The 230,686-nt window shown below is 56.0% G+C and carries 211 protein-coding genes, 3 tRNA genes, 2 pseudogenes and 1 riboswitch (1 of these 217 cut by a window edge); of the genes and pseudogenes, 92 read left to right on the top strand and 124 right to left on the bottom strand.

Annotated elements, in window-relative coordinates:
• On the bottom strand, positions 1-85 hold the 5' end (the start) of the coding sequence (locus tag HFD94_RS11430) for a family 20 glycosylhydrolase (RefSeq protein ID WP_122889215.1). The gene continues 2,300 nt to the left of window position 1, outside the view; the window shows 85 of its 2,385 coding nt (coding positions 1-85); its start codon is at positions 83-85; the stop codon falls past the left edge of the window.
• A gap of 249 nt (positions 86-334) precedes the next feature.
• Here HFD94_RS11430 and nrdD point away from each other — a divergent pair, with 249 nt between their 5' ends.
• Entirely contained in the window at positions 335-2,473 is a 2,139-nt protein-coding gene (nrdD, locus tag HFD94_RS11425) for an anaerobic ribonucleoside-triphosphate reductase (protein WP_060681588.1), read from the top strand.
• Positions 2,470-2,937, top strand: coding sequence for an anaerobic ribonucleoside-triphosphate reductase-activating protein (gene nrdG, locus HFD94_RS11420; RefSeq protein ID WP_022625291.1), 468 nt, complete (start codon positions 2,470-2,472; stop codon positions 2,935-2,937). The genes nrdD and nrdG overlap by 4 nt, the downstream gene beginning before the upstream one ends.
• On the opposite strand, the pseudogene HFD94_RS11415 reads toward nrdG, so the two are convergent.
• Positions 2,929-3,564, bottom strand: a pseudogene (locus HFD94_RS11415) (NAD(P)H-binding protein). The gene nrdG and the pseudogene HFD94_RS11415 sit on opposite strands and share 9 nt — an antisense overlap.
• Before the next feature lie 144 nt (positions 3,565-3,708).
• Between HFD94_RS11415 and HFD94_RS11410 the strand changes: the two are divergent.
• Positions 3,709-4,230, top strand: coding sequence for a type 1 glutamine amidotransferase domain-containing protein (locus HFD94_RS11410; protein ID WP_010251739.1), 522 nt, complete (start codon positions 3,709-3,711; stop codon positions 4,228-4,230).
• 34 nt (positions 4,231-4,264) lie between these two features.
• Here HFD94_RS11410 and HFD94_RS11405 read toward each other — a convergent pair whose 3' ends face one another.
• The gene (locus tag HFD94_RS11405; protein ID WP_052271170.1) at positions 4,265-4,693 is read right to left on the bottom strand and encodes a YhbP family protein; all 429 of its coding nucleotides are present in this window, start codon (positions 4,691-4,693) and stop codon (positions 4,265-4,267) included.
• 75 nt (positions 4,694-4,768) lie between these two features.
• Between HFD94_RS11405 and HFD94_RS11400 the strand changes: the two genes are divergently transcribed.
• On the top strand, positions 4,769-5,062 hold the full coding sequence (locus HFD94_RS11400) for a GIY-YIG nuclease family protein (protein ID WP_167433170.1): 294 nt from the start codon (positions 4,769-4,771) through the stop codon (positions 5,060-5,062).
• Here the strand turns inward: HFD94_RS11400 and HFD94_RS11395 are convergent.
• Together HFD94_RS11395 and HFD94_RS11390 are read right to left on the bottom strand one after the other, a co-directional pair.
• The gene (locus HFD94_RS11395; RefSeq protein WP_033759650.1) at positions 5,046-5,552 is read right to left on the bottom strand and encodes a GNAT family N-acetyltransferase; all 507 of its coding nucleotides are present in this window, start codon (positions 5,550-5,552) and stop codon (positions 5,046-5,048) included. The two genes, HFD94_RS11400 and HFD94_RS11395, sit on opposite strands and share 17 nt — an antisense overlap.
• Entirely contained in the window at positions 5,546-6,070 is a 525-nt protein-coding gene (locus HFD94_RS11390) for an SCP2 domain-containing protein (protein ID WP_010251750.1), read from the bottom strand. The genes HFD94_RS11395 and HFD94_RS11390 overlap by 7 nt, the downstream gene beginning before the upstream one ends.
• A 204-nt stretch (positions 6,071-6,274) precedes the next feature.
• On the opposite strand from HFD94_RS11390, the gene HFD94_RS11385 reads away from it, so the two are divergent.
• From HFD94_RS11385 to HFD94_RS11375, 3 genes are all read left to right on the top strand, one after another.
• Positions 6,275-7,270, top strand: a complete 996-nt coding sequence (locus HFD94_RS11385) for a peptidase U32 family protein (protein ID WP_010251751.1) — start codon at positions 6,275-6,277, stop codon at positions 7,268-7,270.
• A gap of 9 nt (positions 7,271-7,279) precedes the next feature.
• Positions 7,280-8,158, top strand: a complete 879-nt coding sequence (locus HFD94_RS11380) for a U32 family peptidase (protein WP_033759648.1) — start codon at positions 7,280-7,282, stop codon at positions 8,156-8,158.
• Positions 8,159-8,278: 120 nt separating this feature from the next.
• Complete coding sequence (locus HFD94_RS11375) at positions 8,279-9,289, top strand: luciferase-like monooxygenase (protein ID WP_010251755.1); 1,011 nt, start codon at positions 8,279-8,281, stop codon at positions 9,287-9,289.
• Here the strand turns inward: HFD94_RS11375 and HFD94_RS11370 are convergent, their stop codons facing one another.
• On the bottom strand, positions 9,290-10,210 hold the full coding sequence (locus HFD94_RS11370) for an AraC family transcriptional regulator (RefSeq protein ID WP_033770876.1): 921 nt from the start codon (positions 10,208-10,210) through the stop codon (positions 9,290-9,292).
• 174 nt (positions 10,211-10,384) lie between these two features.
• On the opposite strand from HFD94_RS11370, the gene HFD94_RS11365 reads away from it, so the two are divergent.
• Positions 10,385-11,131 (top strand): SDR family NAD(P)-dependent oxidoreductase, encoded by a 747-nt coding sequence (locus HFD94_RS11365; protein WP_122889214.1) that lies wholly within the window; start codon positions 10,385-10,387, stop codon positions 11,129-11,131.
• Between the two features lie 55 nt (positions 11,132-11,186).
• On the opposite strand, the gene HFD94_RS11360 is transcribed toward HFD94_RS11365, so the two are convergent.
• From HFD94_RS11360 to rlmE, 17 genes are all read right to left on the bottom strand, one after another.
• Positions 11,187-13,127, bottom strand: coding sequence for a DEAD/DEAH family ATP-dependent RNA helicase (locus tag HFD94_RS11360; RefSeq protein WP_033769504.1), 1,941 nt, complete (start codon positions 13,125-13,127; stop codon positions 11,187-11,189).
• Between the two features lie 16 nt (positions 13,128-13,143).
• A complete protein-coding gene (yrbN, locus tag HFD94_RS23170; protein ID WP_098053093.1) occupies positions 13,144-13,200 on the bottom strand; it encodes a protein YrbN in 57 nt (18 codons plus the stop codon).
• A 105-nt stretch (positions 13,201-13,305) separates the two neighbouring features.
• A complete protein-coding gene (gene nlpI, locus HFD94_RS11350) occupies positions 13,306-14,190 on the bottom strand; it encodes a lipoprotein NlpI (protein ID WP_010251765.1) in 885 nt (294 codons plus the stop codon).
• Between the two features lie 129 nt (positions 14,191-14,319).
• Entirely contained in the window at positions 14,320-16,458 is a 2,139-nt protein-coding gene (gene pnp, locus HFD94_RS11345) for a polyribonucleotide nucleotidyltransferase (RefSeq protein WP_010251767.1), read from the bottom strand.
• A 310-nt stretch (positions 16,459-16,768) separates the two neighbouring features.
• Complete coding sequence (gene rpsO, locus HFD94_RS11340; protein WP_003851063.1) at positions 16,769-17,038, bottom strand: 30S ribosomal protein S15; 270 nt, start codon at positions 17,036-17,038, stop codon at positions 16,769-16,771.
• Between the two features lie 131 nt (positions 17,039-17,169).
• Positions 17,170-18,114 (bottom strand): tRNA pseudouridine(55) synthase TruB, encoded by a 945-nt coding sequence (gene truB / locus HFD94_RS11335; RefSeq protein WP_122889213.1) that lies wholly within the window; start codon positions 18,112-18,114, stop codon positions 17,170-17,172.
• On the bottom strand, positions 18,114-18,521 hold the full coding sequence (rbfA, locus tag HFD94_RS11330) for a 30S ribosome-binding factor RbfA (protein ID WP_010251785.1): 408 nt from the start codon (positions 18,519-18,521) through the stop codon (positions 18,114-18,116). The genes truB and rbfA overlap by 1 nt, the downstream gene beginning before the upstream one ends.
• Before the next feature lie 65 nt (positions 18,522-18,586).
• The gene (gene infB / locus HFD94_RS11325; RefSeq protein ID WP_010251789.1) at positions 18,587-21,280 is read right to left on the bottom strand and encodes a translation initiation factor IF-2; all 2,694 of its coding nucleotides are present in this window, start codon (positions 21,278-21,280) and stop codon (positions 18,587-18,589) included.
• 17 nt (positions 21,281-21,297) lie between these two features.
• Positions 21,298-22,785 (bottom strand): transcription termination factor NusA, encoded by a 1,488-nt coding sequence (gene nusA, locus HFD94_RS11320; RefSeq protein WP_010251792.1) that lies wholly within the window; start codon positions 22,783-22,785, stop codon positions 21,298-21,300.
• 24 nt (positions 22,786-22,809) lie between these two features.
• The gene (gene rimP, locus HFD94_RS11315; protein WP_010251795.1) at positions 22,810-23,262 is read right to left on the bottom strand and encodes a ribosome maturation factor RimP; all 453 of its coding nucleotides are present in this window, start codon (positions 23,260-23,262) and stop codon (positions 22,810-22,812) included.
• A gap of 212 nt (positions 23,263-23,474) precedes the next feature.
• Positions 23,475-23,551: transfer RNA gene (locus tag HFD94_RS11310), tRNA-Met, on the bottom strand.
• Between the two features lie 59 nt (positions 23,552-23,610).
• A tRNA-Leu gene (locus HFD94_RS11305) sits at positions 23,611-23,697 on the bottom strand.
• Positions 23,698-23,734: 37 nt separating this feature from the next.
• Positions 23,735-24,073 carry a preprotein translocase subunit SecG gene (gene secG, locus HFD94_RS11300; RefSeq protein ID WP_010251798.1) on the bottom strand — a complete coding sequence of 113 codons (339 nt, stop codon included), beginning with the start codon at positions 24,071-24,073 and terminating at the stop codon, positions 23,735-23,737.
• Positions 24,074-24,289: 216 nt separating this feature from the next.
• Positions 24,290-25,624: a phosphoglucosamine mutase gene (gene glmM / locus HFD94_RS11295; RefSeq protein WP_010251799.1), complete on the bottom strand. Its 1,335-nt coding sequence runs from the start codon at positions 25,622-25,624 to the stop codon at positions 24,290-24,292.
• Positions 25,621-26,460 (bottom strand): dihydropteroate synthase, encoded by an 840-nt coding sequence (gene folP, locus HFD94_RS11290; RefSeq protein ID WP_122889211.1) that lies wholly within the window; start codon positions 26,458-26,460, stop codon positions 25,621-25,623. The genes glmM and folP overlap by 4 nt, the downstream gene beginning before the upstream one ends.
• A gap of 79 nt (positions 26,461-26,539) precedes the next feature.
• On the bottom strand, positions 26,540-28,465 hold the full coding sequence (gene ftsH / locus HFD94_RS11285) for an ATP-dependent zinc metalloprotease FtsH (RefSeq protein ID WP_010251805.1): 1,926 nt from the start codon (positions 28,463-28,465) through the stop codon (positions 26,540-26,542).
• Positions 28,466-28,578: 113 nt separating this feature from the next.
• Positions 28,579-29,208, bottom strand: a complete 630-nt coding sequence (rlmE, locus tag HFD94_RS11280) for a 23S rRNA (uridine(2552)-2'-O)-methyltransferase RlmE (RefSeq protein WP_010251807.1) — start codon at positions 29,206-29,208, stop codon at positions 28,579-28,581.
• Positions 29,209-29,335: 127 nt separating this feature from the next.
• Here rlmE and yhbY point away from each other — a divergent pair, with 127 nt between their 5' ends.
• Positions 29,336-29,629, top strand: a complete 294-nt coding sequence (gene yhbY / locus HFD94_RS11275; RefSeq protein ID WP_010251809.1) for a ribosome assembly RNA-binding protein YhbY — start codon at positions 29,336-29,338, stop codon at positions 29,627-29,629.
• Between the two features lie 106 nt (positions 29,630-29,735).
• On the opposite strand, the gene greA is transcribed toward yhbY, so the two are convergent.
• Positions 29,736-30,212: a transcription elongation factor GreA gene (greA, locus tag HFD94_RS11270; protein WP_010251811.1), complete on the bottom strand. Its 477-nt coding sequence runs from the start codon at positions 30,210-30,212 to the stop codon at positions 29,736-29,738.
• Positions 30,213-30,461: 249 nt separating this feature from the next.
• On the opposite strand from greA, the gene dacB reads away from it, so the two are divergent.
• Entirely contained in the window at positions 30,462-31,895 is a 1,434-nt protein-coding gene (gene dacB, locus HFD94_RS11265) for a serine-type D-Ala-D-Ala carboxypeptidase (RefSeq protein WP_010251813.1), read from the top strand.
• Positions 31,896-31,958: 63 nt separating this feature from the next.
• Here the strand turns inward: dacB and HFD94_RS11260 are convergent, their stop codons facing one another.
• Positions 31,959-34,226, bottom strand: a complete 2,268-nt coding sequence (locus HFD94_RS11260; RefSeq protein ID WP_167433137.1) for a TonB-dependent siderophore receptor — start codon at positions 34,224-34,226, stop codon at positions 31,959-31,961.
• A gap of 250 nt (positions 34,227-34,476) precedes the next feature.
• Here HFD94_RS11260 and fes point away from each other — a divergent pair, with 250 nt between their 5' ends.
• The 3 genes from fes (at position 34,477) to HFD94_RS11245 (ending at position 39,922) form a co-directional block, all read left to right on the top strand.
• Complete coding sequence (gene fes / locus HFD94_RS11255; RefSeq protein ID WP_167433136.1) at positions 34,477-35,682, top strand: enterochelin esterase; 1,206 nt, start codon at positions 34,477-34,479, stop codon at positions 35,680-35,682.
• Between the two features lie 99 nt (positions 35,683-35,781).
• Positions 35,782-36,000, top strand: coding sequence for an MbtH family protein (locus HFD94_RS11250; RefSeq protein ID WP_029519500.1), 219 nt, complete (start codon positions 35,782-35,784; stop codon positions 35,998-36,000).
• Positions 35,993-39,922, top strand: coding sequence for an enterobactin synthase subunit F (locus HFD94_RS11245; protein ID WP_167433135.1), 3,930 nt, complete (start codon positions 35,993-35,995; stop codon positions 39,920-39,922). Before HFD94_RS11250 ends, HFD94_RS11245 begins: the two co-directional genes overlap by 8 nt.
• A 43-nt stretch (positions 39,923-39,965) precedes the next feature.
• Here the strand turns inward: HFD94_RS11245 and HFD94_RS11240 are convergent, their stop codons facing one another.
• Genes HFD94_RS11240 through fepD form a run of 3 tightly spaced genes read right to left on the bottom strand, consistent with a single transcriptional unit; the run spans position 39,966 to position 42,720 of the window.
• Positions 39,966-40,757 carry an ATP-binding cassette domain-containing protein gene (locus HFD94_RS11240; protein ID WP_167433134.1) on the bottom strand — a complete coding sequence of 264 codons (792 nt, stop codon included), beginning with the start codon at positions 40,755-40,757 and terminating at the stop codon, positions 39,966-39,968.
• Entirely contained in the window at positions 40,754-41,734 is a 981-nt protein-coding gene (gene fepG, locus HFD94_RS11235; RefSeq protein ID WP_167433133.1) for an iron-enterobactin ABC transporter permease, read from the bottom strand. Before fepG ends, HFD94_RS11240 begins: the two co-directional genes overlap by 4 nt.
• Positions 41,731-42,720, bottom strand: a complete 990-nt coding sequence (gene fepD, locus HFD94_RS11230) for a Fe(3+)-siderophore ABC transporter permease (RefSeq protein WP_072171285.1) — start codon at positions 42,718-42,720, stop codon at positions 41,731-41,733. Before fepD ends, fepG begins: the two co-directional genes overlap by 4 nt.
• Before the next feature lie 145 nt (positions 42,721-42,865).
• Here fepD and entS point away from each other — a divergent pair, with 145 nt between their 5' ends.
• The gene (entS, locus tag HFD94_RS11225) at positions 42,866-44,110 is read left to right on the top strand and encodes an enterobactin transporter EntS (protein WP_167433132.1); all 1,245 of its coding nucleotides are present in this window, start codon (positions 42,866-42,868) and stop codon (positions 44,108-44,110) included.
• Here entS and fepB read toward each other — a convergent pair.
• A complete protein-coding gene (gene fepB / locus HFD94_RS11220; protein ID WP_022625271.1) occupies positions 44,105-45,073 on the bottom strand; it encodes a Fe2+-enterobactin ABC transporter substrate-binding protein in 969 nt (322 codons plus the stop codon). The genes entS and fepB overlap by 6 nt on opposite strands.
• A gap of 177 nt (positions 45,074-45,250) precedes the next feature.
• Between fepB and HFD94_RS11215 the strand changes: the two genes are divergently transcribed.
• The 5 genes from HFD94_RS11215 to HFD94_RS11195 are packed head-to-tail and all read left to right on the top strand — an operon-like array spanning position 45,251 to position 50,106.
• Complete coding sequence (locus HFD94_RS11215) at positions 45,251-46,429, top strand: isochorismate synthase (protein WP_033769492.1); 1,179 nt, start codon at positions 45,251-45,253, stop codon at positions 46,427-46,429.
• 10 nt (positions 46,430-46,439) lie between these two features.
• Positions 46,440-48,056 (top strand): (2,3-dihydroxybenzoyl)adenylate synthase, encoded by a 1,617-nt coding sequence (locus HFD94_RS11210; RefSeq protein WP_167433131.1) that lies wholly within the window; start codon positions 46,440-46,442, stop codon positions 48,054-48,056.
• Positions 48,057-48,074: 18 nt separating this feature from the next.
• On the top strand, positions 48,075-48,929 hold the full coding sequence (locus tag HFD94_RS11205) for an isochorismatase family protein (protein ID WP_061703563.1): 855 nt from the start codon (positions 48,075-48,077) through the stop codon (positions 48,927-48,929).
• Positions 48,926-49,684, top strand: coding sequence for a 2,3-dihydro-2,3-dihydroxybenzoate dehydrogenase (dhbA, locus tag HFD94_RS11200; protein ID WP_022625267.1), 759 nt, complete (start codon positions 48,926-48,928; stop codon positions 49,682-49,684). Before HFD94_RS11205 ends, dhbA begins: the two co-directional genes overlap by 4 nt.
• Before the next feature lie 2 nt (positions 49,685-49,686).
• Positions 49,687-50,106: a hotdog fold thioesterase gene (locus tag HFD94_RS11195; RefSeq protein ID WP_031292818.1), complete on the top strand. Its 420-nt coding sequence runs from the start codon at positions 49,687-49,689 to the stop codon at positions 50,104-50,106.
• Positions 50,107-50,178: 72 nt separating this feature from the next.
• Here the strand turns inward: HFD94_RS11195 and cgtA are convergent, their stop codons facing one another.
• From cgtA to rplU, 3 genes are all read right to left on the bottom strand, one after another.
• Positions 50,179-51,351 carry an Obg family GTPase CgtA gene (cgtA, locus tag HFD94_RS11190; RefSeq protein ID WP_003851092.1) on the bottom strand — a complete coding sequence of 391 codons (1,173 nt, stop codon included), beginning with the start codon at positions 51,349-51,351 and terminating at the stop codon, positions 50,179-50,181.
• Positions 51,352-51,593: 242 nt separating this feature from the next.
• Complete coding sequence (gene rpmA, locus HFD94_RS11185; protein ID WP_003851093.1) at positions 51,594-51,851, bottom strand: 50S ribosomal protein L27; 258 nt, start codon at positions 51,849-51,851, stop codon at positions 51,594-51,596.
• Positions 51,852-51,866: 15 nt separating this feature from the next.
• On the bottom strand, positions 51,867-52,178 hold the full coding sequence (gene rplU / locus HFD94_RS11180; protein ID WP_008925416.1) for a 50S ribosomal protein L21: 312 nt from the start codon (positions 52,176-52,178) through the stop codon (positions 51,867-51,869).
• A gap of 257 nt (positions 52,179-52,435) precedes the next feature.
• Here rplU and ispB point away from each other — a divergent pair, with 257 nt between their 5' ends.
• Together ispB and HFD94_RS11170 are read left to right on the top strand one after the other, a co-directional pair.
• Entirely contained in the window at positions 52,436-53,407 is a 972-nt protein-coding gene (gene ispB, locus HFD94_RS11175) for an octaprenyl diphosphate synthase (protein WP_031592018.1), read from the top strand.
• A 238-nt stretch (positions 53,408-53,645) separates the two neighbouring features.
• Positions 53,646-53,930 carry a helix-turn-helix transcriptional regulator gene (locus HFD94_RS11170; protein ID WP_022625265.1) on the top strand — a complete coding sequence of 95 codons (285 nt, stop codon included), beginning with the start codon at positions 53,646-53,648 and terminating at the stop codon, positions 53,928-53,930.
• A 73-nt stretch (positions 53,931-54,003) separates the two neighbouring features.
• Here HFD94_RS11170 and murA read toward each other — a convergent pair whose 3' ends face one another.
• The 8 genes from murA to HFD94_RS11130 all read right to left on the bottom strand — a co-directional run bounded on the left by murA (position 54,004) and on the right by HFD94_RS11130 (position 59,038).
• Entirely contained in the window at positions 54,004-55,263 is a 1,260-nt protein-coding gene (murA, locus tag HFD94_RS11165) for a UDP-N-acetylglucosamine 1-carboxyvinyltransferase (protein ID WP_010251868.1), read from the bottom strand.
• Positions 55,264-55,329: 66 nt separating this feature from the next.
• Positions 55,330-55,587, bottom strand: a complete 258-nt coding sequence (ibaG, locus tag HFD94_RS11160; protein WP_010251880.1) for a BolA family iron metabolism protein IbaG — start codon at positions 55,585-55,587, stop codon at positions 55,330-55,332.
• A gap of 113 nt (positions 55,588-55,700) precedes the next feature.
• A complete protein-coding gene (gene mlaB / locus HFD94_RS11155) occupies positions 55,701-56,006 on the bottom strand; it encodes a lipid asymmetry maintenance protein MlaB (protein ID WP_010251883.1) in 306 nt (101 codons plus the stop codon).
• On the bottom strand, positions 56,006-56,641 hold the full coding sequence (gene mlaC, locus HFD94_RS11150; protein ID WP_010251887.1) for a phospholipid-binding protein MlaC: 636 nt from the start codon (positions 56,639-56,641) through the stop codon (positions 56,006-56,008). Before mlaC ends, mlaB begins: the two co-directional genes overlap by 1 nt.
• Before the next feature lie 15 nt (positions 56,642-56,656).
• Positions 56,657-57,202: an outer membrane lipid asymmetry maintenance protein MlaD gene (gene mlaD / locus HFD94_RS11145; RefSeq protein WP_010251890.1), complete on the bottom strand. Its 546-nt coding sequence runs from the start codon at positions 57,200-57,202 to the stop codon at positions 56,657-56,659.
• 4 nt (positions 57,203-57,206) lie between these two features.
• Positions 57,207-57,989, bottom strand: a complete 783-nt coding sequence (mlaE, locus tag HFD94_RS11140) for a lipid asymmetry maintenance ABC transporter permease subunit MlaE (RefSeq protein ID WP_010251894.1) — start codon at positions 57,987-57,989, stop codon at positions 57,207-57,209.
• A gap of 4 nt (positions 57,990-57,993) precedes the next feature.
• Positions 57,994-58,809 (bottom strand): phospholipid ABC transporter ATP-binding protein MlaF, encoded by an 816-nt coding sequence (gene mlaF, locus HFD94_RS11135; RefSeq protein ID WP_010251897.1) that lies wholly within the window; start codon positions 58,807-58,809, stop codon positions 57,994-57,996.
• Entirely contained in the window at positions 58,781-59,038 is a 258-nt protein-coding gene (locus HFD94_RS11130) for a hypothetical protein (RefSeq protein ID WP_124889623.1), read from the bottom strand. Before HFD94_RS11130 ends, mlaF begins: the two co-directional genes overlap by 29 nt.
• On the opposite strand from HFD94_RS11130, the gene HFD94_RS11125 reads away from it, so the two are divergent.
• The 11 genes from HFD94_RS11125 to npr all read left to right on the top strand — a co-directional run bounded on the left by HFD94_RS11125 (position 59,037) and on the right by npr (position 67,017).
• Complete coding sequence (locus tag HFD94_RS11125) at positions 59,037-60,017, top strand: calcium/sodium antiporter (RefSeq protein ID WP_010251901.1); 981 nt, start codon at positions 59,037-59,039, stop codon at positions 60,015-60,017. The two genes, HFD94_RS11130 and HFD94_RS11125, sit on opposite strands and share 2 nt — an antisense overlap.
• A gap of 16 nt (positions 60,018-60,033) precedes the next feature.
• Positions 60,034-61,017, top strand: a complete 984-nt coding sequence (gene kdsD / locus HFD94_RS11120; protein ID WP_010251903.1) for an arabinose-5-phosphate isomerase KdsD — start codon at positions 60,034-60,036, stop codon at positions 61,015-61,017.
• Between the two features lie 13 nt (positions 61,018-61,030).
• A complete protein-coding gene (gene kdsC, locus HFD94_RS11115; protein ID WP_010251905.1) occupies positions 61,031-61,597 on the top strand; it encodes a 3-deoxy-manno-octulosonate-8-phosphatase KdsC in 567 nt (188 codons plus the stop codon).
• On the top strand, positions 61,594-62,166 hold the full coding sequence (lptC, locus tag HFD94_RS11110; RefSeq protein ID WP_010251907.1) for an LPS export ABC transporter periplasmic protein LptC: 573 nt from the start codon (positions 61,594-61,596) through the stop codon (positions 62,164-62,166). Before kdsC ends, lptC begins: the two co-directional genes overlap by 4 nt.
• Positions 62,141-62,692: a lipopolysaccharide ABC transporter substrate-binding protein LptA gene (gene lptA, locus HFD94_RS11105; RefSeq protein ID WP_010672013.1), complete on the top strand. Its 552-nt coding sequence runs from the start codon at positions 62,141-62,143 to the stop codon at positions 62,690-62,692. The genes lptC and lptA overlap by 26 nt, the downstream gene beginning before the upstream one ends.
• 5 nt (positions 62,693-62,697) lie before the next feature.
• Positions 62,698-63,423 (top strand): LPS export ABC transporter ATP-binding protein, encoded by a 726-nt coding sequence (gene lptB / locus HFD94_RS11100; protein ID WP_003851107.1) that lies wholly within the window; start codon positions 62,698-62,700, stop codon positions 63,421-63,423.
• A 48-nt stretch (positions 63,424-63,471) separates the two neighbouring features.
• Positions 63,472-64,905: an RNA polymerase factor sigma-54 gene (rpoN, locus tag HFD94_RS11095; protein ID WP_010251911.1), complete on the top strand. Its 1,434-nt coding sequence runs from the start codon at positions 63,472-63,474 to the stop codon at positions 64,903-64,905.
• Positions 64,906-64,926: 21 nt separating this feature from the next.
• Entirely contained in the window at positions 64,927-65,214 is a 288-nt protein-coding gene (gene hpf, locus HFD94_RS11090) for a ribosome hibernation promoting factor (RefSeq protein WP_010251913.1), read from the top strand.
• A gap of 152 nt (positions 65,215-65,366) precedes the next feature.
• Positions 65,367-65,846 (top strand): PTS IIA-like nitrogen regulatory protein PtsN, encoded by a 480-nt coding sequence (gene ptsN / locus HFD94_RS11085; RefSeq protein WP_010251916.1) that lies wholly within the window; start codon positions 65,367-65,369, stop codon positions 65,844-65,846.
• Between the two features lie 47 nt (positions 65,847-65,893).
• Complete coding sequence (gene rapZ / locus HFD94_RS11080; RefSeq protein ID WP_010251920.1) at positions 65,894-66,748, top strand: RNase adapter RapZ; 855 nt, start codon at positions 65,894-65,896, stop codon at positions 66,746-66,748.
• Positions 66,745-67,017, top strand: coding sequence for a PTS phosphocarrier protein NPr (gene npr / locus HFD94_RS11075; RefSeq protein ID WP_010251923.1), 273 nt, complete (start codon positions 66,745-66,747; stop codon positions 67,015-67,017). Before rapZ ends, npr begins: the two co-directional genes overlap by 4 nt.
• A gap of 3 nt (positions 67,018-67,020) precedes the next feature.
• Here npr and mtgA read toward each other — a convergent pair whose 3' ends face one another.
• Positions 67,021-67,740, bottom strand: a complete 720-nt coding sequence (gene mtgA, locus HFD94_RS11070; protein WP_010251926.1) for a monofunctional biosynthetic peptidoglycan transglycosylase — start codon at positions 67,738-67,740, stop codon at positions 67,021-67,023.
• Positions 67,741-68,628: 888 nt separating this feature from the next.
• A complete protein-coding gene (gene arcB, locus HFD94_RS11065) occupies positions 68,629-70,962 on the bottom strand; it encodes an aerobic respiration two-component sensor histidine kinase ArcB (RefSeq protein WP_010251930.1) in 2,334 nt (777 codons plus the stop codon).
• Positions 70,963-71,851: 889 nt separating this feature from the next.
• Here arcB and HFD94_RS11060 point away from each other — a divergent pair.
• Both HFD94_RS11060 and HFD94_RS11055 read left to right on the top strand, forming a co-directional pair.
• Positions 71,852-77,383 (top strand): glutamate synthase-related protein, encoded by a 5,532-nt coding sequence (locus HFD94_RS11060; RefSeq protein ID WP_122889204.1) that lies wholly within the window; start codon positions 71,852-71,854, stop codon positions 77,381-77,383.
• A gap of 185 nt (positions 77,384-77,568) precedes the next feature.
• Positions 77,569-79,326, top strand: coding sequence for a sulfite reductase subunit alpha (locus HFD94_RS11055; RefSeq protein WP_010251935.1), 1,758 nt, complete (start codon positions 77,569-77,571; stop codon positions 79,324-79,326).
• 111 nt (positions 79,327-79,437) lie between these two features.
• Here the strand turns inward: HFD94_RS11055 and sspB are convergent, their stop codons facing one another.
• The 5 genes from sspB to zapE all read right to left on the bottom strand — a co-directional run bounded on the left by sspB (position 79,438) and on the right by zapE (position 83,091).
• Positions 79,438-79,923, bottom strand: coding sequence for a ClpXP protease specificity-enhancing factor (gene sspB / locus HFD94_RS11050; RefSeq protein ID WP_010251939.1), 486 nt, complete (start codon positions 79,921-79,923; stop codon positions 79,438-79,440).
• Between the two features lie 3 nt (positions 79,924-79,926).
• Positions 79,927-80,568 (bottom strand): stringent starvation protein SspA, encoded by a 642-nt coding sequence (sspA, locus tag HFD94_RS11045; RefSeq protein ID WP_009092481.1) that lies wholly within the window; start codon positions 80,566-80,568, stop codon positions 79,927-79,929.
• Between the two features lie 331 nt (positions 80,569-80,899).
• The gene (rpsI, locus tag HFD94_RS11040) at positions 80,900-81,292 is read right to left on the bottom strand and encodes a 30S ribosomal protein S9 (RefSeq protein WP_008925401.1); all 393 of its coding nucleotides are present in this window, start codon (positions 81,290-81,292) and stop codon (positions 80,900-80,902) included.
• Between the two features lie 15 nt (positions 81,293-81,307).
• Entirely contained in the window at positions 81,308-81,736 is a 429-nt protein-coding gene (rplM, locus tag HFD94_RS11035) for a 50S ribosomal protein L13 (RefSeq protein WP_008925400.1), read from the bottom strand.
• A gap of 227 nt (positions 81,737-81,963) precedes the next feature.
• The gene (gene zapE / locus HFD94_RS11030; protein ID WP_010251948.1) at positions 81,964-83,091 is read right to left on the bottom strand and encodes a cell division protein ZapE; all 1,128 of its coding nucleotides are present in this window, start codon (positions 83,089-83,091) and stop codon (positions 81,964-81,966) included.
• Positions 83,092-83,269: 178 nt separating this feature from the next.
• Between zapE and zapG the strand changes: the two genes are divergently transcribed.
• The 3 genes from zapG to degS all read left to right on the top strand — a co-directional run bounded on the left by zapG (position 83,270) and on the right by degS (position 86,306).
• Positions 83,270-83,671 carry a Z-ring associated protein ZapG gene (zapG, locus tag HFD94_RS11025; protein WP_003848291.1) on the top strand — a complete coding sequence of 134 codons (402 nt, stop codon included), beginning with the start codon at positions 83,270-83,272 and terminating at the stop codon, positions 83,669-83,671.
• A gap of 110 nt (positions 83,672-83,781) precedes the next feature.
• On the top strand, positions 83,782-85,155 hold the full coding sequence (gene degQ / locus HFD94_RS11020) for a serine endoprotease DegQ (RefSeq protein WP_010251960.1): 1,374 nt from the start codon (positions 83,782-83,784) through the stop codon (positions 85,153-85,155).
• 89 nt (positions 85,156-85,244) lie between these two features.
• Positions 85,245-86,306 (top strand): outer membrane-stress sensor serine endopeptidase DegS, encoded by a 1,062-nt coding sequence (gene degS, locus HFD94_RS11015; protein WP_010251964.1) that lies wholly within the window; start codon positions 85,245-85,247, stop codon positions 86,304-86,306.
• 151 nt (positions 86,307-86,457) lie between these two features.
• Here the strand turns inward: degS and epmA are convergent, their stop codons facing one another.
• Complete coding sequence (epmA, locus tag HFD94_RS11010) at positions 86,458-87,435, bottom strand: elongation factor P--(R)-beta-lysine ligase (protein WP_122889203.1); 978 nt, start codon at positions 87,433-87,435, stop codon at positions 86,458-86,460.
• Positions 87,436-87,570: 135 nt separating this feature from the next.
• On the opposite strand from epmA, the gene HFD94_RS11005 reads away from it, so the two are divergent.
• Positions 87,571-88,095, top strand: a complete 525-nt coding sequence (locus HFD94_RS11005) for a lipocalin family protein (RefSeq protein WP_010672015.1) — start codon at positions 87,571-87,573, stop codon at positions 88,093-88,095.
• A 55-nt stretch (positions 88,096-88,150) separates the two neighbouring features.
• Here HFD94_RS11005 and HFD94_RS11000 read toward each other — a convergent pair whose 3' ends face one another.
• The 3 genes from HFD94_RS11000 to efp form a co-directional block, all read right to left on the bottom strand.
• Positions 88,151-88,285: an entericidin A/B family lipoprotein gene (locus HFD94_RS11000; RefSeq protein WP_003848302.1), complete on the bottom strand. Its 135-nt coding sequence runs from the start codon at positions 88,283-88,285 to the stop codon at positions 88,151-88,153.
• A gap of 102 nt (positions 88,286-88,387) precedes the next feature.
• Positions 88,388-88,519 carry an entericidin A/B family lipoprotein gene (locus HFD94_RS10995; RefSeq protein WP_003848306.1) on the bottom strand — a complete coding sequence of 44 codons (132 nt, stop codon included), beginning with the start codon at positions 88,517-88,519 and terminating at the stop codon, positions 88,388-88,390.
• Between the two features lie 51 nt (positions 88,520-88,570).
• Entirely contained in the window at positions 88,571-89,137 is a 567-nt protein-coding gene (gene efp / locus HFD94_RS10990; protein ID WP_010251979.1) for an elongation factor P, read from the bottom strand.
• Between the two features lie 43 nt (positions 89,138-89,180).
• Between efp and epmB the strand changes: the two genes are divergently transcribed.
• Positions 89,181-90,209: an EF-P beta-lysylation protein EpmB gene (gene epmB, locus HFD94_RS10985; protein ID WP_033770862.1), complete on the top strand. Its 1,029-nt coding sequence runs from the start codon at positions 89,181-89,183 to the stop codon at positions 90,207-90,209.
• Positions 90,210-90,262: 53 nt separating this feature from the next.
• On the opposite strand, the gene HFD94_RS10980 is transcribed toward epmB, so the two are convergent.
• The 5 genes from HFD94_RS10980 to HFD94_RS10960 form a co-directional block, all read right to left on the bottom strand.
• Positions 90,263-90,610, bottom strand: coding sequence for a DUF4156 domain-containing protein (locus tag HFD94_RS10980; RefSeq protein ID WP_010251983.1), 348 nt, complete (start codon positions 90,608-90,610; stop codon positions 90,263-90,265).
• 303 nt (positions 90,611-90,913) lie between these two features.
• Positions 90,914-91,069, bottom strand: a complete 156-nt coding sequence (locus HFD94_RS10975) for a DUF1508 domain-containing protein (RefSeq protein WP_010251985.1) — start codon at positions 91,067-91,069, stop codon at positions 90,914-90,916.
• Positions 91,070-91,286: 217 nt separating this feature from the next.
• The gene (gene groL / locus HFD94_RS10970) at positions 91,287-92,936 is read right to left on the bottom strand and encodes a chaperonin GroEL (protein ID WP_010251987.1); all 1,650 of its coding nucleotides are present in this window, start codon (positions 92,934-92,936) and stop codon (positions 91,287-91,289) included.
• Between the two features lie 49 nt (positions 92,937-92,985).
• Entirely contained in the window at positions 92,986-93,279 is a 294-nt protein-coding gene (locus tag HFD94_RS10965) for a co-chaperone GroES (protein WP_010251990.1), read from the bottom strand.
• Positions 93,280-93,739: 460 nt separating this feature from the next.
• Positions 93,740-94,201, bottom strand: coding sequence for an FxsA family protein (locus tag HFD94_RS10960; RefSeq protein WP_181955364.1), 462 nt, complete (start codon positions 94,199-94,201; stop codon positions 93,740-93,742).
• Positions 94,202-94,529: 328 nt separating this feature from the next.
• On the opposite strand from HFD94_RS10960, the gene aspA reads away from it, so the two are divergent.
• The 6 genes from aspA (at position 94,530) to HFD94_RS10930 (ending at position 100,257) form a co-directional block, all read left to right on the top strand.
• Positions 94,530-95,966: an aspartate ammonia-lyase gene (gene aspA / locus HFD94_RS10955; protein ID WP_122889202.1), complete on the top strand. Its 1,437-nt coding sequence runs from the start codon at positions 94,530-94,532 to the stop codon at positions 95,964-95,966.
• Between the two features lie 111 nt (positions 95,967-96,077).
• On the top strand, positions 96,078-97,379 hold the full coding sequence (locus tag HFD94_RS10950) for an anaerobic C4-dicarboxylate transporter (RefSeq protein WP_033759606.1): 1,302 nt from the start codon (positions 96,078-96,080) through the stop codon (positions 97,377-97,379).
• A gap of 65 nt (positions 97,380-97,444) precedes the next feature.
• Positions 97,445-97,759: a divalent cation tolerance protein CutA gene (gene cutA / locus HFD94_RS10945; RefSeq protein ID WP_010672018.1), complete on the top strand. Its 315-nt coding sequence runs from the start codon at positions 97,445-97,447 to the stop codon at positions 97,757-97,759.
• On the top strand, positions 97,735-99,435 hold the full coding sequence (locus HFD94_RS10940) for a protein-disulfide reductase DsbD (RefSeq protein WP_122889201.1): 1,701 nt from the start codon (positions 97,735-97,737) through the stop codon (positions 99,433-99,435). The genes cutA and HFD94_RS10940 overlap by 25 nt, the downstream gene beginning before the upstream one ends.
• A 63-nt stretch (positions 99,436-99,498) precedes the next feature.
• Positions 99,499-100,074, top strand: coding sequence for a transcriptional regulator (locus HFD94_RS10935; protein ID WP_033770860.1), 576 nt, complete (start codon positions 99,499-99,501; stop codon positions 100,072-100,074).
• A 107-nt stretch (positions 100,075-100,181) separates the two neighbouring features.
• Positions 100,182-100,257 (top strand) — tRNA-Phe (locus tag HFD94_RS10930).
• A gap of 260 nt (positions 100,258-100,517) precedes the next feature.
• Here HFD94_RS10930 and HFD94_RS10925 read toward each other — a convergent pair.
• The 3 genes from HFD94_RS10925 to HFD94_RS10915 form a co-directional block, all read right to left on the bottom strand.
• Positions 100,518-101,687: a Gfo/Idh/MocA family protein gene (locus HFD94_RS10925; protein WP_045140879.1), complete on the bottom strand. Its 1,170-nt coding sequence runs from the start codon at positions 101,685-101,687 to the stop codon at positions 100,518-100,520.
• A gap of 10 nt (positions 101,688-101,697) precedes the next feature.
• Complete coding sequence (locus HFD94_RS10920) at positions 101,698-102,615, bottom strand: TIM barrel protein (RefSeq protein ID WP_061703558.1); 918 nt, start codon at positions 102,613-102,615, stop codon at positions 101,698-101,700.
• Between the two features lie 150 nt (positions 102,616-102,765).
• Positions 102,766-103,791: a LacI family DNA-binding transcriptional regulator gene (locus HFD94_RS10915; protein ID WP_010252022.1), complete on the bottom strand. Its 1,026-nt coding sequence runs from the start codon at positions 103,789-103,791 to the stop codon at positions 102,766-102,768.
• Positions 103,792-104,121: 330 nt separating this feature from the next.
• Here HFD94_RS10915 and HFD94_RS10910 point away from each other — a divergent pair, with 330 nt between their 5' ends.
• The 4 genes from HFD94_RS10910 (at position 104,122) to HFD94_RS10895 (ending at position 107,448) form a co-directional block, all read left to right on the top strand.
• Positions 104,122-105,165, top strand: coding sequence for a Gfo/Idh/MocA family protein (locus HFD94_RS10910; protein ID WP_122889200.1), 1,044 nt, complete (start codon positions 104,122-104,124; stop codon positions 105,163-105,165).
• 18 nt (positions 105,166-105,183) lie between these two features.
• Complete coding sequence (locus HFD94_RS10905) at positions 105,184-106,062, top strand: sugar phosphate isomerase/epimerase family protein (RefSeq protein WP_010252025.1); 879 nt, start codon at positions 105,184-105,186, stop codon at positions 106,060-106,062.
• Between the two features lie 218 nt (positions 106,063-106,280).
• The gene (gene yghU, locus HFD94_RS10900; RefSeq protein WP_010252027.1) at positions 106,281-107,144 is read left to right on the top strand and encodes a glutathione-dependent disulfide-bond oxidoreductase; all 864 of its coding nucleotides are present in this window, start codon (positions 106,281-106,283) and stop codon (positions 107,142-107,144) included.
• Positions 107,145-107,154: 10 nt separating this feature from the next.
• Positions 107,155-107,448: a DUF1330 domain-containing protein gene (locus tag HFD94_RS10895; RefSeq protein WP_010252030.1), complete on the top strand. Its 294-nt coding sequence runs from the start codon at positions 107,155-107,157 to the stop codon at positions 107,446-107,448.
• Positions 107,449-107,478: 30 nt separating this feature from the next.
• On the opposite strand, the gene HFD94_RS10890 is transcribed toward HFD94_RS10895, so the two are convergent.
• Together HFD94_RS10890 and HFD94_RS10885 are read right to left on the bottom strand one after the other, a co-directional pair.
• Entirely contained in the window at positions 107,479-108,573 is a 1,095-nt protein-coding gene (locus tag HFD94_RS10890; RefSeq protein ID WP_122889199.1) for a YncE family protein, read from the bottom strand.
• A 201-nt stretch (positions 108,574-108,774) separates the two neighbouring features.
• Positions 108,775-109,713, bottom strand: a complete 939-nt coding sequence (locus HFD94_RS10885) for a LysR family transcriptional regulator (RefSeq protein ID WP_033769472.1) — start codon at positions 109,711-109,713, stop codon at positions 108,775-108,777.
• 64 nt (positions 109,714-109,777) lie between these two features.
• On the opposite strand from HFD94_RS10885, the gene HFD94_RS10880 reads away from it, so the two are divergent.
• Complete coding sequence (locus HFD94_RS10880; RefSeq protein ID WP_033787519.1) at positions 109,778-110,848, top strand: tartrate dehydrogenase; 1,071 nt, start codon at positions 109,778-109,780, stop codon at positions 110,846-110,848.
• Position 110,849: 1 nt separating this feature from the next.
• Here HFD94_RS10880 and HFD94_RS10875 read toward each other — a convergent pair whose 3' ends face one another.
• From HFD94_RS10875 to HFD94_RS10860, 4 genes are all read right to left on the bottom strand, one after another.
• Entirely contained in the window at positions 110,850-112,181 is a 1,332-nt protein-coding gene (locus HFD94_RS10875) for a glycoside hydrolase family 28 protein (protein WP_122889298.1), read from the bottom strand.
• A gap of 103 nt (positions 112,182-112,284) precedes the next feature.
• Positions 112,285-113,100, bottom strand: a complete 816-nt coding sequence (locus HFD94_RS10870; RefSeq protein ID WP_167433130.1) for a carbohydrate ABC transporter permease — start codon at positions 113,098-113,100, stop codon at positions 112,285-112,287.
• A complete protein-coding gene (locus tag HFD94_RS10865; protein ID WP_010252041.1) occupies positions 113,100-113,972 on the bottom strand; it encodes a carbohydrate ABC transporter permease in 873 nt (290 codons plus the stop codon). The genes HFD94_RS10870 and HFD94_RS10865 overlap by 1 nt, the downstream gene beginning before the upstream one ends.
• A 57-nt stretch (positions 113,973-114,029) precedes the next feature.
• On the bottom strand, positions 114,030-115,361 hold the full coding sequence (locus tag HFD94_RS10860) for an extracellular solute-binding protein (protein WP_010252044.1): 1,332 nt from the start codon (positions 115,359-115,361) through the stop codon (positions 114,030-114,032).
• 550 nt (positions 115,362-115,911) lie between these two features.
• Between HFD94_RS10860 and HFD94_RS10855 the strand changes: the two genes are divergently transcribed.
• Both HFD94_RS10855 and HFD94_RS10850 read left to right on the top strand, forming a co-directional pair.
• On the top strand, positions 115,912-116,511 hold the full coding sequence (locus HFD94_RS10855; protein ID WP_061901841.1) for a GNAT family N-acetyltransferase: 600 nt from the start codon (positions 115,912-115,914) through the stop codon (positions 116,509-116,511).
• Positions 116,512-116,523: 12 nt separating this feature from the next.
• Complete coding sequence (locus HFD94_RS10850; protein ID WP_033787522.1) at positions 116,524-117,615, top strand: ABC transporter ATP-binding protein; 1,092 nt, start codon at positions 116,524-116,526, stop codon at positions 117,613-117,615.
• A gap of 57 nt (positions 117,616-117,672) precedes the next feature.
• On the opposite strand, the gene HFD94_RS10845 is transcribed toward HFD94_RS10850, so the two are convergent.
• Together HFD94_RS10845 and HFD94_RS10840 are read right to left on the bottom strand one after the other, a co-directional pair.
• Positions 117,673-118,791 (bottom strand): ROK family transcriptional regulator, encoded by a 1,119-nt coding sequence (locus tag HFD94_RS10845; protein ID WP_061901842.1) that lies wholly within the window; start codon positions 118,789-118,791, stop codon positions 117,673-117,675.
• Positions 118,792-118,831: 40 nt separating this feature from the next.
• A complete protein-coding gene (locus HFD94_RS10840) occupies positions 118,832-119,716 on the bottom strand; it encodes a BadF/BadG/BcrA/BcrD ATPase family protein (protein ID WP_122889198.1) in 885 nt (294 codons plus the stop codon).
• Positions 119,717-119,986: 270 nt separating this feature from the next.
• Between HFD94_RS10840 and HFD94_RS10835 the strand changes: the two genes are divergently transcribed.
• The gene (locus HFD94_RS10835) at positions 119,987-121,144 is read left to right on the top strand and encodes a Gfo/Idh/MocA family protein (RefSeq protein WP_010252054.1); all 1,158 of its coding nucleotides are present in this window, start codon (positions 119,987-119,989) and stop codon (positions 121,142-121,144) included.
• A 205-nt stretch (positions 121,145-121,349) separates the two neighbouring features.
• Positions 121,350-121,559, top strand: coding sequence for a hypothetical protein (locus tag HFD94_RS10830; protein WP_033780442.1), 210 nt, complete (start codon positions 121,350-121,352; stop codon positions 121,557-121,559).
• A gap of 323 nt (positions 121,560-121,882) precedes the next feature.
• Here HFD94_RS10830 and HFD94_RS10825 read toward each other — a convergent pair whose 3' ends face one another.
• Positions 121,883-123,124 carry an MFS transporter gene (locus HFD94_RS10825; protein WP_010252060.1) on the bottom strand — a complete coding sequence of 414 codons (1,242 nt, stop codon included), beginning with the start codon at positions 123,122-123,124 and terminating at the stop codon, positions 121,883-121,885.
• A 400-nt stretch (positions 123,125-123,524) separates the two neighbouring features.
• On the opposite strand from HFD94_RS10825, the gene HFD94_RS10820 reads away from it, so the two are divergent.
• Positions 123,525-124,124: a hypothetical protein gene (locus HFD94_RS10820; RefSeq protein ID WP_235038338.1), complete on the top strand. Its 600-nt coding sequence runs from the start codon at positions 123,525-123,527 to the stop codon at positions 124,122-124,124.
• A gap of 275 nt (positions 124,125-124,399) precedes the next feature.
• On the top strand, positions 124,400-126,790 hold the full coding sequence (locus tag HFD94_RS10815; protein WP_010252065.1) for a glucose/quinate/shikimate family membrane-bound PQQ-dependent dehydrogenase: 2,391 nt from the start codon (positions 124,400-124,402) through the stop codon (positions 126,788-126,790).
• 55 nt (positions 126,791-126,845) lie between these two features.
• Here the strand turns inward: HFD94_RS10815 and HFD94_RS10810 are convergent, their stop codons facing one another.
• The 4 genes from HFD94_RS10810 to HFD94_RS10795 form a co-directional block, all read right to left on the bottom strand.
• Positions 126,846-128,051, bottom strand: a complete 1,206-nt coding sequence (locus HFD94_RS10810; protein ID WP_122889196.1) for an MFS transporter — start codon at positions 128,049-128,051, stop codon at positions 126,846-126,848.
• A 110-nt stretch (positions 128,052-128,161) separates the two neighbouring features.
• Complete coding sequence (locus tag HFD94_RS10805; RefSeq protein ID WP_122889195.1) at positions 128,162-129,058, bottom strand: LysR family transcriptional regulator; 897 nt, start codon at positions 129,056-129,058, stop codon at positions 128,162-128,164.
• 170 nt (positions 129,059-129,228) lie between these two features.
• On the bottom strand, positions 129,229-129,597 hold the full coding sequence (locus tag HFD94_RS10800; protein ID WP_009092546.1) for a helix-turn-helix domain-containing protein: 369 nt from the start codon (positions 129,595-129,597) through the stop codon (positions 129,229-129,231).
• Between the two features lie 241 nt (positions 129,598-129,838).
• Positions 129,839-130,105 carry a hypothetical protein gene (locus HFD94_RS10795; protein ID WP_010252074.1) on the bottom strand — a complete coding sequence of 89 codons (267 nt, stop codon included), beginning with the start codon at positions 130,103-130,105 and terminating at the stop codon, positions 129,839-129,841.
• Positions 130,106-130,652: 547 nt separating this feature from the next.
• On the opposite strand from HFD94_RS10795, the gene HFD94_RS10790 reads away from it, so the two are divergent.
• The 3 genes from HFD94_RS10790 to HFD94_RS10780 all read left to right on the top strand — a co-directional run bounded on the left by HFD94_RS10790 (position 130,653) and on the right by HFD94_RS10780 (position 133,810).
• Positions 130,653-131,312, top strand: coding sequence for a response regulator (locus HFD94_RS10790; RefSeq protein ID WP_010252086.1), 660 nt, complete (start codon positions 130,653-130,655; stop codon positions 131,310-131,312).
• Positions 131,309-132,664 (top strand): HAMP domain-containing sensor histidine kinase, encoded by a 1,356-nt coding sequence (locus HFD94_RS10785; RefSeq protein ID WP_010252088.1) that lies wholly within the window; start codon positions 131,309-131,311, stop codon positions 132,662-132,664. Before HFD94_RS10790 ends, HFD94_RS10785 begins: the two co-directional genes overlap by 4 nt.
• Before the next feature lie 279 nt (positions 132,665-132,943).
• Complete coding sequence (locus tag HFD94_RS10780; protein ID WP_010252090.1) at positions 132,944-133,810, top strand: nucleoside-specific channel-forming protein Tsx; 867 nt, start codon at positions 132,944-132,946, stop codon at positions 133,808-133,810.
• Between the two features lie 96 nt (positions 133,811-133,906).
• Here HFD94_RS10780 and yjdN read toward each other — a convergent pair whose 3' ends face one another.
• Entirely contained in the window at positions 133,907-134,344 is a 438-nt protein-coding gene (gene yjdN, locus HFD94_RS10775; RefSeq protein WP_010252091.1) for a VOC family metalloprotein YjdN, read from the bottom strand.
• Between the two features lie 75 nt (positions 134,345-134,419).
• The gene (locus HFD94_RS10770) at positions 134,420-135,316 is read right to left on the bottom strand and encodes a LysR family transcriptional regulator (RefSeq protein WP_010252093.1); all 897 of its coding nucleotides are present in this window, start codon (positions 135,314-135,316) and stop codon (positions 134,420-134,422) included.
• Positions 135,317-135,430: 114 nt separating this feature from the next.
• Between HFD94_RS10770 and HFD94_RS10765 the strand changes: the two genes are divergently transcribed.
• The 3 genes from HFD94_RS10765 to abgT all read left to right on the top strand — a co-directional run bounded on the left by HFD94_RS10765 (position 135,431) and on the right by abgT (position 139,862).
• Positions 135,431-136,744, top strand: a complete 1,314-nt coding sequence (locus HFD94_RS10765; RefSeq protein WP_060681546.1) for a M20 family metallo-hydrolase — start codon at positions 135,431-135,433, stop codon at positions 136,742-136,744.
• A complete protein-coding gene (locus HFD94_RS10760; protein ID WP_045140860.1) occupies positions 136,741-138,183 on the top strand; it encodes a M20 family metallopeptidase in 1,443 nt (480 codons plus the stop codon). Before HFD94_RS10765 ends, HFD94_RS10760 begins: the two co-directional genes overlap by 4 nt.
• Before the next feature lie 161 nt (positions 138,184-138,344).
• Complete coding sequence (gene abgT, locus HFD94_RS10755) at positions 138,345-139,862, top strand: p-aminobenzoyl-glutamate transporter (protein ID WP_010252101.1); 1,518 nt, start codon at positions 138,345-138,347, stop codon at positions 139,860-139,862.
• 76 nt (positions 139,863-139,938) lie between these two features.
• Here the strand turns inward: abgT and nadS are convergent.
• Positions 139,939-140,223 (bottom strand): annotated as a pseudogene (gene nadS, locus HFD94_RS10750) (NadS family protein).
• 381 nt (positions 140,224-140,604) lie between these two features.
• On the opposite strand from nadS, the gene HFD94_RS10745 reads away from it, so the two are divergent.
• Complete coding sequence (locus HFD94_RS10745) at positions 140,605-142,014, top strand: MFS transporter (RefSeq protein WP_122889193.1); 1,410 nt, start codon at positions 140,605-140,607, stop codon at positions 142,012-142,014.
• A gap of 46 nt (positions 142,015-142,060) precedes the next feature.
• On the opposite strand, the gene HFD94_RS10740 is transcribed toward HFD94_RS10745, so the two are convergent.
• From HFD94_RS10740 to HFD94_RS10730, 3 genes are read right to left on the bottom strand one after another with little or no spacing between them, the layout of a single operon-like run.
• Positions 142,061-143,371, bottom strand: a complete 1,311-nt coding sequence (locus HFD94_RS10740; protein WP_033780611.1) for a cytochrome c — start codon at positions 143,369-143,371, stop codon at positions 142,061-142,063.
• Between the two features lie 10 nt (positions 143,372-143,381).
• Positions 143,382-145,166, bottom strand: a complete 1,785-nt coding sequence (locus HFD94_RS10735) for a GMC family oxidoreductase (protein ID WP_010672042.1) — start codon at positions 145,164-145,166, stop codon at positions 143,382-143,384.
• A 2-nt stretch (positions 145,167-145,168) separates the two neighbouring features.
• Entirely contained in the window at positions 145,169-145,903 is a 735-nt protein-coding gene (locus tag HFD94_RS10730; protein ID WP_033787533.1) for a gluconate 2-dehydrogenase subunit 3 family protein, read from the bottom strand.
• A 276-nt stretch (positions 145,904-146,179) separates the two neighbouring features.
• Between HFD94_RS10730 and sbmA the strand changes: the two genes are divergently transcribed.
• The 3 genes from sbmA to HFD94_RS10715 all read left to right on the top strand — a co-directional run bounded on the left by sbmA (position 146,180) and on the right by HFD94_RS10715 (position 148,308).
• Entirely contained in the window at positions 146,180-147,421 is a 1,242-nt protein-coding gene (gene sbmA / locus HFD94_RS10725; RefSeq protein WP_010672044.1) for a peptide antibiotic transporter SbmA, read from the top strand.
• A gap of 234 nt (positions 147,422-147,655) precedes the next feature.
• The gene (locus HFD94_RS10720; RefSeq protein WP_010672045.1) at positions 147,656-148,009 is read left to right on the top strand and encodes a type II toxin-antitoxin system RelE/ParE family toxin; all 354 of its coding nucleotides are present in this window, start codon (positions 147,656-147,658) and stop codon (positions 148,007-148,009) included.
• The gene (locus tag HFD94_RS10715) at positions 148,009-148,308 is read left to right on the top strand and encodes a helix-turn-helix domain-containing protein (protein WP_010252120.1); all 300 of its coding nucleotides are present in this window, start codon (positions 148,009-148,011) and stop codon (positions 148,306-148,308) included. The genes HFD94_RS10720 and HFD94_RS10715 overlap by 1 nt, the downstream gene beginning before the upstream one ends.
• 121 nt (positions 148,309-148,429) lie before the next feature.
• On the opposite strand, the gene HFD94_RS10710 is transcribed toward HFD94_RS10715, so the two are convergent.
• The 3 genes from HFD94_RS10710 to HFD94_RS10700 all read right to left on the bottom strand — a co-directional run bounded on the left by HFD94_RS10710 (position 148,430) and on the right by HFD94_RS10700 (position 151,294).
• A complete protein-coding gene (locus tag HFD94_RS10710) occupies positions 148,430-149,482 on the bottom strand; it encodes a YncE family protein (protein ID WP_167433129.1) in 1,053 nt (350 codons plus the stop codon).
• Positions 149,483-149,684: 202 nt separating this feature from the next.
• On the bottom strand, positions 149,685-149,894 hold the full coding sequence (locus HFD94_RS10705; RefSeq protein ID WP_009092571.1) for a DUF1471 domain-containing protein: 210 nt from the start codon (positions 149,892-149,894) through the stop codon (positions 149,685-149,687).
• Positions 149,895-150,106: 212 nt separating this feature from the next.
• Positions 150,107-151,294, bottom strand: coding sequence for an MFS transporter (locus HFD94_RS10700; RefSeq protein WP_010252123.1), 1,188 nt, complete (start codon positions 151,292-151,294; stop codon positions 150,107-150,109).
• 104 nt (positions 151,295-151,398) lie between these two features.
• On the opposite strand from HFD94_RS10700, the gene HFD94_RS10695 reads away from it, so the two are divergent.
• The gene (locus HFD94_RS10695) at positions 151,399-152,364 is read left to right on the top strand and encodes an AraC family transcriptional regulator (protein ID WP_033770846.1); all 966 of its coding nucleotides are present in this window, start codon (positions 151,399-151,401) and stop codon (positions 152,362-152,364) included.
• 22 nt (positions 152,365-152,386) lie between these two features.
• Here the strand turns inward: HFD94_RS10695 and HFD94_RS10690 are convergent, their stop codons facing one another.
• From HFD94_RS10690 to gltP, 6 genes are all read right to left on the bottom strand, one after another.
• Complete coding sequence (locus HFD94_RS10690; RefSeq protein ID WP_010252127.1) at positions 152,387-153,931, bottom strand: PAS domain-containing methyl-accepting chemotaxis protein; 1,545 nt, start codon at positions 153,929-153,931, stop codon at positions 152,387-152,389.
• A 228-nt stretch (positions 153,932-154,159) separates the two neighbouring features.
• Positions 154,160-155,614: a PTS N-acetylmuramic acid transporter subunit IIBC gene (gene murP, locus HFD94_RS10685; RefSeq protein WP_122889191.1), complete on the bottom strand. Its 1,455-nt coding sequence runs from the start codon at positions 155,612-155,614 to the stop codon at positions 154,160-154,162.
• Positions 155,614-156,525 carry an N-acetylmuramic acid 6-phosphate etherase gene (murQ, locus tag HFD94_RS10680; protein WP_122889190.1) on the bottom strand — a complete coding sequence of 304 codons (912 nt, stop codon included), beginning with the start codon at positions 156,523-156,525 and terminating at the stop codon, positions 155,614-155,616. Before murQ ends, murP begins: the two co-directional genes overlap by 1 nt.
• Positions 156,526-157,247: 722 nt before the next feature.
• Positions 157,248-157,622 (bottom strand): helix-turn-helix domain-containing protein, encoded by a 375-nt coding sequence (locus HFD94_RS10675; protein ID WP_033780420.1) that lies wholly within the window; start codon positions 157,620-157,622, stop codon positions 157,248-157,250.
• A 119-nt stretch (positions 157,623-157,741) separates the two neighbouring features.
• Positions 157,742-158,017, bottom strand: a complete 276-nt coding sequence (locus tag HFD94_RS10670; protein ID WP_010252139.1) for a type II toxin-antitoxin system RelE/ParE family toxin — start codon at positions 158,015-158,017, stop codon at positions 157,742-157,744.
• A 217-nt stretch (positions 158,018-158,234) separates the two neighbouring features.
• Positions 158,235-159,536 (bottom strand): glutamate/aspartate:proton symporter GltP, encoded by a 1,302-nt coding sequence (gene gltP / locus HFD94_RS10665; protein WP_010252141.1) that lies wholly within the window; start codon positions 159,534-159,536, stop codon positions 158,235-158,237.
• A 583-nt stretch (positions 159,537-160,119) separates the two neighbouring features.
• Here gltP and acs point away from each other — a divergent pair.
• The 3 genes from acs to HFD94_RS10650 all read left to right on the top strand — a co-directional run bounded on the left by acs (position 160,120) and on the right by HFD94_RS10650 (position 164,197).
• Positions 160,120-162,075: an acetate--CoA ligase gene (gene acs, locus HFD94_RS10660; RefSeq protein ID WP_010252142.1), complete on the top strand. Its 1,956-nt coding sequence runs from the start codon at positions 160,120-160,122 to the stop codon at positions 162,073-162,075.
• Positions 162,076-162,215: 140 nt separating this feature from the next.
• Positions 162,216-162,545 carry a DUF485 domain-containing protein gene (locus HFD94_RS10655; RefSeq protein ID WP_010252143.1) on the top strand — a complete coding sequence of 110 codons (330 nt, stop codon included), beginning with the start codon at positions 162,216-162,218 and terminating at the stop codon, positions 162,543-162,545.
• Positions 162,542-164,197, top strand: coding sequence for a cation acetate symporter (locus tag HFD94_RS10650; protein ID WP_022625224.1), 1,656 nt, complete (start codon positions 162,542-162,544; stop codon positions 164,195-164,197). The genes HFD94_RS10655 and HFD94_RS10650 overlap by 4 nt, the downstream gene beginning before the upstream one ends.
• Positions 164,198-164,279: 82 nt before the next feature.
• Here HFD94_RS10650 and HFD94_RS10645 read toward each other — a convergent pair whose 3' ends face one another.
• The 3 genes from HFD94_RS10645 to HFD94_RS10635 all read right to left on the bottom strand — a co-directional run bounded on the left by HFD94_RS10645 (position 164,280) and on the right by HFD94_RS10635 (position 166,075).
• Positions 164,280-164,825, bottom strand: a complete 546-nt coding sequence (locus tag HFD94_RS10645) for a YfaZ family outer membrane protein (protein ID WP_010252147.1) — start codon at positions 164,823-164,825, stop codon at positions 164,280-164,282.
• A 136-nt stretch (positions 164,826-164,961) separates the two neighbouring features.
• Positions 164,962-165,657 carry an LrgB family protein gene (locus HFD94_RS10640; RefSeq protein ID WP_010252149.1) on the bottom strand — a complete coding sequence of 232 codons (696 nt, stop codon included), beginning with the start codon at positions 165,655-165,657 and terminating at the stop codon, positions 164,962-164,964.
• Positions 165,650-166,075, bottom strand: a complete 426-nt coding sequence (locus HFD94_RS10635) for a CidA/LrgA family protein (protein ID WP_010252151.1) — start codon at positions 166,073-166,075, stop codon at positions 165,650-165,652. Before HFD94_RS10635 ends, HFD94_RS10640 begins: the two co-directional genes overlap by 8 nt.
• A 103-nt stretch (positions 166,076-166,178) precedes the next feature.
• On the opposite strand from HFD94_RS10635, the gene HFD94_RS10630 reads away from it, so the two are divergent.
• Positions 166,179-167,081 carry a LysR family transcriptional regulator gene (locus tag HFD94_RS10630; RefSeq protein WP_010252153.1) on the top strand — a complete coding sequence of 301 codons (903 nt, stop codon included), beginning with the start codon at positions 166,179-166,181 and terminating at the stop codon, positions 167,079-167,081.
• Between the two features lie 44 nt (positions 167,082-167,125).
• Here HFD94_RS10630 and HFD94_RS10625 read toward each other — a convergent pair whose 3' ends face one another.
• The 4 genes from HFD94_RS10625 to soxR form a co-directional block, all read right to left on the bottom strand.
• A complete protein-coding gene (locus HFD94_RS10625) occupies positions 167,126-168,775 on the bottom strand; it encodes a Na+/H+ antiporter (RefSeq protein ID WP_010252155.1) in 1,650 nt (549 codons plus the stop codon).
• A 145-nt stretch (positions 168,776-168,920) separates the two neighbouring features.
• Entirely contained in the window at positions 168,921-170,270 is a 1,350-nt protein-coding gene (locus HFD94_RS10620) for an NCS2 family permease (RefSeq protein WP_022625223.1), read from the bottom strand.
• Between the two features lie 359 nt (positions 170,271-170,629).
• Positions 170,630-171,295, bottom strand: coding sequence for a glutathione S-transferase family protein (locus HFD94_RS10615; protein WP_010252159.1), 666 nt, complete (start codon positions 171,293-171,295; stop codon positions 170,630-170,632).
• Between the two features lie 39 nt (positions 171,296-171,334).
• Complete coding sequence (soxR, locus tag HFD94_RS10610) at positions 171,335-171,820, bottom strand: redox-sensitive transcriptional activator SoxR (protein WP_010252161.1); 486 nt, start codon at positions 171,818-171,820, stop codon at positions 171,335-171,337.
• 100 nt (positions 171,821-171,920) lie between these two features.
• On the opposite strand from soxR, the gene soxS reads away from it, so the two are divergent.
• Together soxS and HFD94_RS10600 are read left to right on the top strand one after the other, a co-directional pair.
• Positions 171,921-172,346 (top strand): superoxide response transcriptional regulator SoxS, encoded by a 426-nt coding sequence (gene soxS / locus HFD94_RS10605; RefSeq protein ID WP_010252163.1) that lies wholly within the window; start codon positions 171,921-171,923, stop codon positions 172,344-172,346.
• A gap of 254 nt (positions 172,347-172,600) precedes the next feature.
• Positions 172,601-172,882: a YjcB family protein gene (locus HFD94_RS10600; RefSeq protein WP_010252166.1), complete on the top strand. Its 282-nt coding sequence runs from the start codon at positions 172,601-172,603 to the stop codon at positions 172,880-172,882.
• Between the two features lie 54 nt (positions 172,883-172,936).
• Here HFD94_RS10600 and HFD94_RS10595 read toward each other — a convergent pair whose 3' ends face one another.
• A complete protein-coding gene (locus HFD94_RS10595; protein ID WP_010252168.1) occupies positions 172,937-173,887 on the bottom strand; it encodes an ATP-grasp fold amidoligase family protein in 951 nt (316 codons plus the stop codon).
• 8 nt (positions 173,888-173,895) lie between these two features.
• Positions 173,896-175,152 carry an oligosaccharide flippase family protein gene (locus HFD94_RS10590; RefSeq protein ID WP_031591774.1) on the bottom strand — a complete coding sequence of 419 codons (1,257 nt, stop codon included), beginning with the start codon at positions 175,150-175,152 and terminating at the stop codon, positions 173,896-173,898.
• Between the two features lie 525 nt (positions 175,153-175,677).
• Between HFD94_RS10590 and HFD94_RS10585 the strand changes: the two genes are divergently transcribed.
• On the top strand, positions 175,678-176,073 hold the full coding sequence (locus tag HFD94_RS10585; RefSeq protein ID WP_003855733.1) for a transposase: 396 nt from the start codon (positions 175,678-175,680) through the stop codon (positions 176,071-176,073).
• A 923-nt stretch (positions 176,074-176,996) separates the two neighbouring features.
• Here the strand turns inward: HFD94_RS10585 and HFD94_RS10580 are convergent.
• The gene (locus HFD94_RS10580) at positions 176,997-177,956 is read right to left on the bottom strand and encodes a DMT family transporter (RefSeq protein WP_033769445.1); all 960 of its coding nucleotides are present in this window, start codon (positions 177,954-177,956) and stop codon (positions 176,997-176,999) included.
• 77 nt (positions 177,957-178,033) lie between these two features.
• Positions 178,034-178,861, bottom strand: coding sequence for an AraC family transcriptional regulator (locus HFD94_RS10575; RefSeq protein WP_010252176.1), 828 nt, complete (start codon positions 178,859-178,861; stop codon positions 178,034-178,036).
• A gap of 120 nt (positions 178,862-178,981) precedes the next feature.
• On the opposite strand from HFD94_RS10575, the gene HFD94_RS10570 reads away from it, so the two are divergent.
• A complete protein-coding gene (locus tag HFD94_RS10570; protein WP_029519506.1) occupies positions 178,982-179,503 on the top strand; it encodes an isochorismatase family protein in 522 nt (173 codons plus the stop codon).
• 71 nt (positions 179,504-179,574) lie between these two features.
• Here HFD94_RS10570 and ssb1 read toward each other — a convergent pair whose 3' ends face one another.
• A complete protein-coding gene (ssb1, locus tag HFD94_RS10565) occupies positions 179,575-180,138 on the bottom strand; it encodes a single-stranded DNA-binding protein SSB1 (RefSeq protein ID WP_010252180.1) in 564 nt (187 codons plus the stop codon).
• Between the two features lie 224 nt (positions 180,139-180,362).
• On the opposite strand from ssb1, the gene uvrA reads away from it, so the two are divergent.
• Positions 180,363-183,191 carry an excinuclease ABC subunit UvrA gene (gene uvrA, locus HFD94_RS10560; protein WP_010252182.1) on the top strand — a complete coding sequence of 943 codons (2,829 nt, stop codon included), beginning with the start codon at positions 180,363-180,365 and terminating at the stop codon, positions 183,189-183,191.
• 233 nt (positions 183,192-183,424) lie between these two features.
• Positions 183,425-184,489, top strand: coding sequence for an NAD(P)-dependent alcohol dehydrogenase (locus HFD94_RS10555; protein WP_010252184.1), 1,065 nt, complete (start codon positions 183,425-183,427; stop codon positions 184,487-184,489).
• A gap of 52 nt (positions 184,490-184,541) precedes the next feature.
• On the opposite strand, the gene HFD94_RS10550 is transcribed toward HFD94_RS10555, so the two are convergent.
• The 6 genes from HFD94_RS10550 to dnaB all read right to left on the bottom strand — a co-directional run bounded on the left by HFD94_RS10550 (position 184,542) and on the right by dnaB (position 189,511).
• Complete coding sequence (locus HFD94_RS10550; RefSeq protein WP_010252186.1) at positions 184,542-184,865, bottom strand: MmcQ/YjbR family DNA-binding protein; 324 nt, start codon at positions 184,863-184,865, stop codon at positions 184,542-184,544.
• A complete protein-coding gene (locus HFD94_RS10545; RefSeq protein ID WP_031591785.1) occupies positions 184,865-185,284 on the bottom strand; it encodes a secondary thiamine-phosphate synthase enzyme YjbQ in 420 nt (139 codons plus the stop codon). The genes HFD94_RS10550 and HFD94_RS10545 overlap by 1 nt, the downstream gene beginning before the upstream one ends.
• 121 nt (positions 185,285-185,405) lie before the next feature.
• Complete coding sequence (locus HFD94_RS10540) at positions 185,406-186,599, bottom strand: amino acid aminotransferase (protein ID WP_031292798.1); 1,194 nt, start codon at positions 186,597-186,599, stop codon at positions 185,406-185,408.
• A 40-nt stretch (positions 186,600-186,639) separates the two neighbouring features.
• The gene (locus HFD94_RS10535) at positions 186,640-187,254 is read right to left on the bottom strand and encodes a YitT family protein (RefSeq protein WP_003855751.1); all 615 of its coding nucleotides are present in this window, start codon (positions 187,252-187,254) and stop codon (positions 186,640-186,642) included.
• 240 nt (positions 187,255-187,494) lie between these two features.
• The gene (locus HFD94_RS10530) at positions 187,495-187,974 is read right to left on the bottom strand and encodes an Lrp/AsnC family transcriptional regulator (protein ID WP_010252196.1); all 480 of its coding nucleotides are present in this window, start codon (positions 187,972-187,974) and stop codon (positions 187,495-187,497) included.
• 130 nt (positions 187,975-188,104) lie between these two features.
• Positions 188,105-189,511 (bottom strand): replicative DNA helicase, encoded by a 1,407-nt coding sequence (gene dnaB / locus HFD94_RS10525; protein WP_010252197.1) that lies wholly within the window; start codon positions 189,509-189,511, stop codon positions 188,105-188,107.
• 96 nt (positions 189,512-189,607) lie between these two features.
• On the opposite strand from dnaB, the gene HFD94_RS10520 reads away from it, so the two are divergent.
• Positions 189,608-190,591: a quinone oxidoreductase gene (locus HFD94_RS10520; protein WP_010252198.1), complete on the top strand. Its 984-nt coding sequence runs from the start codon at positions 189,608-189,610 to the stop codon at positions 190,589-190,591.
• A gap of 210 nt (positions 190,592-190,801) precedes the next feature.
• On the opposite strand, the gene pspG is transcribed toward HFD94_RS10520, so the two are convergent.
• The 3 genes from pspG to HFD94_RS10505 all read right to left on the bottom strand — a co-directional run bounded on the left by pspG (position 190,802) and on the right by HFD94_RS10505 (position 193,595).
• The gene (pspG, locus tag HFD94_RS10515; protein ID WP_010252199.1) at positions 190,802-191,068 is read right to left on the bottom strand and encodes an envelope stress response protein PspG; all 267 of its coding nucleotides are present in this window, start codon (positions 191,066-191,068) and stop codon (positions 190,802-190,804) included.
• A gap of 179 nt (positions 191,069-191,247) precedes the next feature.
• The gene (gene dusA / locus HFD94_RS10510; RefSeq protein ID WP_010672214.1) at positions 191,248-192,240 is read right to left on the bottom strand and encodes a tRNA dihydrouridine(20/20a) synthase DusA; all 993 of its coding nucleotides are present in this window, start codon (positions 192,238-192,240) and stop codon (positions 191,248-191,250) included.
• A gap of 107 nt (positions 192,241-192,347) precedes the next feature.
• On the bottom strand, positions 192,348-193,595 hold the full coding sequence (locus tag HFD94_RS10505) for a conjugal transfer protein TraF (RefSeq protein ID WP_050679829.1): 1,248 nt from the start codon (positions 193,593-193,595) through the stop codon (positions 192,348-192,350).
• A 450-nt stretch (positions 193,596-194,045) separates the two neighbouring features.
• On the opposite strand from HFD94_RS10505, the gene zur reads away from it, so the two are divergent.
• Positions 194,046-194,567, top strand: coding sequence for a zinc uptake transcriptional repressor Zur (gene zur, locus HFD94_RS10500; RefSeq protein ID WP_010252202.1), 522 nt, complete (start codon positions 194,046-194,048; stop codon positions 194,565-194,567).
• A 73-nt stretch (positions 194,568-194,640) separates the two neighbouring features.
• Here the strand turns inward: zur and HFD94_RS10495 are convergent, their stop codons facing one another.
• The 4 genes from HFD94_RS10495 to HFD94_RS10480 form a co-directional block, all read right to left on the bottom strand.
• Complete coding sequence (locus HFD94_RS10495) at positions 194,641-194,853, bottom strand: CsbD family protein (protein ID WP_033770834.1); 213 nt, start codon at positions 194,851-194,853, stop codon at positions 194,641-194,643.
• Positions 194,854-195,020: 167 nt separating this feature from the next.
• A complete protein-coding gene (dinF, locus tag HFD94_RS10490; RefSeq protein ID WP_010672211.1) occupies positions 195,021-196,343 on the bottom strand; it encodes an MATE family efflux transporter DinF in 1,323 nt (440 codons plus the stop codon).
• Positions 196,344-196,443: 100 nt separating this feature from the next.
• Positions 196,444-197,058 carry a transcriptional repressor LexA gene (lexA, locus tag HFD94_RS10485; protein WP_010252231.1) on the bottom strand — a complete coding sequence of 205 codons (615 nt, stop codon included), beginning with the start codon at positions 197,056-197,058 and terminating at the stop codon, positions 196,444-196,446.
• A gap of 105 nt (positions 197,059-197,163) precedes the next feature.
• Positions 197,164-197,532, bottom strand: coding sequence for a diacylglycerol kinase (locus HFD94_RS10480; RefSeq protein ID WP_010252234.1), 369 nt, complete (start codon positions 197,530-197,532; stop codon positions 197,164-197,166).
• A 128-nt stretch (positions 197,533-197,660) separates the two neighbouring features.
• Between HFD94_RS10480 and plsB the strand changes: the two genes are divergently transcribed.
• On the top strand, positions 197,661-200,084 hold the full coding sequence (gene plsB, locus HFD94_RS10475; RefSeq protein WP_010672210.1) for a glycerol-3-phosphate 1-O-acyltransferase PlsB: 2,424 nt from the start codon (positions 197,661-197,663) through the stop codon (positions 200,082-200,084).
• A 63-nt stretch (positions 200,085-200,147) separates the two neighbouring features.
• Here plsB and ubiA read toward each other — a convergent pair whose 3' ends face one another.
• From ubiA to HFD94_RS10455, 4 genes are all read right to left on the bottom strand, one after another.
• Positions 200,148-201,032: a 4-hydroxybenzoate octaprenyltransferase gene (gene ubiA, locus HFD94_RS10470; protein ID WP_122889185.1), complete on the bottom strand. Its 885-nt coding sequence runs from the start codon at positions 201,030-201,032 to the stop codon at positions 200,148-200,150.
• A gap of 10 nt (positions 201,033-201,042) precedes the next feature.
• The gene (gene ubiC / locus HFD94_RS10465) at positions 201,043-201,555 is read right to left on the bottom strand and encodes a chorismate lyase (RefSeq protein WP_010672208.1); all 513 of its coding nucleotides are present in this window, start codon (positions 201,553-201,555) and stop codon (positions 201,043-201,045) included.
• Positions 201,556-201,641: 86 nt separating this feature from the next.
• Positions 201,642-202,052 carry a phosphate-starvation-inducible protein PsiE gene (psiE, locus tag HFD94_RS10460; protein ID WP_010252246.1) on the bottom strand — a complete coding sequence of 137 codons (411 nt, stop codon included), beginning with the start codon at positions 202,050-202,052 and terminating at the stop codon, positions 201,642-201,644.
• Positions 202,053-202,123: 71 nt separating this feature from the next.
• Positions 202,124-202,831, bottom strand: a complete 708-nt coding sequence (locus HFD94_RS10455) for a UTRA domain-containing protein (RefSeq protein ID WP_010672207.1) — start codon at positions 202,829-202,831, stop codon at positions 202,124-202,126.
• Between the two features lie 206 nt (positions 202,832-203,037).
• Here HFD94_RS10455 and HFD94_RS10450 point away from each other — a divergent pair, with 206 nt between their 5' ends.
• From HFD94_RS10450 to HFD94_RS10425, 6 genes are all read left to right on the top strand, one after another.
• Positions 203,038-204,099: an ABC transporter substrate-binding protein gene (locus HFD94_RS10450; RefSeq protein ID WP_122889184.1), complete on the top strand. Its 1,062-nt coding sequence runs from the start codon at positions 203,038-203,040 to the stop codon at positions 204,097-204,099.
• Between the two features lie 20 nt (positions 204,100-204,119).
• Positions 204,120-204,932, top strand: a complete 813-nt coding sequence (locus HFD94_RS10445; protein ID WP_122889183.1) for an alkaline phosphatase family protein — start codon at positions 204,120-204,122, stop codon at positions 204,930-204,932.
• Positions 204,929-205,774 (top strand): ABC transporter permease subunit, encoded by an 846-nt coding sequence (locus HFD94_RS10440; protein ID WP_010252254.1) that lies wholly within the window; start codon positions 204,929-204,931, stop codon positions 205,772-205,774. Before HFD94_RS10445 ends, HFD94_RS10440 begins: the two co-directional genes overlap by 4 nt.
• 11 nt (positions 205,775-205,785) lie before the next feature.
• Positions 205,786-206,571 carry an ABC transporter permease gene (locus HFD94_RS10435; RefSeq protein WP_010672205.1) on the top strand — a complete coding sequence of 262 codons (786 nt, stop codon included), beginning with the start codon at positions 205,786-205,788 and terminating at the stop codon, positions 206,569-206,571.
• A gap of 2 nt (positions 206,572-206,573) precedes the next feature.
• Entirely contained in the window at positions 206,574-207,566 is a 993-nt protein-coding gene (locus HFD94_RS10430; RefSeq protein ID WP_010252646.1) for an ABC transporter ATP-binding protein, read from the top strand.
• Between the two features lie 108 nt (positions 207,567-207,674).
• A complete protein-coding gene (locus tag HFD94_RS10425; RefSeq protein WP_010672204.1) occupies positions 207,675-209,300 on the top strand; it encodes a Na/Pi cotransporter family protein in 1,626 nt (541 codons plus the stop codon).
• Between the two features lie 95 nt (positions 209,301-209,395).
• On the opposite strand, the gene panS is transcribed toward HFD94_RS10425, so the two are convergent.
• From panS to lysC, 3 genes are all read right to left on the bottom strand, one after another.
• Positions 209,396-210,313, bottom strand: a complete 918-nt coding sequence (panS, locus tag HFD94_RS10420) for a ketopantoate/pantoate/pantothenate transporter PanS (protein ID WP_010252655.1) — start codon at positions 210,311-210,313, stop codon at positions 209,396-209,398.
• A gap of 183 nt (positions 210,314-210,496) precedes the next feature.
• Positions 210,497-211,189, bottom strand: coding sequence for an aquaporin Z (gene aqpZ / locus HFD94_RS10415; RefSeq protein WP_010672203.1), 693 nt, complete (start codon positions 211,187-211,189; stop codon positions 210,497-210,499).
• 240 nt (positions 211,190-211,429) lie between these two features.
• On the bottom strand, positions 211,430-212,782 hold the full coding sequence (gene lysC / locus HFD94_RS10410) for a lysine-sensitive aspartokinase 3 (RefSeq protein WP_022625207.1): 1,353 nt from the start codon (positions 212,780-212,782) through the stop codon (positions 211,430-211,432).
• 113 nt (positions 212,783-212,895) lie between these two features.
• A riboswitch (Lysine riboswitch) is annotated at positions 212,896-213,088 on the bottom strand.
• A 391-nt stretch (positions 213,089-213,479) separates the two neighbouring features.
• On the opposite strand from lysC, the gene pgi reads away from it, so the two are divergent.
• From pgi to HFD94_RS10385, 5 genes are all read left to right on the top strand, one after another.
• Positions 213,480-215,126 (top strand): glucose-6-phosphate isomerase, encoded by a 1,647-nt coding sequence (pgi, locus tag HFD94_RS10405; protein ID WP_010672201.1) that lies wholly within the window; start codon positions 213,480-213,482, stop codon positions 215,124-215,126.
• Between the two features lie 565 nt (positions 215,127-215,691).
• A complete protein-coding gene (gene yjbE / locus HFD94_RS10400) occupies positions 215,692-215,940 on the top strand; it encodes an exopolysaccharide production protein YjbE (RefSeq protein WP_010252668.1) in 249 nt (82 codons plus the stop codon).
• A gap of 197 nt (positions 215,941-216,137) precedes the next feature.
• A complete protein-coding gene (locus HFD94_RS10395; protein WP_010672200.1) occupies positions 216,138-216,785 on the top strand; it encodes a YjbF family lipoprotein in 648 nt (215 codons plus the stop codon).
• Complete coding sequence (locus HFD94_RS10390; protein ID WP_167433128.1) at positions 216,782-217,525, top strand: capsule biosynthesis GfcC family protein; 744 nt, start codon at positions 216,782-216,784, stop codon at positions 217,523-217,525. Before HFD94_RS10395 ends, HFD94_RS10390 begins: the two co-directional genes overlap by 4 nt.
• Entirely contained in the window at positions 217,525-219,615 is a 2,091-nt protein-coding gene (locus HFD94_RS10385; RefSeq protein ID WP_033770826.1) for a YjbH domain-containing protein, read from the top strand. The genes HFD94_RS10390 and HFD94_RS10385 overlap by 1 nt, the downstream gene beginning before the upstream one ends.
• A 289-nt stretch (positions 219,616-219,904) precedes the next feature.
• Here HFD94_RS10385 and metH read toward each other — a convergent pair whose 3' ends face one another.
• Entirely contained in the window at positions 219,905-223,588 is a 3,684-nt protein-coding gene (gene metH / locus HFD94_RS10380) for a methionine synthase (protein ID WP_167433169.1), read from the bottom strand.
• Between the two features lie 193 nt (positions 223,589-223,781).
• On the opposite strand from metH, the gene iclR reads away from it, so the two are divergent.
• Positions 223,782-224,609: a glyoxylate bypass operon transcriptional repressor IclR gene (iclR, locus tag HFD94_RS10375; RefSeq protein WP_010252683.1), complete on the top strand. Its 828-nt coding sequence runs from the start codon at positions 223,782-223,784 to the stop codon at positions 224,607-224,609.
• On the opposite strand, the gene aceK is transcribed toward iclR, so the two are convergent.
• The 4 genes from aceK to metA form a co-directional block, all read right to left on the bottom strand.
• On the bottom strand, positions 224,584-226,332 hold the full coding sequence (gene aceK, locus HFD94_RS10370) for a bifunctional isocitrate dehydrogenase kinase/phosphatase (RefSeq protein ID WP_167433127.1): 1,749 nt from the start codon (positions 226,330-226,332) through the stop codon (positions 224,584-224,586). The two genes, iclR and aceK, sit on opposite strands and share 26 nt — an antisense overlap.
• Positions 226,333-226,394: 62 nt before the next feature.
• On the bottom strand, positions 226,395-227,696 hold the full coding sequence (gene aceA, locus HFD94_RS10365; RefSeq protein ID WP_010672196.1) for an isocitrate lyase: 1,302 nt from the start codon (positions 227,694-227,696) through the stop codon (positions 226,395-226,397).
• Between the two features lie 17 nt (positions 227,697-227,713).
• Positions 227,714-229,312 carry a malate synthase A gene (gene aceB / locus HFD94_RS10360; protein ID WP_167433126.1) on the bottom strand — a complete coding sequence of 533 codons (1,599 nt, stop codon included), beginning with the start codon at positions 229,310-229,312 and terminating at the stop codon, positions 227,714-227,716.
• Positions 229,313-229,575: 263 nt separating this feature from the next.
• On the bottom strand, positions 229,576-230,505 hold the full coding sequence (gene metA, locus HFD94_RS10355; RefSeq protein ID WP_010252696.1) for a homoserine O-succinyltransferase: 930 nt from the start codon (positions 230,503-230,505) through the stop codon (positions 229,576-229,578).
• Positions 230,506-230,686 lie beyond the last annotated feature (181 nt).

The raw sequence follows: 230,686 nt of genomic DNA, 5'->3' as shown, positions 1-230,686 counted from the left end.
TCAGCGGCAGCGAACTGGCCAGGGCGATTGGGCTGAGGGCCGGGAGCAGGAGCAGGAGCAGGAGCAAAGAACGGGGTAACCACATTGGCGGGCATCCTTGTAACGTCAACGTTTTGACAGGGCAGAACGTTGATTAAAGTTGCTGCACGCCAATCCGCCAGTGGATCCTGCAGGAAACCTGAACCAGCACCCGATTTTTTACATCAGCCAGAGTTTTCCAGCGGGTTAAGGCTTCCTTGTTTCAGGTCAAATCTGATCGCAATAATTCTCAGCAATCACTACATGTAGCGAATAGAATCCTTTCGACCCCTATATGTAGTTTATGGAGAGAGAAATGGCGACGGTGGTAATCAAGCGTGATGGATGCCGGACAGGCTTTGATGCGCAGCGTATTGAGCAGGCCGTGGCGGCGGCGGCAAGGGCAGCCGAAGTAGAAGACGCAGCCTGGTGCGCGCAGGTCGCTGAGCGCGTGGCATTGCGGCTGGCCGATCGTCCGGAAGTGGATATCCGTGAAATTCAGTGTGCAGTAGAAGAGACGCTGATGGCGGGTCCTTACCCTCAACTGGCCCGCGCCTACATTGAATACCGCCACGATCGCGATGTCGCCCGCGATCGTCAGAGCCAGTTACATCACGCCATTCGTGGACTGGTCGATCAGACCAATGCGGCGCTGCTGAACGAGAATGCCAACAAAGACAGCAAAGTGATCCCGACGCAGCGCGATCTGCTGGCCGGGATCGTGGCAAAACACTACGCACAGCAGCAGATCCTGCCACGCGATGTGGTGCTGGCGCACGAGCGCGGCGAGATCCACTATCACGATCTCGACTACTCCCCTTTCTTCCCGATGTTCAACTGCATGCTGATCGATCTGAAAGGCATGCTGACCAACGGTTTCAAAATGGGCAATGCTGAAATCGAGCCGCCTAAATCGATCGCCACCGCTACCGCCGTGACGGCGCAGATCATCGCGCAGGTCGCCAGCCATATTTACGGCGGCACCACCATTAACCGTATTGATGAAGTGCTGGCCCCGTTTGTTGAGCAGAGCTATGCCCGGCATCTGGCGATTGCTGAGCAGTGGCAGATCCCGCAGGCCGAGCAGTATGCGCGCCAGCGTACGGAGAAAGAGTGCTACGACGCCTTTCAGTCGCTGGAATATGAGGTGAATACCCTGCACACCGCCAACGGCCAGACGCCGTTTGTCACCTTTGGTTTTGGTCTGGGGACGGACTGGGCGGCCCGGCTGATTCAGCAGTCGATTCTGCTTAACCGGCTGGCCGGACTGGGTAAAAATCGCAAGACGGCGGTGTTCCCTAAACTGGTGTTCAGCATTCGCGAAGGCGTCAACCGCCGGGCGGGCGACGTTAATTACGATATCAAACAACTGGCGCTGGAGTGCGCCAGCAAGCGGATGTATCCCGACATCCTCAATTACGATCAGGTGGTTAAAGTCACCGGCTCGTTTAAAACCCCAATGGGCTGCCGTAGTTTCCTTGGCGTTTATGAAGAGAACGGCGAGCAGATTCATGAGGGCCGCAACAATATCGGGGTAATCAGCCTGAACCTGCCGCGCATCGCACTGGAAGCGGGCGGTGATGAAGCGCGCTTCTGGACGCTGCTCGATGCGCGACTGCAGCTGGCTAAGCGGGCGCTGATGACGCGGGTGGCGCGGCTGGAGAAGACCAAAGCGCGCGTGGCGCCCATCCTCTATATGGAAGGCGCCTGTGGCGTTCGGCTGAATGCGGATGATGAAGTCGGTCCTATTTTCCGTAATGGCCGTGCGTCGCTGTCGCTGGGCTATATCGGCCTGCATGAAACCCTGAATGCGCTCAGCGGCGGTCATCAGCATCCTTACGATGACGCGGCTCTGCGCGCCAAAGGCGTGGAGATCATTGCTTACATGCGCGATGCCACCGAGCGCTGGAAAGCTGAAACAGGCTATGGGTTCAGCCTTTACAGCACGCCAAGCGAGAATCTGTGCGACCGCTTCTGCCGTCTTGATGCGGCGCAGTTTGGCCTGGTGCCAGGCGTTACCGACAAGGGCTACTACACCAACAGCTTCCATCTTGACGTTGAGAAGAAGGTCAATCCTTACGACAAAATCGACTTTGAAGCGCCCTATCCGCCGCTGGCGAATGGCGGATTCATCTGTTACGGCGAATACCCGAATGTGCAGCACAACCTCAAGGCGCTGGAGGATGTCTGGGATTACAGCTACGACCGCGTGCCCTATTACGGCACTAATACCCCGATTGATGAGTGCTACGAGTGCGGCTTCAACGGCGAGTTCACCTGTACCAGCCGCGGCTTCACCTGTCCGAATTGCGGCAACCACGATCCGGCGCGCGTCTCCGTTACCCGGCGGGTCTGCGGCTATCTGGGCAGCCCGGATGCGCGACCCTTTAATGCCGGTAAACAGCAGGAAGTGCAGCGTCGGGTGAAGCATCTGTCTGAAGGACCGCTGGGATGATGCATATCCATCGCTACTATGATGTGGATATCGTTAATGGACCTGGCACCCGCTGCACGCTGTTTGTCGCTGGTTGCGAACATCAGTGTCGCGGCTGCTACAACCAGAGCACCTGGCGGCTTGATTCCGGCGTGCCCTTTACGCTTGCGATGGAGGAGCAACTGCTGGCGGATTTGCAGGACACCCGCATTCCGCGCCAGGGATTGTCGCTGAGCGGCGGCGATCCGCTGCATCCGCATAACGTGCCGCACATTCGCCGTCTGGTGAAACGGGTGCGACAGACGTGTCCCGGTAAAGATATCTGGCTCTGGACCGGTTACCGGATGCAGGAGCTGAATGCGGCGCAGCGCGCTGTACTGGTCTATCTCGACGTGCTGATCGATGGCCGTTTTGTCGAAGAGGAGAAGGATGCCACGTTGCAATGGCGCGGCAGCCGTAATCAGATTATCTGGCAGTTACGCTGAGTGGCGCGGAATTTCGCCAGACTCAATGATATTGACGCTCTCACTCCCCGGCGTAAAAGCCTGCTGGTGCAGACAGCGTGCCACGTCGTGCGCGCTGACCGCCCGCCAGTTGCCAGGCAGCAGCGAAAACAGCGGTCCCGCCAGGCTTTCGCCCCGGCGCTTCTGCGCGCGATCCCCAAGCAGCAATCAAGGCCGCACCAGCGTCAGGCGCGGCCAGCCCTGATGGCGCAGCGCATTCTCCATTTCGCCTTTGACGCGATTATATAAAAACGGCGAGTGACGACTGGCCCCGTGCGCGCTGACCACCAGCATCTGCTTCGCCCCCAGACGTAATCCGCTTAACCCGCTGTCCACCACCAGGGTGTAATCAACGTGGATAAAAGCCTGTTTACTGCCCGCCTGCTTACGCGTGGTGCCCAGGCAGCAGAACACCGTGTCCAGCGAGCTTTGCAGCGGCCCGAGTACATCGGTGAGATCGGCCTCAACCGGATTCACCACCTTGTTCATCGCGGGCAGTGGCCGACGGGTTGGCGCGATGATCTCATCGACGCGTGGATCCTCAATCAGTAAGCGCAGCAGATGCGACCCGACTAAGCCGGTGGCACCGGTCAGTAATACGCGATTCATCTCAGATTCATCCTTATTTCACTGCTGACTGGTTAAAAGATAGCTGATCTTAACGGGCTGGCTTGCGTTCTCACTCTCAGCGACCAGGCTTATAGCGTTATCCGGAAAGCGCGTCTCGCGCTCCACATGCTGAAGGAGGAAAAAATGAGCAAGAAAGTGGCGGTTTTAATTACCGATGAATTTGAAGACTCAGAATTTACCTCACCTGCGGAAGTTTACAAACGCGCTGGTTTTGAGGTGGTTACCATTGAGAAACAAGCCGGTAATGTCGTTAAAGGCAAGAAAGGCGAAGCGGAAGTGACCATTGATCGCAGCATTGATGACGTCAGCCCGGCTGAATTTGACGCCCTGCTCCTGCCTGGCGGTCACTCGCCCGATGCCCTGCGCGGCGACGATCGTTTTGTTGCTTTTACCAAAGAGTTTGTTGCCAGCGGCAAGCCAATCTTTGCCATCTGCCACGGGCCACAGCTGCTGATTAGCGCTAACGGCGTGCGCGGTCGCAAGATGACTACCGTTAAAGCCGTTGCCATTGACCTGATCAATGCCGGTGCCGACTTCCATGATAAGGAAGTGGTAGTAGACGACGATAAGCTGGTCACCAGCCGCACCCCGGCCGATTTACCGGCCTTTAATCGTGAATCCCTGCGGATCCTCGAAGCGCTGTAAGCCGCGACGCCCTTTTCTGCTGAAAAGGGCGTTTCTATTTCTCCCGCTGCCAGGCAATTTTCTTGCCGAATCCCAGCGCATTATCCGTCATCTTCACCTCATCCAGCACAATCTCCCACAGCGGTGCCGACACTTTGCGTGAGACCGGAAAACGTTTCTGATAAGCGGCTCTGGCGACCTTCTCTGTTGACTCTTCCAGCCGTTTGACCCGGCCACGATACTGCACGCCTTTAATCAGCAGCACGCTTCTGGGCTGGCCATTGACGGTGCCCGCAACCTGCGGATTCTGCACCATTAACTCACCGTGACGGGTATCGGGTTCCGTCATGATCCAGAAGGCCATGCGCGTCTCGTCAAAGACGTAGTAGCAGTTAGCGCACCACAGTTGATCGTCGGCGGTACAGCAGAGTGAAAGCACATGCTGCTTTCTCAGATAGCGAACCAGATGGGCGTGATCGGACAAGATAAACTCCTGGCGGTGCACCGGAGAGTGAAGCGCGCTACACTGCCCGGCACCTTTTTTTGGGAAATGATTGCGATGAGTCAGCTGTGGCAACTCTACATCGTCCGTACGGCGAAAGGGAGCCTGTACACCGGTATCACCACGGATGTGGTGCGCCGGGTCGCTCAGCACCAGAGCGGACGCGGCGCCCGCGCGCTGCGCGGCAAAGGTCCACTGGATCTGGTGTTTCACTGTGACGCGGGCGATCGCGCCAGCGCCTCCAGGCTGGAGTATCAGGTCAAGCAGCTGACCCGCCAGCAGAAATTACTGCTGGTGGCGGGCCAGCCTGGCTGTCTGGAGAGCTGGCTGGGTATTACGGCTGGCGATTAAAGGGTTCGGCGAAGTCGATCTGCCCTTCCGCCCCGTCATAAGCGTTATCCGCCAGACGGTAGACCTGGAACGTTGCCTCTGTGCCCGGCCAGCGGCTGCGCAGGCCGTGGCGTGCCGCCGGTTCAAAACCAAAACGGTTGAACAACGCGGGATCGCCCAGCACCACCACCGCGCTGTAGCCAAATTCATTAAGCGTATCCAGCCCCTCGTAAATCAGCTTGCTGGCAATTCCCTGACCGCGCAGCGTCTCATCGACGGCCAGCGGTGCCAGCCCAACCCAGCCGCGATCTTCACCCTGAACGCTAACCGGACTGAATGCGGCATAACCCAGCACCTGTCCCTCGTCATCCGTCGCGACCACGCCTAAGGTCAGCAAGCCATCTTCACGCAGCGCCTGAGTCAGTTCCGCCTCTGCAGAGGTACTGAAGCAGCGTCTGAGCAGCGCGTCGATGCCTGCGGCATCCACGCCAATTTCACTACGAATCAACATGCAGCACCTGCGCGCGCCTGTGCGGCCTTCGCGTCCTGTTTCATGCCGGCGTCGACAAATGCCGCCATCTGCTCAATTGCCGTGCGTAACGCGGTGGGCATAGCCTCGGGTTCAATAGCATCCATTACGTTCTTCACCTCAAGTCCCAGTTCAGTGTCACCTTCAATCACCAGCCGGCGTTGAAAGAACAGCATGTCGGGATCTGCTTTACGTGCTGCCACCAGCAACAGATCATTGGCATTGCCCCGAAACCAGACATCCGCTTCGGACTGTTGCAATACCGCCAGTCGGCCGTCCTGCAGCGTGGTTATCCATTGCAGATTGAGATCGGCAATTTCAATACCCAGCAGGCGACCATCCAGAAAGTCTAACTCACCTTCAGCCAAAGCATGACGAAATTGCCAGTTTAAGAGTTGTTGCAGAAGCAACTTTTTGACCGGGAATGGGGTGAACGCAGCGGGTAACCCTAAGATTTTAGGACCGTTTTTCACACAATGGGCATGTATCCGCTCTAACACTTTCGTCACTCCCTTCAGAAAATTTTACGTATATTGCCATATCCTTTTCTGCGCGCCTCCTCTGAGATCAATAAAAACCGCTGCCATGAAGGGAAAAAAAGCGCCGCCGGACGGATGAATTTGAATTTCACTGCCCCAAATCAACACGCTGCCCGGACCAGATGCCTAGACTCGACGCCCATCTGCATGTTGAGAGGAATATCTATGGAACTGCTCTGCCCGGCAGGAAACTTACCCGCAGTGCGCACCGCTGTAGAGAATGGCGCTGATGCGGTGTATGTGGGGCTGAAAGATGACACCAATGCCCGTCATTTTGCGGGTCTGAATTTCACCGATAAAAAACTGGCTGAAGCCGCGCGCTATCTTCATCAGCATCGTCGCAAACTGCATGTTGCGATCAACACCTTTGCCCATCCGGATGGCATGGGTCGCTGGCAGCGGGCGATTGATGTGGCGGCGCAAAACGGAGCCGACGCGCTGATCCTGGCGGATATCGCCACGCTGGAGTATGCCGCGACGCGCTATCCACAGGTTGAACGCCATCTTTCTGTACAGGCTTCGGCGACCAATCTGGAGGCGATTCGCTTTTACCATCGCCACTTCAATCTGCAGCGTGTGGTGCTGCCTCGCGTGCTGTCGATTCACCAGGTTAAACAGCTGGCACGCAGCACACCGGTGCCGCTGGAGGTGTTCGCCTTTGGCAGCCTGTGCATCATGGCTGAAGGCCGCTGCTACCTCTCTTCCTGGCTGACCGGTGAATCGCCTAACAGCGCCGGTGCCTGCTCCCCGGCGAAGTTTGTGCGCTGGCAGCAGACGCCGCAGGGCATGGAGTCACGTCTTAATGAAGTGTTGATCGATCGCTACGCCCCGGACGAAAGCGCGGGTTATCCGACACTTTGCAAAGGACGCTATATGGTTAACGACAAGCGTTATCACGTGCTCGAGGAGCCCACCAGTCTGAACACGCTGGAGCTGCTGCCGGAACTGCTGCGGGCAGGCATCGCCTCGGTGAAAATCGAAGGCCGTCAGCGCAGCCCTGCCTATGTCGCTGACGTGGCGCGCGTCTGGCGTCAGGCAATTGATCGCTGCAAGGCGCAGCCGGAACAGTTTGAAGTCGCACCACAGTGGATGCAGACGCTGGGCGATCTCTCAGAAGGTTCGCAAACCACGCTGGGTGCTTATCACCGTGAATGGCAATAAGGAGTCATGATGCAATATGCCCTTGGGCCGGTGCTCTGGTACTGGCCGACCGATACGCTGGAAGATTTTTACCAGCAGGCTGCCCGCAGTAGCGCGGATATTATCTACCTTGGCGAAGCGGTGTGCAGTAAACGTCGCGCCACGCCCTATGCCCGCTGGATGGCGCTGGCCCGTGAACTCGCGGCCAGCGGCAAACAGGTGGTGCTGAGCACGCTGGCGCTGCTGCAATCGCCCTCTGAGCTGAAAGAGCTTCAGCGTTACGTAGAGAACGGTGAGTTCCTGATTGAAGCCAATGATATCGGCACGGTAAACATGGCCGCTGAGCGTCATCTGCCCTTTGTCGCGGGCCCGACGCTCAATGTTTATAACGCCGACACGCTGCAGCTGCTGGTCAAAGAGGGCATGACGCGCTGGTGTATGCCGGTGGAGATGTCACGTGACTGGCTGCTACAGCTGCTGGAGCAGTGCGAGACGCGGGGTATCCGGCAGCAGTTTGAGGTGGAGGTGCTGGGCTACGGTCATCTGCCGCTGGCGCTCTCAGCGCGCTGCTTCACCGCCCGCTCGGAAAACCGCGCGAAAGATGACTGCGAAACCTGCTGTATCAACTATCCGACAGGCCGGCGCGTCAACTCCCAGGAGGGGCAGCAGGTGTTCGTCCTCAATGGCATTCAGACCATGAGCGGCTACTGCTATAACCTGGGTAACGATCTGGCTGGTATGCACGGCCAGGTCGATTGCATACGGCTCTCGCCGCAGGATGTGACGACGCTGGCAGAGATCGACCGTTTCCGCGCCAATGAAAACGGTCAGGCTCCGCTAATGGTCGCAAAAGGCAGTGATTGTAATGGTTACTGGCGCAAACTGGCGGGCATGACGCTGGCATCCTGAATAAAAGCACATACCGGCTATATTCCTGCTGAGGTTAGCAGTTTTAATATAAGGAATGATGCGTAATACTAAATGGTGCAGGCCTTAACTTAACGCCTGCGCCATACAACGGGAGTAGTCATGTCTGATAAAAAACCTCTTCGCCTGTCCGTGCTGGATCTCGCGCCGATTCCACAGGGCGCGACCGCTCGGGATGCGTTCCATAATTCGCTGGCGCTGGCGCGTCAGGCTGAAAAACTGGGCTATCAACGCTACTGGCTGGCTGAACATCACAACATGACGGGGATTGCCAGCGCAGCCACCTCCGTGCTGATTGGCTATCTGGCGGCGAATACCGAGACTCTGAAGCTGGGCTCCGGCGGCATTATGTTGCCTAACCATGCGCCGCTGGTAATCGCCGAGCAGTTTGGTACGCTGGCCTCTCTCTATCCTGGCCGTATCGATCTCGGCTTAGGTCGCGCGCCAGGTTCTGACCAGCGCACCATGATGGCGCTGCGCCGTCATCAGGCCAACATGCACATCGACACGTTCCCCGAGGATGTGGCTGAACTGATTAGCTGGTTCGATGCCGAAGCGGATGCGCAGCCGCCGGTGCAGCCGGTACCCGGTCTGGGCCTGCAGATTCCGGTCTGGCTGCTCGGCTCCAGTCTCTACAGCGCACAGCTTTCAGCGAAAATGGGCCTGCCGTTTGCGTTTGCCTCCCATTTTGCCCCTGACCAGCTCTTTCAGGCGCTGCACGTCTACCGCGAAAACTTCCAGCCATCGGCGCGTCTCGACAAGCCTTATGCCATGGTCTGCATTAACGTGATCGCCGCAGACAGTGAGCGTGATGCGCGCTTCCTGTTTACCTCGCAGCAGCAGCAGTTTATTAACCTGCGTCGCGGCAAACCGGGCCCGTTACCGGCACCGGTTGAAAACATGGATAATCTCTGGTCGCCCTCAGAACAGTATGGTGTACAGCAGGCGCTCAGCATGTCGCTGGTCGGCGATACGGACAAAGTGCGTCATGGGCTGGCCTCGCTGATGCGTGAAACCCAGGCGGATGAAATTATGGTCAATGGCCAGATTTTTGATTCCGAAGCGCGCCTGCGCTCCTTCGCCATTGCGATGGAAGCGGCTAACAGCCTGTAATCAGTTCTGCGGTGGGCGCAATCTGTCCGGGCTCACCGCCAGCTGACGACTATCCCTGGCCGGAGATTGCCCATACAGGCGGCGATACTCCCGGCTGAACTGTGACGCGCTCTGATACCCCACCCGATAGCCTGCCGTACCGGCATCCAGCTTTTCCACCATCATCAAACGTCGCGCCTCATTCAGCCGCAGTTGTTTCTGGTATTGCATCGGCGTCATGGCCGTCACGGCTTTGAAGTGATGATGCAGCGAAGAGATGCTCATGCCGACACTGCTGGCGAGCCGATCGATCTTCAGCGGCTGATGAAAATTTTCCCGCAGCCAGCGGGCAGCCTGCGCGACCCGGTTGCCCGGCCGCTCAGCCAGCGCCATATTCAGGATGCGCGAACCTTCCGGCCCGGTCAGCAGCCGATAGAAAATCTCCTGCTCAATGAGCGGGGCCAGCGCCTCAATGTCCTCAGGGTGGTCAAGCAGGCGTACCAGCCGGATAACCGCATCCACCAGCAAAGGTGAGACCTTATGCACGGTGACGCCGCGTTCACTGTCTGGTGTCACCAGCGGCAGCGTCGGGGGAAACTGTTCGAGGTAGCGCATCAGCCGGGATTCATTGATGGCAATACCAATCCCCAGATTGGGTTTTTCCGGCGTGGCGACGGTGACGCAGGCGCGCACCGGCATATCCAGCGTCACCAGCAGCAGATCGCCCGGACCATAATGCAGCACCTCATCACCGATATGCAGCGCCTTACCGCCCTGTGCCACCAGGGCAAAACTGGCCCATTGAGCAAAGTGCATTGGCTCAGTCGGTGCTGAAACCCGGCCAAAAAACAGGCAATCTATGGCGCTGGAATGCCGCCCATCCTCCGGAGCATGACGGGCAATTAACTGCGCCAGCCCCTGCCACTTCTCACTCTCTGTCACTGTGTTCTCCCCTCCCGCTATCTGTGCTGATATTACCTGACGCTGAGCGGAATACCTGGCCCGTTGCGTTACTTTTGCAGGATCGTGCAAGAAGCTTGCAGGATTGCACTACCCGATTTTCGGCACCAGCGCGCATAGTCTTTCGACGCAATCATTACGGCGGAGAACAACATAATGAAGGCACTGCAGAATAAAATCGCGCTGGTAACAGGCGCCTCAAAAGGCATTGGTGCGGCGATTGCCATCGCTTTTGCCGCGGCTGGCGCCCGCGTCGTGGTCAATTATCGTCAGGATGAAGTGGGAGCGGCTGACGTGGTCAGCGATATCGTCACCCTGGGCAGTGAAGCCGTGGCGGTACAGGCAGATATCTCTCTCCTGCGGGATGTGGAACGGCTCTTCGCCACCACCGCAGAGTGCTTCGGCGCGCCCGACATTGTGGTGAACAATGCGGGCAGCTTTCATCACGGCGAGTTTTCGGCGCTGACGCTGGAGGAGATGCAGCAGCAGATTAACGTTAACCTGCTGGGTACGCTGATGGTCTGTCAGCAGGCGATTCATCACTTCCCGGCGCACGGCGGCAGCATTATTAATCTCAGCGCCCTAAACAGTAAAAACAGCACGCCGGGTTCCGTGCTCTGGGCGGCAACCAAAGGCGCAGTGGATACCCTGACCCAGGGACTGGCGCGCGAGCTGGGCGCAAAGAACATCCGGGTTAACGCCCTGGCACCAGGCATGATTCTGACGGAGGGATTACTGGCCGCGAAGAGGATGAGCCCGCAGCTCAAAGCGCAACTGCTGGCTGCCACGCCGCTGGGACGCTTTGGTCTGCCGGAAGATGTGGCGCAGGTTGCGCTGTTTCTGGCCTCTGAAGAGTCCGCCTGGGTCAGCGGCGAGCGTGTGATGATCAGCGGCGGTGCCTGACAGGCATAAAAAAAGGGAAGCCATTAGCTTCCCTTTTTGTTACGACGCTAAGTCGTTATACATCACGACGACGTGGAGCGGCGGCTGCGCCCTCTTCACGACGTGGACCACGGCTACCTTCACGGTTGAAAGTACGTCCGCCGCCTTCACGACCACCTTCACGGCGTTCAGAAGAGAAGCGACGACCACCTTCACGGTTAGCTGCGCCCGGACCGCCTGCACCTGGACCGCTGCGACGCTCACCGCCAGCACCAGCTGGACGACGGTCACCACGGCCTTCGTTCGGCTGTGCATCACCCAGTAACTGCATATTCATCGGCTTGTTCAGAATACGGGTACGGGTAAAGTGCTGCAGCACATCGCCTGGCATGCCTTTCGGCAGCTCGATAGTTGAGTGGGTACCGAACAGCTTGATGTTACCGATGTAACGGCTGCTGATGTCGCCTTCGTTAGCGATAGCGCCAACGATGTGACGAACTTCAACACCATCATCGCGGCCTACTTCGATGCGGTACAGCTGCATTTCGCCAACATCACGACGTTCGCGACGTGGACGATCGCCATCACGGCTTTCGCGGTTTTCACGCGGAGCACGAGAATCGCCACGCGCTTCACGGCTGTCACGACGGCCATCACGCTCGTCACGATCGCGGTATTCGCGACGTGCCGGACGCGGTGCTTCTGGTGGCAGAATCAGAGGACGTTCGCCCTGTGCCATCTTCAGCAGTGCGGCTGCCAGTGTTTCCAGATCCATTTCGTCTTCTGGCTGCATTTTAGCCAGCAGAGCACGATACTGATCCAGATCGCTGCTTTCCAGCTGCTGCTGAACTTTAGCAGCAAACTTAGCCAGACGACGCTCACCCAGCAGTTCTGCATTAGGCAGTTCTACCTCAGGAATGGTCAGCTTCATGGTACGTTCGATGTTACGCAGCAGACGGCGTTCGCGGTTCTCAACGAACAGCAGCGCACGGCCAGCACGACCAGCACGACCGGTACGGCCGATACGGTGAACGTAAGATTCTGAGTCCATCGGGATGTCGTAGTTAACAACCAGGCTGATGCGTTCAACATCCAGGCCACGGGCCGCAACGTCGGTTGCAATCAGAATGTCGAGACGACCATCTTTCAGGCGCTCAAGCGTCTGCTCACGCAGCGCCTGGTTCATGTCACCGTTCAGCGCGGCGCTGTTATAGCCACTACGTTCCAGCGCTTCTGCTACTTCCATGGTTGCGTTTTTGGTACGCACGAAGATGATGGCAGCATCAAAGTCTTCTGCTTCCAGGAAGCGAACCAGTGCGTCTGTTTTACGACCGTAAGCGGTCCAGTAGCTCTGGCTGATATCAGGACGCGTGGTCAGGCTTGACTGAATACGCACTTCCTGTGGATCTTTCATGAAGCGTTTGGTGATACGACGAATCGCTTCCGGCATGGTTGCAGAGAACAGCGCGGTCTGATGATCGGCTGGAATTTGCGCCATGATGGTTTCAACGTCTTCGATGAAGCCCATGCGCAGCATTTCGTCTGCTTCATCCAGCACCAGGCCACGCAGGTTAGAAAGGTCTAACGTGCCGCGTTTCAGGTGGTCAAGCAGACGGCCAGGCGTACCCACAACAACCTGTGGTCCCTGACGCAGTGCGCGCAGCTGCACGTCATAACGCTGGCCGCCGTAAAGGGCAACCACGTTCAGGCCACGCATGTGTTTAGAGAATTCGGTAACTGCTTCAGCAACCTGTACCGCCAGTTCGCGGGTAGGTGCCAGCACCAGGATTTGTGGCGCTTTAACAGTAGGATCAATGTTATGTAACAGCGGCAGAGAGAACGCCGCGGTTTTACCACTCCCGGTCTGCGCCATGCCTAACACGTCACGGCCCGCCAGCAGGTGAGGAATACACTCAGCCTGGATTGGGGATGGCTTTACGTAGCCCATGCCATTCAGTGATTCAAGGATGTCGGCGTTCAGGCCAAGGTCAGCAAAAGTGGTTTGAATATCAGTCATGTAGTACACGTGCCTCTTAGATTGCGGCGGCCAGTCTACATAACTCGTCGTGAAAACTTTCAGTCATTTTCATCAAAAAGTGTGAACCGGCTCAAATTAAAAGTTTTGACGAACAGAAAAGCCTTCATCCTTTAAGATGATGACTTAACAGGTTTTACAGGCAAATTAAGTTCGTCAGCTATTGCTGGTCAGATTCTGATAAATCGTCTTGTGCCTGGCCGAGTTGCGCCAGTTCCAACAATGCGTATCGGTGTTCAACAAAGTTATTGACGTTGTTGGCCACCGCCAGTTTGAACAACGCTTTCGCGTCGTCCTTCTCCCCCAGACTTAGGTAGTACTTACCTAAATAGAAGTTGGTTTCACTGAGATGTTCAGCGAGCGAGGTGTTATCCGTTGCGTCCGCCTTGAGACTTTCCATCAACGTTTTCTCGTTGATATCTCCAAGGTAGAACTCGACAATATTCCATCCCCATTGATCTCTGACCGCTTTGTCGTGACGCTGTTGAAGCGCGACTTTTGCCTTGTCGACATCCATCTCACGTTCAACGAGATAGAGCCACAAACTGCGGAAAGGATCGTTAGGATCGTCTTGATAAAACGCCAGCAGATCATCTTGCGCTAACTTGTATCGACCGCCGTAATAGAGGGCGATACCACGGTTTAAATGCGCATAGTTGTAAGTTGGATCAAGCTCAAGTACAGAATCAAACGCTTCATAGGCGGCATCAAAGTTGCCCGCCTGCGTTAAATATATGCCTAAGTAGTTAAACACTTCGGGCATATCTGGTCTTATAGACAGCGCTTGCGAAAAATCGTTCCGCGCTAATGCCCGCAGACCTAAACTATCATACAACACTCCGCGCTCATATAACAGCTGTGCGCGTTCATCATCGGTGAGAGCGCGACTGGCAAGAATTTGTTCCATGCGCGCCAGTATCACTTCCTGCTGCAGTGTGGGCTGTAAAGGCACTGCAAGAACTTCGTTCTTACGCCAATTGGAGTTGCTGCATCCTGCCAGCGTCAAAGCTGTCGCAACAAAACACCAGCGCAGAAAAGGCTTCATTTCCCACTCCCGAATACAAACATTGGGATAACCATCCTGTCATCCGCCTGCTGTGCACAAGGATTCCCGCCCTCGCGATGATACAAACGCCCCTCTCTGCCAGGCAGAGAGGGGCAAATCAGCAACGACTTATTCAGCAGCGTCAGGCGTGGTCACCGCGACAGCTTCTTCAGCCTGCGGCTTAGATTCTGTCGCTTCTTTGATGCTCAGACGTACACGGCCCTGGCGATCAACCTCCATCACCTTAACCGGTACTTCCTGACCCATCTGCAGATAGTCGGTCACTTTCTCAACGCGCTTATCAGCGATTTGTGAAATGTGAACCAGACCTTCTTTACCACCGCCGATTGCAACGAAGGCGCCGAAGTCAACGATACGGGTCACTTTACCACTGTAAACGCGGCCCACTTCGATCTCTGCGGTAATCTCTTCGATACGACGAATCGCTTCTTTAGCTTTCAGACCATCAGTCGCAGCGATTTTCACGGTGCCGTCATCTTCAATTTCAATCGTTGTGCCGGTCTCTTCTGTCAGTGCACGAATCACTGAGCCGCCTTTACCGATCACATCTTTGATCTTGTCAGAGCTGATTTTGATGGTGTAAATGCGTGGTGCGAATTCAGAAATCTCAGTACGCGGTGTGCTGATAGCCTGTTCCATAACGCCCAGAATGTGCAGACGCGCACCCCGGGCCTGGTTGAGCGCTTCCTGCATGATTTCACGCGTGATGCCTTCGATTTTGATGTCCATCTGCAGCGCGGTTATACCTTCACGGCTACCGGCTACTTTGAAGTCCATGTCGCCCAGGTGATCTTCATCGCCCAGGATGTCAGACAGAACAACAAACTTCTCATCTTCTTTCACCAGACCCATTGCGATACCGGCAACGGCGGCTTTGATTGGCACACCTGCATCCATCAGCGCCAGTGAGGCACCGCAGACAGAGGCCATTGAAGAAGAGCCGTTAGATTCGGTGATTTCAGAAACAACACGAATGGTGTAAGGGAAATCTTCCGCTTTAGGCATTACCGCTAACACGCCGCGCTTCGCCAGACGACCGTGACCAATCTCACGACGCTTCGGCGAACCTACCATGCCGGTTTCGCCGACAGAGTATGGAGGGAAGTTGTAATGGAACAGGAAGCTGTCGGTACGTTCGCCCATCAGCTCATCAAGGTTCTGCGCATCGCGGGTCGTACCCAGCGTTGCAGTAACCAGTGCCTGCGTCTCACCACGGGTGAACAGTGATGAACCGTGTGTACGTGGCAATACGCCAGTACGCACGTCCAGACCACGGATCATATCTTTTTCACGACCATCGATGCGTGGCTCGCCATTCAGGATGCGAGTACGAACGACGGTTTTTTCAAGGCTATGCACGATGTCGCCGATTTCTGAACCATCCAGCGTTTCATCTTCAGCCAGCAGCGCAGCGATGGTTTCGTCTTTAATGACGCCAACCTGGGTGTAACGCTCCTGCTTGTCAGTGATGCGGTAAGCATCGCTGATGCGCGCTTCTGCCAGGGCAGCAACGCGAGAAATCAGTGCGGTATTGGCCGCTTCTGGCTGCCAGTCCCAGCGTGGTTTGCCCGCTTCAGCAACCAGGGCATTGATGTTTTCGATAACAATCTGCTGCTGGTCGTGACCAAAGACCACGGCGCCCAGCATCTGCTCTTCTGACAGGATCTCAGCTTCAGATTCAACCATCAGAACGGCATTCTGCGTACCGGCAACCACCAGATCCAGACGAGACTGTTTCAGCTCATCTGCGGTTGGGTTCAGGACATATTGATCGTTGATGTAACCAACACGCGCAGAACCAATTGGGCCATTGAACGGCAGACCAGAAAGCGCCAGTGCAGCAGAAGCACCGATCATGGCAACGATGTCCGGATGAACCTGTGGGTTCACAGAGACAACAGTGGCGATAACCTGAACTTCGTTAACAAAACCTTCCGGGAACAGCGGACGAATCGGGCGGTCAATCAGACGCGAAATCAGGGTTTCGCCTTCGCTTGGACGGCCTTCACGACGGAAGAAGCTGCCTGGGATACGACCAGCAGCGTAAGTACGCTCCTGATAGTTCACGGTCAGTGGGAAGAAATCCTGACCTGGTTTAGATTTTTTCTGACCTACTACAGTGACGAATACTGCAGTATCGTCCATGCTCACCATAACAGCGGCTGTCGCCTGGCGAGCCATCATGCCGGTTTCCAGCGTGACGGTATGTTGACCATATTGGAATTTGCGTACGATCGGATTCAGCAAAATCAAAGTCCTTAACTTCGGGGCATGGCTATCTGTAGCCCGCCATTGATTACCAATCTTCAGTTGCATCCTCGCGACTAATGACAACCCTCGACCGCCCCTGCGGTAAAGCCTCTCATTAGCCGCGCGAAATTCTGCAAACTAAAGATCACACTAAGCAACAATACATCAGTTTGGTCCGGATTGCTGCCGATTGCTCGAAAAAAGGGGCCATAAAGGCCCCCTCTTCACGAAACTCGCACAAATCTGATCGTAAGCTGCACAGAGTGCAAAAGCCCGCATAATGCCCCGACGATCAGATTCTTCAGACTTAGCGACGCAGACCGAGACTTTCGATCAGGCTGCTGTAGCGTGCAACGTCTTTACGCTTCAGGTAGTCCAGCAGCTTACGACGCTGAGATACCATGCGCAGCAGACCGCGGCGGCTGTGGTGGTCTTTTTTGTGCTCAGAGAAGTGACCCTGCAGATGGGTAATCTGCGCGGTCAACAGGGCAACCTGAACTTCAGTTGAACCGCTGTCGTTAGCACCACGGCCATATTTAGCAACGATCTCTGCTTTAGCTTCTACGCTTAGAGACATAATAAACTCCAGTAATAAATGAATGTATGGGTGCCGATCTCTAATTCAGCATCCCGCTTTAAAGCCGCGCTATTCTACTCTGCGCCCGATAGCAACGCAAATGCCCCATCAGCGAAAAGTGAACGCCTGGCTCAATCCTGATACTCAACCACTAAACGACGTGGCGCAAGCCGGCCATCGTCGGCAATTTCTGCCATACCGATAAACTTACGCGCTTCGCCTTCCGATACCCTTACCAGCCCCTGGGCAGGCGCATTACTGGCCTGTACCGGCTGTCCCTGGCGGAAGAAATCTGCCACGGCAGGCGGGATATTCACTTCAGGGAAATCAGAGGCGGGGCTGTCCATTGGCAACAACAGCGGATCGAGCTGCGTTTCCAGTGGAATGCCGGCTTCTGTGGCTTCCGCCAGCAGGGTGTTGAGCTGTTCCAGCGTCACCATCCTTTCATACGGATAACGGGCAACCTGCACGCGACGCAGCATAATCACGTGCGCACCGCATCCCAGCTTTTCGCCCAGGTCATCGATGATGGTGCGGATATAGGTGCCTTTGGAGCAATGAATTTCCAGCTCCAGCTCGTTATCCTGCCAGCGAATAAATTGCAGTTCATAGACAGTGATCGGACGCGGTTCACGCGCAATCTCAATGCCCTGACGCGCATATTCATACAGCGGGCGTCCCTGATGCTTTAGTGCCGAAAACATCGAAGGCACCTGCAGCGTTTCGCCGCGGAAGCTCTCCAGAGCACTGTCCAGATTGGCCTGAGTGAAGCTGACCGGACGCGTCTGCACGATGTTGCCATCGGCGTCTGACGTGTCGGTCCGCTCGCCCAGTCGGGCAATCACGCGATAGCGTTTATCGGAATCGAGCAGATACTGCGAAAACTTAGTCGCTTCACCCAGGCAGATCGGCAACATGCCGGTAGCCAGAGGATCCAGCGCGCCGGTATGTCCTGCGCGATTCGCGTTAAAGATACGCTTCACTTTCTGCAGGACATCATTCGACGAGACGCCTTGTGGCTTATCCAGCAACAACACGCCATGGACGTCGCGACCGCGACGACGCGGACGACTCATTACGCCTCCTCGTCATCGCCAGTGGCGTCCGGACCACGGCGTTCAGTATCGTTCTTCACGACGCTGGTGACGAGATTGGACATGCGCATCCCTTCGACTAACGAGTTGTCGTAGAAGAAAGTCAGCTCAGGCACGATACGCAGACGCATCGCTTTGCCCAGCAGAATGCGGATATAACCTGACGCTTCTTTCAGCGCTTTCAGGCCATGTTTAATCGCTTCTTCATCTTTGTCGTTGAGGAAAGTCACGAACACTTTTGCGTAAGCGAGATCGCGTGAGACTTCAACGCCAGATACGGTGACCATCATGCCAAGACGTGGATCTTTGATCTCACGCTGCAGGATCATCGCAATCTCTTTTTGCAGCTCTTGTGAAACGCGCTGCGGGCGACCAAATTCTTTCGCCATCATTATTTCTCCCAAATAATTCGGGAGGCCAGAGGCCTCCCAAATTGCAACACATCAGCAGTCTATTACTCGATGGTGCGTTTAATTTCGATGATTTCAAACACTTCGATCATATCGCCAACGCGAACGTCGTTGTAGTTCTTCACGCCGATACCGCACTCCATGCCGTTACGCACTTCGTTGACGTCATCTTTAAAGCGACGCAGAGATTCCAGCTCGCCTTCGTAAATTACCACGTTGTCGCGCAGGACACGGATTGGATTGTGACGCTTGATGTTACCTTCCGTCACCATACAACCGGCAATCGCGCCAAACTTCGGTGATTTGAACACATCGCGCACCGCAGCCAGACCGATGATCTGCTGTTTGTACTCTGGTGCCAGCATGCCGCTCATCGCCGCTTTAACTTCGTCAATCAGGTTATAGATGACAGAGTAGTAGCGCAGATCCAGGCTTTCTGCGTCAATGACGCGACGCGCAGAGGCATCGGCACGAACGTTGAAGCCAAGGAGGATGGCGTTAGAGGCAGCAGCCAGGGTCGCATCGGTTTCGGTAATCCCGCCCACGCCTGAACCCACAATCTTCACCTTCACTTCGTCGGTGGAGAGTTTCTGCAGGGAGTCGGAGATTGCTTCCACAGAACCCTGAACGTCAGCTTTCAGAACGATGTTCAGTTCAGACACTTCGCCTTCGGTCATGTTAGCAAACATGTTCTCGAGCTTAGATTTCTGCTGGCGAGCCAGTTTAACTTCGCGGAATTTGCCCTGACGATAGAGCGCAACTTCACGTGCTTTCTTCTCGTCACGTACCACGGTCGCTTCATCACCCGCAGCCGGCACGCCGGACAGGCCCAGAATCTCAACCGGGATAGATGGACCCGCTTCCATGACTTCGCGACCCAGTTCGTCACGCATTGCACGAACGCGGCCATATTCGAAACCACAAAGAACGATGTCGCCTTTGTTCAGCGTACCTTCACGTACCAGCACGGTGGCAACCGGACCACGACCTTTGTCGAGGAACGATTCGATCACCACGCCGCTCGCCATACCTTCACGGATAGCGGTCAGTTCCAGCACTTCCGCCTGCAGCAGGATAGCGTTTAACAGGTCATCAATGCCGGTACCCGCTTTCGCAGAGACATTAACGAACATGTTTTCGCCGCCCCACTCTTCCGGAATGATACCGTACTGAGTCAGTTCGTTTTTAACACGATCCGGATCCGCTTCTGGCTTATCGCACTTGTTCACTGCAACCACAACCGGCACTTTAGCGGCTTTGGCGTGCTGAATAGCTTCGACAGTCTGTGGCATCACGCCATCGTCTGCTGCAACCACCAGGATAACGATATCGGTCGCCTGCGCACCACGTGCACGCATCGCGGTAAACGCGGCGTGGCCCGGGGTATCCAGGAAGGTAACCATACCGTTGTCGGTTTCAACGTGGTAAGCACCGATGTGCTGAGTAATACCGCCCGCTTCGCCAGAGGCGATTTTAGTGGAACGAATATAGTCCAGCAGGGACGTTTTACCGTGGTCGACGTGGCCCATGATGGTGACAACCGGAGCACGAGACTCCTGCGCAGCATCAGTATCACGATCGTCCATTACCGCTTCTTCCAGCTCGTTCTCACGACGCAGGGTCACTTTGTGGCCCATCTCTTCGGCAACGAGCTGTGCAGTTTCCTGGTCGATGACCTGGTTGATGGTCGCCATGGCGCCCATTCTCATCATCGCTTTAATGACCAGAGAACCTTTCACCGCCATTTTGTTAGCCAGTTCGGCTACGGTGATAGTTTCGCCAATCACAACATCGCGGTTAACGGCCTGCGCTGGCTTGTTGAAGCCCTGCTGCAGTGCGCTAGGTTTGCGATGCTTGCCGCCTTTACCACCACGAACCTGCGCACGCGCTTCTTCACGGTCAGTTTTGGCTTCAGAGTGTTTGTTGCCTTTTTTCGCCGGACGCGCAGCTTTAGCCGTAGTACGCGCACGCGCACGACCTGCTTCAACCTGACGGTCATTTTCGTCTTCCGCCTGACGGGCATGGGTCGAAGTGGTGACGTGATAGTCGCCTTTATCCTCTTCTTCCGGTTTTTCCCATTCAGCTGATTTCTCTTCAGCCAGACGGCGGGCTTCTTCTGCTACGAGGCGGGCAGCCTCTTCAAGCTTACGGCGGGCTTCTTCTTCAGCTTTACGCTTCAGTTCGGCAGCTTCAGCTTCGCGACGGGCTTTGTCTGATTGCGCAGCCCTGGTCACTTCGTCGGTAGGTTGATTTGTCACTTTTTCATTTTCCGCTGCTGCACGTTTGGCCTTGTCAGCGGCTTCGCGCCTGGCTTTATCTTCGGCTTCACGTTGCGCTTTCTGTTCAGCTTCGCGACGGGCTTTTTCTTCAGCCTCGCGTTGCGCCTGCTCTTCCGCTTCACGCTGCGCCTCGGCTTCAGCTTCTGCCTGAGCTTGCTCAGCCTCTGCATCACCCTTCACATAGGTACGCTTTTTGCGGACTTCAATTTGCACCGACTTACTTTTACCCCCGGTGCCTGGAATATTCAAGGTGCTGCGCGTTTTACGCTGCAGCGTCAGCTTAGCTGAACCGACCTGACCGTGTTCACGGTTCAGATGAGATAGTAAGGTTTCTTTCTCTTGCTGGGTCACCGCGTCATTTTCAGACTTAGGGATCCCCGCATCAGCAAATTGCTGTACCAGGCGATCGACCGGAGTCTGAATTTCTGCGGCCAGCGATTTTACGGTTACATCTGTCATGCTGTTCCTTCCTGTTATTACGCGTCATCGCCGAACCAGCAGATATTACGTGCGGCCATAATCAGCGCGCCGGCTTGTTCATCAGACATGCCTTCAATATCCGTCAGATCGTCAACACCTTGCTCAGCGAGATCTTCCAGCGTGCAAACGCCTTTCGACGCCAGGCGGAACGCCAGCGCACGATCGAGGCCTTCAAGATTCAGAAGATCCTCAGCGGGCTCCTGATTTCCAAGACTCTCTTCTTTCGCCAGTGCCAGGGTGGTTAACGCATTTTTTGCTCGTTCACGCAGGGCTTCAATGGTCTCTTCGTCGAGGCCGTCGACTTCCAGCAGCTCGTTGATTGGCACGTATGCCAGCTCTTCCAGCGAGGAGAAGCCCTCTTCCACCAGTACGGTGGCGAACTCTTCGTCGATGTCGAGATGTTTAGTGAACATATCGATCGCTGCATGTGCTTCAGCCTGATGCTTAGCCTGCAGATCATCGACGGTCATCACGTTCAGCTCCCAGCCACTCAGCTGTGAAGCGAGACGCACGTTTTGGCCGTTACGGCCGATCGCCTGAGCCAGATTGCCAGCTTCTACGGCGATATCCATGGTGTGGTTATCTTCATCAACCACGATTGACGCCACATCGGCCGGAGCCATGGCGTTAATAACAAACTGCGCCGGGTTATCGTCCCACAGCACGATATCGATACGCTCGCCGCCCAGTTCACTGGAAACTGCCTGAACACGCGCGCCGCGCATGCCCACACAGGCACCCACTGGATCAATACGTTTGTCGTTGGTTTTGACTGCAATTTTAGCGCGCGAACCCGGATCACGAGCAGCGGCTTTAATTTCAATCAGTTCTTCGCCAATTTCTGGCACCTCGATGCGGAACAGTTCAATCAGCATTTCTGGTTTAGAACGCGTCACGAACAGCTGCGCGCCACGCGCTTCCGGACGTACAGAGTAGAGTACGCCACGAATACGGTCGCCTGGACGGAAGTTTTCACGCGGCAGCATATCTTCGCGCAGAATCACCGCTTCGGCATTGCTGCCTAAGTCGAGGGAGATGTTGTCGCGGTTAACTTTCTTCACCACGCCCGTGATAATTTCGCCTTCCTGCTCACGGAACTGATCAACCACCATTGCGCGCTCAGCTTCGCGCACTTTTTGCACGATAACCTGCTTAGCGGTCTGGGTGGTGATACGGTCAAAGGTGACCGATTCAATCTGATCTTCGACATATTCGCCCAGATTGAATGCTTCATCTTCGAAGCGGGCCGCATCCAGCGTGATCTCGCGCGTCGGCTGTGTCACCTCTTCTACGATTTCCCAGCGGCGGAAAGTATCGAAATCGCCACTGCGGCGATCAATGCTGACGCGTACCTCAATTTCCTGCTCGTACTTTTTCTTGGTCGCAGTCGCCAGCGCGCTCTCCAGCGCTTCGAAGATTTTCTCACGCGGCAGGGCTTTTTCGTTAGAAACGGCTTCTACAACAGCTAAGATCTCTTTGTTCATCCTGGTTAGCCTCAATCCGGACTTTTAAAAGTGGGGGACCAGGTTCGCTTTCTGAATATTACTCAGTGCGAACACTTCATCGCTACCCTCAACGTGCACCGTGATCATCTCGCCATCAACTGACTTAATGGTTCCCTGCCATTTACGGCGGTTCTGCACGGCCATACGCAACACCAGACTCACTTCTTCACCCATAAAGCGGGTGTAGTGTTCTGCAGTGAACAGAGGACGATCGAGTCCCGGTGAAGAGACTTCTAGGTTGTAAGGGACCGTAATGGGATCTTCAACATCCATTACCGCACTTACCTGGTGGCTGACATCGGCGCAATCATCGACATTGATGCCATCTTCACTATCAATATAGATGCGCAGGATAGATGTGCGACTACGAACGAATTCAATTCCAACCAGTTCGTAACCCAGCGCTTCTACGGGAGCCGATACCAACTCTGTCAATTTTTGCTCTAATGTGGACAAGCCCACCCCCAAGACATAAAAAAAGGGCCTATAGCCCAGTATTACGATTCGCTAATAACAAAAAACCCCGAATATTCGGGGCTTTTAATCACTGGACCCTGTATGCCGCAATGCGGCCCGGACTCCATCCAAAGAATTTTCTTTCAAAAAATAACCGTGAATGCGTCCGTCGATGCATACAGTATATTTGAAAAAGAACTCAAAGGGAAAATTGGTTGCGGGGGCCGGATTTGAACCGACGACCTTCGGGTTATGAGCCCGACGAGCTACCAGGCTGCTCCACCCCGCGTCCGAAAACGTGGCGAATAATACGCCAGACCTGCATAAAATGCAAGGGATACTGCTATTTGGTACCGAGGACGGGACTTGAACCCGTAAGCCCAATCGGGCACTACCACCTCAAGGTAGCGTGTCTACCAATTCCACCACCACGGCACTGCACTGACCACAACGATTCGTTGTGCTGACGACCTTACTTAGGAATATCGCTGCCCGGCGTTACCGGTTGAGCTGGCTTTTCAGTCTGTTGAGAAGACTGCGCCGGCGCAGAAAGATTTTCCCACTCGCTTCCTTTAGACGCTTTATTGCTGTTCAGATTACCCAGAACCAGGCTGATGATGAAAAACAGCGCTGCTAAGATGCCGGTTGTACGAGTCATGAAATTACCTGAACCCGAAGAACCAAACACCGTACCGGATGCGCCTGCACCGAATGAGGCTCCCATATCAGCGCCTTTGCCTTGCTGCAGCATGATCATACCCACGAGGGCGATAGCTACAATAAGGAAAACTACTAAAAGAGCTTGGTACATATCATCCTGTTCCTTGCACGGTAATCGTACAGTTAAAGCTTCAACCAGTATTGATGGGGAGTCTCGTCATCACCCATCAGAAGCGGGTGTGAATACTAACCAAAGGCGCATATCTCTGCAAGTGCAATTTTTACTACCCCTACTGTTTGCAGAAAAAAACGCCATCCCGGTGATTTTACAGGCAGTTCAGCACTCTGCAGACCGCCTGTTACGGTTTTAAACGGCCTTGACCTGGTCGGCGATGCGATTCGCCAGTTCGGTAACCTGCGCCTCATTTTCGCCTTCGACCATGACACGAATCAGTGGCTCAGTACCTGATTTACGCAGCAGAACGCGTCCGCGACCCGCCAGCGCTTTTTCCACTTCGGCCGTGACAGCTTTTACCGCGTCACTCTGAAGCGGATCATGTTCGCCCGCAAAGCGTACGTTAACCAGGACCTGCGGCAGCATCTTCATGCCACTACAGAGATCGTGCAGGCTCATATGGTTACGCACCATCGCAGTGAGCACTTGCAAACTTGCAACGATACCGTCACCGGTTGTGGTTTTATCCAGCAGGATCACATGACCGGAGTTCTCTGCACCGAGACGCCAGCCCTTCTCCTGCATCTTCTCCAGTACATAACGGTCACCGACTTTGGCACGGGTAAACGGAATGCCGAGCTGTTTCAGCGCTAACTCCAGCCCCATGTTACTCATCAGGGTACCGACCACGCCGCCGCGTAACTGTCCCTGACGCAGGGCTTCACGCGCAATGATGTAGAGGATCTGGTCGCCATCAACTTTGTCACCCAGATGGTCAATCATCATAATGCGATCGCCGTCACCGTCGTAGGCCAGGCCGATATCAGCCTTCTCCGCCAGCACGCGCTGCTGCAGCAGTTTGAGATCGGTGGCACCGCACTCTTTGTTGATGTTCATGCCGTCTGGCTGGACACCGATAGCAATCACCGTCGCGCCCAGTTCACGTAATACATTCGGCGCAATGTGGTAGGTGGCGCCATTGGCGCAGTCGACCACAATTTTCAGGCCATTCAGATTCAGTTCGCTGGGGAACGTCCCTTTGCAGAACTCAATGTAACGCCCTGCTGCATCGACGATGCGGCTGGCGCGGCCTAACTGCGCTGATTCAACGCAGGTAATCGGCTTTTCCATCTCCAGCTCAATCGCCTCTTCAACGTCGTCGGGCAGTTTGGTGCCCTCGGACGAGAAGAATTTAATTCCGTTGTCGTCAAAGGGGTTATGTGACGCTGAAATCACAATGCCCGCCTCTGCGCGGAAGGTACGGGTCAGATAGGCGATGGCTGGTGTCGGCATCGGGCCGGTAAAGGCGGCCGTCAGGCCTGCTGCGGCGAGACCGGCTTCCAGCGCGGACTCCAGCATATAGCCAGAGATACGGGTATCTTTACCGATGATGATCTTCTTTGAACCGTGGCGCGCCAGCACTTTACCTGCGGCCCAGCCCAGCTTCAGGACGAAATCGGGGGTGATGGGTGCTTCACCGACTTTGCCACGAATGCCGTCTGTACCGAAATATTTACGATTACTCATGATACTCCTTTTGCTCTTCGGGTCGCTTCGACCACGCGCATCGCTTCAGCCGTCTCTTTTACATCATGGGCGCGAATAATCTGCGCGCCCTGCATAGCAGCAATCACCGCGCAACTCAGGCTGCCGGTTAAACGCTGTGACGGGCCGACGTTTAACAGCTGGCCAATCATCGATTTACGCGACATCCCCACTAACAGCGGCAGGCCGAAGTGGTGAAAATCGCCAAGATGAGCCAGCAGTTCATAATTGTGGCTGAGATTTTTACCGAAACCGAAGCCCGGGTCGAGTATCAGACGCTCTTTTTTAATGCCCGCCGCTTCGCAGCGCGCTATCTGCTGAGCGAAGTAAGTGTCCACTTCGCTTAAAATATTTTCGTAAACCGGTGCCTGCTGCATGGTGCGCGGTTCGCCCTGCATATGCATTAAACAGACGGGCAGCCCGGTCGAGGCGGCGGCTTCCAGTGCTCCGGGTTCAGAAAGCGAACGCACGTCGTTTATGATGTGAGCACCCACTCGCGCGGCTTCCCAGATGACGTCAGCTTTAGAGGTGTCAACTGAAATCCAGACTTCGAAACGCTGGGCAATGGCATCAATGACCGGAATCACCCGCTCCAGCTCCTCCTCCACACTCACTTCATCCGCGCCAGGACGGGTTGATTCCCCACCCACATCGATGATGGTTGCGCCTGCATTGACCATCTCATTGGTATGCGTCAGCGCATCGACCAGCGCGTTATGCTTTCCACCATCTGAAAAGGAGTCCGGCGTGACGTTAAGAATGCCCATCACATGTGGAAAAGATAAATCGAGATGGGAATCACGGGCGAACAACTTCATAGCGGAAACTCCTTGCTGATCAATATCTGGATGTAAAAAACCCCGGACCAGCCGGGGTTTTGTCTGACGATGTTGCGTCTTATTTGTTGTACTGCTCTGACATGGTATTGCCTGGGTTTGGCGTACGCGGTTCATCAACCGGACGTGGCGCCTTTGGCGTACCGTTGCTGTCTGAGTTGCTGCCTGGATCTTCCCAGCCCGCTGGCGGACGCACTTCGCGGCGTGCCATCAGGTCGTCGATCTGCGGTGCATCAATGGTTTCATACTTCATCAGCGCGTCTTTCATCGCGTGAAGGATGTCCATGTTCTCACCCAGAATCTGACGAGCACGCTGGTAGTTGCTGTCGATCAGGTGCTTAACTTCCTGATCGATGATGCGGGCCGTTTCATCAGACATATGTTTCGCTTTCGCGACAGAACGTCCGAGGAACACTTCACCCTCTTCTTCTGCATAGAGCAACGGACCCAGTTTTTCAGAGAAGCCCCACTGCGTCACCATGTTACGTGCCAGATTGGTCGCAACTTTAATATCGTTGGACGCACCGGTAGAAACACGTTCTGCACCGTAGATGATCTCTTCTGCCAGACGACCGCCGTAAAGCGTTGAGATCTGGCTTTCCAGTTTCTGACGGCTGGCGCTGATCGCGTCGCCTTCAGGCAGGAAGAAGGTCACACCCAGTGCGCGACCGCGCGGGATAATCGTTACTTTATGAACCGGATCATGCTCTGGTACCAGGCGACCAATAATGGCGTGGCCTGCTTCGTGGTAGGCAGTTGACTCTTTCTGCGATTCCGTCATCACCATGGAGCGACGTTCCGCACCCATCATGATTTTGTCTTTCGCTTTCTCGAACTCCACCATCGAAACCACACGCTTGTTTGAACGGGCCGCGAACAGCGCTGCTTCGTTAACAAGGTTGGCCAGATCGGCACCCGAGAAGCCTGGCGTACCACGTGCAATGATTGCTGCATCAACATCAGTTGCCAGCGGCACACGACGCATATGCACTTTCAGGATCTGCTCACGACCGCGAACATCTGGCAGGCCAACAACAACCTGACGGTCAAAGCGACCTGGACGCAGCAGCGCAGGGTCCAGTACGTCAGGACGGTTAGTTGCGGCGATAACAATAATACCTTCGTTACCTTCGAAACCATCCATCTCAACCAGCATCTGGTTCAGCGTCTGCTCACGTTCGTCATGTCCACCGCCTAAACCGGCGCCACGCTGACGACCGACTGCGTCGATCTCATCGATAAAGATGATGCACGGAGCCGCTTTTTTGGCCTGTTCGAACATGTCACGCACACGGGATGCACCGACACCGACAAACATTTCCACAAAGTCAGAACCGGAGATGGTAAAGAAAGGCACCTTCGCTTCGCCGGCAATCGCTTTTGCCAGCAAGGTTTTACCGGTACCCGGTGGCCCCACCATCAGAACGCCTTTTGGAATCTTACCGCCCAGCTTCTGGAAACGGCTTGGCTCACGCAGATATTCCACCAGCTCAGCAACTTCATCTTTCGCTTCGTCACAACCTGCTACGTCGGCGAAAGTGGTTTTAATCTGGTCTTCCGTCAACATGCGGGCTTTGCTCTTGCCGAAGGACATCGCGCCCTTGCCGCCGCCGCCCTGCATCTGACGCATAAAGAAGATCCACACACCGATCAGCAGCAACATCGGGAACCACGAAATGAAGATTGAAGCCAGCAGGCTTGGTTCTTCCGGCGGTTCGCCAACCACTTTGACGTTTTTGGTCAAGAGGTTATCGAGCAACTTGGGATCGTTGACAGGAATGTAGGTCGTGTATTTATTGCTGTCTTTTTTAACGACGTTAATTTCACGCCCGTTAATACGTGCCTCGCGGACCTGATCCTGGTTCACTTCCGACAGGAAGGTTGAATAATCAACCCGACGGCCATTCGACTCGCTGGGCCCAAAGCTCTGGAATACTGACATCAGCACGACCGCGATGACTAACCAGAGAATCAGGTTTTTCGCCATGTCACTCAAGGGATTAACCTCATATTACAACGGTGTTAACAGATAGCGTAGGGTACTATAGATCCCGCATACATGGAATCGCAGCAAAACTGCGGACTTCTCCAGCAATTTGGTTATAGTTTGCGCCCAGTCGCCACAATATACACTTCACGTGAACGTGAACGTGAAGCGTCCGGCTTACGAATTTTCACTTTCGTAAACAGGGAGCGAATTTCCCGCAGGTATTCATCGAAGCCATCTCCCTGAAACACTTTCACTACAAAACTGCCGCCAGGTGCCAGGATATCCCGACACATCTCCAGCGCCAGCTCGACTAAATACATCGACCGGGGAATATCTACGGCAGGTGTACCACTCATATTCGGCGCCATATCGGACATGACAACCTGAACTTTTTGATCGCCAACGCGTTCAAGCAGCGCATTGACCACCGATTCTTCACGAAAATCGCCCTGAAGGAAATCGACACCGACTATCGGATCCATTGGCAGGATATCACAGGCAATGACTCGCCCTTTGTTCCCAATTTGCTGTACCACATATTGCGACCAGCCTCCGGGTGCAGCACCCAGATCTACCACGGTCATGCCGGGTTTGAAAAGCTTGTCACCCTGTTGTATTTCATCAAGTTTAAACCAGGCGCGCGAACGCAACCCTTTTTTATGCGCCTGGAGCACATATTTATCGCTAAAGTGTTCCTGAAGCCAGCGGCCGGAGCTGGCCGAACGCTTTTTACCCGTCATAATATTTCCAACTAAATCGTCATCGTAGCGATAAACCTGCACGCAATGGGTTGCGTCGATTTGGTGATATACCCGAGATGGCGGTAGAATGAACCGTTTTCAATCCCTGAGTAAGTAAAAAACTACGATGAATCTAAGTACCAAACAAAAACAGCACCTCAAGGGCCTCGCCCATCCGCTCAAGCCAGTGGTTATGCTGGGTGGCAATGGCCTGACTGAAGGCGTGCTGGCCGAAATCGAGCAGGCTCTGTCGCATCACGAACTGATCAAGGTAAAAATCGCCTCGGAAGATCGTGAAACGAAGCAGCTGATCGTTGAGGCTATCGTGCGTGAGACCGGTGCCAGCAACGTACAGGTGATCGGCAAAACGCTGGTGCTGTATCGCCCCTCTAAAGAGAGCAAAATTTCTCTGCCACGCTAAGTGGGCAAAGAAAGTGACATGCTCTTACCTCAGATAAAAGGCCGCAATGCGGCCTTTTTCCTTTCTTTACATTGTGCTTTAACGCTTTTCAAAGCGTAGCAACATCTTAAAGGTATTCCACCTTCAGGATTTCATACTCAACGTCGCCGCCCGGGGTTTTCACGATAGCCACGTCATCGGCCTCTTTACCCACCAGGCCACGCGCCATCGGCGAATTGACCGAAATCAGATTTTGCTTAAAGTCCGCTTCGTCATCGCCCACAATGCGATACGTGGCTTCTTCGTCGGTTTCGACGTTCAGCACGGTGACGGTTGCACCGAAAATCACGCGTCCGGTTTTCGGCATCTGAGTGACGTCGATAACCTGCGCATTGGAGAGTTTGGCTTCAATCTCCTGAATACGACCTTCGCAAAAACCCTGCTCTTCACGCGCAGCGTGATATTCCGCGTTCTCTTTTAAATCGCCATGTTCGCGTGCATCAGCGATAGAGGCGATAATGCGCGGGCGCTTCACGGTTTTCAGCTCGTTCAGCTCTTCGCGCAATCTTTCAGCGCCTCTTAACGTCATCGGAATCTGATTCATTTAAGCTCCTCGCCATCTTTCCTGTTTAACGATGTCATCCTGACCGGTGACTGCAGAAAAAAGCGTTCTGCGGCGCATTAGCCCGTTTTTGCAAATAAAAGAATCCTGACCCGGAGATGCTTCCAGGCCAGAAAAGAGTTTTGCAATTTGATACGTATTTTACCCCAGAGTTCCCTGCGGGTCATCGTTTACTTTGCACCGTCCAGCGACGTAGTATTGACGCCCTCACCTGCCAGTTACCGCGAGATTATGCGATTTTCACGACTTGTTACCGGATTAAGCTGCGCATTTATGCTGCAGGCACACGCAGCGCCAGTTGATGAATACATGCAGTACCTGCCAGACGGCGCCAATCTGGCGCTGATGGTACAAAAAGTAGGCGCATCAACACCGATTATTGATTATCACGGAAAACAGATGGCCCTGCCCGCCAGTACCATGAAAGTGGTGACGGCGCTGGCAGCATTGCTGGAGCTGGGTGGCGACTTCCGTTTTCAGACCACTTTTGAGACTCGCGGCGCCATTATCGATGGCACCCTGAACGGCGATTTAGTTGCACGTTTCGGCGGTGATCCCACCTTAAGCCGTCAGGATCTGCGCAACATGGTGGCGGCGATAAAGAAGCAGGGCATTAACCATATCAAAGGCAATCTGGTTATCGACACCTCCGTTTTTGCCAGTCACGATATGGCGCCGGGCTGGCCGTGGAACGATATGACCCAGTGCTTCAGTGCTCCGCCGGGTGCGGCAATCGTTGATAAAAACTGCTTCTCGGTGTCGCTCTACAGTGCTAATACGCCGGGTGAGAATGCCTTTGTACGTATCGCCTCCTATTATCCGGCGCATATGTACAGCCAGGTGCGCACCATTGGCCGCAACAGCGGCGAAGGGCAATATTGCGAGCTGGATGTGGTGCCGGGCGAGCTGAACCGTTACACCCTCACGGGCTGTATGCGCCAGCGCGCGGAACCGCTGCCGCTGGCATTTGCGGTGCAGGATGGCGCGGCCTGGGCTGGCGAAATCCTCAAGGCGGAACTGCGGTCGTCTGAGATTGACTATAGCGGGCATCTGGTGCGACAGACGCAGGTCACCGAACCGGGTACCGTGCTGGCATCGACCCAGTCCGCGCCGCTGCATACGCTGCTGCACACCATGCTGAAGAAGTCAGACAACATGATTGCCGACACGGTGTTCCGCACCATTGGTCATCACTACTTCAATGTGCCCGGCACGTTCCGCGCCGGACAGGATGCCGTTCGCCGCATCCTGAAAGCCAAAGCCAATGTCGACATGGGTAATAGCATTCAGGTGGATGGTTCAGGTCTCTCCCGCCATGACCTGATTTCGCCGCAAACCATGATGCAGGTATTGCAGTTCATTGCGAAGAATGACAACACGCTGGATTATATTTCGATGCTGCCGCTGGCAGGTTACGACGGCACGCTGCAGTATCGCGGCGGGCTGCATGAGGCGGGGCTGGATGGCAAAGTCTCGGCGAAAACCGGCTCACTGCAGGGCGTCTATAACCTGGCGGGCTTTATCACCACCTCCAGTGGTGCGCGGGTGGCATTCGTTCAGTTCCTTTCCGGTTATGCGGTCCCGCCGGAAGATCAGCGTACCCGCCGTATTCCGCTGGTGCGATTTGAGAGCCGTCTCTACCGCGATATCAATCAGAACAACTGATTATTCAGTCATAAAAAAAGCGCAGCGGTCAGGTCAACCGCTGCGCTTTTTATTGCCCGTCCATCAGAAGCGGGTATTCACGCTCATATACCAGGTGCGGCCCGACTCGTTAAAGGTATTGGCCCCTGCGCCATAGAGCCACGCTCCGGTGGTGGCATTGCCGGTGGTCTGCGCGTTGCCCTGACGGAAATGGCGCTTGTCGAACAGGTTGTCGATACCCACGGTGACGCTGGCATATTTATTAACGTCATAGGTGCCGCTCATGCCCACAACCGAATAGGGGCTCACCTGATCGGTGGCGCTACCGGTAACGGCGTTACCTTTATAGTCATATTTCTTCGGTACCTGTTTACCGTACCAGGTCAGGGTCGTTTGCAGGGAGAGGTCCTGCATCGCCTGCCAGCTCAGCGTCGAATTGAGCGTATATTCCGGAATAATCGACAGACGATCGCCGGTCTCTTTATTCTTACTCTGCAGCATGTAAGTGAAGTTATTGTTCCACGTCACGCTATCGGAGAACGGGACATTAACCGTGCCTTCCAGCCCCTCGACGACCGCTTTAGGCACATTTTCCCATTTGTAGATGTCGGTTTTGCCGTTAGATGCGGTGCCGGTTGGCGCCGTGCCAGCCTCGATCTTGTTACGGTAGTCGTTGCGGAACCAGGTCAGGCCCGCCTGGTAGCCATCGCGCTTCCATTCGACCCCAATCTCTTTATTGATGCTGTTTTCCGCTTTCAGATCGTCATTACCCATCAGATAACAGGCACCGGCACTGGCGGCGCAGCCCTGACCGTTGCTGTAGAGCAGATAGTTCGGGTTGGTCTGATAGAGGCTCGGGGCTTTATAGGCGCGCGCAATACCCATTTTCAGTGTGAACTCATCGCCTAATCCCTGTGACAGGTTGAGCGACGGACTCCAGTTATCGCCGACAATCGAATGGTGATCGAAGCGCAGGCCCGGCGTCAGCATGGTGCTATCGGTCAGCTCAATATTGTCTTCGGCAAACAGCGAGAAGATTTCCGCCTGTGAATAGGGTGTGCGGCCGGTCGTAGCGATACCGGGAATCGACCCGTAGCTGGCGGCCTGAGTCGTCGATGAAGGATCCTTCATCCGCTGCTGATTCCATTCCGTCCCGAAAGTCGCGGTCTGGTTCACCAGCCATTCAAACGGCACACTGATCTCACTGTGCAACAACACATCATCCAGCTGGATGGTATTGAAGTTGCTGTTGGCGAAGATGCCTTCGGTGCCGCCCGCCAGCCCCTCATTCAGACGCGCGTTGCGGGTATTCTCATATTGCGCGTAGGTATTGGTGCTGATGCCATTATCCCAGGCACCGGTCCACTTAACAGAAAAGTTCTGCCGATAGAGCCGGTTGGTCTCTTCACCATATTTGCTTTTCACCAGGGCGTTGGTATTGGTGTTCTGCGTGTCCCCGGCATAGAGGTTGCCCTGACGACTGTAACCGGCCCCCACTTCCAGCGTCTGCATCGGCGCAAATGCCCAGCGCAGCAGGCCATGAATATCTTTGTTGATCGAGCCTTCCCGGCCCGCCGGGTACGATCCGGCGTAACTGCCGGTGCGGTCTGCGGCGTGCCCTTCATTAATGTCGTAAGCATCAGCCTGCGTTTTTGCCAGACCGCCATAGAGCCGGAAACTGACATCATCGCCTAGCGGCCCTTCAAGGCTGAAGTTGGTGCGACGGGTCGCGCCCTCCTCCTTGTGTTCCGGCACGTTGTAATAGGCGCTCCATGAGCCGTGCCACTGATTATCCATCTCTTTTTTAGTGATGATGTTCACCACGCCGCCCGCTGCACCGTTACCGTAACGGGCCGCTGCCGGACCGCGGATCACCTCAATGCGATCAATGATCTCTGGCGGCACCCAGTTAGTGTCGCCGCGCGTATCACGCTCGCCACGCCAGCCAAGCCGAACCGCGTTGCGGCTGGTCACCGGCAATCCATCGATCAGAATCAGGGTATTTTCCGGCCCCATGCCGCGGATATCGATCTGGCGATTGTTTCCGCGCTGGCCGCTGGTGGAGTTACCGGTCAGATTGACGCCAGGCATGGTGCGGATAATTTCGGCGACATCGCGTGCGGGTGGATGTTTTTTAATTTCGTCGGCGGTGATGGTCGACACGCCAGGTGCCTGCAACGTCTGCTCGGCGGCGGTCACCATCATGGTGTCGTCGTGGAGGGTATCGGAGGGGCTGCTGTCGATAACCGGTTCGTGGGTGGCTTCAGCAGCCACGGCACCGGCAGAAATGAGAGAGGCGGTGAAACCCAGTTCAATCATAATGGCTAACGAAAGCCGGGATAACTTTTTCATTTTTCTGTTCCTGGAGTGCCGGCGAGGATGCCACTGCCGGCGTGCCGGTAAAAAAGTAATAACCTTGCCTGCAACGTTTTCCCCTTGTCGCCGGGCCAGCGTCAGAAGCGCTTTGCATCAGTCTGAAAGCCGGTGCGGCAGAGAGGATGCGCGCGCTCCCTGTCGGGCGGAAACACCCTATTGCAAATGCAAATAATTATCAATACTATTATTCATAACATGTATGACCCTAATCAAGGGTGATCGAAAGATGGCGCGTATGACGTGGTTAAGTGAAGAAACCGGCAGTGAACGCTGGTGGCAACAGCAGCAGCAACGGGGCATTCCTCTGGTTGAAGCTGGCGAAAAGGGAACCTGTCAGGTCACCTTTTTCTGGCGCGATCCCCAGGGTGACACGCAGCACTCCGATACCCGGCGCGTCTGGATCAATATTACCGGCGTAACCGATCATCATCATTCAGCGGTCCCCTCCTCATTAACGCCTGTTCCCGATACCGATGTCTGGTGGTGGCAAACCGCCCTGCCCGCTGACTGGCGCGGCAGCTACTGCCTGATTCCTGATAGTCAGGAAGAGACGTTTACCGGGCAGGCCGATATGCAGGCAGTGCGCCAGTGGTGGAGTCAGAAATTCCCGCAGGCGCAAAGCGACCCGCTGAATCCTTTGCGAAGCTGGGCGGGTGGACGCGGAATGAGAGTCTCGCCACTGCACCTGCCACACGCGCCGGATCAGCAGGTGTGGCGTGCAGTTGATGAAGGCCGTGCCGCCGATATTCCGCTGCAACACTATTTGTGGCGCAGCGAACGGCTGGGGAACCAGCGTCAGATCTGGATCTCTGTCACCGGAGACGCCAGTGCAGGCGATCGTCCGCTGGTACTGCTGCTGGATGGTCAGTTCTGGGCACAGAACATGCCGGTTGCCGGCCCGCTTCAGCAACTGACAGAGGCGGGCGAACTGCCCCCTGCGGTCTATGTCATGATCGACATCATCGACCGCGAACACCGCACGCGTGAGCTGACCTGTAACCCTGACTTCTGGCTGGCGATTCAGCACGAGCTGTTGCCGCAGGTTCAGCGCTGGGCGCCGTTTCGTGCCGACAGCACGCTGGTAGCGGGACAAAGTTTTGGCGGCCTTTCTGCCGCTTACGCCACCCTGACCTGGCCGGAAACCTTTGCTGGGGCGATCAGCCTCTCTGGGTCGTTCTGGTGGCCCGCGCGCGGCGATCCCAATGGCTGGCTGCCACAGCAGTTACAACAGGGCTTACTGCAGGCGCCCCCTCGCCGCTTCTACCTGGAAGCGGGACGACGCGAACGGTTGATTCTGGCAGCAAACCAGCAGTTTCAGCGCGATCTGAACGCTGCCGGACATCAGGTCAGCTATCACCCGGTCGAAGGCGGTCACGATGCGCTGTGCTGGCGCGGCGGACTGCTGGCAGGCCTTAAAGCCATGTGGCAATAGCCCTAACCCGCTTATATTCCGCCTTCTGCGCGCCACTGAAAGATATCTATGCAGGACAGCGGCGTTAGCGCGCCCGGTGACTGCGGACAGGAGACCGACATGCAACAACTTAACCCTTTCGACGATCCGCAACAGGATTGTCAGGTGCTGAAGAACGATCAGCAGCAGTACAGTTTATGGCCCGCCTTTTGTGCGGTTCCGGCAGGATGGCAGCCGGTGTTTGGCCCCGGGCCACAGGCTGACTGTCTGAGCTGGCTGAATGAAAACTGGCACGATATCCGTCCGGTTATGACGCAGGACAGAGGCGAAAATGTCTGAGATCACCCTCAACCCGCAGACAGAACAAAAAACGCTGCCACTGGTGGCCGCTCAGCCCGGAATCTGGATCGCTGACCAGCTATCGCCCTATTCCAATGCTTACGCCGTGGCGCATTTTGTCGAACTGCGCGGTGCGCTGAACAGCGCGCTGCTGTCACGGGCCATAATTGCTGGCATGCAGGAAGCGGACACACTGAATATGGCCTTTGGCGAGCAGGAGGGTGAACCGCTACAGTGGCCTGAACCCCAGGCTTTCCGCGAGCCTGAGGTGATCGATCTGCGCGATGCCGCCGATCCGGAGGCCGAAGCACGTGCGCTGATGCAGCAGGATATGACCGGCGATCTGCGGGTGCTGAGCGGCGCGCCGCTCTACCATCACAGCCTGCTTCGGCTGGATGAGGATCACTGGTACTGGTATCAGCGATACCATCATCTGGTGGTCGATGGTTTTAGTTTCACCGCCCTGACCCGCCGTATCGCCAATCTCTACAGCGCCTGGCAGCGCGGCGACACGCCGGAGCCAAGCCCGTTCGTGCCGTTCAGCGACGTCGTTGATGAATATCAGCGCTATCAGCAATCTTCGGGCTGGCAGCGCGATCGCCAGTTCTGGCTGGAGAAAGGCGCGCAGCTACCTGCGCCCGCCTCGTTGTCCGCTCTGCCGCTGGCCGGTCAGAGCGCCAGTACCGACCTGCTGCGCCACACGTTTGCCGTGGATCGCGACACTTTTCAGGCTTTGCTGACGCACACCGGGCAGCACAACCTCAGCGCCGCAGATACCGCCTTTGCGCTGGTGGCCTTATGGCTGGCGCGCCTCACCGGTCAGCATGCGTTCGCCGCCGGTTTCATCTTTATGCGCCGCATCGGCTCGGCCGCGCTCTGCGCCACCGGTCCGGTGATTAACGTGCTGCCAATGGCGGTGCATTACGATCCGGCACAGCCGCTGACGGCACTGGCCGGGCGTCTGGCGGGCGAAGTCAAAAAAATGCGTCGCCATCAGCGTTACGACGCTGAACAGGTGCAGCGCGATCTGGGTCGCTCCGGCGACAGCGATCCGCTCTATGGGCCGGTAATCAATCTGAAGATGTTTGATTACCAGCTCGATTTCGCTGGCATCAAAGGCGTAACCCATCAGCTGGCGTCAGGACCGGTACGCGATCTGGAGATTGCTATCTACCTCAGCGAACAGGGCGACCTGACGCTGGAGCTACTGGCTAATGCACAGCGCTACAGCGACACAACGCTGAAACAACACGCCAGCCGCTTTGGCCTGCTGCTTCAGCAGCTTGCCGTCCGGCCAGCCAGTGCCTGTGGCGAGCTGGACATGCTGATGCCGGAAGAGCATCAGCAGCTCGCGGCGATCAACCAGACTGCCGTAATGCTGCCTGCAGAAACCCTGAGCAGCCTGCTGCTTCGGCAGGCACAGCGTTCGCCGCGCGCTCCGGCACTGGCAGATGAGGGGCATCAGCTTAACTATCAACAGATGCAGCAGCAGGTCGCCGCGCTGGGGCAACAGTTGATTGCGCAGGGAGTGACGCCGGGTGATATCGTCGCCGTAGCGCTGCCGCGTTCGGTCTTTTTATCGCTGGCGCTGCAGGCGATCGTCAGCGTGGGGGCAACCTGGCTGCCGCTTGATACCGGCTACCCGGACGATCGGTTACAGATGATGCTGGAAGATGCCGCGCCGAAAACGCTGATCACCTGTCGTGAACTGTCCGAGCGGCTGGCGGCACTCTCACCCGTCGCGCCGCTGTTTTACGACGCGCTGTTAACACCCGTTGATAGCGTGCTGATGCAGGCCCCGCGTCCACAGGATGGCGCATACATCATCTATACCTCCGGCTCGACCGGTCGGCCAAAAGGGGTGCTGGTCAGTCATGAGGCGATCGTCAACCGTCTGTTATGGATGCAGGATCGCTATCCGCTCGGCAGCGATGATGTGGTGTTGCAGAAAACCCCGAGCAGCTTTGATGTTTCGGTATGGGAGTTCTTCTGGCCGCTCATCGTCGGCGCACGGCTGGTGATGGCTCCGCCCGATGCTCATCGCGACCCGGACGCGCTGCAGCAGCTGTTTGCCCGCTACCGCGTGACCACCACCCATTTTGTTCCGTCGATGCTGGCTGCTTTTGTCGCTTCGTTGCAGGAAGGTGACGCGATAGCGCGCTGCGCCACCCTGCGCCGGGTTTTCTGTAGCGGCGAAGCGCTGCCCGCAGAGTTATCGCGCCAGTGGCAGGCGCTGACCCGTGTGCCCTTGCATAATCTTTATGGCCCGACCGAAGCGGCGGTTGATGTCAGCTACTATCCGGCCTTTGGCCCGGAGCTGGCGGCCGTCGAAGGGGCCAGCGTGCCGATTGGCTTCCCGGTCTGGAACACCGGCTTACGGATTCTGGATGCGCGTCTGCAGCCGGTGCCACCGGGCGTGGCTGGCGATCTCTATCTGACCGGCGTGCAGCTGGCGCATGGCTATCTTGATCGTCCCGACCTCACTGCCAGCCGGTTTGTCGCCGATCCGTGGGGTCACGGCTCCCGGATGTACCGCACTGGTGATGTGGCGCGCTGGCTGCCGGATGGTGCGGTGGAGTATCTGGGCCGCAGCGACGATCAGCTAAAAATTCGCGGGCAGCGTATCGAGCTGAACGAGATCGACCACGCCATGGCTGCGCTACCTGGCATTGAGCAGGCCGTCACACATGCGGTGGTGCTGGGGAGCAGCAGCGATCAGCAGGGCGATGCCCGCCAGCTGGTCGGCTATGTGGTGGCTGATGGCGCGATCGATACCGACGCAATGCGTCAGACTCTGGCCTCACAGTTACCGGCGCATATGGTGCCGGTGGCGATTGTTCAGCTGGCGGCGTTACCGCTCAGCAGCAACGGTAAACTGGATCGCAAAGCGCTGCCGCTGCCGCAAACGCAGGCAGCGCTGGCTGGTCGCGCGCCGCATCCCGGACTCGAAACGACACTGGCACAGGCGTTTGCCAGGCTGCTGGAGTGCGAACCGGTGAGCGCCCAGGATGATTTCTTCTCGCTGGGCGGCCACTCGCTGCTGGCGATGCGGCTGGCAGCACAGCTGCGCCGGACGCTGAATCAGCCGGTGTCAGTGGGCCAGATCATGGTGGCATCCACGGTAGAAAAGCTGGCGACACTGCTCAGCAGCGAGCCCGCGGATGTGGCTCGTGCCGGATTTGAAGCGGTATTACCCTTGCGACGCGGCACTGGCCCAACGCTGTTTTGCTTCCATCCCGCCTCCGGTTTTGCCTGGCAGTTCAGCGTGTTGCAGCGCTATCTGGATGCACGCTGGTCGCTACTCGGCATTCAGTCACCCGACATCACCAGCCCGCTGAACCAGGCGCAGCAACTTGACGCGGTGTGTGAGGCGCATCTGGCGACGGTGCGTCAGCAGCAGCCACAGGGGCCTTACTATTTCCTGGGCTACTCGCTAGGCGGCACGCTGGCGCAGGGTATCGCCGCGCGGCTGGAGGCCGAAGGTGAAACCGTTGCCTTCCTCGGACTGCTGGATACCTGGCCGCCGGAGACGCAGAACTGGGATGAACGGCGCGGTGAAAACGTGCTGGATCCGGCGGTGCTGGAAGAAGTTAATCGTGAGCGCGAGCAGTTTATCGCTGCGCAACGGCAGCAGGCCGGTGAAGGAATGGAGGCACTGTTTACCACCATTGAAGCCAACTACGCCAGTTCAGTGCGCCTGCTGGCAACAGCGCGCAGTGCCCGCTTCACCGGACACGCAACCCTGTTCCTGGCGGAACAGACGCAGCAGCCCGGTCAGGATGCGCGCCGCGCCTGGGCGCCCTATGTGGGCGAGCTGACTATCTGGCCGCTGGACTGTGCGCACGTCGAGATCATCTCACCGCGCATGTTCGAACAGATTGGGCCACGACTGCAGCAGTGCCTGGCGTCGCTGGATCCCTGAACAGTTCTGACTTTGCGCTTTATTCGGGTGGAGAAAGCGCAGGTCAGCCTCTTCCCAGCGGCACAATCATCGGCGTACCGGCCACCGGATCGTTAATGATGATGCAGCGCAGGCCGTAGATCGCTTCTATCAGTTCCGGCGTAACGATCTCCGCCGGTTTCCCTTCGGCAATAATTTTCCCGTCTCGCATCGCAATCAGGTGGCTGGCATAGCGGCACGCCTGATTGAGATCGTGCAGCACCACCACCAGCGTACGGCCATGCTGCTGATTGAGATCCTGCATTAATTCCAGCAACTCAATCTGATGGGCGATGTCGAGCCAGGTGGTCGGTTCATCCAGCAGCAACAGTGGCGTCTGCTGAGCCAGCACCATCGCAATCCACACCCGCTGCCGCTGGCCGCCAGAGAGCGTATCAACCTGCTGCTGTGCCAAATCTGCCACGCCAGTAGCCTGCATTGCCTGCTGAATAGCCGTCTCATCTTCCTGTCGCCAGCGACCAAACAGCGACTGGTGAGGATAACGCCCGCGCGCGACCAGTTCGCTGACGCTGATGCCCGCTGGTGCATTCGAGCTTTGCGGTAGCAGCCCCAGCCGGCGCGCCACCTCTTTGGTAGCGTAGTGAGCAATCGCATTGCCATCCAGCAGCACCTGGCCTTTCAGGGGCGAGACCAGGCGGCTTAAGGTACGCAGCAGCGTCGACTTTCCACAGGCGTTGGGGCCAATAATAACGGTCAGTTCACCGTCGGGGATCGCGACGGTGAGATTCTCCGCCACGATTTTTTTGTCATACCCCAGCGTCAGCGCGTCGCCCTGCAAACGTGTTTTCACTGTCATTGGCGTCGCGCCTCCCGTACCAGTAAAGCAATCAGATAGAGTCCGCCCAGGCTAACCGTGATGACGCCAACCGGCAGCTGATAAGGCAGGAAAAAGTGCTGCGCGGCGTAATCCGCGGCGGTTAACAGCAGCGCGCCGCACAAGGCAGCCAGCGGCAGCGCGCCTTTGATACCGCCACATAGCCGACGAGCAATCTGCGGTGCCAGCAGCGCAATAAAGGAGACAGGACCGACCAGCGCGGTAGAGGCGGCGGTGAGGATCACGCCCGTCAGCATCAACAAAACGCGGCTGCGTTCAACCGGTACGCCCAGCGCGCAGGCAGTGTCGTCACCCATCTCCAGCAGACGCATGCGCCGGGCCAGCATGCTTGTCGCCAGCAGCGCCAGCAGAAGCACGGTAATCACCGGCGTCGTTTTCGCCCAGGTAATGCCGTTGAGTGAACCGGCGCTCCAGAGCCCGGCGCTCAGTGCCGCCTCCAGTGAGGCGCTGATAATCAGCCAGCTGTTCAGCGCCATCAGCAGCGCCCGCACGCTGATGCCCACAATGATAAGACGAAAGGTCTCCACGCCGTTGCGCCAGCTGAACAGCCAGACCACGCCCGCCGTGAGCAGTCCGCCAAGCAGTGCCGCCAGCGTCATGCCCTCCATGTTTTGCTGGAACAGCACCAGTGCCACCAGCACGCCGCTGTAAGCGCCGGTATTGAAACCCAGAATATCGGGGCTGCCCAGCGGGTTGCGCAGCAGCGACTGAAAAATTGCCCCGCTGACGCCCAGTGCCGCACCAATCAGCAGCGCCATCATGACGCGCGGCAGTCGCCACTCCAGTACAATCAACTGTATGTTACGCGCCGCCTCGCCGTTGATAAGGGCCCACAACTGGCTGGCGGAGATCGGTAAGGTGCCGCGCGTAATGCTCAGAAAGGCCAGCACCCCGCAGGCCACCAGCAGCATCAGCGCATTAATCATCACCCGTTTCATAGCTGCCCTCTTCCCGACTTGCGGCGCACCAGCACAATCAGCATCGGCGCGCCCAGTATGGCCGTGACAATCGACACGCGCAGTTCGCCCGGTACCAGCAGCCGTCCCAGAATATCGGCGGCCAGCAGCAAACAGGGGGTGATAAGAAGGGTTCCGGGCAGCATCCAGCGATGATCGTTACCCAGCAGCCAGCGGGCCAGATGTGGCGTCATTAAGCCGACAAACGCGATGGGGCCGACAGCGGCTGTCGCCGCCCCACTCAGCAGCGCAATAGCCAGTAATCCCACCAGCTGGGTACGCATCACCCGGGTACCCAGCGCGGTCGCCATATCACCGCCCATACTCAGGCTGTTGAGCGAACGCGCCAGCAGCAGCGCCAGCAGGCTCCCGGCGACTACCGCCGGAAAGGTGGTGCGCAGAATGGCAAAATTGCGGATATCCAGCGAGCCACTGTGCCAGAAACGCAGATGATCGTAGATGTCAGGATTGAGCAGCGATAAACCAGAGGTTAACCCCTCCAGCACTGCACCCAGCGCCACGCCTGCCAGCGTCAGACGCACCGGATTAACGCGGCCACCGCCCAGCGCACCGGTCAGCGCCACCAGCAGGGAGGCCAGCAGTGCGCCCGTAAAGGCAAAGCCAAGCCAGTCCGCGGGGGAATCGGCGCCAGACAGGGCGATGCCCAGCACTACCGCAAAGCCTGCACCGGCGTTGATACCGAGAATGCCGGGATCGGCCAGCGGATTGCGCGTCAGGCTCTGCATCAGCGCGCCCGCCAGACCTAAACTGATCCCGGCCAGCAGACCCGCCAGGGTGCGCGGCAGTCGGGCATCGCGCACGATGACACAATCGACGCGGTTACAGTCGCTGAATAAGGCCTGCGTGACATCATGAAAGGGGATAGATTTGGCACCCAGCATCAGGCTGAGCGCGAGAAGCAACAACAGCAGCATCCCTGAACCTGCTATTGCACGAAGTTGACGCATAACATTTAAACCTTCACCGATTCATTGAGATCGCAGCACGAGTCATTATGATAATGATACTTGTTATCGTTATTAGTGATTTTTTGTATGTTACCATGACTCCCGGACTCAATGATGAGGAAAATGGGTGCAAAAAAGCGACGTTATGAACAAACCCTCCCACTTTATCGATCTCAGCCTGCTGAGAACCCACCCCGCCTTTCGCGCCATTTTTATCGCCCGCTTTATCTCCATCGTCGCCCTCGGCATGCTGGCGGTGGCGGTACCGGTTCAGATTCAGCAGCTAACGCAGTCGCCGCTGCTGGTGGGGCTGGCGGTGACGCTGGCCGGTGCCGGCATGTTTATCGGCCTGCTGACCGGCGGTGTGCTGGCGGATCGCTATGAGCGCCGACGTCTGATCCTGTTTGCCCGATCCACCTGTGGCCTGGGCTTTGTCGCCTTATGCATCAATGCCCTGCTCCCTTCGCCGTCGGTGATCGCCGTCTTTGTGCTGGGACTGTGGGATGGTTTTTTCGGCGCGATAGGCGTCACCGCGCTGCTGGCGGCGACGCCGGCGCTGGTCGGGCGTGAAAACCTGATGAAAGCAGGTGCGATTACCATGCTGACGGTGCGATTTGGCGCGATTCTCTCACCCGCCATTGCCGGACTGGTCATCGCGCAGGGCGGTGTGGCGTGGAACTACGGACTGGCGGCGTTCGGCACGTTGCTGACGGTGTTAACCCTGCTGCGGTTGCCGCGGCTGGCGCCACCGCCGCAGCCGCGTGAACATCCGCTGAAAGCACTGGCCAGCGGCGTGCAATTCCTGTTTGCCAGCCCGATTGTTGGCATGGCGGCGCTGGTCGGCGCGCTGGTGACGTTAGCCAGTGCGGTGCGCGTGCTCTATCCGGCGCTGGCGCCACACTGGCAGGTCGGCGTGACGGAGTTAGGGCTGATGTATGCCGCCGTTCCGCTGGGTGCTGCCACAGGTGCCCTCACCAGCGGACGGCTGGCACAGTCACCGCAGCCGGGCCGCCTGATTCTGGCGAGTGCTATTGCTGCTTTCGTCGCGCTGGCTCTGTTCAGCCTGATGCCGTGGTTCAGCGCGAGTCTGGTCTGCCTTGCGGCCTTTGGCTATTTCAGTGCCATCAACAGCCTGGTGCAGTACGCGATGATCCAGACGCTGACGCCTGATGCGCTGCTCGGCAGGATCAACAGCCTCTGGACAGCGCAGAATGTCACCGGCGATGCGATAGGTGCAGCGATGATTGGCGCGATGGGTTCACTGTTGTTGCCGCAGCAGGCGGCCAGCCTGGCTGGTCTGGCAGCCACCGTGCTGGGCATCGTCATGTGGCTGCTGATGGCGCGTCTGCGTCGCTATCAACCGCCTGCACCGGCGGAAACGGGATCATGATTTAACGAACAACGTCTCCAGCCGCGTCAGCAAATTGCTGGCGCTGTAGTAGTCGAGCCGGAAGCTATCCAGCCCCAGCGCATAGACCGCTTTTGCGCGCACCGCTGGGGTCTGCGCCAGGAAAGGGTTGCTCATCACCTGTGCGGCGGTGGGCTCTTCAGCGGCAAACAGCAGATATGATTGACCATTAAGGCCTGCCGCCAGATTTTCCCCTGACAGTTGCAGGATATCTTTACGCTGTCCCATGCTGTGACCAGACTGAAGAGTGGCCGGCGGCGTCGCCAGGGTGAAGCCCAGTTGCTGCAGTAATTTCCCCTGCGCCGACGCATCCGTCCACAGATTGACTGCCCGGCCATCCCCGTTCCACACCATCGCTGATACCGGCTGCGGCGGCAGGGTCAGCTTCGCTTTCAGAGCCTTTTCTCGCGCATCAAACTCAGCTTTCCGGGCGGCAGCTTCCGCTTCATGCCCGGTCGCCTCACCCAGCAACGTCACCAGTTGCTGCCAGCTTTTATCGTCGTAATTCACCACCAGCACCGGCGCAATCGCCGCAAGCTGATCGACCAGTTTTATTGCCGAATCATTCCCGGTGGCGCTGACCACAATCAGGTCTGGCGCTTCAGCAGCAATCGCTTCTGCACTGGGCTCACCAATGTAGAGACGTTTTACGCCGCGCTGTTTGGCCACTTCGCCCCACTGACGGAAGAATCCCTGCTTATCAGCCAGCCGACTGCCGGGTGCAGTTGCGCCACTGGCGACGACCGGCGCATCAATGGCCAGCAGCGAGCCGGTCAGGGTAACGCTGGTCGAGACAATGCGCATCGGTGCCTGGGTCAGCGTGATATTGCCTGTTGCCCCGGCGACAGTTCGCGGCCAGCCGGTCTGGGCAGCAGCGGTAACGCTGAACAGGCTGATGCTCAGGAAAAACAGCGCTATCGCCGATGTGACACCATGTTTACTCATAGATTTTCGTCCACTTTTACCCGGAAAAAGAGAGAGACCATTTGTGCTGATTTAACCGGCCATGCCAGCTGAATCGCCGCGTAATTATTGACACTTTCGGCTAATCAACGTAGGTTACTGGCCCACAATACAAATGATAATCATTATTAGTTATCTTATCATTTATAGGTGGAAATTATGGTGGAATCGCTGGCGTTTGAACATCCCTTGTTGCAGGATTTCCCGGCACTCTGCCGTGGCTTTCTGTTTACCTCTCCCTGGCAAAGCCTGACCACACAGGGCTGTTTTACTACCCTTACCGCGCCGGTAAGGCAGGGTGAGCAGCTGACAGGGGAGTTTCAGCAGCAACTACAGCACCATTTTGCTTCAGCCAGAAAACAGGGCATTGCCCATCCCATTCTGGTGGGTGCAATCCCCTTCGACGTGGATCAGCCTGCTGCGCTGTTTATCCCTGAGTCGTATCAGACCTTTAACCGTGACGATCTCAACGCCAGTGCCTCTCTGGCTGAGGCTGAACTGCCGCAGGTGCGTCGCCGCACGGCGGTGCCGGACCATGACATTTTCATCGACATGGTTGCGCAGGCGGTGGCGGCTACGCAGCGCGGCGATCTGGATAAAGTGGTGTTGTCGCGGCTGATGGATATCGTGGCGGAACAGCCGGTTGATACGGCCGCCCTGATGCAGCGCATCGTGGCGCAGAACCCTAACAGCTATCACTTTCATCTGCCGCTGCCCGATGGTGGCGCGCTGGTTGGCGCCAGCCCGGAACTGATGATTCGTAAGCAGGGCCGCCAGTTCAGCTCCTGTCCGCTGGCCGGTTCAGCGCCGCGTCATCGCGATCCGCAGCGTGACCAGGCCTCTGGCGACAGCCTGATGCACTCAGCAAAAGATCGTCATGAGCATAAGCTGGTCACGGATGCGATGCGCGCGACGCTGCAACCGCGCAGCCGCCTGCTGTCGGTCCCCGAGACACCTTCACTGCTGACCACCGCAACATTGTGGCATCTCGCTACGCAGATTCAGGGTGACGTGCTGGACGATCGCGAAAATGCGCTGTCACTGGCCTGTCTGCTGCATCCAACACCGGCCCTCAGCGGCTTCCCGCATCAGCGTGCTCAGGCGCTGATTCAGCGACTGGAGCCATTTGAACGTCAGCTGTTTGGCGGCATCGTCGGCTGGTGTGACGATCAGGGCAATGGCGAATGGGTCGTCACCATTCGCTGCGGTACGGTGAATGGCCCGCGGGTGCGGCTGTTTGCGGGCGCAGGCATCGTAGCGGACTCACAACCTGAATCAGAATGGCGTGAAACCGGCGTCAAACTCGACACCATGCTTCGCGCTTTTGGACTGCAATAAAGGAACCTGTATGACGATTTCCTACAGCCGCTGGCCGGACGATCTGGCCGCACGTTACCGTGAAAAAGGCTACTGGCTCGATCTGCCGATGACCGATATCCTGGAACGTCATCGCGACAGCGAGAGCGTAGCGGTGATTGATGGCGAACGACAATTTACCTATCGCCAGCTGGCGGCGCTGAGTGACAACCTGGCCGCGGCATTGCAGCGTCGCGGCCTGAAGTCAGGCGATACGGCGCTGGTGCAGCTTGGCAACGTGGCGGAATTTTACCTGACGCTGTTTGCCCTGTTCAAAACCGGCGTTGCCCCGGTTAACGCCCTGTTCAGCCATCAGCGCACCGAACTGGCCGCCTATGCCAGTCAGATTTCGCCGAGCCTGTTAATTGCCGATCGCAGCCACGCACTGTTCGCCGATGATGTGTTTATTACGCAACTTCGCCGCGATCAGCCTTCACTCCAACAGGTGATCCTGCGTAATGACGCTCAGACGGAAAACAGCCTCGACGCCCTGCTGGCTGAACCCGCGGGCAACTTCATCGCAACCCCGACCGCAGGCGATGAAGTCGCCTTTTTCCAGCTGTCGGGTGGCAGTACCGGTACACCGAAACTGATCCCACGTACCCATAATGATTACTACTACAGCATCCGTGAGAGTGACGTTATCTGCGATGTTACCGCCGACACCCGCTACCTGATCGCCCTGCCCGCCGCGCATAACTTCCCGATGAGTTCGCCGGGCGCGCTGGGCGTTTTTTACGCGGGCGGACAGGTGATCTTGGCCGCCGATCCCAGCGCAACGCTCTGCTTCCCGCTGATTGAAAAGCATCAGGTCACCGATACCGGCCTGGTTCCGCCCGCCGCCAGTCTCTGGCTGCAGGCGATTCAGGAATGGGGCAGCAATGCTACGCTGGCCTCGCTGCAACGCATTCAGGTCGGTGGCGCAAAGCTGGGTGAAACGCTGGCCGCGCGCATCCAGAACGAGATCGGCTGCACCCTGCAGCAGGTATTTGGTATGGCGGAAGGTCTGGTGAACTACACCCGACTGGATGACGATGAGCAGACCATTCTCACCACGCAGGGACGCCCGATCTCCCCGGATGACGAGGTGTGGGTCGCCGACGATCAGGGTAATCCATTGCCAGCAGGCTCCATCGGTCGCCTGATGACGCGTGGTCCTTATACCTTCCGCGGCTACTACAACAGCCCGGAACATAACGCCGCCAGCTTCGATGACCAGGGCTTTTACTGCTCTGGCGATCTGATTGAGATCACGTCCTCTGGCAACATCATCGTGCAGGGCCGGGAGAAAGATCAGATCAACCGGGGCGGCGAAAAGATCGCAGCCGAAGAGATCGAAAACCTGCTGCAGCGCCATGCGGATGTGATCCACGCTGCACTGGTCTCCATGAGCGACGAGCTGATGGGTGAAAAGAGCTGTGCCTTTATCGTCACCCGTCAGCCGGTTAAACCGGTAGCGCTGCGTCGTCACCTGCGTGAACTTGGCGTGGCAGAATTTAAGCTGCCCGACCGTATTACCTGCGTAGATGCCCTGCCGCTGACCGCGGTCGGAAAGGTGGACAAAAAACGTCTGCGTCAACAACTTGCCGATCAACAAGCGCAAGCCTGATCTGTCCGGAGATTTTCAATGGCTATTCCACAACTGACCTCTTATCCGCTGCCAGCCGCCACCGAGTTGCCCAACAACAAAGTGAAATGGATGCTGGAGCCGGACCGTGCCGCCCTGCTGATCCACGATATGCAGCGCTATTTTCTCAACTTCTGGGGCGAAAATAGCCCGCTGGTTGAGCAGGTAGTCGACAATATTGCCCGCCTGCGTCGCTACTGCAAAGCGCAGGGTATTCCGGTGTTTTATACCGCTCAGCCAAACGCGCAGAGCGATGAAGATCGTGCGCTGCTCAACGACATGTGGGGACCGGGCCTGAATAAACATCCCGATCAGCAGAAGATCGTGGATGCGCTGGCACCGGATGAGGACGATCATGTCCTGACCAAATGGCGCTACAGTGCATTTCACCGCTCGCCGCTGGAGTCGATCCTGCAGGAGATGGGCCGCGATCAGCTGATTATCACCGGCGTCTATGCCCATATTGGCTGCCTGACCACCGCCACCGATGCGTTTATGCGCAATATTCAGCCGTTTATGGTGGCCGATGCGCTGGCTGACTTCAGCCGTGAGGAACATATGATGGCGCTGACCTACACCGCGGGCCGTAGCGGAAAAGTGGTGATGACCGCCGATCTGATGCCTGTGCCACTCAGCAAAGATGATTTGCGCGCGTTGATCCTGCCGCTGCTGGAAGATGATGAGGTGCCGGAAGATGATGAAAACCTGATTGATTACGGTCTGGACTCAGTACGCGTGATGGCGCTGGCGGCACGCTGGCGTCAGGTACATCGTGATATCGATTTCGTCAGCCTGGCGAAAAATCCGAGCATTGATGGCTGGTGGGCGCTGCTGGCGCGGGAGCCGGCGAAATGAGCCACACATTCGACTTCAGCGGTAAAATCGTCTGGGTAACCGGTGCTGGCCAGGGCATCGGCTATCATACTGCGTTAGCCTTTCATCAGGCTGGCGCACAGGTTGAGGCCTTTGATCAACGTTTTAAGGGCCATGATTATCCGTTTCCCTGCCACACGATGGATGTAGCCGATCCGGCGCAGGTCAAAACGATCTGCCAGCGCGTATTGGCCGTGCAACCGCGCATTGATGTGCTGGTCAACGCAGCCGGTATTTTACGGATTGGGGCCACCGATGAGCTGTCGTTTGCCGACTGGCAGGCGTGTCTTAACGTCAATGCGGGCGGCGCGTTTAATCTGTTCCAGCAGACATTGCCACGCTTTCGCGAACAGCGCGCCGGTGCCATCGTCACCGTCGCGTCTAATTCGGCTCACGCCCCGCGTATCGGCATGTCCGCTTATGGTGCTTCAAAAGCGGCGCTGCGCAGTCTCTGTCAGACCGTGGGTCTGGAGATGGCGCCCTATGGCGTGCGCTGCAACATCGTTTCACCGGGTTCCACCGACACCGATATGCAGCGCAGCCTGTGGCACACACCGACGGGTGAGCAGGAGATGATTGCCGGCTTCCCGGATCAGTTCAAGCTGGGTATCCCGCTGGGTAAGATCGCGCAGCCGCAGGAAATTGCAGCCACCGTACTGTTTCTCGCGTCGGATCTTGCCAGCCATGTGACGCTGCAGGATATTGTGGTTGATGGTGGCGCAACCCTGGGAGCCTGATGATGACAGCGATCTGGAAGCGATCCATTGATCTTCCCGCCCTGAATGCGCTGGGTGAGAACTCTCTGGTGGCCCATCTGGGTATCGTTTTTACCCTGATAGGTGATGATTATCTGGAAGCGACGATGCCGGTCGATACCCGTACGCAACAGCCGTTCGGGCTGCTGCATGGCGGTGCGTCCGTGGTGCTGGCGGAGTCGATGGGCTCAATTGCCGGATATCTGGCGGTTGAAGAAGGCAGCAGCGTGGTTGGCGTAGAAGTGAATGCCAGCCATCATCGTGCGGTTTCTGCCGGTCTGGTGCGGGGAATTTGCCGTCCACTGCATCTGGGTAAACGCAGTCAGAGCTGGCAGATTGAGATTCGGAACGGTCGGGATCAGCTGTGCTGCAGTGCGCGACTGAGTGTGGCGGTGATGAGCTAGCTGCAGAAAGAACAATGCCCCCTTTCAGGCCTGAAAGGGGGCATTGCATATCACGCTGTAGCAGGCGATCGGTTAACGCTGATAGATAATTTCAACGCCTTCGTCGTCTTCATCATCCCAGTCGTCATCCCACTCTTCATCTTCCACTTCAACCGTGTTTTCAATGGTTTCTTTGTGGTAATCGTCCCACATGAACTCCACTTTCTCCGGCTGCTTCTCTTCAAGCTCCGCTTCTTTCGGGTTAGCGTTGATGAAGCTCATCACGTCCCAGCAGAGTTCGTTGACACCGGTACGGCTTGCGGCAGAAATCAGGTAATACTTATCTTCCCAGCCCAGCGCTTCAGCCACCGCTTTAGCCCGTGACTGCGCCTCTTCTTCACTGATCAGATCAATTTTGTTGAAGACCAGCCAGCGTGGCTTGTTGAACAGCTTCTCGCTGTACTTTTCCAGCTCGCCGAGAATGATGCGGGCATTTTCAACCGGATCGCTTTCATCGATAGGGTCGATGTCGATCAGGTGCAGCAACACGCGGCAGCGCTCAAGGTGCTTCAGGAAGCGAATGCCGAGGCCTGCGCCATCGGCTGCGCCTTCAATCAGGCCAGGTATATCGGCCACGACGAAGCTCTGCTCGCTGTCCATACGAACCACGCCCAGGCTCGGCACCAGCGTGGTAAACGGATAGTCCGCCACTTTTGGCTTCGCTGCCGATACGGCACGGATAAAGGTCGATTTACCGGCATTCGGTAAGCCCAGCATCCCGACATCTGCCAGCAGCATCAGCTCCAGCTGCAGATCGCGCTTTTCACCTGGGGTACCCATGGTTTTCTGGCGCGGACTGCGGTTTACAGATGATTTAAAGCGGGTGTTACCCAGGCCATGCCAGCCGCCTTTGCCGACCATCAGTTTCTGGCCGTGACGCGTCATGTCGCCCAGTGTCTCGCCGGTACCCTGATCGATAACCCGGGTGCCGACCGGCACTTTAACTTCGATATCTTTACCGCGTTTGCCAGTACAGTCGCGGCTCTGGCCGTTCTGCCCACGCTCGGCGCGGAAAGATTTTTCGAAACGATAATCGATAAGGGTGTTGAGGTTTTCATCAGCGATCAGATAAACGTCACCGCCGTCACCGCCATCACCCCCATCAGGGCCGCCTCTCGGGATATATTTTTCGCGGCGGAAGCTTACGCAACCATTACCGCCATCACCGGCGACGACCAAAATTGTCGCTTCATCTACAAACTTCATTTTCTATCTCCGTCACACAATCGCCTGCAGCACTCTGCAGACGGGTCCGCCAGGGTCTTCTGCGCTGACCAGCGGCGGATAAATCAGGATTGGCTTTCGCCAGTGCGTACATAAAGTGTACAGCAAACTTTTGTGATGCGTCGCTTTTACCGCAACAGACCGCAGAATGTAAAAAGCCCCGCAGGAGCTGCGGGGCCTTCAATTCGTGCGTTCAGACGTTAAACGTCTGCGTCACGACAACCTTACTCAGCAACGATGCTGATGTATTTACGGTTGTTCGGACCTTTAACTTCGAACTGTACTTTACCGTCTGCGGTAGCAAACAGGGTGTGGTCACGACCACAACCTACATTGGTACCGGCGTGGAATTTGGTGCCACGCTGACGAACGATGATGCTACCTGCCAGAACAGATTCGCCACCGAAACGTTTTACACCCAGACGTTTTGCATTGGAGTCACGACCATTTCGAGTCGAACCACCAGCCTTTTTATGTGCCATTTGTCAGATCTCCTCTTATGCCGTGATACCAGTGATTTTCACATCAGTGAACCACTGGCGATGGCCTGCTTGCTTACGGTAGTGCTTACGACGACGAAACTTAACGATCTTAATTTTCTCGCCACGACCGTGAGCAACAACTTCTGCCTTGATCATTCCGCCTGAAACCAGTGGCGCGCCGATTTTCACGTCTTCGCCATTAGCAATCATCAGAACCTGGTCAAACTCAATCGTTTCACCGGTTGCGATGTCCAGCTTTTCCAGGCGAACGGTCTGACCTTCGCTTACTCGGTGTTGTTTACCACCACTTTGGAAAACCGCGTACATATAAAACTCCGCTTCTGCGCTTGCCTTTTAGTTCATCAGGCGGCGCGCTAAATATTCACAATAGGGCGCGAATTCTACGCAAAACTCCAGAAGAAGACAAGAGCACTTTGCACACTCTTGCAGAAAAAAAACACAGGCTGAATGCAACCGTTTCTCAGGCAGAAAATTCAAGTACAATCAGTAACAGATTACCTGAACGCTGGCTGGGTAAAAGCACTTACCATGGCAGAGATAACGAGTCATAGCTGAAAAGACGAATGAACTTAGAACAGATTAATGAATTAACCGCACAGGATATGGCTGCCGTTAACCAGACCATCCTCGACCAGCTGAATTCAGATGTCTCGCTCATCAACCAGTTGGGCTACTACATCATCAGTGGTGGGGGCAAGCGTATCCGTCCCATGATTGCCGTGCTATCCGCACGTGCCATGGGCTACAAGGGCGATCTTCACGTGACCAATGCGGCGCTGATCGAATTTATCCACACCGCCACGCTGCTGCATGACGATGTCGTGGATGAATCCGATATGCGTCGTGGCAAAGCGACCGCGAACGCGGCGTTTGGCAATGCGGCAAGCGTGCTGGTCGGTGATTTTATTTACACCCGCGCCTTCCAGATGATGACCAGCATGGGTTCGCTGCGTATCCTGGCGCTGATGTCAGAAGCGGTAAACGTGATTGCTGAGGGCGAAGTCCTGCAGCTGATGAACGTCAACGATCCCGACATCACCGAAGAGAGTTACATGCGCGTGATTTACAGCAAGACCGCGCGTCTGTTTGAAGCGGCCTCGCAGGCCTCGGCGATACTGGCTGAAGCCACACCTGAAGAGGAAAAAGCGCTACAGGATTATGGGCGCTATCTGGGCACCGCTTTCCAGTTAATTGACGACTTACTGGATTACAGTGCTGATGGCGAGACGCTGGGCAAAAATACCGGCGATGATCTGAGTGAAGGCAAACCCACGCTGCCACTGCTGCATGCTATGCAGCACGGCTCACCTGAGCAGGCGAAGATGATCCGTGAAGCCATTGAGCAGGGAAATGGCCGCCATCTGCTTGAACCGGTACTGGAAGCGATGAATCAGTGTGGTTCACTCGAATGGACGCGCAGCCGCGCCGAACAGGAAGCGGATAAAGCCATTGACGCCTTGCGTATTCTGCCCGAATCGCCGTGGCGCAGTGCGCTGGAGTCGCTGGCGCACATGTCAGTTCAGCGCGATTTCTGATCCCTCACGGAGCCTGACAGGCTCCGTTTTTACGTCCCTGCTCTCACTTCTTTTTGTTACCTCTTAGCTGTTGCACTCCTTTTGTATGCCACCCCACAGATCAGATGCTGGATCCAAATATTACTGGAAACTAATGGGAACTATTTGCTATAAAAACCTCAATCTTTCCAGATAACGGTAAAAAGGAAAGCTCACGTCCTGCGGGACGACGCAATGACAGGGAAAAGGAGAACAGGATATGCAAAAAAGGATGGAAGACTGGCACCCGGCTGACATTATCGCGGCGCTGCATAAGCGTGGAATGACACTCGCGGCGCTGTCACGCGCAGCAGGTCTTAGTTCATCTACGCTGGCTAATGCGCTCACGCGTCCATGGCCCAAGGGCGAATGGTTGATCGCTGACGCGATCAAGGTTCATCCTTGTGAGATCTGGCCCAGCCGCTATTACGATCCCGAGACCCACTGCCTGCTGGATCGCAGAAAACGTATCCGGGCGCCTGTCGATCATTCCGATACCGCCTGAAAACTCAGGCGATCATCAGGCGAAAAAAAACCAGCCCCCAAAGGGGGCTGGCTCTTTCAGAGCATCTGCGGGATTACTCTTCGCTGACGCGCTCGATGTTTGCGCCCATGGCTTTCAGCTTATCTTCGATGTGCTCATAGCCACGATCGATGTGATAAATGCGATCAACAAACGTCGTTCCTTCCGCAATACAACCGGCCAGAACCAGGCTGGCAGACGCACGCAAATCGGTCGCCATCACCTGCGCACCTGACAGGGTTTCAACCCCATGACAGATCGCCGTGTTGCTCTCAATCTCAGCATGTCCGCCCATACGAATCAGTTCCGGGATATGCATGAAACGGTTTTCGAAGATGGTTTCGGTAATCACGCCCGTGCCTTCCGCAACCATGTTTAGCAGTGTGAACTGCGCCTGCATATCGGTCGGGAAACCTGGATGCGGTGCAGTGCGCACGTTGACCGCTTTTGGCCGCTTGCCGTGCATATCCAGACTGATCCAGTCTTCACCGGTTTCGATATCGGCACCCGCATCACGCAGCTTGGCCAGCACAGCATCCAGCGTATCCGGCTGGGTTTTGTGACACATCACTTTGCCACCCGAAATGGCCGCAGCCACCAGGAAGGTACCGGTTTCGATACGATCCGGCAGGACACGATAAACACCGCCACCCAGACGCTCTACGCCTTCGATGGTGATTTTATCGCTGCCTGCACCACTGATTCTGGCGCCCAGGGTGTTAAGGAAGTTGGCGGTATCGACAATTTCCGGCTCACGCGCCGCATTCTCAATCACGGTGGTACCGGTCGCCAGCGTCGCAGCACTCATGATGGTCACGGTCGCGCCGACGCTGATTTTGTCCATGACAATCAGTGCGCCCTTCAGGCGGCCATTGACTGACGCTTTCACGTAGCCCTCTTCCAGCTTGATCTCGGCACCCAGCTGTTCAAGACCGGTGATGTGCAGATCAACCGGACGCGCGCCGATAGCGCAGCCACCCGGCAGGGAAACCTGACCCTGACCAAAACGCGCCACCAGCGGGCCCAGCGCCCAGATTGAGGCACGCATAGTTTTGACCAGATCGTAAGGCGCACAAAATACATCTACCGCGCTGGCATCGACATGCACAGAACCGTTGCGTTCCACCTTCGCACCCAGCTGGCTCAGCAGCTTCATGGTGGTATCAATGTCGCGCAGCTTTGGCACATTCTGGATCTCGACCGGCTCTTCAGCCAGCAGCGCAGCAAACAGAATAGGAAGCGCGGCGTTCTTTGCCCCGGAAATGGTTACTTCACCACTTAAGCGGGTGGGGCCTTGCACACGAAATTTGTCCATTAACACGGCTCTCAATTAACTAGCTAAAGATTGGACTCGCCAGCGACGAGTTCACCCCGCTGGGGATCAGAAACCGTTGAGTTTACGGTCACGCGCCCATTCAGCGGGAGTATAGGTTTTGATAGAGACAGCATGAATGCGGTTATCCGCGATAAATTCCATCAGCGGCGCGTAGACAGCCTGCTGCTTTTTTACGCGGCTCAGTTCGCCAAACAGTTCGCCTACGGCGATCACCTGAAAATGGCTGCCATCATTGCTCATCACATGCACTTCATCTAAAGGCAATGCTGCCATCAGCACGGCCTGAATTTCACTGTTTTCCATTGGGCTTAACTTCACTTAATAATAATAAGGCTGACATAGTAGAGGAAAGCGGCTGACTCTTAAATACGCAAAAGCCCCTGTTGAAAACAGGGGCTTAGCATAACAACCGGAAATCAGGCGCTTTTATCCGCAGAAACAATAATCTGTTGCAGATTGTAAAGCGTTATCAGCGAATGCAGTTTGTCGCTGATGCCCGTAAAGCGAGGGGTAATACCCTGTGCCCGCGCGATTTCCCGCAGGTGCACCAGCAGGGCAAGCCCGGAAGAGTCCACACGCTCCAGCGCCGCGACGTCGATGGTATCGACATCTTTAATCAGCGTTTCACGTTGCTGCCACAGGCTCATCAGCGTGTCGCGATCCAGTTCGCCTTTCAGTAATAGCGTGCTGGCTTCCCGCTCCCAGCGTAACGATTCGTGCATTATTGTTGTTTATCCAGCGTGATTGGCTGTGCCGCAGAAGATTTCAGCTGCGCCGTCAGACCATCGATACCTTTGGTACGTAACAGATCGCTCCACTCATTTTGTTTGGTGGTGATCATGCTGACGCCTTCAGCGATCATGTCATACGCCTGCCAGTTACCGCTCTGGCTATTTTTACGCCACTGGAAGTCGAGGCGAACCGGTGGACGGCCATTTGGATCGATAATGGAAACGCGAATAGCGACAATCTGGGCATCGCCTAACGGCTGCTCAGGTTGAATCTGGTAGCTCTGTCCGTTGTACAGTGCCAGTGCCTGACCATAAGCCTGCGCCAGATAGTCACCAAAGGCGCTGAAGTAGGCTTCACGCTGAGCGGGCGTCGAATCACGATAGTAGCGGCCCAGCACTAACGCGCCCGCATATTTGATCTGCACATAGGGCAGCAGCTCCTGACGCACAATCTGACGCAGGTAGTTAGGGTCCTGCTTGATTTTCGGCTGCTCGTTTTTCAGACGGGTGAACGTCTTTTGCGCCGCTTCATTCATCAGTTTGTAGGGGTTGCTCTGATCGGCTGCGGTTGCCGTCAGCGGTACCGCAACCACCAGCATGGCAATCATCAGTAAACGTTTAAACATGGTATACCCTCTTCTTTAAGGTTGAGCCGGTGCCGCAGGCGCAGCACTGTCGCCTTCCTGCGCATCCTTGTTTTCACTGTTTTGTTTATTATCGCCGCTCTTATAAAGGAACTGACCGATCAGGTCTTCGAGCACCATGGCGGATTTCGTATCGCGCAGCGTATCGCCATCTTTCAGCATCGCCGAACCCAGTTCAGGATCGTCAAATCCTAAATTGAGTGCCAGGAATTGCTCACCCAGCAGTCCCTGAGTGCGAACCGCCAGCGAGCTGGTGTCTGAAATTTTATTCGCATACTGATCGCTGATGTCCATGGTGACACGCGGCAGCAGCGTTTTCGGCTCTAACTCAATGTCGGTCACCCGGCCAATCACCACCCCACCAATCTTGACCGGCGAACTGGCTTTGAGACCACCAATATTGTCAAAGGTGGCGTAGAGCTTCCACGTCGGCTCGGTGCCCATTGACTTTAAATCGGCGACGCGCAGCGCGAGAAACAGCGCCGCCAGCAACGCCATAATCATAAATATGCCAACCCAGATTTCGCTTTTTTTGCTTTGCATTGCATCAATTCCCAAACATCAGTGCTGTCAGCACAAAATCCAATCCGAGCACCGCCAGTGACGCGTGCACCACAGTGCGCGTCGTCGCGCGACTGATCCCTTCAGAAGTTGGAATCGCATCATAGCCGTTAAACAGCGCAATCCACGTCACGGTAATGGCAAATACCGCACTTTTAATCAGGCAGTTAACCACATCGGCACGAAAATCGACGGCATTCTGCATCGCCGACCAGAAGAAACCGGGATCAATCCCTTTCCAGCTCACCCCGACCAGCGCCCCACCGGCAATCCCTACCGCGGTAAAAATCAGCGTCAGTAACGGCATACTGATAAAACCGGCCCAGAAGCGCGGCGAGACCACCCGGCGCAACGGGTCAACCGCCATCATCTCCATACTGGAGAGCTGTTCGGTGGCCTTCATCAGGCCGATTTCGGCGGTCAGCGCAGACCCTGCCCGTCCGGCGAACAGCAGCGCGGTCACAACCGGCCCCAGTTCGCGCAGCAATGACAGCGCCACCAGCATACCGAGGCTGGTTTCCGCGCCATAGGTGTTTAAGACCAGATAACCCTGAAGGCCAAGCACCATGCCGATAAACAGACCGGAAACCACGATGATCAGCAGCGACAGCACGCCGACGCTATAAAGTTGTTTAATCAGTAGCGGCGTGTGTCTGCGGAACGCTGGTTTGCCCACCAGCGCATGAAAGAGCATGAGTCCTGCGCGTCCAAAACTGGCGCACGTTTCAATTCCCTGACGTCCAAATGTCGCCAGCGCCTTCAACACCATCAGTTTAGTTACTCCCTGAGCCGGTTAAATCAGCGAGATAGTCGCCGGCAGGAAAACGGAAGGGAACCGGACCATCCGCATCGCCATCAATAAACTGGCGAACGCGCGGGTCATTGTTCGCTCGCAACTCCGGCGTGGTGCCGTGTGCGATAATTTTTTGTCCGGCCACGATATAGGCATAGTCCGCAATACTCAGTACTTCCGGTACGTCGTGCGAGACCACAATACAGGTCAGGCCCAGAGCATGGTTCAGTTCATCAATGAGTTTTACCAGCACACCCATCGTGATCGGATCCTGACCGACGAAAGGCTCATCAAACATGATCAGTTCCGGCTCCAGCGCGATAGCGCGCGCCAGTGCCACACGACGCGCCATTCCGCCCGACAGCTCCGCGGGCTTCAGTTGGGCCGCGCCACGCAGACCCACCGCTTCCAGCTTCATCAGCACTGTGCTGTGCAGCAGCGGAGGAGGCAGACGGGTATGTTCACGCAGCGGCCAGGCAACATTTTCATAGACCGTCAGGTCAGTAAACAGCGCGCCAGACTGGAACAGCATGCTCATTTTTTTGCGCGCTTCGTACAATTTAGTGCGAGACAGTGACGGAATGTTTTCACCACGGAAAAAGATTTCACCGCTGGTCGGCTGAAGTTGCCCCCCAATCAAGCGTAGCAGCGTGGTTTTTCCTATCCCCGACGGCCCCATTATCGCCGTCACTTTGCCTTTTGGCACGGTCAGCGAAATGTCATCGAAGATGGTGCGATCTCCGCGCGAAAAACTCACGCCACGAACCTCAACCAGATTCGATTGCTGCTGGATCATTATAACCTCTTGTAAGGATCGGGCGTAAACATGGGGTACGATGGTAGCCTGTTCGGTCCTGATTCACGATAGCTTTACAGAAACTTACCGCTAAGATTTGGCGAAAATGGTCATTAAATTTACTTTTGCCGTCCGGACGGTCAAAATCAGCGCCTGTCTCGCCAAACAGAACCTTAAACCGGTCGGGAAAGGCATTGCCGGCCTGGGTTTTTACGCAAGGATTTTTCATGTTCGTAGCTTCTGCACTGCTGATTATCGGTTTGCTTTTACTGGCATATGGTGCCGATCGTCTGGTGTTTAGCGCCTCTATACTGTGTCGATCATTTGGCATCCCGCCACTGATTATTGGCATGACCGTTGTCAGCATCGGCACCTCGCTGCCAGAGATGATCCTCTCCTTTTCCGCCGCGCAGCATGGCCAGATGGATCTTGCTGTTGGCACCGCGCTCGGCTCGAATATTACCAATATTTTACTCATCCTGGGTGCCGCTGCGCTTATGCACCCGCTCAGCGTCCATTCTAATCTGATACGCCGTGAACTGCCGTTAATGTTGCTGGTTACCCTGCTCAGCGGTTTCATGCTGTTTGACAATCAGCTTAGTCGACTGGATGGAATAGGCCTGATCGCCATTGCCGCGATTTATCTGATGGTGGTGATTCGCATTGCGCGTAAAGCAGAACGGGATAACAACGACACCCTGACCCGCGAGCAGCTGGCCGAGCTGCCACGCGAAGAGAGCGGAAATACGGTGGCCTTTCTCTGGCTGGCCGTCGCGCTGATTATCCTGCCGATGTCGACACGAATGGTGATCGACAATGCCACGGCGTTTGCCGACTATTTTGGCGTCAGCGAACTGGTGATGGGCCTGACGCTGATCGCCGTGGGCACCAGCCTGCCCGAGCTGGCAACGGTTATTGCCGGTGCGCTGAAAGGCGAAGATGATATCGCGATCGGCAATCTGATCGGCGCCAACATTTATAATATTGCCATTGTGCTGGGTCTGCCGGCGCTGATTCACCCTGGCAGTGTCGATTATCACGCCTTCGCCCGTGATTACTGGGTGATGCTGGGAGTCAGCGTGCTGTTTGCCCTGCTCTGCCTGCTACGTCGCCGCCGCGTTGGCCGAACGGCAGGCTTATTTTTACTCTGTGGTTTCTTCGTCTGGGTGACGCTGCTGTGGATGCAGCCGGCATTCATGGACGGCTAACAAGGACAGACTCACTATGTCATATCAGCAACCAACAGCATTTGATTTCCAGCAGGCGGGGAAAACCGTACTGCGCATTGAGCGCGAAGGTCTGGAACAACTCGATCAATATATTAACGACGATTTCGCCCGCGCCTGCGCCCTGATCTACGCCTGTCAGGGTAAAGTGGTGGTGATGGGCATGGGCAAGTCTGGCCATATCGGCAAAAAAATGGCGGCGACCTTTGCCAGTACCGGCACGCCCGCTTTTTTTGTTCATCCGGCCGAAGCCAGCCATGGCGATCTGGGCATGGTGAGCAAAAATGATGTGGTCATCGCCATCTCCAACAGCGGTGAGTCGAACGAAATCCTCGCGCTGATTCCGGTTTTAAAGCGTCAGCACATTACGCTGATCTGCATGACCGGACGGCCTGACAGTGCGATGGGCCGGGTTGCCGATGTGCATCTGTGTGTCCATGTTCCGCAGGAAGCCTGCCCGCTGGGTCTGGCACCGACCACCAGTACCACGGCCACGCTGGTGATGGGTGACGCGCTGGCGGTTTCGCTGCTGGAAGCGCGCGGCTTCACCGCCGAAGACTTTGCTTTGTCCCATCCTGGCGGTGCGCTGGGCCGTAAACTGCTGCTGCATGTGGCTGATATCATGCACAGTGGCGATGAACTGCCGCACGTCACACGGGACGCCTCGCTGCGCGATGCGTTGCTGGAGATTACCCGCAAAAATCTGGGGCTGACGGTGATCGTCGACGACCTGATGAAAATTGAAGGTATCTTTACCGATGGTGACCTGCGCCGCATCTTTGATATGGGCATCGATTTCCAGCGCGCCACCATCGGGGAAGTGATGACGCCAGGTGGCATCCGCGTCCGGCCTAATATGCTGGCGGTGGAAGCCCTGAACCTGATGCAGACCAAAAACATTACCTCGATTCTGGTGGCCGATGACGACCATCTGCTCGGTGTGGTACATATGCATGACATGCTGCGCGCTGGCGTAGTCTGAACAGGAAGAGAAAATGCAACAGGCAACCCACCCGATTGAAACCTGCTACGGCCCGGTCAGCGCTGACGTTATGGCGCGCGCCAGCAGGATTCGTCTGCTGATCTGCGATGTCGATGGCGTGATGTCCGACGGAGTGATCTACATGGGGAATAATGGCGAAGAGCTGAAGGCATTCAACGTGCGGGACGGTTACGGCGTTCGCTGTTTGCTGACCTCCGATGTGGAAGTGGCTATTATTACCGGCCGCAATGCCCGTCTGATGGAAGATCGCTGCAAAACGCTCGGCATCCGTCATCTTTATCAGGGACAATCGGATAAGCTTTTGGCCTATCGTGAACTTCTGGATAAACTGTCTCTTTCCGACGACCAGGTCGCCTACATCGGTGACGATCTGATCGACTGGCCGGTTATGGCGAAAGTGGGATTAAGCGTGGCGGTGGCGGATGCACATCCGATCCTGTTGCCGCGCGCGCATTATGTCACGCGGATTGCCGGTGGACGCGGTGCAGTTCGCGAAGTATGTGACCTGATCTTAATGGCGCAGAACAAATTTGAGGATGCCAAAGGGCAATCAGTATGAGTAAAAGCAGGCGTTGGATAACGCTGATTCTGACCTTGATTGCACTGGTTTTGATCGGCTGGAATCTTACTAACCAGGATGACGATGGCACGCCAGTCGGGACGGACAGTCAGTCACCGACCTACACCAGTGCTGATTCACACACTGTGGTTTATAACCCGCAGGGCGCGCTGTCATATAAACTGGTCTCTGACAAAGTGACCTATTTCTCGGATGATGAACTGAGCTGGTTCGACAATCCGGTCATGACCACCTTTGATGAGAACAAAATCCCTACCTGGACGTTACGCGCGGATAAAGCAAAGCTCACCAAAGATCGTATGCTTTACCTGTATGGCCATGTTGAGCTGAATACGCTGACGCAGGATTCTCAGCTTGAGCGGATCAAAACCGATAACGCCCAGATTAATCTTGTCACTCAGGACGTTACCTCTGATGACCAGGTGACATTGTATGGCCGCAGTTTTAACTCCACCGGCATGAAAATGCGCGGCAATTTACGGACAAAAAACGCCGAGTTAATCGAGAAGGTCAAAACCTCTTATGAAATTCAAAATGAACAAAAATAGCCTGAAGCTTTTACTGGCCAGCATGCTGCTGGCAACCAGCGTTCCGGCGCTGGCTCTGACCGGTGACTCGGACAAGCCCGTCAATATTGACTCGCAGAATCAGGCGCTGGATTTGCAAGGCAATGTCGCGACCTTTACCGGCAATGTCATCGTGACGCAGGGCTCAATTAAAATCACGGCAGATAAAGTCGTGGTGACCCGTCCGGGCGGCGACAGCAAGAAAACCATCGTTGACGCCTACGGTAATCCCGCCACCTTCTATCAGATGCAGGACAGCGGTAAGCCGGTGCAGGGCCATGCCGCAAAACTGCACTATGAACTGGCTAACGATTTCGTTGAACTGACCGGCAATGCGTTCATTGAGCAGCAGGACAGCAACATCAAAGGCGATCGTATTACCTACCTGGTGAAAGAGCAGAAAATGCAGGCTTTCAGTCAGGGCCAGAACAAGCGCGTCACGACTGTACTGGTGCCGTCGCAACTTCAGGACAAAGGTTCGTCCAACAGCGGAAAGAAGAGTAACTGATAGCTATGGCCACATTAATCGCAGAAAACCTGGCGAAGGCATATAAAGGCCGTCGCGTGGTAGAAGATGTCAGCCTGCAGGTAAAATCCGGCGAGATTGTCGGCCTGCTGGGCCCGAACGGTGCCGGTAAAACCACCACCTTTTACATGGTAGTGGGCATTGTGCCGCGTGACGCTGGCCGCATTATTATTGATGATGAAGATATCAGCATCCTGCCGCTGCATGCCCGTGCGCGTCGTGGCATCGGCTATCTGCCGCAGGAGGCATCGATCTTCCGTCGCCTCAGCGTCTACGATAACCTGATGGCGGTCTTGCAGATCCGTGACGATCTGACCGAAGAGCAACGCCAGGATCGTGCCCGTGAGCTGATGGAAGAGTTTCACATTGAGCACCTGCGCGACAGCATGGGCCAGGCACTTTCGGGTGGTGAGCGACGTCGTGTTGAGATTGCACGGGCACTGGCGGCTAATCCTAAATTTATCCTGCTGGATGAACCTTTTGCCGGTGTTGACCCCATCTCCGTTATCGACATTAAGAAGATCATTGAGCATCTGCGTGACAGCGGCCTCGGTGTGCTGATTACCGACCATAACGTACGTGAAACGTTAGCGGTCTGTGAGCGGGCTTATATCGTCAGCCAGGGGCACCTGATCGCACACGGCACACCGAATGAAATTCTTGCGGATGAGCAGGTTAAGCGGGTTTATTTGGGTGAAGAGTTCAGACTCTGATAAGGTGTCGTTAATACCGATGTTTACCTGGGAACGATCATCCTGTCTATGAAGCAAGGTTTACAACTCAGGTTCAGCCAACAGCTGGCAATGACTCCGCAATTGCAACAGGCGATTCGCCTGCTGCAACTCTCTACGCTTGAACTCCAGCAGGAGCTTCAGCTTGCGCTGGAAAGTAATCCGCTGCTTGAGCAGACTGACCTGCATGAAGAGATCGATTCACGGGAGTCTTCAGAGGCCGAGGCGCTGGATACACGTGAAGCGCTTGAGCAGAAAGAGATGCCTGATGAACTGCCGCTGGATGCGACCTGGGATGAGATCTACACCGCGGGTACGCCTTCCGGCACCGGCACCGATTACCAGGATGATGAGTTACCGGTTTATCAGGGCGAAACAACCCAGTCGCTGCAGGATTATCTGATGTGGCAGGTCGGACTGACGCCGTTCAGCGATACCGATCGCGCTATTGCCACCTCTATTGTCGATGCTATTGATGACACCGGGTATCTCACCGTTTCGCTTGAGGAGATCCTTGACAGCATCGGCGATGATGAGCTCGAAGCGGATGAAGTTGAAGCGGTGCTGAAACGCATCCAGCGCTTTGACCCGATTGGTGTTGGCGCGCGCGACCTGCGTGACTGCCTGCTGGTGCAGCTTTCACAATATGCGCCCGAAACGCCGATGCTGGCAGAAGCGCGCCTGATCGTCAGCGAACATCTCGATCTGCTGGCAAACCACGACTTCCGCAGCCTGATGCGGGTCACACGCCTCAAAGAAGAGGTGCTGAAAGAGGCGATGCTGCTGATTCAGTCGCTGGACCCGCGTCCGGGTCAGTCGATCAACACCGGCGAACCAGAATATGTCATTCCCGATGTGCTGGTGCGTAAGATCGGCAGCCGCTGGACGGTTGAACTCAATGCCGATAGCGTGCCACGCCTGAAGATCAATCAGCACTATGCGGCAATGAGCGGCGCGACGCGAAACGACAGCGACAGCCAGTTCATTCGCAGTAATCTGCAGGAAGCCCGCTGGCTGATTAAGAGCCTGGAAAGCCGCAATGATACCCTGCTGAAAGTGACGCGCTGTATTGTTGAGCAGCAGCAGGCCTTTTTCGAGCAGGGTGAAGAATTTATGCGCCCGATGGTGCTGGCGGATATCGCCCAGGCCGTTGAGATGCACGAATCGACCATCTCCCGCGTTACCACGCAGAAGTATCTGCACAGCCCGCGTGGCATTTTTGAACTGAAGTACTTTTTCTCCAGTCACGTGAATACCGAAGGTGGCGGTGAAGCCTCCTCTACCGCGATTCGTGCCCTGGTGAAAAAATTAATTTCGGCGGAAAATCCAGCCAAACCCTTGAGCGACAGTAAACTGACCTCCATGTTATCTGATCAGGGGATCATGGTGGCACGGCGTACCGTCGCCAAATATCGTGAGTCTTTATCCATCCCGCCATCGAACCAGCGTAAACAACTGGTTTGAAAGAAATGAGAAGGAAGACCTATGCAGCTGAACCTGACCGGGCAACACGTTGAAATCACTCCACCTCTGCGTGAATTCGTCAACGGTAAATTTGCCAAACTGGAACACTATTTTGAACATATCAATCAGGTCTATATTGTCCTGAAGGTTGAGAAAGTCACGCAGGTGGCTGACGCAACACTACACGTGAATGGTGGCGAGCTGCACGCCACATCCGAAGCGGAAGATATGTATGCGGCCATTGACGGACTGATCGATAAGCTCACCCGTCAGCTGACCAAACACAAAGATAAACTGAAAAAACACTAACCTTCACGCTAGCGACGCGCGCCTGGCGCGCAGAGCCGACAGGATGGGGCGGATAATCCGCCCCGTTTTGTCATCTGAGCAGGCGCCGTTTGTCACACGCGTCAATACGCGCTGGCGGTGAATGGCCTGGTGAACACGCAAGTGAAACGATAATGAACAACGATCTCACACTGGAATTGAGCACAGTGCTTTCGCCAGACTGCACCCGCAGCGGCGTCCACTGCCAGAGCAAAAAACGTGCGCTGGAAATCATCAGCGAACTGGCCGCTAAGCAGCTCAACCTGCCGCACCAGACGCTTTTCGAAGCGATCCTGACCCGCGAACGCATGGGCAGTACCGGTATTGGTAACGGGATAGCCATCCCGCACGGCAAGCTGGAAGAGGATACGCTGCGCGCGGTTGGGGTGTTTATCAGCCTCGAACAGCCGATTGCGTTTGATGCCGTCGACAACCAGCCGGTCGATCTGTTGTTTGCCTTACTGGTCCCGGCTGACCAGTGCAAAACACATCTGCACACCCTGTCACTGGTGGCAAAGCGTCTGGCAGATAAAACGGTTTGCCGTCGTCTGCGCGCAGCGCAGAGTGATGAAGAGCTCTATGCCATTATTACGGAAGTCCAGTCGGAGCAGTAACGCGTCTTTACCGGCCGGGTGCCGGTTTTAAAACGGGAGAGAAGGTCATGGTGCTGATGATCGTTAGCGGTCGTTCAGGCTCGGGGAAGTCAGTGGCGCTCCGTGCGCTGGAAGATATGGGATTCTACTGCGTTGATAACCTGCCGGTCGTGCTGCTGCCTGAGTTAGCTAACTCACTGGCTGAGCGCAATATTTCGGCGGCGGTCAGCATCGACGTGCGTAATATGCCCGAATCCCCGGAAATTTTTGAAACCGCACTGAATAATCTGCCTGATACATTTTCCCCTCAGCTGCTGTTTCTCGACGCCGATCGCAACACCCTGATTCGTCGTTACAGCGATACGCGCCGTCTGCATCCCCTCTCCAGCAAAAACCTCTCGCTGGAGAGCGCGATTGATGAAGAGAGCGATCTGCTGGAGCCACTTCGTTCGCGTGCCGATCTGATCATCGACACCTCAGAGATGTCGGTGCATGAGCTGGCAGAGATGCTGCGTACCCGCCTGCTGGGCAAGCGTGAACGTGAGCTGACCATGGTGTTTGAGTCGTTTGGCTTCAAGCATGGCATTCCGATTGACGCTGACTATGTATTTGACGTGCGCTTTCTGCCCAACCCCCACTGGGATCCCAAACTGCGCCCGATGACCGGCCTCGATCGTCCTGTGGCGGCCTTCCTTGATCGCCACACTGAAGTGCATAATTTTATCTACCAGACGCGCAGCTACCTTGAACTCTGGCTGCCGATGCTGGAGACCAATAACCGTAGCTATCTTACCGTGGCGATTGGCTGCACCGGCGGTAAACACCGCTCAGTCTATATTGCAGAACAGCTGGCAGATTACTTCCGTTCACGGGGTAAGAATGTGCAGTCACGCCATCGTACGCTGGAAAAGCGCAAATCATGACCGTCAGACAAACTGTAGAAATCAAAAATAAGCTGGGCATGCATGCACGTCCGGCGATGAAGTTATTTGAGCTGGTGCAGAGCTTTGATGCCGAAGTATTACTGCGTAATGAAGCGGGCACTGAAGCCGAAGCCAGCAGCGTGATTGCGCTGCTGATGCTCGACTCGGCAAAAGGCGGCCACATTGAGATTGAAGCCAGCGGCCCGGAGGAGATCCCGGCGCTGGCAGCGGTCATTGAGTTATTTGAAGCGGGTTTCGATGAAGATTAACGCTTAATCGAGCTGATTACGCTGCAGGAAGCCTTCCCCGCCAAGCTGGCGCATCTGACGCAGTATCCACTGCTGCCGCTCTCTGACATAGCCTGAGGGTGCAGCAGCACGATAACGTATCGGATTAGGCAGCACCGCTGCCAGTAAGGCGGCATCTGCTGCGGTCAGCCGGCTGGCAGGCTTATGGAAATAACGTTGAGAAGCCGCCTCAACGCCAAAGATGCCGGGCCCGAACTCCGCAATATTGAGATAGACGGTTAAAATACGCCGCTTCGTCCAGACCGTTTCAATTCCTACCGTCAGACCCGCTTCCAGACCTTTACGCACCCAGCTGCGACCATCCCAGAGGAACAGATTCTTCGCCGTCTGTTGAGACAGCGTGGACGCCCCACGCATCCGGCTATCGCTGTTATCCAGTACAGACTCAATCGCCGCCACATCAAAGCCCCAATGGGTGGGAAACTTTTGATCTTCTGAGGCGATAACGGCCAGCCCCATCCAGGGCGAAATCTCGTCATGGCCGACCCAGTCTGAATGGGCGACATAACTAAAATCACCGCGTAACCAGGCTCCAATCTGTCGTTCAGCCATCACCGCTGAGAACGGCACGGGTAAGAACGAAAAGAGTAAAATGCCCGCCAGCCATATTCCCAGCCACACCAGTACGATACGACCAACAATACGTCTGATACGCTGTCCGACGCTTCCTTTATGCTTGTTCATGCAATCTTCCCACACTTGTTTCAGACGTTAATCAATCACTCATGTAATCACTGCTAAAAAAGCAGCCTTTTTACGATTATCGCTGAAAACTGACAGGCTGTTTCCAGACTTTATTCAATCATTTTGCATCAACATGCTGCAACAGTTCGAAATAGTTCAAGTACTTCCGCAAAAAAGGAATCGGTTCCATTCATTGCCATTGCTTAGCATCTTTCCAGATAAACACTTAATCATGAGTAATAAGCGCCCGCATGAATCATTTACCATGCTTAACTGTTATTGTTTTCTTAATCCTGCCGCGCCTAAAGGTTAATCAGAATTATCGTTATAACGGATAAATAAGCAGCGCTTAATAGCGTCACGGGTTGCCAGAATGGCACTATTTCCTTCCAGGAATAACCCTGATAGCAGAACGACAGAAGGACAAACTTTTAGATTCTTTTTTATCATTCCAAATCGTTTTGGATAATTCGTGTCATTTCAGGCAGCGCGCTTGCAATATCAGCGCGTTAGCCTCACTCAAAAGGCAAATGTTAACGGCGGCTCACTTTGGTGCTGCTCAGCCTCAGTTTCCCTGCCCGGCAGCATTAAAACTACACGAAAAAGCGTAAAACTGATTAAAATAGCAGCAACACAGCACAGAAATTAATTCCTTACTTGACTGTGTTGCCAAATTAATGTTTTCTGTATTTAAACGCTGCTCAATATCACAAATTTTAATGAATCTTGTCGCATGAGAAGATGAATTTGCTAAGGTGATGACAGTGTTAACCAATACCCTGCGGCTGCATTAATTATTCAAATCATAGCGGCCGCAATGATTTCCCTGGTGTTGGCGCAGTATTTCGCGCACCCCAGCCTCGGCTGGGGTCATTTTTTTCCGGGGTATCACTTATCCTGCTCTGCCACCCAGTCGCGTAATACCTGCACATCGTGTCGCCATTCATGCTTCAGCTCATCAATCCATTCACCTACATTGTCCCACCACGCCGGTAACTCCGGACTCTGAATCTGTTTCGCCAGCATCTGCAAACGCTGCAGCCCGACCGAACCCGCCGCCCCTTTGATTTTGTGTCCCTCTTCAGCAATGCCTTTCTGATCGCGCGCCATCAGATTCGACTCCAGCACCGCAAGGTAGTCCGGCATCATCTTTTCAAACATCGTCAGGCTTTGGGTAATCAGGCTGGGACCAACCAGCTCGATATACTGTTCGAGCATCGCGACATCCAGCAGCATCCGGGTTTTGTCATCGCTGACATCAGCGATCTCCTCTTCCGGTTCTGCCTGATAATCCCAGTACTTTTTAATCATCGCAGTGAGTGCCGGCACTGCCAGCGGTTTGCTGAGCACGTCATCCATTCCCGCGTCGAAGTACTCTTTTTTGTCTTTGAGAACATTGGCGGTAAGAGCAACCAGCGGGGGCAGATGCGTTCCCTGGTACTGCTGGCGAATCGCACGTGAGACATCCAGCCCGGTCATATCGGGCAGCTGAATGTCCAGCAGCACCAGGTCAAACTCCAGCGGGTCAAACATCGCCAGCGCCTCACTGCCGGTCATGGCGACCTCTACACTGCAGCCCAGCTTCTCCAGTACCGAGCGCGCGACAATCACATTAAGCTCAATATCTTCAACCAGCAGCACGTGCAGCGCAGGCAGTGGCAGGCTGTCGTCCACGCCTTCATCCTCCACCTCTTCAGCAATGCGTGGCGCTTTAATCTCTACGGTGAAGCAGGAACCCTGTCCCGGCGCACTGTGCACCCGGATATCACCGCCCATCGCCTGCGCCAGGCGGCGTGATACTGCCAGCCCGATGCCGGTACCGGTAGCCGGTTTACCGCCATGCTGATCTTTGACCTGATAATACATAGCGAAGATCTTGTCCTGCTCCTCCTGACGGATACCCATGCCGGAGTCCTGCACCTCAAAGCGCAGCGTCTCGTCCTGCTCATAGGTTACCCGCACCACGATCTCGCCCTGCTGGGTGAACTTCACGGCGTTACCAATCAGGTTCCACAGAATCTGGCGCAGACGCGTTCCATCGGTCGAGATCATATGCGGCAGCGGCAGTTGCGGCGCGAGCACAAACTTCAGCCCTTTCGGCTGTGCCAGCAGGCCAGAGAGGTTTTCTAAATCGGCCAGGAAACCGGTGAAGTCGAGCGGCTGATTATCCAGCTGTACTTTACGGCGCTCGATTTTGTCCACCTCAATCACATCATTGAAGATATTGCCCAGCGTGATGGCGGAGACGTGGATGGTTTTGAGATATTTCAGCTGTTCCTGATTAAGGTCGGTGTCCAGCAGGATGCGGCTCAGGCCGACAATGCCATTAAGCGGCGTACGAAGCTCGTGGCTGATCGTAGAGATAAAGGTGGTCTTCTCCCGGCTGGCGTTCTCTAACGCGTCCTGATAGCGCTTACGTTCGGTTATATCGCGGCCAAAGCCCATCAATCCGCTGCGCTTACCCACGCGGTCGTAGTAAGGCACTTTACGGATCTCGAAGCAGGCTTTGCGTCCGTCGGGATATTGCAGCCACTGTTCATAGGTCAGCGAGACGTTGTGGCGGAATACCTTTTCGTCCGTTTCCAGCACCTTAGTGGCCGCTTCATCATCATAGATATCGCGCGGCGTCAGGCCAATCAGCTGCTTTTCGCTTTTGCCGGTCAGCAGCTCCATTGCACGGTTGCAGCCGGAGAACTGTTTATCGATGTTGCGATAGAACACCAGGTCAGGCGAGGCATCCAGGAAGGAGCGCAGGAAGGAGGATTGCTGTTCCAGCTCAATCTGTGCCTGCTCACGACGCGTTACCTCTTCACGCAGCTTATCCATCACCTGTTCGCGTGCCAGCTCCGCCTTTTTACGATCGCTGATCTCCTGATTCAGCTGCGTAATAGTCTCTTTCATCTGCTGATTGAGTTCCAGATCGCGGGTACGCATCTCTTCCAGCTTATCCACCAGCCGTGCCAGTCGTTGCCGTGACTCCTCCAGCTGATCGACCACCACTGAGAGAAAATAGACCGCCCAGGGCGTGATCAGCAGCCCGAAGAAGACCGAACGCACCACGTCAATACTCTCGACATGGCCCCGCAGTACCATCGTGACCGCCATCTGGACAATCATCGCCAGCACCACCAGCGCAGACGCCAGCAGCAGCGAGAACCTCACCAGTCCAAGCTTCACCATTAAATCAACGTAGTACTGCGCCAACAGACGAATTTGTTTCATAACAACTCCCTGGAAGAGAAACAGCCTCATAATAGCGCAGTTAACCCGCTGCCGTCGCAGCACGTCGCGTGGAGATAAGGGATCAAATGCGCTTTTATGGTGCAGCAGCCTCGCCGATCGGCGACGTTAAGGACAAAGCGGTTAAAACCCTTGACTGACTGTGCCAAATGAATAATCTGTAAGGCCGCCAGCGAATCACCGATTTCTCTGTACGGCCTTTTTTCAATATCCTGGCAGCGTCCTGTTGCACAGGCACACCCTTTCATATGCATAGCCATTCATCTTTAATGCTGTTTTAAGCATGCCCATGCTGATTAATTTTTCTTATAACCAACCGCGGTTTCATTCAAATAGCCGGACATAAGAAAAACAGATACATGCTATGCATCATGGGTGCTGAACAGCATTTAATGCTGCTTAACACCCTGTCACCAGCATGGTGCAGAGATCTGACGCCTGCACTACAGTGAGTCAGTTCACATTTATCGGCCTGTCGCCAGGCACCAGAGTGATACATTTTAAACCTGAAAAATTATTAAATTCATACACTTAAACAGATAAAACGCCTGATAATCCCGTCTGACCGCCCTATTTGACCTGATTACGCTTTCCCGATAAGTTGGAAATCCGCTGAAAGCTTTCCAGACGGGCCATTGTCTCGGCATATCTATGCAACAAGAAGACTCCCGCGTGGTTTAAGTCATCTCCTTTAAGAGACCGGAAATCAGAGAGCAGCTCAATTAAGGACGTTTTACCGATGTCTGGAGAGAAATGCTCAGGGCTATGACGCGCGCTCGACAGAGCATGGCGATGAAAATGATAGCGCCCCCGTTGCGCTCAGACCCTGAAACAGTGCAGGTAATGTCAAAGCAGTTTAAGGAGACCCTCAATGTCCACTAAAAAACCTCAATCCTATGGCTTGTATGATCCGACAGCAGGCAGTGACAGCTGTGGTGTAGGTTTCATTACGCGTAAGGACGGCGAGCAGACCCACGAGATTCTGCAGATGGCGCACAGCGCCCTGTGTACGGTGCCTCACCGCGGCGGCATGTCAGCGGAAGGCGTTGGCGACGGCGCGGGGGTCAACGTTGATCTTTCGCTGCAGTTCTTCCGCAAGATTACCGGCCAGCCGCTGGAAGCGGGACGCTTTGGTGTCGGTAACTTCTTTGTGCCGAAAGATGCTGAGCTGCGCGCGAATGCCGAACGTCTGGTGGATGAAACCCTCAGCAGCTTTGGTCTGCCGGTACTTATGAAGCGTGACATGCCGCTCGACAGCAGCGTGACGCGCCCGGCAGCCGCGCAGTTCCAGTTACCGATTCTGCAGTGGATTTTCACTGCGCCACAGGATGTAGTTGATCAGAACGACTTCGAAAAACGCATCTACCGCGCCCTGTTAACCATTGAAGCCCGTGCCTTTACCGAAAGCGAATTTGGCGGCCTCTATCCGCTGTCGCTGTCGTCACGCACGCAGGTGTTCAAAGCCCGTCTGAATTCCAATGAAGTGATCCCTTACTTCAAAGATCTGACCGATCCCGATCATCAGGTGCGCGGGCTGTTTTTCCATACCCGCTTCTCCACTAACACCGATCCCCATACCACGATGGCGCAGCCGTTCCGCCTGATGGCGCACAACGGCGAGCTGAACACTGACCGTAAAAACCGCATCGCTGAGTCCGCGCTGGCACTGGCCCGTGGCAAGACCATTGTGCGGCCTAAAGGCCAGTCCGACAGTTCGCGCCTGGATCAGAGCATCCACAGCCGTCTGATGGAAGATGACCTCGATCTGATCACCGCCGTGGTGTCGATGATGCCGCCCGCCTGGGAAAACGACAGCGCGCTGTCGCCAGAAGTGCGTGACATGCTGGAGTACTTCTCGCTGTATGAAGAGAAGAACGACGGCCCTGCTGCCTTAATCTTTGGTAATGGCGAAGTGATTGGCGCCCGTCTTGATCGTCTGGGTCTGCGTCCACTGCGTTCAGTAGAAACCGCTGACTATATCGGTGCGATGTCGGAAGCGGGCCAGATCGCCTTCCCACCTGAAAGCGTGTTGCGTCGTGGGCGTATCGAAGCGGGCGGTATGCTCTATTTCGATCACCGTGAAAAACGCAGCTATACCACGCTGCAGGCGCTGGAAAAACTGGCCGCAGAGAAAGATTATTCGGCGTTGCTGCGTGAAGCGCGCGTCGGTCTTGACGATCTGCCCGAGATCCCGGCAGAACAGCAGGGTTCACCGCTGCGTTATCGTGGCGATCTGAAAACGTATCAGCGCTTTGTTGCCTACTACTACAATCAGGAAAGCTTCAAGTTTATGATGGACCCGATGCTGAATACCGGCGCAGAGAAAATCTCCGCGATGGGTTACGGCAACGCCATCAACGGCTTATCCGATCATGAAGGCGGTATGGCGCACTATTTCTCTCAGCGCTTTGCGCAGGTCACCAACCCGCCGCTGGACTCAATCCGCGAAGTGGATGGCATGACGTTGCGTGTCGCGCTGGGGGCAAAACCCCATCTGGGCCGCAGCAAAGGCCGTCAGATTGTGGTGCCGACCCCGATTCTCAGCCACCTCGATATGCTGCGTTTACGCGAGCAGAGCATCGCACCTTATGCCCGCTTTGAGATGCTCTATGAGCCGGTGATCGGCAAAGATCTGCTGAGCACCACCGCGAACGCGAATGCCCTGGAAAAAGCGATTGATGACCTGGCGCAACAGGTGGTTGATTTTGCCCGTACCCAGGGTGGCATCGCCGTACTTACCGATCGCCATATCTCTTCAAAGCACGCCGCGATCCCGATGCTGCTGGTGGTTTCCGCCATCAACCAGCGCCTGATAAAGGAAGGGTTGCGTCTGGATGTTTCTCTGGTGGTTGAAAGCGGCCAGAGCATTTCGTCGCACCACATTGCCGCCACACTTGGCTTTGGGGCATCGGCTATCTATCCGCTGGGTGTACAGATGCGCGCAGAGGAGAAATTTGGTGAAGGTGAAGAAGGTAACAAAGCCTTTAAGCGCTATGCCAAAGCGGCTGAAAAAGCACTGATGAAAACCATGGGCAAAGTGGGCCTCTGTACCGTTGAGAGCTACAGCAGCGGCGAGTTCTTTGAGCCTAACTTCCTCAACACCGATGATCCGGTGCTGAAAAAGTATTTCCCGAATATCAAAACGCCGGTGGGCGGCGCAGGCTTCGCGACAATCGCGCAGATGGCCGTTGACTGGCACCAGAGTGCACTGAAGATTCAGGGCGAATCTGAAGTTCCGTTGCTGGGCCTGTTCAAAGAGCGTGCAGAAGGCGCAGGTCACTCCTACGGCACCATCGCCGTGCGGACCTTTATCGACATGACCGAAGAGCCGATTCGCTTTGCCGACAAAGCGCGCGAAGAGGACAACTTCATCCGCCTGATGACGCTGGCTAAACTGGATAATGCGTTTGGCATCAAGCCAGAGACCTTTAAAGACAGCAGCTTTGAGCGCATCCCGGATGAGGTGATTAATAATTTCGCGATTACTGCTGATTACCGTCAGTTCTCAAGCCTGATGTATGAAGAGCGTAAACGTCGCCCGGCGGCCCTGCGCGACATCCTGACATTCCCGGCTGACCTGACCCACATCGACAGCGAAGCGGAGTTCCGCCGCAAGCTGGGACGCTACTCGCTGACCAACAACGGCTTTGCCATTCGTGGCATGGAGTGTGAAGCGGTAGATGGCAGCCTGAATCACTTTATGCTGCGTCTGACCGATGCGATTGAAGGACTGAAGCCTGAGAGCGAACGCCTGCAGAACCTGTCTCGCGCCCTGAAATCCCGCTTCGGTGACGATATCGAAAGCAGCGAAGTGGTGACTGGCGGTCTGAAAGTGACCGCTTACGGTAAAGCGGCCGATTATCTGTCACGTATCTTCACCACCCTGCCCTCACTGCCGCTGAGCGAAGTGCAGCCAGCCTGTGAAATTACCCGTACCTTTGCCTCCGGGGCGATGAGCCACGGTGCGCTGGTGGCTCCCGCTCATGAAGCGGTCGCGCACGGCACCAATATGGTCGGCGGCATGAGTAACTGCGGTGAAGGCGGCGAGCATTACTCCCGTCACGGCACCATTCGTGCATCACGCATCAAACAGCTGGCTTCGGGTCGTTTTGGCGTCTGGGCTGCCTATCTGGCAGATCCGATGCTGGAAGAGCTGGAGATCAAAATTGGTCAGGGTGCGAAACCTGGCGAAGGCGGCCAGCTACCGGCGGCCAAAGTTACCGTCGAGATTGCTGCCGCGCGTGGCGGTACGCCTGGCGTCGAGCTGGTCTCACCGCCGCCGCATCACGACACCTATTCCATCGAAGATCTGGCGCAGTTGATCCACGACTGCAAAGCCGCGCGGGTGCGCGTTATCGTCAAGCTGGTCTCGTCTGAAGGGATCGGCACCATCGCGGTTGGCGTGGCCAAAGCCGGTGCAGACGTGATTAACGTTGCGGGTAACACCGGCGGTACCGGCGCTGCGTCGGTGACCAGCCTGAAATATACCGGACGCGTGGCTGAAATCGGCATCGCTGAAGTCCACCAGGCGCTGTGCGCCAACGGTCTGCGTGAGAAAGTGCTGCTGCGCTGTTCTGGCGCACAGCAGACCGGCAGCGACGTGGTGAAATCTGCTTTGCTTGGCGGCGACAGCTTTGAGTTCGGTACGACGGCGCTGATGATGCTGAAATGCGTGATGGCGAAGAACTGTAACGTTAAGTGCCCGGCTGGCTTAACCACGAATGCCGAAGCGTTTGATGGCGATCCGCGTCAGCTGGCGCAGTATTTCCTCAACGTGGCGCATGAAGTGCGTGAAATACTGGCGCGTATGGGCCTGCGTTCCCTGCGTGAGGCACGCGGTCGCTCTGACCTGTTGCACCTGATGGATCACCCGCTGGAAGTGGGCAAGCTCGACTTACGCGCCATGCTTACCGTGGTGCCTGAGCTGAAAATCGACAAGCCGGTTTATCTGGAAAAAGATTTTGAGCTGGATGATGTCTGGATTGAGCAACTGAAGCTGTCGCTGGTGGATCAGGGAAATCCTGACGTCACTCTGGGCAACAACATCGTGCTGAATAACCGAAACAAAAGTGTCGGCGGCCAGCTGGCCATCGATATTGAGCGGATGCTGAACCATCAGCTGAGTTCTGAGCAGTTGCAGGCGATGCCTGCCGTAATGACTGACGACCGCGGTCGTCGCTATCTGGCCCCTGAGAGCGTAAAAATTTCCACCACCGGTTCTGCCGGTCAGTCGTTTGGCGCCTTCTGCAACGATGGCATGCAGCTGACCCATTACGGCACCTGTAACGACGGTGTCGGCAAAGGACAGTGTGGCGGCGAACTGATCGTGATGTCGCCTGGCGGCGGCGCGCAGGATGCCGATGGCAACGTGCTGATTGGTAACTTTGCGCTGTTTGGCGCGACCGGCGGACGTCTGTTCGTGCAGGGCCAGGCCGGTGACCGTTTCGCGGTGCGTAACTCCGGTGCCACCGCCGTGGTTGAAGGCGTCGGTGACTTCTGCTGCGAATATATGACCAACGGCGCCATCCTCAACCTGGGCACCTTCGGTAAAGGATTTGGCAACGGCATGAGCGGCGGCTTCGCCTACCAGTACGACCCCTATGGATCGCTGGCCAGCCATGCTGCCGGTGATTCGGTACAGTTCGGCTCGATTGCCGATCAGGATGAAATGGCCCAGGTGCATAAGCAGGCGGTGCTGACCATGCTGAACTGGCATCTGGAGGCGACCAAATCACCGCGTGCCGCCTGGCTGCTGGAGAACTGGGAAACAGAGTGTCACCACTTTGTTTACGTGATGCCGCGCTCGCTGCTGCTCTATCAGGATGGCGGCGAGATTCTGAAAGCCAAGAGCCGCAAAGATCTGCTCGAAGAGCTGTCGACGGCGCTGGCAGGCCATCAGGTGGCGAAGTTTAAAGCCGCATGGCGTCAGGGTAAAACCATCGCCAACGGTGCCGTACCAGCTTATGGCGCGACCGATACGCTGGAGATGTTTGTCCTGCTCAACAACTACACCGTGCTGAGTTTTGCCCAGCAGCTGGCGCTGGGGAAATTACCGAAAGGCACCCCGGTTGAAGATGCGGCAGTTGAAAAAGCGGTCCGTAATCTGTTGATGACGGAAGACTTTTCGCTGATAAGCAAGCTGCAGCGTCATGCCCGTTCCGCTATCGAGAGCTACAGCGATGATGAACTGGCGAGTCTGATTGGTACCAAACGCATGTCAGATTACAAAGCGGCGCTGACGCAACGTAACATCCGCTCCATGGACAGTCTGGCAACCTATGGCTGGATCATGTATCAGGATGCCTGTAACCGGGAAGTGCTGGGCCACCTGCCTGACTTTGAAGAGCTGTTTGCACGTGCGGCATTGCCGGAAATCGCCGCTGCGGTGGGTAAACTCTCCTGACAGTGATACTGATCAGGCTGAACTGAATATTATTAATTGATCATTGCCCGGATTAATCGTTGTACCGGACAGATGCAGCACCGCTCTCCCCTGTCGCACACGCTGCGGCGCGGGAAAGCGGAACCGCTTTCACACCGGACAATGCCACTGATGACGGGCGAGAACGGGATTGAGTAAAAGTACCCATGAAAATTCCTTATATTCCAGAAGATGCACCTTTTAATGGCGATCAGAAGTACTGGCTGGCTGGCTTTCTTGCGGGTCTGCACTCCCGTTTGCTGGTATTAGAAGACAAGCAGCAACCCGCCGCGGGCACAAGCGCAGCCGCGACGACGCAACTGCACATTCTTTATGGCTCACAGACCGGCAATGCTGAAGCACTGGCGCAGACCGCAGCGAAGTCTGCGCGCGCTAAAGGTCTGGTGCCGGTGGTTCAGGCGCTGGGCGATGTCGATCTCGACGTGTTTGCCACCATGCGCCATGTGCTGATCGTCACCTCGACCTATGGCGAAGGTGAAATGCCGGACAACGCGCAGCTGTTCTGGGATGCGATCTCTGCCAGTACCGCACCGCGTCTGGAGCAGATGCATTTCGCCGTGCTGGCGATTGGTGATACCGGCTACGATGGCTTCTGTCAGGCGGGCAAGTTTATTGATATGCGCCTTGAGCAGCTGGGCGCGAAACGCGTGGTTGATCGTATCGATTGTGATATCGATTTTGAGGAGCCTTCCAGCGAGTGGCTGAACAGCTCAATGCCACAGTTTGCCGCCAGCGCGGGCAGCAGCGGCACCGTGCTGGAGAGCGCGCCTGAAGCGCCAGTCATTCCAGGCAGCAACAAATCCAATCCTTACGCCGCCGCGCTGATCACCAACAAGCGTTTGTCAGGCGAGCAGTCAGCCAAAGATATTCGTCATTTCGAGTTCGACCTGTCTGACAGCGGCCTGAAGTATGAAGCGGGCGATGCGCTGGGCGTAATTCCGGTCAACGAGCCGTCGCTGGTCAGCCTGCTGCTGACCCAGCTTAACGCGGACTACGAGACGCCGGTGCCCGGCTTTGATCGCAGCCTTGGCGACCTGCTGACCTATCAGTTTGAGATCTCAGAGCCGTCACGCAAGTTAATCGAGTGGGTCGGACAGAACACCACCAACCAGGAGCTGCGTCATGTGTTACAGCATGATGATAAAGATGCGCTGGGCGTGTGGCTGTGGGGCAAAGATACCCTTGACCTGCTGCAGCTTGAGCTGACGCGCACGCTGGCGGTACCCGAGTTTGTCGCGCTGCTGCGTCCGCTGCAGCATCGGGCTTACTCTATTTCATCCAGCTCTAAAGCCCATCCTGATCAGGTGCATCTGACCGTTGCCTCGGTGCGTTATCACAGTGGCGGCCGTAATCGCGGTGGCGTCTGCTCAACCTACCTGGCCGAGCGTGTGCGTCGCGGTGAGAAGCCCGCCATCTTTATCTCACCCAATAAATCGTTCCGCGTGCCTGCCAACAACAGCGCACCGCTGATCATGGTGGGACCAGGTACCGGTATTGCGCCATTCCGTGCCTTCCTGCAGGAGCGCCAGGCAACCGGCGCGCAGGGCAAAAACTGGCTGTTCTTCGGCGATCAACATCAGGAACATGACTTTATCTATCAGGATGAATTACTTGCCTGGCGCGATAATGGCTTGCTGACGCGTCTGGATCTGGCCTTCTCACGCGATCAGGAGAAGAAAATCTACGTGCAGAGCCGGATGCTTGAACAGGGCGCTGAGTTGTATGCCTGGCTGCAGGAAGGGGCTTACTTCTATGTCTGTGGCGATGCATCGCGTATGGCGAAGGATGTGGATAATGCGCTGTATGAAGTGGTTCGCCAGTTTGGTGGTCTCTCCACCGAGCGCGCTGCTGACTATGTCGATCAGCTGAAGAAAGAGAAGCGCTACCTGCGCGACGTCTATTGATCGCGATGGTCTGCTGAAAAAATCCGGCTTGCGCAGGCAGCCGGATTTTTTTATGGCCGACAGGCAAAAAAATACCCGTCGGATGGACGGGTATTCGCTGTTATGTCACTGCTATTTCACTACGCGCAGTGAAGGTCGTCCACCACGTGGCGGTGGATCGTCATCAGGCGGTGTCTCGTCATCGCTGGCATCGTCAGGACGATCACCATCAATCACCGACATCATAGTCTCTTCCTGACCCTCTGACGCCTCATGCGTGCCCAGCTCGTAAGCCGGTTCCGGTTCAAACATCGTCCCGGCGCCATTTTCACGCGCATAGATTGCCAGAATCGCCGCCATCGGCACGTTAACCTGGCGAGGAACGCCACCAAAGCGGGCGTTGAACGACACCTGATCGTTTGCCAGATCGAGGTTACCGACAGCACGTGGCGCAATGTTCAGGACTATCTGACCATCGCGCGCATACTCCAGCGGCACCTGCACACCCGGCAGATTTATGTCGACCACCAGATGCGGCGTCAGCTGATTGTCGAGCAACCAGTCATAAAAGGCGCGCAGCAGATAGGGACGACGTGCAGTAAGTTGCGACATTTCCATACGTTAAGCCCGGGCTTGCAGCCGCATTTCACGTTCAGCTTCGGTTAATGAAGCGAGGAAGGAGTCACGCTCAAATACGCGATTCATGTAACCTTTCAGCTCTTTTGAACCTGAACCGATCAAATCGATACCCATTGACGGCAGACGCCATAACAGCGGAGCCAGATAGCAATCAACCAGGCTGAACTCTTCGCTCATGAAATAAGGCGTACGGCCAAACAGTGGCGCGATAGCCAGCAGCTCTTCACGCAGTTGCTTGCGTGCCGCTTCCGCTTCCTGACCGCTGCTGTTCTCTACTTTCCTCATCAGGCTATACCAGTCCTGCTCGATGCGGTGCATCATCAGGCGGCTATCACCACGGGCAACCGGATAAACCGGCATCAGTGGCGGATGCGGGAAGCGCTCATCTAAATATTCCATGATGATGCGTGATTCATACAGCGTCAGCTCACGATCTACCAGCGTCGGTACCGTGCGATACGGATTGAGGTCAATCAGATCCTGCGGCAGGTTATCCATTTCGACCTGCTCGATCTCTACGCTGACACCCTTCTCCGCCAGGACGATACGTACCTGATGGCTGAAAATGTCAGTAGGACCAGAAAACAGCGTCATTACCGAACGTTTGTTGGCAGCGACAGCCATGAAAACCTCCAAGTTTGTTCACAAAAAGATACTGCGAATAGCCAACCACACGGCGACTCACTTGCTTATCGAACTCGCACGCAACCTGGTTAGCTGCGTCACAGATACTGACGCCCCGACAGTGGGGAGGCGCATAACGCACCGGCCTGCGGGCGCAAAGTGACACAGAGTTTACCAGATTTTAGGCTGCTTGTGGGCGTGGAATGAATCTTTGCAGGTAAATTGAGCGCGGCGTTACGGTTTTCGCGGACAGTTTATGGGAAGGCAGAAAATAAAAAACCCGCCGAAGCGGGTTTTTTGAGCCAATTGCCGCAGCCGGAGCTGCAAACAATTAACGCTTGGAGAACTGAGGACGACGACGTGCTTTACGCAGGCCGACTTTCTTACGTTCAACCTGACGCGCATCACGCGTTACGAAGCCAGCTTTACGCAGCTCGCCACGCAGTGATTCGTCGTATTCCATCAGAGCGCGGGTGATACCGTGACGGATCGCACCAGCCTGACCAGAAATACCGCCACCTTTAACAGTGACATAGAGATCGAATTTACCAACCAGGTCCAGCAGCTCAAGCGGCTGACGAACTACCATGCGGGCAGTTTCGCGACCGAAGTACTGTTCCAGAGAACGTTGGTTAATTACGATGTTACCGCTACCCGGCTTAATGAATACGCGAGCGGTAGAGCTTTTGCGGCGACCAGTGCCGTAGTTTTGAGTTTCAGCCATTGCCTTTAATCCCGATTAAATGTCAAGAACTTGCGGTTGCTGTGCCGCATGGGTGTGCTCGTTGCCTGCGTAAACTTTCAGTTTACGGTACATAGCACGACCCAGCGGGCCCTTCGGCAGCATGCCTTTAACCGCGATCTCAATCACACGCTCAGGACGGCGAGCAATCATCTCTTCAAAGGTCGCCTGTTTGATACCACCGATGTGGCCAGTGTGGTGATAGTAGATCTTGTCAGTACGCTTGTTGCCGGTTACAGCAACTTTTTCTGCGTTCAGAACGATGATGTAATCACCCGTATCAACGTGCGGAGTGTATTCCGCTTTATGCTTACCACGCAGACGGCGCGCCAGTTCAGTCGCCAGGCGACCCAAAGTTTTGCCCGTTGCGTCAACTACAAACCAGTCACGTTGGACGGTTTCTGGTTTAGCTGTAAAAGTTTTCATCGAAAAGCTTACCCAAATTAAGTTACACGTTGGTGAAATCCCAAACGCTTAAGTAAACGAATGAGGCTCACACGACCATTTTGACCAGCAAGCCACCCCTTCGGATAGAGTTACTGGAACACAGAGGATTTGGGAAAAAAATCCTTTGCTGTAACGTGGGGTCGCAAGATTATAGAGAAGTCGGTTACAAAAATCGAACCCTATTTCGGTATTTATCCCGATTATTCTCACGGCAGGTGCGGTAAACGCAGATACTCTTCGCTCTGCATCTCCTGAAGTCGCGATAAACAGCGCTGGTATTCAAACTTCAGCCGCGTGCCCTGATAAATCTCGGTCAGTGACGTTTCTGCCGCGACCACCAGCTTCACATGCCGTTCATAGAACTCATCGACCAGTGCCAGGAAACGCCGTGCCTGATCTTCGGTTTTGTAGATCATCACCGGCACGTCATACAGCAGCACACTGTGAAAACGGCGCGACAGCGCAATATAGTCATGCTGGCTGCGCCCTTCGCCACACAGGGTGGTGAAATTAATCGCCAGCACGCCCTCGCTGACGCCCAGCGTCGGCATCTGGCGGTGATTAATTTCCAGAACCGGCGCATCTTCAGGCTGGCTGCCCGACAGCGCTTTAAACATCCGCGCCATTTCAGCGTGCGTCTCTTTGTTCAGCGGAGAGTTCCACAGGTGCGCCGAGGTCAGCGTGCGTAACCGGTAGTCGATACCGGCATCCACATTCATCACATCACAATGACGTTTGATCTGCTCGATGGCAGGCAGGAAGCGCGCGCGCTGCAGACCATTACGATAGAGATCATCAGGCGGAATGTTCGAGGTGGCCACCAGCGCAATGCCGCGTTCAAACAGCGCCTCCATCAGCGTGCCCAGCAGCATCGCATCGGTGATATCGGAGACAAAAAATTCATCAAAACAGAGGATGTCCGTTTCCGCTTTGAATCTGTCCGCAATAATCAGTAACGGATCGCTCTGCCCCTGAAGCTGCGTCAGCTCTTCATGCACCCGCAGCATAAAGCGGTGGAAGTGCAGACGCAGTTTGCGATCGCCAGGAATAGACTGAAAAAAGAGATCCATGACCCAGGTCTTACCGCGACCGACACCGCCCCACATATAGAGTCCACGTACAGGTTGTGGCGTCTCGTTTTTCTCTTTACCGATCAATTTTGACAGGCGACCCAGCAGGCCGGATGTGGCAGGCGCGGCGGATTGTTGCCGGGCAACCAGCGCCTGCTGCAGCGCGTCTAAACGGGTAATCGCTTCACGTTGTACGTCATCGGGCCTGAATTCGCCCTGCGACAGCGCCTGTTCATAGCGTGAAAGCGGAGTTGAGGTTTGCATTGTTGTTTCAAAGTCCCTGAATGGTGTCTGATTCATACTACGGTTGCTGAAAAAAAGGCCGTTCTACACTAAGCCATGCTGCTCCAGAGTTCCACATCCATAAGATTAACGGGTATAGTGACTATTATTGAAATGGTGCAATGCCCTACGGAACAATGGAAATAACACGGGAGTCATTATGACCTGGGAATACGGGCTAATTGGTTTAGTGGTTGGTATTATTGTCGGCGCAGTCGCCATGCGTTTTGGCAACAAAAAGCTGCGTGAGCAGCGCAGCATGCAGTACGAGCTGGAAAAATCGAAAGCGGAGCTGGCGGATTATCGCGAAGAGCTGACCAACCACTTCGCGCAGAGTGCGGAGCTGCTGGACAACATGGCGCGTGATTATCGTCAGCTCTATCAGCACATGGCAAAAGGCTCAAATGACCTGCTGCCGAATCTGCCTGGCCAGAAAAATCCGTTTGCCTATCAGCTGACTGAAGCCGAAGCGGACAACGATCAGGTGCCGGTGCAGATGCCGCGCGACTATTCTGAAGGCGCATCCGGTTTACTGCGTGGCGAGCGCCCTGCCCGCGACTAATCTTTTTGGGGCGCAGCCTGTCTGCGCCCGCTGTTTTTGCGAACCCTGACCGCAAACGACTGTCACACTTATTAATTCCTCCCACCTTTTGCAGCGAGAGCGTTGTAGCAATGAAAAAACAAGCACGCCTGTTTAGCGCATTAGCCCTGAGTATTGGGATGAGCCTTGCCGCCGCGCCAGACGCGATGGCAACGCTGCCAGCACAAATTGCGGGCCAGCCGCTGCCGAGTCTGGCGCCGATGCTGGAGAAAGTGTTACCTGCCGTGGTCAGTGTGCACGTGGAAGGCACTGATTCGGGTGCACAGGCTCAGGATATTCCTGAACCGCTGAAGCGTTTTTTTGGTCAGATGCCTGGCGGAAATAGTCAGCCACAGCCGTTTGAAGGTTTAGGTTCTGGCGTGATCATCGATGCCGCGAAAGGCTACGTGCTCACCAACAATCACGTGGTCAACGGTGCGGATAAAATCAACGTACAGCTTGGTGACGGCAGTGAATATGAAGCCAAACTGATTGGCCATGATGAGCAGACCGATATCGCGCTGATTCAGATTCAGGGCGCAAAAAACCTCACGCAGGTAAAAGTCGCGGACTCTGACCAGCTGAAAGTGGGTGATTTCGCGGTAGCGATCGGTAACCCGTTCGGTCTGGGACAGACGGCCACCTCCGGTATTATCTCCGCACTGGGGCGCAGCGGCCTGAACCTGGAAGGGCTGGAAAACTTTATTCAGACCGATGCCGCGATCAACCGTGGCAACTCAGGCGGTGCGCTGGTCAACCTTAACGGCGAACTGATCGGTATCAACACTGCGATTCTCGCCTCCAGCGGCGGTAACATCGGTATCGGCTTTGCTATCCCGAGTGATATGGCGATGAACCTCGCGCAGCAGCTGATTAAATTTGGTGAAGTGAAGCGCGGTCAGCTCGGCATCAAAGGCACTGAAATGACAGCCGATATGGCTAAAGCATTCAATGTCGATGCACAGCGCGGCGCCTTTGTCTCTGAAGTCTTACCGCAATCTGCCGCGCAGAAAGCGGGCGTGAAGTCAGGCGATATCATTACGTCGATCAACGACAAGCCGATTACCAGCTTCGCTGAGTTGCGCGTCAAAGTGGGAACCACGCCGCCAGGTGAACAGGTTAAGCTTGGCCTGCTGCGTGAAGGTAAGCCATTAACGGTTACCGTTACGCTGGAGCAGAGCGCACAGAGCACCGCCAGCGCACAGCTGATGTCACCCGCGCTTCAGGGCGCAACCCTGAGTGATGGACAGACTAAAACCGGTGATAAAGGCGTGAAGGTCGATACCATCGAAAAAGGCACACCGGCTGAACAGGTTGGTCTGCAGAAAGATGATGTGATTATCGGCGTTAACCGCAACCGGGTTCAGACCATTGCTGAAATGCGTAAAATACTGGAAGGGAAACCGCCGGTACTGGCACTGAATGTGGTGCGCGGCGATGAAAGTATCTATCTGTTGTTGAGATAAACCTCGCATTACGGCGGACACAAGCACGTGTGTGTCCGCCGCTCTCATGCTATTCTCCCCTGCGATCTCCCCTGGCGTAATTTAACACCATGTTTCTTAAACTTTTGCGTGCCGTGGTGCTGGGCCTGATTGTGGCGGGTATTTTGCTCGCAGCACTGCCTGCACTGCGTATGGGCAGCGACGCCCTCTATAACCACGAAAATATTACAGACGAAACGCCCTTTAGCTTCAATCAAGGGGTGCGCCGCGCCGTGCCTGCCGTTGTGAACGTTTACAATCGTAGCGCTCACGGCAACAACAATCGTGGCATCACGACCCTGGGTTCAGGGGTGATCATGAATGCAAAAGGCTACATCCTTACCAATAAGCATGTGATCAATAATGCCGATCAAATTATCGTGGCGCTGCAGGATGGCCGCTTCTTTGAAGCGACGCTGGTGGGTTCCGATGGCATGACCGATCTGGCGGTACTGAAGATCACGGCTTCCGGCCTGCCCGTTATCCCCATCAATCCAAATCGCCAGGCGCATATCGGGGATGTGGTGATGGCGATCGGCAACCCCTATAACCTCGGTCAGACGGTCACGCAGGGCATTATCAGCGCCACGGGCCGGGTTGGCTTAAGTTCATCAGGCCGACAGAACTTCCTGCAGACCGATGCGTCAATCAATCAGGGTAACTCCGGCGGCGCGCTGATTAACTCGCTAGGCGAGCTGATGGGCATTAACACCCTGACCTTTGATAAAAGTAGTGATGGTGAAACCCCGGAAGGGATTGGTTTCGCCATTCCAACCGTTTTAGCCTCGAAGATCATGGATAAGCTGATTCGTGATGGTCGGGTGATCCGCGGCTATATCGGCATTACCGGGCGTGAGCTGCCGCCGCTGCATGGACAGGGCAGCAATCTGGATCGGGTTCAGGGCATTATTGTCAGCGTGGTCACGCCAGATGGGCCAGCGGATAAAGCCGGGATTCAGGCCAACGATGTGCTGCTCAGCGTTAATGGCAAGCCGGCCATCTCCGCGCAGGAGACCATGGATCAAGTGGCAGAAATTCGCCCGGGTTCAGTGATTGATGTGCAGGTACTGCGAAACGATCAGAAACTGACGCTGCCGGTCACTATTCAGGAGTTTCCTGACAGCAGCAGCTAGCTGAAACCTGTGCCAGGTCAGGGATGGCCCGGCTGATCGCAAAGAAGGCCGCCATCCATGGCGGTCGGCCTCGCCATCCTGGCTCGGACGCTTTGCTCTTCATCCGGGCCAACCCTTCCCCTCTAATCCGCCATCGTTTGTGATTAACCGATTAGCAGCGATCCACCGGGAACGCGATCACATCACTCAATGACTCCGCTTTCAACGCCAGCATGATCAGGCGATCAATACCCAGTGCGACCCCGGAACAGGCTGGCATGCCATGCGCCAGCGCATCCAGCAGATATGTATCAATAGGATGCACAGGCAGGCCGCGCGTCGCACGGCGACGGTTATCCTGCTCAAAACGCTGACGCTGCTCACGGCTGTCGGTCAGTTCACGGAAACCGTTCGCCAGCTCAATGCCTTTGTAATAGACCTCAAAGCGTTCGGCCACGCGGTGATCTTCGGTGCTGATCTCCGCCAGGGCTGCCTGGCTGGCCGGGAAATGATAAACGAAGCAGGGTTTATCCTGACCAATCTTCGGTTCCACCCCCAGCATAAACAGCAGCATCAGTAAGGTATCGCGATCCTCTTCTGCACGCGCCAGCTCGCCTTCACCCAACTTCTCTGCCGCTTCACGCAACTGCGCTTTATCCGCTGACAGCGGATCCAGCTCAAGATGGCGGATAAACGCCTGCTGATAGGAGAGCGACTCAGCGCTGTCACACTCCAGCACCTGCTGCATCAGATCGTCAACTTCGTTCATCAGACGGTACATATCGTAATGCGGCCGGTACCACTCCAGCATGGTAAATTCCGGGTTGTGGTGACGTCCCGCCTCTTCATTGCGGAAGCTGCGCGCCATCTGGTAGATCGGGCCACTGCCCGCCGCCAGCAGGCGTTTCATATGATATTCCGGGCTGGTCATCAGCCAGAGATCGCGCCCCTGCGCAGCGCCAGGCCCGACAAAACGCGTCTGGAATGGCACCAGATGGATATCGGTAATGGTGGCCTGGCTCATCGCCGGCGTATCCACTTCCAGCACGCCGCGATCGGCAAAGAAACGACGCACTTCTGCTAAAATAGCGGCGCGTTTTAACAAATTGGCGATGGATGCGCTTGGTTGCCAGCTTGCCGTTTCGCTCATGGTGATGACTCCTGATACAAATTAGGGGGGGAAGTCTACCTGCAATGCCTGCGGCAAACAATCTCGTGCCCGTACTGCCAAAAACAGCGTTTCGGCTTCTATACTTAAGCGGTTAAATCACAAAGGAATCCCACTATGTCTCCATGGAAAACAGTTGTTGCCAGCCTGAGTGCTTTTCTCTCTGTCGCCTGCAGCACTACGCCGCCAAAGAACGTCACGGTCGTAGATAACTTTGACAGCCAGCGCTATCTCGGCCAGTGGTATGAGATTGCCCGCCTTAACCACCCTTTTGAGCGCGGACTTGAACAGGTAACGGCAAACTACAGCCCGCGAGAAGATGGCGGCCTGAAGGTAATCAACCGTGGCTATAACGTCAAAAAGCAGCGCTGGCAGGAGAGCGTCGGCAAAGCCTACTTCACCGGTGAACCCACGCGGGCTTCTCTGAAAGTCTCTTTCTTCGGCCCCTTCTATGGCGGCTATAACGTGATTGCTCTCGATCCGGACTACCGCTATGCGCTGGTATGTGGACCGAATCGCCACTATCTCTGGATACTGTCACGCACACCACAACTGGAACCGGGCGTAAAAGAGAAACTGGTTGATCAGGCGCGTCGGGATGGTTTCCCGGTTGAAGAGTTAATCTGGGTAAAACAGAAATAGTGCAGAATCTGACAAGCCGGTACGAAAAGCATTTCGTACCGGTTGGAATAACAGGTTACTTCGTGCTGTTCTGAATCGCCTGGCCGCCCGCTTCGACATCTTCACCTACGCCACGCGTTGTATTACAAGCTGTGAGCAGGGAAGAGAGCACCAGTACAGAGAAGATTGCAGCAATACTTTTCTTTAACATAACAATGTCCTTTTTGATGGATGTAAAGTACAGCGCTTTAAGCATAGCCGGATTTCCGGCAGTTGCTGCTGGCGAGACTTTAAAAAGGACAATCAGTTAAGGTCATTTTGCTGCTCGCGAAATGGCACCACCTAAGTGAGAGACATCTTCGCCAAAACCGTGGAATGTGTTGCAGGCGCTTAACGCAGAGGAGACCAGCAACGCGAACGCGATTAATTTTGCCAGCTTGATCATTTTTTTCTCTCAGACAAGAAAAAGGCGCACCAGAAGATGCGCCTGCGAATCTTATTTCACGCGTGACACGTATTCGCCAGAGCGGGTGTCAACTTTCACCACTTCGCCCTCTTGCACGAACAGTGGCACTTTCACCACGGCACCGGTAGAGAGTTTAGCTGGCTTGCCGCCAGTCCCTGCGGTATCACCTTTCAGGCCTGGATCGGTTTCGATAACTTCAGCTTCGATAAAGTTCGGCGGCTGAACGGCGATCGGACGACCGTTCCACAGCGTAACGATACATTCAGCGTTATCCTGCAGCCATTTCGCTGCATCGCTTACCGTCTTCTCTTCAACCTGGAACTGCTCAAAGCTTTCCGGATGCATGAAGTGGTAGAACTCACCGTCGTTGTACAGGTAGTTCAGGTTGGTATCTACTACGTCAGCGCCTTCGGCGGAGTCGGTAGATTTAAAAGTTTTCTCAACGCGAGAACCCGTCAGCAGGCGACGCATTTTAACGCGCGCGAATGCCTGACCTTTACCCGGTTTAACGAACTCACTGGATTCGATGGCATACGGCTCGCCTTCGAACATGATTTTAAGACCGGGACGGAAATCGTTGCTAGAATAAGTCGCCATGAAGGCCCTCTACGAAAATTGACACTGGTACTAAGCCAAAAAAATGGCACACATTGTAACCCTAAAAACACCTTCCAGAGAAGATTGGTTGCAGCAACTTGCGGATGTTGTCACCGAACCTGATGAATTACTGCGGATTTTAGCCCTTGATCAGCACACTGAGCTGGCTGAAGGTGCGGATGCGCGGCGTCTTTTCGCCTTACGTGTACCGCATGCGTTCATCCGCCGGATGAAAAAAGGCGATGCGCACGACCCGCTGCTGCTTCAGGTACTGACCCGCCGCCAGGAATTCACTGATGCGCCAGGTTATAGCACCGATCCGCTCGATGAACAAAGCAACGTTGTACCTGGATTGCTGCATAAATACCGAAACCGGGCTTTATTGTTGGTAAAAGGCGGCTGCGCCGTCAACTGTCGCTACTGCTTCCGTCGTCATTTCCCCTATCAGGATAATCCCGGCAATAAGCGTAGCTGGCAGGCTGCACTGGACTATATCGCCAATCATCCCGAGCTGGATGAGATCATTTTCTCCGGCGGCGATCCGCTGATGGCGAAAGATCATGAGCTCGCCTGGCTTATCGCCGCGCTGGAACAGATCCCGCATCTGAAACGTCTGCGCATCCACAGCCGTTTACCGGTGGTGATACCGGCGCGCATTACCGATCAGCTCTGTCAGATGCTCAGCGAGACGCATCTGCAGGTGGTGATGGTGACGCACATCAACCATGCGCAGGAGATTGATGATGAGCTGCGTGAGGCGATGAGCAGCCTGAAGCGTGCTGGAGTGACCCTGCTGAATCAGAGTGTCCTGTTGCGTGGCATCAACGATAATGCGCAGACGCTGGCCACCCTGAGCAATGCGCTATTTGATGCCGGCATTCTGCCCTACTATCTGCACGTGCTGGATAAGGTACAGGGTGCGGCGCATTTCTTTGTGTCAGATGACGAGGCCCGCCAGCTGGTGCGTGCATTACTGTCACAGGTCTCCGGCTATCTGGTGCCAAAGCTGGCGCGTGAAATTGGCGGAGAGCCAAGTAAAACACCGTTAGATTTACAGTTACGTCAGGAATAAAAACGGCCAGTAAAAGGCTGGCCGGTTCAATTTGGCAGACTGCCTGATTCACATTATGGGCACTTGTAGACCTGGCCGGTCATTTTGCTGTCGAGTGGCGCGAACGCGGACAACAGGTTCTGCGTCGGACTGGTTGCTCCATAAATCACGTTACCGCCCATCTCCGCTGCGCGATTGCGCAGGTCGTTTGCTGCGCCACGCAGTGCGCTGGTTTCCCCGCCTGCACCGCTCAGCCAGTTGCTCTGAGAGCCGGTAATATTGCCCAGAAGCTGACAGGTATTGCCAGGCTGCTGATCGGTGAACGTCACGCGCTGTCCTGCTGAAGAGAGTTGCGTAGAGCTGCTGCAGCCCGCCAGCAATAACGCGCCAGCCGTCAGTCCGAGCAAGAGGTTAATCCGCATTGTAATCCCCATTTATTATCATCAGAGTCGGGTGGCAGCGTAGCAGAAAAAGGATTTTTCTTTCTGCACATTCATTGCCCTTATCCCGTTATATCGTCTCAATATTTCACGCCGCTTGCAGGCTGGCAAGCGTGCCGATGCTGGTGAATAAAATGAAGCCAGTCGATCAGTCGGCGCAGCCGCAGACAGCGTGACATATCAAGAGGAAAGACGAACGATTGCGCCTTACTTATACTATTTTCCCACCCAAAAGAAAAACCCCCGACCGTTTCCGATCGGGGGTGATGTCAGAGCGTGATGCCCTTAACCGGTGTAGCCATTACGTCGTGCATTTTCGATGCAATCGGCTTTGTTAACGTAGCCCTGACTGGCGGCGCCGGTAATATTGCCGTTGGGCGCCGTTCTTCTCCAGCGCCACTTGTGTGCTTCGTCCTTATAAAATTCCCATTTATCGTGCATTTTAATTTTCCTTAATCTGTTGTTTATCCCTTTCAGAGCGCGCTATTTTGCGCCGGGATCCACGTTAGAGCATCCCGCCCTGACTAAACCATGATGCAGAACATAAAAAAAGTTAATGGGTTTTTCCTGCTGCTGCCAGCATTCAGACGCTGAAAAAGAAAAACCCCCGACCGTTTCCGATCGGGGGTTCTTTGATGACTTAAGCAGTCAACGGCAATTACATCATGCCGCCCATACCGCCCATGCCACCCATACCGCCAGCGCCGCCGCCTAAATCAGGTGCGTCACCTTTTGGCAGGTCAGTGACCATACATTCGGTTGTGATCATCAGACCCGCAACAGAGGCCGCGTACTGCAGGGCAGAACGGGTCACTTTGGTTGGGTCCAGGATACCGAAGTCGATCATGTTGCCGTACTCTTCAGTCTGCGCGTTGTAACCGTAGTTACCGTCGCCCGCTTTCACGTTGTTAGCGACAACAGATGGCTCTTCACCGGCGTTAGAAACGATCTGACGCAGTGGAGATTCCATCGCGCGCAGTGCAACTTTGATACCGACGTTCTGATCTTCGTTCTGACCACGCAGATCAACCAGCTGTGCTGCCACGCGAACCAGCGCCACACCACCACCAGCAACCACACCTTCTTCTACAGCAGCACGGGTTGCGTGCAGCGCATCTTCAACGCGGGCTTTCTTCTCTTTCATTTCAACTTCAGTTGCTGCGCCTACTTTCAGAACGGCTACGCCGCCTGCCAGTTTCGCTACGCGTTCCTGCAGTTTTTCTTTGTCGTAGTCAGACGTTGCTTCTTCGATCTGCTGACGAATCTGGGTTACACGGCCCTGAATTGTCGCTTCTTCACCCACACCGTCGATGATGGTGGTGGTGTCTTTGTTGATCACAACGCGTTTTGCCTGGCCCAGATCTTCCAGAGCCGCTTTCTCCAGTTCCATACCGATCTCTTCAGAGATTACGGTACCACCGGTCAGGATAGCGATATCCTGCAGCATAGCTTTACGACGGTCGCCGAAGCCTGGTGCTTTAACCGCAGCCACTTTCACGATGCCGCGCATGGTGTTAACCACCAGTGTTGCCAGCGCTTCGCCTTCAACATCTTCCGCGATGATCAGCAGTGGTTTGCCGGCTTTCGCAACGGCTTCCAGCACTGGCAGCATTTCACGGATGTTAGAGATTTTCTTGTCAGCCAGCAGGATGAACGGAGATTCCAGTTCAATCGCACCCGTTTCTGGCTTGTTGATGAAGTAAGGTGACAGGTAGCCGCGATCAAACTGCATACCTTCAACCACATCCAGCTCATCCTGCAGGCCGGTGCCTTCTTCAACGGTGATCACGCCTTCTTTACCCACTTTCTCCATCGCCTGAGCAATCAACTGGCCCACGGTTTCATCGGAGTTAGCAGAGATAGTACCTACCTGCGCAATCGCTTTAGAGTCAGAGCAAGGAACAGACAGCGCTTTCAGTTTCTCAACCGCAGCGATAACAGCCTGGTCAATACCGCGCTTCAGGTCCATCGGGTTCATACCCGCTGCGACCGCTTTCAGGCCTTCGGTGATGATAGACTGTGCCAGTACGGTTGCAGTGGTGGTACCGTCGCCCGCAGCGTCGTTCGCTTTAGAGGCAACTTCTTTCACCATCTGCGCGCCCATGTTCTCGAACTTGTCTTCCAGCTCGATTTCACGTGCCACAGAAACACCATCTTTAGTGATGGTCGGTGCACCAAAAGATTTATCCAGGACTACGTTACGGCCTTTAGGACCCAGGGTAACTTTTACTGCATCTGCCAGTACGTTCACGCCACGCAGCATTTTTACGCGTGCGTCATTACCGAATTTTACGTCTTTAGCTGCCATCTTTAAATATCCCTTAAATTCGTTTCGTTCAGTGAATTACGCGTAAAAATTACGCTTCAACAACGGCCAGAATGTCGCTCTCAGAGATGATAAGCACCTCTTCGTTGTCGATTTTCTCGGTTTTCGCGCCGTAACCTTCGCTGAAGATCACGATGTCGCCAACCTTCACGTCCAGCGGCTTAATGTCGCCACTCTCAAGGATGCGGCCATTGCCGACAGCCAGTACTTCACCACGGGTGGATTTACCGGCTGCGGAACCGGTCAGCACGATGCCGCCAGCTGATTTAGCTTCAACTTCTTTACGCTTGACGATAACGCGATCGTGCAATGGACGAATTTTCATTTGATAGCTCTCCTTTGAGAAGTCCAATCATTCAGTTTTGGGGTTGAACACCGGGCTGCATGGCTTCCGGCCTCGTGACCAGAGAGATAGGGCCGCTGCCACCCACTTTCAAGGGGGCGGACAACAAATTTTTTACCTGTGAGTGATAAGTGATGGCTTTTTGAACAGATGATGGGGCAGATAAAAAACGCAACCCGTAGGTTGCGCCAGCGTGCTGACAAACTCAGTACAGGATGACCCTGGCAGCAACGGCTAAGCTCAGGGCGCAGGAAACAGGGTCAGAAGAGGAAAGCGTCACGCGCCACGGATGGCGCGGGCCGAGAAGTCATGGATGACGATTTTGCGACTTTCCGATCTGACCCTGTTCCCTGTGCGGCTCCGGTCTCACAGCTGGCCGGGTCAGGCTTTTCAACAATCTCACGCAACCCGTAGGTTGCGCTTTCAGAGGTGACAGCTGCGGTTAACGATCCTTGTGATCGTCATGATGCTCAAGGCGATCGCTCTCTTTACGCTCGAACTCGCCATCCATGGTGTAGCCGCTGTCTGGACCGGCTCCCGGCCCCCGCCAGACGCGCAGATGAGGCATCAGCTTCAGCGTCAGATGTTTCTGCACCGGTGGCAGCAGCAGCAGCAGGCCCAGCAGGTCGGTAAAGAAACCAGGCAGCAGCAGCAGGAAACCGGCGATGATCAGCGACACGCTTTTGATCATCTCATTGGCCGGGCTTTCATTACGTGCCAGCTTCTCCTGCATCAGCATAAAGTTTTTCATGCCCTGATTTTTGACCAGCGAGACGCCGATGCACGAGGTGAAGACCACCAACAGCATGGTAAGCAGCACGCCCATGACGTGTGCAACCTGAATGAAGAGGGAAATCTCAATCCAGGCCAGAACGAAAAAGACTAATAACGGTATCCAGCGCACCGTACTCTCCTGTAAGTAGGGGCTGAACGGCAGCGTGCCGGTCAGCAGAAAGCGTTCATCCTGAGGATGATAAGAAAAGAGATGGGCACCCGCGCCGCCATTTTCAACCGATCCTGTCAAATTTATCCTGTGGGGTTAATTTTGTAACCAACTTCACATATCGTTAACCAGGCTGCAGCATTAAGTGATCTGCATGCGTGCTTTTCATATGCATCAGAATATGATCGCACACGCCCCTATGAAGACGGATAATATGTCGGCACGGGTACACCACGACAAAATAAACACATCCTTTGTGATGGTTAGCGGCAACAACAAGAAGGTTATCATGGCGAACAACATTCGTATCGAAGAAGACCTGTTAGGTATGCGCGAAGTTCCGGCGGATGCCTATTATGGCGTTCATACTCTGCGTGCGATTGAGAATTTTTATATCAGCAACAGCAAAATCAGCGACATACCTGAATTTGTCCGCGGCATGGTGATGGTAAAAAAAGCGGCGGCGATGGCCAACAAAGAGCTGCAGACCATCCCGCGCAACATTGCCGATACCATCATTAAGGCCTGCGACGAAGTGCTCAACAACGGCCGCTGTATGGACCAGTTCCCCGTGGATGTTTATCAGGGCGGTGCCGGGACCTCGGTCAACATGAACACCAATGAAGTACTGGCGAACATCGGCCTTGAGCTGATGGGCCACCAGAAAGGGGAATATCAGTACCTCAACCCCAACGATCATGTGAACAAATGCCAGTCCACCAACGACGCTTACCCAACCGGTTTCCGCATCGCGGTCTACAGCTCGCTACTGAAACTGCTTGATGGCATCAGCCAGCTGGCCGAAGGCTTCCGGCACAAAGCCGATGAGTTCCAGACCATCCTGAAAATGGGCCGTACCCAGTTGCAGGATGCCGTGCCGATGACCCTCGGGCAGGAATTTCACGCCTTCAGCGTACTGCTGAACGAAGAGACCAAAAGCATTCTGCGCACCGCGGAACTGCTGCTGGAAGTGAACCTGGGCGCGACCGCCATCGGCACCCGCCTCAATACGCCGGAAGGGTATCAGCACCTGGCGGTACAGCGTCTGGCGGAAGTCAGCAACCTGCCGGTGGTGCCAGCGGAAGATCTGATTGAAGCAACCTCCGACTGCGGCGCCTATGTGATGGTCCATTCATCGCTGAAACGTCTGGCGGTGAAGCTCTCTAAAATCTGTAACGACCTGCGCCTGCTCTCCTCAGGCCCGCGTGCTGGTCTGAATGAAATCAACCTGCCAGAGCTGCAGGCGGGTTCCTCTATCATGCCCGCCAAGGTCAATCCGGTTGTACCGGAGGTGGTAAACCAGGTCTGCTTCAAAGTGATTGGTAACGACATCACCGTGACGATGGCCTCTGAAGCGGGCCAGCTGCAGCTCAACGTGATGGAGCCGGTGATTGGCCAGGCGCTGTTTGAGTCGATCAGCATTCTGACTAACGCCTGCTATAACCTGCTGGAGAAGTGCATCAACGGCATTACCGCCAACCGCGCAGTGTGCGAAGCCTATGTCTTCAACTCGATTGGTATCGTGACTTACCTCAACCCTTACATCGGCCACCACAACGGCGACATCGTCGGTAAAATCTGTGCGGAAACCGGTAAAAGCGTACGTGAAGTCGTGCTGGAGCGCGGCCTGCTGACGGAAAGTGAGCTGGACGATATCTTCTCGGTGCAGAACCTGATGTACCCGGTTTATAAAGCCAAACGTTATACTGATGAAAACGAACAGTAAGGTTTAACCGACGCTGGTTAACCAAAGGCACACCGCGATCAACACGGTGTGCCTTTTTTTTTGTTAAACAGCATACCCGGCTATTACCGGTTTATCTTTCAGGAGTCATTCATGTTTGTGGTTGAGCTGCTTATCGTCTTGATGGCGATCTGGTTGGGCGCACGTCTTGGCGGCATTGGTATCGGGTTCGCAGGCGGAATGGGCGTGCTGATCCTGACGCTGGGATTTGGCATGGCACCCGGCGCTATTCCGTTCGATGTGATTGAAATCATCATGGCGGTGATCGCCGCGATAGCCGCCATGCAGGTGGCAGGCGGGATGGATTATCTGGTGAGTCTGGCGGAACGCCTGCTGCGCCGCCATCCACGCCACGTTACGCTGCTGGCCCCACTAGTGACCTACCTGATGACGCTACTGGCCGGTACCGGACATACCGCGTTCTCAACATTACCGGTGATTGCCGAAGTGGCGAAAGAGCAAGGCGTTCGCCCTTCCCGGCCGCTGTCGATTGCGGTAGTGGCTTCGCAGATCGCGATTACCGCATCACCCATTTCAGCCGCAGTGGTTTTCTTCGCCACTTTGCTTGAGCCGCGCGGCGTCAGCTATATCACGCTGCTGGCGATTGCCATCCCCTCAACCATGGTGGGCCTCTTCCTGGCGGCTCTGGTGACTAACTTCTTAGGCCGTGAGCTAAAGGATGATGAGGTTTATCAGGCGCGTCTCGCCAAAGGCGAAGTCACGCTGCGCGGCGCCAGCCTCTACCAGGCAAAACCGGGCGCGAAAAAATCGGTGCTGCTGTTTCTGACGGGCATTGTGGCCGTGGTGCTTTATGCCACCGCGACCAGCGCCAGCGTCGGGCTGATCGTCAATCCGCCACTGCCACGCAATGAAGCGATTGTGGTGTTTATGCTGACCATCGCCACGCTGATCAGCCTGACCTGCAAACTCGACACCAGCGAAATCCTCAGCGCCAGCACCTTTAAGTCCGGCATGAGCGCCTGTATCTGCGTGATGGGCGTCGCCTGGCTGGGCGATACCTTTGTGAAGGCACATCTGGCGGAGATTCAGATGCTGGCGGGCGACACGCTGAAAACCTATCCGTGGATGCTGGCGCTGGTGCTGTTCTTCGCCTCGATGCTGCTCTACTCGCAGGCTGCGACTACCAAAGCGCTGATGCCCGCCGCGCTGCTGCTGGGCGTTACGCCGCTTACTGCCATCGCTTCCTTCGCGGCGGTTTCGGCGCTGTTTGTACTGCCAACCTACCCGACCCTGCTGGCCGCCGTTGAGATGGATGACACCGGCTCGACCCGGATTGGCAAGTATGTGTTTAACCATGCCTTTATCATTCCCGGCGTGATCGCCATTGCGCTGTCGGTGCTCTCTGGCTTCGTTTTTGGCGGATTGCTGCTTTAAGCGCACTCCTCGTGTTACGGATGGAGCGTGCTATCATCGGCGCTCTTTAAAACAGGAGTTACAGGATGAATGCTGTCGTTATCCTCTGCACCACGCCCGATCAGGCCACGGCGGAGCACCTTGCTGGCTTAGCGCTGGAAGCCAGGCTGGCGGCCTGTGTCACACTGCTGCCGGGCGCCACCTCCTGGTATCTCTGGCAGGGAAAAATGGAGCAGAGCAGCGAAGTCCAGATGCTGCTGAAATGCGACAGCGATCATCAGCAGGCGCTGTGTGATCTGCTCAAAGACGCTCACCCTTACGATGTGCCCGAACTGCTGGCGCTGCCGGTTCAATATGGAGACAGTGAATACTTGTCATGGCTGCACGCATCTCTCGCTTAATTACGCTTCTGCTGACGCTGTTTCTCGGCCTGCAGGCGCACGCTTCACTCTTTTCAAATCCGGCGACCAGTCGCTTTGTGCCGGTCGATCAGGCCTTTACTTTTGACTTCGACCAGCAGGGCGCGCAGCTCAACCTGCACTGGAAAGTGAAATCGGGTTATTACCTCTATCGCCAGCAGATCCACATCACACCGCAGAACGCGACCATCGCGCCGTTAACGCTGCCGGCTGGTCAGCCGCATGAAGATGAATTCTTCGGCAAAAGTGAAATCTATCCGCAGGATCTGACGCTGCCGGTGACGCTGCAACAGGCGGCCAGCGGCGCCACGCTCAGTGTGACTTATCAGGGCTGTGCCGCCGCCGGATTCTGTTATCCGCCAGAGACGCGCAGCGTTCCGGTAAGTGCGGTAACCGCCAGCAGCGCACCGCCGCCGGTCAGCGCTCAGCCCGCGCCCGCCAGCCCGCTGCCTTTCTCGCCGCTCTGGGCGCTACTGATTGGTATCGGTGTCGCGTTTACGCCCTGCGTACTGCCGATGTATCCGCTGATCTCCGGCATTATCCTTGGCGGACAGCGCCACTATTCGCTGGGCCGGCTGTTCGCGCTGGCGATGGTCTATGTGCAGGGGATGGCGCTGACCTACACGCTGCTGGGAGTGGTCGTCGCGGCAGCGGGCCTGCGCTTCCAGGCCGCGTTGCAGCATCCTTATGTGCTGTTCACGCTCTCACTGCTGTTTATCGTGCTGGCGCTGTCGATGTTCGGCCTGTTTACGCTGCAACTGCCCGCCAGCCTGCAAACCCGCCTGACCCTGTGGAGTAATCGTCAGCAGGGTGGCTCGCTGCCCGGCGTCTTCCTGATGGGGGCACTGGCGGGTTTGATCTGCTCGCCCTGCACCACGGCCCCGCTCAGCGCCATTCTGCTTTACATCGCGCAGAGCGGAAATCTGTGGGCCGGTGCCGGGACGCTGTGGCTCTATGCGGTCGGAATGGGATTACCGCTTATCGCCGTGACCCTGTTTGGCAACCGGCTGCTGCCAAAAAGCGGCCCGTGGATGCAAACCGTTAAAGAGGGCTTTGGTTTTGTCATCCTGGCGCTGCCGGTCTTCCTGCTGGAGCGGGTGCTGGGCGATGCGTGGGGATTGCGACTCTGGAGCCTGCTCGGCGTGGCGTTCTTTGGCTGGGCGTTCAGCGTCAGCCTGCGCGCCAGCAGCGGTAAGTGGCGCGTAGTGCAGATTATCATGCTGGCCGCTGCGCTGATCAGCGCACGCCCGTTGCAGGACTGGGCCTTTGGCGGACCGGCGCAGCAGCAGGCTGTGGCACCGCTGCCGTTCCATACTATCCAGACGCCGCAGCAGCTTGATAGCGCGCTGCAGCAGGCCCGCGGCCGCATCACCATGGTCGATCTCTACGCTGACTGGTGCGTCGCCTGCAAAGAGTTTGAAAAATATACCTTTAGTGACAGCGCCGTGCGCGATAGCCTGAGTCAGGTACAGTTGCTCCAGGCCAACGTCACCGCCAACAACGCCAGTGATAACGCGCTGTTTCAGCACCTTCAGGTGCTGGGCTTACCGACGATTTTGTTCTTTGATGCGCAGGGCCGCGAAATCGCCGGATCGCGCATCACCGGGTTTCTCAATGCCGCCGAGTTCCGGGCGCATTTGCAGAAACTTACCCCGTAAACAACACTGGAGTCAGGTCATTGCCCGGTGCCTTACCGGGCCTGCATACCAGAGGAGAGTCACTTGCAGCGTGAACAGATACTCGAGCATGCATTGAATGTGCTTGAACAGAACGGCCTCGCCGCCACCCTCTCATTGGAAACCCTGGCGGGATCCGAATTAACCCGTGACCAGCTTCAGCAGTTCTGGCCCGATCGTGACGCCCTGCTCTACGATGCGCTGCGCTATCACGGGCAGCAGATTGATACCTGGCGACGCCAGATCCTGCTGGATGAATCGCTGTCGCCCGACCAGAAGCTGATGGCACGCTATGAGGTCCTGAGTGAGCAGGTCAGCAAAGGACGCTTTCCAGGCTGCCTGTTTATTGCCGCCTGTAGCTTCTACCCGCAGCCCGATCAGCCCATCCATCAACTGGCCGAACAGCAGAAACGCGGCTCATGGCAGTTCACCTACGACATTCTGGTGGAGCAGGCGCTGGACAACCCCAGCATGGTGGCCGATCAGATGGAGCTGATTCTTGAAGGCTGCCTCAGCAAGCTGCTGGTGAAGCGCAATGTGCAGGATGTCGCCACCGCACAGCGGCTGGCGGAGGATGTTTACAGCATCGCGCTGTGCCGTAAAAATGGCGCGCTGGCCTGAGGTTTTACCCGCTTTGACTGAAAATCAGGCAATCAGTCACGTTTCCAGGGGTTTTTTGGTGAAAGCCGTTGACGACCCGCGGCCTTTACGGTTTAATGCGCCCCGTTGCCCGAATAGCTCAGTCGGTAGAGCAGGGGATTGAAAATCCCCGTGTCCCTGGTTCGATTCCGGGTTCGGGCACCATATTTAAAGAACCCGCCTCTGGCGGGTTTTTGCTTTTGTGGAGCGAACCCGTTATCGAAGGTTCGATACACTCGCCACATCCTGTGGCTCACCCTCCGGGTCGCGCGAAGCCGCGCGATGCAAAAATGCTCCCGGCATTTTTGTCCGGGTTCGGGCACCATATTTAAAGAACCCGCCTCTGGCGGGTTTTTGCTTTTGTGGAACGAACCCGTTATCGAAGGTTCGATACACTCGCCACATCCTGTGGCTCGCCCTCTGCTTCAGCACGCCACCCACACTGCACCGGCATCCGCCGATTTCACGCACTGCGCGACCCAGCGCACGCCCATTAATCCGGCATGCACGTCGGGATACCAGAAATCCTGCAGGAAGTCGGTGTCACGGCGATCGGTGGCATCCATCGCCAGTGCGAAGCGACGATAAAGATTGGACCAGGCTTCAAATAACCCCTCGGTATGCCCTCCGCCAATGCGGTCCTCTTCCAGCGCGCGCGGATTAAGATAGCCCATGCCGCGCTCCAGAATGCGCACCGGCTCGCCCTGCACTTCATAGCGCAACTGGTTCGGCTGCTCATCCCACCATTCCAGACTGGCTTTCGATCCGACGACCCGAATCTTCTGCCCGTGCATCGATCCGGCATTCACCGCCGACGCCCATAACGTGCCGACCGCGCCGTTGTCATACTCCATCATCACAAAGGCGTTATCCTCAAGCGGCGCACGCGACGCGACAAAGCTCTGACGCGAACAGAGCAGACGTGTCACTTTCAGCTGTGGCAACATCGTTTCTGCGATAAACAACGGATGCGTCGCCAGGTCGCCTAACACGTAACTCGGGCCGACAAAGCGCGGATCGACCCGCCAGCGGGTGCTTTCACTCTGCAACTCCACCGCCTCATTATGGAAGCCGTGAGCAAACTGCATGTTAACGATGCGGATCTCACCCAAAGCCCCTTCGGCGATCATCTCCCTGGCCTGATGAACCAGCTGATGCCCGGCGTAACCGTAGGTGACGCCAACAACCTTCTGCTTCTCCCGGCTCAGCTGCTCCAGCTCATCCGCCTCTTCGACCGTAAAACAGAGGGGCTTCTCGCACACCACATGCAGCCCGGCATTAAGCGCCGCGCGGCAAATGGCGAAGTGAGTATTATTAGGCGTGGCGACAGACACCGCCTCAATGCCATCTTCACGCGCGGCTTCCCCGGCGAACAGGCTGGCATAATCGGGATAACAGCGGTCCGGTACCACACCCAGCGCCTGACCAAACTCACGCCCGCGTGCGGCATCAATATCAAACGCCCCCGCCAGCAGCACAAAGTTTCCGTCACGCTGTGCTGCAGAGCGATGGATATACCCAATCTGGCTGGTGCCGCCGCCGCCGATCATGCCCCAGCGCAGCGAGCGATTAGCCGCTTTTTTACCGTTAATCATGCTGTTGTCCTCAGAATCCTGTTGATCGGAGATAGTCCAGGCTGGCTTTAACATCCCGCAGACTGGTGTCGGCATGGCGCGGATCACGCTCCTGTTCGATGGTAATCCAGCCCTGATAGTTACGCTCAGTCAGCAGCGTGCGCACCGCCGGATAGTCAATTGCGCCCTGCCCCAGCGGACACATCACCCCCTGCGCGCAGGCAGTGAAAAAGTCGAGTCCGCGAGAGAGGGCGTCTCGCCAGACCCGCTGGTTAACGTCTTTGAAGTGGAGGTAATCGATGCGGGTCCAGTACTGTTGCAGCGAAGCGACCGGATCCATCCCGGCGTAATAGAGATGGCCGGTATCCAGGCATAAACCAGCCACCTGATGCGGAATATCACTGACCAGCCGCGCAAGCTCATCGGCAAACTCAATGCAGCCGCCCGCATGCGGATGGATCACCGGTCGCACGCCATACTCCTGCCAGGCAATCTCACTCAGAATGGTGATGTGTCGCATCATGCGCTGCCAGTCGTCAGCGGAGAGCCGTGGCGCTTTTTCTGACTGACCGGCATATTTCGCCCGCTCCGGATTCCCGAAGTCGATGACCACCAGATAAGGCGCGCTGGCGCCGGGCGTTTTGACGGCGGCTGGTACGCTGGCCAGGGTACGGCACAGGTTGTGGGTGAGCGTGACCAATTCAGGGAAATGCGCTTCACTGACCAAATCATCAAAAATCGTACCCGCCACCAGCGAAAGCTGATGCGCATTAAGCTGCCGGGTCAGTTCGGCTGCATCCGCTGGCAGATAGCCCCAGGGGCCAAGTTCAATACTGGGATAGCCAGCCTGAGCGGCCTCGGTCAGGACTTTCTGCCATGGCGGCAGCCAGGGATTAGCGGGATCGTCGACGCCCCAGCTACAGGGCGCATTAGCAATGTGAAAGGTCATGATATCTGCCTGTGCAGTGAGAACTGCTGGCAGTATCAAATGAAAATTTCATCTCAGACAACAATGAAAGTTTCATTTTTTGATAGAGATCGCGTTTAAATATTTCTTTATATGATAGTTTTCTATCAAATACCCGCTAACCTGCTCTTTCTACAGGTTTTCACGCGTCACGATTTCAAAGGGTACGGTCACCTGAGCAAAATGGTCGCGCTGTTCCATCCGGCTGTTGAGGCAGGTGGCGATCACCGCCGCAGCCATGGCATCAATACGATGGCGCAACATCAGCGTAATGGTGCCATCAATCAGCGCCAGCTCATCGCCGGGCAGCGGACCGTGGCACAGCAGATCGATCTGCCTGCGTCCGCTGTCACGCAGCGCCTGCACCACGCCCTCTATGCCGCCGCAGGGCGCATAAATCATCACCAGATCATCATGGGTGTCCAGCAACTGCCGGGTCGCCTGATAGCCTCCTTCACCCGACTCATGCGTTTTTAACGGTTCCAGTACCCGCTGGCTGATGCCTGACTCGCGCAGGTAAGAGCGGAAACTGATCTCGCTGCTCTCCTGGCAGGTAAAGCGGTGATCGCCCAGCAGCACCCCAACGCATCCCGGCTGACGCAGCAGATGCTGTGCCATCCAGGCCGCCGTACGTCCCGCTTTCTGATTATCAATGCCGATAAACCCCGCATGCTCACAGGGCGAGAAATCAGAAAACAGCGCGTAAACCCGTACGCCCAGTCGTGACACATCCTGAATCGCGTGACGAATCAGCGGATGATCCAGCGCCACCAGCGCAATCACATCACTGCGCTGTGCCAGCAGACGCAGCGAGTGCGCCACCGCCTCCACTTCATGAATATCATGCCAGCAGAATTCAGGTTCGCTGCCCTGTGGCTGCTGCGCCTTCAGCTGCTGTTTCAGCACCTCGCCTAGCTGCTGATAAAACGAATAACGGGCAGGCAGCAGGATAAAGCTCACGCGAACTGTTGCCGCAGCGAGCGGCGATGTTGTCCGGATGTGTGCCTGCGTCAGGTGATAGCCCAGCTCGCGGGCCGCAGCCAGCACTTTCTGCTCGGTCACGCTGCGCACCGGCGCGCGTCCATTCAGCACCCGATCCACGGTGGCCACGCCCACGCCCGCCGCCTGCGCAATAGCGGTCATCGTCACTTTTGACATCATCCTTCTCCCTGCTTCTGCTCTCTGTAGCGCTGGCTGACGGCTACGCCTATATATTCTGTTGTCTGAGACATCAACACTCTATCGCGGCACAGCCATTTCCTCTCATTTATTTGATAGAAAGTCAGCGTTAATCTTGATCGTCCTCGCAAAATGAAACATTCATTTCTTTCTGCATTCTCTTTAAAACGCCCATTTGCTAAAACGGATAAAAATCCTGCGCCGATCGGGTTGATGGGATCACATCATTAAAAGGTTAGAGCGACGACGGCGGGCTTTCTATAGTGGAGCCCTGAGCAGCACCTGCCTGCACGTATAAAAGGAAAAGTTATGTTCCCTTCAACGCTTCCGGTTCCACGCCTGACCGCTGCCAGCCAGGTACCACAGTTGCGCTGGGGCATTATCGGGCCGGGCTGGATCGCCGACCATTTTGCCCATGCACTGCGCAAGCATACCCACCAGCAGATCACGGCGGTGGCTGCGCGTGAACCGGCAAAAGCACAGGCCTTTGCCGACAAATGGTCAATCAGCCATGCCACGGGCAGTATCGACGTGCTGCTGGCGCGGGAGGATGTTGATGCGGTCTATATCGCTACGCCCCACAACCACCATTTTCCCGATGGTCTGCGCGCGATTGCCGCCGGAAAGCATCTGCTGATTGAAAAGCCGCTGGCGCTGAATGCTCAGCAGGCGACACAGCTTAAACTGGCCGCCGCTGCCGCGAACCTGCTCTGTATGGAGGCGATGTGGTGCAACTTCACACCGAAATATGACGTTATCCGTCAGCTGCTGGAGGATGGCGTGCTCGGCGATGTTCACACCCTGATTGCCGATCATGGCGAGTTTTTCACACCAGACCATCGCATCTTCAACGCCGATCTGGCGGGCGGCCCGATGCTGGATCTGGGCAGCTATCTGGTGGCGCTTAGCGTGTTTGTTGGCGGCGGTGCGCCTGACACGATCGTCGCCCGGGGCCAGCCCGTCCCGGATGGGCGTGTAAACGGTCAGACGTCGATGCTGTTTACCCATCAGCACGGCATGCATTCGGTGCTGAATACCACCCTGTTCAGCAACACGCCAGGCGGCGCGGTGATCGCCGGACGCGAGGCCACGCTGGAACTGGCGGGCCAGTTCTATGCGCCTGGTAACTTCACCCTGACCTCCAGCGATCGGCGTCATCGCCTGCAGTGGCAGGAGCCTGCCAGCCGCTATGAACAGCTCTGTCATGAAATTAACCATTTCGCCTGGTGTATCGGTCAGAACCGGATCGATTCACCCATCCATTCGCTTGACCAGGCGATTACCACCCTGGCCACGATGGACAACGTCAGGCAGCAGATTGGCGTGACTTTCAATGAAGAACAGCAACCTTAATGTGCCCGGAGCAGAAAGATGAAAATCGCTTTTGATGTGGATGTGATTAAAGATTTAGGCATCACCCGTATGGTTCATCAGGTGGCCGACTGGGGATACAAATATATCGAACAGTCGCCGCATCCGCAGATCAACCCGTTTTATAAACATCCTAAAGCCAGCCGTGAAATCATCACCGAGTATAAGAATGCGTTAAACGCCACCGGGCTGGAGATCTCCTCGTTTATCGTGGTCTATCGCTGGTCCGGCCCGGATGAGCTGCGTCGTCAGGCGGCGGTGAAGAACTGGAAGCGGATGATCGAGATCGCGGTTGAGATGGGTGTGCAGGTGATCAACACCGAGCTCTCCGGCACGCCTAACGAGCCGGAAATCTGTGAAGAGATGTTCTATCGCTCCATGGAAGAGCTGCTGCCGATCATCGAACGTGAAGGCATCCGCGTCGAAATCCAGGCCCATCCGTGGGATTTCTGCGAAGAGAACAACGAAACCGTGGATATCGTGAAGTCGTTCCGCAGCGATAATGTGAAGTATATCTACAGCGCGCCACACACTTTCTTTTATGACAAAGGCAAAGGTGATGTGAAACCGATGCTGGAGTATGCCGGTGACGATCTGTCACACATGCTGATCGCCGACACCATGAACCATACAAAACACTGTCGCTACATCGTTAACCCGCCAGGGGTGGATGCCACCATTCACCAGCATGTCGGCGTGGGCGAAGGCGAAGTGGACTTCGACACCCTGTTTAAAACACTGCGCGACACCGGCTTTGCCACCCGCAGTTATAAAGTCGGCGGTGAACCGATCATCGCGGCGTCTCTGTTTGGCTACCCGGAAAAGATGAAGGTTCAGGCGGTAGAAACCCGCGAACTGATTGAGCGTGAACTGCTGTAACCCTGCCTGCCGTGCAGTCGCTGCTGACTGCACGGCCACCTCCGCTCAGGATAACGAACCACCTGCCTGACACACTTTTATTCACTTTTCTCCTGTGCCGCTGCCCGCCTGACATCAGCCCCCTGCAGCACGGCCTTGCGCAGCCAGCAGAGTTAAACCCCCTTCGCAGCACCTGCTACACTCCAGACCAATACCACACCATAAGGCGAACTTTCATTATGTCGGAAAATGCATATCAGCCCGCAAAAGTCTGGACCTGGGACCCTGAAGCCAAAGGTAACGGCGCTAAAACTAATCGTCCGTTCGCTGGTCCCACCCATGAAAAAGCGTTGCCGGTCGGCAAGCATCCTTTACAGCTCTATTCGCTTGGCACGCCTAACGGCCAGAAGGTGACCATCCTGCTGGAAGAGCTGCTGGCGCTTAACGTCAACGATGCGGAATATGATGCCTGGCTGATCCGTATCGGCGAAGGCGATCAGTTCTCCAGCGGTTTTGTCGACGTAAACCCGAACTCGAAAATCCCGGCGCTGAGCGACCACTCGGCAACGCCGCCGATTCGGGTATTTGAATCGGGCAACATCCTGCTCTATCTGGCGGAGAAGTATGGCTACTTCCTGCCGAAAGATATCGCTGGCCGCACCGAAACCCTGAACTGGCTCTTCTGGTTACAGGGCTCAGCGCCTTACCTGGGCGGTGGTTTCGGTCATTTCTATCACTACGCGCCAGAAAAAATTGAGTACGCCATTAACCGCTTCACGCTGGAAGCGAAGCGTCAGCTCGACGTGCTGGATCGTCAGCTGGCAGATAACCGCTATCTGGCCGGTGATGACTACACCATCGCTGATATCGCCACCTGGCCGTGGTACGGCAACATGGTGCTGAATGACCAGTATGGCGGTGCCGAATTCCTGGATGTGCAGTCCTATAAAAATGTGGTGCGCTGGGCGAAAGAGATCGCGCTGCGACCTGCTGTGATTCGTGGCCGCAAGGTCAACCGTGTCATGGGCGACCCGGCCGATCAGCTGCACGAGCGTCATGATGCCGCTGACTTCGATACCAAAACCCAGGATAAAAAAGCTTAAGGAGAGATCTGTGAGTGCATATGTTGTATTTATTCGTGATAACACCCTGAACCAGGACGAAATGGCGATCTATGCCGAGAAAGCGGGCGAGGCTCGCGGCGATCATCAGATCAATCCTCTCGCCTTTTATGGCGAACTGGAAACGCTGGAAGGACAGGAAGCAGAAGGCGTGGTGATTCTGGAATTCGCGAGCCGCGAAGCCGCACATGCCTGGTATGACAGCCCGGAATATCAGGCTGCCAAAGCGCACCGTCTGAAAGGCGCGAACTATCGCGTGGTGCTGGTAGAAGGTGTGGCTAAGTAAAGATTCAGGCGGCAGCGATGCCGCCTTTTTTTATTGCAGTGTGATACGCGCTACGCCATCCAGCCCCTGACTGCTGTGATCGTCATTGAAGCCCTGCTTCAGGGTGACGAACAGGGTCTGCCCGTCCGGTGAGACCAGCAGACTGTTGGGGTGGCTATCAAATGACCAGCTGTTTTTCACCTCATAGGTGGTGCCATCCAGCTGCAGCACCTTCTTCGATTCGCGCTGGCTGATATAAATCTCATTGCGCTTGCCATTAAACTTAATCCCCAGTGAGTCGCCCAGATTCAGACGCTTAATGACCTTGCCGCTGCGCTCATCAAACACCAGCGTATTTTTCGCTTTTGAATTATCCGTAACAAACAGGCGACCGGTTGCCGGATCCTCGGCCATATTCAGGAACAGATACTCCTGCCCGTCACCCGCCGTCAGGCGCTGCTCGATTTTGTTATTGCGCGGATTGATCACCAGGATTTCTCCGCTGCCGTTCGCCGCATAAATCCGGTCGCTGACCGGCGAGAAGATGATGCCTGTGACCCACTTCCCGGCATTTTTTATCCGGGTTTTCAGCGTCAGGGTTTTGGCATCAACCACCCAGATCACGCCCGGATCGCCCACGCCGCCGACATAGAGCAGCCCGTCATGCAGAAAGATTTCACGCGTGCCATAGGGCATGCCTTTCTCATTTTTCTCGTCAAACATCAGGCGCTTCAGCACCTTACCGTTATCAGGATCGATTTTAGAGATACCGCCATCCAGCGTGTTGGTGGCGTAGAGTGCGCTGCCGTCAGGCGCACTGATCAGACCAAAGTTTTTCAGGTCGAAGTGTCCCGCGCCGGTGCTCTGCAGCGTGGAAGCATCAAGACGGTAGATCATGCCGCCGCTGATATCTTTAAATCCCTGCGCGCTGGCGACATAGAGGGCGTTTTTTGCTGGCAGATAGGCCATCTCATACAAACCTTCACCCAGCTCGCGCTGAATCAGGTTATCCGGGCTGGAGGGCTGCATCACCACCGGCGCGCTGGCATCCACTTTTTTCGCCGGCATCTGGCACGCCGTCAGGCTGAAGGTGGTCACCATCGCCAGTGTAAGTGCCGCTGTACGCGGACTGAACAACGCTTTCATACTTAACTCCCCTATCTGCCTGCTGCTCCCGGCTGGCCACAACGCAGAGGACAGGCAGGAAATAAAAAGAATAAGAATCATACGCAGCCGCTAAAACGCTGTAAACGCAGCGGCATGATGACGCAACCGAATCAGCTTAATGCGGTATGTTTATTGTCCGCAGGCGTCTGGCCGCGCCAGAAACTGCCTTTAAAAGCCTGGCTAATCAACCGATTGCAGATTGCTCTGCAGAAACCCCACAAATGCGGTAATACGCGCCGGAAGCTGACGCTGCGCCTGCCAGACCGCAAAAATATCGCCATCCGGTGCCTGCCAGTCGGGTAACACCGGCAGCAGTTCGCCCGTCGCCAGACTGTGCTGCGCATCCCACCAGGAACGCAGCAAGATGCCATGCCCATCCATCGCCAGCCGCATCGCCACTTCGCCATCGTTGGTGATCAGACTGCCGCGCACTTTCTGATTGATGCTCTGTTCGCCGCTGGTCAGTCGCCACAGGGTAAAATCGCTGTCGTGCTGGCGCAGTAAAATGCAGTTGTGTTGTGCCAGATCGCGCACTGTCTCCGGCAGACCGTGCCGGGCGGCATAGGCGGGTGAGCAGCAGAGAATGCGCGGATTGGTACGCAGTTTGCGCGCCACCAGCCGTGAGTCGGGCGGTTCCCCGACGCGGATATCAATATCCATGTGGGCATCAAGAAAATTAAGTGGCTGGCTGCTGAGCTGCAGCGACAGCGAGAGTTCCGGGTGCAGCGCGGCAAAAGCCGAGACGCAGGGCGCAATATGCCGACGGCCAAAGCCAAATGAGGCGTTAATGTTAAGTGTGCCGCGCAGCTGAGCGGTTTCGCCGCTGACCGCCTCTTCCAGCGCCGCCAGCTGATCCAGCAACGGACGCGCACCCGCCAGATAACGGCGCCCTTCCGGCGTCAGCTCCAGTCGTCGCGTGGTGCGGCGCAGGAGTTGCACACCAAGCCGCTGTTCCAGCTGGCTCAGACGTTTGCTGACCGCCGCCAGCGACAGTCCCAGTTCGCGCGCCGCCGCAGTCAGGCTATCCAGCGCAGCCAGGCGAACAAAGAAGGCTAAATCATCGGTGGAGGTGCGGGATTCTCTACTTTTATTCAACACTGGATTGCCTTTCAGGCTCATTATTTCCCCGTAAGCGACAGTTATACTGCGTACACAATTCGAACATCAACCGGAAAGGTACCCTGTGACTGACAAAATTCACTCTGTTGCCGTGATCCCTGGCGACGGCATCGGCAAAGAAGTGATGCCGGAAGGCGTCCGTGTAATGAATGCGGCCGCAGAGAAATTTAACATTCCGCTGCGCTGGGAGTGGTTCGATTACGCCAGTGCCGACTACTGGCAGCAGCATGGCAAAATGTTGCCTGACGACTGGTTTCCACAGCTGAAAGCCTTTGATGCGATCTATTTTGGCGCGGTCGGCTGGCCCGATGTGGTGCCCGACCACGTTTCACTATGGGGCTCGCTGCTGCAGTTCCGCCGGGAGTTCGATCAATATGTGAATCTGCGTCCGGTGCGACTGATGCCAGGCGTCAAAGCGCCGCTGGCGAATCGTCAGCCCGGCGATATCGACTTCTATGTGGTACGCGAAAACACTGAGGGTGAATACTCCAGCGTCGGCGGCACCATGTTCCCCGGCACCGAACGTGAAGTGGTGATTCAGGAGACGGTGATGACGCGCACCGGCGTCGATCGCATCCTGAAGTTTGCCTATCAGCTGGCGCAGAGTCGGCCGAAGAAACACCTGACCTCCGCCACCAAATCGAACGGCATTGCCATCACCATGCCCTACTGGGATAGCCGCGTTGAAGCCATGGCCGGTCAGTTCCCCGATGTTCGCGTCGATAAGTATCACATCGATATTCTCACCGCTAACTTCGTGCTGCATCCGGACTGGTTTGATGTGGTGGTCGCCAGCAATCTGTTTGGCGATATCCTCTCCGATCTCGGCCCGGCCTGTACCGGCACTATCGGCATCGCCCCTTCGGCCAATATCAACCCGGAAGGCCTGTTCCCCAGCCTGTTTGAACCGGTTCACGGTTCTGCGCCCGATATCGCCGGTAAAGGCGTCGCCAATCCCATCGGACAGATCTGGTGTGGCGCGATGATGCTGGAGCACCTCGGCTACAAAGCGGCAGGTGATGCGGTGTTAGACGCGATTGAACGCACGCTGGCAGCGGGCGAGCACCTGACACGCGATCTCGGCGGCAGCGCCAGCACCGAACAGCTCGGTATGGCCATCGCCGCCGCGCTGTGATTTAGTCCGGCAACTGCACCACGCACTCGGGGTGCCAGCCTGGCGGTAACGGCTCCGGCCGTACTATCGCCAGGCTGTGCAGTTGCAGGTTCTCCACCCCGCGTGCAAACAGGCCCGGCAGCCCGTCGGGATAGCGCTCTACGCCAAAAGCTTCGCCGGTTTTCGGGTCAAGTTTGTAGGCGTTATCCAGCCCCATGCCGGTCGGGGAGTCCGGATTACAGGGCGGCCGTACATCATAGTGTCCCTGTGCAACCGGTGCCACGGTCTGCCGCATCTGCAGCTGGCTGATGACCACATCGCGTATCCAGCCCGGTTCTGCCGCATGCAGGTTAATCGCCCCTTCCGCCACGCCCGTAACGTTACTGAACTGCACCTGCTCTACGATGCCGGGCGTAATGGCGGGATCGCGCCTGCGCACCGAAATATGCAGCGGATCGGCTTTTCCCCAGTGACAGGGCGGCGCATGGTGACAGGCAAAAGTCAGATTACTGAACAGCAGACGCCGCATCGCGCCGCCGTCACGCGACAGAATGCCAATGCCACGGTTGGAATCAAAAATGGTGCAGCCGGTCACCGTGACATCTTCCACATCATCCCAGGTTTCAGTGCCGATTTTAAAGGCGCAGCTGTAGCTACGCAGCAGGCAGTTGGTGATCATAATCTGCCGCGCCGGACGCCGCAGCGCGGCCGGTTTGTAGGTGGTTTTGATGCAGATGGCATCATCGGCGGCACTGAGATAGCTGTTGCTGACAAACACCGCTTCGCAGCTGTCGATATCGAGCGCATCGGTATTCGGCATGGTCATGGCATTGTCGATGGTGAGGTGGTCGATATGCACATGGCGACAGCTCACCAGATGCACCGTCCACATCGGCGCCTGCACGATGGTAAAGGCGGTCAGCGTTACCTGCTCGCAATCTTCAAACACAATGATCCGCGGCCGGTCCGCACGCGGCAGGCGATAGCCCTGCTCGTCACGCTCAGCGGCAAACCAGGCTTCACCGTCACCGTCTATACGGCCGGTGCCGCTGATGGTGATATTGCGCTGGCCCAGCGCATAGAGCAGCACATTGTGGGACTTCTCAGCACAGCTCAGCGCCTGTACCGCCTGGTAATCAGCCAGCCGCTGACTGGCGATCAGCACCGCGCCCGCTTCAAGATGGAGTTCAAAATCAGAGGGCAGATTCAGGCAGCCGCTGCGATAACGCCCGGCAGGCAGGGTCAGACGGCCACCGCCCGCCGCCGCAATCTGATCCATAGCGCGTTGCAGCACGGCCGTGTCCGGGGTTTCGCCATCGGCGACAGGGTGAAAATCAGCAAGGGAAAGGTGCATCATGCGTCTCCCGCAGGATTGAGGAGGAGGAATTGCAGCACGATACGACGCGGCAAACCTTTGTCTGGCCGCCAGTGCGCCGTTTCGTGCGGGCTATCACAGATTACTTCACGGCCCCTTCGGTGACGCCGCTGATGAACTTGCGCTGGAAAATCAGGAACACCACGATCAGCGGCATAATCACAATCATCGCGCCCGCCATCAGCACCGGAATGTCGATGGTGTTTTTGTTCTGGAAAAACATCATGCCAATTGGCAGTGTGCGTAACTCATCCTTGTTGACCAGAATCAGCGGGATCAGGAACTCATTCCAGGTCCAGATAAACAGCAGCAGCCCCAGCGTTGAGAGGGTCGGCCAGATAGCGGGCACCAGAATGCCCCACAGAATTTTGACCCGCGATGCCCCATCCATTACCGCCGCTTCCACCAGTTCTTTCGGCACCTGCTGGAAAGCACTGGCGATCATCAGCGTGGTAAAGGGCAGCGACAGGGCAATTTGCGGCAGGATCAGCGCCAGATAGGTGTTGGTCAGCCCCATCCAGCGCAGCTCGTGATAGAGCGGAATGATAAAGGCTTCACTCGGCAATACCATCCCTAGCGCCAGCATCGCTCCGATGACTTTTTTACCAGGGATTTTCAGCCACGCGAAACCGAACCCGGCCAGAATGCCCAGCAGCACGCTGAACAGCACCACCGGAATCACCACCAGCACTGAGTTGAGGAAGTAGACGTTGAAGTGTCCCTGTTGCCACGCGGTCAGGTAGTTTTTGAAATTCAGCGAGGCGGGCAGCGTGAAGACCCCCTGAAACAGCTCCATCTGGGTTTTGAACGACGTCATCAGCGCCATCAGGAACGGCAGAATCGTCATCAGCGCCACGATCCAGATCAGCGCGCATGAAATCACCGGCGTGCTTCGCATCAGTAACGCTCCTTTAAGGCCAGATGGATCAGATAGTTAATCCCTAAAACAATGACCATGCTGAACACCGCCACCGACGAGGCGTAGCCAAAGTAGTGCAGATCAAAGCCCTGCTTATACATAAAGATGTTGGTCACCATGGTGGAGGTGCCCGGGCCGCCCTGCGTCATCACATAGACCAGGTCAAAGGCTTTCAGGCTGGCGATCACCGTCAGCAGCAGGGCAATCCGCAGCTCGGGTCGCAGGCCTGGCAGCGTAATGCGCATAAACTTCTGGCGACGCGACGAGCCATCGAGATCGGCCGCTTCCAGCAGTGAGGGATCCATGCGCTGCAGGCCCGCCATAAACAGAACCAGACAGAAGCCGAAGAAGTACCAGGTGGCGACCAGACCCACGGCGGGCAGCGCCCAGGTAAAATCACCCAGCCAGGAGAGTGCCAGCTGGGGCAATCCTATTGCGCGTAATATCTGGTCGATCGGACCAAACGCCGGGTTATAGAGCCAGCGCCACACCACGCCCAGCACCGCCATCGGCATGATGTAGGGCAGGAAAAAGAGAATGCGCAGCACGCTGCGTTCGCTGTTGTTGCGCGTGTCATACAGAAAGCTGCAGAGCAGCAGGCCGACGCCAATCGGCAACAGGGTATAGAACAGCATCAGGATGGCGTTATTGCCCAGTGCAATCCAGAACACCGGATCGCTGAACATCCGCAGATAGTTGCTGACGCCGCTAAACACCGGCAGCGAGGTGCCGTCCCATTCGGTAAAACTGATGCCCAGCGAGGCCAGTAGCGGGAACAGCAGAAACACCGCATAGACCAGCACCGCAGGCAGAACATAGAGAAAATTACGCCAGCCACTTAAATTCAACATAACTCTACTCGTGGTTCAGAACGAGGCTCAGGCCCGGCTGTTCGCCGGGCCTCCGGCTTAATGCTTCAGTGTTTTCAGGTAACGCTGATAGTTGTTATCAAAATTAACTACCATCTGATCGGGTGTCTGACGGCCTGCCAGCAGCAGTTGAACGTTCTGATTCAGCTCGGCGTTCATGGTGGGTGTCGCCCAGTCCACGTAGTGACCTAAACCGTCGTAATCATTGAGCGTCAGCCAGACCTGATACGCCTCGGCCAGCAGCGGATTGTCCGCTGGCATTTTCGCCGCTTTGTTGGTGCTGGCAGGCAGGAAGCCCACCTTCAGCCAGCGGTTCGCCATGGCATCAGAGACCATATAGTTGATGAACTTCGCCGCACCTTCCTGCTGGTCTTTGCCTTTGGCAGTGCTGGTGATGGAGAACGCCAGATCGGTACCGCCCACCATCAGCGGTTGCTTCACGCCTTCACCGGCAGGCATCGCGGCAAAGTGAATATCTTTGTTGTCTTTAAACTGGCCGAGATACCAGGTGCCGCTGACCAGGAACGCAGCCTGGCCGTTCTGGAACAGGGTCGCCGCATCGTCGTGACCGATGCCCTGGAAGCCAGGGAAGAAGTACCCTTTGTCGGTCCAGCTCTTCATCATAGAGGCGGCATTGACCAGCTTGCTGTCTTTGAAGGTGCCGCCCACATCGTAAATCAGATTATCCAGCGTCTTGCGGTCGTGGCTCTCAATCTGCGCCTGCCACAGGGTGCTGAGCAGCTGCTGGCCCATGTTGCCATCCAGCAGACCGAGCATCATCGGCGCGGTGCCCTGCTGCTTCAGTTTCGCCATCGCGCTTTCCAGCTCAGCCAGCGTTTTCGGCACGGCAATACCTGCTTTATCCAGCAGCGCTTTGTTGTAATAGAGCCCGACCATCTCGCCCAGGCTGGCGACGCCATAGAGTTTGCCGCTGCCGAACTCGCCGCTGTCTGACCAGCGGTTACGTTTCAGAATCGAGTCCGGGAAGCGTGTGGTCCAGCCGTTGCTGGCGGCGTAGCTGTCGAGCGGCAGCAGCAGCTTATCTTTAACCAGCGAGCCCATATCGCCACCGCCCTGGTTGACCTGAGCGATCTGCGGGCCATCACCGGCGGTCAGCGCCAGCTTCAGAGGAATACGGGTATCTTCAAAGGAGTGAACCGAGCGGTTAATCACAATGCCGGGATTCTGCTGGGAAAACTCTTTAATCCCTTCATCTACCGCGGCAGTCTGCTCCGGGTAGTTGTAGATATCCCACTCATTCAGGGTAACGGCGGCGTGGGCGGCATGCGAGACGCTGCCCGCCAGCAGGCCCGCTGCCAGCAGCCGACCCACATTGCGAATTCGGAACGAACGAACGGAGGAAACAGACATTATGCTCACCTTCTTCAGACCAGGATCGGCATCCTTTCATCTCACCGCCTGACATCCTGCAGGCTGCAGCCGCACACAAACGCACTCACTCATACTTACTTTAATAAAAAAATAAAGTCAAACAGCCTGCGCGGGGAATTGCAACGCTGTGAGCACGCGCAAATAAACAGCGGCATGGCGTGAAATACAGCACACTGCGCTGGCATTTACGCGATTAACCGTGGCGGTGCGTCGCCAGCTACTTTTTCTGCAGCAGGAGATGCCAGTGCAATCATCGCAAAATAACCTCCTGATAAAACATACGAAAATCCTATCACGCTCACACTTTTCCCCTTTCACTGGCCGTGAATCTGCTGCCAGCCGCCATGATCCGGGCGTGTTGGCGATCACAGTTGTGCATCCCGATGCCGGTAAACATTGCCGAAGCGCCCGTGTTAGTGAGATAAGGTAATTATTCTATCTTGAAAACTAAGTCCACTTTCATTAACGTAACTTTTATCTGCGGATCTGTTCAATCCCTGACCGATTCACTCACTCACGAGAATTCACCATGGCGAATCAAGGTGTCATTCGTCCGGCCACCCCGGCGGACTACCCGGCGCTCTACCGCATCTGCCTGGAAACAGCCGATGCAGGTGGCGATGCCCGCGCGCTCTATTCCGATCCTGACTATCCCGGCCAGCGTTTTGCTGTGCCTTATGCGCGTTTCGCGCCTGACTTTGCTTTTGTGCTGGAGCGGGACGGTGAGGTGCAGGGTTATGTGGTCGCCGCGCCCGATACCCGCGCGTTTGAAGCGCAGCTACAGGCCGAATGGTGGCCGCAGCTGCAGGAGAAATATCGTGATCGCAGCGCCAGCGCGCCGCTCGACAGCAAAGTGCTCGACGCAATACGCCATCCTGACCAGGCCGCTGACACGCTGGTGACGCAGTGGCCCGCTCATCTGCATATCAACCTGCTGCCGGCGGCACAGAAAGGCGGCTGGGGTCGCCGGATGATTGAGCATGAGCTGGCGGCGCTGCGCGCTGCCGGTGTCAGCGGTGTCCATCTTGGCGTCAGCCTGCAGAATGAGCAGGTCTGTGCCTTTTATCAGCGCATGGGGTTCACCCCAATCCTGCGCAGCAATGCCATCTACATGGGCCAGTTACTCTGAGTGAGGTAGCCGATGACCAGCCTGCGCTTGCAGAATGTGAAGAAGTCTTATGAACACGTTAATGTCATTCATGGCATCGATCTGACGATCAACAGCGGCGAATTTGTGGTGTTTGTCGGGCCATCCGGCTGCGGCAAATCGACGCTGCTGCGGATGATCGCCGGGCTGGAGGAGATCAGCAGCGGTCAGTTGCTGATTGAGGAGCAGGACATGACGCAGCAGCCCGCCACCGAGCGCGGCATTGCTATGGTGTTTCAGTCTTATGCGCTCTACCCCAACATGACGGTGCGCGGCAACCTGGCCTATCCGCTGGAGGTAATGAAGAAGTCTAAGGCGGAGATCAATGAGGCGATTGCCCGGACGGCCGCCCGCCTGCATCTCACCGAACTGCTCGACCGCCTGCCGCGCGCGCTCTCTGGCGGACAGCGGCAGCGCGTGGCGATTGGCCGGGCAATTATCCGTCATCCGCGTATCTTCCTGTTCGATGAGCCGCTCTCTAACCTCGATGCCGAGCTGCGTTTGCAGATGCGGATTGAGATTGCGCGGCTGCACGCCTCGCTCGGCAATACCATGATTTATGTCACCCACGATCAGCTGGAAGCGATGACGCTGGCTGACCGCATCGTCGTGCTGCGTCAGGGCCGCATTGAGCAGGTCGGCGCACCGCTGACGCTCTATCACGACCCGGATAACCTGTTTGTCGCCGGCTTTATCGGCTCGCCAAAAATGAACTTCCTGCGGGCGGAAATCAGCGCCACGGGCAAGGGTGAAGTGCAGCTGCGGGTGCCGGAACTGAAGATTGAGGGGCTGGTGCTGAAAATCGCCGCCGACTGCCGCGAGGGGCAAACCGTGACGCTGGGAATTCGTCCCGAGCATTTCCAGCCTGCCGCGCAGACGCCGGAGGCATTGCGCTTTCACGGCGAGCTGGCCTATGGCGAAATGCTGGGCCACACCAACTATCTCTACCTGGATATCGGGCGTGAAGAGATGCTGGTGGTGGAAGAGCGTGAAGCAACCACGCGCGATCTGGGAACGCAGGTTGAACTGGGCTTTTCTGCTGCGCACTGCCTGCTGTTTGATGAACAGGGGATGCGCCTGCGCTAAGGGAAGCGCGGAAACAAAAACGGGCGCCGTGGCGCCCGTTTTTATTGGAGGGATAACTCAGATAACCGGCTCTTCATCGGCCTGCGCCGCCAGCAGATCAAGCAGCCGGTTGACGGCAAAACCCGCCGCGCCCAGCGCCCACATGCGGTTCGATTCAGTCAGGAACTGCAGCGGCGTCATGTGCGGCGTCAGTTTAAGCCGGTAGGCCTGGAAGCTCTGGGTGATGTGATCGAGCAGAATGCGTGACGCCATGTGCGGCTCCATCGCCAGATAAACCACATCCGGATCGTAAGCCACCGACAGGTTCGCCAGTGAAATTCCCAGCTCGCGTCCTGCCTCTTCCAGCACCGCCAGCACCTCGGGTGTTGGCCGCTGATCCAGCGCCTGCAACGTGAGGCCTTCCACCGGTTCCTGCTCAGCAAGCCGTTGCAGAATGGCGCGCGATGAGGCGACATCTTCCAGCAGACGCAGTGAGCCGTCGCCCACCAGCCCGTTGCCAATCTCCCCCGCCTTGCCGTGACGACCGCGATAGAGCTGACGATTCAGGATGATGCCCGCCCCGATCCCTTTGCCGTAGGTGGCGATCACCGCCGACTGCGCGTTGCCGAGCTGACCAAACACCAGCGCCGCCATTGCCATGGCGTTGGCGTCATTCTCGATAAATACCGGCAGCGAAAAACGCTCTTCCAGCAGGCGCGCAATCGGGACGTTGTCCCAGTCGAGCACTTTGGATCGGATACAGTAGCCGTTTTCGGCATCGACCAGTCCCGACAGGGCCAGGCCAATGGCGCCCACCCGCTTCTCCTCAACGCCGCGCAGGAATTTCGCCAGTGCATCGCCGAGCTGGCGCGGTGTAAGCGTGCCTTTCGGCATCTGCTGTTCACCCAGCAGATTGCCGCTGAGATCGGTCATGACGATCAGGTTGCGTTCTGCATTGAGCTGAATGCCAATCACGCTGGCGCGATCGGGATTGAGCCCAAGCAACGTTTTTGGCCGCCCCATCGACACGCGACGCAGCCCCAGCTCCTGCACGATTTCCTGCGCCAGCAGGCGATTAGTCGCCTGCGACACGGTCGACATGCTCAGTCCGCTACGAACTTTCAGGTCTGACTGGCTGATCGGCGCATTTTCAACAATCAACCGCAGAATGCGCGCGGTTACGTTGGGAGCGGTCATAAATTCCTCGGGTTATCTGGCTGAGGATACTCAGCCAGCTTCAGATCGGTAATCGGGCAGGCGTCAGCTGCTGCGCCAGTATCAGCGCCCCGCTCAGGGCATCGCCCTGCGGCGTCACCAGCCGGGCCTGAATATCGTCATCCAGCCAGCGCTGAATCGGCGTGGCCAGTCCCCCCATCAGCGCCACGGGTCCGCTACTCAGGGCAGTCAGACGGCGGACCATCAGGCCGATATCGGCTGCGGTCTGATGCAGCAGATCCTGTGCATGACTATCGCCCGCGTCGGCGGCCGCAAAAATCTGTGGCACCACGCGGGCCCAGTCTGCAGGCGTCGCTGAGCGCGTCCAGAGCAGCATGGTTTCCGGGCCGTGGTCGAACTGCGCCATCAGCTGCCGGGTAAGAGCGCTCGGGGTAATAATCGCTTCATGGGCCAGCAGCGCCAGCCGCAGCGCACGACGGCCCAGCTCAGCGCCCGATCCCTGGTCAGACAAGGCAAAGCCCCAGCCGCCAAGCAGCGTAAACTGATCGCCATCCCACGCGGCTCCCTGACTGCCGGTGCCGATAATAAAGACGGCGCCAGGTGCGCCGCCATGGGCGCCTGCACAGGCGATCTCCACATCGCTGACCACCTGTAACGCTGCGCAGTCAGGCTGCCAGCTGGCGAGCCGCGCCTGTACCGAGGTGACATTCGCACCGGCTAATCCGGCCACCAGCGCGGTTTGCGCCAGCGCCTCCGGGGCTAATCCCGCCTGTGACAATATCCGTTCGATCAGCTGCCCGACGCAGGTCAGTGCCGCGTCATAGTCTGACCAGACGTTGGCAGGCCCGCCGGTGGCTTCCGCCAGGATGCGACCCTGCAGGTCGGTTAACCGCGCGCGACACTGTGTACCGCCGCCATCAATGCCCAGAAGATAGTGTGGTTGCACGCGCTTCCTTCCCTGATTAAGGGTTATAGCCATAATGAGCGAACGATAGGATAAAAAAACTTAAATCGCAATAACAAATAAATATAGCAAAATCATATCTGAATTTTCTTCTTATTTTACATCATCATAACAAAAAACCCCTCGCAAAACGCGCAGTGCGTTATTGACATTAGTTTTTCTGTCGTAATAAGTTGGTGGTCAGATTATCAACAGGCGCGCCCGATCACAGGCGGGCTATGCATCATGCGATTTCAGGAGCAGGGGTTTAACATGAAAGTAGGCATTATCGGTCTCGGCTTTCGACTGTCCCACGTGATCAAAGAGTTCAGCAAAGCCGACGACGCCTTCTCGGTAGTGGGTTATTACGATCCGGCACCCGCCGGACTGCCTAATCTGCACAGCTTTGGTATCGCGCCCGGCCAGGCCTTTGCGTCAATCGATGCTCTGCTGGAACATGGCGGAATGGATGTCGTGCTGGTTGGCTCTCCCAACTTTCTGCATCTGGAGCATGTGGGTCAGGCGCTGGCAGCGGGTTACACGGTGTTTACCGAAAAGCCGGTGGTGATCAATGAAGAGCAGACCATGGAGATGGCGAAGCTGGTGCGTCAGTATGGCGAAGCGCGCATTCTGGTCGGCCTGGTACTGCGCTATTCCCCGCTCTATCACGATCTGCTGGCGGCACGCGATGCGGGTCAGTTGGGTGAGATCACCTCGATTGAGGCGACAGAACATATCAAGCCTTATCACGGCGCATTCTTTCAGCGCGACTGGCGCCGTCTGGAGAAATATGCCGGCCCGTACATTCTGGAAAAATGCTGTCACGACATCGATCTCTATCAGGGGCTGTTGCAGGAGCGCCCGATCCGCGTCGCCAGCTTTGGTGGCCGGAAATCCTTTACCCCCGCTCATGCGCCGCAGGGAGCTATCACCGCTGACTCAGAACTTTATCACGTGAAGCCCAGCGGCTGGTCGAGCACCGATGCGGTGTTCGACAGCGATGCCGATATTGTCGACTACCAGACTGCCCTGATTGAGTACGAAGGCGGCGCGACGCTGGCCTTCCACGCCAATCTGAATGTGCCGGATGAGTTCCGCCGTTTCTGTGTCATGGGCACCGACGGCATGGCGGAAGGCGACTTCGTACGAAACTACTTCCGCGTACACAACGCGCGCAGCGGCGAGAAAGAGGTCGATACCGCCTACAGCGGCAATGCGTATGATGGCCATTACGGCGCAGATGCGCTGATGGCTGAAGAGATCGTTAAACATATTAAACAGGGAACACCGCTGAAAGTTTCAGTAGTGGACGCGCTGGAAGCGGGCCTCACGGCAATAAAAATCGATGAGGCCCGTAAAACCCGCAGCGTAGTGGACATGCGTGAAAGCTGGCTAACATTTGACGCCAACCTGGGAAAAACCGGGGCCTGATGGCCCCAGCCTGCGGGTCGGCCTCCCCCTCTGACCCCAGGATTTTAATGGCAGTATGACTGGTAACTTCCTGTACTGGCCTTCGGGCCAGTGACAATATTGAGGTTGAGCTGGCTCGGGAAACCGTTGCCAGCGACAACTCAACCGCCCCTTCTCCAGCCCTCTTCTCCGAAGGCGTATTTGATTAAGCTGAAGGCAGCGCTTAATGAAGGTTTTTTTCATTCCGGGCGCAGACCGAGGGGCGCTGGCAGTGAAGGTATTCATACAGCAGCAGCATTCCTACCGGGTTATCCTCCAGATTTTCGAAATCAACGTGAGTTTTTTCCAGAAGATATTTTCTCAGGGCGCTAACCGGGATGTTTTTATGGGAAGCCAGCGCCCGGCACAGCTGCGCCACGATCTCGCACTTTACTGAATACGGCACATCAGGATTATAAATTTCCGGAATGGAGTGAGTCTGATTCATGACGGTACCCTCTATAAGCGCTTAAGCTGACTGAGGAGGCCACAGGCCTGCCGATGAGAGATAAGTTATAGCAAGGAACGCGTTTTCGTGTAAATCAGGAACGTTTTGAAAGGCGTTCCGGAGCTTTGCGTTCGTCCGGTTTGCGTCTCAGTCAGAGGCAACTTACATACTCACAGCGAATGGATGGCGCTTTTGCGTCTTTGCGCAAGGCATAGGCTCCCTGAGACTGCACTCAATTCTACAACCGCATCTGCCTCACCAACCTCGGTTGTTCAAACCGGATCCACCTCATTCTCCAGCTTCTGACGCCGTCGCAGATGCGGAAACAACTTCATCCACAGCGCCACCACCACCAGCGTACCGATGCCGCCAATCGCCGCCGCCGGTGCCGCACCCATCCAGGCCGCCAGCAACCCCGACTCAAACTCGCCCAGCTGATTCGACGTATTAATGAAAATCGCGTTAACCGCATTCACCCGACCGCGCATGGTATCCGGCGTATCCAGCTGCACCAGCGCACCCCGGATCACCATACTCACCATATCAAAGCCACCCAATGCACAGAGCGCCACCAGCGACAGCCATAACTGCGTGGAAAGCGCGAACACCAGCGTCGCAACGCCAAAGCCCGCCACCGAGCCAAACATAATCATCCCGACATGCTTCTCCAGCTTGTGACGGCTCAGCCAGATGCCCACCAGCAATGCTCCCACCGACGGTGCGCCGCGCAACATCCCCAACCCCCAGGGCCCGGTATGCAGAATATCTTTGGCAAAAATCGGCAGCAGCGCCGTTGCACCGCCCAAAAGCACCGCAAACAGATCGAGCGAAATTACCCCAAGTACATCTTTGCGCTCACGGATAAAGTGAATCCCGGCAAACAGATTCTTCATATTCATCGGCAGACGAGCCTGCACCGGACGCTCATAACGCAGCAGACTCACCAGCGTCAGCGAAACCAGATAAAATAGCCCGGAAACGCCATACACCACATGCGGCCCGGCGACATAAAGCAGCCCGCCAATCGTCGGCCCGACGATAACCGCTGCCTGACCGCCCACGGAGTTCATCGCCATCGCACGCGCCAGAATCGAAGGCGGCACCAGCGACGGCAGCATTGAAGACATCGCAGGCCACTCCAGCGCTTTCGCCACCGCAATCATAAACACCAGCCCCCACAACGCGGTCTTATCGGGGGTATGGAATAAGGTAAGCACCACTAATGCCAGCAGTGCGGCAAATTCCACCAGCTGACCCAACAGCACGATCCGCCGCCGGTCATATTGATCCGCCAGATGGCCCGCTGGCAGCGCCAGCAACACCGACGGCAGAAACTGCATTAAGCCAATCATCCCTAACGCCATTGCGCTGTTGGTCAGCGCATAGATCTGCCAGCTGATTGCGACCGAGAACATCTGAAAACCAAATGATGAACAGGTACGCGCCACCCAGAAGGCGACAAATGTCCGATGTCGCCATAGCGACTCTTCCGCCGCCGATGCCATAAATCCCATGTCTTATCCCAAATCAGGTGAGGAAACCCGCGTCGTTGCGCGGTGTTATTGGTGTGGTGATTGTCGGCTTCACGATAGCAGACCGGATGCGAGCAGAAGGCCTGCGGCTCCAGCGCTGCCTCCCTGTGCGATAAGCAGCGTCCCTGTCCGGCCGAGGCGCGTCAGACCCCTCATGATTATTACCAGCCTATTGGTCCCGACTATTGAATATATTCCAGCACATCATCAGACGCCAAAGGAATTATCGTTTCTTTGCTAACAGGTTTATTTACTTTCTCAGGCAACAAAAGGATGATTTGGATTAAGCATGTGATCTATATTTATTCACGCGTTTAGAAAAATGCGACTTTTTATATGCTTAATTAACAAAAAATCCTTTCTATTGAATTTCATAGAGATAATGAAAAACAGTTTATATAACCCCTATGTTACTGAACCAATCCATCACGTTAAGCGTAATGTCACTGGCATTTGCTATAGCGTGCCTTATCTTCAGCTAAACCAGGATAGCGGCAATATACTTAATACAAACAACATTATTTCATTACACAATCAAATTGCTACTGAAGCAGCATTAATGGTTGTGCCGGTGGAAGATATTCGATTACGGGGAATGATCGCGGTTCCGGATGCCTATACGCATTTACAAAATGCGCGTGTCCGGATTGGAATTAATTATTCCAGTCTGGCAGCACACAGTACGTCACTGCTTGAATTAACAAAGAAATTTGATTTCTGGCTTTATGATTTTGCGCCACCGGGTGCAGACTGGCGACTGCTGGAATCATTTCCTTTTTCAGGAATTGTTTTAACCGAATCTTTCTTTAATGATAATTATGAGAAGTTTACCTTTCCCTTTTTTATGGCGACGTTTCGTGAAAAAGGGGCAGAGGTAATCGTACGAAGTCATACGCCGCCCTTAACCGCTGAGCAGTTTGCTGAGATAAATATCAGCGGCTGGCAACAGCAACGCTCGGACGGCGATCTTATTAGCTGCTGATTCACAAATCCTGCCTTCCGGCGTTAAGGGCACACGGCGGTGCGCTTAACGTCCTTTAATCCCCCATAAAATGTCGTTTTATTCCAGTTGTTAAGCGGTTTAAGCCAAAAAAATCAAACCTCGATCTGATTTTGCTATAACATTTAACACAAAGGGATCGTCTGTCTTAACGGAAGAGATACTTCAGAACACCCTAATCATTTGTACTTGATAACTGGAAACAGCCTATCTGGTTGTTTTCGTGTGTTTTATGGCAACGAAACGAGGTCGATATTATGGGGAAAAACTCCTCATCTTTTGGCGTAATTCGTTTCCTGACGGTGCTGTTCGCAGTGCTGACGGGCGCGTTTATGCTGATTGGCGGTGGCTGGTTAGCCGCCATTGGTGGTTCCTGGTATTACGTTTTTGGCGGTGTGGTGATGCTTATCACCGCTTATCTGCTTTCCCGTCGTAAAAGCACTGCGCTGGTTCTCTATGCGTTGCTGCTGATCGGCACCCTGATCTGGGGTGTATGGGAAGTGGGCACCGACTTCTGGGCACTGGCACCACGCACCGATGTGCTGGTGATCTTCGGTGTCTGGCTGATCCTGCCGTTCGTCTATCGCAGCTTCAATGCGGGCAGCAAAGCCGCGCTGGGTACCATGGCTGTGGCGCTGATTGCCAGTGCCATTGTGCTGGCCTATGCGGTATTCAACGATCCGCAGGTCATCAACGGGTCAGTACCAGAAACCGCTGACAACGCCCCGCAGGCTGCGCCGCTGAGCAACATCCCGGATGCTGACTGGCCCGCTTATGCGCGTGATCAGCAGGGAACCCGTTTCTCTCCGCTGAAGCAGATTAATCATCAGAACGTGAAAGAGTTGCAGGTTGCCTGGCAGTTCCAGACTGGCGACATGAAAACCCCTAACGATCCGGGTGAAATTACCGACGAAGTCACGCCGATTAAAATCCGCGACACGCTTTATCTCTGTTCGCCACACCAGATCCTGTTTGCACTGGATGCGGCCACCGGTAAGCAGAAGTGGAAATTTGATCCGGGCATGAAGGTCAACCCGACCTTCCAGCACGTGACCTGTCGCGGTGTTTCTTACCACGAAGTGCCGGCAGCCGCCGATGCAGCGAACACTCAGCCTGCGCTGTGTTCACGTCGTATCTATCTGCCGGTCAACGATGGTCGTCTGTTTGCACTGGACGCAGAGACCGGCGAACGCTGCCCGGCATTTGGCGTCAACGGCGAGCTGGATCTGCAACACAAACAGCCTGTCACCACTGCGGGTCAGTATGAGCCGACCTCACCGCCGGTGATTACTAACACCACTATCGTGATGGCGGGTGCGGTTACCGATAACTACTCAACCCGCGAGCCGTCAGGCGTGATTCGTGGCTTTGATGTGAATACCGGCAAACTGCTGTGGGTGTTTGATCCAGGCGCAAAAGATCCTAATGCCATTCCGGCTGATGAACACACCTTCACCATGAACTCTCCGAACTCATGGGCACCGGCAGTTTACGATCCGAAACTGGATACCGTTTACCTGCCGATGGGCGTGAGCACACCGGATATCTGGGGCGGTAACCGCACACCAGAGCAGGAGCGTTATGCGAGCAGCGTGCTGGCCCTGAACGCCACCACCGGTAAGCTGGTCTGGTCTTATCAGACTGTGCATCACGATCTGTGGGATATGGATCTGCCGTCGCAGCCTACGCTGGCTGACATCACCGACAAAGATGGCAACACCGTACCGGTTGTCTACGCGCCAGCGAAAACCGGCAACATCTTTGTACTGGATCGCCGTACCGGCAAGCCAGTCGTGCCTGCGCCAGAAACGCCAGTGCCACAGGGTGCTGCTAAAGGCGATCACGTTGCCGCCACTCAGCCCTACTCTGAGCTGACCTTCCGTCCGAAACAGAATCTCACGGACAAGGATATGTGGGGCGCAACGATGTTTGACCAGCTGGTGTGCCGCGTGATCTTCAAGCGCCTGCGCTATGAAGGTCCGTTCACCCCGCCATCTGAGCAGGGTACGCTGGTGTTCCCGGGTAACCTCGGTATGTTCGAATGGGGCGGCATCGCAGTTGATCCTCATCGTCAGATCGCGATTGCTAACCCAATGGCGCTGCCGTTTGTCTCTAAGCTGATTCCACGTGGCCCAGGCAACCCGATTGAGCCGCCGAAAGGCGCTGAAGGTGGTTCAGGTACTGAAACCGGTATTCAGCCACAGTATGGCGTGCCGTATGGCGTCGAGCTGAACCCGTTCCTGTCACCGTTTGGTCTGCCATGCAAACAGCCTGCCTGGGGTTACATCTCCGCGGTGGATCTGAAGACCAACAACGTGGTGTGGAAACAGCGTATCGGTACCGTTCGCGATAGCGCACCGGTTCCGCTACCGTTCAAAATGGGTATGCCGATGCTGGGTGGTCCTATCACCACCGCAGGTAAGGTGTTCTTCATTGGTGCGACCGCAGATAACTACCTGCGTGCTTTCAGCACTGATACCGGCGAACTGTTATGGCAGGCACGTCTGCCAGCAGGCGGCCAGGCGACACCAATGACCTATGAAGTGGATGGCAAGCAGTACGTTGTCATCGCGGCAGGGGGTCACGGCTCGTTTGGTACCAGGCTGGGCGATTATGTGATTGCCTACGCGCTGCCAGACCAGAAGTAATTCACGCAGCTGTGAATAAACTAAGGCGGACTCCGGTCCGCCTTTTTTGATCGCACTACTTTTTCATGCCACGCCAGTTGAGCCAGGCGCAAAACAGCATCACCACGCAGGTTGCCAGAAACACCGGCCGCATCCCGAATGCACCGCCCACCAGTCCACCGAACAGCGGGCCGCTGACCTGGCCGATATATTGTGCCGATGTCGAATATCCCAGCATCCGCCCAACCTGTGAACCCGGCACGTTATGACGAATGATCGCCGTGATGCACGGCATCAACCCGCCCAGCGCCATCCCCATAAGAAAACGCAGCAGCACCAGTTGCCAGGCCGCCGTGATAAATGCCTGGGGTATCAGCAGCAGCCCGCTAACGACTAAACCGCCGGTCAGCACCCGCCAGTGCCCTACCCGATCGGCCAGCCGACCCAGTCGTGGTGCCGCCAGGACCGTGCCCAGCGCCGCCGCGGACATCACCAGTCCGGCTATCAGGGTAATCTGGTGGTCGCCCTGCACAAACTCGCCCACGTAAAGCGTAATAATCGGCTCAATCGACATGCTGGCGAAGATCAGCAACATGCCAGAGAGCCACATCAGCCGTATCAGGCTGTGATTAACCGGCCCGGCTTTAGGATGCGGTTGCTGGCTGGCGCGCGATGTAGCGGGAGCACGTGGCTGCTCTTTGAGTAAAAAGGTGGTGGCGAGGAAGGCGAGAAAAATCACGGCGCCGGTCAGCCAGAAAGTCTGACGAATCCCGATCAGTGGCGGTAGCACACCGCCCAGCAGCGGTCCGACCACGTTGCCGGCCATAATGCCGGAGGACAATACCCCCAGCGCCCAGCCGGTCTGCGCTTTCGGCGTTTGTGCCGCCACCAGAATGGTCGATCCCGATGCGTAGCCGCCCAGCAGCCCCGCCAGCAGGCGCAGCGCCACCAGTTGCCACGGCGCGGTCGCCATGCCAATCAGCGACATCGCAATCGCCATCCCGAGACTGGCCCGAATCAGCATCAGCTTACGACCATAGCGGTCAGCCAGCCTGCCCCACAACGGCGCAGTCAGTGCGGCGCTGAAAAAGGTCGCGCCGTAGGCAAGGCCGGACCAGCGGGCGATAGCGGCAGGCTGCTCAACGCCGAGTTGCTGAACATAGAGCGGCAGGAACGGCAGCAGCAGCGTCATCGCCACGATAGTGGTAAAAGAGCCGACGACGCAGACCCCTAAGTTACGTCGCCAGTGCTGAAACTCTGCAGTTTCGGGTGACTGTTGCATGATGATATCCGGTGAGTGATCAGGGATACAGGCTAACCGGCGTAGCGGAGTAACAACAGTCGCGGCGGGATAGTTACTCTGTGGCGCTAATTGTTGTCAGCAGGCAACAATCAGCCTGTATTCAGCGCCGCAACCAGGGCATCGCACAGCAGCGTCACGGGCGACGCCGGTTCAGGCGTGTCGTGCAGCAGCAGATAGCTTTGCAGACGATCCATCTGCCACTCCGGCAGCAGTTGCTGAATATCACCGCGCGCCATCGCCTCCTGGGCCATGTAGGAGGGCAGATAGGCGATGCCGCTCCCTGCCAGTGCCGCATTGAGCAGCGCCATGCTGTTATTGGCGCGAAAACGGCTACGTACATCCAGTGCCAGCCGCTGTTTATCACGGCGGAACGGCAGTGCGGCGGTGTGCGCCGGACCATGAAACATCAGCAGGTCGTGGCGTGGCAGCATCTCAGGATGCGTGATGGCGGGTCGCTGCGCCAGGTAGGCGGGCGCGGCATAGAGCCCCCACTCGATTTCGCTCAGTACCCGAAAATTGCCCTGCTGTGGCGATCGGGATCGGATCACAATCGCCAGATCCGCCTGATCATCGAGCCGATCGTGACTGCGATCGGTCAGATCAAGATCGACATTGATATGCAGATGCCGACGCAGAAAGCGGTTAAGGACAGGGACTACGCACTGGCAGCCAAACGTAACGGGTGCCTGCAGCCTGACATGGCCGGCGGGCTGCTGATGCACCTGCTGCACAAAGGCTTCGGCGCGCTGCACTTCGGCCAGCATCCGCACACAGTAGGGATAGTACGCCTGGCCCAGCTCGGTCAGCGCCAGCCGCCGGGTGGTGCGTTGCAGCAGCCGGATACCGAGCCGCAGCTCCAGACGGGCGATCTCCCGGCTGACATGGGATTTGGACAAGCCGAGTGCGCGTGCCGCCTCACTGAAACTCTGTAATTCCACAACCCGTGCAAATACCAACATGGCGGTTAAATTCGCGCCGTTTTCCATGTTTCCCGACTCCGACAGTAAAGGGATGCTGGCAACAAACTAACACGTTCGGGCGGGGTCACTGTGGCTGATGGGTAAAAAAAGGCGAGGCGAAGAACAAGTGGAGAGAAGCGCAAAGCGCGGGCCGACCTTCCCGTCCGCAGGCTGTGACGGGAAGGTCTTATCAGGCATCAGCTGGCCATCGCCAGAGGGAATAGCAGCCGATCCGGCTCGACGCGACGCTGACGGCGCAACTGGCCAGGCGTCACCATAAAGTAGTTTTTAAACGTGCGGGTATAGGCCTGCTGGGTATCAAAGCCATAGTTCATCGCCACCTGCAGTATCGCTTCGTTGCTGCTCAGCAACGTGAGCGCAGACTCGGTTAAACGGCGCTGACGGATATATTCTGCCAGTGAAAAGCCGGTATGCTGGCGAAACAGCCGTTGCAGATGCCAGCGCGAATAGCCCGAGCGGCGCGCCACCTCATCCAGATGCAGATCGTGTCCTAAGTTGTTCTCAATCCAGTCCAGCAAACTCCGAATAAACTCGCGCTGATTCATGGTTCCTCCTGTTGATGCTGATGTGCAGTGGAGCCACTCTACCCGCTAAAATTTATCCCTTAATTAGCAGAAAATTAGCGCAGAATTAGCAACGGCTGAAACGGAGGCGGGATCGCGCGGCCAGCGGGGCTTTAGTGTGAAAGTTCGTGAAGAGATTGCTGCTGAAAAAAGGCAGAAGATAAAAACGCTGAGTCAGACAAATTTATTTCTGCATCATAAGTGACGGGGGCATTCAGCCCTGTCAGGCGTCAACATGTTTGAGATATCGCTGATATTCCTGAGCCAGAAAATCAACGCCTTCCTTTCGGGTGACATAATCAACATCAATTGAGGTTATGGATGTTACATCAGGCTGATCAGGATAAAGATGCAGGTAGGTCAGATACCAGTACATAACAGCCTGACCGCCTACAGTAATAACCGGTGACGGAAGTTGTCCGGCGTTATCAATAAGATAACGGTTGAGTTTAAGGATCTGTTCTTCTGGAGGAATAGCGTGCAATGTCATAAAAAAAGCCCACCTGTATGATGAGCTTATTTTACTACCTGGCTGATTTCAGCACGGCGTGACATCAGAAAAATGCGAGGCTGCGTCCACTTTTTGCAGGCACAATACCCTGAGGACGTTTTTCAAGCACGCGGCCCGGAGCCTGACCATTTCGGACGGCTTCAACACGATCCTGATACTCGCGCTGATGTCTGATTTTTGCTTCCTGGGCTGACATACTATTCACCGCTGAAATGTCTGGCATTAATCTGTTGCTCAAATATACGTCACCCCATTTACGCTTGCAATCGCTGGCATCTCAATGGATATGGATGGGGACATCAGGCCACCTGACTCCTCCATAAAATACCGGTGACGGCGGTCCGCCAAAATAATCCGTGCTGTGGCAAGGCGGCAAATGCGCGAGTCCCCAGTCACTGACATCAGTCAGTGACTGGGGTGAGCAAAAGCAGCCAACGCCGTCACAGCGCGAAGTATGACGGCGGATAATTCTGGCCTAACAATTGGTGAGTAAACTCTCTCCCTATCTTTATGAAGGAGATCAGCCATGCGCGTGTTACTGGTTGAAGATGATGAAATGATCGGCGCGAACCTGCAGCAGGCACTGGAGGGCGCGGGCTGGTCGGTGGACTGGGTGCGTGATGGCATCTATGCCCAGAATGCCTGGAGCGAAGGCGGCTACAGCTGCGTGCTGCTCGATCTCGGCTTACCGCGCGATGATGGCCTGCAGGTACTGCGCCGGGCGCGCGGGCGCGGCGACGCCACGCCGGTGCTGATTCTTACCGCACGCGACACGGTGGCGCAGCGGATTCAGGGACTCGACAGCGGCGCTGACGACTACCTGCTTAAACCGTTCGATTTACAGGAAGTCATGGCCCGGATGCGCGCGATTACCCGACGCAGCCACGGCGCAGCAGACTCGGTGCTGGGCAGCGGCGATGTGCAGCTGGATATGATGACCCGCGAAGTGCTCTACAAAGGACAGCGCGAGCAGCTTACGGCGCGCGAATATGCCCTGCTCTACGCCCTGCTGGAGCGGCCAGGCGCTATTCTGTCGCGCGAGCAGCTGGAAAATCGCATCTATGGCTGGGGCGATGAAGTCAGCAGCAACGCGGTGGATGTCCTGATCCACGGGATGCGCCGCAAGCTGGATAACGACGTGATCCGCAACGTGCGCGGGCTGGGCTGGCGGGTACCGGCAATATGAAACCCTTCACCTTTATGCGTTCATTACGCAACAAATTACTCTCTACGCTGCTGATTATTCATCTGCTGATGATCGGCGGCGTCACCTGGTATTTCTTCAGCTGCTACGGCGATATGGTCGGCACCATGAAGGACGATCAGCTGGCAAAAATCGCTGATGCCTGGTCCACTAATAAACAGATGCCCGCCCTGATGCCGATGCTTATTGCGCCTGACAAGGCGAAGAGCGCCTTTGTGGTGCAACTGTGGGACGATCGGGGTCAGTTACGGGCCAGCTCATGGCCGGAGCTGCAGGCTCCGCTGCAAAATCAACGGGGCTATCGCGACGTGCATGTGGGTCAGTGCGACGACTGCGAATGGCGCATCTATACCCGGCCCGGCTTACCTGGCAGCGAGATAAAAACTATCCAGGTGATGCACAACCTCAGCTACATGAAGGCATTGATGGTCAAACGGGCGCTGTCAGCGATCATTCCGTTGATCCTGATGATGCCGCTTTCACTGCTGGTGATCTGGCTGGTGGTGCGCAAGATCACCCGGGATTTGCAGGTCGCTTCGCGTCAGATTGCCGCGCAGGAGACGCACCATCCGCACAATGTCTCACCCGAAGGCTTGCCGGATGAGATCCTGCCGCTGGTGGCCGCCTACAACTCGCTGCTGAGTAAGCTGCGTGAGGCCTGGTCGTCGCAGCGTCAGTTCCTGGAAGATGCGGCGCATGAGCTGCGCACGCCGGTAACGGCGGTGACCTTGCAGCTGGAAAATCTGCGTCAGCACATCCAGCCAGGCGAAGCGAGCCGACAGTTCAGCCAGCTGGAAGCGGGCGTCACACGCACCCGTCATCTGGTCACGCAGTTACTCAATGTCTCGCGTCAGGATGACCAGAGCGTGGTCGCCAGCGTCGAGCATATCGAACTGGACGATCTGCTGAAAGAGAGCATTGAGCAGCTGATGGTGGTGGCAGATAAACGCGGCATCGATATCGGCTTTAATGGCTCCACGCAGTATCGTTTGCAGGCCAGCCGTTCCGAGCTGCGCAGCCTGTTCGATAACCTGATTGGTAACGCCATGTTGCACACGCCGGAGGGCAGCCTGGTCGATGTGCTGCTGCATCGGGTCGCAGGTAAAACAGTGGTCGATATTGTCGATAACGGGCCAGGCATGCCGGAATCCTTTATCGAACGCGCGTTTGACCGTTTTACCCGTTCGCCTGACGTTAAAGCCCAGGGCAGCGGGCTGGGATTATCCATTGTGCGCAACGTCGCACAGAAGCATCAGATTCACGTCGCCCTTTCCAATTGCCTGACGCCACAGGGTGCCATTTGTGGTTTGCAGGTTCGCGTCACCCTTCCCTGATCCCGCCCGTTTGATCACGAACCAGACAACGTAAACGGTTGCCTGGTTCCGTTCGATCCTGGTCATTATTGTGAAGTGCATCACATTTTAGCTGAATTGTAATGCAACACTTTTTGACAAACGTGAGCAAAATCTATTTTCTATCGATCTGTTACAGGCACGCTACGCGGGCTGAAGAACTGGCTGTTATTTGCTGTGAAACCCTCATTCCCATCAAGGGACCGATTTCTCTCTGACTGCGTCTGCTGTGCGGCGGTCAAAAGCATGTGGCTGATAATAATGAAATTTAAAACGTTGATAGCAGGTGCCGTGCTGGCATGTTCATTGAGTGGCGCTGCACAGGCCGCTGAAAGCGATCCGCAGTATGTCTCCGACTGGTGGCATCAGAGCGTTAACGTGGTAGGCAGCTACCACACCCGTTTCGGACCGCAGTTTAACAACGACGTTTATCTGGAATATGAAGCGTTTGCGAAAAAGGACTGGTTCGATTTTTATGGCTACCTCGACCTGACCAACTTCTTCGGCGCAGGCAACAGCAACGCCAACGGCATTTTTGATCACGGTTCACCGATGTTTATGGAGATTGAGCCGCGCTTCTCTATCGACAAACTGACCGGCACCAGCCTGGCGTTTGGTCCGTTCAAAGAGTGGTATTTCGCTAACAACTACATCTACGACATGGGCCGCAACAGCGATAGCCGCCAGAACACCTGGTATATGGGTCTGGGCACAGATATCGATACGCACAGTGATGTCGGTCTGTCGCTGAACGTCTACGCCAAATATCAGTGGGAAAACTACGGTGCGGCGAATGAAAACAGCTGGGATGGCTATCGCTTCAAGGTGAAATACTTCGTGCCAATCACCACACTGTGGGGCGGTAATCTGGGCTATGTGGGCTTCACCAACTTCGACTGGGGTTCCGATCTCCGCGATAAAGGCGGTTCATCACGCACCAGCAACTCAATCGCCTCCAGCCATATTCTGTCACTAGGTTACGATCACTGGCACTTCTCTGCGGTGGCGCGTTACTTCCACAACGGCGGACAGTGGGCGGATGGTCAGGAGCTGAATTTCGGCAACGGGCCGTTTGAAGTGAAATCGACTGGCTGGGGTTACTACCTGGTGGCGGGTTATAACTTCTGATTACGTGCGGCGGCCTGAATAGCGCCGCCGCGCTTTAATCCGGGCAGTTGCCATTAATTAATACGGCGCCGCAAATTACGACGCCGGCTGGCCCGATTATTCCTGCGGCTTCTCGACGTTGATGCGCCATGGAATGTTGAACTTATCAATGAACATCGCGAATCCGTTCGACCAGAACGTCTCCTGCCACTCAGTTGTCACCTTGCCGCCTGCCGACAGTTTCTCAAACCAGGCTTTACCCTTTTCGACATCGGTAGTTGAGAGACTGACCGCGTAACCGGCATGCTCAGACGCTGGCGGCTGATCGGTGTTGCCATCGCTCAGCATCAGCTCACCGTCACCAATACGCAGCTGGGCATGCATGATCTTTTCTGGCGGCTGCGGCGCGGCAGACTGATCGCCGACCTGCTCACCCTGATCCGGCATATCACCGAATTTCATTTTAGAGAGCAACTCTCCCCCGGTCGCCTGCAGGTAAAAGTCGATAGCCTCTTCGCAACGGCCATAGAGAAACAGATAAGGACTGACTTGCATCGTAACCTCTATATTTGTCGGGTGGATTTTTTTCAGTACCTTAACAGTGTAGACGATCGACTTTACTCGCTGATTTTACTGGCAATAACGGCGAAAGAGTTGTGCCATATAACTGCTCATTGGGGTCAGCGTCGTGTCTTTGCGCTGGATCAGATAGAAGATCGCTTTCGGCAGGGGTTCGTCGAGCGTCAGCGCCACCAGCGACCGGCCCAGAATCGGGTCGTCAATGACGTCGACCGACAGAATACTGATGAAATCGCTTTGCGCGACCAGGCTGGTGCAGGCCATAAAGGTTTCACAGGTCACCACAATTTTCGGGGCCATGCCGCGTTCACCAAACAGATCGTGCAACAAGCGGTAGTAACTGCCTTTAGGCGTTGGCATCGTCCAGTCCGCCTGCTGTAACTCCGCCAGAGAACGCGCCTTTTCCAGCGGATGGCCTTTGCGCACCACCACCTTGTACTCGCGCTCCATCATCCGCTCATACATCAGCTCCTGATCGAGATGGCTCTGATCGTAGGTATTAATGGTGAAATCGAGCGCGCCCTGGCGCAATTCATGCACCATCGACACCAGCTGGCCTTCGACGATGCGCACCTTCACCAGCGGGTATTCGCGATGAAACTGGTTAATCACCTGCGGCATAATGGTGCGCGCCACGCTGCCACCGACGCCGATATTCACCTGACCGCCACCCAGTCCCAGCCGCTGCTGGATATCCTCTTCGGCGACCCGCAACTCCGCCAGCACCAGGCTGGCATGCCGAAAAAAGTTATCACCGATATCGGTTAACACTACGCCCTGCTGACGGCGGATAAACAGCTTTGCCCCCAGCTCGCGCTCCAGTTCCTGAATCGCTTTGGTTAACGCCGGTTGTGACAGCCCGGAAAGACGGCTTGCCGCCCGGATACTGCCCTGTCGCGCCACGTCAACGAAGGCGCGCAGCTGATGGAGCTTGAGATTGGCAGACATAATTTTGCGATAACCGTTGTTTATCAGTCACAAGATATTCGCATCTTATGCCGGTCAATACCATTGTGTAGATTCGGAACAGTGCATAAAAAATCAACAACGAGGAGAGAGCCGATGAACCCCCTTTCAGACCACGTCAGCGCCCGGCTGCCACAGCTGCAACAGTGGCGTCGCGACTTCCATCACTATGCCGAATCGGGCTGGCTGGAGTTCCGCACCGCCACCTTAGTCGCTGAAGAGCTGCATAAGCTCGGTTATCAACTGAAGCTGGGCCGTGAGGTCATCGACGCTGACGCGCGGATGGGCTTGCCCGACGAGGCGGTGCTGAAGCAGCAGGAAGCGCGCGCGCTGCAACAGGGCGCGCTGCCGCAGTGGATCAGCCACTTCTCCGGCGGATTCTGCGGCATCGTGGCAACGCTCGAGACCGGCCGTCCTGGCCCGGTGATGGGCTTCCGCGTCGATATGGATGCCCTGGATCTCAACGAGAGTCAGGCTGACGATCATCTGCCGCAGCGTGAAGGGTTCGCCTCCTGCAACGCAGGCATGATGCACGCCTGCGGACATGACGGCCACACCACCATCGGGCTGGGTCTCGCCTCGGTGCTGATGGCGATGAAAGATCAGCTCAGCGGCACGATTAAACTGATCTTCCAGCCCGCCGAAGAGGGTGTGCGCGGCGCAAAAGCGATGGTGGCGGCGGGCGTGGTCGATGACGTTGATCGCTTCACCGCGATTCATATCGGCACCGGCGTGCCGGCAGGCGAAGTAGTGTGCGGCAGCGACAGCTTCCTCGCCACTACCAAGCTGGATGTTCACTTTACCGGCGTCGGTGCCCATGCGGGCGGTCGTCCTGAAGAGGGGCGCAATGCCCTGCTGGCCGCCGCGCAGGCAACGCTGGCGCTGCATGGTTTAACCCAGCACAGCGGCGGCGTGGCACGGGTCAACGTGGGCGTGCTGCAGGCGGGAACCGGCCGCAACGTGGTAGCCGACTGCGCCCTGCTGAAAGTCGAAACCCGTGGCGTGACCAATCAGGTCAACGACGACATCTATCAGCAGGCGCTGCGGGTGATTGCCGGTGCGGCGGCGATGTATGGCGTTGAGCAGCGGGTCTCGCTGATGGGGGCCGCGCGCAGCTGTACCCCGACGCAGCCATGGGTTGATTTCATCCATCAGCAGGCGGACGCGCTCGGTATCTTCAACTCCGTGGTCGATCGTAAAGCGCAGGCGGCGGGTTCGGAAGATGCGACCTACATGATGGAACGGGTAAAGCAGCGCGGCGGTCAGGCCTCTTACGTCATTTTTGGCTGTGAGCTGGCGGCGGGTCACCACAATGCGAAATTCGACTTTGATGAGCGGGTGATGCCGGACGCCATCACGCTGCTGGCGACGCTGGCGCTGAACCAGGCGCAGTATGGGGGCTCACGATGATGGAAGACTTTATTGCCGACTATATCGCTCGTCATCAGCTTCGTTTCAGCACGCTCAGTGACGCCATCTGGGACACACCGGAGACCCGCTTTGCCGAAACCCGCTCGTCAGCCCTGCTTTCTGATGCGCTGGCAGAAGAGGGATTCAGAGTGGAACGCGGCGTGGGTGGCATCGATACGGCGTTTATCGCCAGTGCGGGCAGCGGCAAGCCGGTGATTGCCATCCTTGGCGAGTTCGATGCGCTGGCGGGCCTGAGTCAGCAGGCGGGCTGCGCCCGGCCACAACCGCTGGAAGCCAACGGCAACGGACACGGCTGCGGTCACAACCTGCTCGGCACGGCAGGTGTTGCGGCGGCCTGCGCCGTGAAAGCCTGGATGGAACAGCATCACACGGGCGGCACGGTTCGCTTTTACGGCTGCCCTGGCGAAGAAGGCGGTTCGGGCAAGACTTTTATGGTGCGCGAAGGGCTGTTTGACGACGTTGATGCCGCCGTGACCTGGCATCCGGAGGGGTTCAGCGGCATGTTCAATCTGCGCACCCTCGCCAATATTCAGGCGGCGTTCAGGTTCAAAGGGGTTGCGGCGCACGCGGCCAATTCTCCCCATCTGGGCCGAAGCGCCCTGGATGCCGTCACGCTGATGAATACCGGGGCCAACTTTCTGCGCGAGCATATTGTTCAGGAGGCACGTCTGCACTACGCCATCACCAACAGCGGCGGTGTATCGCCAAACGTGGTGCAGGCGGATGCGGAGGTGCTCTACCTGATCCGCGCCCCGGAACTGCCACAGGCGCAGGCGATTTATGAACGGGTGATCAATATCGCCAGGGGTGCAGCGCTGATGACCGACACCACGCTGACTGTACGTTTTGACAAAGCCTGCTCGGATTACGTCCCGAATCGCGCGCTGGAAGCGGTCATGGAGCGTTATTTGCATCAGTTTGGTTTGCCCGACTACAGCGACGAAGAACGCGCGTTTGCGGCTGAACTGCGTGCCACGCTCACTGATGACGATCTGCGCAATGCCCGGCTCAATGCCGCCCGAACCGGTGGTGAAGCCGGTCACGCCTGGGCTGAACAACTGGGTGACAAGCTGTTTATGGATGAGGTCGCGCCCTATGCGGTCACACGTGATCTGCTTTATGGCTCCACCGACGTCGGCGATGTCAGCTGGGTGACGCCGACTGCACAGTGTTTTGCGCCCTGCTTTACTTTCGGCACGCCGCTGCACACCTGGCAACTGGTGGCGCAGGGACGCACCAGTATCGGGCATAAGGGGATGTTTCTGGCGGGCAAAGTGATGGCGGCCACGGTGTTAACGCTGTTAACGGATCGGCAGGCGCTGGCTGGCTGCCGGGCCGAGTTTGATCGGGTACGCGCCGCGCAGCCCTATAACTGCCCGATCCCGGCGGGGATCACACCAACAAAACTGGCCGAATGAGCCAACGGCCGTGTCTCTGACACGGACCACTATAAAAAAATATTGCAAACACTTCCCTGATTCAGCGGTGCCGGAACTGAACTCACCGCCTGTCGCACAACGCGACCGGCGTCAGGCCTTGCTACCGCCGATAAAAGGGACACAAGACGAGAACCAATACCATGGAAGCAACATCCGAGAACCGCAGTCCTGGCCGGCTCTTCAGCTGGATCGAGCGCGTGGGGAATAAAGTCCCCAACCCGTTTTTACTGTTTGTCTATCTGATCGTGGTGCTGATGGTGGCGACTGCCATTATCAGCGCGCTGGATCTGGCGGTGAAGAACCCGAGCAACGGCGAAATCGTGCGGGTGAATAACCTGCTGAGCGTCGCAGGCATTCAGTGGATCCTGCCAAATATCATCAAAAACTTCAGCAGCTTTACCCCGTTGGGATCGATTCTGGCGCTGGTGATTGGTGCCGGACTGGCGGAAAAGGTCGGCCTGCTGCAGTCGCTGATGGTGAAGATGGCGTCACGCGTCAGCCGCCGTTATGCCAGCTACATGGTGCTGTTTATCGCCTTTTTCAGCCATATCTCCTCGGATGCCGCGCTGGTAGTGATGCCGCCGCTGGGCGCACTTATCTTTCTGGCGGTGGGCCGTCATCCGGTGGCGGGCCTGCTGGCCGCCATTGCCGGTGTGGCCTCCGGCTTTACCGCCAACCTGCTGATTGTCACCACCGATGTGCTGCTCTCGGGCATCAGCACTGAAGCGGCTAAAGCGGTCAGCGACACGGTGCATGTCAGCGTCATCGATAACTGGTTCTTTATGGCCACGTCGGTGATTGTGCTGACGATTGTGGGCGCGCTGCTGACCGATAAATTTGTCGAGCCGCGACTGCCAAAGTGGCAGGGCAACGGCGAGAAGCTGGCGGCGCTGACGCCGCTTGAAAACCGCGGTCTGCGGGCTGCCGGGATCGCCGCGCTGCTGTTTATCGCCCTGATGGCGCTGCTGGTGGTGCCGGAAAATGCACCGCTGCGCAATCCCGCTACCGGCGCCATTATTCCCTCGCCTTTTATTCAGGGCATCGTGCCAATCATCATTCTGTTTTTCTTTGTGGTGGCGATTGCTTATGGCGTGGTCACCCGACAGATCCGCCGTCCGGATGATATCCCGCAGCTGCTGGTCGATCCGATGAAGGGCATGGCGGGTTTTATCGTGATGGTGTTTCCGCTGTCGCAGTTCGTGGCGTTCTTCAACTGGAGCAACATGGGCAAATTCATGGCGATCGGGCTGACTGATGTGCTGGAGAGCGCAGGCGTCAGCGGCGCGCCCGCTTTTCTTGGCCTGATGTTCCTGTCGGCGTTTCTCTGCATGTTTATCGCCAGCGGCTCAGCCATCTGGTCGATTCTGGCGCCGGTCTTTGTGCCGATGTTTATGCTGCTCGGCTTCCATCCCGCCTTTGCCCAGATGATTTTCCGCATCGCCGACTCCGCCGTGCTGCCGCTGGCACCGATGTCGCCGTTTCTGCCGCTGTTTCTCGCCTTTTTGCAGCGTTACCAGAAAGATGCGCAGCTCGGCACCTATTACGTGCTGATCTTCCCCTATCCGCTGGTGTTCTTTATCAGCTGGATAGCGCTGCTGCTGGTGTGGTATCTGCTGGGTCTGCCGATCGGGCCAGGCGTCTGGCCGAAACTGCCTTAAAGCACAGTGCCACCGATGAATGTTTCATCGGTGGCACGTTTTATTTTTTGTTAAACGGCGTGCAGGGAACAACGGCTCATTGCGCCGCCAGCTCCTTAAAAAATTCCGGGTTTTTCTGGATAGTTACCAGTACTTTAGCTGCCAGCCCGGTCGGGTTACGCCGTCCGGCTTCCTAGCTCTTTATGGTATCGAGGCTGGTTCCCAATGCCGTCGCCATCTCACTCTGTGAGACGTTAAGCTGTGCCCGGATAGCCTTCACGTCGGCAACCGCGTAACGGGTAACACGACCGGGGGCTCTGATACCGTTTTTGATCTCCACAGCCTCTTCCAGCGATGCTTTCAGCTCGTCAAAAAAACTCACGTTACACCTCATCTTTCAGTAATTATGTCAGCTTCTTCAGCTCAGCTTTTTCCGCGTCCGTGAAAAGGTGTCATAAAGCAAGGCTATGATAACGCAAGGACGCCATTTGCATCCATGCGCTCCTGCCCCCGCGTTACCGGACTGAGAGACAGTCCGGAGTTCGCTGCAATCAGATTCTGGCCTGGTCGCCGCTGCCGGAGTGCGCCTGCCACGGATGGCAAAACCTGCAACGTACGTTGCTAAATAGTCAGCAACGACCCTCTCGGCAACGGCGGATGAATTGACTATTCTGCTATTTCTTCGCTTGCTAACGGTTAACTATTTTAATAAGCCTCCGACCGGCTGCGAGTCGTCTCCACACTGCCTGAGGTTCACGCTGACATGACCACCTCCTCCACCAGCCTGCCGCCGATGCACGCTTCATCGGCGGCCCGTAACAGCTTAGCCGCTCGGGTTGATGCGCTGCCCTCCTCCGCCGGATTGTGGCGCTTTATTACGCTGCTGGCGCTGGGCGGCTTTTTTGAGCTTTATGACCTGTTTGAAACCGCCTATATCAGTACCGGCCTGCTGTCGGCGGGCGTATTTCACACGGGTGCGGCAGGCGTGCTGGGCTTCTCCGATCAGGCGGCCTTCGCCTCAGCCACTTTTCTCGGTCTGTTTTTTGGTGCCAGCCTGCTGGCACCCTACGCTGACCGCTTTGGTCGCCGTCTCACCTTTATGTGTGCGCTGCTGTGGTACGGGCTGTTTTCGCTGCTGATGGCGTTCCAGCAGAGCGCAGAGATGATTATTCTGTTCCGCTTTCTGGTGGGGATCGGGCTGGGCGTCGAGCTGGTGACCATCGACACCTATCTGTCGGAATGGGTGCCGACCCATCTGCGCAGCCGCGCCTTTGCCTTCTCCTTTTTCGTGCAGTTTTTATCGGTGCCGGCCGTGGCGCTGATGTCGTGGTGGCTGATTCCGCAAACGCTGTTCAGCCTTGAAGGCTGGCGCTGGGTGGTCATTGCGGGCGCGGTCTGCTCGCTGGTGATCTGGCTGGTGCGCAGGAACCTGCCGGAGTCGGCGCGCTGGCTGGCGCAGCAGGGTCGTCATCAGGAGGCGCATCAGGTGTTGTCCACGATGGAGCAACGCTGCGGCATCCCGGCAGGACCCGCTTTTTCAGCCGACGACGCCGCGGCGCAGCTGCCAAAACGGGGGCGCTTCAGCGAGATCTGGTCACCCGCTTACCGCAAGCGCACCCTGATGCTAGTGGTGATGAATTTTTTCCAGGCGATCGGCTTTTTCGGCTTTGGTAACTGGCTGCCTGCGCTGCTGTCAGGCCGCGGTGCCACGGTGACGCACAGTTTGCTTTATGCCTTCTTCATCACGCTGGCCTATCCGCTGGGATCGCTGATCTGTAGCCGCTACGCCGATAAGCTGGAAAATAAGTGGCAGATCGTCCTGTCGTCGCTGATGACGGTGGTGTTCGGCACGCTGTTCGCCTTCCAGACGCAGCCGGTGTTGCTGATTCTCTGCGGCTTCCTGATCACCTGGTCCAACGCCTGGCTGACCTTCAGCTTCCACGCCTATCAGACCGAGATTTTCCCGACCCATATTCGGGCGCGGGCGGTCGGCTTCTGCTACTCCTTCAGTCGCCTCTCTACGGTATTCAGCAGTATTTTGATTGGGGTGATCCTGCAGTACGCCGGTACGCCAGGCGTGATTACCTTTATCGTGCTGAGCATGGTGATGGTGATGCTGTCGGTAGGGATTTATGGGCCGAAAACGCGCGGTATCGATCTGGAGAATATCTAAAAGAAAAGGCCGTCATCCTGATGATGACGGCCTTTTTTACTGCTGATTATTTGCCTTCCAGTACCCGGATATCTGCACTGCCCAGCCGATCTTTCTCATCTTTACGCAGCTCAGCGACCTGTTTCGCGCTGACCGGCTCCGACGCCTTGTTGCCCCAGCTGTTACGCACGAAGTTCACCACGTCCGCCACCTGCTGATCGTCAAGACGCCAGCCAAATGCTGGCATGGTAATCGTCGACGGCGCGCCATTAACGCCAGGCAACTGTCCGCCCACCAGCACGATATGAATCAGTGAGGTCGGATCGTCCGCCAGTACTACCGGATTACCGCGCAGCGCCGGATAGAAACGTTTATAGCCGCTGCCATCGGTTTTATGGCACGCCGCACAGCTGTCGACGTAGGTAGCTGCACCCGTCGCACTGTCGTCACCTTTCCACAACGCTTTGGCGGTGGCGTCATCGACGCTGAAGGCTGCCTGATGGGGATCTTTCGCGCCCAGCGACTTCAGATAGCGCGCAATCGCCGTGATATCGGACTCGCTCAGGTGCTGCAGGCTGTGTTCCACCACGTCGGTCATGCCACCAAAAGCGGCGGTCTGATCGTTGCGGCCATAACGCAGGAACTGACGCAGGTCCTCTTCGCTCCAGCGACCCAGTCCATCGCGGTTGTCACCACGCAGATTGCTGGCGGTCCAGCCATCAATCGGTGCGCTGCTGCCCGCCAGATAGTCGCTGCCCTCATTGTTGGTCAGCGCCTTCTCCTGCATCGTGATGCTGCGCGGCGTGTGACAGGCCCCGCAGTGACCCAGTCCTTCTACCAGATAGCGACCACGTGCCAGCACCGGATCTTCCTGGGCTGCAGGCTGGAACGCTTTCACGTCGGGCGCAAAAATCCCGCGCCAGATCGCCAGCGGCCAGCGCATCGACAGCGGCCAGGGAATGTCGCTCTCCCGGTTTGGCTGCCCGACCGGCGCGACGCCATGCATGAAGTAGGCGTAAAGCGCCTTCATGTCTTCATCGCTGACCACTGCATAAGAGGGATATGGCATCGCCGGATAGAGCGTATCGCCATTTTTCGCCACGCCCTGACGCACCGCTTTCTGGAAGTCGTCGTAGCTGTATTCGCCAATGCCAGTCGCGGGATCGGGCGTAATGTTGGTGGAGTAGATGGTGCCAATCGGTGTTGCCATCGGCAGCCCACCGGCAAAGGCCGCGCCGCCTTTGCTGGTGTGGCAGGCCACACAGTCACCGGCTCGCGCCAGATACTCACCCCGTTTAACCAGATCGTCCTGGCTGCTCTCCGCCAGGGCGGCGAACGTCAGGGAGCCAAGAATCAGAGCCAGAATGCCATTTTTCATCGCCATGTCCTTATGCCTGCACCAGTGGGCCTGGGTTTTTCAGGTAGTGTTCGCGAATCGCTTTAGCTGACCAGTAGGTCAGCGCCGCCACCATGCCGGTCGGGTTGTAGCCCAGTCCCTGCGGGAAAGCTGATGCGCCCGGTACAAACACATTCGGTACGTCCCAGCTTTGCAGATAACGGTTAACCGCACTGGTTTTTGGATCGTCGCCCATGATCGCCCCGCCACTGATGTGGGTAGTCTGATAAACCGTGGAGTCGAAATGGGTGCCCGGCTTTTTCGCGCCGCCGATGATCATCTTCGGATTCATCGCTTCCGCGATATTGCGCATCTTGCCGACCATGAACTGCGCCATTTTGATGTCGTTATCCTGCCAGTCAAAGGTCATGCGCAGCAGCGGCTGTCCATAGGCATCTTTGTAGTTGGGATCGAGATCAAGGTAGTTGGCGCGATAAGACTGGTGGGCGCCGTGCGCATCCATCGACAGATGATGGGTGTAGGTATCCGCCACCGCCGCTTTCCATTTGCTGCCCCAGTTGGGCGTACCCGCCGGCACCGGCAGGCCGGAGATCGGTTTGGTGCCCGCCTGGTTAACCCAGAATGGTGAACCACCAACAAAGCCCAGCGGCCCGTGGTCGAAGTTATCCGCGTTGAAATCATCAACCGCAACGCCTGCGCCACCCGCACCGATAAACGGATTAGTGGTGGTGTTCTTATCAAACAGCGCCTTCAGCGTAGAGAGGTTCTGATAGGCGAAGTTGCGACCTACGGTCCCTTCGTTGGTAATCGGGTTGTAGGGTTTGCCGATGCCCGACAGCAGCATCAGGTGAACATTGTGGAACTGGAAGGCGGAGAGGATCACCAGGTCAGCGGGCTGAATCTGCTCGCGGCCCTGCCCATCCACATAGGTCACGCCGGTCGCACGCGTTTTGTCATCGCTGAGATTGACCCGCAGCACATAAGAGTTATTGCGCAGCTCAAACTTCGGCTCCTGACGCAGCGCAGGCAGGATATTGACGTTAGGCGACGCCTTGGAATACATGTAGCAGGCGTAGCCGCTGCAGTAACCGCAGAAGTTGCACGGCCCCATCTGTGCGCCGTAGGTGTTGGTATACGGACCCGAGGTATTGGCGGACGGCAGATCGTAAGGGTGATAGCCGACCGACTCTGCCGCCTGAGCAAACAGCTGCGCCGAGTAAGTGCGCTTCTGCGCGGGCAGCGGAAAGTTATCTGAGCGATCGGGTGCAAACGGGTTGCCGCCTGTATCTTTGCCGACCACTTTGCCTTTGATACTCCAGGCGCTGCCTGAGGTGCCAAAAACTTTTTCCGCTTTGTCGAAGAACGGCTCCAGCTCATCGTAGCTGACGCCAAAATCCTGAATCGTCATGCCTTCCGGAATGAAGTTCTTGCCGTAGCGCTCTTCGTAATGGCTGCGCATCCGCAACTCAACCGGATCGACACGGAAATGGACGCCGGACCAGTGAAGACCCGCGCCACCGGTGCCGGTGCCGGGCAGAAAAGCCGCCAGCTGACGATAGGGCACTGCGGTCTGCGACGCATCATGACGAATGGTCACGGTGCTTTTGGAGAGATCCTGGAAAAGCTTTTTGCGGACGTTATAGGTCAGCTCATCAATGGACTGCGGATAGGAGCCATCAGGATAGGTATCACGATGCGGTCCGCGCTCCAGCGCCAGCACGTTCAGGCCCGCTTCGGTCAGCTCTTTCGCCATAATGGCACCCGCCCAGCCGAAGCCGACAATAACCGCATCCACTTTTTTCATTTCGTTTGCCATGCTTAGCTTCTCTCCCCGCGAATCGACACTGACGGGAACGGATAACGTTCGCCGCGCTCTACCCAGTCCATAAAGTCGGCGCGTGCGCCAGGGAAGTTAATCAGCTTCCAGCCGACCATGCCCTGATTCCCGCCGTGTATAGGATCGCTGAAGAAGCCTTCACGGGTATTCTGCAACAGGAAGCTAAAGAAGACTTTTGCCGGCAGCTGGCTGAATTCAGCACTGCCACTTTCCATCGCCTGCAGTAAGGCATCCTGCTGCTCGCCACTGAGCTGGGCGAACACCTTGCCGTGCTGCTTTTTGCTGTAATTATCGGCATCGGCCAGACCGAGGCGGTAGATCTGCTGTGGCACCAGCGGCAGCTGATAGCCCAGCTCTTTCGGCAGGTCGGGGTTAAACGGCCCCTGCATATACCAGTTCGACCCCGTGGCATACGGCGTATTCATCTGACGATCGATAAACTCAGGCACGCCCGCTTCCAGCGCACCAGGCCCGCGTTCATCGCTGGGGATAAGCCGTGCCACGGCGGCGGTAATAAAAGCAAACTCTTCGGCGGTGAACCAGTTCGGCTGGTAGTCGCGCGCCTGCTGTGGCGTGGCCGGGGTTTCAGCCGCCTGTGTGGCCAGCGGCAGGGAGAGTGCACCCATCGCTGTGGAACCTACCGCCATTGCAGGCGCCAGGGTGATTGTCTTCAGCAAAAAATCCCTGCGTGAATGACCCTTTTTTTGTTCTGACATGACATTGCCTCATTCCCGCGCTGACCGGCGGTATGAAAAAAATAGGTGGTTGCGTTGTAATGGTTTTTATCAGCAGATACAGGCCAGGAGCCTGTTTGTTACCGGTAACAAACAACCTATTGTAACACTGCCATTCACAAAGATTTAGTTCCAGGAAACAAAACCGCACAATTTCATTAACATCTATCCCCCTCCTGTCATTAGCAGAAACAACAGACTACAGACAGCGACCCGTCAAAAACGTTATAACAGGCAACACACAACAGCGGAGTGCCTATGTTTAAGTCTTTTTTTCCGCGGCCAGCGCTGTTTTTCAGCTCTGCGGCTGTCTGGAGCTTAGTAGCGATTTTTGCCTGGTTCGGCTTTGCCGCGCATCTGCCCGGCATCTGGCCCACCTTTGAAACAGCAATGAAACAGCCCCTGCCGACGACGGCAGCGCGTTTTATCGCCGTGAGTCAGCTCTGGTTCTACCTCTATTACTGGATCATGGTAGCCATTTTTGCCGGGGCCTGGCGGTTGATTGATGCGCATCCATGGCAACGCTGGTCAGTCTGGGGCTCCGCGCTGATCATCTTTGTGACCTGGTTTGGCGTGCAGGTCGGAGTGGCCATTAACGCCTGGTATGGACCGTTTTATGATCTGATTCAGAAAGCGTTAACCAAAGCGGGATCGGTGCAGATTGCGGAGTTTTACCATGAGGTTTTCTCTTTTCTCGGCATCGCATTAATCGCAGTGGTGATTGGCGTACTCAACTCCTTCTTTATCAGCCACTGGGTTTTCCGCTGGCGTAGCGCCATGAATAACTACTACATGCACAACTGGCAGCGTCTGCGTCATGTCGAAGGTGCCGCACAGCGTGTGCAGGAAGACACCATGCGGTTTGCGACCACGCTGGAAAACTGGGGTGTCAGTTTTATTCAGGCGATTATGACGCTGGTGGCGTTTTTACCGGTGCTGGTCGCGCTCTCCCATCACGTGAAAGATATTCCCATCCTCGGCAATATTCCTTACGCACTGGTGATTGCCGCTGTGCTCTGGTCAGTGTTTGGTACTGGCTTGCTGGCGCTGGTAGGGATTAAGCTGCCGGGGCTGGAGTTCCGCAATCAGCGGGTTGAAGCCGCCTACCGTAAAGAACTGGTCTACGGCGAAGACAATGCCGATCGTGCCACACCGCAGACGGTTCAGGAGTTGTTCAGTCGGGTGCGGGTTAACTACTTCCGTCTCTACTTTCACTATCTCTACTTCAACATCACCCGCATTCTCTATCTGCAGGTTGATAACGTGTTTGGTCTGTTCCTGCTGTTTCCATCCATTGTGGCGGGCACCATCACGCTGGGCTTACTCAACCAGATCACCAACGTGTTTGATCAGGTGCGCGGCTCGTTCCAGTATCTGATCGCCTCCTGGTCGACGCTGATCGAACTGATGTCGATCTATAAGCGTCTGCGCAGCTTTGAACAGATTCTGGATGATGTTCCGCACGATGAGATGATGCGCGAAGCGTCGGAAGAGGTGTAACTACTTAAGTATGGCGGCACGGGTCGATTTCCACCCCACTCTCCTCAGCCACGGATCATCCCGCAAAGAACCTGCAGGACTCCTGTAACAGCAGAGATGTGCTGCTCCTGGCCCGCGAAAGCGGGCTTTTTTAATGCTTAAATCAGCCGTCATGCGTGTTCTCTGGCTTGAATTTATAAGCTGTAGCTTATAATCTGTACCCTGTATGACGGAATATATACAAGGAAGTATGTCATGTGGACCGTACTCCTGAGCCCGCGCTTTGAAAGCTGGCTAAGTGAGCAGGAAGAAGCCCTGCAGGAAAAAATGTTAGCGGATCTGGGAAAGTTAAAAGTATACGGCCCTGATTTGCCTCGCCCTTATGCTGATACTCTCAAGGGCTCGCAGTACAGGAATATGAAAGAACTCCGCGTACAGTTTTCAGGAAAGCCAATTCGGGCATTTTATGCATTTGACCCTGTCCGCCAGGCTATTGTGTTATGTGCCGGAGATAAGAGTCATGACAAACGTTTTTATATCCGAATGATACGCATCGCTGACGATGAATTTTCAGCCTGGCTGGCTGAACAGGAGAAGGGAAATAATTAATGAGAACCCTGGATGATGTTATCGCCGACTTCTCCCCTGAGAGTCAGGCGCGAATCAAAAAAATGTCTGATGAAATGATTCTGGAAGTCGGGCTTCAGATGATTCGCGAAGAGCTTCAGTTATCACAAAAGACGCTCGCCGAGGCCATGGGCGTGCGTCAGCCTGCCGTTGCTCAGATTGAGCAACGCGGAAATGAGATTAAGGTTGCCACGCTGAAACGCTATGTCGAAGCAATGGGCGGAAAACTCAGTCTTGATGTGGAACTTCCGACCGGAAAAAGAGTGGCCTTTCGCATCTGAACCCTCAAAACGGCGAAAGCGATTCTGTTTAAATAAAAAGCCACTCGTCAGAGTGGCTTTCTCGTTTACAAAGACCGGATGTAAAACAGCTTCAACACAGCAGTGCCCGGGACGTCACGCCTTACAGTGCAATACGCATCACGCTGTCAGGATTTTTTGGCGGCGCCTTACGCGAGCCAGGTTGTTTCACGCTGACATAAAGCACCTTGCCGTCTGCCGAGAGTGCCAGACTGTTAGGCAGCGCCGGGGTTTTCACCGTGCGCTTCACCTTATAGCTGCTGGCGTCGATGATGCTGACTTCACCCGCTTTACGATGCGTGACATAAAGCTCATCGCGCTCACCATTAAACAGCACCGCCAGCGATTCCGGCACATCAATCCGCTGAATCACCTGCTGATTACGCAGATCAACCACCAGCACCTGCGCCTGCTTTGAATCCGTCAGGAAGGCGCGCTGACCGCGCGTATCCAGCGCGATGTTCAGGAAGAAGTGCTCTTTATCTCCGTCAATCTTCTGCTTTTTCTCAATGGCATTGGTGCGCGCATTGATCGTCACCAGTTCACCATCACCGTTGGTGACGTAGACCTTCTGCACGTCTGAATCTACCGCCAGGCCGGTGCCCATTTTACCGGTATTCGGGATGGTACTGACAAGCTTCAGCGTGCTGCCATCCACCACCCAGACCACGCTTTGCGGTCCCAGGCCAGTGATATAAACCCGGTTAGTTTTAGCATCAACCGCCACCTGACGCGGCTGCAATGGGCGCACTGTCTCACTGCGCTTACGGCTATCCAGCACCAGCGTGTTGAGCACTTTGCCGCTGCTGGCGTCAATGGCCGTAACCGAGCCGTTTACGGTGTTGCCGATGTAGAGCACGTTGGTTTGCGGGTTGATCGCCGCGCCGAACGATTTCAGCTCCGTGTTGATCGACTGCTGTACCGCCAGCGTCGCCGGGTCGAGACGGAAAACTGTGCCGCCGTCACCGCTGCTGTTCTGCGCTGTCGCCACGAACAGCGCGTTATCTTTCGGGCTGACTGCCAGTTCATAGACGCCTTTACCCACGGCCTGATTGAGATCTTCAGCCTGCACCGCCAGCCATCCTGAGGCAGAGAACAGGGCCGTAGCCAGTAACAGCGGACGCAGGGTCCGGCACGTATTGGTAATCGCTTTCATAACTTCTCCATAGTTAATCCACTGCAGACGCAGTGAAAAGAAAGCCCGACATTGCAACCAGAAACAGCTGACCAGCAGTCAGATGCAGAATTGTTTTTGAGAATAATAATTATTTCGGGGGGAAAGGAACAGGATTATTAGCGGATAAACGCCGCCAGGACGCCCAAAGGCGTCCTGTCAGCACAAGAGGGTAAAACTTAACTTATTTCAGCAGCTCAGCGGTCATGTGAACGCCGTTGTTGGTGTAAGCTTCAGTGATCTTATATGAAGCACCAGCTTCCTGAGCCTGCGCAGCGATTTTCGCTTCAGCACCATCAAGCGTAGAGTCGATGGCGGTCACAGATTGGGCGAAGCTGGCGAATGGCAGAACAGAAAGCGCGATAACAGCTGCAAAAGTTTTGATAGATTTCATGGTCAATTCCTCGGTTAATTTTTATCAGGTAAGGCGTTCTGCCTTGTTGATAGATATATTAGTCCGGAAGTTGATCAGTAAAAAGCGGAGGGTTTTGCTTAACTCGTTCAGTAAAATTGATGATAAAAAGCACATTTCGCACAGTTATCACTCAAAAGGTTAATAATCTACCCCCATAAAAAAAGGCAGCATATATTGCTGCCCTTGAGGATTTAACCGTGATGTCGTACCCGGGTGAAGATGGTCAGCGCGGCCAGCAGCATCAGCACTCCGCTGGCAACGAACACACCGCCTGCGCCGCGCAGGTCAAACATCCAGCCGCCCGCCGCCGCGCCGACAGTAATCGCCAGCTGGATGGTGGCAACCAGTAAACCGCCGCCTGACTCCGCATCATCCGGCACCGCGCGCGAAATCCAGGTTGACCAGCCGGTTGGCATCGAACCAAACGCCATACCCCAGATCGCCACGCCTGCACCTACCATCCAGCTGACATCGCCAAAGCTCACCAGCAGCAGCGCGGTGACACTCATCAACAGCGCCATGCCACTCAGGGTCAGTGATACGCTGCGGGTGACCAGGAAACCGGCCAGCGAGGTGCCAAAGAAGTTCGCCACACCAAAGGCCAGCAGCACCAGCGACAGCTGATTAAGGTTGAGCTGCGCAACGCTTTCCAGAAATGGACGCAGATAGGTGAAGAAGGCGAAGTGACCGGTAAACATCATGATTACCGCCAGCATTCCCCAGCGCATCACACCAATACGCAGCAGCGCCAGCACCCCGCCGTTGCGGGCTTTGTTCTCTGCCGGCATGGCGGGCAGGGTAAAGAACTGCCACAGCAGCGCCACCGCACCCAGTCCGGCAGTCAGCATAAAGATGTTGCGCCAGCCCACCAGTCCGCCGAGATAGCTGCCCAGTGGCGTAGCGATAATCGTCGCCAGCGAGATACCGCTGAAGACGATAGAGAGCGCACGCGGCACCTGATCGGTGGGAACCAGGCGCATGGTGATGGCGGTTGAGAGTGTCCAGAAGCCGCCAATGGCCATACCCAGCAGCACCCGCGCCAGCAGGATCACCGTCAGGTCAGCCGCAAACGCCACCATCAGTGCCGAAGCGATCAGCAACAACGAAAAGACCAGCATGACGATGCGGCGGTCGATGCGCCGCGTGACGCTGCCGGTGACCAGACTGGTAAACAGCGCCACCAGCGCGGTGATGGTGACGGTCTGTCCCGCCTGGCCTTCGGATACGCCCAGGCTGTGAGCCATCGGCGTCAGCAGACTCACGGGTAAAAATTCGGCGGTGATGAGGCTGAACACCCCAAATGCCATAGCAAATACCGCGCCCCACGCGGGACGGGTCGGCGAGGAAACCTCATCAGCCACTTCGGTTGTCAGACTCATGCTGCTTCTCCGGAAGATAAAAAAGTGAGTGTGAGCATAGAACGCCGTGTCAGGACGATCTATGATGCTTACACCTTCATTTTTGATAATTCGTCTGGAATCACATGAGCCACTATGGAGATCTGACCAGCGAGCTGCTGATGGGGATGCGCCTCTATGGCGTGAACTATCAGCGTATCGCAGTGAGCGCGCCGTTCGGGCTGCGTTATGATCACGCGCCGGGCCGGGCGCAGTTCCACTTTGTCGGACGCGGCTCACTGATGGTGCGCAGCGCCTCCGGCGAGGTGTTTCAGCTCAACAGCGGCGATGCGCTGCTGGTGCCGCACGGCAAACCCCACAGCCTGATCTCCAGTGAGGAGGCGAGCTGCCAGTGTATTAAGAACATGGCGAGCAAGCCGCTCTGCGACAGCGTCTGCGCCATTGCAGCCCCGGAAGATGCCTGTGATGACGAGCACAGCGTGCTGCTGTTCAGCGCCTGCATGGCGTTTGAGCTCGGCGGCATGCAGCCGCTGATCAATACCATGCCCGATGTGATGCTGGTGAGTACTCTGCTGTCGCAATACCCGGAGATTCAGCCGATTCTGGCGGCGATGGAGCGGGAGTCGCTCACCCGCCAGGCGGGATTCGCCGGTATTCTGTCGCGTCTGGCAGACGTGGTTGCCGCGCTGATTGTGCGCGGCTGGGTAGAAAACGGCTGCGGCGAGCGCAGTGGGCTGGTGCAGGCGATGCGCGATCCACGTCTGAGTCAGGCGATTGCTGCGATGCATCGGGAGCCAGGCGAAAACTGGACGGTGGCGCGGCTGGCCAGCGTGGCAGGCTGTTCGCGCTCAGTGTTTGCCGGACGGTTTCTCAATGCCACCGGCATGACGCCGCTGCGCTATCTGACGGAGTTGCGGATGCGGCTGGCGGTGCAGCGGATTGTGAACAACGGTGAAGCGGTGGAAGCCGTGGCTTATCATCTCGGCTACGGCTCGATTGCGGCATTCAGTCGCGCCTTTAAACGGATTGTCGGTCAGTCACCAGGCGCACTGCGTGCCGGACGCGACGGCACGCAGGCGCTGGCCTCTTAACCGGGCCGCTGAATCTCTTCTCTTAACGAAAGACGCTGATCGCTTCGACCAGACGGTTAGCCTGATGGGTCATTCGACCTGAAGCCTCGGCGCTTTCTGTCACGCGGGCGGCATTCTGGTGGGTGATATCATCAAGATCTTCCACCGCTGAACTGACTTCGCTGAGCGCGGTCGCCTGTTCGGCCGTGGCGGCGCTGATCTGGGCGATCAGTGCGGTGACATTCTGCACCTGCGACACGATATCCTGCATCGTGCGGCCTGCCGCGCTGGCGTGCTCATTGCCCGAGTTGACCCGGCTGGCGCTGGTTTCAACCAGCATTTTGATTTCGCTCGCGGCTTTGGCGCTGCGCTGCGCCAGGCTGCGCACTTCTCCGGCGACCACCGCAAAGCCTTTGCCCTGCTCACCGGCCCGCGCTGCTTCCACGGCGGCGTTCAGTGCCAGGATATTGGTCTGGAACGCAATCCCGTCGATGACGCTGGTAATATTGGCAATCCGCTTTGAACTGTCAGCAATTTCGCCCATCATGCCCATCATTTCGGTCATCACCTCGCCGCCTTTGCTGGCAGCGTGGCTGGTGCCGGCTGAGAGGGTATTCGCCTCATGCGCAGTTTCAGTGTTGCTCTTCACCGTGGCGGTCATTTCGTTCATGGTGGCCGCAGTCTGCTGCACGTTGGCAGCCGCCTGTTCGGTACGGCGGCTGAGTTCGTTGTTGCTGCGGGCGATGGCGTCGCTGGCGCTCAGCACATTGATCGCCTGGCCGCTGACGTCATCCACCAGCCAGCGGAACATCAATCCGAGCTGACCGATGGCGCGCAGCGTCACACCCACCTCATCAACGCGGTCCATCTGCTCCACTTTATGGCTGGCACCGGTTGCCACGCTCAGCGCCTGTTTGCACATCCGCTCAATAGGGCGTGAAATCTGCTGCTCCAGCCACAGGCTACAGAGCAGAAGCAGCGCAGCCATTCCCGCGGTAAAGCCTGCCAGTGCCGCGGGCGTCATGCCCAGCGCCCAGACGCCTGCCACCGAGAGGGGCAGTAACGTCAGCAGCGTTGTGCGGATCCGCCAGCGAAGGGGCAGCGTCTTCAGGATTGAGGCGGGACGACGCCAGCCGCTGCGAACCAGCAGGCCTTTGTGAAAACGTCGCCCTCTGGCGCGGCCTTCACGAAAATCCTGATAGAGCACCTCAGTCTGACGCACTTCCTCTGCCGTGGGTTTGGTGCGCACCGACATGTAGCCCTGCACTTTACCGTCGCGTACTACCGGAATGGCGTTGGCCCGCACCCAGTAGTGATCGCCATTTTTACGGCGGTTCTTGACCAGTGCCGTCCAGGGTTCACCCTGTTTCAGCGTCGCCCACATGTCGGCAAACGCTTCTGATGGCATATCGGGGTGACGTACCATGTTATGCGGCTGGCCGTTGATCTCGTCGGCGGTGAATCCGCTCGCCTCGATAAACGCGTCGTTAGCGTAGGTGATGTGGCTGTTAAGATCGGTGGTCGACATCAGTGTCGCATTATCGTCGAACAGATATTCACGCTGAGAGACAGGCTGGTTGTTACGCATCAAAAGTCCTTGGAGACCCGACGTCCTGCACGCGACGGTCTGAGTGTCGGCATGAAAACTGTGGGCTGAGAGATAACGATTACCTTTTTTTATGTTTTCGGCATGCTTCTGCCTACTCTTTAGCGTTTAAGTTAAATTAGTGGCAATAATAAAGCCGCTTTGTAGCGGCTTTCACATTTTTGGTTGATTATCCATCCGTTAGCCGGACTGGATAATTCCGGCAGCGGGTCAGCTGAGGTCGACATTACGGGTGCCAAACCACCAGGTGAGCAGGAATCCGCCGATCCAGGCCACCATCAGCCCGGCCAGATAGACCGCCATGCCAGCGAAGATCCCCTGGCTGGAGGTCATCAGTGGCAGCGTGACCAGGCCGGAGGGTCCGAATACCGTGTTCATCCCGACCGGTAAACCCAGCCACGCTACCAGCCCGATAAAGAACCCGCCCAGCGCACCGCCGCCACAGGCGGTGATAAAGGGCTTGAGGCGCGGCAAGGTGACGCCGTAGATCAGTGGTTCACCGACGCCAAGCAGCCCCGGCACGATAGCGCCTTTGATCTGCGCCCGCAGCAGCGCCCCTTTTTCTGCTTTGCACCACAATGCCAGTGATGCGCCGACCTGGCCTGCTCCCGCCATCGCCAGAATCGGGAAGAGCGAGTTAAAACCCTGGGTTTCCATCAGCGCAAAGTAGACCGGAATAAAGCCCTGATGGATGCCGAACATCACCGCGATCAGGAACAGCCCGGCCAGCAGCGCACAGCCAAAGGGATTGTTATTGAGATGGATAAACAGCCACGACATCCCTTTAAACAGTTCGCCGCCCAGCGGCATGATCAACAGATAGGTGATGGCGCCGGTGATCACCAGCGTAAACAACGAGGTGAGGATCATATCGAGATTGTCGGGAATGATTTTACGCAGCTGTTTTTCAATCCAGGCCCCGATAATCGCCGCCATCAGCACGCCAATAATGTTGCCGCGCGGGTCGATCGCCAGGCCAAAGAAGTTTTCCATGCCGCTGTAGTAGCCGGTGGTAGCCGTGGGCACATAGCCGAGCACAAACAGCGAGGCGATGATTGCGCCATTGACGCCGCTGCCGCCAAACGCTTTTTGCGCGTTGTAGCCAATCAGGATGCTGAGAAAAGTGAACAGCCCTTTACCGAAGACTTTCATGTACGCCACGGTATGCAGCAGCCAGGGCGCGTGGTCACCGGGTGCAGTGAGGTGGAGACTCTGTTCAATCAGCGTGGCAAATCCCAGCAGCAGCCCCGCGCCGATAAAGCCCGGAATCAGCGGAGTGAAGATGGTGGCGAAGCGCGACAGGAACTGATGCACGCCGCTGGTCTGTTTCGCCTTTAGCTGCTGCTTCTGCTGCGCCGCAAGCAGGCTTAGTTCCGCTGTTTGGCCCTGCGGTGCAAGCGCGGTATCACCCTGAGCCAGCAGGTTCTGCATCCCTTCGGCGGCGGTTTGCGCCTTGCCAGGTCCCAGCACAATCTGTAACTGTGCCTCGCTGTCGATAACGCCTAAGACGCCCGGCAGGCTTTTTAACCTTGCCAGATCACTCTCTCCCGGTTGATTGAGCGTCAGGCGGAGCCGCGTCATGCAGTGACCACAGGCCGCGATATTTTGCGCGCCACCGACCGCCTGCAGGATGTCGCGCAACAGTGCCTCGGTGATTCTGGCCATTAGCGTGCTCCCGCTGCCTGTAAAGCCTGACGGATAAAGCCCTGATGCTGACTGAGCAGCGCTTTCGCCTCATCAGCAGCCAGGTCAGCCAGTACCATCAGGATGGCGGTTTTGCAGTGTCCGCCACAGGCGGTGAGCGCGGCGCTGGCCGTCGCCTCACCACAGTCAGTGGCCTGCATGACGATGTTAACCTGACGCTGTACCAGTTTCTGATTGGTGGCTTCCACATCGACCATCAGGTTGCCGTACACTTTTCCGCTGCGGATCATCGACCCGGTAGTGAGCATGTTGAGCACCAGTTTTTGCGCCGTGCCCGCTTTCATACGGGAAGACCCGGTGACCACTTCGGGGCCGACCACCGGCGTGAGCGCAATCGCGGCAACCTGCGACATGGCGCTGCCTGGATTACAGGTGAGCGATACAGTGGTTGCGCCAAGTTCGTTCGCGTATGCCAGCGCGCCCAGTACGTAGGGTGTGCGACCGCTGGCGGCGATGCCAACCAGCACATCGTGGCGGCTGAAGTGGATATCTTTCAGATCCTGCGCGCCCTGCTCCCGGTTGTCTTCCGCGTTTTCTACCGCCTGGAGTATGGCGGTATGGCCTCCTGCAATCAGGCCGATAACCTGCTCGCGGGGTGTGCCAAAGGTAGGTGGGCATTCGCTGGCATCCAGTATGCCCAGCCGACCGGAGGTGCCTGCACCGCAATAGATCAGTCGTCCACCGGCTTGGAAGGCGGCGCAGATGGCGTCAACGGCGGCGGCAATCTGCGGCACGATGGCCTCAACCGCCAGCGCTACCTTTTTATCTTCATCATTGATTACGCGCAGCATCGCTTCGGTGGAAAGTTCGTCAATATTCTGGCTGGCCGGGTTGCGGCCTTCGGTGATCATCTGGCTGAGGTCGAGTTTCATGGCGGGCTCCGCAAAGGAATAAATTATTCAAATTACTAACTATCATAACGAATGATTAATTCATTGGGTGAGATCTTTTTTCGATGGATGTGGGGTGAGTCATGTTGCGGGGGATCAGGTTGGGTGAGTGATGAGTATAAGCATTACGACCTGGGTGCGGTGCATGTTAGTGGAATCGCTGGGAGACTGGTGCAGGTCAGAATAGGTTCACCTGATCGTAAAGGCGCATTCGTCATCCATGACGCTCGTCCCACGCCGTCCCTGGCGTGGGACGCTTTACTCTTCAGGTGAACCTTTTCATCCCTCAGGCTTTTTTATGGCTGCTTGAAAAGAGGCTTGAGTCGGACATAAACGTTGAAAAAGGCCTGCTGGAGTAAGATGTCCTTTCCTGGTTTTTGTCCTTCTGACAATCTGTACCCGAGGTGGATGAGAAGGCGGATACCAGCATTGACGGAGTTAAGCGTCCGCCGCATGGACGAGGCGAGTGAACCGGCAGCCAAGACCCCGGGGATGGTTTTACGCCGTCTTTGCGCAGGCAATGCTGGTATCCGACTGAGCGATGCACGTTTTGTTCTTCAGCGACATCCACTGTTTAGTCAGGTATCAGAAAATAGTGATCAATTGCCTGCCTCATAATGGGTTCTGAGGGCACCATTCGACATCGCGAGGGAGCCGCGTCAGCCAATTAAAAACCACCAATCGCAGGTTAAAAGCGCATCCATTTAATCAATATAAAGTTGTGACGTTCTGCAGCCATATAAAGCAGCCAGCTTCTCAAGCGTTTGTTTTTGAGGTTTCTTTCTCGACTCTAACTTCGACACGCCAGCCTGCGTGATGCCAAGTTTATTCGCCACCTCTTCCTGTGACAGGTGACGATGCAAACGCCAGGCAACATGCAAAGGAACAGATTGCCGTCGGCTGATTTTCATTACATCGTGAGGAATCGTTTCATCATCGTCTGGACCCACTTCATAAGGGACAGACTCAAACACATCATCTAAATGACGTTCAGCCATGAGCTTATTAAACAGCTCTATAGGGATGACAGCACCAGTGCGGTTCCCGCGCTCGTCCGTCAGAAACTGTATAGCATTCATGGGTAATCACTCCTTACTGGTACGGCAGGCAACACTGTCTGATCGCCTGCCTGTGCAGCGGAACGCTAAACCCGGCTGCACAGAACTTATTGATGACGCACATTGCTCCTGCCACACTGCTAGCGCTTTTTGTACGTGGTCGATGTTCTTCTTACGACTTCAAGTATATCTATCACTACTGGCTGACCTTTCTCTATCTTCCAGAGTACGCGGTAGTGACCTACTACCAGCTTCATTCGCTTCTGTTTATCATCAGTCAGTTTTTCGACTTTCAGATGGGGAATATCCGGCCATTTAGCCAGCGCCTCTACAGCATCTTCAATAGCGTTACCCTCTTTCTGAGGCAGCCCATAAAGCTGTTTCAATGCCTTTTTCGTCCAGTTAATTTCTGGCATCCGTCAACACTCCATGTTGTCAAAGAACACAGTCAACTCACCGCAACGGAATATAACTATAATCAATCATAATCACAATATCCCTGTCGTATAAACATGGTTTTTGGTTATAAAATTATAACTATTTAATTCTCGGTCAACCTGTATATCTGACATGAAAAATCTCATAAAAAAAGGCCCAACTTTCGTTGAGCCCATTCTTACGTTAATGCCGTGTTCAGCTTGCGGTCTGTGTCCGCAGCTCCAGCTCATACTCTTTCGCCTTTTCGACGTCGAACTGGTTTTCCCAGCGGGCAATCACCAGCACCGCCAGCGCATTACCAACCACGTTCAGCGCGGTACGCGCCATATCCATGATGCGGTCAACACCGGCGATAAACGCCAGACCTTCCAGAGGAATGCCGACGCTGCCCAGCGTGGCCAGCAGCACCACGAAGGAGACGCCTGGCACGCCAGCGATACCTTTCGAGGTCACCATCAGCGTTATTACCAGCACAATCTCGTCGGTCAGCGACAGGTCAATGCCATACAGCTGCGCAATAAAGATCGCCGCGATACTCTGATAAAGCGTTGAACCATCCAGATTAAACGAGTAACCGGTCGGCACCACGAAGCTGGTGATCGCTTTCGGCGCGCCGTAGGCTTCCATCTTCTCCATGATACGCGGCAGCACCGTTTCCGAGCTGGAAGTGGAGTAAGAGAGAATCAGCTCATCCTTCAGGATACGCATCAGCGTGGTAATCCGCAGCTTACAGAAGCGCGCCACCCCGCCCAGCACCACAAAGGCGAAGAACAGAATTGCCGCGTAAACCAGCAGCACCAGCTTAGCCAGCGGCCAGAGCGAGGCAAAGCCGAAGTTAGCAATCGTCACCGCAATCAGCGCAAACACACCCACCGGGGCATAGCGCATGATCATGTGCGTCACTTTAAACATCGCTTCAGAAATGCCACGGAACAGGTTCACCAGCGGATCGCGCTGTTCTGACGGCAGTGACGACAGGCCTAAGCCAAACAGCACCGAGAAAAAGATAATCGGCAGCATGTCGCCCTTCGCCATTGAGGCGAAAATATTCTGCGGGATCAGCGACAGAATGGTGGTCACCAGGCTGTGCGGACCGCCCTGTACCTCTGCCGTTGTCGCTTCATATTTAGAGATGTCCACCGTTGCCAGCGTTGACATATCAATGCCGGTGCCGGGTTGAAATACGTTGGCCAGCGTAATACCGACCACAATGGCAATGGTGGTGATCACTTCAAAGTAGAGAATCGTTTTGACGCCGATGCGTCCCAGCTTCTTTGCATCACCCACGCCAGCGATGCCGACAATCAGGGATGAAATCACAATCGGTACCACAATCATCTTGATAAGATGAATAAAGATATCGCCTGCCGGGCTGAGAATGTTGGTGACTAACCATTCACGATTGTCTGGCTGATTATGCAACACAGCACCCACAACGATGCCAAGCACCAGGGCTGTCAGAATCTGCCAGGCCAGGCTGATTTTAAAACCTTTCATAACGTGTAATTTCCTCAGTCAAAACCCGTTTCTCTCTACTGCGAAGGTGCAGAAGACAATACACACAGGGAGTGAGCAAAAAGCCCGGTAAATTAGAGGGTGTCTTGAAACAGCGCCTCGTATGAAAATCTGATGATTCCCATACCCATTTTCAGACGCGGTCTGAGTTGATACCTGCAGAACAGGGGCGAGATAAGTACCATTTTCACTGTGGTAAATGCAACCCCTGGCGGATCCGATTAAAAGTTCACCATCTAAGCAGCATAAAGTGCTGCTGGAGCTGAAAAACCCTAACCTGCTGTTATGAAAAGTATTACTTCGATGAATTTACGCATAGCTATGCAGAAACGATTAAAAACTGATCCGGCGCGTTTGCTCGCTTTTTATTCAGGATAAAAGCGTAAAAGCGATGCCTGACTTCTCCAGAGCCGCCAGAGCGTTAACCTGATAGATCAGAATGGCTTAACGCTTCTCGGGGGATGTGTATCACGTGATCTGTGGCGCAAAAAAGAAACAAAGCTCTGGCGCAGGCTTTAATTAACCATTGATTGACATATCATTAACATCTTCAAGGAGATCCGCCATGAGCCAAATACACAAACATCCCGTTCCAGAGAATATTGCAGCAAACACCCTGATTACTGCAGAACAGTATCAGGCGATGTATCAGCAATCTGTCGACGATCCAGACAGTTTCTGGGGCGAACAGGGCAAAATCCTTGACTGGATCAAGCCTTACAGCAAAGTGAAAAATTGCTCGTTTGCACCAGGTAACATTAACATTCGCTGGTACGAAGATGGCACGCTCAACCTGGCGGCAAACTGCCTTGACCGTCATTTAGCCACGCGCGGCGATCACCCGGCGATTATCTGGGAGGGCGACGACGCCAGCGAAAGCAAAACCCTGACTTTCCGCCAGCTGCATGCAGAAGTCTGTCGCTTCGCCAACGTGCTGGAACTGCTGGAAGTGAAAAAAGGCGACGTGGTGGCAATCTATATGCCGATGGTGCCGGAAGCCGCAGTAGCGATGCTGGCCTGTGCGCGTATCGGTGCCGTTCACTCGGTGATCTTTGGCGGTTTCTCACCAGAGGCGGTCGCGGGCCGCATCGTCGATTCCAGCGCCTCGCTGGTAATCACAGCCGATGAAGGGATCCGCGCCGGTCGCAGCATTCCGCTGAAGAAAAATGTCGATGACGCGTTAAAAAATCCTAATGTCACCAGCGTGAAAAACGTGGTGGTGTTCCAGCGCACTGGTAAAGATGTGGGCTGGGTTGAAGGCCGCGATCAGTGGTGGCACGACCTGATGCTGAACGCGAGCACCAATCACGCTGCCGCAGAAGTCGGCGCGGAAGATCCGCTGTTTATCCTTTATACCTCCGGTTCAACCGGCAAACCCAAAGGCGTGTTGCACTCCACCGGCGGGTATCTGGTCTATGCCGCGACCACCTTTAAGTTCGTCTTTGATTACCATCAGGATGATATCTACTGGTGCACCGCTGATGTTGGCTGGGTGACGGGCCACAGCTATCTGGTTTATGGCCCGCTGGCCTGTGGCGCCACCACACTGATGTTTGAAGGGGTGCCGAACTGGCCAACGCCGAGCCGTATGGCAGAAGTGGTTGATAAACATAAAGTCACGCTGCTCTACACCGCGCCCACTGCCATCCGTGCGCTGATGGCGGAAGGTGATAAGGCGATTGCCGGCACCGACCGCAGCAGCCTGCGCATTATGGGATCGGTCGGTGAGCCAATTAACCCGGAAGCCTGGGAGTGGTACTACAAGAAAATCGGCAACAGCCGCTGCCCGATTGTTGATACCTGGTGGCAGACCGAAACCGGCGGCTTCATGATCACGCCGCTGCCGGGTGCGACCGAGCTGAAAGCGGGTTCCGCCACCCGACCGTTCTTTGGCGTGCAGCCCGCGCTGGTGGATAACGAAGGTCAGCCACAGGAAGGCGCCTGTGAAGGCAATCTGGTGATCACCGAGTCGTGGCCGGGTCAGGCACGTACCCTCTATGGCGATCACGACCGTTTCGAGCAGACTTACTTCTCTACCTTTAAAAATGTCTACTTCAGTGGTGATGGTGCCCGTCGTGATGAAGATGGCTACTACTGGATCACCGGACGCGTCGATGACGTACTCAATGTTTCCGGTCACCGACTCGGCACCGCCGAAATAGAATCGGCGCTGGTCTCGCACCCTAAAATTGCCGAAGCGGCGGTAGTGGGGATTCCGCACAGCATCAAAGGCCAGGCGATTTATGCCTATATCACGCTGAATCATGGCGAAGAGCCGTCGCCGGAGTTGTACACCGAAGTGCGCCAGTGGGTCCGTAAAGAGATTGGCCCGATAGCCACACCGGATGTACTGCACTGGACCGACTCACTGCCGAAAACCCGCTCCGGCAAAATCATGCGGCGTATTCTGCGCAAAATTGCCACCGGGGATACCAGTAATCTTGGTGATACTTCTACGCTCGCCGATCCTGGCGTAGTAGAAAAACTGCTTGAGGAGAAACAGTCGATCAAAATGCCTTAAGCGCACGCTGTCCGGCGGGAAGATCGCTTCCCGCCACACCCGCCCTACGCAGTCTGTTTCGGTAGTCACAAATATTATAACCAGCTGAATCCGCGCCCTGTCGCGAGGTTCTCGCCTGCAAGCCCTCTGGAGAAAATGTGATGAATGACGCCCTTTCGAATCAGGATGCCATCAATCAACAGATTGAGCGTAATCCCCTTTTTCATGAGTTAGTCCGTAAGCGTCAGGCGTTCGCGACGCTGCTGTCGCTGATCATGCTGGTGCTCTATGTCGGCTTTATCCTGCTGATCGCGTTTGCCCCCGGCTGGCTCGGTACGCCGCTGCATGCCGGCACCAACGTCACGCGCGGTATCCCGATTGGGGTCGGGCTGATTGTGATGTCGTTTGTGCTGACCGGCGTCTATGTCTGGCGTGCCAACGGTGAGTTTGACCGTTTAACGAAAGCGATCCTCAGCGAGGTGAAATCATGACTCGTCTCACCTTATGGCTGCTGGCCTTAATGCTGCCGTTTTCAGCACTGGCTGCCGATGCGATAACCGGTGCCGTGCAGCGCCAGGCGACCAACTACCAGGCGATTATCATGTTTACGATTTTCGTCGGGGCCACGCTGGGAATTACTTACTGGGCCTCAAAGCGCACCCGATCACGTAATGACTACTACACCGCGGGCGGCAATATCACTGGCTTCCAGAATGGCCTGGCGATGGCGGGTGACTTCATGTCGGCCGCCTCGTTCCTGGGCATTTCGGCGCTGGTTTACACCTCTGGTTATGACGGGCTGATCTACTCGCTCGGCTTCCTGGTTGGCTGGCCGATGATTCTGTTTTTAATCGCCGAGCGACTGCGCAACCTGGGTCGCTACACGTTTGCCGATGTCGCCTCATATCGTCTGAAGCAGATGCCGATCCGCACGCTGTCAGCCTGCGGCTCACTGGTGGTCGTGGCGCTCTACCTGATCGCGCAGATGGTCGGGGCCGGTAAACTGATCCAGTTGCTGTTTGGCCTTAACTACCATGTTGCGGTAGTCCTGGTCGGCATTCTGATGGTGATGTATGTGCTGTTTGGCGGCATGCTGGCCACCACCTGGGTGCAGATCATCAAAGCCGTGCTGCTGCTGTTTGGCGCCACCTTCATGGCGGTCATGGTAATGAAGGCGACCGGTTTCAGTTTTAATACGCTGTTCACCGAAGCGATGGCGGTCCATCCAAAAGGCATCGCGATTATGCAGCCTGGCGGACTGGTTAAAGATCCTATCTCGGCGCTGTCGCTGGGGCTGGGGCTGATGTTTGGTACAGCCGGATTACCGCATATCCTGATGCGCTTCTTCACCGTAGCGGATGCTAAAGAGGCACGTAAAAGCGTCTTCTGGGCCACCGGCTTTATGGGTTACTTCTACTTCCTGACCTTTATTATCGGCTTCGGTGCCATCCTGCTGGTGGGCGCTAATCCGGCCTTTAAAGATGCCAGCGGCGCGCTGATTGGCGGCACCAATATGGCGGCGGTGCATCTGGCGAACGCCGTGGGCGGCAGCACCTTCCTGGGCTTTATCTCTGCGGTTGCCTTCGCCACGATTCTGGCCGTTGTCGCAGGCTTAACCCTGGCGGGTGCATCGGCGGTGTCTCACGACCTCTATGCCAGCGTGTATCGTAAAGGTCAGGCGAGCGAGAAAGATGAACTGCGGGTTTCAAAAATTACCGTGCTGGCGCTGGGCGTGGTGGCGATTGCGCTGGGTATACTGTTTGAGAAACAGAACATCGCCTTTATGGTCGGGCTGGCCTTCTCGATTGCGGCCAGCTGTAACTTCCCGATCATCCTGCTGTCGATGTACTGGTCAAAACTCACGACGCGCGGCGCGATGGTGGGCGGCTGGCTCGGTCTGCTGACCGCCGTTATCCTGATGATCCTCGGCCCGACGGTGTGGGTACAGGTGCTGGGCAACGCGAAGGCGATTTTCCCCTATGAGTATCCGGCGCTGTTCTCCATGGCGGTGGCCTTCGTGGGCATCTGGCTCTTCTCCATTACCGACCATTCGCAGCAGGGCGCAGAAGAACGTTCACGCTTCCGTGCACAGTTTATCCGCTCGCAGACCGGCACCGGCATCGAACAGGGCAAAGCGCACTGATCGTGGCTTTTCGTTCATAACGAGCAGGCAATAAAAAAGGGCGGCTACCGAAGTAGTCGCCCTCTTCTTTTGCGCAGCAGAATCAGAAGCGCAGCGATGCACCCACGTACGGGCCATCGACCAGCACGTTATCTTTGCGTCCATCTTTGTTGTTCAGTTCGATATACTGATAACCCACACGCAGGTTAAGCAGTGAAACCGGCGTGAAGCTCAGGCCGCCACCGGCTTCCTGATAGCTGTCGAGCTGATCGGTGAAAGACTCTGGCGCGTAATAATATTCGCCATACAGGCCCCACATGCTGTTGAAGCTGTAGTGTGCTGCACCACCCAGCGCCACCGCAAATCCATCTTTCCCATCTTCAGGATGGGTGAAGATCGCTTTTGCGGTCGGCGCCAGACGCAGCGGTCCGAAATCAACGTTGTAACCCAGACCGGCACCGTAGGTGCTGCCGTCATGGTCGCTACGCAGCCAGTTACCTTTCAGAAACAGACCGGGTGTTGTGGTGCCCAGACCCACATTCAGGTTGGTGTTGTGTTCGCTGACATCAACACTGCCTTCAATCGCCTGAGCGGCACCGCTCATTAAAACCAGCCCGAGGGCGCTCCCGGCAACAAGTTGCTTAAACATGATTCCACTCCGTGAAAGGACAATTAATTCGGCCGCAAGGTTAACAGCCTGAAATGGGGAGACAACAAAATCTGGAAAACTTTACGTAAAAATACGTGTCTCAGCGCAGACCAGCCCCTGTGCGACGGAGTGTAGCCTATATTGTCCACATCAGGTGCCCAATCAGCGGAGCCAGCACCACGGTCACCACGCCAGAGAGCATCATTACCAGGCTGGCGACCACGCCCTCCTGCTCGCCAATCTGATAGGCGCGTGCCGTGCCGGCACCGTGTGACGCCGCACCGAATCCCGCGCCTTTCGCCACGCCCTGCTTAATGGCGAGCCGCAGAAACAGCACGTCGCCGATTGCCATGCCAAACACGCCTGTAATCACCACGAACAGCGCCACCAGATCGGGCTGCCCGCCAATCGGACCCGCCGCAGCCAGCGCAAACGGCGTGGTGATAGAGCGCACGGCCAGGCTGCGCTGAATCGACTCCGGCAGGGTTAACAGCCGCGCCAGCCAGACGGAACTGCAGACGGCGACCAGCGTCGCGGTCACTACGCCCGCGCTCAGCGACAGCCAGTGGCGCTTAATAATTTCCACGTTCTCATAGACCGGCACCGCAAACGCCAGCGTCGCTGGCCCCAGCAGCCAGAGCAGCCAGTGGTTTTCGGCGATGTAATCCTGCCAGCTGATATGCGTCAGCAGCAGCAATGCCACCAGCACCAGCGGCGTCATCACCAGTGGCATCAGCAGCAGCGTCCGCCAGCGGCGATAAAGCCGTTTATTCAGCGCATAAACCAGCAGCGTAACGGCTACACACAGCAGGCTGAGCAGAAAATCACGCATGCGGATCCTGCTTACGCGCGGCACGCGCGACTTCATAATGATAAAGCCGGTCCACCACCCAGGCAGTCGAGGCCAGCACCAGCAGCGTACTGACGCCAATCACCACACAGATGCGCCAGCCATCAACCCGCAGCAGATCGCCATAGTTCACCACCGCCACCACCGCCGGAATAAAGAACAGCAGCATCTCGGCCAGCAGCCAGCGTGACCCGGCTTTCACCCAGTTCAGCGGCACAATCCGCGTCACGATTAACGCCAGCAGCAGCAGCATCCCGACGATATTGGCGGGCAGCGGCAGATGCAGCCAGCTCACCAGCCGGTCGCAGGCGATAAACAGGCCGATATAGAAACCCAGCTGGAGCGGCAGGCTGAGCCATTGCACTGCGCGGTTGCTGCGTAAAGTGAGCGCTAACGCCATCACCTTGTCTCCCCGATTAAATTGATGTCACCAGTATAAATCGTCAACAGAAGGTGAAAAAAATGAATTAAAATTATCGAAATCATGCCTGAAAGGAATAGTTATGGATGTCCGCGCCCTGCGTTACTTTACTGAAGTCGTACGCCAGCAAAGCTTTACCCGTGCGGCGCAGAAGCTGTTTGTGACACAACCGACCATCAGCAAAATGCTGCGCCAGCTGGAGGAGGAGCTGGGCTGCACGCTGATCCTGCGCGATGGTCGTCGTCTGCACCTCACCGACAGCGGCCAGGCGGTCTATCAGCGCGGCCTGGCGATCCTGCAGGAGTTTCATCAGCTGGAAGCGGAGATTGGTGACATTAACCAGCTCAAAACCGGTGAGCTGCGACTGGGTATTCCGCCGATGGTCGGTATGCAGATCGCCGGTTCGATTTCCGCGTTTCGCCGCCGCTATCCCGGTGTGAAGCTGAAAATCTCTGAGTTCGGCGGTCTGACCGTCCAACAGGCGGTGCTGGCGGGCAGTCTGGATATCGCCCTGACCGCGCTACCGGTCGATGCCGAGCTGCCGCTGAACACCCTGCCCCTGATGCATCATCCGCTCTGCGTACTGCTGCCGCGTCGCCCGGAGTGGCTCAGCCGCCAGCAGATTGGACTGGCAGAACTGGCAGAGCATCCACTGCTGATTTTTAATGAGGAGTTCTCGCTGAATCGTCAGCTGATGCAGGCGTTTCAGCGGCTCAACCTGACGCCAACGGTGGCGGTTCGCAGCGGACAGTGGGATTTTCTGGCGGCGATGGTGCAGGCGGAGATGGGGCTGGCGATTCTGCCGGAGCCGATCTGTCAGCGGCTGGATAAGCAGTCGCTGCTGTGGCTGCCGCTGGAATCGGAGCTGAAGTGGAGTCTGGGATTGATCTGGCGGGAAGGGAGTTATCTGTCGCGCAGTGCGCAGGCGTGGATAGCCTGTTGTCGCGAGCATTGGCCGGATGAGCCGCCGCGCCTGTCGGTGTGAAAGGCTGGCACGCCGCATTAACGCGCAGGCGTGCCAGTCAGGACTTACTCCTCTTTTTCGATCAGCAGCGCTTCCAGCAGATCCAGGTCGTGCAGTAACTTCTGCATCGTCTCATTGGAGATTTGCTGGGTGGCGCGCAGATGATAGACCTCAGCACGTTCGGCACGCAGTCCGGTCAGGCGGAAGCGACGCTCCAGGTTCTCGGCGAACAGCGCGTGTTCAAGGTCATTCTTCCCTTCAGCGCGACGACGTAAGTTGCCAATCACCCGCAGACTCACCTCTTTAAGCAGCTCCGGGTCGATGTTCTCTTCCGACTCATTCTCCAGCCGCTCTTCCATCTTGTGCAGGCTCTCAATGGCTGCGCCTGCCATTACCGCTCGCGCATTCTGCAACTCGCGACGGTGCGCGCCTTTATCAATAGTATCAATGCCGCGCAGCAGAATCGGCAGAATCACTACCCCTACCAACAGCGAGAAGAGAATCACGCCGGTGGCGATAAAGACCAGTTCATAACGCGCCGGGAAAGGCTCGCCGTTGGTCAGGAACAGCGGAATCGACAGGACACCGGCCAGGGTAATCGCGCCGCGCACACCCGCAAAGGAGGCGATCAGCAGTTCACGCAACGAGTAGTTGGAGAACTCCAGCGGCTTCTTCTTCAGCAGGCGTTTGCTGAAGCGCTGCATAATCCACAGCCAGCCAAAACGCACGATCATCAGCGCGGCATAGACCAGCCCGATATCGGCAAACAGCATCCAGAGCTCGACGTTCGGATCGGCCTGCGCCTGATCAACAGAGGTCTGCAGAATATCCGGCAACTGCAGGCCCAGCATCAGGAAGACCATGCCATTAAAGACGAACTCCAGCATCTGCCAGACGCTGTTGGCACGCAGGCGCATCGCCAGCGGTGCCTGACGAATAATACCGGAACGGGTGATGGTCATACCGGCAGCCACGGCCGCCAGGATGCCTGAGACACCCAGATGTTCAGCAATCAGGTAAGAGGCGAACGGCAGCAGCAGCAGCAGTACGGTCTGGGTAGCCGGATCGTCACCGCTCCAGCGGCTGAGCAGGCGCAGTGACTTACCGTAGAGCCAGCAGATCGCGACACCCGCAATCAGACCACCCACCGCCACTTTCAGGAACTCAACGCTGGCACCGCCCCAGGTAAACACCATGGTACCCATGGCGACTGCCACGGCAAATTTCAGCGATACCAGGCCCGAAGCGTCATTCATCAGGGCTTCGCCCTGCACGATCGACATAATCTTCTTGGGAATACGGCCTTCACCGACAATGCCTGAGAGCGCCACGGCATCGGTCGGTGACAGCACCGCCGCCAGCGCAAAGGCAGGGATCAGCGGGATACCTGGTACCAGCCAGTAGATCAGATAGCCGATGCCGATCACGGTAATCAGGACCAGCGCCAGTGCTAAGCCAATTATCTCGCGACCATGATGCAGGAACTCACTGATCGGCGTCTTCCAGCCATCCGCGAACAGTAGCGGCGGAATAAAGAGCACCAGAAACAGCTCCGGGTCAAAGTCGACATGCAGACCAAAAGTTGGCCAGGCCAGCATCGCACCCACGGCGATCTGAACCAGCGGCAACGGGATCTGAAAAGGGAGGATACGAGCCGCAACGCCAGAGAGCGACACGACCAGCGTCATGATGAGAATTGTAAAAAAGATTTCCATGCTTTCCTTAGGCGTCGTTTCTTTCAATCATTGGTTAAGCGCTAAAGTGTAAAACAAACTGCGGTGAAGATTGTCAGCTACGCGTGCGCCGGGCGGGAAAATAGTGAAAAATTCCGGACGTGCAGCCGCACGCCCGGTTGTACAGTCAGATCGCCCAGCCACCGGCGTAAAACGCCACCAGCGCGATAGCAATAATGACGGTGCCGACGTTGAGCTTACGCCATTCCCCCGCGAAGAGACGCCCCACGACCAGGCTGGCGAAGCCGATCATAATGCCCGTGACGATGTTACAGGTGAGCACGATAATCACCGCCGTTAACAGGCCCGACATCGCATCGACAAAATCATTAAAGTCGACTTTCGCCACATTACTGAGCATCAGCAAACCCACATACATTAATGCAGGCGCGGTGGCGTAAGCCGGCACCAGATACGCCAGCGGTGACATAAACAGAATGGCAAGGAACAGCAGGCCGACCACAATCGCGGTAAGACCGGTTTTACCTCCCGCCGCCGTTCCTGCCGCCGATTCGATATAAACCGCAGCCGGTGACGCGCCCACCAGACCCGCGAACAGGCTGCTGACGGAGTCGCTAGTCAGCGCACGACCACCATTGATAATCTGGCCCTGTTTATCCAGCAGATTTGCCTGACCCGCGACCGCGCGAATGGTGCCGGTAGCGTCAAAGACCGCCGTCATCACCAGTGCCAGCACGCTTGGCAGCACGACCGGCTGCATCGCGCCCATAATGTCGAGGCTGAACAGCAGCGACTCACCGCTGGCATCACGCAGGCTGGGCAGCGCAAACAATCCTTTGTAGCTCACCGCCGGATCGAAGATCAGCCCCAGCAGCGAAATGGCGATAATTGTCATGAGTATACCGCCGGGCATCCGGCGCTTCTCCAGTCCAATAATTGCTGCCAGTCCCAGCAGCGTCATCATTACCGGAAAGGTGGTGAAGTGCCCCAGCGCCACCGGCAGGCCCGGTGCCGGGTTTTTCACTACCAGGCCTACACCGTCTGCCGCAATCAGCAGCAAAAACAGGCCAATTCCGACGCCAGTGCCGTGCGCCACGCCCATCGGCAGGTTACGCAGGATCCAGGCTCGAATGCCGGTCACTGAGATCAGAGTAAACAGCAGCCCCATCAGGAACACCGCGCCCAGCGCTACCGGCACGCTGATGTGCTGGCCCAGCACGAGGCTGAAAGCGGTAAAGGCGGTTAAGGAGATTGCACAGCCAATCGCCATCGGCAGATTGGCCCACAGTCCCATAATGATGGAACCAAAGCTGGCAACCAGGCAGGTGGCGACAAACACGGCCGTGGGGGGAAAACCGGCCTTGCCCAGCATTCCTGGCACCACGATAACGGAGTAGACCATCGCCAGGAAGGTGGTAAGTCCGGCCAGAATTTCCTGGCGCACGCTGCTGCCGCGTGCCGAGATCGAGAACCAGGCGTCCAGTTTTCCACTGGCCGGGCGTGATTCAGTTGACATAGTTGAGCCTCAAAAATTTTTGTTGTGTGGATCGCTCTGCGACCATCGCTGTCCCTGGAATAAGCGGGTAGACGGCGTCACTGTCGGGTTTTACCCGGCAGGCAAACGTTTACCTTGCCGCAGATAGTTGGCCGCCAGAAGCGGCCAGATAAAAAGGCATGCGATTATCCGGCGTTTAGCGGCACATTTTCAACTGTCAGAGGGAGATTCTTCAGCATAAAGATCAGGCTTAAGTGGCCAGCAGCCACGTGGCCCAAGCCGACGTCAAACGCTGACGCCCTGAAGTTAACGCGATTTTCAGGAGGGATGCGCACCGGCGCAGCCGTGATGAGACACGACCCGCCAGTGAAGGAGGGGAATTAACCTGGCAGCGAAAGCTCGCCGCCCTGATCGATCGCGCGCTGCCAGGCGGCACGCTGTTGCACAGTCTGCAGCCATTTCTGGCTGGCGGGCATCTGCTCCAGTCCGGCACGTCGCGCAAGCGCCAGCAGCGGAAAGCTCATCTGGATATCAGCGATACTGAAGCGCTGACCGGCGAACCAGGGATTTGCAGCCAGATGCTGTTCGATCATCTGCATGTGTGGCTTAAGCTGTTTATCCAGGAACGCCTTCTGCACGCCTTTACCGAATGCCGCCCCGACCGGGCGCAGCAGCCACGGCACCGGCGCTTTGCCCATCTGACCGAAGATCAGCTTCATCACCAGCAGCGGCATCAGCGAGCCTTCGGCATAGTGCAGCCAGTAGCGGCACTGCAGCCGCGACGCCTCATCACTCACTTTGAGCCGGAACTCGTGATCATATTTCTCTTCCAGGTATTCGAGAATGGCACCTGACTCTGCCACTACCTGGTTCCCGTCGGTAATGACCGGTGATTTTCCCAGTGGATGCACTTTTTTCAGCGCCTCCGGGGCCAGCATGGTCGGTTCGCGTTGATAGCGTTTAATCTGGTACGGCACTTCCAGCTCTTCCAGCAGCCACAGCACCCGATGCGAGCGCGATTTCTCAAGATGGTGAACGGTGATCATCATGATTCCCTGTGTTTTGACCTTCACCAAGTATAGACGTCACTCCACATCCGGATGTTTATCATCCTGTTCCGGGTCAAGCAGCACCGCACCCGAGCCCTGCTGACCCAGCCGGTCGCCGGGATTGCGCAGCGGGCAGTCGCGCATTGACAAACAGCCGCAGCCGATACAGCCATCCAGGTCATTACGCAGGCGGGTCAGGGTTTCAATGCGCTTATCCAGCTCTTCGCGCCAGTGCTGCGTCAGCGCATCCCACTCCGGTGTCGACATGCGCTTGTCAGGCGGAATGTGATCCAGGCTGTCACTGACCGTTGCCAGCGGAATGCCGATGCGCTGCGCAATCTTAATAATCGCGACGCGTCGCAGCACGTCACGGCTATATCGCCGCTGATTGCCGCTGTTGCGGGTGCTGAAAATAAGTCCTTTTGTCTCATAAAAGTGCAGCGCCGAAACCGCCACACCGCTGCGGCGCGCCACTTCACCCGGTGTTAAGACCGGTTTCGGATAGTTGCGTTCTTTTTTCATCAGGCTCTTTACCTCAAGTTAACTTGAGGAATTATACTCGCTCTCCATCAAAACCACTAAACTCCCATTACCGCTTATTAAGCACCAGAAGGATGAGACCATGATGCAAGAAGAGATCATTCATTCCCTGACGCACTGGATTGACCAGAACCTGGATAAGAGCCTGTCGATCGATGAGGTTGCCGCAAAATCGGGCTATTCGAAATGGCATCTGCAGCGTATGTTCCGTTCGGTAACGAAACAGACGCTGGGTGGCTATATTCGCGAGCGCCGTCTGACGCTGGCAGCGGAAGCGCTGTCACAGACACAGCGGCCGGTTTTTGATATTGCGATGCAGTATGGCTATGACTCGCAGCAGACCTTCTCCCGCGTGTTTCGTCGTCAGTTTTCACAGACGCCTACCGCTTACCGCCATACCATGCGCCGCCAGGCGATTCAGCGCCCTCGCCTGCTGAGTTTTGGCTGCAATGACGGTATCAGTAGCTTCACCCAGCGCACGACCGGCGAGTGCTGTCCGGTTCGTTGACCCCTCAGATGCGCCCGCCCGGGCGCATCTGACTGATTTACCCGCCGTTCTTCTTCTACTGCTCACTATTCCCTCACGCCGCTACCATACCAGAGTCAAATTTTGTTCAAAATTTAAAATCGGGTGATATAATGTGACCCAAGTCACACTTTGAACCTGGGTTGACGGCGAAAAAGCACCCCCTGACACACTTTTCCGCCGCCGGTGATGTCCGCAGATTGTCAGGAATACTTACTGATATTGAGGTCCGGCCGATGGCTACGTTAACCGCCAGTTTACTTGTTATGCGTTGGGAATTGCTGAGCGCAATCATGATGTTTTTTGCCAGCACCCTGAAAACCAAACTTCGTCAGGATAGCCGTCACGTGATGGCATTTATGTGTGGCGGGATTGGTTTAGGCATGACCTGCTGGTTTGTTACCGGTCTGATGGGCATTACCCTGAGCATGGATAACGTGCATAACTTTCTGGAAATCTCAAAGCATGCCTTTATCGATGTGATGAGCCAGGCGCCTGCTGACTGGCCGATGCCCTGATTTTTGCGCATAAAAAACCCCGCTTAGCGGGGTTTTTTATATTGCTGTGTGTGCTTAAATTTTCTTCAACATGGCAGGGATATTAACATCCTGCACTGTAACGCCCGGGCTCTGCGTTCCGCGGCGGTCCTGAATCCACATATCTCCCATCATCTGATTTAAACCACGATCTAATCCGGTGACCAGTCCTGCACCTGGGGTGAAGGTCAGTTCGCCAAAGTAGATGCGCTCGTCATGGATATACCAGTCCACACGCACGTAGTCGAAATCACTGGCCAGCTTCTTGCTCAGTTCGAGCGCATGTTCCAGTGACGGCATAATCGGTGAGACATCCAGACCGGTATCGCGAATCTTGTGATAGGCCTCATTGAGGTTATTCACGTAGAAATTCATCGACAGCAGCGGCTGGCAGCGGTTGTAGATCACCTGCAGCACATATTCGAACTTGCCATCACGCTTGTTGAACATATGAAACTTGTAATCAATCGGCGCGCTTTTGCCATCACCAATGTACTTCTCAACCAGGATACGTGGCTTGATGTAGCGATAGTGAATCTCACGCGCTTCGTTGGCGAAGTCGGTCTTCAGCCAGCGATAGCAGTCATGAATGATCTGCTGCTTGCGCAGTGCGTCCGGCTCCTCCAGCAGAATCTCTACCATGTTGGAGGCGTGGTTCGGCTTGATCACCGTCCCCTTCCAGCAGGGTAAGCTGTTCAGCGTGGTCGGGTCAGTCGTTTCGTGTACCAGCGGGATCAGGTATTCATTACCGATTTTTTCAGCAATGAATTCGCGCACCGAGTACTTATCTGACAGACGACCATAGCTCTGGTAATCGCCGAAGATAAACTTACGGTACAACACCTTCTCGTTGAACACTTTTGGCTGACGCAGATTGGGCAGCTTTCTGAACTTATGGAAGTAGTAGATGCGGTCCTGATAAGCCCAGGGCATCTTCTTAATAAAATACTGCACACTTCTTCTGAGTTCTTCTTTCAACTTGAGCATATCTGACCTCATTTGTATGTTTTGTAGTTGAGTGAGGAAACCTGAATCTTTTGAATGACGCCGTTTTTAAAGAAGTAATTCATTACGGTCAGGGACAAAAGTTCTGAAAGGAAAACGCTCCACGCGGCCCCCATGATGCCGTGACCCTGGATCAACCACCAGGAGAGCGGCAAACTGATGACCATCAGGCAGATGATTTTCCTCAGCAAGTAGTTAAATCCTCCCTCTTTGACCATGTAGCGATACGCTACGGTCCCCATTGCCGAAAAGCTGGTCGCTATCGACAGCAACGTAATGAGACTTCCTGACTGTGTGAATTCCGGGCCGTACAACGCAATGATGATCCGCTCGCCGTAAAGCGAAATGACCAGCAGCATCAGCAATGAAACCGCCATAACATAGCCATTGAGCCGCGCAGCCAGCTTAATGGCGACCTCGCCCCGCTCCCTGAAGATTTCAGTGAAGCAGGAGGTGATGAGCGCCACCGGGATAAAAATCCATGAGGCGGAAATGGTATTCGCCGCCGCAAACAGCCCGAGGTCGCGCGCGGGTGCCGTGCCTGCCAGGAACATCTGCGCCGCTTTTACCTGCACAGAGATAAAGATGCTGGAGATCGCCAGCGGCAGACCGGCATACATCAGATAACGCAGATAGGCCGTGCGCTTTTCGCGTGGTGGCATCTGATCCTGATGGTCCTGATAGAAGTTGTGACGCTTAATCAGGTAAGGCACCAGTGTCACTGCGACAATCGACAGCGTCAGCCAGAGCGGATTAAGACGCAGCCAGGCGACGGTGAAGCTGATGCCGAAACTCAGCAGCATGCCCACGGCGTTGGCGATGGTGTTAAGACGCGAGGCAAGACGCGCGTTGTTATAAACGCTGAAGGTGTCCTGGGTGACAAAAACCGAGGCAACAAATGAGGCCAGTGCAAACGCCAGGAAATTTTCCTGCATGTTGTACCAGACCCAGATTAAGACTGGCACCGAAGTGACCAGCAACAGCACCATTCTCATCGTACGGGCGATGGTCATCAGGCGCAGGCCTTTTGACGCATTTTTGCTGACGCGTTTAAACAGAATGGTTTCGGTGCCAAAGATTGCAACGGTTTGCACCATCGCAAATAGTGAAGTAGAAAACGCCATCTGGCCAAACACCGTTGGGCCAAAGGATTTCGCCACGTAAGACGTCACAAAAATGACGCCAAAAACGGAGATGATCTTCTCAGACATCATCCAGGCGGCATTAGACATTACGCTCAATTTCATCGACTCTTCCTTAGTATTACTCAACTACAACCGCTTCGGTACAACATCCCTGTAACGAATTAATAAGCGCTCAGTGGGCCTGGCGAAAATGTAAGACTTCAGACCAAGCTGGTCCGAAAATTGAGATGTAAATCATGATCCGGAGTGTTAATTCAGGATAATTCTTATTATAAATGGCGCGAATCACTTCAGATGGAAACGATTTCAGGCTGAAAATAAAAAAACCTTTAAGAGCCTTTCCCGCCATATTAATCAAGTCGGTCAGGCTAAATATCCAATGTACGTAGAATTTTTTCGTATTTTGGATGCGATGAATTTATAACAAAAATCCCCCTCCAGGAAGGCACGCCCACCGGATAAGAATAAAATAAGATTTATCCCATGATGATATTTATTCTAAATATCTTAATTTAGGCTTCGCAATTCAATTCGCGCACTTTAATACTGCCTTAATAGAATCTTACAGTGCCAGAAATTATTAAAGTCATTCTCATCCATTAATCGATAAGAAAGGTAAGAGCATTTATGAGAAAGTCACGATACAGCGAAGATCAAATCACAAATGCCATTAAAGCTTCTGAATCGGGCGTGAAAGTCAGAGAGATTTGTGAAGAGTTAGGCATCTCTGAAGCCACGTTCTACAGCTGGAAGAAGAAGTTTTCTGGGTTGTCTTCGGAAGAAGGCAGAAAAATCAAAGAGCTGGAAGAAAAACTGCAGAACATCACGCGTGAACTGCAGACGCTCAACTCGGACAAAGAGATGCTGCAGAGCGTTCTGAAGCACTTCTTTACCACTAATGAAAAACGTCAGGCTGTGGATTTCCTGCAGGCCACCTTTGACATCGGCACCCGTCGCAGCTGCCGCTTATTAGATATCAGTCGCAGCGTATACCATTATCCGTCAGGCACGGAGAACCGCTAAACCCAATGCTACCGCGCTTTTTAGACTTAACGCTGAGATTTGTTCTTACCAGAAGAGATGAAGATCATTTAACAGGACAATTGCGGCACCCTTTTCCGCTCCATTTATAACTAATGAATGGCTTCACGGCTAAGCTTCTTTTTTTGCGGTAAAATTGATTCACAACAGCAAACGTCTCGCATTCTACGGCTACTCTTCCCTTCCCAATCTCGTTTACGCGGGATTGGGCCCTCCCTTTCTTACGTAAGCCCAGCTAATCGTCGGAACTAAATCGTCTCAATATCATTAAGCCAATTTAAACATCGCGCAAAAAATAATCACCATGCATTTGAGTTAATGCTGGACCTGACTCAAATTTTTGCGGCTGCGTTTAATTCCGGGGAATGGGTTAATGGCATATACTTTCTCCAGGATTAATCCAGGATAAATAGTTTATTGCTCCTTATCACTAACGTTATGTGTCTATCTTTTCGCTCTCTTCATTGCGCATCATTGATGCCAGAGATTAATCTTTAATTATTAACGCAGCGGCGGAGTTTTCTTACTCATTCATCACTGAGTGAAGTTAATAGTGGTTTTCAGCCTCCCTTTCTCAGGACCATACCGCAATAAAAAGCCGCTGATAAAAGCATAACGTCCATAATGCTGCGCGATTTTTCCTGATTAACGACCGATATCTGAACAGTTACCCGCTGCCAGCGCTGAACATGGCTATGTTCAGGAGACCATCAGTCCCGTTTTTTCACTGACAAAAGGGGGATGAGAGAGGCTTTCGGGGGTAAAGGCACGATTACGCAGAGGCATGAAATCGATTTCGCGGCACAAATCTGCCGCAGAGCGAGCAAATCGGGGTAGGGTTTAATCTTAAAAAGCCGCGCGGCGTGTTATCCGCGCGGCAGAGGTCTTTTGGCGATCTTCGCTGTTTACTCTTTAATCGCGACGACGAGAGGCTGCGGTTTAATGCGCATTGCCCACAGGACACCAGCCATCAGACAAATAATCCCCGTCACGGTGAGCAGGGGTGGCCAGCTTTGATACCAGAGAAAAGTCCACAACAGGCCGAAAAGGATCTCAAAAACAATCAGTGGCCCCATCAGTACGGTGGGAAGACGCTGGCTGGCAGCGTTCCAGCATAAGGTCCCGAGCCAGGAACAGAGCAGACCAATCGCCAGCATCAGGGAGATAAACACTGCAGGACGCGGCCCAAACGGCAGTGCAAAAGCCGGCTGTTGCCAGGCAAGCTGCGCGCTGACCAGCGCGTACATGATTAGCGCCATCGGCAGCGTCACGACTCCCTGCGCTGTTGCCCAGGTCGAGGGCCGCAGTTCGGGATGTGTACGCAGCCAGCGGGCATTGCGCAGCGGATACCAGGTCCAGCAGACAACAGCCAGCAGCGCCAGCGCGATACCGGTCAGATAACGGCTGAGATCAAGGGTGTGGCCCTGACTCTGTAGCTCCGCCGCATTCACGCAGAGTAATCCGGCCGCCATCATGACCAGTGCCGGAAACAGCCGCCGCCACGGCAGGCGTCCTTCAAGATGGCCGTAACAGAGATTGGCCGTCACAGCGATCACCACCGGCAGCGTGCCGATAATCATGGTGGAGACCGGTCCGCCAGTGCGCTGAATGGCGTTCGCCAGAAACGCATAGTAGAAGAGGTTTCCCACCAGCGAGAGCTTTACCGCCTCACGCCAGTCGGCCCGGGCCAGCTTGCGCAGGCGATGACGACCGTGCCAGGCCAGCGGCAGCGCAATCAGCCCAAACGCCACATAACGTCCCGCCGATTGCAGCGCGCCAGGATAGTCAGGCACCAGCAGCGGCCCGACAAAGATCAGCCCCCACAGCAGTCCGGCGGTGACGGCAAACATGACACCAGCAAACATAATTTCTTCCTTATATAGCTTTTTCGTTCAGTGTGGCGGGTTCGGGCGGGGAATGCTTGTAGCAGATTGCGGTGGTATCAGGGCTGGCGCACCTGCTTTTGATAGCGGCCCGGCGTGATGCCATAACGGTTTGCAAAGGCGCGGGTCAGATGGGCCTGATCGGTTAATCCCACCGCCGCCGCAACGCTGGCAGCCGCTTCACCCTGTGCCAGCCTTTGCTTGGCGTCGTAAAGCCGGAAAGCCATCAGCATCTGATGCGGCGTAACGTGATAGTGCTGACGAAAGGCGCGTAAGAAGTGCCACGGCGAGAGCGAGGCCAGCGCCGCCAGCTCATCCAGCCGCACCGGTTCTGCGAGGTTTGCACGCAGAAAATCTCTTACCTGATCAAAACGATGCCGTGCATCCGGTCTGCCCTGTGAGGACATGCGTGCCAGCGGACGAATCTGCAACAGCAGTTCAGCGAGCAGGCTCTGGCGCGCCAGTGGTGATTCCGCCTGCCAGAGTGTCGCCAGCGTGCGGGAGAGCGGCCGCGCCACGCGCGGATCGGTCAACAGCGCCTCGTTGAACCACCAGCCGCGATCGCCGGTCAGTTCATCCATCAGCTGCGGCTGAATGTAGATCATCTGGTAGCGCCAGCCCTCTTCACACGCTGACTCACCGGTATGCAGCTCATCCGGATTCATCATGACCAGCGAGTTCTCCGGCGCAGTATATTCGGTGCCGCGGTAGCGAAAGCGTTGCGCGCCCGCTTCAATGGTGCCGATACCAAAGGCTTCATGGGTATGGGGTTCAAATGCGTAGCGGGAGATGTGGGCCTGATAGAGTTCCACACCGGGCAGCTCGGCGAGTTGCTGAAACCGGGCGCGGTCTTTCTCACAGGGAAAACTCGCCGGAACACCTTCCACTTCTCTCTCCTTATTTAACCAGTCGGTTTAGCATGCCTGTGACAGGGGGGAAAATGCAAAAGATTGCTTTCCGCAATGCCTCAGGTAACACTGTTTTTTTCAAACCAGATGGGATCAAGCATGGCACAGCGGGTAGTCGTGGTCATTGATATGCAGAATGGCGTCTTCAGCACGCCACGCTTCGACACAGCGGGAAGGATTGCACAGATTAACCGGCTGACCGAACGCGCCGATATCACAATATTTATCCAGCACCGCGAAGGCGAGATGTGCGAGGGTAATGCGGCTTTCGGGCTGCTGCCGGAAATCGCTCAGCCTGCTGGCGCACACTATGTGACTAAAACTGCCTGCGACAGCTTCTGGCACACCGACCTGGCCGCGCTGTTAAAGAGGCTGGCGGTAGAGGAATTTGTGGTGTGCGGTTGTGCCACTGACTACTGCCTGGATACCACGATAAAAGTCGGTGCCAGTGCGGGCTATGCGATTACCGTTGCCGCCGATGCGCACACCACGGCAGATCGCCGCTGGGTCAGCGCCGAAGCACTGATTAACCAGCACAATGACGTGTGGGCCTCACTGCTGATCCCCGGCAACGTGCCGCGTGTGCTGAGCACGGAGGCGATTCTGGCGGAATGGTCGTAGCTGGCCGCCAGACGCCGCGCATAAAAAAAGCCCGCAAAGCGGGCTTTTTTTGTACTCTCTGGCCAACGGAATCAGAACGGAATATCGTCGTCGAAATCCATTGGTGGTTCGTTGTTGTTGCTGGCCGGCGCGCTCTGTGGCTGCGGCTGCGGACGGGACTGCGCGCCGCCACTGAACTGGTTATTGTTGCCCTGCGGCTGCTGCGGCTGACCCCAGCCATTGTTGTTGCCACCGCCCTGCGCGCCACCACCGGCTGGAGCGCCTGCACCGGCATTACCGCCCTGCTGACGGCCACCCAGCATCTGCATGGTACCACCAACGTTAACCACGACTTCGGTGGTGTAACGCTCCTGGCCTCCCTGATCCTGCCATTTACGGGTGCGCAGCTGGCCTTCGATATAGACCTGTGACCCTTTTTTCAGGTATTCACCCGCGACTTCAGCCAGTTTGCCAAACAGCACCACACGATGCCATTCAGTGATCTCTTTGTTTTCACCGGTCTGCTTGTCGCGCCAGCTTTCCGACGTAGCCAGCGTAATGTTGGCAACAGCGCCACCATTTGGCATATAACGTACTTCCGGATCCTGACCCAGATTCCCGACAAGAATCACTTTGTTAACGCCACGACTGGCCATGTTGCTGTCTCCCGATGAGTTAATGCATACAGTCTAATCTATCAATTCTAACACGTCCTGCGGTCTGTTTCCCACTTTCGAGCGGGGTTCCAGTTTTAATCCGCTGCGCGCCGGAGGCTGAGAGTACTGGATATTTATTCAGTCTATTTTTTGTGCCATAATGACACGTTTATTCTGGCCGTGTCGGCAAGGCGCGGTGAGTGCTGCTAATCCGGGAAAGGTGAATGGATAAGATCGAAGTTCGTGGTGCCCGCACCCATAATTTGAAAAACATCAACCTGACCATCCCACGCGACAAACTCATTGTGGTAACCGGCCTGTCAGGTTCCGGTAAATCCTCACTGGCGTTTGATACGCTGTATGCGGAAGGTCAGCGCCGCTATGTGGAGTCGCTCTCTGCGTATGCGCGCCAGTTTCTTTCGTTAATGGAGAAGCCGGACGTCGATCATATCGAAGGTTTGTCGCCCGCCATTTCCATTGAACAGAAATCCACCTCACACAACCCACGCTCGACCGTGGGAACCATCACCGAGATCCATGATTACCTGCGTCTGCTGTTTGCCCGCGTTGGCGAACCGCGCTGCCCGGATCATGATGTGCCGCTGGCGGCGCAGACCGTCAGCCAGATGGTCGATCAGGTGCTCTCCCAGCCGGAAGGCCGTCGCCTGATGCTGCTGGCGCCGGTGGTGAAAGATCGTAAGGGTGAGCACACCAAAACGCTGGAGAATCTGGCGACGCAAGGTTATATCCGTGCGCGTATTGATGGCGAAGTGTGTGACCTCTCCGATCCGCCAAAACTCGAGCTGCAGAAGAAGCACACCATTGAAGTGGTGATTGACCGCTTTAAAGTGCGTGAAGATCTCGCGACCCGCCTGGCGGAATCGTTTGAGACCACGCTGGAGCTCTCCGGCGGGACGGCCATCGTGGCGGACATGGATGACAGCGCCGCAGAAGAGCTGCTCTTCTCGGCTAACTTCGCCTGCCCGATCTGTGGTTACAGCATGAGCGAGCTGGAGCCGCGCCTGTTCTCGTTTAACAACCCGGCGGGCGCCTGTCCGACCTGTGACGGCCTTGGCGTACAGCAATATTTTGACCCTGACCGCGTGGTGCAGAATCCTGAACTCTCGCTGGCGGGCGGTGCAATCCGCGGCTGGGATCGCCGCAATTTCTACTACTTCCAGATGCTGCGTTCGCTGGCGGAACACCTCGATTTTGATATCGAAGCGTCGTTCGGCAGCCTGCCAGAAAACGTACAGAAAGTGATTCTGTACGGATCAGGCAAAGAGAGCATCGAATTCAAGTACATCAACGATCGCGGCGACACCTCGGTGCGCCGTCATCCATTTGAAGGGGTGCTCAATAACATGGAGCGCCGCTACAAAGAGACAGAGTCCTCAGCGGTACGCGAAGAGCTGGCGAAATTTATCAGCAACCGCGCCTGTGCCAGCTGTGAAGGAACCCGTCTGCGTCGTGAAGCGCGTCATGTCTTCGTGGAGAACACCACGCTGCCGACCATCTCTGAGATGAGCATCGGCCATGCGATGTCCTTCTTTGAAAATATGAAACTCAGCGGCCAGCGTGCGCAGATCGCCGAGAAAATTTTGAAAGAGATTGGCGATCGCCTGAGCTTCCTGGTCAACGTCGGCCTGAACTATCTTTCGATGTCGCGTTCCGCCGAGACCTTGTCCGGTGGTGAAGCACAGCGTATCCGTCTGGCCAGCCAGATCGGTGCCGGTCTGGTCGGCGTGATGTATGTGCTGGATGAGCCTTCAATCGGCCTGCACCAGCGCGACAACGAACGCCTGCTCGGCACCCTGATTCATCTGCGCGACCTCGGTAACACGGTGATCGTGGTTGAGCATGATGAAGATGCGATTCGTGCCGCTGACCATGTGATCGATATCGGTCCGGGTGCGGGCGTACATGGCGGCCAGGTGGTGGCTGAAGGCACGGTTGATCAGATCATGGCGCAGGAAGCGTCACTGACCGGCCAGTTCCTGAGCGGCAAGCGTGGCATTGCAGTGCCAGAGGAGCGCGTCAAAGGCGACCCGGCCAAAGTCCTGAAGATTACTGGCGCACGCGGCAACAACCTCAAGGATGTCACGCTGACGCTGCCGGTCGGGCTGTTCACCTGTATTACCGGTGTTTCCGGCTCGGGTAAATCGACCCTGATCAACGATACGCTCTTCCCGATTGCCCAGCGGGCACTGAACGGCGCGACCATCGCCGAACCGGCACCTTACCGTGACGTGGCGGGACTGGAGCACTTCGACAAAGTAATCGACATCGACCAGAGCCCGATTGGTCGTACACCGCGCTCCAACCCGGCCACCTACACCGGCATCTTCACTCCGGTGCGTGAACTGTTTGCGGGCGTGCCGGAAGCGCGTTCGCGCGGCTACAATCCGGGCCGCTTCAGCTTTAACGTGCGTGGCGGACGCTGTGAAGCCTGTCAGGGCGATGGCGTGCTGAAAGTCGAAATGCACTTCCTGCCGGACATTTATGTGCCGTGCGATCAGTGCAAAGGCAAACGCTATAACCGTGAAACGCTGGAAGTGAAGTACAAAGGCAAGAGCATTCACGAAGTGCTGGAGATGACCATCGAAGAGGCACGTGAGTTCTTCGATGCGGTGCCGGCGCTGGCGCGTAAGTTGCAGACGCTGATCGATGTGGGCCTCACCTACATCCGCCTCGGTCAGTCCGCGACCACCCTTTCCGGCGGTGAAGCCCAGCGCGTGAAGCTGGCGCGTGAGCTGTCGAAGCGTGGCACCGGTCAGACGCTCTACATTCTGGATGAACCGACCACCGGCCTGCACTTTGCCGATATCCAGCAGCTGCTGGAAGTGCTGCATAAGCTGCGCGATCAGGGCAACACCATCGTGGTGATTGAGCACAACCTGGATGTGGTTAAAACTGCAGACTGGATTGTCGACCTGGGTCCGGAAGGCGGCAGCGGCGGCGGTGAAATCCTGGTGGCTGGTACGCCAGAAACCGTGGCGGAGTGTGAGAAATCACATACCGCGCGCTTCCTGAAGCCACTGTTACAGAAGTAATTCTGTCAGGCCCGCCGCGTGCGGGCCTTTTACTCTCCCCTGTCGATTCAGCCAGAAAATTGCAGAATCAGGCAAGATTCAGACATGTATAGGCATATACGCTTTTCCCCACGCTGACTATCCTTAAGCGGTTCCTCTTTGGCACGCCCCTGGCGTCGCCCTGTTTTCGCAGCACATCAACGCTGCTGCACTTCATCGAATAACACTCACGACACATCGAAACTGGAGACACCATGAATATTACGCATGCGTATGCTGCTCAGGATGCAAAATCCAAACTGGCACCGTTCGATTTTAAGCCGCGTGAGCTGCGCGCCCATGACGTTCAGCTTGAAGTGCTGTTCTGTGGCGTTTGCCACTCAGACCTGCATCAGGCCCGTAATGAGTGGAAAAACACCATTTTTCCCGTGGTTCCGGGTCATGAAATTGTCGGTCGCGTCACGGCCGTTGGCCCGCAGACGCAGAAATACAAAGTCGGCGATCTGGTCGGCGTAGGCTGCATGGTCGATTCGTGCCGCAGCTGTCCGAGCTGTCAGCAGGGTCTGGAGCAGTATTGTGAAAACGGCTTTGTTGGCACCTATAACGGTGAAGATCGTGAAACCGGCGCCATTACCTACGGCGGTTACTCAACGTCGATGGTGGTTGATGAGAGCTTTGTGCTGCGCATTCCCGAGAACCTGGAGCTGGCGGGCGTGGCACCGCTGCTGTGTGCCGGTATCACCACTTACTCGCCGCTGCGCCACTGGAATGTCGGCCCGGGCAAGAAAGTGGGTATCGTAGGCTTAGGCGGCCTGGGCCATATGGGCGTGAAAATTGCCCATGCCATGGGCGCACATGTGGTGCTGTTCACCACCTCGCCTTCCAAAATTGAAGATGGCAAACGTCTGGGTGCCGATGAAGTCGTGATCTCTAAAGATGCGGAGCAGATGGCGCAGCACGCCAACAGCTTCGACTTCATTCTGAATACCGTGGCGGCTCAGCACGATCTCAACCCCTTCATCACCCTGCTGAAGCTGGATGGCAACATGACGCTGGTGGGTGCACCGGAGCACGATCACCCGGCACCACAGGTATTTAACCTGATCTTCAAGCGTCGCAGTATCGCCGGTTCACTGATCGGCGGTATCGCAGAGACCCAGGAGATGCTCGATTTCTGTGGTGAGCACGGCATTACGTCAGACATTGAACTGATCGCGATGGACCAGATCAATGAAGCCTATGAGCGCATGCTGAAAAGCGATGTGAAATACCGCTTCGTTATCGACATCAATACCCTGCGCGAACAGCCTGCCGCGTAACACGTTGCCTCTGAAACCCTCTTGCTCAGGTAAGAGGGTTTTTTATTGCCGTTTAGCGGGCCGTTGCAACCTGCTGGAATGAGGCATCGACCAGATAGTAGATCTGCGAATCTTTCAGCGAACCGTCCAGGAACAGCGTGCTCCAGTGTGACTTGTTCAGATGCTCGCTGGGAATAATATCGCTATGCTCTTCGCGCAGTAATTCGGCCAGCGCAGGCGTCGATTTCAGCGAGACCGCTGGCCGCCCTTTCGCCTCATGTACCATCGCAAACAGCACGCCGTTGCTTTTAATCTGCGTGGCTTTCCAGTCACTGTGGACGCTCTGCTCCGCGCCCGGCTTGCTCATGCAATAGGTCAGTAAGTCTGAGTTATTCATTACGATTCCCCTTGTAAAGTGGCGACAATCCGCCTGGCACCGCCCTCAATGCGATGCTCGCCCAGCCAGATACCCTGCCAGGTGCCCAGCACCAGACGTCCCCGCTGAACCGGTAATAACAACGAAACCCCTAAGGTCGACGATTTGATGTGCGCCGGCATATCATCACGCCCTTCGTAGTCGTGCTGATAAGGCGCATTCTCCGGCACGTGCCGCATGAAATGCTGCTCCATGTCGCTGCGCACTGTCGGGTCGCAATTCTCATTTAAGGTTAACGACGCCGAGGTGTGCTGCAACAGCAGATGCAGCAGACCGGTTTTGATATCACGCAGTCCGGAGAGCGAGTTCACGATCTCATCGGTGACCAGATGAAACCCGCGCGGCTTCGCGCTCAGCGTAATAGTTTGTTGATGCCACATAGCTTATTCCTGAAACGGTTACCCCGTTTAAGTGTGCAGCATGTCGCCGAAAGGTAAACCCTGACCCATAAAAAAACCGCCAGAGAGCACCCTGACGGTTTTTTTTACAGCCTGGCGGCCGTTACATCACGGCGGCAAACGCTTCAGCCACCTGATGCACATTTTTGCTGTTCAGACCGGCCACACACATGCGGCCGCTGCCCACCAGATAGATGCCAAATTCGTTGCGCAGACGATCGACCTGCTGCGCACTCAGGCCGGTGTAGCTGAACATGCCACGCTGCTTCAGCAGGTAGTCGAAGTTTTTACCTGGCAGTGCAGTGCTCAGCACGTCCACCAGCGACTGACGCATGTCCAGAATGCGTAAGCGCATCGCTTCCACTTCAGCCAGCCAGCTGGCTTTCAACTCGTCATCGTTGAGTACGCGCGCGACAACCTGTGCACCGAAATTCGGCGGGCTGGAGTAGTTGCGGCGAACCGTGGCTTTTAACTGGCCCAGCACACGCGCTGACTCTTCGGCGCTGTCACAGACGATAGAGAGACCGCCTACGCGCTCGCCATAGAGCGAGAAAATTTTGGAGAAGGAGTTGCTCACCAGGGCTGGCAGGCCCGCCGCCGCGACTGCACGCAACGCATAGGCATCCTGCTGTATGCCGGCACCAAAGCCCTGATAGGCGATATCCAGGAAAGGAATCAGCTGCTGTGCTTTCAGCACCTCAACGGTCTGATCCCACTGCGCATCGGTCAGGTCAGCACCGGTCGGGTTATGACAGCAGGGATGCAGCAGCACGACGCTCTGCGCTGGCAGGGTCTTCAGGGTGCTGATAAAGGCATCAAACCGCACGCCGTGGGTCTCTGCGTCATACCAGGGATAGGTATTTACCTCAAAACCTGCACCATTAAAAATCGCGACGTGGTTCTCCCAGGTCGGATCGCTGACCCAGACCGCAGACTGCGGGAAGTAGCGCTTAAGGAAATCCGCGCCCACTTTCAGCGCGCCAGAACCGCCCAGCGTCTGAATAGAGGCGATACGGCCCGCGTTTAACACCGGATGATCGGCACCAAACAGCAGCGGTGCAATCGCACTACGGTAGCTGTTCAGTCCTTCCATTGGCAGATAGAGCGATGCCTGATGCGGCTCAGCATAGATCTGCTCTTCGGCAGCGGCTACAGCCTTCAGCTGCGGGATGATGCCCTTTTCGTCGTAATAGAGGCCGATACTCAGGTTAACTTTGTGTTCGCGTGGGTCTTGTTTGAAGGCTTCCATCAACGACAGAATCGGATCGCCAGCATAGGCATCAACGTTTTGAAACACGGTGTAGGTCTCCATGATTGGTCCAGAGGGAAGAGGCGGATTAAACCCGATAGCGTCCCGGACGGTGGTTCATTGCAATAATCAGATTCAGGATCACCGCACCCGCAATCGACGCGAGCAGGATGGGGCCACTCACCACAAACAGTGACGCCAGCACGACGCAGGTATCGACGGCCATTTGCAGTTTCCCCGCGCGGATCCCAAAGCGATCCTGTAGCCACAGCGCCAGAATATTGATGCCGCCCAGGCTCGCCTTATGACGAAATAACACTATAAACCCGATTCCCATGATGACGTTACCGAACAGTGTCGCATAGAAGGGGTTAAGGTCAGAAAAGTGGACGAACAGCGGGTGCAGCTGGGTGAACAGCGACACCAGACCGACGGCGCAGAAGGTTTTCAGCGTAAATTCCCAGCCCATGCGTTTTACCGCCAGCCAGTAAAAAGGGATGTTGATCAGGAAGAACGCGCTGCCGAACGAAAGCGGCGACAGGTAGCTGATCAGAAAGGCGATGCCTGCGGTGCTGCCGGTCAGCGCCCCCGCCTGTTTCAGCATAATGACGCCGAACGAGACCATCAGGGTGCCAAGCACCATCGCCAGCGCATCTTCAATGCGCGAATGCGGGACGCGGGAGGGTTCTGCGATGTTATCCATGGGGTTTTCTCAGTGCAAAGGATGCGGTTTCGATGCAAAAAACGCACCATCGCCACAGCACTGAACTGCTGTAAACCGGGTGCCAGCGATATCCCATTGATATCTAAGGCGCTTTAAAACAGAACTTTGTGCATAAATGCCGGATGATACCGTCAACCTATGCGTTAAAGTCCGTTTCGATGCACGCTCTTCGCATTAATTGCCGCAAGTGTGCACCAAAAGCGTACAGCGCGCACCTTTTTAGCGCGTCTTCTGCTCAGGCAGCATCATCAGCCCGTTCTCTTTCATGCGTCCCAGCACTACCGAGGTTTTCACATGGGAAACGCTCTGGTGGCCCGCGACTAACTGGCTGATTAACGCACTAAGGGAATTGAGATCGGCCACCGCCACTTTAAGCAGATAGTCCGCATCGCCGGTGGTTTTATAGGCATCCACGATCGCCTGTTCCTGCTCCACCATCCGGTGAAAGCTCTCAACATATTCTGCGGTGTGGTTAATTAAACGCACCTCAATCAATCCCACCATACCAAGCCCGATGGCGTCGGGCGACAGCCGGGCATGATAACCCAGGATCAGATTAGCCTGTTCCAGATTGATACGACGGCGGGAACATTGTGAGGCGGAAAGGCCGACCAGATCGCTGAGTTCCTGATTGGTCAGACGGCCGTTGGATTGTAATAAAGTCAGGATTTTAAGGTCGTAATCGTCTACGTGAGTCATTCCGTTTCCACATCGGTGCCAGGCGTCGCTTTGTTACAGATAACCCGATAACCCGAGAGGTTGTCCAACACTATTTTGTGATGATGGGGGCTGTCATGCACAGATCGTGCATGACAGCACAAACCGGGGATTATTCGTCGTCGTATTGCGGGCCAGCGTAGTTGTCGAAGCGTGACCACTGACCGTTAAAGGTCAGGCGTACTGTACCGATCGGGCCGTTACGCTGTTTACCCAGAATGATCTCCGCGATCCCTTTAAGATCGCTGTTTTCGTGGTAAACCTCATCGCGATAGATAAACATGATCAAATCCGCATCCTGCTCGATCGAGCCCGATTCACGCAGATCCGAGTTGACCGGACGTTTATCGGCTCGCTGCTCCAGCGAGCGGTTAAGCTGCGACAGCGCTACAACCGGCACGTTCAGCTCTTTGGCCAGCGCTTTCAGCGAGCGGGAGATCTCAGCAATTTCCAGCGTACGGTTGTCCGACAGTGACGGCACGCGCATCAGCTGCAGATAGTCGATCATGATCATGCTTAATCCACCGTTTTCACGGTAGATGCGTCGGGCGCGCGAACGCACTTCGGTGGGCGTCAGGCCGGAAGAGTCATCAATGTACATGTTCTTCTTCTCCAGCAGGATGCCCATGGTGCCGGAAATACGCGCCCAGTCCTCATCATCCAGCTGCCCGGTACGAATGCGGGTCTGATCGACGCGGGAGAGTGACGCCAGCATACGCATCATGATCTGCTCGCTGGGCATCTCCAGACTGAAGATCAGCACCGGTTTTTCCTGCAGCATGGCGGCGTTTTCGCACAGGTTCATCGCAAAGGTGGTTTTACCCATCGAAGGACGTGCTGCGACAATAATCAGATCAGAACCCTGCAGGCCCGCGGTCTTTTTATTCAGATCCTGATAGCCGGTATCGACGCCGGTGACACCATCGTGCGGTGTCTGATAGAGCGATTCGATACGGGAAACGGTCGATTCCAGAATCTGCTCGATGTTTTTCGGGCCAGCATCCTTATCCGCGCGGGCTTCCGCAATTTTAAAGACGTTCGACTCCGCGAAGTCGAGCAGCTCTTCGCTGTTACGCCCCTGCGGATCATAACCGGCATCGGCAATCTGGTTAGCGACGGCGATCATCTCACGCACCACCGCACGTTCGCGCACGATGTCAGCATAGGCGCCGATGTTCGCCGCGCTCGGGGTGTTTTTCGCCAGTTCCGCCAGATAGGCGAAGCCGCCCGCCATCTCCAGCTCGCCACGGGTTTCCAGCGATTCGGAGAGCGTAATCAGGTCAATAGGTTTGCTGTTTTCCAGCAGCCGCTGCATCTCTGAAAAAATCAGCCGATGCGAGCGGTTGAAAAAATCATTCGCGACGACGCGCTCAGAGACATTGTCCCAGCGCTCGTTATCCAGCATTAACCCACCGAGCACCGACTGCTCCGCTTCCAGCGAATGCGGGGGCATTTTCACGCCTGCGAGCTGGCGATCCTGCGTTTCGTTCGATTTGTTGGTGGGTTTATTTCCTGCCATAGTGAATGCATTACCGATCTTCTGTGGGGACGCGCAAGTATACCTTAGTTGGGGTGCGTGCCTCACCCTCATGATGAAACAATCACAGGAGTCAGAATGGCAAAGCGTATTCAGTTCAGCGCACATGGCGGCCCGGACGTTTTAGAGTGGACAGATTTTGAACCTGCTGACCCGGCCGAACATGAAGTGCAGGTAGAACATCGCGCTATCGGGATTAATTACATCGATACCTATGTTCGCAGCGGGCTTTATCCGGTCGCCGCTTTTCCCTCTGGCCTGGGTACAGAAGCCGCAGGCGTGGTGTCGCGGGTTGGACGTGGCGTGACATTATTTAAGCCCGGCGATCGCGTGGTCTACTGTCTGGCGTCGATGGGAGCCTATAGCGAAGTGCACAACGTGGCGGAAGATCGCCTGATGCATCTCCCGGAGGCGATCAGCTTTGAGCAGGGCGCAGCCAGCTACCTGAAAGGGCTGACCACACAATATCTGCTGCGCCAGACCTATAAAATCAGCGCCGGTGAGACCTTCCTGTTTCATGCCGCAGCGGGCGGCGTCGGGTTAATTGCCTGTCAGTGGGCAAAAGCGCTGGGTGCCCATTTGATTGGCACAGTCGGGTCAGCAGAAAAGGCAGCGATGGCGAAAAAGGCCGGCGCCTGGGCGACGATTAACTACCGCGAAGAGAATATTGCGCAACGCGTCAGCGAACTGACCGACGGGAAAAAAGTGGGCGTAGTTTATGACTCCGTGGGCAAAGATACCTGGGAAGCATCGCTGGACTCATTGCGCCGTCATGGGCTGATGGTCAGTTTTGGCAATGCTTCGGGTCCGGTGACCGGGATTGATCTCGGCATTCTGAATAAGAAAGGCTCGCTGTTTGTGACCCGCCCTTCACTGTTTGGCTATATCACCAACCGCCAGGAGCTGGAAACCGCCAGTGCCGAGCTTTTCTCGCTGCTGGCGAGTGGCGCAATTAAAGTTGATGTACCGGAGCAGCAGAAGTTTGCGCTGAAAGAGGCCAGCAAAGCGCACCAGATGCTGGAGAGCCGCGCCACGCAGGGATCCTGTCTCTTAATTCCATAGTAGTGAGCAACAAAAAGGGCCTCCCGCGGGAAGCCCTTCTCTTTTTTTATTTTTTGTTCGCGCTGGTGTAGGGACAGCGGCGATGAATTCGTGTCGAGTCGATGGCACATCGATTTGACGACAGGCATCCTGCCAGAAAACATAAGTAAAAAATATGTTTAATTGCAGATCAGCCCCGACCAATCTCTCACACTGTGATCTTCACCGCATTTAGCGCCAGCCTTTGCGGTCTAACCTGTTGATCTTACGCCGCAGCTTGCGACGTGCTCGCTCATCGCTGTCGCCAAAAAAGGCACGATGCAGCCAGACCGCAATTACCGCCAGCACCAGCCACGGCAACACTTTAATAACAATTGCAAACAGTCCACCGACAAACATCACGATGGTTGCGACCACCAGTGCCGCCAGCACGCCTAACAGCGAAACGCCGGTCAGCAACAGCATCAGGAAAAACCCCAATACGAATAAAATTTCCACGTCAGCGCTCCTTTTTGAGATTGATTGTTATAGCTATTACAAAAAACGTGCCAACAGTTAACTCATTGATTTTATTCTGATAAGAGATAAACAGAAGAGCGCAACCTGGTGAGAAAAACCACATAGTGGCGTAAAAAAACCAGCAAACAGAGCTGGTTTTTTCGGGTTCAGATGAGGCGTCAGGCTTCCTGCGGGATTTTATCGGCGACCAGCGCAAGCGCCGCCTCCAGCACACGGACATCGGCACCGGGTTTGTGGGCATTTTCACTCAGATGGCGTCGCCACTGGCGGGCGCCCGGGATCCCCTGGAACAGACCCAGCATATGGCGCGTGACATGTCCCAGATACGTCCCCTTCGCCAGTTCCGCTTCAATATAGGGATACATGGCGCGCACCACTTCAACCGGGTTAGCCGCCGGATGCTGGCGACCAAACAATGTCTGATCGACCTGCGCCAGAATGCCGGGGTTTTGGTAGGCTTCACGTCCCATCATCACGCCGTCAAGGTGTTGCAGATGGATCTGTGCCTCTTCCAGAGTTTTCACGCCGCCATTGAGGGCAATGGTCAGTTGCGGAAAATCGCGTTTCAGCTGATAGACGCGGGGATAATCCAGCGGTGGAATCTCGCGGTTCTCTTTCGGGCTGAGGCCGGAGAGCCAGGCTTTACGCGCATGAATGATAAATGTCTCACACTCACCGCGTCCCGCCACCGTGCCGATAAAATCGGTCAGGAATTCATAGCTGTCCAGCTCATCGATACCAATGCGGGTTTTCACCGTGACCGGAATTGAAACCACGTCGCGCATCGCTTTAACGGCATCTGCGACCAGATTCGCCTCGGCCATCAGGCAGGCGCCGAAACGGCCATTCTGCACCCGATCAGAGGGACAGCCGACATTAAGATTCACTTCATCGTAACCGCGCTGCTCTGCCAGCTTCGCGCACTGCGCCAGTGCCGCCGGATCGCTACCACCAAGCTGCAACGCGACCGGATGCTCAGCCTCACTGTAAGCCAGGTAATCCCCTTTGCCATGAATGATTGCGCCCGTGGTCACCATTTCGGTGTAGAGCAGCGTGTCACCGGTCAGCTGGCGATGAAAATAGCGACAGTGACGATCGGTCCAGTCGAGCATAGGGGCGATAGAGAAACGTTGCGAAGAGAAATTAGGCATGAAGCGCAGACAATCCGGTAATTAAGGGGTGATGGAATTCTGTGCAAGGATAACACAAGGGCGGGCGATAGTGCATCGCCCGCCCCCGAACAGTCTGAATAACGCGCTTAGAAGTTAAAGCCCAGCTGCATCATCGCGCCCCAGGTGTTGTTAGCACCCACAGAGCCCGCCAGATCCAGATGTACGGCTTTGTTAAACGGTGACAGACCAAAACCGGCCGTAGCGACATTTTCGTCGTTAGAACGCATGTCCGCACGATAACCTGCACGCAGCTGCAGCCAGTCAAGTACGCGGTATTCCGCGCCCACTGCCGCATACTGGCTGTTATCCTGAGTTTTGAAGCGTTTGGTTTCAGTCAGATCCACATCGCCCGTCACGGTAAACGGACCTTTATCCCAGGCCAGACCGGTGGTGACCAGCGGGCGAATCTGGTAGGTGTCGCGGAAACCATTGACCTCTTTGGTCTGCAGATCGCGTGAAACCAGGTTCTGTCCGGTTACACCCAGCGTCCAGTTTTCAGCAAAGGTGGTCGCCAGACCGGCATCAACGTTGAAGCCGGTGTCGGTGCTGCGATACTTACTATTGTTGATGTCGTTCTTGTCGTAGTTGTAGATGCTGGCGGTGTAGTTATAGAGCCAGGTTTTCTGCACTTTCGGCGTCACGCCAACTGATACCGGCTGACCGGCGATGGTGAACTCATGCGCCACCGCTACACCATAATCGGTGGTCAGGGCCGCTAATCCATTCGCACTGGAGCGCAGGTTATTTTGATCGCCAGGACGAGGAAACGCCCCGTTTTCTATACTGCGCAGGTAGTCAATATCACTCTGTACCACGTTAGCGCGGACGTGCGCTGTACCGTAGGCTTTGGTGATAAAGGCGAAAGGCAGAGTGTCGTTGGGGATCGTAACGGCCACGGCCGCGCCGGCAGAACCGTCTGCTTTGTTACCGCGCAAATCGCTTAGCTTATCAGCAACATCACCTGAGGCAGCGCGCAGTTCAGAGTTAACACGGAAAAAATCTGCAAGAGTGAGGTTGCCAACAACGTCGCGGTAACGATCCACGGTGTCCGTAATATCATCCACTTTATCTATCAGCTTATCTTTGTCAGTCACCTGAATGCCCGCTGAGGGAAAAATAATGCTGACGCTATCGTCGGGTTTGGCGCGTGTCATTAATGCCGGGTTCGCCAGCACTGCGGAGCCATAAAGAGAAGATGCTACGCCGGTGCCGCCCATGGCGTCATTACGTGCATCATACCAGGTCCCTGCCGCCATGGCGGAAGAAGAAAGGAAAAGCGCGGTCGTTGCAGCCGTGTAGATCAGCGCTGAACGTTGAGCGGATTTTTTCACCATTTGCCTGCCATCACCTGAGAAATTGCCATTGAAACATTCAATGACTGAATAGTTTGTTAGCCCTATTGTGAACCCTGGCTAACGCGTTATTGCTGTGAATTCGAAGGAAACAGTGTCTTAATTCAAAGGATTGGACGTTTTCCAATCAAAAAACCGTTGTAATTGTTCAAACTGCATTGGGATATTTCAAATAATGCCAGACTTTTCTTAAGTCTTTCTGAACATTACTTCTTAACTCAGTGAGATGCAAAGCAAAATGCCAACAAATTCCGCTTCAGGTTGATTCGGAATGGATCTGATTTGTCGTCAGATTTGAGATAGAAGACGGCTTAAATTCTGATTATGCTGCTTTATCAGGCAAATGATGCTGTTTTTTCAGACGAAAACCAACCTCAGCGCCGCGAAACTATGTGTGATAAAATAACATCACTTATCCAGCGGAGAATTTTCATGACAAACATGACGTCGCAGCAAATTTTGATTCAGGCCGAAAAGATGTGCCTGCAGCGCGGTGTGCGTCTGACTTCGCAGCGTGCTGAAGTGTTGCGCCTGATGGCCGAGCAGCCTGGCTCGATCAGCGCCTACGATCTGCTGGATCAACTCCGGGTCAGCGAGCCGCAGGCCAAGCCACCCACGGTTTACCGGGCGCTCGATTTCCTGCTGGAGCAGGGTTTCATTCATCGGGTGGAATCCAACAACAGCTACGTCATGTGTCACCATTTTGAGGCACCAGCACATACATCGGTGATGCTGGTCTGTGACCGCTGTGCCGCCGTTACAGAGAAGCAGGCGCAGGGCGTAGAGAAGATTATTGCTGGTCTGGCAGGTGAAGCGCAGTTTGCATTACGCCATAGCGTGATTGAAGCGCATGGTTTATGTGAAAATTGTGCTGCGGTTGAAGCCTGTACGCACCATGAAAGCTGCGAGCATGATCATCAGGATGAGGGTAAAAAGCGGGGGAAACGCGGGTAATCGGCACATCCTTGTGCGGTTCCGGTGAGGGCCCACCGGAACGCATTCAGCTGATTATCAACCTATTGTCTGATTACCAGCGGTGATCTTTGTTCTGACCTTCCCAGTCGCTTACTTCGCGCTCGGCTTCATCTTTGGTAGAGCCGTAACGCTCCTGGATTTTGCCGACCAGCTGATCGCGTTTACCTTCGATAACCTGCATATCATCGTCGGTCAGCTTGCCCCATTTCTCTTTCATTTTGCCTTTGAACTGCTTCCAGTTGCCGCTTGCTTCGTCTTTATTCATGGCAGACCTCCAATCCTCGGGTTTTAATGATTATCTTGCTACTTAACAAAATAACGATACAAAGCGCTGGTTAACTGCGCTGCATAGAGTTAATTGTAGTAGCCAATTTATTAACCATGGAATAATACAGAATAATCCGTATCGGCTTGCGTGCAGCCACGGCTGACTCAGGCATCAAACCAGCTGTTCTGACGCCAGTGCTTACGCCAGATGAGCCACAGCGACAGGCCGCGCAGCGCAAGGAAAACCGTGACCGCCAGCCACAGACCATGGTTACCCAGCACCGGTACGCTAAGCAGCGTCAGAAAATAGCCGGCTGCGGCTACTACCATGCTGTTACGCATCTCACGCCCGCGCGTCGCTCCGATGAACATGCCATCCAGCAGATAACACCAGACGCCGATCAGCGGCATTATCATCTGCCAGACCAGATAGCGGTCCGCTGTCTGCTGGAGTGACTGAAGAGAGGTCAGCAGGGTAACGATCTGCGGGCCAAAAATGGCATAGATCAGCGAGAAGAACAGCGCCACCACTACCGCCTGCCGACAGGCAGAGTGCCAGACGCGCAGGAGCTTGCTGCCATCTTTTGCACCATGCGCCTCACCCGCAAAAGCTTCAACCGCATAGGCAAAGCCATCCAGCGCGTAAGCCGTAAAAGTGATGAACATCAGTAATACTGCGTTAACCGCCACCACATCCGGACCCAGCCGGGCACCCAGTACGGTCAGCGAGGCGAAACAGAGCTGCAGCATCAGAGAGCGCAGCATGATGTCCCGGTTCAGTCGCAGCAGCCGGCCGCTGTCACCGCGCCAGCTCTGCTTCAGCAGGCTAAGCGTAATTCCGCGCAGTTTTAACACCCGCCAGACCATGATGCTGCCGACAACCAGCGTAATGTATTCCGCCAGCGCCGTGGCGGTTGCCGCCCCCGCGACACCCCAGTGCAGCCCCATCACCAGCCAGAGATCGAGCACGATGTTAACCAGGTTGCCCACCACCAGCAGGATCACCGGCGCGCGTGCATACTGCACGCCCAGCAGCCAGCCCAGAATGACCAGGTTTGCCAGCGTGGCAGGCGCACTGAGCCAGCGAATCTGAATAAACAGTGCCGCCTGTTCGAGTACATCGGGATTGCCGCCAACCAGATGGGTCGACAGCTGAATAATCGGATAACGCAAAGCGATGAACAGTACGCCCGCCAGCAGCGCAATGATCAGCGGCTGAGTCAGCGCGCGTGCCAGCGCCATTTTATCGCCAGCGCCAAATGCCTGCGCCGTAAGGCCAGTGGTACTCATTCGAAGGAAAAGCAGCAGCATAAAGAGGAAGCTGGTCACTGTAGTCCCGACCGCAACCCCGCCAAGATAGACAGGGCTGTCGAGATGACCAATTACTGCAGTATCGACCACTCCCAGTAAGGGAACGGTGATATTTGAAAGGATCATCGGCAGCGCAAGCCGCCAGAGATTTTTATCGGTTGCCGTAATAAAGCGCATTCGCCGTTCCGTGCTCAGTGTCGCTGCGCAAAAGAGGCAGCGACAAAATTAGGGCAGACAGAATAGCATCAGAGAAGGCGAATGCACGCTGGCAGAAGAATCAGAGCCACTCGCCGTTGCGCACCACGCCAACAGCCAGACCTTCTATGGTCAGTGACTGCGCACGGGTATCGACAACAATCGGGTCAAAATCGCTGTTTTCCGGCAGCAGATGCACGATAGCACCCTGCTTTTTCCAGCGCTTAACGGTGACTTCATCATCAATGCGGGCAACCACAACCTGGCCGTTACGCACATCCTGGGTTTTATGCACCGCGAGCAGGTCGCCATCCATAATCCCGATATCTTTCATCGACATTCCGCTGACGCGCAGCAGGAAGTCAGCAGACGGCTTAAACAGGCCCGGATCGACCTTGTAGTGGGTTTCGATATGTTCCTGCGCCATGATCGGCTCACCGGCAGCAACCCGGCCAATCAGCGGTAGCCCTTCTGAGGCTTCTTCTTCCATTAACAGTCGAATGCCGCGCGATGCACCGGAAACGATCTCGATGACGCCTTTGCGCGCCAGCGCTTTCAGATGCTCTTCTGCCGCGTTCGGCGAACGGAAGCCCAGCTGCGCGGCGATCTCGGCACGCGTAGGCGGCATGCCCGTTGAAGAAATATGGTCGCGAATCAGGTCATAGACCTGCTGCTGCCTGCTGGTTAATGCTTTCATCCCGCCCCCTGGTTGTTTATACAGTCGCTGTGAGTATATACAGGTATTGGTGAAATGGAAACCGATTGTCAGGGAAAACGCGCCCTCAGACGCGTTATGGAAGGCTTATCGCAAATGTGTCCAGAGCAGCGCGATCCAGACGAAGAGTGCCAGTAAGATGCTGATCAGCACTGCCGCCGAGCCCATGTCTTTTGCCCGGCCCGCCAGCGGATGATGCTCCTGACCGATGCGGTCGACCACTGCTTCAATGGCGCTATTGAGGATTTCAACAATGACCACCAGCACCACCGCCCCAATCATGAGGATGCGGGAGACCACATCGACATCCAGCCAGCACGCGATAACAATAGCGGCCAGCGCAGCCAGCGCTTCCTGCCGAAACGCCGCTTCATGTTGCCAGGCGGCACGCAGTCCCTGCCATGAGTAACCTGCAGCTTTTACTATTCTGATAAGTCCGGTGGCATTATTTGCCATGATGTGGGAACCCTTTCATCGGATTGACGTCAATGTCTGGGCTGCGTGCAATTGGCACCACCACAGATCTTCGCTGCGCTTTCTGGTATGCTTGCGGCGCTTTGCTAACAAGAGGCTTCATGTTGTCTATGTCAGGTTGGCGTAAACTCTATTACAAACTGCTTAATTTACCACTGTCGTTTTTGGTAAAAAGTAAGGCCATTCCGGCCGATCCCGTGTCTGAACATGGTCTGGATCCGACCCGACCTATTATGTATGTTTTGCCTTACGATTCGAAGGCCGACTTACTGACTTTACGCGCACAGTGTCTGCGGCATCATCTGCCCGACCCGCTCACTCCGCTGGAGATTGATGGTTCTCTGCTGCCGCGCCACGTCTTTATCCACAATGGCCCTCGCGTCTTCCCCTATTTTGTGCCCAGCGTTGAATCCGTGAAAATTTTTCACGATTACCTGGACCTGCATCGCAATAACCCTAAGCTGGATATTCAGATGCTGCCGGTCACGGTGATGTTTGGCCGCGCACCAGGACGTGAAGTCCAGGGCGAAGCAACGCCACACCTGCGGGTGCTGAACGGGGTGCAGAAGTTCTTTGCGGTGATCTGGCACGGGCGCGACAGTTTTGTCCGCTTCTCGCCGACTGTGTCGCTGCGCCGCATGGCAACTGAACACGGTACGGATCAGTCGATCGCCCAGAAGCTGGCTCGCGTGGCGCGCATTCATTTTGCCCGCCAGCGGCTGGCGGCGATTGGCCCGCGCTTGCCGGCGCGTCAGGATCTGTTTAATCGTCTGCTGCAATCCAAAGCGATTGAAAAAGCAGTAGAAGATGAAGCTCGCAGCAAAAAAATCTCCCATGAGAAAGCGCAGCAGAACGCCGTCGAAATGATGGAGGAGATTGCGGCAAACTTCTCCTATGAAGCCATCCGCGTAACTGACCGCGTGATGGGCTGGCTCTGGAGTCGGCTCTATCAGGGCATCAACGTCAATGGCGGCGAAAAAGTCCGCCAGCTGGCGCAGGATGGCCACGAGATTGTCTATGTGCCGTGCCATCGCAGCCACATGGATTATCTGCTGCTCTCCTATGTGCTCTATCATCAGGGTCTGGTGCCGCCGCACATCGCAGCCGGTATCAATCTCAACTTCTGGCCAGCCGGCCCGATTTTCCGTCGCCTGGGCGCTTTCTTTATTCGTCGTACCTTTAAAGGCAACAAGCTCTACGCCACGGTATTCCGCGAATATCTCGGCGAGCTATTCACCCGCGGCTATTCGGTTGAGTACTTTGTCGAAGGAGGCCGTTCACGAACCGGTCGCCTGCTGGACCCTAAAACCGGCACCTTAGCCATGACGCTGCAGGCGATGCTGCGCGGCGGAAATCGCCCCATCACGCTGGTGCCGATTTACATCGGCTATGAGCACGTGATGGAAGTGGGCACTTACGCTAAAGAACTGCGCGGCGCGGCGAAAGAGAAAGAGGGCTTCATGCAGATGGTGCGCGGCTTACGCAAGCTGCGCAATCTCGGTCAGGGTTACGTGAACTTTGGCGAACCCCTGCCGCTGGTCAACTATCTCAATAAGCGGGTGCCGGAATGGCGCGATGCCATCGATCCGATTGAGCCGCAGCGTCCCAGCTGGTTAACCCCAACCGTCAACGATATTGCTGCCAGCCTGATGGTGCGTATCAATGAAGCGGGCGCGGCTAACGCCATGAACCTCTGTGTCACCGCCCTGCTGGCGTCACGTCAGCGCTCACTAACCCGTGAACAGCTGATTGAACAACTGGAGTGCTACACCCAGTTGCTGCGCAACGTACCTTACTCGCCAAATGCGACCGTACCCGATCTTTCAGCGGAAGCGCTGCTGGATCACGCCATGGGTATGAATAAGTTTGAGAGTGAAAAGGACAGCATTGGCGACATCATCATTCTGCCGCGTGAGCAGGCGGTGCTGATGACCTACTATCGCAACAATATTCATCATATGCTGGTGATGCCGTCGCTGATTGCCGCCATTGTTCAGCAGCATCAAACGCTGAGCGAAGCAGAACTGCTGCGTCAGGTGAGTCTGATCTACCCGATGCTGAAGAGTGAGCTGTTCCTGCGCTGGCAGACCGATGAGCTGCCGCAACTGCTGACCGAACTGAGTCAGGAGCTGGCGCGTCAGGGCCTGATTACGTTCGAAGCCGGTGAATTACGCTTTTCCTCAGCGCGCTATCGCACGCTACAACTGCTGGCCGCCGGTGTGCGTGAAACGCTGCAGCGTTATGCCATTACGTTCTCCATTCTCAGCGCCAAGCCGACGATTAACCGCGGCACGCTGGAGAAAGAGAGCCGGACGCTGGCACAGCGTCTGTCGGTGCTGCACGGTATCAATGCCCCGGAATTCTTCGACAAAGCGGTCTTTACCTCACTGGTCCTGACCCTGCGCGATGAAGGTTATATCAGCGACAGCGGTGATGCCGATGTTGCGCAGACCCTGGCGACCTGGCATATGCTGGCAGACCTGGTCACCAGCGATGTCCGCATGACGATTGAAACCGCTGTGGCGCACGACTGACCGCAGCGCGCATAGTAAAAAGGCGACCTCATGAGGTCGCCTTTTTTGTGCCTGAATCCCCTGTCAGAACAGCTGGCTGAACGGCGGGGTGTTCATCAGCACACCGAGGAACAGCACCATTCCGACATAGTTGTTATTGAGAAAAGCCTGGAAACAGGGTTGCCGCTCGCGTCCGGCGATCAGCTTCTGTTGATAAACAAACAGCGCGGCGGCCAGTAATAGCGTCCAGTAGAAGGCGCTGTTCAGATGTAGCATGATGCCCACCAGCGCCATCAGCAGCAGCGTCGCCAGTTGCAGCAGACCAATGATTAGCTTGTCGAAACGGCCAAAGAGAATCGCGGTCGACTTCACGCCAATTTTCAGGTCATCATCCCGATCCACCATCGCATACTGAGTGTCATAGGCGACCGTCCAGCAGATGTTGGCGATGAATACCAGCCAGCAGACCAGAGGTAAGGACTCACTAACTGCGGACCATGCCATGGGAATGGCCCAGCCAAAGGCGGCACCCAGCACTACCTGCGGCAGGTGGGTATAACGCTTCATAAAGGGATAGACCCAGGCCAGCGCCAGCCCCACCACGGAGAGCATAATCGTCATCATGTTCATGGTCAGCACCAGCGCAAAAGCCGCCAGAGCCAGTATCACGAACAGCAGCTTAGCCTCTTTTGCACTCACCGCGCCGCTGGCCAGTGGCCGATGCTTCGTACGTTCGACATGACCGTCTACTTTGCGATCGGCGTAGTCATTGATCACACAACCGGCTGCACGCATCACGATGACCCCGGCAACAAACACCGCCAGCACCGGCAGCGGCGGAATCGCCATGTCAGCCAGCCATAATGCCCAGAGCGTTGGCCACATCAGCAGCAGCGTACCGATCGGCTTATCGATACGCATCAGGCGCGTGTAGGCCCGCCATTTATTTATACTTAAGCTATTTTGCACCACAGGATCCTCAGACCAGATCGCGATAGAGCGGCGATGCCGGTAAAAACAGTTCAGTCAGCAGCAGCGGTTTGCCAGAGAGACGCAGGCGTGAGCGCCGTCCCCACAATCCCTCCACCTGCCCCGGCTCAATAAAATCGCGGGTCAGCGTCGAAGAGGAGAAGAGATAGCGGCCCAGCGGCCGGGTGCCCAGCTGCTGCAGCATCGCTTCTGGCCCGTTGAGGGTGCTTTCCGGCACCAGCGTACGGCCAGCCAGCCAGGGCTTATCGTCGCCGAACAGCAACACTTCACGCAGCCAGAAGCGTTGATCGTCTGGCAACAAGCCCTTTTCATCACCCAACTCGCTGGCGTCGATAAAGCCTTCACGCAGCGGCTGAACCGTGACCCGCTGACAATGTTGTTCAAAACGGCGCGTCATTGAATCCTCCTCCATCAGCCAGTCGAGCAATGGCGGCGCAAGGGTTGCCTGCGACGGAGAAAGCCAGTTGAGTGCACGTAATAAGCTGAGCGCGTCTTGCGACATAGCACCACTCCCAATAATTTTCAGGACGCTAGTTTAGCGCAGAGACGCGATGCGAACACCTGCCGTCATGACAGACGGCAGGAGGATTACTCGCGTTTCAGGCGGTTGCTGTTTGCCAGCCACAGAGTGATTACCAGAATCAGAATCGCCGCAGAGTAACAGAGCGTATCGAAGGGATTTTTATGGTCGACGATAATCAGGCGGATAATTGCCGTGATACCGATATAGACAAAATAGCGCAGCGGAAAGTGATATCCCGACTGAAAGTACTTAACAATCAACGCAATAAATTCGAAGTAGAGGAAATAAATGACAATCCCCTCAATCAACAGATAGGAGGATGACTGCTCGCTGGTGTTAAACAGCACGTTTGCCAGATGGATAGTTTCTTTGCCTAAAAAGACGATCAGGATGATCGCCAGACTCAGCAGACCCAGATTCAGCACCCATTGCAGTACCGTTGCAAGGTGGCGGGCCAAAGGATTTTTGTCACTCATGTTGCGCCTTAAAAAAGGAGTTGTTAGCGCGCGATATCATGCGCGAGTGTGACGCAAATCACAATAACTCCTCAGGCCTCCACATCAACACAGAGCGCATCGTAACGCCAGTACTCACAGTCGCAATCAATCACCTCTTTTTGCTGGTTGCGATTGATGCGGGTGATCAACAAACCGGGGCTGCCCGGTGCCACATTCAGCATGGGTGCGGCGACCTCCGGCAGCGGGCCGGGCAGGATGGTGAAGCGCGCGCCGCCGTAACGAATGCCGTAGCGCTGGTCATAGAGATCGGTCAGTGAGCGGGTCAAATCTTCATCAAGCAGACCAGGGAAAAAACGCGGATTGAGGTAGTGTTCAACATAGAGCACCGCACGCCCGTCGATGCGCCGCAAACGGCGGATGCAGTACACCGCCGAACCGGATGCCAGCCGCAGCGCCGTCGCCACGCTGTCGTGCGCCGCGACCTGTTCGGCGGCGATGACCTCGGTGGCCGCCTGCCGTCCCTGCTCCATTGCCATGGCATGAAAGTGGCTGTGATGCAGCGGGTTATAGATCAGCCGCGGCGGTGCGATAAACCAGCCGCGACGCAGTTCCCGGTAGATCATTCCCTGGGCTTCCAGCTTGCCCAGTGCTTCCCGCAGGGTAATCCGGGTCGTGCTGAACGCTTCGCTTAAGGCACGCTCCGCCGGCAGTCGCCCGGCGCTGAACTCTCCGGCCTGAATACGCGTCAGCAGGACGCTGGCGATCGCATCCGCCGTTTTGAGTGCTATCGACTCCACAACAGTAGCCTCATTTTGGTGCGACTCCGCACTCTTACTGTTCAGGTAAACGCGCCTGTGACAGGCGAACGGGTCACATCTTTCATCGCCCATCCCCCGCACAGCGCCGCCCTGTCATAAATCGTTCATATACAGGGGCTACATTGGCTCGGTTCTTGCTGGACTAGACCAGCCAGGCCCATCAACTTACACCCGGAGCAACTGAGATGAAAGCGTTTATCGCCTCTGTAGTAGCCAGTGCTGTAGTGCTCACCCTGCCCGTTGCGCAGGCCGCCGATAACGACCTTGCCGCCCTGGAAAAAGCGGCACGCAGTGAAGGCCAGGTCAACAGCATCGGGATGCCGGATAGCTGGGCTAACTGGAAAGATACCTGGAACGACATCAGCAGCAAATATGGCCTTAAGCACAGCGATACCGATATGTCATCGGCGCAGGAGCTGGCGAAATTCGATGCAGAAAAAGAGAACGCCAGCGCTGACATCGGTGACGTGGGTGCCGCCTTTGGCCCGATCGCTGTCGCTAAAGGTGTGACCCAGCCCTATAAACCCACTCACTGGGATCAGATTCCGGCCTGGGCTAAAGATAAAGATGGCCACTGGGCGCTGGCCTATACCGGCACCATCGCCTTCCTGATCGACAAGCAGCAGGTTAAAGATATCCCCCACAGCTGGGCCGATCTGAAAAAAGGTAAGTATGTGGTTACTATCGGTGACGTCGGCGTGGCAGCTCAGGCGGCCAACGGCGTACTGGCGGCAAACTACGCCTTAGGTGGCGATGAGAAGAACCTGAAACCGGCGCTGGCTTTCTTTGCCGATCTGGCTAAACAGGGTCGTCTTGGCGTTACCGATCCGGTGATTGCCAATATCGAAAAAGGCGAAGTGCAGATGGCGGTGGTGTGGGACTTTAACGCCCTGAACTACCGGGACCAGATCGACAAAAACCGCTACGAAGTGGTTATCCCGTCTGATGGCTCCGTGACCTCCGGCTACACCACCGTCATCAACAAATATGCGAAACACCCCAACGCCGCAAAACTGACGCGCGAATATATCTTCTCAGACCAGGGACAGATCAATCTGGCGAAAGGCTATGCCCGTCCTATCCGTGCTGAACATCTGACGCTGCCAGCGGACGTCCAGGCTCGCCTGCTGCCGCAATCTGAATATAAAAATGCCCGTCCGGTTAAGGATCAGGCTGCCTGGGATAAATCGTCGAAAATGCTGCCGCGCCTGTGGCAGGAAAACGTCATCATCAACATGCAGCAGTAATTCGCGGCAGGGAGAACGGAATGAAGACCATTTTGGTAGTGCTGGACGGCCTGAGCAATCAGGTCGCACAACATGCAATGGGTTACCTGCATGCCGAATGTTCGCAGGGCAACGGATTTTATTACCGTATGACCTGTGAGTTACCCTCGCTGTCACGCCCGCTTTATGAGTGCATTCTGACCGGTGTTCCGCCGGTCAGAAGCGGCATTATTCATAATGGCGTCAGCCGGTTAAGCCGCGAGAGTAGCATCTTTCACTTTGCGCGAGCGGCGGGACTGACGACTGCGGCGGCGGCCTACCACTGGGTGAGTGAGCTTTATAACCAAACGCCGTTCGTTCCGGCGCGCGATCGTCACACTGACGCGCCGGACCTGCCCATTCAGTATGGCCATTTTTATTCTGACGATAGCTATCCCGACTCGCATCTGTTTGAAGATGCAGAGAGCCTGCGGCTGCGTCACGATCCCGATTTTCTGCTAATCCACCCGATGAATATCGACGATGCCGGTCATAAATCGGGCCTCTCTTCGCCACAGTACCGCAACCGGGCACGCATCGCCGACGGCCTGCTGTCGCAGTGGATGCCCTTGTGGCTGGCTGAGGGCTATCAGGTGATGGTGACCGCCGATCACGGCATGAATGACGATCGCTCCCACGGCGGTATTCTGCCGGAAGAGACCACGGTGCCGCTGTTTGTCTTTGGCCGGGCTTTCTCGCTGCAGCCTGACCTGGCACCGCAACAGACCGATCTGTGCGGCACGCTGTGTGAACTGCTTGAGGTGGCGCATGACAAGCCGGTTTGTCGCGGCCTGCTGGCGGAGCCGAAGAGATGAGAGGAAAAGGAGTCGCGCTGCTGCTGCTGTTACCGTTCACCCTGTTCTGGGTCGCCTTTCAGCTGGCACCGCTGTTGTGGATCGCCATTAACAGCTTCTGGAGTGAGATGAACAGCCAGTGGGGCTGGGATAACTATCAGGACATTCTCACCTCGCCCTTCTACCAGCAGGCGTTTCGTTTTTCGCTGGATATCTCACTCTGGTCAAGCGTCTACGGCTTACTGATTGCACTGGTCACCGGCTATTCACTGCATCAGCTCGGCGGCGGGCGACTGCAGCGCTTTCTCATCGCTTTTACCAATATGACCAGCAACTTTGCGGGTGTCCCGCTGGCGTTTGCCTTTGTGATTCTGCTGGGGCTGAACGGCTGCCTGACATTGCTGTTGCGCCATTATGGTCTGGTTGAGAGCTTCAGACTCTTCTCGCGCAATGGCATGGTGCTGGTCTACACCTGGTTCCAGATCCCGCTGGGCGTGCTGCTGCTCTACCCGGCGTTCGACGGGCTGAAGAAAGAGTGGCAGGAGTCCGCTGCGCTGCTGGGTGCCAGCCGCTGGCACTACTGGTGGCACATCGGCCTGCCGATTCTGTTTCCGGCGCTGCTCGGGACCTTTGTGATCCTGCTGGCAAATGCGCTGGGCGCTTACGCCACGATTTATGCCCTGACCACGGGTAATTTCAACGTGGTGCCGGTGCGCATTGCCGCGCTGGTCTCCGGCGATATCTCGCTGGATCCCAACACCGGTAGTGCGCTGGCGATGCTGCTGGTGGCGATTATGGCGCTGATCACCCTGGTGCAGCAGTATCTGGTGCGCCGTAGCTATCTCAATGCGAAACAGCCATGAAAGGAGCCGCCATGTCACGTGCTGAGCACCTCTATCACCGGATAATGGTCGGGTTACTCTTTACCCTGCTGGCACTGCCTTTACTGGCCACACTGCTTTATGCACTGTCGTCCGACTGGAGTAACACCATTCTGCCACAGGGCTATAGCCTGAAGTGGTTCATCCAGCTCTGGAGCGACCCGCGATTTCTGACGGCGCTGAGCCATTCGCTGCTGATTTGCCTGGGTGCGCTGCTGTTCTCGCTGGTGCTGGTGCTGCCTGCCATGTTTGTAATCGCTTACTATTTTCCTCGACTGGATGCGGTGATGAACGTCCTGATCCTGATGCCTTTCGCCGTGCCGCCGGTGGTGTCGTCAGTGGGATTACTGCAACTCTACTCTTCGTCACCGCTGATGCTGACCGGCACGCCGTGGATCTTAATCGGCTGTTATTTCACTATCGCGTTGCCCTTTATCTACCGGGCGCTGGCGAACAATATGCAGGCGATCAACCTCAAAGAGCTGATTGATGCCGCGCAGTTGCTGGGTGCCAGTACCTGGCAGGCGGCGCTGTGGGTCGTGCTGCCCAACCTGCGCAAAGGGATGCTGATTGCCGTGCTGCTCTCTTTCTCCTTCCTGATTGGCGAATTTGTCTTCGCTAACCTGCTGGTCGGCAACCGCTATGAAACCCTGCAGGTTTACCTCTTCAACATGCGTAACGGCAGCGGTCACTTCACCAGCGCGCTGGTGATCTCCTACTTCTTTGTGGTGCTGCTGGTTACCTGGCTGGCCAACGCCCTGAATCCCGAACGAGGCTGAATATGAGTTACCTTGAGGTCAGAGAGCTGAACAAGTCCTATGGACCCACGCCCATTTTTGAGCAGATCGATTTCAGCGCCGCTGAAGGGGAATTTGTCACCCTGCTCGGCCCCAGCGGCTGCGGTAAATCGACGCTGCTGCGTTGTCTGGCGGGATTAACCGGCGTCGACAGCGGTGAAATCAGGCTGGAGGGCAAAGATATCGTGCCGCTGGCCCCGCAGAAGCGCGCCATCGGTATGGTGTTCCAGAGCTATGCGCTGTTTCCCAACATGACGGTAGAGAAGAACGTCGCATTTGGCCTGAAGATGCAGAAACTGCCCGAAGCGCAGATTCGCCAGCGGGTGCTGGAGGTGCTGGAGCTGGTTGAACTCAATGATTATGCACGCCGTTATCCGCACCAGTTGTCAGGCGGGCAGTGTCAGCGCGTGGCACTGGCACGTTCGCTGGTGACGCGTCCGCGTCTGCTGCTGCTGGATGAACCGCTGTCGGCGCTGGATGCGCGTATTCGCCGCCATCTGCGCGATCAAATCCGGCGCATCCAGCGCGAGCTGAATCTCACCACCCTGTTCGTCACCCACGATCAGGAGGAGGCGCTGACGCTCTCCGATCGTATCGTGCTGATGAACCGGGGCAAAATCGTGCAGAATGGCGATGCCGAAGCGCTCTATACCCAACCGGTCGATCTCTTCGCCGCCGGATTTATTGGCAACTACAACCTGCTGAGCGCTGAGCAGGCGACGCGACTGACCGGTCAGCCTTTCCACAGCCAGGTGGCCATTCGCCCGGAATCAATGCTGTTCACCGCGCCGGGCCAGGGCATTCCTGCGGAAATCCTCAGCCATAGCCTGCTGGGCAACGTGATCCGCTATCGTATCCGGGCGCATGATGTGGAACTTTCGGTTGATGTGCTTAACCGATCGGCGGCGGATTTGCATCCCGCTGGCAGGAAGATTGGTCTACAATTGGAGATGTCGACTTTGCGCCAGGTGGCTTAAAACACAGGAAAAAATCACGCATAGCACGGCAATCCCCTTCACAGATTGCTCTCTTCCGTCAGGCTGGCAGTCTGTGCTTTAAGCCTGACATTCGAGGAGCGACACCACGTGTTAACCCTGCTTAATTTACTCTCTGCGGTGGCCCTGCTGGTCTGGGGCACGCATATCGTACGAACCGGCATCATGCGGGTTTACGGTGCCGATCTGCGCCGCGTCCTGAGCCGCAGCATAGAAAAAAAACCGATGGCGTTTCTGGCGGGCATTGGCGTGACCACGCTGGTGCAGAGCAGCAACGCCACTACGCTGCTGGTGACCTCTTTTGTGGCGCAGAATCTGGTCAGCCTGACGCCCGCGCTGGTGGTGATTCTTGGCGCGGATGTCGGCACCGCGATTATGGCGCGTATCCTGACGTTTGATCTCTCCTGGCTCTCGCCGCTGTTTATCTTCTTTGGCGTGGTGTTCTTCCTCAGCCGCAAGCAGACCCGTGCGGGTCAGTTAGGCCGGGCCAGTATTGGCCTGGGCCTGATATTGCTGGCGCTGCAGCTGATTGTCGAAGCGGCTCGCCCGATTACCCAGGCCGCCGGTGTCCAGGTGCTTTTCTCCAGCCTGACCGGCGACGTGATGCTCGATGCGCTGCTGGGTGCGGTGTTCGCCATCATCAGCTACTCCAGCCTGGCCGCGGTGCTGATCACCGCGACGCTCACCGCCACCGGCGTGATTTCGTTCAAGGTGGCGCTCTGTCTGGTGATTGGTGCCAATCTCGGTAGCGGCCTGCTGGCGATGATCAACGCCAGCGGCTCGAATGCCGCGGGCAAGCGCGTGGCGCTCGGCAGCCTGCTGTTCAAGCTGATCGGCTGTGTGTTCATCCTGCCGTTTGTCGATATTGTGGCGGAGTGGCTGGATAAGCTGCCGGTCAACGATGAAGAGTTAGTGATTTTCTTCCATGTGTTTTACAACCTGATCCGCTGCGTGGCGATGGTGCCGTTTGCTGACCTGATGGCGCGCCTCTGTCGCCGTATGATCGCCGACGACGTGGATAACGCCCTGCACCTCAAGCCGAAGCACCTCGATCGCAGCGCACTGGATACGCCGGCGCTGGCGCTGGTGAATGCCGCCCGCGAAGCGTTACGCATGGGCGACGTGCTGGAGCAGATGCTGGAGGCGTTTAATAAGGTGGTACATGGCGAATCCCGCGAGGAACGCACGGTGCGCAGGCTGGATGATGATGTCGATGTGCTCTATACCGCCATCAAACTCTATCTGGCGCGGATGCCAAAAGAGGACCTCCCCGAAGAGGACTCACGTCGCTGGGGCGAAATCATTGAAATGTCACTAAATCTGGAGCAGGCCGGGGACATCATTGAGCGGATGAGCGGCGATGTCGCTGACAAGTCGCTGGCAGCGGGCCGCGCGTTCTCTGCCGAGGGATTAAAAGAGCTGCAGGAGCTGCATGAGCTGCTGATCGCTAACCTCAGAATGAGTCTGTCGGTGTTTCTGTCACACGATATCACCAGCGCTAAACGTCTGCGTCGCGCTAAACATCGTTTCCGTCTGATGATCCGCCGCTACTCTCATGCGCATGTTGACCGCCTGCACCAGAAGAACGTGCAGAGTATTGAGACCAGTTCGCTGCATCTCGGTTTACTGGGCGACATGAAGCGCCTGAATTCACTGTTTTGTAGTGTGGCCTACACGGTGCTGGAACAGCCCGACGATGAACGTGACTATGAATAAAACTGAGCGGAGTGAATAACCTGCCGCGCCGGAGCGGCGATCGTCCGGCGCGGCAGCAGTGAGATGCGGCGCAGTGCAATAATGCGCCGCCACTGTTACTTCTTCTTAATCGGCTTTCCTGACCAGTAACCCGCCAGCAGTGAACCTGACAGGTTGTGCCATACCGAGAACAGCGCGCCTGGCAATGCCGCCAGCGGTGAGAAGTAGAGTTTGCCCAGCGTCGCCGCCAGACCGGAGTTTTGCATGCCGACCTCCAGCGCCAGGGTACGGCAGGTTGACTCATCGAAGCCAAACAGCTTACCGCCCCAGTAGCCGCCAAGCAGGCCAATCGCGTTATGCAGGATCACCGCCGCGATCACCATCAGACCCACCGATCCAATAAAGGCCTGACTGCCCGCCACCACCGCACTGATGATCAGCAGAATACAGACCATCGAAAACGCAGGGAGCCAGGGTTCCACCCGGCGAACCACGCTGTTCATACTGTGATGAATGATCAGTCCCAGGGAGATGGGGATCACGACGATCTTCACGATGCTCAGCAGCATGCCAGCCACATCAACCTGAATGTGGGTATCAACATAAAAGCGGGTTAACAGCGGCGTGGCGAACACACCCACCAGCGCAGAGACTGACGAGATGGTCACCGACAGCGCCACATCCCCCTTCGCCAGATAGATCATGACGTTGCTGGCGGTGCCGCTGGCAACTGAGCCGACCAGAATCATACCGGCAGCCAGATCGGGCGGCATATGAAACAGTTTTGCCAGTCCCCAGGCGGCTAACGGCATCACCAGATAGTGCAGAAAGGTTCCGGCAATCACCGGCGCAGGTCGGGTCAGGACCCGTTTAAAATCGTCGATATTCAGGGTCACACCCATGCCGAACATAATCAGCATCAGCAGATAAGTGACCCAGGGTCCGATGCCGAGAAACGTACCTGGAGAGTAATAAGCGGCGACAGACAACAGCACGGCCCAGAGCGGGAACAGGCGGGTTAACGTGGCGAGCATAGCCAGACTTCCTTATAAGAATGTTATGTTTTATGCAGATTTGCCATAGAGAGTCATCATGCAGGAACGACTGCCGTGACGAAGGCGGGATCATAACATTTCATTATCATGGCGTAAGGCGAAGATGGGGCGAGGCGGCAAAATGCGGATCGACTGCTGCCGATCCGCTGCATATCGAAGAAATTACGCTGCTTTTTCCTCTAAACCGCGGTAGATCAAACCACCAATCACGGCACCGATAATCGGCATTAACCAGAACATCCACAGCTGAGAGATCGCCCAGTCACCCTGGAACAGGGCTGCCGCGGTGCTGCGTGCCGGGTTAACCGAGGTATTGGTTACCGGAATGCTGATCAGGTGGATCAGGGTTAACGCCAGGCCGATCGCAATAGGTGCAAAGCCTTTCGGCGCGCGCTCGCTGGTGGCACCCATAATCACAATCAGGAAGATAGCGGTCATCACCCCTTCGGCGATCATACCTGACTGCAGGCTGAAGCCGCCCGGCGAGTGTTCACCGTAGCCATTCGCCGCAAAGCCGCTGGCCGCTGCACTGAAGTCGCCTTTACCGCTGGCGATCAGATAGAGCACCGCGCCAGCGGCAATGCCGCCAGCCAGTTGCGCGATGATGTAAGGGATAGCCTGAGACGCGGGAAAACGTCCGCCTGCCACTAATCCCAGGGTCACCGCCGGGTTAAAGTGCCCGCCTGAGATGTGACCGACCGCATACGCCATGACCAGCACGCTCAGCCCGAAAGCCAGCGCCACGCCCATGAAGCCAATGCCCAGCTCCGGGAACGCAGCTGACAGCACGGCACTACCACAACCGCCGGCCACCAGTACGAAGGTACCCAGCGCCTCTGCGACTAACCTTTTCATGATATTTCCTAAATTTGGGTGAATTGATTCAGCGGCGGGATTATAAATCTGCGGAAAGGGAGCGCAATGCAGGTGCACGAAATGCGCAGAGAAAGGGATTGCCATTTGGCAATAACAGGCTGTAACTTTCTGTATTAATGGGATTTATCGGAAGTCGCGTGCCGGGGAGTAATGAGGGAGATATGAACCTTTTTTGCCGCTTTTCAGGCCGCGCTGACGCGGCCTGAATGCCACAGAAGCCTACTCGAACAGATTACGATGCAGCGTACGTACCACGCTTTCCGCATCGTTGCCCGGCACCAGGAAGCAGAGGTTGTAGCTGCTGGCACCGTAGCAAATCATCCGCAGGTTGAACGGGTCGAGCACACCAAACACCTCTTTGCCGACGCCGCACGCTTTTGACAGCTGGTTGCCGATAATCGCCACCAGCGCCAGATCTTCTTCCACTTCAACCCGGCACAGCGACGAGAGTTCAGTCAGTAAAGCCTGGGTCAGCAGGCTGGCACTGGTTGAGGTCGATCCGGTGGTGTCGAGCGTAAGCGCCACGCTCACTTCGGAGGTGGTGATCAGGTCAACCGAGACGTTATGACGCGCCAGAATATTGAAGAGTTCAGCAAGAAAACCAAACGTATGCAGCATGTTAAGGCTGTGCAGCGTTAACAGCGTCTGCTTACGGCGTAGCGCCAGCGCCCGAAACAGCGGCGGGTTGCGGGTTTCATTGCAGACGCGGGTCCCACCGGCTGCCGGATCCTTGCTGGAACCGACGAATACCGGAATACCCCGGCGTACGGCGGGAAGCAGCGTCGCCGGGTGCAGCACTTTCGCACCGAACGTCGCCATTTCAGCGGCTTCTTCAAAAGTAATTTCATCAATACGCTTCGCCGTCGGCACCACGCGCGGATCGGTGGTGTAGATGCCCGGCACATCCGTCCAGATATCCACACGCGCCGCATTCAGCGCTTCGCCCAGCAGCGCGGCGGTGTAATCACTGCCGCCGCGACCCAGGGTGGTGGTGCGCCCTTCGCTTTCACTGCCGATGAACCCCTGAGTAATGACCAATGCCTGCTCAATGCGCGGCTGTAACTGCGCCGTCGCCTGCTCCGCCAGCACCTGTACATCCGGTACTGCCCGGCCAAAATGATCGTCGGTACGCATTACCTTGCGGACATCGAACCACTCCGCATTAACCTGGCGTTCACGCAGAATTTCCACAAACAGCAGTGATGACATCAGCTCACCGTGGCTGACCAGTTCATCGGTCAGGGCATTCGAGGTGGCCAGTGAGGCGGCTTCGGAAAGCATGCTGATATTGTCGATCATCCGATCGATTTCATCGCGGATCACTTCCGGACGCTGCAGGCGATCAACAATGGCGTACTGGATACGGCGGATATCATCAAGCAGCACAGCGCGCTGGGGAGCCTGCTGGCCTTCAGCCAGCGCAACCAGCAGATTAGTAATGCCCGCCGAAGCAGAGAGCACCACCAGACGCGTGCTGGCGTCCTGCAACACAACATCGGCGCTGCGGTTCATCGCTTCAAAATCGGCTACGCTGGTGCCGCCGAATTTTGCCACTATCAGTGTTTGAGACATGTAGAACCTCGTGTCAGGTTATCTTGTTCTCGCCGATGAAAGGGTCGAGAAACATTCTTTCAGCCAGGCACAAGGAAAGAGCAGAAACGGGCGGACAAGATCGGATAGACGAGTCACCCAGAAGCGCCCCACCTTGCGAAACGTCGACTGCAGACGTTTCTGGTGACAACCCAGAGGATTCAGCCCCTGTAGCCGACAGGCAGCACACCGCGTGCTGACCCACCTCGGCGTCGCTCCCCATCATGTGTTTTCACCGGATACGGTTCCTCCAACACACTGCCTGGGCGACGCGCCTCTTCTGGCTTGCGCACAGGTGCGCAAGTAGGCGCATAGATCTAGCCTTTTCTGGACCTGCTGTCAATGTCAGCGATGCCCGGAGCGCCGCATCAGAAAACAAATGACTCTGCGTCGCAGCGGCTACAGTGCTTAATGGGTTCAGCCCATGCAGCAATCCCTGATACGGCACAACGTTTTGCGCAGACTTTCGCGTCACACTTTACCGCGCGTTGCCTCTGCGGTCCGCTGGCTGTTCGCGCCAGTGAATGCTGGCGATAAACAGCGGCGTTCAGATCGCCTGTCCGGCGCGCGCTGACAAAATTTTTCCTTTCAGTTACAACTGTGGTCATACTGAAACGCTAAACGGGCATGATGTGCCTCCGATGGAATGACGGTTCTTAATATCAACAAGAGTGTTGCCATGAAAAATATCAATCCGACACAAACCGCAGCCTGGAAAGCGCTGCAACAGCATTTTGAGCAGATGAAGTCGGTAGAAATTGCCGATCTGTTCGCCCAGGATGCCGATCGTTTTGCCAAATTCTCTGCCACCTTTGATGATCAGATGCTGGTGGATTTCTCCAAAAACCGCATCACCCAGGAAACCCTCGATAAGTTACAGGCGCTGGCCAAAGAGACCGACCTGAGCGGTGCCATTAAGTCTATGTTCTCGGGTGAGAAGATTAACCGCACCGAAGATCGTGCTGTGCTGCACGTCGCGCTGCGTAACCGGAGTAACACGCCGATTCTGGTGGATGGCAAAGATGTGATGCCAGAGGTCAACGCGGTGCTGGATAAGATGAAAGGCTTCTCTGAGCGCATCATCAGCGGCGAATGGAAAGGCTATACCGGTAAAGCGATCACCGACGTGGTGAATATCGGTATCGGCGGCTCTGACCTCGGCCCGTTTATGGTGACTGAAGCGCTGCGCCCGTACAAAAACCATCTGAACATGCATTTTGTCTCTAACGTTGACGGCACCCACATCGCCGAAACGCTGAAAGACCTCAGCCCGGAAACCACCCTGTTCCTGGTGGCATCGAAAACCTTCACCACCCAGGAAACCATGACCAACGCCCACAGCGCGCGCGACTGGTTCCTGAAAACGGCAGGCGACCAGCAGCACGTAGCGAAACACTTTGCTGCGCTGTCGACCAACGCCAAAGCGGTGGGCGAATTTGGTATCGACACCAACAACATGTTTGAATTCTGGGACTGGGTTGGCGGCCGCTATTCACTGTGGTCAGCGATCGGCCTGTCGATCATTCTCTCGATTGGTTTCGATAACTTCGAGCAGCTGCTGAGCGGCGCACATGCCATGGACCAGCACTTCGCCTCTGCGCCGGCTGAGCAGAACCTGCCGGTGCTGCTGGCGCTGATTGGCATCTGGTACAACAATTTCTTTGGTGCTGAAACCGAAGCGATTCTGCCTTACGACCAGTACATGCACCGCTTTGCCGCCTATTTCCAGCAGGGCAATATGGAGTCAAACGGCAAGTATGTGGATCGTGCCGGTCATCCGGTGGACTACCAGACTGGCCCCATCATCTGGGGCGAACCTGGCACCAACGGTCAGCACGCGTTTTATCAGCTGATCCACCAGGGTACCAAGCTGGTTCCATGCGACTTTATTGCCCCGGCCATTACCCATAACGCACTCGCGGATCACCATCCGAAGCTGCTCTCTAACTTCTTTGCCCAGACTGAAGCGCTGGCGTTTGGTAAGTCACGCGACGTCGTAGAGAAAGAGTTTACCGATGCCGGTAAATCTGCAGAGTCTGTGGCCCATATCGTGCCGTTCAAGGTGTTTGAAGGTAACCGCCCGACTAACTCCATCCTGCTGCGTGAGATTACCCCTTACAGCCTGGGCGCACTGATTGCCCTGTATGAGCACAAAATCTTCACTCAGGGTGCCATCCTGAATATCTTCACTTTCGATCAGTGGGGTGTGGAATTAGGTAAGCAGCTGGCGAACCGTATTCTGCCGGAACTGGAAAACGAGGACGAAGTTACCACTCACGACAGCTCCACTAATGCCTTAATTAACCGCTATAAATCCTGGCGTTAATCGGCGTTAATTTCATCGGGCGGCCACTTTGCCGCCCTTTTTTTGACTGTTTTTACATCTGAATGGGCTGTTTATATCGTTGGAGAGCATGGGTTGTCAGGGAAAAGTCTTAAAATAACCTAAGATAATTCTGAACATCGATGCGCTGAACGGGCCAGCATAAAGTATAAAATGGTCCTGAAATCGGGTAAACTCTATTGTTAGCTATTGATTCATAATCATATTCAGTTTCAGCAATCCTGAGTAAATTCTGATTATTCTTATTCCGTACCAGATATTAATAAAAAAGAACATTACGCTTTGCAATTGATTCGCCAGTAGCGAAATATCTGGCATCAGCCCGAAATATTCCGATATAAAAAGTAGTTATCCCCAATCCAGCTAATTAAATCACGTGTCCACCCCGCTATTCACCCTGGTTTTTCCGGTGCTGAACTCTGGTATTTTGTTGCCCTATACTGAACGCGCCCGCAATGGGACTGTCCGTCGATTTTGCCGCAGTCTGACTGCGTTGCAACCTCAGCGGACAGAGATCCTTCATTCACTCAATGCAGGAAACGCTGTTATGAAAAAAACTATGGTTGCCGGTGCAGCCTTGATCTTCGTTGCCGTCTCTTCCAGTGCATTTGCTGCGCCGGAAGAAGCTGGTACCGCAGCTGGCGCGCAGGCGGGAGCAATCTCTGCTGGCACGTCGACCGCTGTGGGTATCGGTGCACTTGGCGCGCTGGTCGGGCTCGGCATTGCCGCTTCTGGCGGTGGTGACGGTGCAAATACCGGTACAACAACCACGACCACGACGAGCACCACTCGTTGATGGATGCCCGACCCCCGTCTGATTGCTGATCTGCAGCAAACGGGCAGAGGCTGAACCACTGACTTCGGTGAGTGAGGACGCTGAGCCACGTAACCTGTATTTCTGCAGCCGGAACGGGACGGGCAGAGCACCTTTAAACATAACCACACGCCTGTGTGGTTATTTTTTACTTTGGCATGACTTATCAGGGACACACAGTGCGCCAACTTCCTCTGCTGCTCGCTTGCCTGCTGCTGCAGGCCTGTACACAAACGCAAAAAGGTCTTGAACAGACTCTGCTGCTTGCGGTTAACGGTCCGGACGACGTGACCGTTACCGATCAACAGGTCAACAATCTTCCCTATGCCAGTCTCTATGCTCGCCTGAATGAAGGTCCGCGCATTTTTGTAGTGCTCGGCTACAACGAGAAAGGTCAGCAGAAATGGGTGACACAGGATCAGGCGATGCTGGTGACACAGCATGGCCGCCTGGTTAAAACCCTGGGCTTGCCGGATAACCTGCTTAGCGTCAGCAATCTGCAACAGGATCCGCTCGCTGACAGCCTGCATATCAGCAACGGTGCAGGCTGGACCCGCATCGTGCAGTGGACCGAACAGGGCAAGGTTCGCGGCGCGACTGTGCGTTCAACCTTCCAGCGCGGCACCGACGAAGTCCTGACCGTGGCGGGCAACCGCATTCCGTGCCGCGTCTGGCATGAGCAGGTGAGCATCGACAGCAGTAACCGCGAGTGGGAAAACACCTTCTGGATCGATAACAGCAGCGGCGATGTGGTGCAGGCCCATCAGATGCTGGCGGCAGACGCCTTCCCTGTAGATATCACTATTCTGAAGCCGGCGAAATCATGAAAAAAATCACTTTTTTGCTGGCCGGGCTGAGCCTGTTCAGCGCCGCAGAAGCGCAGGCAACTGCGCAGGTTATCGTTCATGCACCGCACAACGGCGGTCAGGCTGAGCTGAGCCAGGTCGCGGATCTCTCCCAGCTGGTGACTCTGCCTCCACTGCAGATCAACACTGACTGGCGCACGACCTTTATTGCCGAGCGCGGCGCCAGCGCAGTGGCACAGCAGCACTATCAACAGACGCTGGGCGCGTTACGTGCCTGGCGTGCCGACAGCAGCGGCGATCGGGCGGCGGCCATTGATGAGGTGATCCGCCAGCTGAGCGCCATCAAAGTAGCAGGTCGCCAGTTCACGTCGCTCGACCCGGACTGGATCCGTCTGCATCCGGCTGACAACCGTCGGCTGGAAGGCAGCTATGACCTCTATCTGCAGGCCCCCTCAGATTCTGTACTGCTGCTCGGCGCGCTGAGCGGCGCTGGCAAAGTGAGCTGGCAGCCGGGTAAATCAGTACGCGACTATCTGGATGGTCATGACGCACTCTCCGGGGCAGAACGCAATTTTGTCACCGTGATTGCACCTTCAGGCGCCACACAGCAGGTGCCGGTTGCCTACTGGAATCATCGCCACGCGGAAGTGGAGCCAGGCAGCATTATCTGGCTCGGCTTTTCGTCATGGAGCCTGCCAGGCAGCTATGAAGACCTTAATGAACGCATCCTTTCCGTACTGACTCACCGGATACCAGACTGATGAAAAAACGTTATCTCTTCAGCCTGTTGGCTGTTTCCGTGGCGGCAGCCTGTCAGGCGCAGGCTGACACCTGGCCCGAGCCGGTGGGCCCTTCACAATCCGATTTCGGCGGCGTGGGTCTGATGCAGGTGCCGACGGCGCGCATGGCCAAAGAGGGCGAGTTCAGCCTCAACGCACGCGACAACGATCAGTACCGATACTACTCCGCGTCACTGCAGCTCTTTCCCTGGCTGGAGACCACGGTGCGGTATACCGACGTGCGTACCCGTCAGTACAGTGCGGTCTCAGAATTCAGCGGCACGCAGAGCTATAAAGATAAAGCCTTCGACCTGAAACTCCGTCTGTGGCAGGAGGGCTTCTGGCTGCCGGAAGTGGCGGTGGGCACCCGCGATCTGGGCGGTACCGGTCTGTTCGACAGCGAATACCTGGTGGCGACCAAAGCATGGGGACCGTTCGACTTTACCCTGGGGCTTGGCTGGGGCTATCTCGGCAACAGCGGCACCGTGAAGAACCCCTTCTGCTCATACAGCGACAGCTATTGCCAGCGTCCGCAGGTGGGCGAAGCGGGTTCAATCAACGGCTCGCAGATGTTCCACGGCCCGACGGCGCTGTTTGGCGGCGTGGAGTATCAGACGCCCTGGCAGCCGCTGCGCCTTAAAATGGAGTATGAGGGCAACGACTACCAGAATGACTTTGCTGGTCGCCTTGAGCAGCGCAGCAAGCTCAACGTCGGCGCGATTTATCGCGTGACCGACTGGGCTGACATCAACGCCAGCTACGAACGCGGTAACACCTTTATGTTTGGTGTCACCATTCGCACCAACTTCAACGATCTGCGTCAGGCGCACATCGACAGTGAGAAGCCTTCCTACAATCCGCAGCCGCAACCTAAGTTGCTGGAGCCGACGGTGGTGGGCACTCAGTTGACCGATCTGAAATACAATGCCGGTCTCGATGGTCCGCGTATTCAGACTCAGGGTCACACGATCTATGTGTCAGGCGAGCAGACGAAGTATCGCGATACCCGTGAAGGGGTAGATCGTGCGAACCGCATCATCATGAACCACCTGCCTGACGGTATCGACACCATCAATGTCACCGAGTCGCGCTTTAACATGCCACAGGTGACGACTGAGACGCAGGTCGCCAGCCTGCGTAACAATCTGGAAGGCTATCCGCTGGGCCATGAGCAGCCACTGCAACAGACCCGCAAAGAACCGGTCGATCCGGGTAGCACCGAGCAGGGTATGTTTATCCGTCAGGATCGCCTGAACTACAGCCTCTCTCCGGTACTGAATCAGTCGGTGGGCGGCCCGGAAAGCTTCTACATGTATCAGGTCGGCGTAATGGCTAACGCTGATTACTGGCTGACGGATCACCTGCTGGTGGGCGGTAGTCTGTTTGGTAACCTCGCCAACAACTACGACAAGTTCAACTACAACGGCGCACCGGCGGACTCTTCGCTGCCGCGCGTGCGTACCCATATCCGCGACTACGTTGAGAACAACGTCTACGTTAACGATCTGCAGGCGAACTATATGGGCCACCTCGGTAACGGCTTCTATGGTCAGGTTTACGGCGGGTACCTGGAGACGATGTATGGCGGCGTGGGTGGCGAGCTGCTCTATCGTCCGGTCGATGCGAACTGGGCGGTGGGCGTCGATGCCAACTATGTCCGTCAGCGTGACTGGGACAACATGATGCAGTTCAATCGCTACAAAGCCTCAACCGGCAACCTGACGGGTTACTGGCGTCCATGGTTCATGCAGGATGTATTGGTGAAAACCAGCGTCGGTCAGTATCTGGCGAAAGATAAAGGTGTGACGGTCGATGTGTCGAAGCGCTTCGACAGCGGCGTGATGGTGGGTGTCTATGCCACCAAAACCAACGTCTCGTCTGAAGAGTATGGCGAAGGCGACTTCACCAAAGGCTTCTATATCTCCATCCCAATGGATCTGTTCACCGTGACGCCAACGCGCGGTCGCGCGCAGGTGAACTGGGTGCCGCTGACGCGTGATGGCGGTCAGATGCTGGGTCGCAAGTACCAGCTGTATGATCTGACGTCCGATCGCGACGCGCGCTTTAACTAAGCAGATGGCGGCCTCAGGGCCGTTTCATGCGGTTAACAGAAAGCAGGCTCAGGGAGCATACGCCTGAAGCAAAGCATAGCAATGAGATCGCGCCTGCTCAGGGAACCCGGTCAGATCGGAAAGGCGCTAATGCCATCCCTGGCCGCTCGGCCCGCGCCGTCCCTGGCGCGGGACGCTTTCCTCCTCTGACCGGGTTCCCTGCGCGTTGAGTTTCTTCATTATTGCTGCCAGATTTAACCGGAGCTGGATTTGTCAGCAGTCTGAAGCGGCCCTCAGGCCGCTTTTTTATTTAGTCCGCGTCGTAGCCGAGATTCGGCGCCAGCCAGCGCTCCACTTCCATGACCGACATCCCTTTGCGTGCCGCATAATCTTCCACCTGGTCACGCTGGATCTGCGCCACGGCGAAATAGCGGCTGTCAGGATGGCTGAAGTACCAGCCAGAGACTGACGCGCCCGGCCACATGGCAAAGGATTCGGTGAGCTTCATGCCGGTCTGTTCTTCCACCGCCAGCAGACGCCAGATGGCGGCTTTCTCAGTGTGCTCCGGGCAGGCCGGATAGCCTGGCGCCGGACGTATCCCCTGATAATTTTCCCGAATCAGCTCTTCATTGCTGAGATTTTCGTTGGGCGCGAAGCCCCAGATCACCTTACGTACCCGCTCGTGCAGGTATTCGGCAAAGGCTTCCGCCAGACGGTCAGCCAGCGCTTTCACCATGATCTTGTTGTAGTCGTCATGCTGACGATCGTACGCCTCCGCCAGCGCATCCTCTTCCAGCCCGCCGGTCACCGCGAAAGCACCGAGATAGTCCGCTTTGCCGCTCGATTTCGGGGCCACAAAATCCGCCAGACAGTAGTTGGCGAAGTCGGTTTTTTCGGTCTGCTGGCGTAAGTGATGACTCACACACAAAATCTCATCACGCCGCTCATCACTGTAGAGATGAATATCATCGCCGACCCGGTTAGCCGGAAAAATACCGACCACGCCACGTGGCTTCAGCAGCGACTGCTGGCTTAATCTGTCGAGCATCGCATTGGCATCGGCAAACAGACGCTGCGCCTCTTCACCCACCACCTCATCCTCCATGATGCGGGGATATTTGCCCGCCAGCGACCAGGTCATAAAGAATGGCGTCCAGTCGATGTAGTTGCGCAGCGTTTCAATGCTGGCCTCCACCTGGCTGACCCCGGGACGATGCGGCACGGGTGGCGTGTAACTCTCCCAGTCAATTGAGGTGGCGTTATCGCGCGCCGCCTGCAGCGAGACCGGCGGCGTGCGCGGCTTTTTGCGTGCATGCTGAATGCGCACGGTCTCGTACTCTTTGCGGGTTCGGGCGACGAAATCCTCTTTTAAGGTGGCGGAGAGCAGCGACGACACCACGCCAACGGTACGTGAGGCGTTCTGCACGTAGACCGTCGGGCCGCTGTAATGCTGCTCAATTTTGACAGCGGTATGCGCCTTCGAGGTGGTCGCGCCGCCAATCAGCAGCGGTAAGGTAAAGCCCTGACGCTCCATCTCTTTCGCCATGTTGACCATCTCATCCAGCGACGGCGTAATCAGGCCTGATAAGCCGATGATGTCCGCATTCACTTCGCGCGCCGTTTTGAGAATTTTTTCGCCCGGCACCATCACGCCAAGGTCAATGATTTCGTAGTTATTACACTGCAGCACCACGCCGACAATATTTTTCCCGATGTCGTGCACGTCGCCTTTGACCGTGGCCAGCACGATTTTACCGTTGCTGCGCCCCGCCTCTTTGCTGGCTTCGATAAAGGGTTCCAGATACGCCACCGCCTGCTTCATCACGCGCGCCGATTTCACCACCTGCGGCAGGAACATCTTGCCCTCACCGAACAGGTCACCGACCACGTTCATGCCGGACATCAGCGGGCCTTCAATCACCTCTATCGGCCGTGGTACCTGCTGGCGCGCCTCTTCGGTATCCTGCTCGATAAACTCGGTGATCCCCTTGACCAGCGAATACTCCAGCCGTTTCACCACGTCCCAGCTGCGCCATTCCGCGAGCTGTTTTTCCTGCGAGCCATCGCTTTTGCCGCCACGGTATTTCTCCGCCAGCGCCAGCAGCCGCTCGGTGCCATCATCCCGCCGGTTAAGAATCACATCCTCTACCGCCTCGCGCAGTTCTGCCGGCAAATCATCATAAATCGCCAGCTGGCCTGCGTTGACGATGCCCATATCCATGCCTTTACGGATGGCGTAATAGAGAAAGACGGCATGTATCGCTTCACGCACCGGATCGTTGCCACGGAATGAAAACGATACGTTGGAGACGCCGCCGGAGATCATCGCATGGGGCAGCTCGCGCTTGATATCTTCGCAGGCACCAATGAAATCCATGGCGTAGTTGTTGTGTTCGTCGATGCCGGTGGCGACCGCAAAGATGTTGGGGTCGAAGATTATATCTTCCGGCGGGAAGCCGACCTGTTCGGTGAGGATCCGGTAAGCACGGCGGCAGATCTCAATTTTTCGGGCGCGGGTATCCGCCTGACCCACTTCGTCAAACGCCATGACCACCATCGCCGCGCCGTAACGCCGGACCTGACGCGCATGATGGATAAAGGCCGCTTCACCCTCTTTCATCGAAATTGAGTTCACGATCCCTTTGCCCTGAATGCACTGCAACCCTTTCTCAATCACCTCCCATTTTGAGGAGTCGATCATGATCGGCACGCGGGCAATATCGGGTTCGCCAGCAATCAGATTCAGAAAGCGTACCATCGCCGCCTCGGCGTCGAGCATGCCTTCATCCATGTTGATATCGATGATCTGCGCGCCGCTCTGCACCTGCTGCAGCGCCACTTCCAGCGCTTCGTTATACTTCTCTTCTTTGATCAGCCGTTTAAATTTTGCCGAGCCGGTGACGTTGGTGCGCTCACCGACGTTAACAAACAGTGACTCTGCGGTGATGTTAAGCGGCTCCAGACCGGAGAGACGGCAGGCCACCGGGATCGTCGGCAACTGACGCGGTGCAACGCCTTCAACCGCCGCCACCATGGCAGCGATATGTTGCGGTGTGGTGCCACAGCAGCCGCCGATAATGTTCAGGAATCCGGCGGTGGCCCATTCACCAATCTGCTGCGCCATCAGTTCCGCATCCAGATCATATTCGCCAAAGGCATTGGGCAGACCGGCGTTGGGATGGGCGGTCACGTAGCCTTCAGCGATGCGCGACAGTTCCGCCACATACTGACGAAGCTCGTCGGGTCCCAGCGCGCAGTTCAGGCCAAAAGAGAGCGGTTCGGCGTGACGCAGCGAGTTGTAAAAAGCTTCGGTGGTCTGGCCGGAGAGCGTTCGGCCGGAGGCGTCGGTGATAGTGCCGGAGATCATCAGCGGCAGCGCAACGCCCAGCGCTTCCATCTCGGTCTGCACCGCATAGACGGCTGCTTTGGCATTCAGCGTATCGAACACCGTTTCAATCATGATGATGTCGGACCCGCCCTCCACCAGCGCGCGGGTCGATTCGCGGTACGCCTCCACCAGCTGATTAAAAGTAACGTTACGGTAGGCAGGATCGTTGACGTCGGGTGAGATCGAGCAGGTGCGGTTGGTCGGGCCGAGCACACCCGCAACATAACGCGGACGATCCGGCGTTTTCGCCGTCCACGCATCGGCGCAGGCTCGCGCCAGGCGGGCCGCTTCAAAATTGATCTCCGCCGATAAACGTTCCATCTGGTAATCCGACATCGCAATCGACGTGGCGTTAAAGGTGTTGGTTTCGAGGATATCCGCACCCGCCGCCAGATAGGCGTCGTGGATCTCGCGGATCACCGCCGGTTTACTCAGCACCAGCAGATCGTTATTGCCTTTGAGATCGCAAGGCCAGTCAGCAAAACGGCTGCCGCGATAATCCTCTTCTTCCAGCTTATAGCTCTGGATCATGGTGCCCATCCCCCCATCCAGCACCATAATGCGTTGTGCGAGCTGCTGTTTTAACGCGTCGATTTTATTGCTCACTGTTGCCCCATTCACGTCAGTCTGCTGGCGGAAAAGCCCGTTTTTCATTCTGGCACAAGCTGGTCAGGCGACAAAGTAACCTCGACTGAGAGATTTTCAGGTCACGGCTGTACAGGTCTGACCAGAAAACCAGCGTTTGCAATGCGCGTGATTAAAACGAAAATGATTTCCACAATGCAAAAGGAGAACAATGATGGCAACCCCGGTTCCTGTTAAGCGCGGCAAGAAACCCCGTGGCACCCCTGTCGCCGCACCCGCGGGAGGTCAGGTGCAATCGCTGACCCGCGGCCTGACGCTGCTGGAGCTGATTGCTGACTCACATGGCAGCGTAGCGCTGACCGAGCTGGCTCAGCAGGCGGGTTTGCCTAACTCCACCACGCATCGCCTGCTCAGCACCATGCAGCAGCAGGGGTTTGTCCGGCAGGTGGGCGATCTCGGGCTGTGGACGATCGGCGCACACGCCTTCGTGGTCGGCAGCAGTTTCCTGCAGAGCCGTAACCTGCTGGCGCTGGTACACCCGGTGCTGCGTAGCCTGATGGAGCAGTCCGGTGAAACGGTGAATCTGGCGGTGCTGGATCTCAGCGATCACCAGGCGGTGATCATTGATCAGGTACAGTGTACCCAGCTGATGCGAATGTCCGCGCCGATTGGCGGCAAGCTGCCGATGCATGCGTCTGGCGCAGGCAAAGCGTTTCTGGCCCATCTGGGCGATGAGCAGGTCACCGCCCTGCTGCATCAGAAAGGATTGCATTACTACACGCCGAAAACCCTGATGTCGCCGCAGAGTCTGAAAGAGAATCTGGCGCTGGTGCGCAAAGCGGGCTTCTCATTTGATGATGAAGAACATGCGCTTGGACTGCGTTGTGTCGCCGCGCCGATCTATGACGAACATGGCGAGGCGTTTGCCGCGCTCTCCATCTCCGGCCCCATCGCCCGCATGACTGACGATCGGATTACTGAATTAGGTGCACTGGTCATCCGCGAAGCGCGCCAGGTTACGCTGGCGTACAGCGGTCGTTAACTTTATCTGCGCCGTAGCAGACGCTGAAACGCTGCGTCTGCCGCCAGGCGATCACCTCTTCCACATGGCCCTGGGCGATGCGCTGCTGCTGCGCGCGCCACCAGCGGGCGTCGAATATCTCCGGATGCAGTTGCAACAGCAATGTGCCGGTAGCAGCTTCACTGCATAACGCATAGCGGAAGGTTTCCGGGAAGACATCGTCCGGCCCGACGCTGTACCAGGGCTCGGCGCTGAGTTCATCCTCCTCATAGCGCGCCGCGGGCACATCCCGGAAGTGCAGCTCCTGCATCGGGCGAATCTCATCGTAATCGTAAAAAATCACCCGGCCATGGCGCGTGATGCCGAAGTTTTTAAACAGCATGTCTCCGGGAAAGATATTGGCCGCCGCCAGCTGTCGGATGGCATTGCCATACTCTTCAATCGCGTGACGCCGCTCTGCGGCATTCGCCTGGGCCAGGTAGAGATTAAGCGGCTGCATACGGCGCTCCAGCCACAGGTGACGAATAATCAGGCGATCGCCTTCGATATGCAGCTTCTCAGCCACGCAGGCGTGGAGTTCTGCCAGCAGCGCCGGTGAGATGCGCGACAGCGGCAGCGCAAACTGCTCGAACTCCTGCGTATCCGCCATACGTCCCACGCGATCGTGCTCTTTGACCTGCTGATAACAGGCGCGGACCTGCGCTTCCGTCACCTCTTTTTGCGGCGCGAAGCGATCCCTGATGACCTTGAACACCCAGTCAAAACCCGGCAGCGTGAAGACCAGCATCACCATGCCGCGCACGCCGGGTGCGATCTCAAAGGCCGTCTCATTCTCTGCCAGCGCCTGAAGATACTCGCGATAGCTCTCGGTTTTACCGTGCTTCTGGCAGCCAATCGCCATATAGCGCTCCGCCAGGGTTTTGCCAGGCAGAATCGGTTGCAGCCAGGCAACCAGCGCCGCAGGCACCGGCGCATAAACCATGAAATAGGCGCGGGCAAAACCAAACACAATGCTGGCGTCATTCACATCGGTCAGACAGGTGTCGATCCACAGTTCGCCCGTTTCACTGCGCTGGATCGGCAGCAGACAGGGCAAGATGCCTTCCGGCAGATGCAGCCGCGCCACCAGCCAGGCGGTTTTGTTACGATAGAAGAGTTCACTGTTGACCTCGAGCCAGCCCTGGTTCAGCCGGGGAAAATGCGACTGCAGGTGGCGGACAATCCAGCCGACATCGCGAGCGCGCTGCTGCCACGGCAACGTCAGCGGTAAATCGCTCAACACCTGATCCACCAGTGCCAGCCAGCCCCGCTCCGGCTGATAACGGCGCGATAACGGGCGCAAAGGTGTGACCGGCGCGGTCAGGGATTGAGAGCTGAAGATAAACAGCCGGTCCGGCTGCAGATCGGCATGTCCATGTAACCGGCAGTAGACAGAATTAAAGAAGCTTTCGGCAATTTCATGCCGTGGATAGCCGGGCAGCAGGCTTTGATAGTGATCCTTAACCCGCAGCCAGAACATCTCATCCCAGCTGGCCGCGCCGTTCAGCACCCGCAATTGATCGGCAACCAGGCTGACGTGATGGTCATAGAGATGAATACGGGCCTTCATGGCATGCTGCACCGCCTGCCATTCCGCCTGCTCAAACCGCTGCTGTGCGCCAGCAGTGATGTCGAGAAAGCGACCATACTGTGCATCAAAACCCTGCAGGATAGTGTGGGCGATCAATGATTCGCGTGGCGGCATAATCAGCTCCGGTAAACGCCCGCCCGCGGTTTGCGGACGGGGAATCAGTCAGAGGAAAAGGGTCAGAACTGATGCTCTTCGGTCGAACCGGTGAGCGCGGTGACCGAGGACTTACCGCCCTGAATGATATTGGTTACCTGATCAAAATAGCCGGTGCCCACCTCTTGCTGATGCGAAGAGAAGCTGTAACCGCGATCGCGGGCAGCGAACTCAGGCTGCTGAACCTTTTCAACATAGTGACGCATCCCTTCGCCCTGGGCGTAGGCGTGGGCCAGATCGAACATGTTGAACCACATGCTGTGGATGCCCGCCAGCGTGATGAACTGGAAGCGATAGCCCATGTCGCTGAGCGCCTGCTGAAACTTCGCGATGGTGCGGTCATCGAGGTTCTTCTTCCAGTTGAACGACGGTGAACAGTTGTAGGCCAGCAGCTTGCCGGGGAAACGCGCATGAATGGCGTCGGCAAAGCGCTGCGCCATCGCCAGATCCGGCGTTGAGGTTTCACACCACAGGATGTCAGCATAAGGTGCATAGGCCAGCCCGCGACTGATCGCCTGTTCAATGCCGGCGTGGGTGCGGAAGAAGCCTTCTGCCGTCCGGTCGCCCTGGATAAAGGGACGATCGTATTCATCGCAGTCTGAGGTAATCAGGTCAGCAGCGTCGGCATCAGTTCGTGCCAGCAGCACGGTTGGCACGCCCATCACATCGGCAGCCAGCCGTGCCGCTACCAGTTTCTGAATGGCTTCCTGAGTCGGTACCAGAACTTTGCCGCCCATGTGACCGCATTTTTTTACCGCCGCCAGCTGATCTTCGAAGTGGACCGCCGCCGCGCCCGCCTGAATCATCGCCTTCATCAGCTCATACGCATTCAGCACGCCGCCAAAACCGGCTTCAGCATCGGCCACAATTGGCAGGAAGAAATCGGTGTGCCGGCTGTCCCCCGCTTCAATGCCGCTGGACCACTGAATCTGATCGGCGCGCTGAAAAGTTTGATTAATGCGCGTCACCACTTCCGGCACCGAGTTCACCGGGTAGAGCGACTGATCGGGATACATCTGGCCCGCCACGTTGGCATCCGCCGCTACCTGCCAGCCAGAAAGGTAGATCGCTTCGATGCCCGCTTTGGCCTGCTGCAGTGCCTGCCCGCCGCTCAGCGCACCCAGGCTATTGATATACCCTTTCTTCGCCTCGCCATTCAGCAACGCCCATAATTTTTCCGCACCGCGCTCTGCCAGCGTACAGGCGGGCAAGACCGAGCCGCGCAGATTGACGACCTCTGCTGCGCTGTAAGGGCGGGTAATGCCCTGCCAGCGTGCGGTCTGCCAGAGTTGTTCCAGTTGATCGATCTGTTGAGTACGTGTCATGGCAATAACTCCTCTGTTCAGGGGATCAGGCGATAGCCTGGCAGGGTAAGAAAGGAAACCAGCTCGCGCTCGGTGGTGATCTGAGCCATCAACTGCGCCGCGTCGTCATAGCGACCGGCGCTGAAGTGGGCTTCGCCCAGCGCGTTTTGCAGCAGATGCAGCTCTTCGTTAAGCCAGCGCAGAAACAGTTCAGCTGTGACCTGCTGGCCGTTGTTCAGCATTTGCTGATGATGAATCCATTGCCAGATTGAGGTGCGTGCGATCTCAGCGGTGGCGGTATCCTCCATCAGTCCGTCAATCGGGACACAGCCGTTACCGCTGATCCACGCTTCCAGATATTGCAGCGCAACACGGATGTTGGCGCGCATACCGGCTTCGGTGCGCTCACCCTGGCAGGGCGCCAGCAACTGCTCCGCTGTGATCGGCGCATCCTCTTCCCGCATGACCTGCAGCTGGTTTGGCCGGTCGCCCAGCGCAGCGTTGAAGACCGCCATCGCGGTATCTGCCAGACCAGGATGAGCAATCCAGGTGCCGTCATGCCCGTTACCTGCCTCCCGCTGCTTATCTTCCGTCACGCGCTGCAGTACCCAGGCATTGCGCGTGGGATCTTTAGCGGGGATCAGCGCTGACATCCCGCCCATCGCAAAAGCACCCCGCCGATGACAGGTTTTAATCAGCAGTCGCGAATAAGCGTCCAGGAACGGCTGAGACATGGTGACGGACTGGCGATCCGGCAGCACGCGATCCGCATGCTGTTTAAGGGTTTTGATATAGCTGAAGATGTAATCCCAGCGGCCACAGTTGAGGCCAACAATGTGATCGCGCAGATTCCACAGGATCTCATCCATTTGAAACACGGCGGGTAAGGTTTCGATCAGGACAGTGGCTTTGATCGTGCCACGCGGCAGATCGAACTGATCCTCGCTGAAACTGAAGATCTCACGCCACCAGGCGATCTCCTGCCAGCTCTCGGTTTTCGGCAGATAGAAATAAGGCCCGCTGCCTTTGGCCAGTAATGGCCGGACGTTGTGGAAGAAATAGAGCGCGAAATCAAACAGCCCGCCCGGAATTGCCTTCCCCTGCCAGCTGACATGTTTTTCTGACAGATGCAGACCACGCACCCGGCACATCAGCACCGCAGGGGTAGAGCCGAGCTGATAAATTTTGCCCTTGTCGCTGGTATAACTCAGGGTGCCCTGTACTGCTTCGCGCAGTGTCAGCTGCCCTTCAATCAACTTCGACCACTCCGGAGAGAGCGAATCCTCAAAGTCGGCCATAAAGACTTTAACGTTTGAGTTCAGGGCGTTAATCACCATTTTCCGATCGGGTGGACCGGTGATCTCGACCCGACGATCTTCTAAATCTGCCGGAATAGATTGAATACGCCATTCACTGGCTCTTATGGAAGCCGTTTCCATATCGAAGTCTGGCAGATAGCCCTGGTCATATTGCTGCTGACGCTGCTGGCGAGCCGATAACAGCTCTTCGCGTTGCGGTGCAAAGCGTGCGACCAGAGACTCTAAAAAAGAAACAGCCTCGGGCGTTAACAGCTGCTGTTCTGCATGGCTAAAGGGCTGGCTGAAAATCAGGGTATGGCTGATCACTGAGTCTGTCATGCTGGCGTTCTCCTGTATTCAAAGGATCGAAAGCAGCGGATCCACACGGTGTTTATTTTGTGAGCTACAGGATCAGAGCATAAGCATTTATTTTTTTAAATCAAAAACTATTTCCATTTTTAAATATAAATTAACCTATCCTTATGTTTTATATGAAATAAAACTTTAATCCATTAAAGGAATCGCTTTCATTTAAAGTTTTAAAGGCGAAAAAAAACCGTGTTGCCATCGGCTAACACGGTTCAGTTGATCTTCAGACAGGACTATTCCAGCGTTGGGTTCATGTGACGCAGATCGAACGGCGTGATCTGGTAAACGTAGTAGTTGAGCCAGTTCGAGAACAGCAGATTGCCGTGACTGCGCCAGGTGGCGCGGGGTGGCAATACCGGATTATCCTGCGGGAAATAGTTATAAGGGACTTCCGGATTCACCCCCGCTTCATAATCGCGATGGTACTCACCAGACAACGTCAGGGCATCATATTCCGGGTGACCGGTAACAAACACCAGACGTTTGTCTTTACTCGCCATCAGATAGGCACCGGTTTGTTCCGATTCAGCAAACAGTTCAAGATCGGTGTAATCCGTTATCAAATGAGTGGGAAAATCAGCATAGCGTGAGTGCGGTGCGAGGAAATTATCATCAAAACCGCGGGTCAGTAACGCATGGGGATGCAGTATCTGATGTTCATAGACGCCAGACAGTTTGTTATGCCGGGTTTGCTTGGGGATACCATACAGAATGTTAAGCGCGGCCTGAACCGCCCAACAGACAAACAGGGTTGAGGTGACATGCTCATTGGCCCAGTGCAGAACGCGCTGAATCTGTGGCCAGTAAGCGACATCATTAAAATCAACCAGCCCGAGTGGTGCACCTGTCACGATTAAGCCATCGTAGTTATCATGCTGGATATCTTCAAAATTGCAGTAGAAGTTGTTGAGGTGCTCAGTGGGTGTATTGCGTGACTCACGGCTGTCGATGCGCAGCAGCTGAATATCGATCTGTAAGGGCGAGTTGGAAAGCAGACGCAGAAACTGATTCTCCGTTTCGATCTTTTTCGGCATCAGATTCAGTATGAGCACTTTAAGCGGGCGGATCTCCTGAACACTGGCGCGCGACGATGTCATCACAAAGACATTTTCGTCACGCAAAAAATTCACTGCCGGTAATTCGTCGGGAACCCTGATTGGCATAACCTGCTCACCTCTTACAACCATATAAACGTTTAGACATCTGGATGCCCAACATTAGCCTGATCGATGTAAGATGTCGAGGTTTGATGCAGAAAATGAAAATGTTTCAGCTTAACGTGGCAAAGTGCAGACGTAAAAAAGCCCCGCACTTTCGTGCGGGGCTTCTTCACTTATTTAATGC

Origin of the sequence: Pantoea sp. EKM20T (assembly GCF_011800485.1) — a bacterium.
GTDB classification, from domain to species: Bacteria; Pseudomonadota; Gammaproteobacteria; order Enterobacterales; family Enterobacteriaceae; genus Pantoea; species Pantoea agglomerans.
The sequence above is the reverse complement of the archived record's forward strand: the minus strand, read 5'-3'. Positions and strand labels throughout refer to the sequence as shown.

Excerpts from the sequence above, each read along its gene's own strand:
- nrdD (WP_060681588.1), top strand. The coding sequence starts at position 335 with ATGGCGACGGTGGTAATCAAGCGTGATGGATGCCGGACAGGCTTTGAT.
- nrdG (WP_022625291.1), top strand. The coding sequence starts at position 2,470 with ATGATGCATATCCATCGCTACTATGATGTGGATATCGTTAATGGACCT.
- HFD94_RS11410 (WP_010251739.1), top strand. The coding sequence starts at position 3,709 with ATGAGCAAGAAAGTGGCGGTTTTAATTACCGATGAATTTGAAGACTCA.
- HFD94_RS11400 (WP_167433170.1), top strand. The coding sequence starts at position 4,769 with ATGAGTCAGCTGTGGCAACTCTACATCGTCCGTACGGCGAAAGGGAGC.
- HFD94_RS11395 (WP_033759650.1), bottom strand. The coding sequence starts at position 5,552 with ATGTTGATTCGTAGTGAAATTGGCGTGGATGCCGCAGGCATCGACGCG.
- HFD94_RS11385 (WP_010251751.1), top strand. The coding sequence starts at position 6,275 with ATGGAACTGCTCTGCCCGGCAGGAAACTTACCCGCAGTGCGCACCGCT.
- HFD94_RS11380 (WP_033759648.1), top strand. The coding sequence starts at position 7,280 with ATGCAATATGCCCTTGGGCCGGTGCTCTGGTACTGGCCGACCGATACG.
- HFD94_RS11375 (WP_010251755.1), top strand. The coding sequence starts at position 8,279 with ATGTCTGATAAAAAACCTCTTCGCCTGTCCGTGCTGGATCTCGCGCCG.
- HFD94_RS11365 (WP_122889214.1), top strand. The coding sequence starts at position 10,385 with ATGAAGGCACTGCAGAATAAAATCGCGCTGGTAACAGGCGCCTCAAAA.
- HFD94_RS11360 (WP_033769504.1), bottom strand. The coding sequence starts at position 13,127 with ATGACTGATATTCAAACCACTTTTGCTGACCTTGGCCTGAACGCCGAC.
- nlpI (WP_010251765.1), bottom strand. The coding sequence starts at position 14,190 with ATGAAGCCTTTTCTGCGCTGGTGTTTTGTTGCGACAGCTTTGACGCTG.
- rpsO (WP_003851063.1), bottom strand. The coding sequence starts at position 17,038 with ATGTCTCTAAGCGTAGAAGCTAAAGCAGAGATCGTTGCTAAATATGGC.
- truB (WP_122889213.1), bottom strand. The coding sequence starts at position 18,114 with ATGAGTCGTCCGCGTCGTCGCGGTCGCGACGTCCATGGCGTGTTGTTG.
- rbfA (WP_010251785.1), bottom strand. The coding sequence starts at position 18,521 with ATGGCGAAAGAATTTGGTCGCCCGCAGCGCGTTTCACAAGAGCTGCAA.
- infB (WP_010251789.1), bottom strand. The coding sequence starts at position 21,280 with ATGACAGATGTAACCGTAAAATCGCTGGCCGCAGAAATTCAGACTCCG.
- nusA (WP_010251792.1), bottom strand. The coding sequence starts at position 22,785 with ATGAACAAAGAGATCTTAGCTGTTGTAGAAGCCGTTTCTAACGAAAAA.
- secG (WP_010251798.1), bottom strand. The coding sequence starts at position 24,073 with ATGTACCAAGCTCTTTTAGTAGTTTTCCTTATTGTAGCTATCGCCCTC.
- glmM (WP_010251799.1), bottom strand. The coding sequence starts at position 25,624 with ATGAGTAATCGTAAATATTTCGGTACAGACGGCATTCGTGGCAAAGTC.
- folP (WP_122889211.1), bottom strand. The coding sequence starts at position 26,460 with ATGAAGTTGTTCGCCCGTGATTCCCATCTCGATTTATCTTTTCCACAT.
- ftsH (WP_010251805.1), bottom strand. The coding sequence starts at position 28,465 with ATGGCGAAAAACCTGATTCTCTGGTTAGTCATCGCGGTCGTGCTGATG.
- rlmE (WP_010251807.1), bottom strand. The coding sequence starts at position 29,208 with ATGACGGGTAAAAAGCGTTCGGCCAGCTCCGGCCGCTGGCTTCAGGAA.
- yhbY (WP_010251809.1), top strand. The coding sequence starts at position 29,336 with ATGAATCTAAGTACCAAACAAAAACAGCACCTCAAGGGCCTCGCCCAT.
- greA (WP_010251811.1), bottom strand. The coding sequence starts at position 30,212 with ATGAATCAGATTCCGATGACGTTAAGAGGCGCTGAAAGATTGCGCGAA.
- dacB (WP_010251813.1), top strand. The coding sequence starts at position 30,462 with ATGCGATTTTCACGACTTGTTACCGGATTAAGCTGCGCATTTATGCTG.
- HFD94_RS11260 (WP_167433137.1), bottom strand. The coding sequence starts at position 34,226 with ATGAAAAAGTTATCCCGGCTTTCGTTAGCCATTATGATTGAACTGGGT.
- fes (WP_167433136.1), top strand. The coding sequence starts at position 34,477 with ATGGCGCGTATGACGTGGTTAAGTGAAGAAACCGGCAGTGAACGCTGG.
- HFD94_RS11250 (WP_029519500.1), top strand. The coding sequence starts at position 35,782 with ATGCAACAACTTAACCCTTTCGACGATCCGCAACAGGATTGTCAGGTG.
- HFD94_RS11245 (WP_167433135.1), top strand. The coding sequence starts at position 35,993 with ATGTCTGAGATCACCCTCAACCCGCAGACAGAACAAAAAACGCTGCCA.
- HFD94_RS11240 (WP_167433134.1), bottom strand. The coding sequence starts at position 40,757 with ATGACAGTGAAAACACGTTTGCAGGGCGACGCGCTGACGCTGGGGTAT.
- fepG (WP_167433133.1), bottom strand. The coding sequence starts at position 41,734 with ATGAAACGGGTGATGATTAATGCGCTGATGCTGCTGGTGGCCTGCGGG.
- fepD (WP_072171285.1), bottom strand. The coding sequence starts at position 42,720 with ATGCGTCAACTTCGTGCAATAGCAGGTTCAGGGATGCTGCTGTTGTTG.
- entS (WP_167433132.1), top strand. The coding sequence starts at position 42,866 with ATGAACAAACCCTCCCACTTTATCGATCTCAGCCTGCTGAGAACCCAC.
- fepB (WP_022625271.1), bottom strand. The coding sequence starts at position 45,073 with ATGAGTAAACATGGTGTCACATCGGCGATAGCGCTGTTTTTCCTGAGC.
- HFD94_RS11215 (WP_033769492.1), top strand. The coding sequence starts at position 45,251 with ATGGTGGAATCGCTGGCGTTTGAACATCCCTTGTTGCAGGATTTCCCG.
- HFD94_RS11210 (WP_167433131.1), top strand. The coding sequence starts at position 46,440 with ATGACGATTTCCTACAGCCGCTGGCCGGACGATCTGGCCGCACGTTAC.
- HFD94_RS11205 (WP_061703563.1), top strand. The coding sequence starts at position 48,075 with ATGGCTATTCCACAACTGACCTCTTATCCGCTGCCAGCCGCCACCGAG.
- dhbA (WP_022625267.1), top strand. The coding sequence starts at position 48,926 with ATGAGCCACACATTCGACTTCAGCGGTAAAATCGTCTGGGTAACCGGT.
- HFD94_RS11195 (WP_031292818.1), top strand. The coding sequence starts at position 49,687 with ATGACAGCGATCTGGAAGCGATCCATTGATCTTCCCGCCCTGAATGCG.
- cgtA (WP_003851092.1), bottom strand. The coding sequence starts at position 51,351 with ATGAAGTTTGTAGATGAAGCGACAATTTTGGTCGTCGCCGGTGATGGC.
- rpmA (WP_003851093.1), bottom strand. The coding sequence starts at position 51,851 with ATGGCACATAAAAAGGCTGGTGGTTCGACTCGAAATGGTCGTGACTCC.
- rplU (WP_008925416.1), bottom strand. The coding sequence starts at position 52,178 with ATGTACGCGGTTTTCCAAAGTGGTGGTAAACAACACCGAGTAAGCGAA.
- ispB (WP_031592018.1), top strand. The coding sequence starts at position 52,436 with ATGAACTTAGAACAGATTAATGAATTAACCGCACAGGATATGGCTGCC.
- HFD94_RS11170 (WP_022625265.1), top strand. The coding sequence starts at position 53,646 with ATGCAAAAAAGGATGGAAGACTGGCACCCGGCTGACATTATCGCGGCG.
- murA (WP_010251868.1), bottom strand. The coding sequence starts at position 55,263 with ATGGACAAATTTCGTGTGCAAGGCCCCACCCGCTTAAGTGGTGAAGTA.
- ibaG (WP_010251880.1), bottom strand. The coding sequence starts at position 55,587 with ATGGAAAACAGTGAAATTCAGGCCGTGCTGATGGCAGCATTGCCTTTA.
- mlaB (WP_010251883.1), bottom strand. The coding sequence starts at position 56,006 with ATGCACGAATCGTTACGCTGGGAGCGGGAAGCCAGCACGCTATTACTG.
- mlaC (WP_010251887.1), bottom strand. The coding sequence starts at position 56,641 with ATGTTTAAACGTTTACTGATGATTGCCATGCTGGTGGTTGCGGTACCG.
- mlaD (WP_010251890.1), bottom strand. The coding sequence starts at position 57,202 with ATGCAAAGCAAAAAAAGCGAAATCTGGGTTGGCATATTTATGATTATG.
- mlaE (WP_010251894.1), bottom strand. The coding sequence starts at position 57,989 with ATGGTGTTGAAGGCGCTGGCGACATTTGGACGTCAGGGAATTGAAACG.
- mlaF (WP_010251897.1), bottom strand. The coding sequence starts at position 58,809 with ATGATCCAGCAGCAATCGAATCTGGTTGAGGTTCGTGGCGTGAGTTTT.
- HFD94_RS11125 (WP_010251901.1), top strand. The coding sequence starts at position 59,037 with ATGTTCGTAGCTTCTGCACTGCTGATTATCGGTTTGCTTTTACTGGCA.
- HFD94_RS11130 (WP_124889623.1), bottom strand. The coding sequence starts at position 59,038 with ATGAAAAATCCTTGCGTAAAAACCCAGGCCGGCAATGCCTTTCCCGAC.
- kdsD (WP_010251903.1), top strand. The coding sequence starts at position 60,034 with ATGTCATATCAGCAACCAACAGCATTTGATTTCCAGCAGGCGGGGAAA.
- kdsC (WP_010251905.1), top strand. The coding sequence starts at position 61,031 with ATGCAACAGGCAACCCACCCGATTGAAACCTGCTACGGCCCGGTCAGC.
- lptC (WP_010251907.1), top strand. The coding sequence starts at position 61,594 with ATGAGTAAAAGCAGGCGTTGGATAACGCTGATTCTGACCTTGATTGCA.
- lptA (WP_010672013.1), top strand. The coding sequence starts at position 62,141 with ATGAAATTCAAAATGAACAAAAATAGCCTGAAGCTTTTACTGGCCAGC.
- lptB (WP_003851107.1), top strand. The coding sequence starts at position 62,698 with ATGGCCACATTAATCGCAGAAAACCTGGCGAAGGCATATAAAGGCCGT.
- rpoN (WP_010251911.1), top strand. The coding sequence starts at position 63,472 with ATGAAGCAAGGTTTACAACTCAGGTTCAGCCAACAGCTGGCAATGACT.
- hpf (WP_010251913.1), top strand. The coding sequence starts at position 64,927 with ATGCAGCTGAACCTGACCGGGCAACACGTTGAAATCACTCCACCTCTG.
- ptsN (WP_010251916.1), top strand. The coding sequence starts at position 65,367 with ATGAACAACGATCTCACACTGGAATTGAGCACAGTGCTTTCGCCAGAC.
- rapZ (WP_010251920.1), top strand. The coding sequence starts at position 65,894 with ATGGTGCTGATGATCGTTAGCGGTCGTTCAGGCTCGGGGAAGTCAGTG.
- npr (WP_010251923.1), top strand. The coding sequence starts at position 66,745 with ATGACCGTCAGACAAACTGTAGAAATCAAAAATAAGCTGGGCATGCAT.
- mtgA (WP_010251926.1), bottom strand. The coding sequence starts at position 67,740 with ATGAACAAGCATAAAGGAAGCGTCGGACAGCGTATCAGACGTATTGTT.
- arcB (WP_010251930.1), bottom strand. The coding sequence starts at position 70,962 with ATGAAACAAATTCGTCTGTTGGCGCAGTACTACGTTGATTTAATGGTG.
- HFD94_RS11060 (WP_122889204.1), top strand. The coding sequence starts at position 71,852 with ATGTCCACTAAAAAACCTCAATCCTATGGCTTGTATGATCCGACAGCA.
- HFD94_RS11055 (WP_010251935.1), top strand. The coding sequence starts at position 77,569 with ATGAAAATTCCTTATATTCCAGAAGATGCACCTTTTAATGGCGATCAG.
- sspB (WP_010251939.1), bottom strand. The coding sequence starts at position 79,923 with ATGGAAATGTCGCAACTTACTGCACGTCGTCCCTATCTGCTGCGCGCC.
- sspA (WP_009092481.1), bottom strand. The coding sequence starts at position 80,568 with ATGGCTGTCGCTGCCAACAAACGTTCGGTAATGACGCTGTTTTCTGGT.
- rpsI (WP_008925401.1), bottom strand. The coding sequence starts at position 81,292 with ATGGCTGAAACTCAAAACTACGGCACTGGTCGCCGCAAAAGCTCTACC.
- rplM (WP_008925400.1), bottom strand. The coding sequence starts at position 81,736 with ATGAAAACTTTTACAGCTAAACCAGAAACCGTCCAACGTGACTGGTTT.
- zapE (WP_010251948.1), bottom strand. The coding sequence starts at position 83,091 with ATGCAAACCTCAACTCCGCTTTCACGCTATGAACAGGCGCTGTCGCAG.
- zapG (WP_003848291.1), top strand. The coding sequence starts at position 83,270 with ATGACCTGGGAATACGGGCTAATTGGTTTAGTGGTTGGTATTATTGTC.
- degQ (WP_010251960.1), top strand. The coding sequence starts at position 83,782 with ATGAAAAAACAAGCACGCCTGTTTAGCGCATTAGCCCTGAGTATTGGG.
- degS (WP_010251964.1), top strand. The coding sequence starts at position 85,245 with ATGTTTCTTAAACTTTTGCGTGCCGTGGTGCTGGGCCTGATTGTGGCG.
- epmA (WP_122889203.1), bottom strand. The coding sequence starts at position 87,435 with ATGAGCGAAACGGCAAGCTGGCAACCAAGCGCATCCATCGCCAATTTG.
- HFD94_RS11005 (WP_010672015.1), top strand. The coding sequence starts at position 87,571 with ATGTCTCCATGGAAAACAGTTGTTGCCAGCCTGAGTGCTTTTCTCTCT.
- HFD94_RS11000 (WP_003848302.1), bottom strand. The coding sequence starts at position 88,285 with ATGTTAAAGAAAAGTATTGCTGCAATCTTCTCTGTACTGGTGCTCTCT.
- HFD94_RS10995 (WP_003848306.1), bottom strand. The coding sequence starts at position 88,519 with ATGATCAAGCTGGCAAAATTAATCGCGTTCGCGTTGCTGGTCTCCTCT.
- efp (WP_010251979.1), bottom strand. The coding sequence starts at position 89,137 with ATGGCGACTTATTCTAGCAACGATTTCCGTCCCGGTCTTAAAATCATG.
- epmB (WP_033770862.1), top strand. The coding sequence starts at position 89,181 with ATGGCACACATTGTAACCCTAAAAACACCTTCCAGAGAAGATTGGTTG.
- HFD94_RS10980 (WP_010251983.1), bottom strand. The coding sequence starts at position 90,610 with ATGCGGATTAACCTCTTGCTCGGACTGACGGCTGGCGCGTTATTGCTG.
- HFD94_RS10975 (WP_010251985.1), bottom strand. The coding sequence starts at position 91,069 with ATGCACGATAAATGGGAATTTTATAAGGACGAAGCACACAAGTGGCGC.
- groL (WP_010251987.1), bottom strand. The coding sequence starts at position 92,936 with ATGGCAGCTAAAGACGTAAAATTCGGTAATGACGCACGCGTAAAAATG.
- HFD94_RS10965 (WP_010251990.1), bottom strand. The coding sequence starts at position 93,279 with ATGAAAATTCGTCCATTGCACGATCGCGTTATCGTCAAGCGTAAAGAA.
- aspA (WP_122889202.1), top strand. The coding sequence starts at position 94,530 with ATGGCGAACAACATTCGTATCGAAGAAGACCTGTTAGGTATGCGCGAA.
- HFD94_RS10950 (WP_033759606.1), top strand. The coding sequence starts at position 96,078 with ATGTTTGTGGTTGAGCTGCTTATCGTCTTGATGGCGATCTGGTTGGGC.
- cutA (WP_010672018.1), top strand. The coding sequence starts at position 97,445 with ATGAATGCTGTCGTTATCCTCTGCACCACGCCCGATCAGGCCACGGCG.
- HFD94_RS10940 (WP_122889201.1), top strand. The coding sequence starts at position 97,735 with ATGGCTGCACGCATCTCTCGCTTAATTACGCTTCTGCTGACGCTGTTT.
- HFD94_RS10925 (WP_045140879.1), bottom strand. The coding sequence starts at position 101,687 with ATGATTAACGGTAAAAAAGCGGCTAATCGCTCGCTGCGCTGGGGCATG.
- HFD94_RS10920 (WP_061703558.1), bottom strand. The coding sequence starts at position 102,615 with ATGACCTTTCACATTGCTAATGCGCCCTGTAGCTGGGGCGTCGACGAT.
- HFD94_RS10915 (WP_010252022.1), bottom strand. The coding sequence starts at position 103,791 with ATGTCAAAAGTGACGATGACCGCTATTGCGCAGGCGGCGGGCGTGGGC.
- HFD94_RS10910 (WP_122889200.1), top strand. The coding sequence starts at position 104,122 with ATGTTCCCTTCAACGCTTCCGGTTCCACGCCTGACCGCTGCCAGCCAG.
- HFD94_RS10905 (WP_010252025.1), top strand. The coding sequence starts at position 105,184 with ATGAAAATCGCTTTTGATGTGGATGTGATTAAAGATTTAGGCATCACC.
- yghU (WP_010252027.1), top strand. The coding sequence starts at position 106,281 with ATGTCGGAAAATGCATATCAGCCCGCAAAAGTCTGGACCTGGGACCCT.
- HFD94_RS10890 (WP_122889199.1), bottom strand. The coding sequence starts at position 108,573 with ATGAAAGCGTTGTTCAGTCCGCGTACAGCGGCACTTACACTGGCGATG.
- HFD94_RS10885 (WP_033769472.1), bottom strand. The coding sequence starts at position 109,713 with ATGAGCCTGAAAGGCAATCCAGTGTTGAATAAAAGTAGAGAATCCCGC.
- HFD94_RS10875 (WP_122889298.1), bottom strand. The coding sequence starts at position 112,181 with ATGCACCTTTCCCTTGCTGATTTTCACCCTGTCGCCGATGGCGAAACC.
- HFD94_RS10870 (WP_167433130.1), bottom strand. The coding sequence starts at position 113,100 with ATGCGAAGCACGCCGGTGATTTCATGCGCGCTGATCTGGATCGTGGCG.
- HFD94_RS10865 (WP_010252041.1), bottom strand. The coding sequence starts at position 113,972 with ATGTTGAATTTAAGTGGCTGGCGTAATTTTCTCTATGTTCTGCCTGCG.
- HFD94_RS10860 (WP_010252044.1), bottom strand. The coding sequence starts at position 115,361 with ATGTCTGTTTCCTCCGTTCGTTCGTTCCGAATTCGCAATGTGGGTCGG.
- HFD94_RS10855 (WP_061901841.1), top strand. The coding sequence starts at position 115,912 with ATGGCGAATCAAGGTGTCATTCGTCCGGCCACCCCGGCGGACTACCCG.
- HFD94_RS10850 (WP_033787522.1), top strand. The coding sequence starts at position 116,524 with ATGACCAGCCTGCGCTTGCAGAATGTGAAGAAGTCTTATGAACACGTT.
- HFD94_RS10845 (WP_061901842.1), bottom strand. The coding sequence starts at position 118,791 with ATGACCGCTCCCAACGTAACCGCGCGCATTCTGCGGTTGATTGTTGAA.
- HFD94_RS10835 (WP_010252054.1), top strand. The coding sequence starts at position 119,987 with ATGAAAGTAGGCATTATCGGTCTCGGCTTTCGACTGTCCCACGTGATC.
- HFD94_RS10830 (WP_033780442.1), top strand. The coding sequence starts at position 121,350 with ATGAAGGTTTTTTTCATTCCGGGCGCAGACCGAGGGGCGCTGGCAGTG.
- HFD94_RS10825 (WP_010252060.1), bottom strand. The coding sequence starts at position 123,124 with ATGGGATTTATGGCATCGGCGGCGGAAGAGTCGCTATGGCGACATCGG.
- HFD94_RS10820 (WP_235038338.1), top strand. The coding sequence starts at position 123,525 with ATGAAAAACAGTTTATATAACCCCTATGTTACTGAACCAATCCATCAC.
- HFD94_RS10815 (WP_010252065.1), top strand. The coding sequence starts at position 124,400 with ATGGGGAAAAACTCCTCATCTTTTGGCGTAATTCGTTTCCTGACGGTG.
- HFD94_RS10810 (WP_122889196.1), bottom strand. The coding sequence starts at position 128,051 with ATGCAACAGTCACCCGAAACTGCAGAGTTTCAGCACTGGCGACGTAAC.
- HFD94_RS10805 (WP_122889195.1), bottom strand. The coding sequence starts at position 129,058 with ATGGAAAACGGCGCGAATTTAACCGCCATGTTGGTATTTGCACGGGTT.
- HFD94_RS10800 (WP_009092546.1), bottom strand. The coding sequence starts at position 129,597 with ATGAATCAGCGCGAGTTTATTCGGAGTTTGCTGGACTGGATTGAGAAC.
- HFD94_RS10795 (WP_010252074.1), bottom strand. The coding sequence starts at position 130,105 with ATGACATTGCACGCTATTCCTCCAGAAGAACAGATCCTTAAACTCAAC.
- HFD94_RS10790 (WP_010252086.1), top strand. The coding sequence starts at position 130,653 with ATGCGCGTGTTACTGGTTGAAGATGATGAAATGATCGGCGCGAACCTG.
- HFD94_RS10785 (WP_010252088.1), top strand. The coding sequence starts at position 131,309 with ATGAAACCCTTCACCTTTATGCGTTCATTACGCAACAAATTACTCTCT.
- HFD94_RS10780 (WP_010252090.1), top strand. The coding sequence starts at position 132,944 with ATGAAATTTAAAACGTTGATAGCAGGTGCCGTGCTGGCATGTTCATTG.
- yjdN (WP_010252091.1), bottom strand. The coding sequence starts at position 134,344 with ATGCAAGTCAGTCCTTATCTGTTTCTCTATGGCCGTTGCGAAGAGGCT.
- HFD94_RS10770 (WP_010252093.1), bottom strand. The coding sequence starts at position 135,316 with ATGTCTGCCAATCTCAAGCTCCATCAGCTGCGCGCCTTCGTTGACGTG.
- HFD94_RS10765 (WP_060681546.1), top strand. The coding sequence starts at position 135,431 with ATGAACCCCCTTTCAGACCACGTCAGCGCCCGGCTGCCACAGCTGCAA.
- HFD94_RS10760 (WP_045140860.1), top strand. The coding sequence starts at position 136,741 with ATGATGGAAGACTTTATTGCCGACTATATCGCTCGTCATCAGCTTCGT.
- abgT (WP_010252101.1), top strand. The coding sequence starts at position 138,345 with ATGGAAGCAACATCCGAGAACCGCAGTCCTGGCCGGCTCTTCAGCTGG.
- HFD94_RS10745 (WP_122889193.1), top strand. The coding sequence starts at position 140,605 with ATGACCACCTCCTCCACCAGCCTGCCGCCGATGCACGCTTCATCGGCG.
- HFD94_RS10740 (WP_033780611.1), bottom strand. The coding sequence starts at position 143,371 with ATGAAAAATGGCATTCTGGCTCTGATTCTTGGCTCCCTGACGTTCGCC.
- HFD94_RS10735 (WP_010672042.1), bottom strand. The coding sequence starts at position 145,166 with ATGGCAAACGAAATGAAAAAAGTGGATGCGGTTATTGTCGGCTTCGGC.
- HFD94_RS10730 (WP_033787533.1), bottom strand. The coding sequence starts at position 145,903 with ATGTCAGAACAAAAAAAGGGTCATTCACGCAGGGATTTTTTGCTGAAG.
- sbmA (WP_010672044.1), top strand. The coding sequence starts at position 146,180 with ATGTTTAAGTCTTTTTTTCCGCGGCCAGCGCTGTTTTTCAGCTCTGCG.
- HFD94_RS10720 (WP_010672045.1), top strand. The coding sequence starts at position 147,656 with ATGTGGACCGTACTCCTGAGCCCGCGCTTTGAAAGCTGGCTAAGTGAG.
- HFD94_RS10715 (WP_010252120.1), top strand. The coding sequence starts at position 148,009 with ATGAGAACCCTGGATGATGTTATCGCCGACTTCTCCCCTGAGAGTCAG.
- HFD94_RS10710 (WP_167433129.1), bottom strand. The coding sequence starts at position 149,482 with ATGAAAGCGATTACCAATACGTGCCGGACCCTGCGTCCGCTGTTACTG.
- HFD94_RS10705 (WP_009092571.1), bottom strand. The coding sequence starts at position 149,894 with ATGAAATCTATCAAAACTTTTGCAGCTGTTATCGCGCTTTCTGTTCTG.
- HFD94_RS10700 (WP_010252123.1), bottom strand. The coding sequence starts at position 151,294 with ATGAGTCTGACAACCGAAGTGGCTGATGAGGTTTCCTCGCCGACCCGT.
- HFD94_RS10695 (WP_033770846.1), top strand. The coding sequence starts at position 151,399 with ATGAGCCACTATGGAGATCTGACCAGCGAGCTGCTGATGGGGATGCGC.
- HFD94_RS10690 (WP_010252127.1), bottom strand. The coding sequence starts at position 153,931 with ATGCGTAACAACCAGCCTGTCTCTCAGCGTGAATATCTGTTCGACGAT.
- murP (WP_122889191.1), bottom strand. The coding sequence starts at position 155,614 with ATGGCCAGAATCACCGAGGCACTGTTGCGCGACATCCTGCAGGCGGTC.
- murQ (WP_122889190.1), bottom strand. The coding sequence starts at position 156,525 with ATGAAACTCGACCTCAGCCAGATGATCACCGAAGGCCGCAACCCGGCC.
- HFD94_RS10675 (WP_033780420.1), bottom strand. The coding sequence starts at position 157,622 with ATGAATGCTATACAGTTTCTGACGGACGAGCGCGGGAACCGCACTGGT.
- HFD94_RS10670 (WP_010252139.1), bottom strand. The coding sequence starts at position 158,017 with ATGCCAGAAATTAACTGGACGAAAAAGGCATTGAAACAGCTTTATGGG.
- gltP (WP_010252141.1), bottom strand. The coding sequence starts at position 159,536 with ATGAAAGGTTTTAAAATCAGCCTGGCCTGGCAGATTCTGACAGCCCTG.
- acs (WP_010252142.1), top strand. The coding sequence starts at position 160,120 with ATGAGCCAAATACACAAACATCCCGTTCCAGAGAATATTGCAGCAAAC.
- HFD94_RS10655 (WP_010252143.1), top strand. The coding sequence starts at position 162,216 with ATGAATGACGCCCTTTCGAATCAGGATGCCATCAATCAACAGATTGAG.
- HFD94_RS10650 (WP_022625224.1), top strand. The coding sequence starts at position 162,542 with ATGACTCGTCTCACCTTATGGCTGCTGGCCTTAATGCTGCCGTTTTCA.
- HFD94_RS10645 (WP_010252147.1), bottom strand. The coding sequence starts at position 164,825 with ATGTTTAAGCAACTTGTTGCCGGGAGCGCCCTCGGGCTGGTTTTAATG.
- HFD94_RS10640 (WP_010252149.1), bottom strand. The coding sequence starts at position 165,657 with ATGCGTGATTTTCTGCTCAGCCTGCTGTGTGTAGCCGTTACGCTGCTG.
- HFD94_RS10635 (WP_010252151.1), bottom strand. The coding sequence starts at position 166,075 with ATGGCGTTAGCGCTCACTTTACGCAGCAACCGCGCAGTGCAATGGCTC.
- HFD94_RS10630 (WP_010252153.1), top strand. The coding sequence starts at position 166,179 with ATGGATGTCCGCGCCCTGCGTTACTTTACTGAAGTCGTACGCCAGCAA.
- HFD94_RS10625 (WP_010252155.1), bottom strand. The coding sequence starts at position 168,775 with ATGGAAATCTTTTTTACAATTCTCATCATGACGCTGGTCGTGTCGCTC.
- HFD94_RS10620 (WP_022625223.1), bottom strand. The coding sequence starts at position 170,270 with ATGTCAACTGAATCACGCCCGGCCAGTGGAAAACTGGACGCCTGGTTC.
- HFD94_RS10615 (WP_010252159.1), bottom strand. The coding sequence starts at position 171,295 with ATGATCACCGTTCACCATCTTGAGAAATCGCGCTCGCATCGGGTGCTG.
- soxR (WP_010252161.1), bottom strand. The coding sequence starts at position 171,820 with ATGAAAAAAGAACGCAACTATCCGAAACCGGTCTTAACACCGGGTGAA.
- soxS (WP_010252163.1), top strand. The coding sequence starts at position 171,921 with ATGATGCAAGAAGAGATCATTCATTCCCTGACGCACTGGATTGACCAG.
- HFD94_RS10600 (WP_010252166.1), top strand. The coding sequence starts at position 172,601 with ATGGCTACGTTAACCGCCAGTTTACTTGTTATGCGTTGGGAATTGCTG.
- HFD94_RS10595 (WP_010252168.1), bottom strand. The coding sequence starts at position 173,887 with ATGCTCAAGTTGAAAGAAGAACTCAGAAGAAGTGTGCAGTATTTTATT.
- HFD94_RS10590 (WP_031591774.1), bottom strand. The coding sequence starts at position 175,152 with ATGAAATTGAGCGTAATGTCTAATGCCGCCTGGATGATGTCTGAGAAG.
- HFD94_RS10585 (WP_003855733.1), top strand. The coding sequence starts at position 175,678 with ATGAGAAAGTCACGATACAGCGAAGATCAAATCACAAATGCCATTAAA.
- HFD94_RS10580 (WP_033769445.1), bottom strand. The coding sequence starts at position 177,956 with ATGTTTGCTGGTGTCATGTTTGCCGTCACCGCCGGACTGCTGTGGGGG.
- HFD94_RS10570 (WP_029519506.1), top strand. The coding sequence starts at position 178,982 with ATGGCACAGCGGGTAGTCGTGGTCATTGATATGCAGAATGGCGTCTTC.
- ssb1 (WP_010252180.1), bottom strand. The coding sequence starts at position 180,138 with ATGGCCAGTCGTGGCGTTAACAAAGTGATTCTTGTCGGGAATCTGGGT.
- uvrA (WP_010252182.1), top strand. The coding sequence starts at position 180,363 with ATGGATAAGATCGAAGTTCGTGGTGCCCGCACCCATAATTTGAAAAAC.
- HFD94_RS10555 (WP_010252184.1), top strand. The coding sequence starts at position 183,425 with ATGAATATTACGCATGCGTATGCTGCTCAGGATGCAAAATCCAAACTG.
- HFD94_RS10550 (WP_010252186.1), bottom strand. The coding sequence starts at position 184,865 with ATGAATAACTCAGACTTACTGACCTATTGCATGAGCAAGCCGGGCGCG.
- HFD94_RS10545 (WP_031591785.1), bottom strand. The coding sequence starts at position 185,284 with ATGTGGCATCAACAAACTATTACGCTGAGCGCGAAGCCGCGCGGGTTT.
- HFD94_RS10535 (WP_003855751.1), bottom strand. The coding sequence starts at position 187,254 with ATGGATAACATCGCAGAACCCTCCCGCGTCCCGCATTCGCGCATTGAA.
- HFD94_RS10530 (WP_010252196.1), bottom strand. The coding sequence starts at position 187,974 with ATGACTCACGTAGACGATTACGACCTTAAAATCCTGACTTTATTACAA.
- dnaB (WP_010252197.1), bottom strand. The coding sequence starts at position 189,511 with ATGGCAGGAAATAAACCCACCAACAAATCGAACGAAACGCAGGATCGC.
- HFD94_RS10520 (WP_010252198.1), top strand. The coding sequence starts at position 189,608 with ATGGCAAAGCGTATTCAGTTCAGCGCACATGGCGGCCCGGACGTTTTA.
- dusA (WP_010672214.1), bottom strand. The coding sequence starts at position 192,240 with ATGCCTAATTTCTCTTCGCAACGTTTCTCTATCGCCCCTATGCTCGAC.
- HFD94_RS10505 (WP_050679829.1), bottom strand. The coding sequence starts at position 193,595 with ATGGTGAAAAAATCCGCTCAACGTTCAGCGCTGATCTACACGGCTGCA.
- zur (WP_010252202.1), top strand. The coding sequence starts at position 194,046 with ATGACAAACATGACGTCGCAGCAAATTTTGATTCAGGCCGAAAAGATG.
- HFD94_RS10495 (WP_033770834.1), bottom strand. The coding sequence starts at position 194,853 with ATGAATAAAGACGAAGCAAGCGGCAACTGGAAGCAGTTCAAAGGCAAA.
- dinF (WP_010672211.1), bottom strand. The coding sequence starts at position 196,343 with ATGCGCTTTATTACGGCAACCGATAAAAATCTCTGGCGGCTTGCGCTG.
- lexA (WP_010252231.1), bottom strand. The coding sequence starts at position 197,058 with ATGAAAGCATTAACCAGCAGGCAGCAGCAGGTCTATGACCTGATTCGC.
- HFD94_RS10480 (WP_010252234.1), bottom strand. The coding sequence starts at position 197,532 with ATGGCAAATAATGCCACCGGACTTATCAGAATAGTAAAAGCTGCAGGT.
- plsB (WP_010672210.1), top strand. The coding sequence starts at position 197,661 with ATGTCAGGTTGGCGTAAACTCTATTACAAACTGCTTAATTTACCACTG.
- ubiC (WP_010672208.1), bottom strand. The coding sequence starts at position 201,555 with ATGTCGCAAGACGCGCTCAGCTTATTACGTGCACTCAACTGGCTTTCT.
- psiE (WP_010252246.1), bottom strand. The coding sequence starts at position 202,052 with ATGAGTGACAAAAATCCTTTGGCCCGCCACCTTGCAACGGTACTGCAA.
- HFD94_RS10450 (WP_122889184.1), top strand. The coding sequence starts at position 203,038 with ATGAAAGCGTTTATCGCCTCTGTAGTAGCCAGTGCTGTAGTGCTCACC.
- HFD94_RS10445 (WP_122889183.1), top strand. The coding sequence starts at position 204,120 with ATGAAGACCATTTTGGTAGTGCTGGACGGCCTGAGCAATCAGGTCGCA.
- HFD94_RS10440 (WP_010252254.1), top strand. The coding sequence starts at position 204,929 with ATGAGAGGAAAAGGAGTCGCGCTGCTGCTGCTGTTACCGTTCACCCTG.
- HFD94_RS10435 (WP_010672205.1), top strand. The coding sequence starts at position 205,786 with ATGTCACGTGCTGAGCACCTCTATCACCGGATAATGGTCGGGTTACTC.
- HFD94_RS10430 (WP_010252646.1), top strand. The coding sequence starts at position 206,574 with ATGAGTTACCTTGAGGTCAGAGAGCTGAACAAGTCCTATGGACCCACG.
- panS (WP_010252655.1), bottom strand. The coding sequence starts at position 210,313 with ATGCTCGCCACGTTAACCCGCCTGTTCCCGCTCTGGGCCGTGCTGTTG.
- aqpZ (WP_010672203.1), bottom strand. The coding sequence starts at position 211,189 with ATGAAAAGGTTAGTCGCAGAGGCGCTGGGTACCTTCGTACTGGTGGCC.
- lysC (WP_022625207.1), bottom strand. The coding sequence starts at position 212,782 with ATGTCTCAAACACTGATAGTGGCAAAATTCGGCGGCACCAGCGTAGCC.
- pgi (WP_010672201.1), top strand. The coding sequence starts at position 213,480 with ATGAAAAATATCAATCCGACACAAACCGCAGCCTGGAAAGCGCTGCAA.
- yjbE (WP_010252668.1), top strand. The coding sequence starts at position 215,692 with ATGAAAAAAACTATGGTTGCCGGTGCAGCCTTGATCTTCGTTGCCGTC.
- HFD94_RS10390 (WP_167433128.1), top strand. The coding sequence starts at position 216,782 with ATGAAAAAAATCACTTTTTTGCTGGCCGGGCTGAGCCTGTTCAGCGCC.
- HFD94_RS10385 (WP_033770826.1), top strand. The coding sequence starts at position 217,525 with ATGAAAAAACGTTATCTCTTCAGCCTGTTGGCTGTTTCCGTGGCGGCA.
- iclR (WP_010252683.1), top strand. The coding sequence starts at position 223,782 with ATGGCAACCCCGGTTCCTGTTAAGCGCGGCAAGAAACCCCGTGGCACC.
- aceK (WP_167433127.1), bottom strand. The coding sequence starts at position 226,332 with ATGCCGCCACGCGAATCATTGATCGCCCACACTATCCTGCAGGGTTTT.
- aceA (WP_010672196.1), bottom strand. The coding sequence starts at position 227,696 with ATGACACGTACTCAACAGATCGATCAACTGGAACAACTCTGGCAGACC.
- aceB (WP_167433126.1), bottom strand. The coding sequence starts at position 229,312 with ATGACAGACTCAGTGATCAGCCATACCCTGATTTTCAGCCAGCCCTTT.
- metA (WP_010252696.1), bottom strand. The coding sequence starts at position 230,505 with ATGCCAATCAGGGTTCCCGACGAATTACCGGCAGTGAATTTTTTGCGT.